At 75.5% G+C, this 224720-nt stretch carries 234 protein-coding genes, 2 tRNA genes, 1 other RNA gene and 2 pseudogenes (2 of these 239 running past the window's edge); 130 read left to right on the plus strand and 109 right to left on the minus strand.

Annotated elements, in window-relative coordinates:
* The 12 genes from LY71_RS03550 to glgA form a co-directional block, all read right to left on the minus strand.
* Window positions 1–707, minus strand: the 5' portion of a protein-coding gene (locus tag LY71_RS03550) for a SpoIIE family protein phosphatase (RefSeq protein ID WP_106275593.1). It extends 955 nt beyond the left edge of the window; the window shows 707 of its 1662 coding nt (coding positions 1–707); its start codon is at window positions 705–707; its stop codon lies beyond the left edge, outside the window.
* A 142-nt stretch (window positions 708–849) separates the two neighbouring features.
* Complete coding sequence (locus tag LY71_RS03555) at window positions 850–1971, minus strand: spore photoproduct lyase family protein (protein WP_106275594.1); 1122 nt, start codon at window positions 1969–1971, stop codon at window positions 850–852.
* 68 nt (window positions 1972–2039) lie between these two features.
* The gene (gene lepB / locus LY71_RS03560; protein WP_170121200.1) at window positions 2040–2612 is read right to left on the minus strand and encodes a signal peptidase I; all 573 of its coding nucleotides are present in this window, start codon (window positions 2610–2612) and stop codon (window positions 2040–2042) included.
* A complete protein-coding gene (locus LY71_RS03565) occupies window positions 2588–3157 on the minus strand; it encodes a hypothetical protein (RefSeq protein ID WP_106275595.1) in 570 nt (189 codons plus the stop codon). Before LY71_RS03565 ends, lepB begins: the two co-directional genes overlap by 25 nt.
* Window positions 3154–4758 carry a multicopper oxidase family protein gene (locus LY71_RS03570; protein ID WP_106275596.1) on the minus strand — a complete coding sequence of 535 codons (1605 nt, stop codon included), beginning with the start codon at window positions 4756–4758 and terminating at the stop codon, window positions 3154–3156. Before LY71_RS03570 ends, LY71_RS03565 begins: the two co-directional genes overlap by 4 nt.
* Before the next feature lie 118 nt (window positions 4759–4876).
* Complete coding sequence (locus tag LY71_RS03575; RefSeq protein WP_106275597.1) at window positions 4877–6244, minus strand: sensor histidine kinase; 1368 nt, start codon at window positions 6242–6244, stop codon at window positions 4877–4879.
* On the minus strand, window positions 6234–6899 hold the full coding sequence (locus tag LY71_RS03580; protein ID WP_245887677.1) for a response regulator: 666 nt from the start codon (window positions 6897–6899) through the stop codon (window positions 6234–6236). The genes LY71_RS03575 and LY71_RS03580 overlap by 11 nt, the downstream gene beginning before the upstream one ends.
* Before the next feature lie 174 nt (window positions 6900–7073).
* Window positions 7074–7478 (minus strand): response regulator, encoded by a 405-nt coding sequence (locus LY71_RS03585; RefSeq protein ID WP_170121201.1) that lies wholly within the window; start codon window positions 7476–7478, stop codon window positions 7074–7076.
* A 158-nt stretch (window positions 7479–7636) separates the two neighbouring features.
* A complete protein-coding gene (locus LY71_RS03590) occupies window positions 7637–8374 on the minus strand; it encodes a GAF domain-containing protein (protein ID WP_245887640.1) in 738 nt (245 codons plus the stop codon).
* 40 nt (window positions 8375–8414) lie between these two features.
* The gene (locus LY71_RS03595) at window positions 8415–9518 is read right to left on the minus strand and encodes a hypothetical protein (RefSeq protein ID WP_106275600.1); all 1104 of its coding nucleotides are present in this window, start codon (window positions 9516–9518) and stop codon (window positions 8415–8417) included.
* Window positions 9515–10723 (minus strand): PP2C family protein-serine/threonine phosphatase, encoded by a 1209-nt coding sequence (locus LY71_RS03600; protein ID WP_106275601.1) that lies wholly within the window; start codon window positions 10721–10723, stop codon window positions 9515–9517. The genes LY71_RS03595 and LY71_RS03600 overlap by 4 nt, the downstream gene beginning before the upstream one ends.
* Window positions 10724–10757: 34 nt before the next feature.
* Window positions 10758–11930, minus strand: coding sequence for a glycogen synthase (glgA, locus tag LY71_RS03605; protein WP_106275602.1), 1173 nt, complete (start codon window positions 11928–11930; stop codon window positions 10758–10760).
* 72 nt (window positions 11931–12002) lie between these two features.
* Here glgA and glgC point away from each other — a divergent pair, with 72 nt between their 5' ends.
* Window positions 12003–13223: a glucose-1-phosphate adenylyltransferase gene (gene glgC / locus LY71_RS03610; protein ID WP_106275603.1), complete on the plus strand. Its 1221-nt coding sequence runs from the start codon at window positions 12003–12005 to the stop codon at window positions 13221–13223.
* Window positions 13224–13298: 75 nt separating this feature from the next.
* On the plus strand, window positions 13299–13790 hold the full coding sequence (locus LY71_RS03615; RefSeq protein ID WP_245887641.1) for a 2'-5' RNA ligase family protein: 492 nt from the start codon (window positions 13299–13301) through the stop codon (window positions 13788–13790).
* Window positions 13791–13796: 6 nt separating this feature from the next.
* Here the strand turns inward: LY71_RS03615 and LY71_RS03620 are convergent, their stop codons facing one another.
* Window positions 13797–14450, minus strand: a complete 654-nt coding sequence (locus LY71_RS03620; protein WP_106275605.1) for an O-methyltransferase — start codon at window positions 14448–14450, stop codon at window positions 13797–13799.
* Between the two features lie 191 nt (window positions 14451–14641).
* Here LY71_RS03620 and sigE point away from each other — a divergent pair, with 191 nt between their 5' ends.
* From sigE to LY71_RS03655, 7 genes are all read left to right on the plus strand, one after another.
* Window positions 14642–15238 (plus strand): RNA polymerase sigma factor SigE, encoded by a 597-nt coding sequence (gene sigE, locus LY71_RS03625; RefSeq protein WP_245887642.1) that lies wholly within the window; start codon window positions 14642–14644, stop codon window positions 15236–15238.
* Window positions 15235–15822 (plus strand): anti-sigma factor family protein, encoded by a 588-nt coding sequence (locus tag LY71_RS03630; RefSeq protein ID WP_106275606.1) that lies wholly within the window; start codon window positions 15235–15237, stop codon window positions 15820–15822. The genes sigE and LY71_RS03630 overlap by 4 nt, the downstream gene beginning before the upstream one ends.
* A 67-nt stretch (window positions 15823–15889) precedes the next feature.
* A complete protein-coding gene (locus LY71_RS24375; RefSeq protein ID WP_106275607.1) occupies window positions 15890–17473 on the plus strand; it encodes a S1C family serine protease in 1584 nt (527 codons plus the stop codon).
* A 61-nt stretch (window positions 17474–17534) separates the two neighbouring features.
* Window positions 17535–17927 (plus strand): twin-arginine translocase TatA/TatE family subunit, encoded by a 393-nt coding sequence (locus LY71_RS03640; RefSeq protein WP_106275608.1) that lies wholly within the window; start codon window positions 17535–17537, stop codon window positions 17925–17927.
* Window positions 17928–18203: 276 nt separating this feature from the next.
* Window positions 18204–18500, plus strand: coding sequence for a hypothetical protein (locus LY71_RS03645; RefSeq protein ID WP_146146052.1), 297 nt, complete (start codon window positions 18204–18206; stop codon window positions 18498–18500).
* Between the two features lie 84 nt (window positions 18501–18584).
* Window positions 18585–18962: a nuclear transport factor 2 family protein gene (locus tag LY71_RS03650; protein ID WP_106275610.1), complete on the plus strand. Its 378-nt coding sequence runs from the start codon at window positions 18585–18587 to the stop codon at window positions 18960–18962.
* 35 nt (window positions 18963–18997) lie between these two features.
* The gene (locus LY71_RS03655) at window positions 18998–19411 is read left to right on the plus strand and encodes a hypothetical protein (protein ID WP_106275611.1); all 414 of its coding nucleotides are present in this window, start codon (window positions 18998–19000) and stop codon (window positions 19409–19411) included.
* A gap of 167 nt (window positions 19412–19578) precedes the next feature.
* Here the strand turns inward: LY71_RS03655 and LY71_RS03660 are convergent, their stop codons facing one another.
* The gene (locus tag LY71_RS03660) at window positions 19579–20739 is read right to left on the minus strand and encodes an Mrp/NBP35 family ATP-binding protein (protein WP_106275612.1); all 1161 of its coding nucleotides are present in this window, start codon (window positions 20737–20739) and stop codon (window positions 19579–19581) included.
* Window positions 20740–20960: 221 nt separating this feature from the next.
* Here LY71_RS03660 and LY71_RS03665 point away from each other — a divergent pair, with 221 nt between their 5' ends.
* Both LY71_RS03665 and LY71_RS03670 read left to right on the plus strand, forming a co-directional pair.
* Window positions 20961–21650, plus strand: coding sequence for an AzlC family ABC transporter permease (locus LY71_RS03665; RefSeq protein ID WP_245887643.1), 690 nt, complete (start codon window positions 20961–20963; stop codon window positions 21648–21650).
* The gene (locus LY71_RS03670; protein ID WP_106275613.1) at window positions 21647–21964 is read left to right on the plus strand and encodes an AzlD domain-containing protein; all 318 of its coding nucleotides are present in this window, start codon (window positions 21647–21649) and stop codon (window positions 21962–21964) included. The genes LY71_RS03665 and LY71_RS03670 overlap by 4 nt, the downstream gene beginning before the upstream one ends.
* A 6-nt stretch (window positions 21965–21970) precedes the next feature.
* On the opposite strand, the gene LY71_RS03675 is transcribed toward LY71_RS03670, so the two are convergent.
* Window positions 21971–22585 carry a MerR family transcriptional regulator gene (locus LY71_RS03675; protein ID WP_106275614.1) on the minus strand — a complete coding sequence of 205 codons (615 nt, stop codon included), beginning with the start codon at window positions 22583–22585 and terminating at the stop codon, window positions 21971–21973.
* A gap of 72 nt (window positions 22586–22657) precedes the next feature.
* Here LY71_RS03675 and LY71_RS03680 point away from each other — a divergent pair, with 72 nt between their 5' ends.
* Window positions 22658–23128 carry a DUF4188 domain-containing protein gene (locus LY71_RS03680; RefSeq protein ID WP_106275615.1) on the plus strand — a complete coding sequence of 157 codons (471 nt, stop codon included), beginning with the start codon at window positions 22658–22660 and terminating at the stop codon, window positions 23126–23128.
* 13 nt (window positions 23129–23141) lie between these two features.
* Here the strand turns inward: LY71_RS03680 and LY71_RS03685 are convergent, their stop codons facing one another.
* Both LY71_RS03685 and LY71_RS03690 read right to left on the minus strand, forming a co-directional pair.
* Entirely contained in the window at window positions 23142–23681 is a 540-nt protein-coding gene (locus LY71_RS03685; RefSeq protein WP_106275616.1) for a DUF1003 domain-containing protein, read from the minus strand.
* A complete protein-coding gene (locus tag LY71_RS03690) occupies window positions 23674–24912 on the minus strand; it encodes a magnesium transporter MgtE N-terminal domain-containing protein (protein WP_106275617.1) in 1239 nt (412 codons plus the stop codon). The genes LY71_RS03685 and LY71_RS03690 overlap by 8 nt, the downstream gene beginning before the upstream one ends.
* A 23-nt stretch (window positions 24913–24935) precedes the next feature.
* Here LY71_RS03690 and LY71_RS03695 point away from each other — a divergent pair, with 23 nt between their 5' ends.
* The 3 genes from LY71_RS03695 to LY71_RS03705 are packed head-to-tail and all read left to right on the plus strand — an operon-like array spanning window position 24936 to window position 27738.
* Window positions 24936–25805 carry a PhzF family phenazine biosynthesis protein gene (locus LY71_RS03695; protein WP_106275618.1) on the plus strand — a complete coding sequence of 290 codons (870 nt, stop codon included), beginning with the start codon at window positions 24936–24938 and terminating at the stop codon, window positions 25803–25805.
* Window positions 25802–26734 carry a DMT family transporter gene (locus tag LY71_RS03700; RefSeq protein ID WP_245887644.1) on the plus strand — a complete coding sequence of 311 codons (933 nt, stop codon included), beginning with the start codon at window positions 25802–25804 and terminating at the stop codon, window positions 26732–26734. Before LY71_RS03695 ends, LY71_RS03700 begins: the two co-directional genes overlap by 4 nt.
* A gap of 50 nt (window positions 26735–26784) precedes the next feature.
* The gene (locus LY71_RS03705; protein ID WP_106275619.1) at window positions 26785–27738 is read left to right on the plus strand and encodes an HpcH/HpaI aldolase/citrate lyase family protein; all 954 of its coding nucleotides are present in this window, start codon (window positions 26785–26787) and stop codon (window positions 27736–27738) included.
* 23 nt (window positions 27739–27761) lie between these two features.
* On the opposite strand, the gene LY71_RS03710 is transcribed toward LY71_RS03705, so the two are convergent.
* Window positions 27762–28049 (minus strand): DUF4190 domain-containing protein, encoded by a 288-nt coding sequence (locus LY71_RS03710; protein ID WP_245887645.1) that lies wholly within the window; start codon window positions 28047–28049, stop codon window positions 27762–27764.
* Between the two features lie 143 nt (window positions 28050–28192).
* Between LY71_RS03710 and LY71_RS03715 the strand changes: the two genes are divergently transcribed.
* On the plus strand, window positions 28193–29389 hold the full coding sequence (locus LY71_RS03715) for an acyl-CoA dehydrogenase family protein (protein ID WP_106275620.1): 1197 nt from the start codon (window positions 28193–28195) through the stop codon (window positions 29387–29389).
* A gap of 78 nt (window positions 29390–29467) precedes the next feature.
* Here LY71_RS03715 and LY71_RS03720 read toward each other — a convergent pair whose 3' ends face one another.
* Together LY71_RS03720 and LY71_RS03725 are read right to left on the minus strand one after the other, a co-directional pair.
* Window positions 29468–31492: an ArnT family glycosyltransferase gene (locus LY71_RS03720; RefSeq protein ID WP_106275621.1), complete on the minus strand. Its 2025-nt coding sequence runs from the start codon at window positions 31490–31492 to the stop codon at window positions 29468–29470.
* A complete protein-coding gene (locus LY71_RS03725; protein ID WP_106275884.1) occupies window positions 31489–32775 on the minus strand; it encodes a bifunctional glycosyltransferase family 2/GtrA family protein in 1287 nt (428 codons plus the stop codon). Before LY71_RS03725 ends, LY71_RS03720 begins: the two co-directional genes overlap by 4 nt.
* Before the next feature lie 99 nt (window positions 32776–32874).
* On the opposite strand from LY71_RS03725, the gene LY71_RS03730 reads away from it, so the two are divergent.
* The 4 genes from LY71_RS03730 to LY71_RS03745 all read left to right on the plus strand — a co-directional run bounded on the left by LY71_RS03730 (window position 32875) and on the right by LY71_RS03745 (window position 38583).
* Window positions 32875–33810: an NADP-dependent oxidoreductase gene (locus tag LY71_RS03730; RefSeq protein WP_106275622.1), complete on the plus strand. Its 936-nt coding sequence runs from the start codon at window positions 32875–32877 to the stop codon at window positions 33808–33810.
* A 96-nt stretch (window positions 33811–33906) separates the two neighbouring features.
* Window positions 33907–34227 (plus strand): EthD family reductase, encoded by a 321-nt coding sequence (locus tag LY71_RS03735; protein WP_106275885.1) that lies wholly within the window; start codon window positions 33907–33909, stop codon window positions 34225–34227.
* Window positions 34224–35774 carry an acetolactate synthase large subunit gene (locus tag LY71_RS03740; RefSeq protein WP_106275623.1) on the plus strand — a complete coding sequence of 517 codons (1551 nt, stop codon included), beginning with the start codon at window positions 34224–34226 and terminating at the stop codon, window positions 35772–35774. The genes LY71_RS03735 and LY71_RS03740 overlap by 4 nt, the downstream gene beginning before the upstream one ends.
* Window positions 35775–35850: 76 nt before the next feature.
* Window positions 35851–38583 (plus strand): putative bifunctional diguanylate cyclase/phosphodiesterase, encoded by a 2733-nt coding sequence (locus LY71_RS03745; RefSeq protein WP_106275624.1) that lies wholly within the window; start codon window positions 35851–35853, stop codon window positions 38581–38583.
* Window positions 38584–38655: 72 nt separating this feature from the next.
* Here the strand turns inward: LY71_RS03745 and LY71_RS03750 are convergent, their stop codons facing one another.
* Complete coding sequence (locus tag LY71_RS03750) at window positions 38656–39114, minus strand: ester cyclase (RefSeq protein WP_106275625.1); 459 nt, start codon at window positions 39112–39114, stop codon at window positions 38656–38658.
* Between the two features lie 249 nt (window positions 39115–39363).
* Window positions 39364–39747, minus strand: coding sequence for a cupin domain-containing protein (locus LY71_RS03755; RefSeq protein ID WP_170121202.1), 384 nt, complete (start codon window positions 39745–39747; stop codon window positions 39364–39366).
* A 940-nt stretch (window positions 39748–40687) separates the two neighbouring features.
* Between LY71_RS03755 and LY71_RS03760 the strand changes: the two genes are divergently transcribed.
* The 12 genes from LY71_RS03760 to LY71_RS03815 all read left to right on the plus strand — a co-directional run bounded on the left by LY71_RS03760 (window position 40688) and on the right by LY71_RS03815 (window position 55224).
* Complete coding sequence (locus tag LY71_RS03760) at window positions 40688–42475, plus strand: glycosyltransferase family 2 protein (RefSeq protein ID WP_170121203.1); 1788 nt, start codon at window positions 40688–40690, stop codon at window positions 42473–42475.
* Window positions 42472–44454, plus strand: coding sequence for a galactose oxidase early set domain-containing protein (locus tag LY71_RS03765; protein WP_106275627.1), 1983 nt, complete (start codon window positions 42472–42474; stop codon window positions 44452–44454). Before LY71_RS03760 ends, LY71_RS03765 begins: the two co-directional genes overlap by 4 nt.
* Window positions 44451–45560 carry a glycoside hydrolase family 6 protein gene (locus tag LY71_RS03770; protein ID WP_106275628.1) on the plus strand — a complete coding sequence of 370 codons (1110 nt, stop codon included), beginning with the start codon at window positions 44451–44453 and terminating at the stop codon, window positions 45558–45560. Before LY71_RS03765 ends, LY71_RS03770 begins: the two co-directional genes overlap by 4 nt.
* A 98-nt stretch (window positions 45561–45658) precedes the next feature.
* Window positions 45659–46177: an OsmC family protein gene (locus tag LY71_RS03775; protein WP_106275629.1), complete on the plus strand. Its 519-nt coding sequence runs from the start codon at window positions 45659–45661 to the stop codon at window positions 46175–46177.
* A 202-nt stretch (window positions 46178–46379) separates the two neighbouring features.
* A complete protein-coding gene (locus tag LY71_RS03780; RefSeq protein ID WP_106275630.1) occupies window positions 46380–47768 on the plus strand; it encodes an MFS transporter in 1389 nt (462 codons plus the stop codon).
* Window positions 47769–47914: 146 nt separating this feature from the next.
* Window positions 47915–49159 carry a TadA family conjugal transfer-associated ATPase gene (locus tag LY71_RS03785; protein ID WP_106275887.1) on the plus strand — a complete coding sequence of 415 codons (1245 nt, stop codon included), beginning with the start codon at window positions 47915–47917 and terminating at the stop codon, window positions 49157–49159.
* The gene (locus LY71_RS03790) at window positions 49150–50013 is read left to right on the plus strand and encodes a type II secretion system F family protein (RefSeq protein ID WP_245887646.1); all 864 of its coding nucleotides are present in this window, start codon (window positions 49150–49152) and stop codon (window positions 50011–50013) included. The genes LY71_RS03785 and LY71_RS03790 overlap by 10 nt, the downstream gene beginning before the upstream one ends.
* Window positions 50010–50951, plus strand: a complete 942-nt coding sequence (locus LY71_RS03795; RefSeq protein ID WP_106275631.1) for a type II secretion system F family protein — start codon at window positions 50010–50012, stop codon at window positions 50949–50951. The genes LY71_RS03790 and LY71_RS03795 overlap by 4 nt, the downstream gene beginning before the upstream one ends.
* Before the next feature lie 30 nt (window positions 50952–50981).
* Window positions 50982–51188 carry a hypothetical protein gene (locus LY71_RS03800; RefSeq protein WP_106275632.1) on the plus strand — a complete coding sequence of 69 codons (207 nt, stop codon included), beginning with the start codon at window positions 50982–50984 and terminating at the stop codon, window positions 51186–51188.
* Complete coding sequence (locus tag LY71_RS03805; protein ID WP_106275633.1) at window positions 51181–51603, plus strand: TadE/TadG family type IV pilus assembly protein; 423 nt, start codon at window positions 51181–51183, stop codon at window positions 51601–51603. The genes LY71_RS03800 and LY71_RS03805 overlap by 8 nt, the downstream gene beginning before the upstream one ends.
* A complete protein-coding gene (locus LY71_RS03810) occupies window positions 51600–52067 on the plus strand; it encodes a hypothetical protein (RefSeq protein ID WP_106275634.1) in 468 nt (155 codons plus the stop codon). Before LY71_RS03805 ends, LY71_RS03810 begins: the two co-directional genes overlap by 4 nt.
* Window positions 52068–52350: 283 nt before the next feature.
* Window positions 52351–55224 carry a peroxidase family protein gene (locus tag LY71_RS03815; RefSeq protein ID WP_211297127.1) on the plus strand — a complete coding sequence of 958 codons (2874 nt, stop codon included), beginning with the start codon at window positions 52351–52353 and terminating at the stop codon, window positions 55222–55224.
* Here the strand turns inward: LY71_RS03815 and LY71_RS03820 are convergent.
* The gene (locus LY71_RS03820; protein ID WP_106275635.1) at window positions 55173–55817 is read right to left on the minus strand and encodes an RNA polymerase sigma factor; all 645 of its coding nucleotides are present in this window, start codon (window positions 55815–55817) and stop codon (window positions 55173–55175) included. The two genes, LY71_RS03815 and LY71_RS03820, sit on opposite strands and share 52 nt — an antisense overlap.
* Before the next feature lie 199 nt (window positions 55818–56016).
* Between LY71_RS03820 and LY71_RS03825 the strand changes: the two genes are divergently transcribed.
* The 3 genes from LY71_RS03825 (at window position 56017) to LY71_RS03835 (ending at window position 60137) form a co-directional block, all read left to right on the plus strand.
* Entirely contained in the window at window positions 56017–56823 is an 807-nt protein-coding gene (locus LY71_RS03825; protein WP_106275636.1) for a hypothetical protein, read from the plus strand.
* Window positions 56824–57085: 262 nt separating this feature from the next.
* Window positions 57086–57583, plus strand: a complete 498-nt coding sequence (locus LY71_RS03830; protein ID WP_106275637.1) for a hypothetical protein — start codon at window positions 57086–57088, stop codon at window positions 57581–57583.
* Between the two features lie 4 nt (window positions 57584–57587).
* Window positions 57588–60137 carry a M48 family metalloprotease gene (locus LY71_RS03835; protein ID WP_170121204.1) on the plus strand — a complete coding sequence of 850 codons (2550 nt, stop codon included), beginning with the start codon at window positions 57588–57590 and terminating at the stop codon, window positions 60135–60137.
* 37 nt (window positions 60138–60174) lie between these two features.
* On the opposite strand, the gene LY71_RS03840 is transcribed toward LY71_RS03835, so the two are convergent.
* From LY71_RS03840 to LY71_RS03865, 6 genes are all read right to left on the minus strand, one after another.
* Window positions 60175–61020: a GntR family transcriptional regulator gene (locus LY71_RS03840; RefSeq protein ID WP_106275639.1), complete on the minus strand. Its 846-nt coding sequence runs from the start codon at window positions 61018–61020 to the stop codon at window positions 60175–60177.
* 11 nt (window positions 61021–61031) lie between these two features.
* Window positions 61032–62075, minus strand: coding sequence for a 4-hydroxythreonine-4-phosphate dehydrogenase PdxA (pdxA, locus tag LY71_RS03845; protein ID WP_106275640.1), 1044 nt, complete (start codon window positions 62073–62075; stop codon window positions 61032–61034).
* Between the two features lie 25 nt (window positions 62076–62100).
* Window positions 62101–63333: a four-carbon acid sugar kinase family protein gene (locus LY71_RS03850; RefSeq protein ID WP_106275641.1), complete on the minus strand. Its 1233-nt coding sequence runs from the start codon at window positions 63331–63333 to the stop codon at window positions 62101–62103.
* The gene (locus tag LY71_RS03855) at window positions 63330–64397 is read right to left on the minus strand and encodes a 2-keto-3-deoxygluconate permease (protein WP_106275642.1); all 1068 of its coding nucleotides are present in this window, start codon (window positions 64395–64397) and stop codon (window positions 63330–63332) included. Before LY71_RS03855 ends, LY71_RS03850 begins: the two co-directional genes overlap by 4 nt.
* A 196-nt stretch (window positions 64398–64593) precedes the next feature.
* Window positions 64594–64815 carry a hypothetical protein gene (locus LY71_RS03860; protein ID WP_106275643.1) on the minus strand — a complete coding sequence of 74 codons (222 nt, stop codon included), beginning with the start codon at window positions 64813–64815 and terminating at the stop codon, window positions 64594–64596.
* A gap of 217 nt (window positions 64816–65032) precedes the next feature.
* Complete coding sequence (locus LY71_RS03865) at window positions 65033–65269, minus strand: hypothetical protein (RefSeq protein ID WP_106275644.1); 237 nt, start codon at window positions 65267–65269, stop codon at window positions 65033–65035.
* A gap of 54 nt (window positions 65270–65323) precedes the next feature.
* Here LY71_RS03865 and cutA point away from each other — a divergent pair, with 54 nt between their 5' ends.
* The gene (cutA, locus tag LY71_RS03870) at window positions 65324–65644 is read left to right on the plus strand and encodes a divalent-cation tolerance protein CutA (RefSeq protein WP_425433020.1); all 321 of its coding nucleotides are present in this window, start codon (window positions 65324–65326) and stop codon (window positions 65642–65644) included.
* Here the strand turns inward: cutA and LY71_RS03875 are convergent, their stop codons facing one another.
* Both LY71_RS03875 and LY71_RS23305 read right to left on the minus strand, forming a co-directional pair.
* The gene (locus LY71_RS03875) at window positions 65645–66544 is read right to left on the minus strand and encodes an NADP-dependent oxidoreductase (protein WP_106275646.1); all 900 of its coding nucleotides are present in this window, start codon (window positions 66542–66544) and stop codon (window positions 65645–65647) included. It lies immediately after the preceding gene.
* 1 nt (window position 66545) lies between these two features.
* Window positions 66546–66707, minus strand: a complete 162-nt coding sequence (locus LY71_RS23305; protein WP_170121205.1) for a hypothetical protein — start codon at window positions 66705–66707, stop codon at window positions 66546–66548.
* 122 nt (window positions 66708–66829) lie between these two features.
* Between LY71_RS23305 and prfB the strand changes: the two genes are divergently transcribed.
* The 16 genes from prfB to LY71_RS03960 all read left to right on the plus strand — a co-directional run bounded on the left by prfB (window position 66830) and on the right by LY71_RS03960 (window position 82257).
* Entirely contained in the window at window positions 66830–67942 is a 1113-nt protein-coding gene (gene prfB, locus LY71_RS03885; protein ID WP_106275648.1) for a peptide chain release factor 2, read from the plus strand.
* A gap of 94 nt (window positions 67943–68036) precedes the next feature.
* Window positions 68037–68726 carry a cell division ATP-binding protein FtsE gene (gene ftsE, locus LY71_RS03890; RefSeq protein ID WP_091365444.1) on the plus strand — a complete coding sequence of 230 codons (690 nt, stop codon included), beginning with the start codon at window positions 68037–68039 and terminating at the stop codon, window positions 68724–68726.
* Window positions 68727–68769: 43 nt separating this feature from the next.
* Window positions 68770–69654: a permease-like cell division protein FtsX gene (gene ftsX / locus LY71_RS03895; RefSeq protein ID WP_106275649.1), complete on the plus strand. Its 885-nt coding sequence runs from the start codon at window positions 68770–68772 to the stop codon at window positions 69652–69654.
* 30 nt (window positions 69655–69684) lie between these two features.
* Window positions 69685–70710, plus strand: coding sequence for an acyl-CoA/acyl-ACP dehydrogenase (locus LY71_RS03900; protein ID WP_106275650.1), 1026 nt, complete (start codon window positions 69685–69687; stop codon window positions 70708–70710).
* Window positions 70711–70720: 10 nt separating this feature from the next.
* A complete protein-coding gene (gene smpB / locus LY71_RS03905) occupies window positions 70721–71197 on the plus strand; it encodes an SsrA-binding protein SmpB (RefSeq protein ID WP_106275651.1) in 477 nt (158 codons plus the stop codon).
* Window positions 71198–72121 carry an NADP-dependent oxidoreductase gene (locus LY71_RS03910; protein ID WP_106275652.1) on the plus strand — a complete coding sequence of 308 codons (924 nt, stop codon included), beginning with the start codon at window positions 71198–71200 and terminating at the stop codon, window positions 72119–72121.
* A 74-nt stretch (window positions 72122–72195) separates the two neighbouring features.
* A complete protein-coding gene (locus LY71_RS03915) occupies window positions 72196–73359 on the plus strand; it encodes a serine hydrolase domain-containing protein (RefSeq protein ID WP_106275653.1) in 1164 nt (387 codons plus the stop codon).
* A gap of 34 nt (window positions 73360–73393) precedes the next feature.
* Window positions 73394–74287, plus strand: coding sequence for an amidohydrolase family protein (locus tag LY71_RS03920; protein ID WP_106275654.1), 894 nt, complete (start codon window positions 73394–73396; stop codon window positions 74285–74287).
* Entirely contained in the window at window positions 74284–74526 is a 243-nt protein-coding gene (locus LY71_RS03925; protein ID WP_106275655.1) for a VOC family protein, read from the plus strand. The genes LY71_RS03920 and LY71_RS03925 overlap by 4 nt, the downstream gene beginning before the upstream one ends.
* Window positions 74527–74537: 11 nt before the next feature.
* The gene (locus LY71_RS03930; protein ID WP_106275656.1) at window positions 74538–75554 is read left to right on the plus strand and encodes a GNAT family N-acetyltransferase; all 1017 of its coding nucleotides are present in this window, start codon (window positions 74538–74540) and stop codon (window positions 75552–75554) included.
* Window positions 75555–75563: 9 nt separating this feature from the next.
* The gene (locus LY71_RS03935) at window positions 75564–76445 is read left to right on the plus strand and encodes an SCO6745 family protein (protein ID WP_106275657.1); all 882 of its coding nucleotides are present in this window, start codon (window positions 75564–75566) and stop codon (window positions 76443–76445) included.
* Window positions 76442–76975, plus strand: a complete 534-nt coding sequence (locus LY71_RS03940; protein ID WP_211297128.1) for a carboxymuconolactone decarboxylase family protein — start codon at window positions 76442–76444, stop codon at window positions 76973–76975. Before LY71_RS03935 ends, LY71_RS03940 begins: the two co-directional genes overlap by 4 nt.
* 44 nt (window positions 76976–77019) lie before the next feature.
* Window positions 77020–78633 carry an SLC13 family permease gene (locus LY71_RS03945; RefSeq protein WP_106275658.1) on the plus strand — a complete coding sequence of 538 codons (1614 nt, stop codon included), beginning with the start codon at window positions 77020–77022 and terminating at the stop codon, window positions 78631–78633.
* A 273-nt stretch (window positions 78634–78906) separates the two neighbouring features.
* Window positions 78907–80043 (plus strand): magnesium and cobalt transport protein CorA, encoded by a 1137-nt coding sequence (locus LY71_RS03950; protein WP_106275659.1) that lies wholly within the window; start codon window positions 78907–78909, stop codon window positions 80041–80043.
* Window positions 80044–80179: 136 nt separating this feature from the next.
* Window positions 80180–80555, plus strand: a transfer-messenger RNA (tmRNA) gene (gene ssrA, locus LY71_RS03955).
* A gap of 274 nt (window positions 80556–80829) precedes the next feature.
* Window positions 80830–82257: a tannase/feruloyl esterase family alpha/beta hydrolase gene (locus tag LY71_RS03960; RefSeq protein WP_245887647.1), complete on the plus strand. Its 1428-nt coding sequence runs from the start codon at window positions 80830–80832 to the stop codon at window positions 82255–82257.
* Window positions 82258–82324: 67 nt separating this feature from the next.
* On the opposite strand, the gene LY71_RS03965 is transcribed toward LY71_RS03960, so the two are convergent.
* Window positions 82325–82642, minus strand: a complete 318-nt coding sequence (locus LY71_RS03965; RefSeq protein WP_106275660.1) for an EthD family reductase — start codon at window positions 82640–82642, stop codon at window positions 82325–82327.
* A gap of 182 nt (window positions 82643–82824) precedes the next feature.
* Here LY71_RS03965 and LY71_RS03970 point away from each other — a divergent pair, with 182 nt between their 5' ends.
* Complete coding sequence (locus tag LY71_RS03970) at window positions 82825–83892, plus strand: alpha/beta fold hydrolase (RefSeq protein ID WP_106275661.1); 1068 nt, start codon at window positions 82825–82827, stop codon at window positions 83890–83892.
* Window positions 83893–83896: 4 nt separating this feature from the next.
* Here LY71_RS03970 and LY71_RS03975 read toward each other — a convergent pair whose 3' ends face one another.
* Window positions 83897–84091 (minus strand): hypothetical protein, encoded by a 195-nt coding sequence (locus LY71_RS03975; RefSeq protein ID WP_106275662.1) that lies wholly within the window; start codon window positions 84089–84091, stop codon window positions 83897–83899.
* A gap of 113 nt (window positions 84092–84204) precedes the next feature.
* On the opposite strand from LY71_RS03975, the gene LY71_RS03980 reads away from it, so the two are divergent.
* The gene (locus tag LY71_RS03980; RefSeq protein WP_106275663.1) at window positions 84205–85062 is read left to right on the plus strand and encodes an NAD(P)H-binding protein; all 858 of its coding nucleotides are present in this window, start codon (window positions 84205–84207) and stop codon (window positions 85060–85062) included.
* An 81-nt stretch (window positions 85063–85143) separates the two neighbouring features.
* Entirely contained in the window at window positions 85144–85320 is a 177-nt protein-coding gene (locus LY71_RS23310; protein ID WP_170121206.1) for a hypothetical protein, read from the plus strand.
* A 4-nt stretch (window positions 85321–85324) separates the two neighbouring features.
* On the opposite strand, the gene LY71_RS03985 is transcribed toward LY71_RS23310, so the two are convergent.
* Both LY71_RS03985 and LY71_RS03990 read right to left on the minus strand, forming a co-directional pair.
* Window positions 85325–86377: a potassium channel family protein gene (locus tag LY71_RS03985; protein ID WP_106275664.1), complete on the minus strand. Its 1053-nt coding sequence runs from the start codon at window positions 86375–86377 to the stop codon at window positions 85325–85327.
* 69 nt (window positions 86378–86446) lie between these two features.
* Window positions 86447–88189: a class I adenylate-forming enzyme family protein gene (locus LY71_RS03990; protein WP_106275665.1), complete on the minus strand. Its 1743-nt coding sequence runs from the start codon at window positions 88187–88189 to the stop codon at window positions 86447–86449.
* A 105-nt stretch (window positions 88190–88294) separates the two neighbouring features.
* Here LY71_RS03990 and LY71_RS03995 point away from each other — a divergent pair, with 105 nt between their 5' ends.
* Window positions 88295–89146, plus strand: coding sequence for a patatin-like phospholipase family protein (locus LY71_RS03995; protein ID WP_106275666.1), 852 nt, complete (start codon window positions 88295–88297; stop codon window positions 89144–89146).
* Window positions 89147–89205: 59 nt separating this feature from the next.
* The gene (locus LY71_RS04000; RefSeq protein ID WP_211297129.1) at window positions 89206–89931 is read left to right on the plus strand and encodes a DsbA family oxidoreductase; all 726 of its coding nucleotides are present in this window, start codon (window positions 89206–89208) and stop codon (window positions 89929–89931) included.
* On the opposite strand, the gene LY71_RS04005 is transcribed toward LY71_RS04000, so the two are convergent.
* The 4 genes from LY71_RS04005 to LY71_RS04020 are packed head-to-tail and all read right to left on the minus strand — an operon-like array spanning window position 89876 to window position 92886.
* Window positions 89876–90313 (minus strand): type II toxin-antitoxin system VapC family toxin, encoded by a 438-nt coding sequence (locus tag LY71_RS04005; RefSeq protein ID WP_211297130.1) that lies wholly within the window; start codon window positions 90311–90313, stop codon window positions 89876–89878. The genes LY71_RS04000 and LY71_RS04005 overlap by 56 nt on opposite strands.
* Before the next feature lie 10 nt (window positions 90314–90323).
* On the minus strand, window positions 90324–90557 hold the full coding sequence (locus tag LY71_RS04010) for a FitA-like ribbon-helix-helix domain-containing protein (protein WP_106275669.1): 234 nt from the start codon (window positions 90555–90557) through the stop codon (window positions 90324–90326).
* A gap of 46 nt (window positions 90558–90603) precedes the next feature.
* Window positions 90604–92169, minus strand: a complete 1566-nt coding sequence (locus tag LY71_RS04015) for a long-chain-fatty-acid--CoA ligase (RefSeq protein ID WP_245887648.1) — start codon at window positions 92167–92169, stop codon at window positions 90604–90606.
* 57 nt (window positions 92170–92226) lie between these two features.
* Window positions 92227–92886 (minus strand): TetR/AcrR family transcriptional regulator, encoded by a 660-nt coding sequence (locus LY71_RS04020; protein WP_106275671.1) that lies wholly within the window; start codon window positions 92884–92886, stop codon window positions 92227–92229.
* Window positions 92887–92993: 107 nt separating this feature from the next.
* Here LY71_RS04020 and LY71_RS04025 point away from each other — a divergent pair, with 107 nt between their 5' ends.
* Genes LY71_RS04025 through LY71_RS04035 form a run of 3 tightly spaced genes read left to right on the plus strand, consistent with a single transcriptional unit; the run spans window position 92994 to window position 96123 of the window.
* Window positions 92994–94202, plus strand: a complete 1209-nt coding sequence (locus tag LY71_RS04025) for an acyl-CoA dehydrogenase family protein (RefSeq protein ID WP_106275672.1) — start codon at window positions 92994–92996, stop codon at window positions 94200–94202.
* A 5-nt stretch (window positions 94203–94207) separates the two neighbouring features.
* Window positions 94208–95200: an acyl-CoA dehydrogenase family protein gene (locus LY71_RS04030; protein ID WP_106275673.1), complete on the plus strand. Its 993-nt coding sequence runs from the start codon at window positions 94208–94210 to the stop codon at window positions 95198–95200.
* A complete protein-coding gene (locus tag LY71_RS04035; RefSeq protein ID WP_106275674.1) occupies window positions 95197–96123 on the plus strand; it encodes an enoyl-CoA hydratase-related protein in 927 nt (308 codons plus the stop codon). The genes LY71_RS04030 and LY71_RS04035 overlap by 4 nt, the downstream gene beginning before the upstream one ends.
* A gap of 46 nt (window positions 96124–96169) precedes the next feature.
* Here the strand turns inward: LY71_RS04035 and LY71_RS04040 are convergent, their stop codons facing one another.
* Complete coding sequence (locus tag LY71_RS04040; RefSeq protein ID WP_106275675.1) at window positions 96170–96670, minus strand: MarR family winged helix-turn-helix transcriptional regulator; 501 nt, start codon at window positions 96668–96670, stop codon at window positions 96170–96172.
* 84 nt (window positions 96671–96754) lie between these two features.
* Here LY71_RS04040 and LY71_RS04045 point away from each other — a divergent pair, with 84 nt between their 5' ends.
* The 4 genes from LY71_RS04045 to LY71_RS04060 all read left to right on the plus strand — a co-directional run bounded on the left by LY71_RS04045 (window position 96755) and on the right by LY71_RS04060 (window position 100590).
* A complete protein-coding gene (locus tag LY71_RS04045) occupies window positions 96755–97318 on the plus strand; it encodes a YceI family protein (RefSeq protein WP_106275676.1) in 564 nt (187 codons plus the stop codon).
* A 203-nt stretch (window positions 97319–97521) separates the two neighbouring features.
* On the plus strand, window positions 97522–97875 hold the full coding sequence (locus LY71_RS04050) for a hypothetical protein (RefSeq protein ID WP_106275677.1): 354 nt from the start codon (window positions 97522–97524) through the stop codon (window positions 97873–97875).
* Between the two features lie 99 nt (window positions 97876–97974).
* The gene (gene typA, locus LY71_RS04055) at window positions 97975–99864 is read left to right on the plus strand and encodes a translational GTPase TypA (protein WP_106275678.1); all 1890 of its coding nucleotides are present in this window, start codon (window positions 97975–97977) and stop codon (window positions 99862–99864) included.
* Between the two features lie 228 nt (window positions 99865–100092).
* Window positions 100093–100590 (plus strand): DUF5994 family protein, encoded by a 498-nt coding sequence (locus tag LY71_RS04060; RefSeq protein WP_106275679.1) that lies wholly within the window; start codon window positions 100093–100095, stop codon window positions 100588–100590.
* Between the two features lie 183 nt (window positions 100591–100773).
* Here LY71_RS04060 and LY71_RS04065 read toward each other — a convergent pair whose 3' ends face one another.
* The 4 genes from LY71_RS04065 to LY71_RS04080 form a co-directional block, all read right to left on the minus strand.
* Window positions 100774–101778: a sulfite exporter TauE/SafE family protein gene (locus LY71_RS04065; protein ID WP_106275680.1), complete on the minus strand. Its 1005-nt coding sequence runs from the start codon at window positions 101776–101778 to the stop codon at window positions 100774–100776.
* Window positions 101779–102060: 282 nt separating this feature from the next.
* The gene (locus tag LY71_RS04070; RefSeq protein WP_106275681.1) at window positions 102061–103062 is read right to left on the minus strand and encodes an inorganic phosphate transporter; all 1002 of its coding nucleotides are present in this window, start codon (window positions 103060–103062) and stop codon (window positions 102061–102063) included.
* 6 nt (window positions 103063–103068) lie between these two features.
* Window positions 103069–103686: a DUF47 domain-containing protein gene (locus LY71_RS04075; RefSeq protein WP_106275682.1), complete on the minus strand. Its 618-nt coding sequence runs from the start codon at window positions 103684–103686 to the stop codon at window positions 103069–103071.
* A gap of 82 nt (window positions 103687–103768) precedes the next feature.
* Window positions 103769–104350, minus strand: coding sequence for a sigma-70 family RNA polymerase sigma factor (locus tag LY71_RS04080; protein ID WP_106275683.1), 582 nt, complete (start codon window positions 104348–104350; stop codon window positions 103769–103771).
* 68 nt (window positions 104351–104418) lie between these two features.
* Here LY71_RS04080 and LY71_RS04085 point away from each other — a divergent pair, with 68 nt between their 5' ends.
* The 5 genes from LY71_RS04085 to LY71_RS04105 are packed head-to-tail and all read left to right on the plus strand — an operon-like array spanning window position 104419 to window position 109366.
* The gene (locus LY71_RS04085) at window positions 104419–105066 is read left to right on the plus strand and encodes a zf-HC2 domain-containing protein (protein ID WP_106275684.1); all 648 of its coding nucleotides are present in this window, start codon (window positions 104419–104421) and stop codon (window positions 105064–105066) included.
* Window positions 105063–106871: a copper resistance CopC/CopD family protein gene (locus tag LY71_RS04090; protein WP_245887649.1), complete on the plus strand. Its 1809-nt coding sequence runs from the start codon at window positions 105063–105065 to the stop codon at window positions 106869–106871. The genes LY71_RS04085 and LY71_RS04090 overlap by 4 nt, the downstream gene beginning before the upstream one ends.
* 13 nt (window positions 106872–106884) lie before the next feature.
* Window positions 106885–107634 (plus strand): YcnI family protein, encoded by a 750-nt coding sequence (locus LY71_RS04095; protein ID WP_106275685.1) that lies wholly within the window; start codon window positions 106885–106887, stop codon window positions 107632–107634.
* Entirely contained in the window at window positions 107631–108296 is a 666-nt protein-coding gene (locus LY71_RS04100) for an SCO family protein (protein ID WP_106275686.1), read from the plus strand. Before LY71_RS04095 ends, LY71_RS04100 begins: the two co-directional genes overlap by 4 nt.
* A 2-nt stretch (window positions 108297–108298) precedes the next feature.
* Window positions 108299–109366, plus strand: a complete 1068-nt coding sequence (locus LY71_RS04105) for a hypothetical protein (RefSeq protein ID WP_106275687.1) — start codon at window positions 108299–108301, stop codon at window positions 109364–109366.
* On the opposite strand, the gene LY71_RS04110 is transcribed toward LY71_RS04105, so the two are convergent.
* From LY71_RS04110 to LY71_RS04125, 4 genes are read right to left on the minus strand one after another with little or no spacing between them, the layout of a single operon-like run.
* Complete coding sequence (locus LY71_RS04110) at window positions 109367–110179, minus strand: phosphocholine cytidylyltransferase family protein (RefSeq protein ID WP_245887650.1); 813 nt, start codon at window positions 110177–110179, stop codon at window positions 109367–109369.
* Entirely contained in the window at window positions 110166–111296 is a 1131-nt protein-coding gene (locus tag LY71_RS04115) for a CDP-glycerol glycerophosphotransferase family protein (RefSeq protein WP_106275688.1), read from the minus strand. Before LY71_RS04115 ends, LY71_RS04110 begins: the two co-directional genes overlap by 14 nt.
* Window positions 111293–112066 carry an HAD family hydrolase gene (locus tag LY71_RS04120; protein WP_106275689.1) on the minus strand — a complete coding sequence of 258 codons (774 nt, stop codon included), beginning with the start codon at window positions 112064–112066 and terminating at the stop codon, window positions 111293–111295. The genes LY71_RS04115 and LY71_RS04120 overlap by 4 nt, the downstream gene beginning before the upstream one ends.
* Window positions 112063–113646 carry a mannitol dehydrogenase family protein gene (locus tag LY71_RS04125; protein ID WP_106275690.1) on the minus strand — a complete coding sequence of 528 codons (1584 nt, stop codon included), beginning with the start codon at window positions 113644–113646 and terminating at the stop codon, window positions 112063–112065. The genes LY71_RS04120 and LY71_RS04125 overlap by 4 nt, the downstream gene beginning before the upstream one ends.
* Window positions 113647–114232: 586 nt before the next feature.
* Here LY71_RS04125 and LY71_RS04130 point away from each other — a divergent pair.
* Together LY71_RS04130 and LY71_RS04135 are read left to right on the plus strand one after the other, a co-directional pair.
* On the plus strand, window positions 114233–115120 hold the full coding sequence (locus LY71_RS04130; RefSeq protein ID WP_245887651.1) for a M23 family metallopeptidase: 888 nt from the start codon (window positions 114233–114235) through the stop codon (window positions 115118–115120).
* Window positions 115121–115209: 89 nt separating this feature from the next.
* Window positions 115210–115282, plus strand: a tRNA-Ala gene (locus LY71_RS04135).
* Window positions 115283–115373: 91 nt separating this feature from the next.
* Here the strand turns inward: LY71_RS04135 and LY71_RS04140 are convergent.
* The gene (locus LY71_RS04140; RefSeq protein WP_211297131.1) at window positions 115374–115865 is read right to left on the minus strand and encodes a site-specific integrase; all 492 of its coding nucleotides are present in this window, start codon (window positions 115863–115865) and stop codon (window positions 115374–115376) included.
* 406 nt (window positions 115866–116271) lie between these two features.
* Here LY71_RS04140 and LY71_RS04145 point away from each other — a divergent pair, with 406 nt between their 5' ends.
* A complete protein-coding gene (locus LY71_RS04145) occupies window positions 116272–116799 on the plus strand; it encodes a TetR/AcrR family transcriptional regulator (protein ID WP_170121207.1) in 528 nt (175 codons plus the stop codon).
* Window positions 116800–116843: 44 nt separating this feature from the next.
* On the plus strand, window positions 116844–118613 hold the full coding sequence (locus tag LY71_RS04150) for a CocE/NonD family hydrolase (protein ID WP_106275693.1): 1770 nt from the start codon (window positions 116844–116846) through the stop codon (window positions 118611–118613).
* A gap of 12 nt (window positions 118614–118625) precedes the next feature.
* Here LY71_RS04150 and LY71_RS23315 read toward each other — a convergent pair whose 3' ends face one another.
* From LY71_RS23315 to LY71_RS23945, 4 genes are all read right to left on the minus strand, one after another.
* Window positions 118626–118769, minus strand: a complete 144-nt coding sequence (locus tag LY71_RS23315; RefSeq protein WP_170121208.1) for a hypothetical protein — start codon at window positions 118767–118769, stop codon at window positions 118626–118628.
* Window positions 118770–118816: 47 nt separating this feature from the next.
* Complete coding sequence (locus LY71_RS04155) at window positions 118817–119848, minus strand: LLM class flavin-dependent oxidoreductase (protein WP_170121209.1); 1032 nt, start codon at window positions 119846–119848, stop codon at window positions 118817–118819.
* Between the two features lie 898 nt (window positions 119849–120746).
* Complete coding sequence (locus LY71_RS04160; RefSeq protein WP_106275695.1) at window positions 120747–122069, minus strand: DUF2254 domain-containing protein; 1323 nt, start codon at window positions 122067–122069, stop codon at window positions 120747–120749.
* Window positions 122070–122237: 168 nt separating this feature from the next.
* Window positions 122238–122756 (minus strand): helix-turn-helix transcriptional regulator, encoded by a 519-nt coding sequence (locus LY71_RS23945; RefSeq protein ID WP_245887652.1) that lies wholly within the window; start codon window positions 122754–122756, stop codon window positions 122238–122240.
* Window positions 122757–123002: 246 nt separating this feature from the next.
* Here LY71_RS23945 and LY71_RS23950 point away from each other — a divergent pair, with 246 nt between their 5' ends.
* Window positions 123003–123155, plus strand: coding sequence for a hypothetical protein (locus LY71_RS23950; protein ID WP_245887653.1), 153 nt, complete (start codon window positions 123003–123005; stop codon window positions 123153–123155).
* A gap of 14 nt (window positions 123156–123169) precedes the next feature.
* Here LY71_RS23950 and LY71_RS04170 read toward each other — a convergent pair whose 3' ends face one another.
* Window positions 123170–123601: an ATP-binding protein gene (locus LY71_RS04170; protein ID WP_106275696.1), complete on the minus strand. Its 432-nt coding sequence runs from the start codon at window positions 123599–123601 to the stop codon at window positions 123170–123172.
* Window positions 123602–123763: 162 nt separating this feature from the next.
* On the opposite strand from LY71_RS04170, the gene LY71_RS04175 reads away from it, so the two are divergent.
* The 4 genes from LY71_RS04175 (at window position 123764) to LY71_RS04190 (ending at window position 128435) form a co-directional block, all read left to right on the plus strand.
* On the plus strand, window positions 123764–125326 hold the full coding sequence (locus tag LY71_RS04175) for a phospholipase D-like domain-containing protein (RefSeq protein ID WP_245887655.1): 1563 nt from the start codon (window positions 123764–123766) through the stop codon (window positions 125324–125326).
* 50 nt (window positions 125327–125376) lie between these two features.
* Complete coding sequence (locus LY71_RS04180) at window positions 125377–126264, plus strand: arginase family protein (RefSeq protein ID WP_106275697.1); 888 nt, start codon at window positions 125377–125379, stop codon at window positions 126262–126264.
* A 49-nt stretch (window positions 126265–126313) separates the two neighbouring features.
* Complete coding sequence (gene budC / locus LY71_RS04185) at window positions 126314–127087, plus strand: meso-2,3-butanediol dehydrogenase (RefSeq protein WP_106275698.1); 774 nt, start codon at window positions 126314–126316, stop codon at window positions 127085–127087.
* Between the two features lie 172 nt (window positions 127088–127259).
* On the plus strand, window positions 127260–128435 hold the full coding sequence (locus tag LY71_RS04190; RefSeq protein ID WP_106275699.1) for an acyl-CoA dehydrogenase family protein: 1176 nt from the start codon (window positions 127260–127262) through the stop codon (window positions 128433–128435).
* A gap of 103 nt (window positions 128436–128538) precedes the next feature.
* Here the strand turns inward: LY71_RS04190 and LY71_RS04195 are convergent, their stop codons facing one another.
* From LY71_RS04195 to LY71_RS04205, 3 genes are read right to left on the minus strand one after another with little or no spacing between them, the layout of a single operon-like run.
* A complete protein-coding gene (locus LY71_RS04195) occupies window positions 128539–129276 on the minus strand; it encodes a DUF3618 domain-containing protein (protein WP_106275700.1) in 738 nt (245 codons plus the stop codon).
* 38 nt (window positions 129277–129314) lie between these two features.
* Window positions 129315–129911: a phage holin family protein gene (locus tag LY71_RS04200; RefSeq protein WP_211297133.1), complete on the minus strand. Its 597-nt coding sequence runs from the start codon at window positions 129909–129911 to the stop codon at window positions 129315–129317.
* A 2-nt stretch (window positions 129912–129913) separates the two neighbouring features.
* Window positions 129914–130759 carry a hypothetical protein gene (locus LY71_RS04205; RefSeq protein WP_106275701.1) on the minus strand — a complete coding sequence of 282 codons (846 nt, stop codon included), beginning with the start codon at window positions 130757–130759 and terminating at the stop codon, window positions 129914–129916.
* Window positions 130760–131061: 302 nt separating this feature from the next.
* Here LY71_RS04205 and LY71_RS04210 point away from each other — a divergent pair, with 302 nt between their 5' ends.
* Window positions 131062–131907: a siderophore-interacting protein gene (locus LY71_RS04210; protein ID WP_106275702.1), complete on the plus strand. Its 846-nt coding sequence runs from the start codon at window positions 131062–131064 to the stop codon at window positions 131905–131907.
* Between the two features lie 62 nt (window positions 131908–131969).
* On the opposite strand, the gene LY71_RS04215 is transcribed toward LY71_RS04210, so the two are convergent.
* The 4 genes from LY71_RS04215 to LY71_RS04230 form a co-directional block, all read right to left on the minus strand.
* A complete protein-coding gene (locus LY71_RS04215; protein WP_106275703.1) occupies window positions 131970–132758 on the minus strand; it encodes an enoyl-CoA hydratase/isomerase family protein in 789 nt (262 codons plus the stop codon).
* A gap of 3 nt (window positions 132759–132761) precedes the next feature.
* A complete protein-coding gene (gene ypfJ, locus LY71_RS04220) occupies window positions 132762–133673 on the minus strand; it encodes a KPN_02809 family neutral zinc metallopeptidase (RefSeq protein ID WP_106275704.1) in 912 nt (303 codons plus the stop codon).
* A gap of 91 nt (window positions 133674–133764) precedes the next feature.
* Entirely contained in the window at window positions 133765–135363 is a 1599-nt protein-coding gene (locus LY71_RS04225) for a helicase HerA-like domain-containing protein (protein ID WP_106275705.1), read from the minus strand.
* Window positions 135364–135389: 26 nt separating this feature from the next.
* Window positions 135390–136235, minus strand: a complete 846-nt coding sequence (locus LY71_RS04230) for a formate/nitrite transporter family protein (RefSeq protein ID WP_106275706.1) — start codon at window positions 136233–136235, stop codon at window positions 135390–135392.
* A gap of 127 nt (window positions 136236–136362) precedes the next feature.
* On the opposite strand from LY71_RS04230, the gene LY71_RS04235 reads away from it, so the two are divergent.
* Window positions 136363–136746: a hypothetical protein gene (locus LY71_RS04235; RefSeq protein WP_106275707.1), complete on the plus strand. Its 384-nt coding sequence runs from the start codon at window positions 136363–136365 to the stop codon at window positions 136744–136746.
* 3 nt (window positions 136747–136749) lie between these two features.
* The gene (locus LY71_RS04240) at window positions 136750–137979 is read left to right on the plus strand and encodes a glutathionylspermidine synthase family protein (RefSeq protein WP_106275708.1); all 1230 of its coding nucleotides are present in this window, start codon (window positions 136750–136752) and stop codon (window positions 137977–137979) included.
* A 23-nt stretch (window positions 137980–138002) separates the two neighbouring features.
* Here LY71_RS04240 and LY71_RS23955 read toward each other — a convergent pair.
* A pseudogene (locus LY71_RS23955) lies at window positions 138003–138512 on the minus strand (dihydrofolate reductase family protein); the annotation flags it as partial.
* A gap of 77 nt (window positions 138513–138589) precedes the next feature.
* Here LY71_RS23955 and LY71_RS04250 point away from each other — a divergent pair.
* Both LY71_RS04250 and LY71_RS04255 read left to right on the plus strand, forming a co-directional pair.
* A complete protein-coding gene (locus tag LY71_RS04250) occupies window positions 138590–139036 on the plus strand; it encodes a nitroreductase family deazaflavin-dependent oxidoreductase (protein WP_106275709.1) in 447 nt (148 codons plus the stop codon).
* 110 nt (window positions 139037–139146) lie between these two features.
* Entirely contained in the window at window positions 139147–140076 is a 930-nt protein-coding gene (locus LY71_RS04255) for an ABC transporter substrate-binding protein (protein ID WP_106275710.1), read from the plus strand.
* A 135-nt stretch (window positions 140077–140211) separates the two neighbouring features.
* Here the strand turns inward: LY71_RS04255 and LY71_RS04260 are convergent, their stop codons facing one another.
* The 3 genes from LY71_RS04260 to LY71_RS04270 are packed head-to-tail and all read right to left on the minus strand — an operon-like array spanning window position 140212 to window position 142876.
* A complete protein-coding gene (locus tag LY71_RS04260; RefSeq protein WP_106275711.1) occupies window positions 140212–141183 on the minus strand; it encodes an aldo/keto reductase in 972 nt (323 codons plus the stop codon).
* 50 nt (window positions 141184–141233) lie between these two features.
* Window positions 141234–142307, minus strand: coding sequence for a winged helix DNA-binding domain-containing protein (locus LY71_RS04265; RefSeq protein WP_106275712.1), 1074 nt, complete (start codon window positions 142305–142307; stop codon window positions 141234–141236).
* 14 nt (window positions 142308–142321) lie between these two features.
* Window positions 142322–142876 (minus strand): GNAT family N-acetyltransferase, encoded by a 555-nt coding sequence (locus LY71_RS04270; protein WP_170121210.1) that lies wholly within the window; start codon window positions 142874–142876, stop codon window positions 142322–142324.
* A 63-nt stretch (window positions 142877–142939) separates the two neighbouring features.
* Here LY71_RS04270 and LY71_RS04275 point away from each other — a divergent pair, with 63 nt between their 5' ends.
* The 5 genes from LY71_RS04275 (at window position 142940) to LY71_RS04290 (ending at window position 146088) form a co-directional block, all read left to right on the plus strand.
* Complete coding sequence (locus LY71_RS04275; RefSeq protein WP_106275714.1) at window positions 142940–143539, plus strand: class I SAM-dependent methyltransferase; 600 nt, start codon at window positions 142940–142942, stop codon at window positions 143537–143539.
* A gap of 10 nt (window positions 143540–143549) precedes the next feature.
* Window positions 143550–143675 (plus strand): hypothetical protein, encoded by a 126-nt coding sequence (locus tag LY71_RS24380; RefSeq protein WP_280139226.1) that lies wholly within the window; start codon window positions 143550–143552, stop codon window positions 143673–143675.
* 10 nt (window positions 143676–143685) lie between these two features.
* Window positions 143686–144111: a DUF1801 domain-containing protein gene (locus tag LY71_RS04280; protein WP_106275715.1), complete on the plus strand. Its 426-nt coding sequence runs from the start codon at window positions 143686–143688 to the stop codon at window positions 144109–144111.
* 102 nt (window positions 144112–144213) lie between these two features.
* On the plus strand, window positions 144214–144426 hold the full coding sequence (locus LY71_RS04285) for a three-helix bundle dimerization domain-containing protein (protein ID WP_106275716.1): 213 nt from the start codon (window positions 144214–144216) through the stop codon (window positions 144424–144426).
* Between the two features lie 42 nt (window positions 144427–144468).
* The gene (locus LY71_RS04290) at window positions 144469–146088 is read left to right on the plus strand and encodes an ABC-F family ATP-binding cassette domain-containing protein (RefSeq protein WP_106275717.1); all 1620 of its coding nucleotides are present in this window, start codon (window positions 144469–144471) and stop codon (window positions 146086–146088) included.
* A 10-nt stretch (window positions 146089–146098) separates the two neighbouring features.
* Here LY71_RS04290 and LY71_RS04295 read toward each other — a convergent pair whose 3' ends face one another.
* Window positions 146099–147055, minus strand: coding sequence for a DUF808 domain-containing protein (locus LY71_RS04295; RefSeq protein ID WP_106275897.1), 957 nt, complete (start codon window positions 147053–147055; stop codon window positions 146099–146101).
* Between the two features lie 139 nt (window positions 147056–147194).
* On the opposite strand from LY71_RS04295, the gene LY71_RS04300 reads away from it, so the two are divergent.
* Window positions 147195–147590: a hypothetical protein gene (locus tag LY71_RS04300; RefSeq protein ID WP_106275718.1), complete on the plus strand. Its 396-nt coding sequence runs from the start codon at window positions 147195–147197 to the stop codon at window positions 147588–147590.
* 76 nt (window positions 147591–147666) lie between these two features.
* Here the strand turns inward: LY71_RS04300 and LY71_RS04305 are convergent, their stop codons facing one another.
* From LY71_RS04305 to LY71_RS04315, 3 genes are all read right to left on the minus strand, one after another.
* Window positions 147667–148560 (minus strand): oxidoreductase, encoded by an 894-nt coding sequence (locus tag LY71_RS04305; protein WP_106275719.1) that lies wholly within the window; start codon window positions 148558–148560, stop codon window positions 147667–147669.
* A gap of 37 nt (window positions 148561–148597) precedes the next feature.
* The gene (locus LY71_RS04310; protein WP_106275720.1) at window positions 148598–149812 is read right to left on the minus strand and encodes an MFS transporter; all 1215 of its coding nucleotides are present in this window, start codon (window positions 149810–149812) and stop codon (window positions 148598–148600) included.
* 177 nt (window positions 149813–149989) lie between these two features.
* Window positions 149990–151168 (minus strand): alcohol dehydrogenase catalytic domain-containing protein, encoded by a 1179-nt coding sequence (locus LY71_RS04315; protein ID WP_106275721.1) that lies wholly within the window; start codon window positions 151166–151168, stop codon window positions 149990–149992.
* Between the two features lie 539 nt (window positions 151169–151707).
* Here LY71_RS04315 and LY71_RS04320 point away from each other — a divergent pair.
* The 6 genes from LY71_RS04320 (at window position 151708) to LY71_RS04345 (ending at window position 157373) form a co-directional block, all read left to right on the plus strand.
* The gene (locus LY71_RS04320; protein WP_245887656.1) at window positions 151708–152709 is read left to right on the plus strand and encodes a M23 family metallopeptidase; all 1002 of its coding nucleotides are present in this window, start codon (window positions 151708–151710) and stop codon (window positions 152707–152709) included.
* Window positions 152710–152785: 76 nt separating this feature from the next.
* Window positions 152786–153703, plus strand: a complete 918-nt coding sequence (locus tag LY71_RS04325; protein WP_106275723.1) for a cation diffusion facilitator family transporter — start codon at window positions 152786–152788, stop codon at window positions 153701–153703.
* Window positions 153704–153784: 81 nt separating this feature from the next.
* Entirely contained in the window at window positions 153785–154747 is a 963-nt protein-coding gene (locus LY71_RS04330; RefSeq protein ID WP_106275724.1) for a cytochrome c oxidase assembly protein, read from the plus strand.
* Between the two features lie 45 nt (window positions 154748–154792).
* The gene (locus LY71_RS04335) at window positions 154793–155296 is read left to right on the plus strand and encodes a metallophosphoesterase family protein (protein WP_211297134.1); all 504 of its coding nucleotides are present in this window, start codon (window positions 154793–154795) and stop codon (window positions 155294–155296) included.
* A complete protein-coding gene (locus LY71_RS04340) occupies window positions 155293–156522 on the plus strand; it encodes an MFS transporter (protein ID WP_106275725.1) in 1230 nt (409 codons plus the stop codon). Before LY71_RS04335 ends, LY71_RS04340 begins: the two co-directional genes overlap by 4 nt.
* Window positions 156523–156548: 26 nt before the next feature.
* A complete protein-coding gene (locus LY71_RS04345; RefSeq protein WP_425433021.1) occupies window positions 156549–157373 on the plus strand; it encodes a putative RNA methyltransferase in 825 nt (274 codons plus the stop codon).
* Between the two features lie 103 nt (window positions 157374–157476).
* Here LY71_RS04345 and LY71_RS04350 read toward each other — a convergent pair whose 3' ends face one another.
* On the minus strand, window positions 157477–157758 hold the full coding sequence (locus LY71_RS04350; RefSeq protein ID WP_245887657.1) for a GlsB/YeaQ/YmgE family stress response membrane protein: 282 nt from the start codon (window positions 157756–157758) through the stop codon (window positions 157477–157479).
* A gap of 214 nt (window positions 157759–157972) precedes the next feature.
* Here LY71_RS04350 and ctaD point away from each other — a divergent pair, with 214 nt between their 5' ends.
* Together ctaD and serB are read left to right on the plus strand one after the other, a co-directional pair.
* Window positions 157973–159730 (plus strand): aa3-type cytochrome oxidase subunit I, encoded by a 1758-nt coding sequence (ctaD, locus tag LY71_RS04355; protein ID WP_106275727.1) that lies wholly within the window; start codon window positions 157973–157975, stop codon window positions 159728–159730.
* A gap of 152 nt (window positions 159731–159882) precedes the next feature.
* The gene (gene serB, locus LY71_RS04360; protein WP_106275728.1) at window positions 159883–161154 is read left to right on the plus strand and encodes a phosphoserine phosphatase SerB; all 1272 of its coding nucleotides are present in this window, start codon (window positions 159883–159885) and stop codon (window positions 161152–161154) included.
* A 149-nt stretch (window positions 161155–161303) separates the two neighbouring features.
* Here serB and LY71_RS04365 read toward each other — a convergent pair whose 3' ends face one another.
* Together LY71_RS04365 and LY71_RS04370 are read right to left on the minus strand one after the other, a co-directional pair.
* Window positions 161304–161870 (minus strand): isochorismatase family protein, encoded by a 567-nt coding sequence (locus tag LY71_RS04365; protein WP_106275729.1) that lies wholly within the window; start codon window positions 161868–161870, stop codon window positions 161304–161306.
* Between the two features lie 20 nt (window positions 161871–161890).
* Window positions 161891–163174 carry a nicotinate phosphoribosyltransferase gene (locus LY71_RS04370; protein WP_106275730.1) on the minus strand — a complete coding sequence of 428 codons (1284 nt, stop codon included), beginning with the start codon at window positions 163172–163174 and terminating at the stop codon, window positions 161891–161893.
* A gap of 73 nt (window positions 163175–163247) precedes the next feature.
* Here LY71_RS04370 and clpS point away from each other — a divergent pair, with 73 nt between their 5' ends.
* Together clpS and LY71_RS04380 are read left to right on the plus strand one after the other, a co-directional pair.
* A complete protein-coding gene (clpS, locus tag LY71_RS04375; RefSeq protein WP_106275731.1) occupies window positions 163248–163544 on the plus strand; it encodes an ATP-dependent Clp protease adapter ClpS in 297 nt (98 codons plus the stop codon).
* Window positions 163541–164038: a DUF2017 family protein gene (locus tag LY71_RS04380; protein ID WP_106275732.1), complete on the plus strand. Its 498-nt coding sequence runs from the start codon at window positions 163541–163543 to the stop codon at window positions 164036–164038. The genes clpS and LY71_RS04380 overlap by 4 nt, the downstream gene beginning before the upstream one ends.
* On the opposite strand, the gene LY71_RS04385 is transcribed toward LY71_RS04380, so the two are convergent.
* Window positions 163977–164333, minus strand: a complete 357-nt coding sequence (locus LY71_RS04385) for a hypothetical protein (protein WP_106275733.1) — start codon at window positions 164331–164333, stop codon at window positions 163977–163979. The genes LY71_RS04380 and LY71_RS04385 overlap by 62 nt on opposite strands.
* Window positions 164334–164419: 86 nt before the next feature.
* Here LY71_RS04385 and LY71_RS04390 point away from each other — a divergent pair, with 86 nt between their 5' ends.
* From LY71_RS04390 to LY71_RS04420, 7 genes are all read left to right on the plus strand, one after another.
* Window positions 164420–164893 (plus strand): M67 family metallopeptidase, encoded by a 474-nt coding sequence (locus tag LY71_RS04390; RefSeq protein ID WP_106275734.1) that lies wholly within the window; start codon window positions 164420–164422, stop codon window positions 164891–164893.
* A 168-nt stretch (window positions 164894–165061) separates the two neighbouring features.
* Window positions 165062–165340, plus strand: a complete 279-nt coding sequence (locus LY71_RS04395; protein ID WP_089406223.1) for a MoaD/ThiS family protein — start codon at window positions 165062–165064, stop codon at window positions 165338–165340.
* A gap of 43 nt (window positions 165341–165383) precedes the next feature.
* The gene (locus tag LY71_RS04400; protein ID WP_106275735.1) at window positions 165384–166334 is read left to right on the plus strand and encodes a PLP-dependent cysteine synthase family protein; all 951 of its coding nucleotides are present in this window, start codon (window positions 165384–165386) and stop codon (window positions 166332–166334) included.
* On the plus strand, window positions 166331–166984 hold the full coding sequence (locus LY71_RS04405) for an HAD-IA family hydrolase (protein WP_106275736.1): 654 nt from the start codon (window positions 166331–166333) through the stop codon (window positions 166982–166984). Before LY71_RS04400 ends, LY71_RS04405 begins: the two co-directional genes overlap by 4 nt.
* A 60-nt stretch (window positions 166985–167044) precedes the next feature.
* Window positions 167045–167782 (plus strand): MBL fold metallo-hydrolase, encoded by a 738-nt coding sequence (locus LY71_RS04410; RefSeq protein WP_106275737.1) that lies wholly within the window; start codon window positions 167045–167047, stop codon window positions 167780–167782.
* Between the two features lie 176 nt (window positions 167783–167958).
* Window positions 167959–168912 carry a DNA polymerase domain-containing protein gene (locus LY71_RS04415; protein WP_106275738.1) on the plus strand — a complete coding sequence of 318 codons (954 nt, stop codon included), beginning with the start codon at window positions 167959–167961 and terminating at the stop codon, window positions 168910–168912.
* Between the two features lie 101 nt (window positions 168913–169013).
* Entirely contained in the window at window positions 169014–169493 is a 480-nt protein-coding gene (locus LY71_RS04420; RefSeq protein ID WP_106275739.1) for a DUF4262 domain-containing protein, read from the plus strand.
* Window positions 169494–169510: 17 nt separating this feature from the next.
* On the opposite strand, the gene gndA is transcribed toward LY71_RS04420, so the two are convergent.
* On the minus strand, window positions 169511–170947 hold the full coding sequence (gene gndA, locus LY71_RS04425; protein ID WP_106275740.1) for an NADP-dependent phosphogluconate dehydrogenase: 1437 nt from the start codon (window positions 170945–170947) through the stop codon (window positions 169511–169513).
* A 121-nt stretch (window positions 170948–171068) separates the two neighbouring features.
* Between gndA and LY71_RS04430 the strand changes: the two genes are divergently transcribed.
* The gene (locus tag LY71_RS04430) at window positions 171069–171659 is read left to right on the plus strand and encodes a QsdR family transcriptional regulator (RefSeq protein WP_211297135.1); all 591 of its coding nucleotides are present in this window, start codon (window positions 171069–171071) and stop codon (window positions 171657–171659) included.
* 6 nt (window positions 171660–171665) lie between these two features.
* On the opposite strand, the gene bcp is transcribed toward LY71_RS04430, so the two are convergent.
* On the minus strand, window positions 171666–172154 hold the full coding sequence (bcp, locus tag LY71_RS04435) for a thioredoxin-dependent thiol peroxidase (RefSeq protein WP_106275741.1): 489 nt from the start codon (window positions 172152–172154) through the stop codon (window positions 171666–171668).
* 47 nt (window positions 172155–172201) lie between these two features.
* Complete coding sequence (locus LY71_RS04440; RefSeq protein WP_211297136.1) at window positions 172202–172606, minus strand: YjbQ family protein; 405 nt, start codon at window positions 172604–172606, stop codon at window positions 172202–172204.
* Between the two features lie 76 nt (window positions 172607–172682).
* On the opposite strand from LY71_RS04440, the gene rph reads away from it, so the two are divergent.
* Both rph and rdgB read left to right on the plus strand, forming a co-directional pair.
* Complete coding sequence (rph, locus tag LY71_RS04445; protein WP_106275742.1) at window positions 172683–173420, plus strand: ribonuclease PH; 738 nt, start codon at window positions 172683–172685, stop codon at window positions 173418–173420.
* Window positions 173417–174025, plus strand: coding sequence for an RdgB/HAM1 family non-canonical purine NTP pyrophosphatase (gene rdgB / locus LY71_RS04450; protein ID WP_106275743.1), 609 nt, complete (start codon window positions 173417–173419; stop codon window positions 174023–174025). The genes rph and rdgB overlap by 4 nt, the downstream gene beginning before the upstream one ends.
* 6 nt (window positions 174026–174031) lie before the next feature.
* Here rdgB and LY71_RS04455 read toward each other — a convergent pair whose 3' ends face one another.
* Together LY71_RS04455 and LY71_RS04460 are read right to left on the minus strand one after the other, a co-directional pair.
* A complete protein-coding gene (locus tag LY71_RS04455) occupies window positions 174032–174562 on the minus strand; it encodes a hypothetical protein (RefSeq protein WP_146146053.1) in 531 nt (176 codons plus the stop codon).
* A gap of 8 nt (window positions 174563–174570) precedes the next feature.
* A complete protein-coding gene (locus LY71_RS04460; protein ID WP_211297137.1) occupies window positions 174571–176577 on the minus strand; it encodes a glycosyltransferase in 2007 nt (668 codons plus the stop codon).
* A 149-nt stretch (window positions 176578–176726) separates the two neighbouring features.
* On the opposite strand from LY71_RS04460, the gene LY71_RS04465 reads away from it, so the two are divergent.
* Window positions 176727–177821 carry an HPP family protein gene (locus tag LY71_RS04465; RefSeq protein ID WP_106275745.1) on the plus strand — a complete coding sequence of 365 codons (1095 nt, stop codon included), beginning with the start codon at window positions 176727–176729 and terminating at the stop codon, window positions 177819–177821.
* A gap of 17 nt (window positions 177822–177838) precedes the next feature.
* Here LY71_RS04465 and LY71_RS04470 read toward each other — a convergent pair whose 3' ends face one another.
* Entirely contained in the window at window positions 177839–178714 is an 876-nt protein-coding gene (locus LY71_RS04470) for a hypothetical protein (protein ID WP_106275746.1), read from the minus strand.
* 231 nt (window positions 178715–178945) lie between these two features.
* On the opposite strand from LY71_RS04470, the gene LY71_RS04475 reads away from it, so the two are divergent.
* Window positions 178946–179866, plus strand: coding sequence for a DUF6910 family protein (locus tag LY71_RS04475; RefSeq protein ID WP_106275903.1), 921 nt, complete (start codon window positions 178946–178948; stop codon window positions 179864–179866).
* Between the two features lie 28 nt (window positions 179867–179894).
* On the opposite strand, the gene LY71_RS04480 is transcribed toward LY71_RS04475, so the two are convergent.
* Window positions 179895–179975 (minus strand) — tRNA-Leu (locus LY71_RS04480).
* Window positions 179976–180066: 91 nt separating this feature from the next.
* Between LY71_RS04480 and LY71_RS04485 the strand changes: the two genes are divergently transcribed.
* Both LY71_RS04485 and LY71_RS04490 read left to right on the plus strand, forming a co-directional pair.
* Entirely contained in the window at window positions 180067–180327 is a 261-nt protein-coding gene (locus tag LY71_RS04485; RefSeq protein ID WP_106275747.1) for a DUF3618 domain-containing protein, read from the plus strand.
* Between the two features lie 7 nt (window positions 180328–180334).
* Window positions 180335–180832: a DUF427 domain-containing protein gene (locus LY71_RS04490; RefSeq protein WP_106275748.1), complete on the plus strand. Its 498-nt coding sequence runs from the start codon at window positions 180335–180337 to the stop codon at window positions 180830–180832.
* A gap of 4 nt (window positions 180833–180836) precedes the next feature.
* Here LY71_RS04490 and LY71_RS04495 read toward each other — a convergent pair whose 3' ends face one another.
* Window positions 180837–181454 (minus strand): TetR/AcrR family transcriptional regulator, encoded by a 618-nt coding sequence (locus tag LY71_RS04495; protein ID WP_106275749.1) that lies wholly within the window; start codon window positions 181452–181454, stop codon window positions 180837–180839.
* Between the two features lie 133 nt (window positions 181455–181587).
* On the opposite strand from LY71_RS04495, the gene LY71_RS04500 reads away from it, so the two are divergent.
* The gene (locus LY71_RS04500) at window positions 181588–182679 is read left to right on the plus strand and encodes an EAL domain-containing protein (protein WP_106275750.1); all 1092 of its coding nucleotides are present in this window, start codon (window positions 181588–181590) and stop codon (window positions 182677–182679) included.
* On the opposite strand, the gene LY71_RS04505 is transcribed toward LY71_RS04500, so the two are convergent.
* Window positions 182657–183238 carry a histidine phosphatase family protein gene (locus tag LY71_RS04505; protein WP_106275751.1) on the minus strand — a complete coding sequence of 194 codons (582 nt, stop codon included), beginning with the start codon at window positions 183236–183238 and terminating at the stop codon, window positions 182657–182659. The two genes, LY71_RS04500 and LY71_RS04505, sit on opposite strands and share 23 nt — an antisense overlap.
* A gap of 58 nt (window positions 183239–183296) precedes the next feature.
* On the opposite strand from LY71_RS04505, the gene LY71_RS04510 reads away from it, so the two are divergent.
* Entirely contained in the window at window positions 183297–184151 is an 855-nt protein-coding gene (locus LY71_RS04510; RefSeq protein ID WP_106275904.1) for an aldo/keto reductase, read from the plus strand.
* A 23-nt stretch (window positions 184152–184174) separates the two neighbouring features.
* Here the strand turns inward: LY71_RS04510 and LY71_RS04515 are convergent, their stop codons facing one another.
* Window positions 184175–184672 carry an STAS domain-containing protein gene (locus LY71_RS04515; protein ID WP_106275752.1) on the minus strand — a complete coding sequence of 166 codons (498 nt, stop codon included), beginning with the start codon at window positions 184670–184672 and terminating at the stop codon, window positions 184175–184177.
* Between the two features lie 168 nt (window positions 184673–184840).
* Between LY71_RS04515 and LY71_RS04520 the strand changes: the two genes are divergently transcribed.
* A complete protein-coding gene (locus LY71_RS04520) occupies window positions 184841–185995 on the plus strand; it encodes an acyl-CoA dehydrogenase family protein (protein WP_106275753.1) in 1155 nt (384 codons plus the stop codon).
* Window positions 185996–186125: 130 nt separating this feature from the next.
* On the plus strand, window positions 186126–186761 hold the full coding sequence (locus LY71_RS04525; RefSeq protein ID WP_170121211.1) for a PaaI family thioesterase: 636 nt from the start codon (window positions 186126–186128) through the stop codon (window positions 186759–186761).
* Between the two features lie 148 nt (window positions 186762–186909).
* On the opposite strand, the gene LY71_RS04530 is transcribed toward LY71_RS04525, so the two are convergent.
* The 7 genes from LY71_RS04530 to LY71_RS04555 form a co-directional block, all read right to left on the minus strand.
* Window positions 186910–188106 (minus strand): HNH endonuclease signature motif containing protein, encoded by a 1197-nt coding sequence (locus tag LY71_RS04530; protein ID WP_106275754.1) that lies wholly within the window; start codon window positions 188104–188106, stop codon window positions 186910–186912.
* A 192-nt stretch (window positions 188107–188298) separates the two neighbouring features.
* Window positions 188299–189417 (minus strand): NAD-dependent epimerase/dehydratase family protein, encoded by a 1119-nt coding sequence (locus tag LY71_RS04535; RefSeq protein ID WP_106275755.1) that lies wholly within the window; start codon window positions 189415–189417, stop codon window positions 188299–188301.
* 45 nt (window positions 189418–189462) lie between these two features.
* On the minus strand, window positions 189463–190743 hold the full coding sequence (locus LY71_RS04540; RefSeq protein WP_170121212.1) for an MFS transporter: 1281 nt from the start codon (window positions 190741–190743) through the stop codon (window positions 189463–189465).
* On the minus strand, window positions 190740–191324 hold the full coding sequence (locus LY71_RS04545) for a winged helix-turn-helix domain-containing protein (protein WP_170121213.1): 585 nt from the start codon (window positions 191322–191324) through the stop codon (window positions 190740–190742). The genes LY71_RS04540 and LY71_RS04545 overlap by 4 nt, the downstream gene beginning before the upstream one ends.
* 49 nt (window positions 191325–191373) lie before the next feature.
* Window positions 191374–192705 (minus strand): MFS transporter, encoded by a 1332-nt coding sequence (locus tag LY71_RS04550; RefSeq protein WP_106275758.1) that lies wholly within the window; start codon window positions 192703–192705, stop codon window positions 191374–191376.
* A 30-nt stretch (window positions 192706–192735) separates the two neighbouring features.
* Window positions 192736–192930 carry a hypothetical protein gene (locus LY71_RS23320; protein ID WP_170121214.1) on the minus strand — a complete coding sequence of 65 codons (195 nt, stop codon included), beginning with the start codon at window positions 192928–192930 and terminating at the stop codon, window positions 192736–192738.
* An 88-nt stretch (window positions 192931–193018) separates the two neighbouring features.
* Window positions 193019–193627, minus strand: a complete 609-nt coding sequence (locus LY71_RS04555; RefSeq protein WP_106275759.1) for a hypothetical protein — start codon at window positions 193625–193627, stop codon at window positions 193019–193021.
* A 176-nt stretch (window positions 193628–193803) separates the two neighbouring features.
* On the opposite strand from LY71_RS04555, the gene LY71_RS04560 reads away from it, so the two are divergent.
* Window positions 193804–194205 carry a nuclear transport factor 2 family protein gene (locus LY71_RS04560; RefSeq protein ID WP_106275760.1) on the plus strand — a complete coding sequence of 134 codons (402 nt, stop codon included), beginning with the start codon at window positions 193804–193806 and terminating at the stop codon, window positions 194203–194205.
* A 2-nt stretch (window positions 194206–194207) separates the two neighbouring features.
* On the opposite strand, the gene LY71_RS04565 is transcribed toward LY71_RS04560, so the two are convergent.
* The 8 genes and pseudogenes from LY71_RS04565 to LY71_RS04600 form a co-directional block, all read right to left on the minus strand.
* Window positions 194208–194600 carry a thioesterase family protein gene (locus LY71_RS04565; RefSeq protein WP_211297138.1) on the minus strand — a complete coding sequence of 131 codons (393 nt, stop codon included), beginning with the start codon at window positions 194598–194600 and terminating at the stop codon, window positions 194208–194210.
* Window positions 194597–195004: a 2Fe-2S iron-sulfur cluster-binding protein gene (locus LY71_RS24385; protein WP_281261584.1), complete on the minus strand. Its 408-nt coding sequence runs from the start codon at window positions 195002–195004 to the stop codon at window positions 194597–194599. Before LY71_RS24385 ends, LY71_RS04565 begins: the two co-directional genes overlap by 4 nt.
* A pseudogene (locus tag LY71_RS24390) lies at window positions 194999–195301 on the minus strand (ferredoxin reductase domain-containing protein); the annotation flags it as partial. The gene LY71_RS24385 and the pseudogene LY71_RS24390, both read right to left, overlap by 6 nt.
* Window positions 195302–195610: 309 nt before the next feature.
* Complete coding sequence (locus LY71_RS04580; protein ID WP_106275762.1) at window positions 195611–196816, minus strand: homogentisate 1,2-dioxygenase; 1206 nt, start codon at window positions 196814–196816, stop codon at window positions 195611–195613.
* Between the two features lie 18 nt (window positions 196817–196834).
* Window positions 196835–198493, minus strand: a complete 1659-nt coding sequence (locus tag LY71_RS04585; RefSeq protein ID WP_106275763.1) for an FAD-dependent monooxygenase — start codon at window positions 198491–198493, stop codon at window positions 196835–196837.
* Between the two features lie 18 nt (window positions 198494–198511).
* Window positions 198512–199474: an MBL fold metallo-hydrolase gene (locus LY71_RS04590; protein ID WP_106275764.1), complete on the minus strand. Its 963-nt coding sequence runs from the start codon at window positions 199472–199474 to the stop codon at window positions 198512–198514.
* A gap of 129 nt (window positions 199475–199603) precedes the next feature.
* Window positions 199604–200293 carry an IclR family transcriptional regulator gene (locus tag LY71_RS04595; RefSeq protein WP_106275765.1) on the minus strand — a complete coding sequence of 230 codons (690 nt, stop codon included), beginning with the start codon at window positions 200291–200293 and terminating at the stop codon, window positions 199604–199606.
* A gap of 30 nt (window positions 200294–200323) precedes the next feature.
* Window positions 200324–201157 carry an alpha/beta fold hydrolase gene (locus LY71_RS04600; protein ID WP_106275766.1) on the minus strand — a complete coding sequence of 278 codons (834 nt, stop codon included), beginning with the start codon at window positions 201155–201157 and terminating at the stop codon, window positions 200324–200326.
* A 60-nt stretch (window positions 201158–201217) separates the two neighbouring features.
* Here LY71_RS04600 and idi point away from each other — a divergent pair, with 60 nt between their 5' ends.
* The 4 genes from idi to LY71_RS04620 all read left to right on the plus strand — a co-directional run bounded on the left by idi (window position 201218) and on the right by LY71_RS04620 (window position 203805).
* Window positions 201218–201763 (plus strand): isopentenyl-diphosphate Delta-isomerase, encoded by a 546-nt coding sequence (idi, locus tag LY71_RS04605; protein WP_106275767.1) that lies wholly within the window; start codon window positions 201218–201220, stop codon window positions 201761–201763.
* A gap of 112 nt (window positions 201764–201875) precedes the next feature.
* Window positions 201876–202661: a polysaccharide deacetylase family protein gene (locus LY71_RS04610; RefSeq protein ID WP_106275768.1), complete on the plus strand. Its 786-nt coding sequence runs from the start codon at window positions 201876–201878 to the stop codon at window positions 202659–202661.
* 108 nt (window positions 202662–202769) lie between these two features.
* On the plus strand, window positions 202770–203543 hold the full coding sequence (locus LY71_RS04615) for an SDR family NAD(P)-dependent oxidoreductase (RefSeq protein WP_106275769.1): 774 nt from the start codon (window positions 202770–202772) through the stop codon (window positions 203541–203543).
* 7 nt (window positions 203544–203550) lie between these two features.
* Window positions 203551–203805: a hypothetical protein gene (locus LY71_RS04620; RefSeq protein WP_245887659.1), complete on the plus strand. Its 255-nt coding sequence runs from the start codon at window positions 203551–203553 to the stop codon at window positions 203803–203805.
* A 33-nt stretch (window positions 203806–203838) separates the two neighbouring features.
* Here the strand turns inward: LY71_RS04620 and LY71_RS04625 are convergent, their stop codons facing one another.
* The 3 genes from LY71_RS04625 to LY71_RS04635 are packed head-to-tail and all read right to left on the minus strand — an operon-like array spanning window position 203839 to window position 208035.
* On the minus strand, window positions 203839–206205 hold the full coding sequence (locus LY71_RS04625) for a SpoIIE family protein phosphatase (RefSeq protein ID WP_106275770.1): 2367 nt from the start codon (window positions 206203–206205) through the stop codon (window positions 203839–203841).
* On the minus strand, window positions 206202–206825 hold the full coding sequence (locus tag LY71_RS04630) for a biliverdin-producing heme oxygenase (RefSeq protein WP_245887660.1): 624 nt from the start codon (window positions 206823–206825) through the stop codon (window positions 206202–206204). Before LY71_RS04630 ends, LY71_RS04625 begins: the two co-directional genes overlap by 4 nt.
* Window positions 206826–206865: 40 nt before the next feature.
* Complete coding sequence (locus LY71_RS04635) at window positions 206866–208035, minus strand: helix-turn-helix domain-containing protein (RefSeq protein ID WP_106275771.1); 1170 nt, start codon at window positions 208033–208035, stop codon at window positions 206866–206868.
* A 95-nt stretch (window positions 208036–208130) separates the two neighbouring features.
* Between LY71_RS04635 and LY71_RS04640 the strand changes: the two genes are divergently transcribed.
* From LY71_RS04640 to LY71_RS04650, 3 genes are all read left to right on the plus strand, one after another.
* The gene (locus tag LY71_RS04640; protein ID WP_106275772.1) at window positions 208131–209063 is read left to right on the plus strand and encodes a proline dehydrogenase family protein; all 933 of its coding nucleotides are present in this window, start codon (window positions 208131–208133) and stop codon (window positions 209061–209063) included.
* 13 nt (window positions 209064–209076) lie between these two features.
* Window positions 209077–210702 carry an L-glutamate gamma-semialdehyde dehydrogenase gene (pruA, locus tag LY71_RS04645; RefSeq protein WP_106275773.1) on the plus strand — a complete coding sequence of 542 codons (1626 nt, stop codon included), beginning with the start codon at window positions 209077–209079 and terminating at the stop codon, window positions 210700–210702.
* A gap of 252 nt (window positions 210703–210954) precedes the next feature.
* Complete coding sequence (locus LY71_RS04650) at window positions 210955–213282, plus strand: FHA domain-containing protein (RefSeq protein ID WP_170121215.1); 2328 nt, start codon at window positions 210955–210957, stop codon at window positions 213280–213282.
* Between the two features lie 19 nt (window positions 213283–213301).
* Here the strand turns inward: LY71_RS04650 and LY71_RS04655 are convergent, their stop codons facing one another.
* Window positions 213302–213832 (minus strand): DUF488 domain-containing protein, encoded by a 531-nt coding sequence (locus LY71_RS04655; protein ID WP_106275775.1) that lies wholly within the window; start codon window positions 213830–213832, stop codon window positions 213302–213304.
* Between the two features lie 85 nt (window positions 213833–213917).
* Between LY71_RS04655 and LY71_RS04660 the strand changes: the two genes are divergently transcribed.
* Window positions 213918–215072, plus strand: a complete 1155-nt coding sequence (locus LY71_RS04660) for an MFS transporter (RefSeq protein WP_106275776.1) — start codon at window positions 213918–213920, stop codon at window positions 215070–215072.
* Between the two features lie 3 nt (window positions 215073–215075).
* Here the strand turns inward: LY71_RS04660 and LY71_RS04665 are convergent, their stop codons facing one another.
* Window positions 215076–215507, minus strand: coding sequence for an Lrp/AsnC family transcriptional regulator (locus tag LY71_RS04665; protein WP_106275777.1), 432 nt, complete (start codon window positions 215505–215507; stop codon window positions 215076–215078).
* Window positions 215508–215631: 124 nt separating this feature from the next.
* On the opposite strand from LY71_RS04665, the gene LY71_RS04670 reads away from it, so the two are divergent.
* The gene (locus tag LY71_RS04670) at window positions 215632–216669 is read left to right on the plus strand and encodes an ornithine cyclodeaminase (protein WP_106275778.1); all 1038 of its coding nucleotides are present in this window, start codon (window positions 215632–215634) and stop codon (window positions 216667–216669) included.
* Between the two features lie 12 nt (window positions 216670–216681).
* Here LY71_RS04670 and LY71_RS04675 read toward each other — a convergent pair whose 3' ends face one another.
* The 5 genes from LY71_RS04675 to LY71_RS04695 all read right to left on the minus strand — a co-directional run bounded on the left by LY71_RS04675 (window position 216682) and on the right by LY71_RS04695 (window position 220394).
* Window positions 216682–217029, minus strand: coding sequence for a hypothetical protein (locus LY71_RS04675; RefSeq protein ID WP_106275779.1), 348 nt, complete (start codon window positions 217027–217029; stop codon window positions 216682–216684).
* Between the two features lie 180 nt (window positions 217030–217209).
* On the minus strand, window positions 217210–218031 hold the full coding sequence (locus LY71_RS04680) for an ABC-2 transporter permease (RefSeq protein WP_245887661.1): 822 nt from the start codon (window positions 218029–218031) through the stop codon (window positions 217210–217212).
* A complete protein-coding gene (locus tag LY71_RS04685) occupies window positions 218028–218945 on the minus strand; it encodes an ABC transporter ATP-binding protein (RefSeq protein ID WP_106275780.1) in 918 nt (305 codons plus the stop codon). Before LY71_RS04685 ends, LY71_RS04680 begins: the two co-directional genes overlap by 4 nt.
* Before the next feature lie 117 nt (window positions 218946–219062).
* The gene (locus tag LY71_RS04690; RefSeq protein WP_106275781.1) at window positions 219063–220169 is read right to left on the minus strand and encodes an NAD(P)-binding domain-containing protein; all 1107 of its coding nucleotides are present in this window, start codon (window positions 220167–220169) and stop codon (window positions 219063–219065) included.
* A gap of 39 nt (window positions 220170–220208) precedes the next feature.
* Entirely contained in the window at window positions 220209–220394 is a 186-nt protein-coding gene (locus LY71_RS04695; RefSeq protein WP_091365690.1) for a hypothetical protein, read from the minus strand.
* A gap of 204 nt (window positions 220395–220598) precedes the next feature.
* Between LY71_RS04695 and LY71_RS04700 the strand changes: the two genes are divergently transcribed.
* Genes LY71_RS04700 through LY71_RS04710 form a run of 3 tightly spaced genes read left to right on the plus strand, consistent with a single transcriptional unit; the run spans window position 220599 to window position 222543 of the window.
* Window positions 220599–221747, plus strand: a complete 1149-nt coding sequence (locus tag LY71_RS04700) for a zinc-dependent alcohol dehydrogenase (RefSeq protein ID WP_106275782.1) — start codon at window positions 220599–220601, stop codon at window positions 221745–221747.
* 11 nt (window positions 221748–221758) lie between these two features.
* Window positions 221759–222340: a hypothetical protein gene (locus tag LY71_RS04705; protein ID WP_106275783.1), complete on the plus strand. Its 582-nt coding sequence runs from the start codon at window positions 221759–221761 to the stop codon at window positions 222338–222340.
* Window positions 222341–222351: 11 nt separating this feature from the next.
* On the plus strand, window positions 222352–222543 hold the full coding sequence (locus LY71_RS04710; protein WP_106275784.1) for a helix-hairpin-helix domain-containing protein: 192 nt from the start codon (window positions 222352–222354) through the stop codon (window positions 222541–222543).
* Between the two features lie 85 nt (window positions 222544–222628).
* On the opposite strand, the gene LY71_RS23960 is transcribed toward LY71_RS04710, so the two are convergent.
* Window positions 222629–224720, minus strand: the 3' portion of a protein-coding gene (locus LY71_RS23960) for an MDR family MFS transporter (RefSeq protein ID WP_245887662.1). Its footprint extends 530 nt past the window's final position; the window shows 2092 of its 2622 coding nt (coding positions 531–2622); its start codon lies off the right edge, out of view; it ends in the stop codon at window positions 222629–222631.

The following is a 224720-nucleotide window of genomic DNA, read 5'->3' on the forward strand; positions in this document are numbered from 1 at the left end:
AGGTCCTCCACCACCACCGGCGCCCGGGACGACCAGGCCAGGCCCGGCAGCCCCTGCCCCCGGGCGAGCGGGTGCCCGCACGTCCCGGCGTGCAGGACGCCGACGTCGAGTCCGGGCGCGGTCCACGTGCCGGCGGGCCGGAGCCGGCCGCCGCTGTCGTCGGCCTCCCACAGGGCGGCGACGTCCCAGTCCAGCTCGGCGCAGAGCGTGGCCAGGAGCCGTTCGAACGCGACGTCGGCGTCGGGTGCCTCGGTGAGCGCCGCGGTGACCCGCAGCGTGGCCGTGAGGTACCGGCTGACCTGCAGCTGGCGCTCCAGGAGGACCGTGGTGCTGGCGTCGCGCAGCACGGCCACCACCACGGCGCCGTCCGGATCGGCACCCGGCACGGGGTCCAGCCGGGACAGGGTCAGGTCGATGGCGATCTCCTGCCCGTCGGCCCGCAGCGCGGGCACCTGGGTGGTGGAGCCGACCAGCTCCCCGACGCCGGTCCGCCGGAACCGGCTGAACCCCTCCCCGTGGCTGTCGCGCAGGCGCTCGGGCATCAGGACCGTCAGCGGCCGGCCCGTGAGGTCCCCGGGGTCGTGGCCGAGCAGCGCCCGGACCGCGGGGTTGACGTAGGCGATGTTCCCGGCCTCGTCGGCGACCACCACCGTGTCCGGCAGGGCCTCGAGCAGGGCCGGCGCGGGGAGGGCGGCCGAAGACGTCACCCCCCGCGGTGTCAGCGCCACGGCTCCCCCTCCGGCCCGTCGTGCTGCGGTGGCCGCCGGTCGCGCCGGCGCTCGTCCTCCGTCGCCACGGTGCCACAGCCCCGCCGGCGCCCGGTCCCGGGGACCCCGGTCGGCCGGCACGTCAGAACGCGTAACGGATGCGCAGCCAGGGCGCGTGGTGGGCGACGAGCTCCTGCAGCCGCTCCACGCCGGCACGCTTGACGTCGTTGCGGTAGCGCACGTTCCACTGGCCGTTCTGGCTGCGCTTGGGCTGCTGGAGGTCCGGCCGCCACAGCAGGTCCTCGGCCTTGGGGTGCCAGCCGAGGTTGACCTCGTGCAGGTCGCGGTTGTGGGTCAGCATGATCACCTCGGCCGCCGCCTGGGCCTTGGCCGCGGGGGAGAGGGTGTCGTCGAGCTGCCGCAGCAGCTGCGCCCAGTCCGCCTCCCACCCGTCGCGCAGGACCACCGGCGACAGGTTGAGGTGCACCTCGTAGCCGGCCTCGACGAAGTCGTCGACGGCGCCGATGCGCTCGGCGATGCGGCTGGTCCGGACGTCGATCACCCGCGAGTCGGCGTCGGGCATGAGCGAGAACCGGACGCGGGTGCGGCCCTGCGGGTCGAGGTCGAGCAACTGCCGGTTGACGTACTTGGTGGCGAAGGAGGCCTTGGCCGTGGGCAGCTCGCGGAAGGTGGCCACCAGGTCGGCGACGTTGTCGCTGACCAGCGCGTCAACCGAGCAGTCGCTGTTCTCGCCGATGTCGTAGACCCAGCTGACCGGGTCGCACTGGTCGGCCTCGGCCTTGACGCCCTGCCGGGCGACGTGCCGGCGCAGGTAGCCGGTGATCTGCTCGATGTTGGTGAACACGGTGATCGGGTTGGCGAACCCCTTGCGCCGCGGGACGTAGCAGTACGCGCAGGCCATCGCACAGCCGTTGGCCGTCGAGGGCGCGATCCAGTTCGACGAGCGGCTGTTGGGCCGGGCCGACAGCGACTTCTTCACGCCGAGCACCAGCGTCTCGGTCTTGACCCGCACCCAGCGCTCGACGTTGCCCTCGTTGCCGTTCAGCTCGGGGATCTGCCAGTGCGAGGGCACCTCGACGATCTCGGCGCCGGGGAAGCGGGCCAGCACCTCGCGGCCGCGGGCGGAGTCGATCGCGGCCGGCTCGGCGTAGACGGTGCGGACGTCGAGCAGGCGGGTGGGGGAGGGCACCGGCGCGGGGGCCGGGGGAGTCGAGACGGCGGACGGCGAGGGAGCGGCTGCCACGTCCGAACAGCACCGGGCGCGACCCGCCGATTCCCGCCCCGACCTGCGAGGACGGTCACGCGGGCCGGTCAGCAGGAGGTCGACGGCAGCGCGCCGGGGTCCGGCCAGACACGGCCGGAGACCACCCCGACGACGTCGCCGGAGGGCACCGCGCCGAAGACCCGCGAGTCCACCGAGTCGGCGCGGGCGTCCCCGAGCAGGAACAGCCGGCCCTCCTCCACCGTCACGGGGCCGAACCAGACGCCGTCGAGGTGCTCGGCGTCCACCGACGTCTCGCAGACGGCGGTGCCGTCGACGACGAGCGCGCCGTCCTCGAGGGCGACCCGGTCACCGGGCAGCCCCACCACCCGCTTGACCACCAGCTCGCCGGTGCCCGGGTGCCGGGCCGCGACGACCTCCCCGCGCCCGACGGGCCCGGCGCCGCGGTCGACGAGCACCAGGTCCCCGGCCGCGAGGGTGGGCTGCATGCTCTGCGCGCCCACCCGGACCAGATGGACCGGCAGCAGGCCGGTCACCGAGGCGGCGAGCACCAGGGCCAGGACGACGGCCAGCGGGACGACGAGCCGCCCCGTCCGGCGCAGCAGCCGCCACGGCGCGGCGGGCGGCGTCCGGCGGGTCAGCCCAGGACCCCGGCCAGCCACAGCAGCCAGACCAGCGCGCCCAGGGCCAGCAGCCCGTCGAGCACCAGCCGCCGGGCACGGGCCGGCAGCAGCGCGGCGGCGGCCAGCGTGCCCAGGAGCTCCACCGCCACCGTCACCGTCCCCAGCACCGGCGGCTCGGGGACCTCCGTCGGCTCGGCGTCGAGCGCCACGGGCCCGGTCGTCGCCGTGTGCCCCGTGTGCCCGCCGGCGACCGCGGCGTGGTCGTGACCGAGGAACGGGTCGAGCAGGTCGGTGGTGTGACCTCCCAGGTAGAGGACGACCAGCCCGACCGTGCCCAGGACCACGGTGCCCAGGAAGCGGTCGGTGGCCGGACCCAGGGCCAGCCACGCGGCGGCGCCGACCTGCGCCAGGGCGGTGGCCAGGAAGAAGCCGACGACCAGGTCCCCGGCGCCCAGGTGCTGCACGGCCGCGGCCACGTGCAGGCCACCGGCGACCGCCGTCGCGGCGGCCGCGGCCCAGCGGACCGGGGTCGCCGGGTGGCGGACGCCGGCCGCCGGGACCACCTGCTCGACGGCCGCGCTCACAGCGGGGTCTCCGGACCCGACCGGGGCGGGGCGGCGTTGATCGGGTCGCAGTCGGCGTCGTGCTCGCCGACCTGGAACTGGGTCATCATGTCGTGGTCCTCGTGGCTGAGGTTGTGGCAGTGGACCATGTAGCGGCCGTGCGGCCCGTCGGGCGAGGAGAACCGCATGAGCAGCCGGACGGTCTCGTTCTCGCCGACGTAGACGACGTCCTTGGGACCCCGCTCCTCCGGCCGCGGCGGCCGGCCGTTGCGGGAGAGGACCTGGAAGTCGACCAGGTGGATGTGCAGCGGGTGGAACCAGCCGCCCGAGCTGTTCTCGACCTCCCAGATCTCGACGTCCCCGGGCGCGGGGTTGGCAAAGACCGGCTCGTAGTCGCCGTCCTCGACGTCGTCCCAGGTCTTGCCGTTGATCGTCCACAGGCCGTTGCTGCGCTCGAGCCGCATCCGCCGCGTCGTCGTCGCCATGGCCGCCGTCAGCGCCATCGCGGGGTGCGGCGGGGCCAGCGTCGCGGGGACGGTGTTGTTGCTCGGGTCGAACGCGTCGCCGGTCACCTCGAACTGCACGACCTTGCCGCTGTGGTCGTAGTCGGGCGCGTTGGCGACGCCGAGGTTGACCAGCTGCACGCGCTGGCCGGCCGCGACGGTGGCGAAGTCGACGACGATCTCGTAGCGCTCGGCCATGCCGACGGTGATCTGGGTGACCGTCTGCGGTGCGGCCATCAGCCCGCCGTCGGTGGCGATCACCTGGAACGGCTGGCCGTTGCTCAGCCGGAGCCGGTAGCCGCGGGCGATCGAGGCGTTGAGGATGCGGAAGCGGTACCTGCGCCGCGCGACCCGGAGCGTGGGCCAGGGGCGCCCGTTGACCAGGTTCACGTCGCCGTAGACACCGGAGTGGCTGTTGTCCTCCCAGAGCAGGGAGCCGTTCTCGGCGAAGGCGACGTCGCTGAGGACCAGCGGCACGTCGTAGGGGCCGCGCGGCAGCGGCAGGGCCGACTCCACCGCGTCGCTGACCAGGTAGAGGCCGGCCAGCCCCATGTAGACGTTCTCGGCGGTGTGGTGCACGCCGTGGTCGTGGTACCAGAGCGTCCGCGCCTCGCAGGCGTTCGGGTAGACGTAGTCCTTCCACTGCCCCGGCAGCGAGTTGTCCCCGGCGTACCCGTCGTACTGCGGCTCCGACGGCATGCCGTGCAGGTGGGTCGACGTCCACGGGGTGTAGCGCAGGGTGGGGTGGACGGCCGGCAGCTTGTTGACCTGCCGGACGACGGTCCGCCGTCCCCGCTGGGCCTTGATCGTCGGGCCGGGGACCGAGCCGTTGTAGCCCCACAGCGGGGTGTTCACGCCCGGCAGGATCTGGCCGGTGAAGGCCGTCTGCTCGATCCGGTAGTAGTCGGTGGTGGCGTCCCGCCGGACCGGCGCGAGCACCGGCGGCGAGGCGAAGGGCACCGTGTAGGGCCGCGGGATGCGGCCGCTGGAGATCCGCGAGACGCTCTTGGCCGACAGCACCCCCTGCCACGGCAGGGCGAGGGCGGCGGTGCCCAGCAGGCCGACCTTCAGCAGGTCGCGGCGGTCGAGGGCGAGGGCGCTGCGGCTGGTGTTGCTCACGGGGACTCCTGGGCTGCGTGTGGCGACACCTCCGACCCTGACGGGGCGAACGCCCTGGTCCCAGCCGGGAACGGGGGAGGTGCGGGTCCCGCAGATTGGGGGGTCGACGGCCCCGTCGTCACCCGGCGTGCGGGAGCGGCAGCAGCGCGGTCACCACGGTGCCCACGTCCTCGCCGGGCTCCACCCGGACGACACCGCCGAGGTCCTGCACGCGGTCGCGGACCAGCCGCAGGCCCAGGTGGCCGTCGGTGCGCTCGAGGTCCGCGTCGTCCAGCCCCACGCCGTCGTCGGCGACGGTGAGCAGCACGCCGGGGCCGCCGTCGACCTCCGCCCCGGTCAGCGTCACCCGCGCCGAGCCCGCCGCCGCGTGCTTGGCGACGTTGACCAGGGCCTCCCGCGCGGTCCGGTAGAGGACGGCGGCGTGCTCCGGGCGCAGCCCGCGCAGCTCCTCGGCCGTCACGCCGACCACCACGCCGGTCTCCCGGAGCCGGTCGGCGAGGTCCTCGAGGGCGGCGGCCAGCCCCGGACCGCTCAGGTCGGGCGGGTAGATGTCGATCATCAGCCGGCGCAGCGACGCGACCGCGTGCCGGACGGTGGACACCAGTCGGTCGACGGTCGGCTGCTGGGGCGCGGGGACGGCCACCCGCAGCGCGCTGAGCGCGTAGCTCACCCCGGCGAGGTCCTGCACGGGCCCGTCGTGCACGTCGGCGGCGATGTCGCGCCGCTCCCGCTCGGACGCGGCGAGGTTGCGCAGCACCAGGTCGTACTGCTCGGCCTCCTGCCGGCGCACCCGGCGCGACAAGGACGCCGCGATGGGCAGCTGCACCACCTGCAGCAGCACGAGGGCGCCCACGGCCAGCGGCACGATCTGCCACCGCAGCCGGGCGGCCTGCTCGTCGATGCTGTCGGTGGCGAGGTACACCTCGACGACCATCCGCTCGGCGCCGACGTCCACGGGGACGTAGACCTCCAGCAGCGGTCCGTGGTCGTCGCCGTAGGCGGCCTCGGGCTCGGGGCCGAGGTGGGCGACCACCGTGCCGTCCAGGGCGGACCGCAGCTCGTCGGACGCGGGGGAGCTCGTCCCCTCGTACTCCTCGTCCGTGGCGTACAGGACCTCGCTGCGCTCGGTCCACACCAGGACGGAGGTGACCGACCCGTCGCCCATCCGGTTCAGCAGCACGCGGTCGAGCTCGTCGAGGCGCTCGGCCTCTCCGGTCATGGCCTCCTCGAGCAGGGGTGCCACGAGCAGCTGCGCCAGCCGCTCGGCGGTCCGCTGCGCCTCGGCCACGGCGTTCTCCCGCGCGATGCGACCGCTGAGCAGGACGGTGACCGCGGCGACGACGAGGAGGACGCACACGCCGGTGGCGACCAGCGCGGCCAGGTACCGGCGGGGGCGCCGTCGTCCGGGGCGGGGGAGGGCGTCGGTGCGAGGGGGCCGGGGGGACGGCGGCGCGAGCCGCTCCCGGCCGGGGACCTCAGCGACCACCCGGACCCAGCATCCCGAGCTCCTGGGCGCGGACCACCGCCTCGAGCTGGGACCGCACGCCGAGCTTGGCGTGCAGCGCCTTCACGTAGCCGCGGCAGGTCTCGACGCTGATGCCGAGGACCCGGGCGATGCCCTTGACCGGCATGCCGCGACCCAGGCAGTCGAGGACCTCCTGCTCGCGCCGGGTCAGCTGCGGGCGGTCGGCGGCGGAGGACGGGACGCGGGGTGCACCGCCGGCGAAGGTCGAGGGGGCGACGAGCATCTGCCCCGGCTGCACCCGGCTGAGGACGTCGATCATCTCGGCCAGCGAGCCGTCCTTGGGGACGAACGCCGAGGCGCCGGCCTGCGCGGCGCGGACCACCCAGTCGGGGTCGCGGTGGGCGGTGACCACCGCGACGACGGCGCCCGGAGCGACCTCACGGACCCGCCGGGTCGCCGCGAGCCCGTCCTGGTGCGGCATCTCGATGTCCATGACGACGACGTCGGGCTGCAGGTCGCGGGCCATCGCCACGGCCTGGGCGGCCGACGAGGCGATGCCGAGGGAGACCATGCCCGACGCCTCGAGGGCGCCGGCGAGCAGCTCCGCGAAGGTGCGGTGGTCGTCGACCACCAGCACGGTCTGGGTGAGCGTCGGCGGTCGCTCGACCTGCGTCATCGTCACGTGGTGCCTCCCCGTCGGTGTCGCAGCCGTCCGCGCGACAGGGGAATCAGGTCACGCCCGCGTCCTGGATGAGAAGGACCTTGGTCCCGGCGGGGACCCGGGTCCCCGGATGGGGGGAGGTGATCATCGCGGGTCCTCGGCGGGCTGTCGCCGAGTCGTGACTGTGCGTCAGCGGACGGCGGGCGGGCCGACCGGCGGCTCCCAGGCCGTCCCGCCCTCGGCGACCGTGCGCACGCGGGCGGGCAGCAACGACGGCGGGTCGTCCTTGCGCAGCCAGCCGGCCACCCCCAGGGCCCGGGCCTCCTCCATGGCGGCGCCGGACACCGAGCTCGTCAGCATCAGCACGCGGGCCCCGGGAGCCACGGCCAGCACGGCGCGGGCGGCCTCCAGGCCGGTGCAGCCGGGCATCACCAGGTCCAGCAGCAGCACGTCGGGCCGAGTGCGCAGGAAGGCCGCGAGCACCGACGTCCCGTCCTCGCACTCAGCCACCACCCGGTGCCCCGCGGCGGTCAGCAGCTCCACCACGCTCGACCGGAGCCACGCGTGGTCGTCGGCGACCAGGACCTCGACCATGCCGCTCCTCCCGTCCGGGCGGTGCCGCTGCCGGTCACCACGGTGGCGCGCTGGTGCGCCCCGCACCATGCTGCCCCGTCGCCCGGGGCCGTGGCGCCCGGTCCCACGGCCCGGCTGAGGGAGGCGGGGCACCCCAATACCGGGGGTGCCGGCGGGACTCAGCCGGTCCGGCGCGGCGGGACGACGTCCTCGATGCGCAGCCGGCCGTCCTCGAGGTCCTCGGCGAGCTCCTCGACCGAGCGCCCGGCGGCGTAGGCGGCGCTGCGCAGCAGGACCAGTGCGGTGGCCGCGTCGGTGTCCAGCGCCAGCCCCGCCCGGCCGGCGGCCCGCAGCACCGACGCGCGGCGCACCGCCTCGGGGCCGTGCAGCCAGTCGGGTCCGCGCTCGGCCGGCCAGTCCGACCACACGGCCGCCTCGGTGAGCTCGGCGGTCACCAGCTCACCCACCGCGACGGCGGCGAAGACGTCGAGCGCGGGGACCGCCGCCTCGTCGGTGAAGTAGAGGTCCAGCGCGCCGGCACCGGCGAGGTCCTCGCGCAGCGGCAGGGCCACCGCCGCCCGGAACGGCGTCTGCGCGAGGAGCAGCTCGGCGAACGGCGGCCACCGGCGGCGCAGGTCGGCGCAGACGGCGAACACCGGCTGCCGCGTCCGCTGCGCCTCCAGGCACGGCCCGGTCCCGGTGGTGAACTGCAGCCGCTCGGCGCACGAGGCGTCGGGGCTGCTCGACCCCAGCGGGATCCGCCGCCCCGCGGCATCGACCACCGACAACCCCGCGCCGTCGACCCCGAGGGTGGTGGCGACGGCGCGGGCGAGCCGGACCGGCAGCAGCTCCGTGCCGGCCGGGCCGCGCGCGGTCACGTCGTCGAGCGCCGCGGCGAACCGGGTGGCGATGGTCATGCCCCATGCTCCCGCGCGGACGCGGAACCCGGGCGGCCGGTCACGGACCCCGCTCCGGCCGGTGCGTGTAGGCCGCCTCGCGCACCGCCTCGTCGGACTCCAGCCCCGCGCCCAGCGCGCCGCCCACGGTGGCCAGCGAGCTGGTCAGCCAGGCCAGCTCCAGGTAGTCGCCGAGCGCGGCCGGGTGGCCGAGGCCCTCGGCGAACAGCGCGGCGGGGACGAGCAGCAGCGCCCCGCCCAGGGCCAGCGCGAACAGCGCCCCGTACAGGGTGAGCACGCCGATGACCACGGTGGCGACCGTGGCCAGGTTGAACAGCGCCACCTGCTTGCGCACCCGCCGCGAGCGGCCCCGCTCCCACAGCTGCGCGCCGACGACGAGCATGACGCAGATGGCCACCACCGACCCCAGGCCCACGACCGTCAGCCGCAGCCACCCGAAGCGGTCGGCCAGCCGCCAGATGTCGGCGGTGACCAGCGCGAACACCCCGGCGGCGATGGCCGCGGTCAGGGCCCGGGACAGCTGGACGGTCAGCCGCCACGGCCGGTTGGCCCGCACCATGCCGACCAGGAGCCGCAGGTTGCCCGAGAGCACCCGCGCGGTGAACCGGACGCCCTCGGTCGACTCCGCGGGGTCGGTGGCCAGCTCGCGCACCCGCCGGCGCAGCGCCTCCGGGTCGCCCTCGCCGGTCCCGTCCCCGCCGAGCAGGGCGTGCACCAGCCCCACCGACGTGTGCAGCGCCCGCCGCCGGCGGCCGACCGCGCCGAGCGCGGGCAGCGAGAGCACCGCGACGCCGTGCACCGGGCTGGCGTGCGCCACCACGGTGCGGCGGTCGACGGTCAGCGGCAGGTCGGTGACGACGACGGCGAGGTCCCACTCCTCGGCCAGCAGGCGCTCGCGGGCCGCGGCGACGATCTCGGCGTCGTCGGCCGGCGGCTGCACCAGGCCGTCCTCGACCACGCGCACGTCCCAGACGACGTCGGGGTGGCGCTCGCGCAGCGCGCCGGTCACGTCGGAGGCCAGGTCGGCGGCCAGCTCGGCCGGGGCGCCGGGCGCGGCGACTAGGCCGAGGACGACGTCGGGGGGTGCGGCGGAGGCGAGGGGCGGCTCCCCTCCCGTCGCGGAGGCCCCTGCGGTCGCGGTCACAGTCGGAGCTGCCACTCCCGGCCGGTGCGCCACTCGACCATCACGATGCTGGCGTCGTCCTGCAGCCGGCCGGCCTGGTGGTCCATGACGCTGCCCATGAGCCGCCGCATGGTCTCCGGCGGCGGGTCGCCGGCCAGCTCCGCGCGGACGACGAGGTCGGCCAGCCGCTCCTCGCCGAAGAACGCGCCCTCCGGCGAGCGGGCCTCCACGACCCCGTCGGTGTACAGGAGCACCCGGTCGCCCGGGCGCAGCTGCAGCCGGCACGGCTGCGGCGCGCCCGACAGCAGGCCGAGCGGGCGGGCCGGCGGGCACACCGGCGGGCGGACGAGGACGCCGTCGCGGACCACCAGCGGGTCGGGGTGGCCGCAGTTCACCCAGGTGAGCACCCCGGTGTCGAGGTCGAGCCGGGCGATGGCCGCGGTGGCGAAGCGGCTGCCGTCGAACTGGCCGGCCACCACGGCGTCGATCGCGGTGGCCAGGTCGGGCAGGTCGTGCCCGGTCCGCCGGGCGTGCCGGTAGGCGCCGACGGCCGCGGTGGCCAGCAGCGCCGCGGGCAGGCCGTGGCCGACGGCGTCGAGCACCACCAGGTCGACCAGCGAGCCGTTGACGGCGTAGTCGAAGGTGTCCCCGCCGATCTCGTACGTCGGCTCGAGGGCGCCGGTGACCACCACCCGGTCGCTGGCGTAGGTGAGCGGCGGCAGCAGCTCCCACTGGACCTCGGCCGCCAGGGAGAGCTCCCGGCGCCGCCGCAGCCGGGCGAAGACGTCGCTGTAGGCGTCGCGGGTGACGACCAGCTCGGCGACCAGCGAGGCGAAGGAGCGCGCGTCGTCCTCGAACCGCGGTGTCGGCTCCGCGGTGAGGACGAACTCCAGCACGCCGATCCGCTCGGCGCCGTCGAGCAGCGGCAGCCACAGCGTCGCCGGCCCGTCGGCCGCGGGGGACTGCACCGGCTGCACCCGGCGGAAGGCGCGCCCGGCCACGGTGCCGTCGATGACCAGCGCCTCGCGGGCCGGCACGCCGTCGCCGGGCAGCGGGACCAGCTGGTGCTGCGCGTAGTCGGCCAGGTAGACGACGGCGTCGCGGACGCCCAGGCGACGCGCCTGCGCGGCGACGACCGCACCCACGGCGTCCGCGGGGAGGTGGTGCGAGGCGCGGACGAGCGCCCGCAGGGGGTCCTCCTCGGACGGGATCGCGTCGGTGGCCACGGCGGGACAGCCTCCCACCCGGCGCCCGGTGCGGTCAGCCGCGGGTGGCGAGCACCGCCGAGTACACCTGCACGGTCTGCTGCGCGATCGCCGGCCAGCCGAACTCGGACAGCACCCGCTCGCGGCCGGAGGCACCCATCGCCGCGGCCCGCGCCGGGTCGTGCAGCAGCTCGGTGACCCGCGCGGCGAGGCCGGCCTCGAACGCGGCGACGTCGTCGGGGTCGTAGGGGACCAGCAGGCCGGTGACGCCGTCGGCGACGACCTCCGGGATCCCGCCGACCGCGCTGGCGACCACGGCGGTGCCGCAGGCGGCGGCCTCGAGGTTGACGATCCCCAGGGGCTCGTAGACCGAGGGGACGACGAACACCGTGGCGCCGGTGATCAGCGGCACCAGCTGCTCGCGCGGCAGCATGGCCTCGATCCACACGACGCCCGGCCGGCGGGCCTGCAGCTCGGCCACCGCGTCGGCGACCTGCTGCCGCTCGGCCGGGGTGTCCGCGGCGCCGGCGCACAGCACCAGCCCGGCGTCGGGCGGCAGCTGCTCGGCCGCCCGGAGCAGGTGGACGACGCCCTTCTGCCGGGTGATCCGGCCGACGAACAGCGCGTACGGCCGGTCGGGGTCCACCCCGAGGGAGCGGACGACGTCGGGCGCGGGCGTGGGCCGGTAGGCCTCGGCGTCGACCCCGTTGCCGACGACGTGCACCCGGGCCGGGTCGAGGTCGGGATAGGCGTCGAGCACGTCGGCGCGCATGCCGTTGCTGACCGCGATCACGCCGTCGGCGGCCAGGTAGGCGGTGCGCTCCACCCAGGAGGACAGCCGGTAGCCGCCACCCAGCTGGTCGGCCTTCCACGGACGGCGCGGCTCCAGGGAGTGGGCGGTCACCACGTGCGGGACGCCGTGCACCAGCGAGGCCAGCAGGCCGGCGCCGTTGGCGTACCAGGTGTGGCTGTGCACCAGGTCGACCGTGGACAGGGCCGCGGCCATCTCGACGTCGGTGCCCAGCGCCTGCAGCGCGCCGTTGGCTCCGGCCAGGCCCGGCGGCACCGCCCACGCGATCGCGTCGGCGCGCGGGGCGCCGAAGCAGTGCACGTCGAGGTCCGGCCCGGCGGGCAGCGAGCGCAGCGCCGCCACGAGGTGCTCGACGTGCACCCCGGCACCGCCGTAGACGTCCGGGGGCCACTCACGGGTGACGATGCCGATGCGCACGCGGTCACCCTAGGGGGACCGGCCGCGCCGGGTCAGGTCACGCCGGACGCCCGCAACGGCTACGTTCGCTCCATGCGTGGCGGTCCCCGGGTGCTCGGCATCGTCCTGGCTGGTGGAGAGGGCAAGCGACTGGCCCCCCTGACCCAGGACCGGGCCAAACCGGCGGTGCCCTTCGGCGGCAACTACCGGCTCATCGACTTCGTCCTGTCCAACCTGGTGAACGCCGAGATCCGGCAGATCGCCGTGCTCACCCAGTACAAGAGCCACAGCCTCGACCGGCACATCACCACGACGTGGCGGATGTCGAACCTGCTGGGCAACTACGTCACCCCGGTGCCGGCCCAGCAGCGGCTCGGCCCGCGCTGGTACACCGGCAGCGCCGACGCGATCCTGCAGAGCCTCAACCTCATCTACGACGCGCGGCCCGACATCGTCGTCGTCTTCGGCGCCGACCACGTCTACCGGATGGACCCGGGCCAGATGATCGACCAGCACCTGCAGACCGGGGCGGGCGTGACCATCGCCGGCCTGCGCGTGCCGCGCCGCGAGGCGACCGAGTTCGGCGTCATCGACGCCGACGCCGGGGGCAAGGTGCGCGGCTTCCTGGAGAAGCCGGCCGACCCGCCGGGGCTGCCGGACTCCCCGGAGGAGTCCTTCGCCTCCATGGGCAACTACGTCTTCTCCACCGACGCGCTGCTGGAGGCCCTGCGCACCGACGCGGAGGACGCCGACTCGGCGCACGACATGGGCGGCTCGATCATGCCGATGCTGGCCGCTGCCGGGGCGGCCTACGTCTACGACTTCTCGACCAACATCGTCCCGGGCGCCAGCGAGCGCGACCACGGCTACTGGCGCGACGTGGGGACCATCGACTCCTACTTCGACGCGCACATGGACCTGGTCTCGGTCACCCCCGTCTTCAACCTCTACAACGACCGCTGGCCGATCCTCACCCTGCCGCCGCAGCAGCCGCCGGCGAAGTTCGTGCTCGGCGGCCGCGCCGAGGAGTCGATGGTCAGCGCCGGCGCGATCATCGGCGGCGGGTCGGTGCACAACTCGGTGATCTCGCCGGGGGTGCGGGTCGACCGCGGCGCGCGGGTCGAGGACAGCGTGCTCATGGACGGCGTCGTCGTCGGCGAGGGCGCCTACGTGCGCCGCGCGATCCTCGACAAGAACGTGGTCGTCCCGCCGTGGGCGCGCATCGGCGTCGAGACGGTCGCGGACAAGGAGCACTACCACGTCAGCGCCGGCGGGGTGACCGTCCTGGGCAAGGGCGTCCGCGCCTTCGTCTGACGGACCCCCGTGCCCCCCGACCCTCGCTCCGCTCGGGCCGGGTCCCTGCACGAGGGCCGTTCCAGCACGTCACCGTTGGTCGTCACGCTCCTGCTGGGGGCGGAGGCGCAGGAGCGGTTCGACCGGCTGCGGGCCGAGCACTTCCCGGCCGACCGCAACCACCTCGCGGCGCACGTCACGCTGTTCCACGCGCTGCCGGGGGAGGAGCGGGCCACCGTCGACGCGGCGCTGGCCACCGTCGCCGCGCGTCCGCCGTTCGACGTCGCGGTGACCGGAGTGCAACTGCTCGGCCGCGGCGTGGCCTACCGGCTGGCCGCCCCGGAGCTCTCCGCGCTGCACGGGGAACTGGCCGCGGAGTTCGACCCGTGGCTGACCCGGCAGGACCGCCAGCGGCTCTCGGCGCACGTCACCGTGCAGAACAAGGTGGAGCCGGAGCGGGCCCGCGCGCTGCGCGACCGGCTCGAGGCCGGGTTCGCCCCGCACGCGGTCCCCGCCCGCGGGCTGGGGCTGTGGCGCTACCTGGGCGGCCCGTGGGAGCCGCTGGCCGAGCACCCGTTCTCGGGCTGACCGGCCTCAGGACCGGCGGGTGGCGACCAGCAGGCCCGCGCCGATCGGCAGGACGGCGGAGGTCAGCTCCTCGTCCTCGCGGACGCTGCGCGCCAGCTCCCGCCAGGCGACGGTGTCGGCGTCGCGGGCCGCGCGGTCGCCGATCCGGTCGCCGGCCAGCAGGCCGTGGCAGGTGAGCGTGCCGCCGGGGCGGACCAGCCCGACCAGCGCGGCGAGGTGCGCGGCGTACTCGGTCGGCGGGCCGGCGCAGGCCACCAGGTCGTAGGCGCCGGGGGACAGCCGCGGCAGCACCTCGGCCGGGGTGCCGAAGATCAGCCGGGTGCGGCCCGCGGGGACGCCGGCGTCGGCGAGCGCCTGGCGGGCGGCGCGCAGCTGGGCGGGGTCGGTGTCCAGGACGGTGAGGACGCCGTCGGGCCGCATGCCCCGCAGCAGCCACAGGCCCGCGACGCCGCCACCGCTGCCGATGGACACGACCGTGCGGGCGCCGGCCCCCGCCGCGAGGACGGCGAGCGTCGCCCCGACCGCGGGCTCCACCGGGGCCGCGCCGCCCAGCGCGGTGGCCCGGCTGCGGGCGGCCACCAGGACGGGGTCCTCGGCGGCGTAGCGGTCGGCCCACGCGGCGCCGGTGCCGCCCGAGTGCGGTGGCCCGGCGATCGTCACCGGGCGAGGTTACCGACCGTGACCGTCCCGGGCGGGGAGCCGAGCCTGTGAGGGGCCTGTGAACGGCGACACCGGGGAACACCGGGCACCCCGCCGTCCGTTGACGGGGTGTGACACCCCAGCGTGCCGCCGTCCCCCCTGCCACCGGTCCGGGGGAGGTCAGCGGTGTGCGCGTCCGGGATACTGGAGGCGTGTCCGAGGCCACCCTCCCCCCGTCCGCCGACGACCAGCCCGCCGCGGGCGCCGGTGAGGTGTGGGTCGCCCCGACGTGGGAGCAGGTCGTGCGCGACCACTCCGCCCGCGTCTACCGCCTCGCCTACCGCCTCTCCGGCAACGCCCAGGACGCCGAGGACCTGACGCAGGAGACCTTCGTCCGGGTGTTCCGCTCCCTGGCCGACTTCTCGCCGGGCACCTTCGAGGGCTGGCTGCACCGGATCACCACCAACCTGTTCCTCGACATGGTCCGCCGCCGGCAGCGGATCCGGTTCGACGCCCTGCCCGAGGACACCGAGCGGCTGCCGGGCACCGCGCCGAGCCCCGAGCAGGTGTACGCCGACACCCACCTCGACCCGCAGGTGCAGGCCGCGCTCGACGCGCTGTCGCCGGAGTTCCGCGTGGCCGTCGTCCTCTGCGACATCGAGGGCCTGACCTACGAGGAGATCGCGGCGACCCTCGGCATCAAGCTGGGCACCGTCCGCAGCCGCATCCACCGCGGCCGCGTGCAGCTGCGCCAGGCCCTGGCCCACCTGGCCCCGCGCGGGGCCGCGGTCCCGGGGGCCGGCGCGTGAGCCTGCCGGAGAGCCACCTGGCCCAGGAGGCCATCGCCGCGCTGGTCGACGGCGAGCTGGCCAGCGGCCCGGCCGCGCGCGCCGCCCGGCACCTCGCCGGCTGCTGGGAGTGCCGGATGGCGGTGCAGGCGCAGCGGGAGGCCAAGGACGCGCTGCACGCCGCGGCCGACGTCGACGTCCCGGGCGACCTGCTGTCGCGGCTGTGCGCCATCCCCTTCACCGCCGAGGTGCCCGGCGGCGGCGGGCTGGGCTCGGTCACCGCGGGTCCGGGCCAGCTGGTGGTCACCGGCTCCTCCGGCCGGTGGACCGTCTCCCTCGACGACCCGCCGCAGCGCCGGGCCGCGCCGCACCAGGCGCGCTGGCTGCGCCGCGGGGTGGCGGGCACGCTGGCCGGCCTGGGGCTGGGGGTCGCGGTGCTGGCGGTCAACCTGCCCGACGGGGGCCCGGTCCGGCCGGGCCCGCCGCCGGCGTCGGTGGCCGGACCGTCCGCGCCCGAGGAGCGCACCGAGGTCGTGCCGCCGGTGGTGCGCACGCTGACCGGCCCGTCGTCGGCCGACACGGCCGCGCAGGGCGGCACGCCCTGACCGGCGGCCCGGGCGGCCGCCCGGCGTGCTGCCGCGCGCCGTCCGGTCCGGGGAGGACCCTGTACCCGTGACGTCCCCTGATGCCCGGGAGCCCGGGGCTCCCGACGCCGGGAGCGCCGGTGACGGCACGCCCGACGCCGCGGAGGCCGCGGGGTTCGCCCGGCCCACCGGCGCCACCGGCCCGTTCGACCCGCCCGAGCGCGCCCGGCCCGCCGTCGTCGCCCCGCCGCCGCCCAGCCCGGCCCAGCAGGCGGCGTTCGGGCGTCCGGCCGCCGTCGCCGGGAGCTTCGCCGGCGACCGGCCGTCGCCGCCCGCGCGGCCGGTCCTCCCGCCGCCGCCCGAGGCCGTGCTGCGCGCCTTCCGCGCGCCGGCCGGGCAGGCCGGTCTGCAGGAGCCGCCCGGTGGCCGGCCCGGCCGCCGGCGCACCTCGGCCGGCCCGTGGTGGAAGCCCGACGCGAGGAGCGACCCCTGGCGCGACCCGCACGCCCCGGCCGCGCTCACCGGGCCGGCGGTCTTCGAGGAGGAGTCCGCGCAGGAGGGCCCGGTCGTCGTCGACCGCAAGGGCCGCCGGAAGCTGCGGCTGCGCGACCTGACGGTGCGCCTCGCGGCCCTGGTGGTGCTGGCGGTGCTGCTGGCCGGCGTGCTCGGCGGCGGCGTCGGCTACCTGCTGACCCGCGAGGCGTCCGAGACCCCGCTGCTGGCGCCGGGCACCACGCTGTCGGAGACCGACGACGCGGTGACCCGCGAGGCCGGCTCGGTGTCCGACATCGCCGCCGACGTCGCCCCGGCCGTCGTGTCGATCGAGGTGCGCATCGGCGAGGTGGGGGCCACCGGGTCCGGCGTCGTCGTCGACGGCGAGGGCGGCTACATCGTCACCAACAACCACGTCGTGTCCGGTGCCGACGGCGTCGACGGCGCCGAGATCCGCGCGGTGTTCAGCGACGGCACCGGTTCCGAGGCGCGCATCGTGGGCCGCGACCCGGCCAGCGACATCGCCGTCGTCAAGGTGGAGCGGCCCGGCCTGGTCACCGCCTCCCTGGGCAGCGTCGACGACGTCGTGGTCGGCGACCCCGTCGTCGCCATCGGCTCGCCGCTCGGCCTGGCCGGCACCGTGACCAGCGGCATCGTCAGCGCCCTCGACCGGCCGGTGCGGCTGGCGGGGGAGGGCAGCGACACCAACGCCGTGATCAGCGCCGTGCAGACCGACGCACCGATCAACCCGGGCAACTCCGGCGGCGCGCTGGTCGACGCCACCGGCGCGGTCATCGGCATCAACACCGCGATCGCCTCGCTGGGCGGTGGCAGCGTCGGCCTGGGCTTCGCCATCCCCATCGACACCGCCCGCGGCATCGCCGAGCAGCTCATCGCCACCGGCAGCGCGGTGCACGCCTCGCTCGGGGTCAGCACCCGGTCGGTCACCGACGGCGCCCGCAACGGCGCGCTGGTGCTGAACGTCGAGCCGGGCAGCGCCGCGGCCGAGGCCGGCGTCCAGGAGCAGGACGTGGTGATCCGGGTCGACGACCAGGAGGTCGGCAGCTCCGAGGAGCTCGTCGTCGCCGTCGACTCCCACCGGCCCGGCGACGTCGTCACGCTGGAGCTGATCCGCGGCGGGTCCTCCACCACGGTGCAGGCCACGCTCGACCAGGCGTAGTGCGGCCGGGCACCGCCCGGCAGCACCTACGCTGGCGGAGGACGGGAGAGGGGAGCGGCGCGTGTTCGACTCGATCGGCTGGGGCGAGATCGTCGTCCTCGCCCTGGCCGCGCTGTTCATCTTCGGGCCCGAGCGGCTGCCCACCCTGGCGAAGGACGCCGCGAGCGGGCTCAAGCGGGTCCGGGGGGCGCTGACCGGGGTGCGGGCGCAGGTCGACGAGTCCCTCGGCGACGAGTTCGCCGGCCTGCGCGACCTCGACCTGCGGAAGTACCACCCCAAGACGTTCATCCGGACGCAGCTGTTCGAGGACGAGTTCGACGCCCCGCCGGTGCGCCGCGGCAGCGCCACCCGGGCCACCGGGGCCACCGCCGCCGGGCTCGTGCCGTCGGGCAGCGACCTCGTGCGCCAGCCCGACCGCACCACCCCGCCGCCCTTCGACGTCGACGCGACGTAGTCGCCCACCTCGGATCGCCGAACCGGTCCTGCTGCCCTCGTCGCGGTGCTCTCCCTCGCCGGCACCCGGCCGTGGGAGGTCCCTCACGCCCTCCGAGCCGGCGGCTGTCGAGTGCACGTCCCCCGACGCAACGGAGCTCCGGGCCGGTGGTTGCCTCGGCCGGCAGGTGCGGGAGGCAGCCGCGCGACGCACCTCCTTGCCCCGGGGTGGGGGTCGGAGGACAGTCGGGCACTCGAGATCCTCCGCGCCGGGGAGGTGCACGCGGTGTTCGCTCGAGTGACCACCTACGAAGGTCCGGCGGATCGGCCGGACGCCGATGAGCAGACCCAGGCCGGGTTCATCTCGAGAGTGCTGCAGATGGACGGTTGCGAGGGCGTCATCGGCATGGTCGACCGGCACAACGGCAGGGTGCTGACCGTGACGCTGTGGCATGACGAGGCAGCCCTCCGTGCATCGGAGGAGGCGGCCGACCAGGTCAGGGCCGACGCCGCCGAGGCAGGCGGCGCGGCCGTCGCAGACGTCGAGCGCTTCGAGGTGACGACCTTCGAGGTGCGTTCGGCGGCGAACGCCTGAGCAGCGACCCGGACCTGCCGGCCAGGCCGAGGGGAGGACCTGAGCCACTTCAGGACGGACGTCCTCGAGGCCGACACTGCTGCCATGACGGAAGCGCGGGTGGGCCTCGAGCAGCTCGTGGTCGACTTCTTCGGGCGCGTGCGGGCGGGTGACCGGGTCGGCGCACGGGCCCTGTGGGCCCCGGACGCCGTCTGGCACATCACCGGCAGCCACCACCTGACGGGTGACCACCGGATCGACGCGTACCTGGACCTGCTCGGCGAGTGGTTCCGGGACCACCCCGACTACCGGGGGGAGTGGGTCTCGTCCCAGAGCCACGGGGACGACTTCGTCGTGGTCCACGCGCGCACGACCGGCGGGGACAGACCGGGGACGGCGACCGTCCTCCTGGTCTATCGGGTCGCGGACGGCCTGCTGCAGGAAGGCTGGGCTCTCTTCGCCGATCCGCGCTACCCGGCCTGACGCCCGCAGCGGACCCGACCCTCCGGGAGAGCTCGATGAGGCGGTCGAACCTCCTCCTCCTGTCGTTGCCGGTGGTCGCGCTCGTCCTGTTCGCGGTCCCCGCCCGGTTCGAGGGCCCCGTCCTCATCCCCATCAGCCCTGGCCACGGGCTGTCCCTCGTGGACCTCGCGGCGGTCGTCCCGCTGGTCGCCGCAGTGGTCGTCCTCGCGGTGTCCCTCGTGAGGAGGCGCGCCCGACTCGAGAGCACGATGCGCCACCGGCCGTGGACGGCGGCCGCGGTGCTCTGCGCCGGGGGCCTCGGTCTGGGACTGCTCCTCGCGTCGGTGTTCCCGTTGTTCTGGTGGTGGGCGGTGGGGGCGGCCCTCGTCACCGTGACGCTCATCCTGGCGGCGCTCGCCGCTGCGAGGGACATCCGCGGACGACGGCTCGGTGCGCACGGCCCGAGGTGATCCGGGTCCTCCCGGGCGACCGGACGGGACCCGCCCCGGCGCCGCCCGTCCGTGGCGGCGCCTCCAGGGACACCGGGAGAGCGCCACGAGGAGCTCCGCGGGACGGCCCCCGGTCAGCCGAACGGCCCGGCTCCCCGAGGGGAGCCGGGCCGTTCGGCGTCAGGACGTCAGCGGCGGACGGGGGTGAGCCCCAGCGACCGGCCCGACAGCCCGCGGGAGCGGACGGCGAGCGAGTCGGCCACCGCCGTCAGCGCCCGGGCGGCCGCCGACTCGGGCTCGGCGAGGACGATCGGCGCACCGGCGTCGCCGGCCTCGCGCAGGCGGGTGTCGAGCGGGATCTGGCCCAGCAGCGGCACCGGGGCGCCCAGCGTGCGGGTCAGGGCGTCGGAGACCGTCTGGCCGCCACCGGAGCCGAAGACCTCCATGCGGGAGCCGTCGGGCAGCTCCAGCCACGACATGTTCTCGATGACGCCGACCACCTGCTGGTGGGTCTGGGTGGCGATCGCGCCGGCCCGCTCGGCCACCTCGGCGGCGGCCTGCTGCGGCGTGGTCACCACGAGGATCTCGGCGTTGGGCAGCAGCTGGGCGATCGAGATCGCGACGTCACCGGTGCCGGGCGGCAGGTCCAGCAGCAGGACGTCGAGGTCGCCCCACCACACGTCGGCGAGGAACTGCTGCAGCGCGCGGTGCAGCATCGGGCCGCGCCACACGACCGGGGTGTTGCCCGGGGTGAACATGCCGATCGAGATGACCTTCACGCCCATCGACTGCGGCGGCATGATCATGTTGTCGACCTGCGTCGGCTTGTCCTCGACGCCGAGCATGCGCGGCACCGAGTGGCCGTAGATGTCGGCGTCCACGACGCCGACCGACAGGCCCCGCCGGGCCAGGGACGCGGCCAGGTTCACCGTGACCGACGACTTGCCGACGCCGCCCTTGCCGGAGGCGACCGCGTAGACGCGGGTCAGCGAGCCGGGCTGGGCGAAGGGGATGACCGGCTCGGCGGCGTCGGTCCCGCGGACGGTCTTGCGCAGCTCGGCGCGCTGCGCGTCGTCCATCACGTCCAGGCCGACCTGCACCGAGGTCACCCCGGGGACGGCGGACACCGCGGTGGTGACCCGGTTGGTGATCGTCTCGCGCATCGGGCAGCCGGCCACGGTGAGGTAGACCTCGACGCGCACGGCGCCCGGGTCGCCCCCGACGCCGATCTGCACGTCCTTGACCATGCCGAGGTCGGTCAGCGGGCGGTTGATCTCGGGGTCCTGGACGGTGGCCAGAGCGGCGTTGACGGCGTCGAGCGCCGGCGAGCCGGTCAGCGTGTCGGACATGGGTGCGTGTGTCTCCTTCGACGGGGGGACCCGACCGCGGCCCGCCGCGCGCAGCGGCGTCCTGCGATCCGGGCCACCTGCCACTGTACGGCGGTCGGCACCGGGGTCCGCCCGGCTCCGGGGTGATGTGCTGCGCAGTCCTGCCTGGTGGAACGCCTGCGCCCGCGCGTCGCTTCCCGTGCCGCCGGGGCCGCCCGCCGCGGTCGGTAGCGTCGGGTGCCGTGTCCTCCGCCGCCCGCACCGCCGTCCTGCGCGACGCGGTCGGGCTCGGGGTCGCGGTCGGTCTCTACGGGGTCGCCTTCGGTGCGGCCGCCGACGCCGCGGGCCTGGACCCCTGGCAGGCGCTGGTCACCTCGCTGCTGATGTTCACCGGCGCCTCGCAGTTCGCGATGGTCGGCGTGCTCGGCGCCGGGGGCGGCGGGCCGGCCGCGATCGGCAGCGCGCTGCTGCTCGGCACCCGCAACACCGTCTACGGCGTGCGCCTGGCGCCGCTGCTGGCACCGCGCGGGCTGGCGCGCCGGCTGGGCACGGCCCAGTGGGTCATCGACGAGACGACCGCGCTGGCCGTGGCCGCGCCCGACCGCGGGCTGGCCCGGCTGGGGTTCCTCGCCGGCGGGGCCACCATCTACGTCGTCTGGAACGCCACCACGCTGGTCGGTGCGCTCGGGGCGGCGGCGCTCGGCGAGACGGCCCAGGCCGCGCTGGACGCCGTCGTCCCGGCCGCCTTCCTCGCGCTGCTGTGGCCGCGGCTGCGCGCCGGCGCCGAGGAGCCGGCCGTGGCGCGCCGCGTGGCGCTGGGCGGCGCGGCCGTGGCCCTGGCGCTCACCCCGTTCGTGCCGCCGGGCGTGCAGGTGGTGGCCGCGGTGGTCGCCGTGGCCCTCGCCGGCCGGCCGCGGGAGGGGGCGGCGTGAGCCCCGGGACGCTGTGGGCGGTCGTGCTGGTCGCCTCGCTCGGCTGCTACCTGCTCAAGCTGGCCGGGCTCTCGGTGCCGGCGGCCTGGGTGGAGCGACCGTGGGTGACCCGCGTGGTCACCTTCGTCCCGGCGGCGCTGCTGGCCGCCCTCGTCGCGGTGCAGGCGCTGACCTCGGGGCGGGACCTGGTGGTCGACGGCCGGCTGGCCGGGCTGGCCGTCGCCGCACTCGCCCTGGCGCTGCGCGCGCCGTTCATCGTGGTGCTGGTGCTCGCCGGGGCCACCGGCGCGCTGGTGCACGTGCTCACCTCCTGAACCCGGTCAGCAGCCGCCGCAGAAGCGGCGGCCCGAGGCGTCCTCCTGGGCCAGCCGGCGCAGTGCCAGCAGCACCGGCTCGAGCAGCACGGTGTGGACGACGACGAAGCGCACCGCCTCCTGCAGCGAGCCGGTCGGCACGTCGGCCACGTCCTGCTCGCCGATCCGGCCCGCGGCCTCGGCGTAGCGGTCGAGCAGGTCGTCACCGGGCGGCTGGCCGGCGGCGTCGAGGGCGGCCAGCGCGGCGGCGAGCGCGCGCAGGGCGGGGGAGTCCGCCGCCACCCGCCAGCCCCGGCGGTCGAGCACGGCGTGGGCCCGGTCGAGGTCGGGCGGGTCGCCGGGGCCCACGCCGGGCAGTGCCCGGTGCGCGGCGCCCAGCGCCTCGTGCACCGCGGTGCCCGGCGCGTCGACGGCGGCCAGCACGGTGCGCGCCGTGGCCACCGACAGCCCGCCGGGTCCGAGCAGCGCCCGGACGAGACGCAACCGCTCGACGTGCGTCTCGTCGTAGCGGGCGCGGGTGGCGCCGGTCAGCTCGCCGGCGGGCAGCAGGCCCTCCCGCAGGTAGTACTTCACCGTCGCGACCGGGACGCCGGTCCGCCGGGCCAGCTCGGAGATCTGCACGCATCCCCCTTGACGTTGGATACCTCTACTGCCCAATATTGGGCACCGCCACTATCCAATCAGGAGGACGTCATGGCCCGCACCCTCCGCGGACGCGCCACCCACCACCACGAGGGGGACCTGGCGGTCTTCCTCATCGGGATGCGCGTCAACGCGCTGCACCGGCCCGACGCCTGGCTGCCGGTGCTGGCCGCGATGGGCCCGATGCTGCGTGAGCTGGCCGCCGACCCCGACTCGGGCTTCCTCGGCTACCGGATGACCCTGAGCTGGCGGGGGACGGTGCTGGTCCAGTACTGGCGCAGCGTGGAGGACGTCTACCGCTACGCCACCGATCCCGGTGCCCGGCACCGGCCCGCGTGGACGGCCTTCAACCGGCGCGCCCGCCGCGCCCCGGGCGCCGTCGGCATCTGGCACGAGACCTTCCAGGTGGCCGCGGCGGAGAGCGTCTACGTCGACCTGCCGGTCCAGGGCCTGGCCGCCGCCACCGCGGTGCGCCCGGTCACGCGCCGGCTCGACCGCGCCGCGGCCCGGCTGGCGAGCTGAGGGAGGTCCTTCCTCAGCTGACGGACTCGCGCCGCTCCCGCTCGGCGCGCTCGGCCTTGCGGCGCTTGCGCTCCCGCTTCTCGGCCTCCTCCGCCTCGTCGCCGGCCAGCCGGGTGAGCTCGCCACGGATGAAGTCGCGGGTGGCGAGCTCACCGATCGCCACCCGCAGGGCGGCCAGCTCGCGGGCCACGTACTCGGTGTCGGCGCGGGTCTGCGCGGCGCGGGCCCGGTCCTCCTCCGCCTGCACCCGGTCGCGGTCGGCCTGCCGGTTCTGCGCCAGCAGGATCAGCGGCGCGGCGTAGGCGGCCTGGGTGGAGAACGCCAGGTTGAGCAGGATGAAGGGGTAGGGGTCCCAGCGCAGCTGGACGGCGAAGACGTTGAGCGCGATCCAGACCACCACGACGATCGTCTGGACGGCGAGGAAGCGGCCGGTGCCCAGGAAGCGGGCGATGCCCTCGGCGAACCGGCCGACGGCGTCGGGGTCCAGCCGCAGGTAGCTGCCGAGGCCGCGGGGCGAGCCGCGGGGGACGTCGAGCCGGCGGCCGTCAGCCACGGCGGGCCCGCTCGCGCCAGTCCTCGGGCAGCAGGTGGTCCAGGACGTCGTCGACGCTCACCGCGCCGACCAGCCGGCCCTGCTCGTCGACCACCGGGGCGGCCACCAGGTTGTAGGTGGCGAAGTAGTGGGTGACCTCCGCGAGCGGCGTGTCCGGGTGCAGCGGCTCGAGGTCGTCGAGGACACCGCTGACGAGCGAGGAGGGGGGCTCGCGGAGCAGCCGCTGGATGTGCGCCAGGCCGAGGTAGCGCCCGGTGGGCGTGGCCGAGGGCGGCCGGCAGACGTAGACCTGGCTGGCCAGCGCGGGGGTGAGCTCGGGCTCGCGCACCCGGGCGAGGGCCTCGGCGATGGTGGCGTCCGGGGTGAGGATCACCGGCTCGCTGGTCATCAGGCCGCCGGCGGTGTCCTCGGTGTACTGCAGCAGCTGGCGCACCGGCTCGGCCTCGTCGGGCTCCATGAGCTCGAGCAGCCGGTTGCGGTCGACGTTGGACAGCTCCGCGAGCAGGTCGGCGGCGTCGTCGGGGTCCATCTCCTCGAGGACGTCGGCGGCCCGCGCCTCCTCCAGCGTGCCGAGGATGGTGATCTGCTCGGCCTCGGGCAGCTCGCCGAGGACGTCGGCCAGCCGCTCGTCGTCGAGGGCCTCGGCCACCTCGTGCCGCCGCTTGATCGGCAGGTCCTGCAGCGCGTGCGCCAGGTCGGCGGCGTTGAGCTCCCGGTAGGTGGCGATGAGCGTCTCGGCGCCCTGGCCGGTCTCGGGCAGCGACAGGCCCGACACCTCGGCCCACGCCAGCTGGTGCAGCTGTCCCCGCCGGCCGATCCGGCCCGGCTCCTGGACGGCGAGGCGGGTGACCTGCCAGTCACCGGTGCGGGTCTGCTCGATCCCGGCGTCGACGACGCTGCCGCGCCTGCCGTTCTCGCGGATGGTGACCGTGCGGTCGAGCAGCTCGCCGAGCACCAGGGTCTCCCCGCGCCGCTGCTCGAACCGCTTGAGGTTGAGCGTGCCCGAACCGAGCACCACCGCACCCGGGTCGATGCTGGTCACCCGGCCCATCGGCACGAAGATCCGGCGGCGGGCGACGACCTCCACGACCAGTCCCAGCACTCGGGGGGTGGCGGTGCCCACCCGCAGCGCCACGACGACGTCGCGCACGCGGCCCACGCGGTCGCCGTTGGGGTCGAAGACGGGCAGTCCGGCGAGCCGGGAGACGTACGCCCTGGTCACCGTCGTCACGGGCTGAGGCTACCGTCGGTGGTGTGGCCGCCCCCGCCTCCGTGGAGTTCGAGGTCGTCGACGTCTTCGCGCCGCGAGCCTTCGCCGGCAACCCGCTCGCCGTCGTGTTCGACGCCGACGAGCTGACCGGCGAGCAGTGCCAGGCGCTGGCCAACGAGTTCGCCCTGTCGGAGACGTCGTTCCTCTGCGCGCCGACCGAGCCCGGCGCCTCGTACCGGGTGCGGATCTTCACCCCCTACGCCGAGCTGCCCTTCGCCGGGCACCCCAGCGTGGGCGCGGCGCACACGCTGGTGCGCACCGGCCGGCTCCCGGCGGGCACGCTGCACCAGGAGTGCGGCGCGGGCGTGCTGCCGATCGAGGTCACCGAGGACGGCGCGACGCTCACCGGCGGCCGGGCCACCCTCGAGGACGGTCCCGACCCGGCCGGGCTGGCGCGGGCGCTCGGCCTCGCCGCGGCCGACGTCGTGGGCCTGCCCGCGTCGGTGGCCGGCTGCGGCCTGCCGTTCGCCTTCCTCGCGGTGTCCCCGGACGTCGTCGACCGCGCCGCACCCGACCCCGCCGCCCTCGACCGGTTCGCGGTGGGCGAGGGCGTGTCGGTGCTGTCCTGGGACGCCGCGACCTCGACCGCCCGCGCCCGCGTCTTCGCCCGCGACCTGCGCTGGGGCGAGGACCCCGCCACCGGGTCGGCCGCGCTCGGCACCGGGGTGTGGCTGACCGCCGCCGGGCTGGTCGCGCCGGAGGGGACGACGGCGTACACGGTGCGCCAGGGCGAGGCGATGGGCCGGCCCTCGGTGCTCGCGTGCACCGTCACCGCCGAGGGCGGGCGGGCCACCGCGGCCACGGTGGCCGGCGCGGTGGTGCCGGTGGCGTCCGGGCGCATCCGGGTCCCGTGAGCGGCCAGGCGACGGCGGCTCCCTCCCCGTGGGCGGTGCACCGCCCGGGCGGCCGCGACGTCGCCCTCATGGCGGTCGCCGTCGTCGGCGTCTCCTTCTCCGGGCCGCTGACCGCGCTGGTGGCGACGTCCTTCCTGGCCATCGCGTTCTGGCGCAACGCCGCCGGCGCCGCGCTGCTGGTGCCGGTGCTGCTCGGCCGCGAGCGCGCCACCCTCACCGGGCTGCGGCCGCGGCAGCTGGGCAGCTCGGTGGTCGCGGGCCTGTTCCTCGCCGCCCACTTCGCCGCCTGGCTGCCCAGTCTGTCGCTGACCAGCGTCGCGGCCTCCACCGCGCTGGTCACCACCACGCCGATCTGGACGGCGCTGGCCGCGCGGGTGTCCGGCGTCCGGCTGCCCGCCGCGGTGTGGTGGGGGCTGGTGCTCGCGGTGGTCGGCGTCGCGCTGATCGCCGGGGTCGACGTGACGGTGAGCGTGGCGGCGCTGGCCGGCGACGGGCTGGCCCTGCTGGGCGCGATCTGCGCCGGCGGTTACATGCTGGCCGGCGCCCGCGCCCGCGCCCGGCTGGCGACGTCGGCCTACTCGGTCGTCTGCTACTCCACCTGCGCGCTCACCCTGGCGGTCGCGGCACTGATCACCTCGACGCCGCTGGCCGGGTTCAGCGCCCGCGACTGGTGGCTGATCGCGGCGATCACCGTCTGCGCGCAGCTGTTCGGGCACACGCTGCTCAACCTGGTGCTCTCCAGCGTGGGGCCGACCGTCGTCGGGCTGGCCGTGCTGCTCGAGGTGCCGGGGGCGCTGCTGGTGGCGCTGGTGCTGCTCGGGCAGACCCCGCCGCTGCTGGCGCTGCCCGGGCTGGCCGCCGTCGTCGCCGGGGTGGCGCTGGTGGTGCGGGCGAGCCGGCCGCCGACGCCGGTCGAGCCGGTCACCTGAGCGTCGTTACCCTCCGGTAGCCCGTCATCGACCCAGTCAGCGGAGGCACCGTGGCCGAGCTCCGATCCCGCCGTTCCAACCTCGCCGTGCCGGGCAGCAACCCGCGCTTCCTGGAGAAGGCCAAGGGGTTGCCGGCCGACCAGGTGTTCCTCGACCTCGAGGACGCCTGCGCACCGCTGGCGAAGCCGGGGGCCCGCAAGAACATCGTCGCGGCGCTCAACGAGGGGGGCTGGGGTGAGAGGATCCGCACGGTCCGGGTGAACGACTGGACGACGGAGTGGACCTACCGCGACGTCGTCGAGGTGGTCGAGGGCGCCGGCGCCGAGCTCGACTGCATCATGCTGCCGAAGGTCGCCGACGCCTCCCAGGTCGCCGCGCTGGACCTGCTGCTGACCCAGGTCGAGAAGGCCAACGGCCTGCAGGTCGGGCGGATCGGCATCGAGGCGCAGATCGAGACCGCGCAGGGCCTGATCAACGTCAACGACATCGCCTTCGCCAGCCCGCGGATCGAGACGATCATCTTCGGCCCGGCCGACTTCATGGCCAGCATCAACATGAAGTCGCTGGTGGTCGGCGCCCTGCACCCGGACTACCCGGGCGACCCGTTCCACTACATCCTCATGCAGATCCTCATGGCCGCCCGCGCCCGCGGCGTGCAGGCCATCGACGGCCCGTTCCTGCAGGTGCGCGACGTCGACGCCTTCCGCGAGGTCGCCAAGCGCTCGGCCGTGCTCGGCTTCGACGGCAAGTGGGTGCTGCACCCGGGCCAGATCGACGCCGCCAACGAGATCTACGCGCCGTCGCAGGAGGACTACGACCACGCCGAGCTCATCCTCGACGCCTACGACTGGTACACGTCCGAGGCCGGCGGGAAGAAGGGCTCGGCCATGCTCGGCGACGAGATGATCGACGAGGCCAGCCGCAAGATGGCGCTGGTCGTCGCCGGCAAGGGCCGCGCCGCGGGGATGGGCCGCACCTCGTCGTTCACCCCGCCCGAGGCATAGGTCCGCCTCGTGTGAGCCGGTGGTCAGGGGGCGAAGGACGCGCTGACGGTGGCGAGGGCGACGATCGCGACGACGATGCCCAGCGCGGCCAGGGCGGTGCCGATGCCGCCGACGACGATCCCGGCCAGCGCCAGGCCGTCGCCCTCCTCGCCGGTCTCGCGGATCTGCCGGCGGGCCACGATGCCGAGCACCAGGCCCACCGGCGCGGCGACGAAGGCGAGGACCAGCGCGAGGATCGCCATCGTGTTGGTCGGCCGCCGGTAGGGCGGCCAGCCCGGTGCCGGTCCCGACGGGTCCTGACTGCTGCTCACGGTGTCCTCCTCGCTGCTGCCAGCGGCACCGTAGACGGCGCGACGCCGCGGCGAGGGCGCGTGAGCACGGACACGGCGACCCGCCCGGACCGGTGGCCCATACTCGCCGGTAACACGGACACCGGAGTCCCGGAGGAGCAGACGTGGCCCGACTGGCGCAGACCGCCGACCTGACCGACATCCAGCAGGAGATCCTGGCGACGGTCCGCAGTTTCGTGGACAAGGAGATCATCCCGCACGCCCAGGAGCTCGAGCACGCCGACGCCTACCCGACGGAGATCGTCGAGGGGCTCAAGGAGCTGGGCATCTTCGGGCTGATGATCCCCGAGGAGTACGGCGGGCTGGGCGAGTCGCTGCTCACCTACGCGCTGGTCGTCGAGGAGATCGCCCGGGGCTGGATGAGCGTCTCCGGCGTCATCAACACCCACTTCATCGTCGCCTACATGATCCGCCAGCACGGCACGCAGGCGCAGAAGGAGCACTTCCTCCCGCGCATGGCCACCGGCGAGGTCCGGGGCGCCTTCTCGATGTCCGAGCCGGGGCTGGGCTCCGACGTCGCCGGCATCCGCACCAAGGCGGTCCGGGACGGCGACGAGTACGTCATCGACGGCCAGAAGATGTGGCTGACCAACGGCGGCTCGTCCACCCTGGTCGCCGCGCTGGTGCGCACCGAGCTGGGCGCGGACAAGGCCCACCAGAACCTGACGACGTTCCTCGTCGAGAAGCCCGCCGGCTTCGGCACCGTCGCCCCGGGCCTGACCATCCCCGGCAAGATCGACAAGATGGGCTACAAGGGCGTCGACACCACCGAGCTGGTGTTCGACGGCTACCGCACCGGCGCCGACGCGATCCTGGGCGGGGAGCCCGGCCGCGGCTTCGCGCAGATGATGGACGGCGTCGAGGTCGGCCGGGTCAACGTCGCCGCCCGCGCCTGCGGCATCTCCATCCGCGCCTTCGAGCTGGCCGTCGAGTACGCCCAGCAGCGGGAGACCTTCGGCAGGCCGATCGCCCAGCACCAGGCGATCGCCTTCCAGCTCGCCGAGATGGCCACCAAGGTCGAGGCCGCCCACCTGATGATGGTCAACGCCGCGCGGCTGAAGGACGCCGGCAAGCGCAACGACGTCGAGGCCGGCATGGCCAAGCTGCTGGCCAGCGAGTACTGCGCCGAGGTGACCACCCAGTCCTTCCGCATCCACGGCGGCTACGGCTACTCCAAGGAGTACGAGATCGAGCGGCTCATGCGCGAGGCGCCGTTCCTGCTCATCGGCGAGGGCACCAGCGAGATCCAGAAGACGATCATCAGCCGCGGCCTGCTCAAGGAGTACGGCCTGCAGCGCTGAGCGCCCCGGCCGCCGGGTCCGCCCGAGGCGGGTCGTGCTCTGCCCCGCCGGACGGGGCAGAGCACGACTGCGCCCGGTTCACCCCGCCGGCCGGCTCAGGTCGTAGACGGTCACGCCGTCGATCCTCTGGGCGGTGAAGTTCTCGGCCACCCACGCGGCGATCTCGGCCGACGCCGAGCTGCCGCCGTCGCCGGCCATCCCCATCCCGTGGCCGACGAACCAGTGGATCTCGCCGTCGGCGACGTGGCGCTGGAACTGCTCGAGCGTGGGAGAGGGGTCGCTGCCGTTGAACCCGCCGATCGCCATCACCGGCAGCCCGGTGGCCAGCTGGTACCCCGCGGCGTTGTTGGAGCCCACCGCGGCGGCCGCCCAGGTGTACCCGTCGGCGTCCTCGGTGAGCGCCGCGACCAGCTCCTCGCCGACGTCGGAGGCCTCGAGCAGCCCGCCCATCCCGCCGCCGGCACCGCCCCGCGGACCCACCGGGACCGCCGTGTTGCCCGGCGCCGCCCCCGGGGCGAGCCCGCCCGGGGCGCCGCCCCCCGCACCGGCCGGCGGGCGGCCGAGCACGGCGCCGCCGGGACCACCGAACCCGGCGCCGGCGACGGTCGGGCCCGCGCTCGGGATGGAGCCGGTGTGCGCGGTCGCGGCGGTCTGCACCGCGTAGGCGGCCGGCCCGGCGACGCCGGCCAGCAGGCCGGCGGCGAGGACGACGGCGGCCACGGCACGGCCCAGCCGGTGGACGACGACCAGCCCGAGCGCCGCGGCCAGGCCCGCCGCCAGGACCGCCCAGCGCAGCCACGGCAGGAAGTCCGCCGAGCGGCCCAGCAGCACCCACGCCCACAGCGCGGTGCCGGCCAGCACGAGCGCGAGGACCAGCCGCGCCCCGACCCGGTCGCGGCGCTGCCAGAGCAGCGCGCCGCCGATGGCGACCAGGGCGGCGATCGCCGGGGCGAGGGCCACGGTGTAGTAGGCGTGGAAGATGCCGGCCATCAGGCTGAAGGTCAGCCCGGTGACGCCGAGCCAGGTGCCCCAGGTGAGCAGCGCCGCCCGGCGCGGGTCCGTGCGTGGGGCCCGGCCGACGGCGACCAGCCCGGCGACGAGCAGCGCCAGCGCGGCGGGCAGCAGCCACGCGACCTGCCCGCCGACCTCGGCGCCGAACAGCCGCAGCAGGCCGGTCTCGCCCCAGCCGCCGCCGGCCCCGCCGCCGACGCTGCCGGTCTCCTCGCCGGTCAGCCGGCCCAGGCCGTTGTAGCCCCAGATCAGCTCCCACACCGAGTTCGTCTGCGAGCCCCCGACGTACGGGCGCCACGCCGCGGGCACCAGTTCGACGACCGCGACCCACCACCCGCCGGCGACCACCATGGCGGCACCGGCGGCGAGCAGTTGCCGCACGCGGCGGCGCAGCGGGGTCGGCGCGCACACCAGCCAGACCAGCGCGAAGCCGGGGACGACGAGCACCGCCTGCAGGGTCTTGGTGAGGAACGCCAACCCGAGCAGGACGCCGACGCCGACCAGCCCGCGGGTGGAGGCGCGCTCCAGCGACCGGGTGAGCACGTACGCGGCCGCGGTCATCAGCAGCACGAGCAGCGCGTCGGGGTTGTCGAAGCGGAACATCAGCGCGGCGACCGGGGTCAGCGCCGTCGCGGCACCGGCCAGCAGTCCGGTGCCGGGGCCGGCCACCCGGCGCACCGCCAGGTACACCAGCCCGACGGTGGCCACGCCCATGAGCGCCTGCGGCACCAGCAGCGACCACGAGCTCAGCCCGAACAGCCGCACCGACAGCGCCATCACCCACAGCGACGCCGGGGGCTTGTCCACGGTGATCGAGTTGGCCGCGTCGGAGGAGCCGTAGAAGAACGCCTCCCAGCTCTGCGAGCCGGCCTGGGCGGCCGCGGCGTAGAAGGCGTTGGCCCAGCCCGAGGCCGACAGGTCCCACAGGTAGAGGACGCCGGTGGCGGCCAGCAGACCCAGCAGCGCCGGGCGCACCCAGCGCGGGTCGGCGGCGGGCCCGCGCAGCAGCCGGGCGGCCCGGCCGGTGCGTGGAGGGGACGAGGCGGGCGGGGGAGCGGCGGGCACCGGGGGTGCCGGCACGGTGGCGGTCATCGGGCGGTCACCGGCTCGGGGAGGTCGGCCGTGGCGGTCGCCGCCACGGGGGTGGGGGAGGGGCGGAACACCCAGCCGCGCAGCAGCACGAAGCGCAGCAGGGTGGCCGCGGCGTTGGCGGCGACCAGCACGGTGAGCTCGACGGCGCGGGCCGGCGTCGGGTCGGCCAGGTGCAGCAGGCCCAGCGAGCCGCTGGTCAGGGCGAGGGCCAGGGCGAACACCACCAGGCCCTGCAGCTGGTGGCGTCCGGCGTCGAGGCGGCCGCGGATGCCGAAGGTGACCCGCCGGTTGGCCGCGGTGTTGGCCACCGCGGTCACCAGCAGCGCCACCAGGTTGGCCGGCTGGGCGGCCACGGCGCCGCGCAGCAGTACGAACAGCAGCAGGTAGGCCGCCGTCGACAGCACACCGACCACGGCGAAGCGGACCAGCTGGCCGGCCAGCGACCCGGGGAGACCGGGCAGCTCGTCGGGCAGCGGCCCGCGGCCGATCGAGTCGCGCAGCTGCGCCAGCGGCAGCCGGCCGGTGGCCAGCGCGCGCAGCATCCGGGCGATGCCGGCCAGGTCGGCCCGTGCCGTCGCCACGACGTCGACCCGGCTGTCGGGGTCGTCGACCCAGTCGACGGGCACCTCGTGGATGCGCAGCCCGGCGCGCTCGGCGAGCACGAGCAGCTCGGTGTCGAAGAACCAGCCGGTGTCCTCGACCAGGGGCAGCAGCTCGGCGGCGACGTCGGCCCGGATGGCCTTGAAGCCGCACTGCGCGTCGGACAGCGAGGTGGCCAGCGTGCGCCGCAGCAGCAGGTTGTAGCCGCGGGAGACCACCTCGCGCTTCAGGCCGCGGACCACCCGTGACGAGCGCGCCAGGCGGGTGCCGATGGCCAGGTCGGAGTGGCCGCTGACGAGCGGGGCGACCAGCGGCAGCAGGGCGCCGAGGTCGGTGGAGAGGTCGACGTCGGTGTAGACGAGGACCGGCGCGTCCGAGCGCAGCCAGGCGGTGCGCAGCGCCCGGCCGCGGCCGGCCTCGGGCAGCGCGAGCACCTCGATGCCGGGCAGCTCCGCGGCGACCCGGTGCGCCACCTCCAGGGTGCGGTCGGTGCTGGCGTTCTCCGCGACCGTGATGCGGAAGGACCAGGGCAGGGACTCGGTCAGGTGGGCGTGCAGGCGGCGCAGGCACGGCTCGAGGTCGGTCTCCTCGTCGTGCACCGGGACGACGACGTCGAGGACGGGCCGTCCCCGGCCGGCGGCACCGGCGCGGTCGTGCGCGCCGAGCGGGAGGGGCGGTGGCATGGAGGCCACGATCGGGGGAGGAGCTGGGCCGCCCCGGTGCGACGGCTGCCGGTCGGCTGTGAGCGGCGGGTCACCGATGGCGGTCGTAGGTTCGCAGGCGTGCGAGCCGTGGGAGTGACCGAGTTCGGCGGGCCCGAGGCCCTCGCCGTCGTCGACGTCCCGGACGAGCCCCTCGGGCCCGGGCAGGTGCGGCTGAGGGTGCGCGCGGCGGCGGTCAGCCCCACCGACACCCACCTGCGCGAGGGCGCCTACGCCGGGCGCGACCCGGTGACGACGCCGCCCTGGGTGCCCGGCATGGACGCCGCCGGCGAGGTCGTCGAGGTCGGGAACGGCGTCGACCGCGTGGCCGTGGGGGACGCGGTGATGGCGATCGTCGTCCCCACCGGCGCGCACGGCGGCTACCGCGAGGACCTCGTGCTGCCGGCCGGGTCGGTGGCCCGGGTGCCCGCGGGGGCCGACGCCGTCGCCGCGTCCACGCTGCCGATGAACGGGCTCACCGCGCGGCTGGCGCTCGACCACATGGCGCTGCCGCCCGGCTCGGTGGTCGCGGTGACCGGCGCGGCCGGTGCCTTCGGCGGCTACGTCGTCCAGCTGGCCAGGGCCGACGGGCACACCGTCGTCGCCGACGCGTCCGAGGCCGACGAGCAGCTGGTGCGCGAGCTCGGTGCCGACGTCGTCGTCCGGCGCGGGGACGACGTCGCCGCGCGGATCCGCGCCGCGTTCCCCGACGGCGTCGACGGGCTGGCCGACGGGTCGGTGCAGGACGCGCTCGTGCTGCCCGCGGTCCGCGACGGCGGGAAGGTGGCCACCGTCCGCGGCTACCGCGGCGACGGGTCGGGCCGGGTCGAGGTGTTCCCGACGCGGGTGCGGGACTACGCCGAGAACGGCGCCGCGCTCGACCGGCTGCGCGAGCAGGTGGAGTCCGGCGCGGTGACGCTGCGGGTGGCCCGCACCTTCGCGCCCGAGGAGGCGCCCGAGGCGCACCGCGTCCTGGCCCGCGGCGGGGTGCGCGGCCGGCTGGTCCTCACCTTCTGACCCGCCGGGCCCCGGTCGCGGCCCGTCGGGCGGGCCTGCCAGGGTGAGGGGAGTCCCGGCGCAGCGGTGCCCGGGCCGACCGCGGAGGTGGCGCAGATGGTGCACAGGCTCGTCGTCAGCTACGGACAGCCCGAGGACCCGGCGGAGTTCGACGCCCACTACCGCGACACGCACATCCCGCTGACCGTGCAGATGCCCGGCCTCGTCCGGTTCACCACCGGCAAGCCCCAGGCGCTCGACCCGCGCCAGTCCGCGCCCTACTTCGTGGCCCACCTCGACTTCGACTCCGAGCAGGCGATGGGCGCGGCGTTCGCCTCCGAGGCCGGCAAGGCCAGCGCGGCCGACCTCCGCACCTTCGCCAGCGGCGGCGCCACCATGACGCACTACGAGGTGAACGAGGTGCACGTCTCCCGGTGAACGGCGCCCAGGCCCTCATCCGCACGCTCGTCGACGCCGGCGTCGACGTCTGCTTCGCCAACCCCGGCACCTCCGAGATGCACTTCGTCGCCGCGCTCGACGACGTGCCGGGGATGCGCGGCGTGCTCACCCTGTTCGAGGGGGTCGCCACCGGCGCGGCCGACGGCTGGGCCCGGATGACCGGCCGCCCCGCCGCGACCCTGCTGCACCTCGGGCCGGGCATGGGCAACGGGCTGGCCAACCTGCACAACGCCCGCCGCGGCCGCACGCCGATGGTCAACGTCGTCGGCGACCACGCCCGCTCGCACAAGCGGCTCGACGCCCCGCTGGAGAGCGACATCGACGCGGTGGCCGGCACGGTGTCGGGCTGGGTGCGCCGGTCGCTGACCCCGGAGGACCTCGCCGCCGACGCCGCCGAGGCCGTCGCCGCGGCCGCGCGCGGGCAGATCGCCACGCTGGTGCTGCCCGCCGACGTGTCGTGGTCCGAGGGCGCCGCGGTCGCCGACCCGGTGCCGCCGCGCCCCCGGCCGCAGGTGCCCACCGCGGTGGTGTCGGACGTGGCCGCGGTGCTGGGGTCCGGCGAGCCGACCGTGCTGCTGCTCGGCGGCGACGTCGTGGCCGCGGAGGCCGGGCTGCTCGCCGCCGGCCGGGTCGCCGCCGGCGCCGGCGTCCGGCTCCTGGCCGAGACGTTCCCCGCGCGGATGGTGCGCGGCGCGGGCCTGCCCGACGTCGGCAAGCTGCCCTACCCGCCGGAGGTGGCGATCACGGCGCTCGCCGGCACCCGGCACCTGGTGCTGGCCGGCGCCACCTCGCCGGTGCACTTCTTCGGTTACCCGGGCGTCCCGGGGACGCCGGTGCCCGACGACTGCACCGTGCACGTGCTGTCGGCACCGGGGGAGGACGGTGTCGCCGCGCTCGAGGAGCTCGCCGGCAAGGTGGCCGCCGGCGCCGAGCCGGAGCTGCTCGAGGCCTCCCGCCCGGAGCTGCCCACCGGGCGCCTGACCCCGAGGGCGGTGTCGGCGGTGGTCGGGGCGGTGCTGCCCGAGCGGGCGGTCGTCGTCGACGAGGCGATCACCTCCGGCGTCGGCCTCGCCGAGCTGACCTCCGGCGCGCCGCGGCACGACTGGCTGGCGCTGACCGGCGGGGCGATCGGCGACGGCCTGCCGATGGCCGTCGGCGCGGCGGTGGCCTGCCCCGACCGGCCGGTGCTGGTCCTGCAGGCCGACGGCAGCGCGATGTACACCGTGCAGGCGCTGTGGACGATGGCCCGCGAGCAGCTCGACGTCACCGTCGTCCTCTACGACAACGCCTCCTACGCGATCCTGCAGGGCGAGCTGTCCCGGGTCGGCGCCACCGGCGGGGGAGAGCGCGCCGGGCAGCTGCTCGACCTCGGCGGTCCCACGCTGGACTTCGTCTCCCTCGCCACGGGGATGGGCGTGCCGGCCACCCGTGCCGAGACCGCCGAGGAGCTGGCCGGGCAGCTGCGGACGGCGCTGACCGAGCCCGGCCCGCACCTGGTCCAGGCGGTGCTGCGACCGGCGGGCTGAGCGCGCGGCACCCCCAAGGGGGGAGCGGCGGACGACTCGGTTCCAGTCGGGCCCCGGTCCGGCCGATGAGCACTGCGTGTCACCGACCCCCAGGGCTGCCGACCGCGTCGTCGGCAGCTCCCCGACGCCCCCGGGCCGCCCCCGCGCCGTCGCCGGCGTGGCCGGTGTGCTCGCTGCGGTCGGCCTCCTGGGCCAGGCGCTGCTGCCCGGCACGGTCGCCCGCACCTCGACGTACTTCGCCGTCCTGGCGCTGGCCGTGGCCCTCGCCGTGGCCGGCGCCCGGCGCGAGGGTGCGCGGCCGGCCACCCGGCTGGTCGCCCTCGGCGTGGCCCTGTCCATGGCCGGTGACCTCGCCTGGCAGGTGCACCACTCCCTGATCGGTGCCGGGGGCACCACCTGCCCGGCCGACGCCCTCTGGCTGGCCTCCTACGGCGTGCTCGCCGCCGGCCTGTGGCGGCTCGCGCACGGCGAGAGCACCAGCCGGTCCCAGCGGCTGGCCGGCTGGATCGACGCGGTCGTCGTCCTGGTCGCGGCCCTGCTCGTCGCCTGGCAGCTCTCCATCTCGGCGACCGTCTACGACGGGTCGCTCTCCGTGCTCGACCGGGTGGTGCAGGCGCTCTACCCGGCGGCCGACGCCGCGCTCATCGCGGTGGTCGTCCGGCTGGTGGCCACCCGGCGCCGGGGTGACCGGACGCCGCTGGTCGCCGCGGCGGCGTGCGCCTGCTGGCTGTACTCCGACGTCGTCCTCCTCCTGCAGTCGGGCGTCGACGGCTTCGACTCCTGGACCGACTCCGGCTGGCTGCTCGGCTCCCTCCTCCTGGCCGCGGTCACCTGGGTCCGGCCGGCCACGCCGGCCCCCATGGCACCCGGTGCCGACCACGGGCGCTCGGGCCTGGGCCGGCTGGCCGTGTGCCTCGCCGCGCTGGTGGTGCCGCCGAGCGTCGACGTCGTGTCCCACCTCGACGGCCACTCCGCCGGCCTCGCGGTCTTCGTCAGCACGGTGCTGCTGGCGGTCCTGGTCTTCGCGCGGGCGGCGCTGCTGCTGCGCTCCGAGGCCCGCGCCCGCGCCCTCGTCCGCTCGCGGGAGCAGTACGCCGCCAAGCTCGCCGCCTGGTCGGCCGACGCGGTGGTGGTCGTCGACCGGGAGCGCCGCTTCCTCAGCGACCCCGCCCCGCTGGCCGCGCTGCTGGGCGTCGAGCCGTCGGCGCTGGTCACCATGGAGGACGCCGTCCGGGCGGCCGGGGCCGACCCCGACCGCGCCGACGCCTTCTTCCAGCAGGTGGTGGCCGCCGGCGGCACCGTCGTCGACGGCGAGCTGTCCACCCGCCGCCGCGGCGAGGACCGCTGGCTGGGCATCCGGATGGTCGACCTCACCGACGACGGCGACGTCCGCGGCATCGTCCTGCACGTCACCGACGTGACCAGCCGCCGCAGCGCCGAGCGGATGCTGGTGCACACCAGCCTGCACGACGGGCTCACCGGCCTGGCCAACCGCACGCTGTTCACCGACCGCGTCGGCCAGGCGCTGCTGCGTACCGTGCGCGGCGGCGGCTCGGCCGCGGTGGTCACCGTGGACCTCGACGGCTTCAAGGCCGTCAACGACACCCTCGGCCACGACGCCGGCGACCTGCTGCTCTTCGAGGTGGCCGGGCGGCTGCGCGGCGCCGTGCGCGCCGACGACACCGTGGCCCGGCTCGGCGGCGACGAGTTCGCCGTGCTCGTGGAGCAGCCCGGCGACGGCGAGGCGCACGCCGTGGTGACCGCCGAGCGGCTGCTGGAGGTGCTCACCCGGCCGATCCAGGTCGACGGCACCTCGGTCACCGTCACCGCCGCCGTCGGCATCGCCCTCGGCCGCGGGAACGTGACCGCGGGCTCGCTGATCGCCGACGCCGACCTGGCCCTGCAGGCCGCCCGCTCGGATGGCCGCGGCGGGGTGCGGCGCTACGACCCCGGCATGCGCGCGGCCGCCGAGGCCGCCCGCGAGCTGGAGCAGGAGCTGCGCGGCGCGCTGGAGCGCGGCGAGTTCCGGCTGGTGTACCAGCCGGTGGTGACCCTGGCCGACCGCCGGGTGACCGGCTTCGAGGCGCTGCTGCGCTGGGAGTCGCCGCGGCTGGGCCCGGTCGGCCCCGACCGGTTCGTGCCCGCGGCCGAGACGGCCGGCCTGATCGGCGACATCGGCGCGTGGGTGCTGCGCGAGGCCTGCGGGACCGCCGCCGCGTGGCGCCGGGCCCACCCCGGCGCCGGCGACCTGACGATCGCGGTCAACGTGTCGGCCGCGCAGCTGACCTCGGCCGGCCTGGTCGACCAGATCGCCGTCGCGCTCACCGAGAGCGGCCTGCCCGCCGGCGCGCTGGTGCTGGAGGTGACCGAGACCGCGCTCGTCCGCGACCCCGAGCACGCGGCCGCCTCGCTCACGGCGCTGCGGACGCTGGGCGTGCGGCTCGCCCTCGACGACTTCGGCACCGGCTACTCGTCGCTGGCGCACCTGCGGCAGTTCACCGTCGACGTGCTCAAGATCGACCGCTCGTTCGTCAGCACCATGGCCGAGGGCGAGCCGATGCCGGCGATCGTGCGCGGCACCATCGACCTGGGCCGCACGCTGGGCCTGGAGGTGCTGGCCGAGGGCGTGGAGCACGACCACCAGGCACGGCTGCTGGTCGAGGGGAACTGCGACTCCGCGCAGGGCTACCTGTTCGCCCGGCCGCTGGAGCGCCCCGATGCCGAGGCCGTCCTGCTGGAGCAGGCCACCTGTCCGGACGCCGCCGTCCCGTCGCCGCGGGTCCCGCGGCCGGTGCGCAGCCCGGCCTGACGGCGGGCACCGTCACGCGGGGCGACCGGGCGTCACCACGCCGACCGTCGGCAGCGTCCCTGGTCGCGACGCCTAGCCACCGACGCCGACAGCGACCTCGGGCGCAGGCTCGGTCCTCGGCGCGGGGAGAGCGCCGACCTGCACCAGGAAGCTGGCGAGGTTCCAGTACTCCGTGAGCTCGACGATCTTGCCCCCGCGGATCCGGCCGATGCCTGCGCCGACGATGCGGAAGGGGCGGTGGGTCGCGGGCAGGCCCGGCATGTCGCCGGTGTGCACGCCGGTCATGGCCCACTGCTTGGTGAAGGCGTCGCCGTCGACCAGGACGTCGGTCACCTCGAGGCGGAGGTCGCCCCATGCCGCGAGCAGGTCGACGAAGTCCTGCCGGGCGGCCGCCCGGCCCTCGATCCGCTGACCCGTGCCCACGTTGGTGAAGACGCAGTTCTCGTCCATGTAGTCGGCGAACGTCTCGACGTCGTGCCTGTCGAAGGCCGCGCTCCAGTCGAGGACGATGGACCTGGTGTCGCCGCTCATCGGTCCCTCCGGACGGTCGGTGCGAGCTGTACGGCGGCGAAGGTAGGGAGCACCGAGCGGTGCGCGACAGGGCACGAAGCCCCGCACGTCGTCGCGGGCGCGCCTGGGGTGCGCAGCCGCTCTGCCTCCTCGAGGCCAGCCCCGCCTGTGCGCGGCGATCCCGGCGCGGGAGCGGGGATCACCTGCGAGGAGGTGTTCGAGCCCCGCGTGTTGGTGTCGGACCGGATCCTCGTCGCGGACGGCCAGTGCTCAGCCGGGGATCCACCCGTGCTTCTCGCGGACCGCAGCCACCTCGGGTGAGCTCCTGTCGTGGCCGGCGGCCAGGGCCTCCATCAGGTCCTCCATGAAGTGTTCGAAGCCACTGGGGCTGCAGACGGTGAGGAACCGAGGTGGCGCGTCACTCGTCGCAGTGATGGCGTGAGGGACGCCGCGGGGCGCGAACACGAAGTCGCCCACGCCGGCCGAGAACTCGTCGTCACCGATCCGCATCGTCACTGATCCCTCCAGCACGTACAGGTTCTCGTGCTCCCGGAGATGGGTGTGTGCGGGGATGTCGTAGGTCATCTGGTACTCCAGGAGGGCGAAGGCGCCGTCCGTGTCCTCGCCCACCGCCTTGAACCACGTGTTGGGCACAGGAACACGGGTCGGTCGTCCTCCCCCGGCGGGGACCAGGAAGCCGCGTGGACCACTCATGTCTCGACCTCCACAGCGCAGGTCCAGCCAGGCTGACAGCCTCCGTTCCTGACGCCAAGGAGCTGCGGCGCGGGGAAGCCGGGAGTGCGGTTGGCCTCCACCGCGGCGGGCCGGCGCCCGCAGCGGGCGGCGCAGCGGGTGTCCTGACGGAGCACGCTCACCGTGCGTCACGGACGGGTGAATCTCAGGACGTCACTCCGAGTGAGGAAGCGTCGCTGTCCTGCACGGCCGACCGGGCCGGCTGGGGGAAGTGGAGCGACCCGCGGTCCACCGGGTGTTGCGGAGAGCAGCGACACGCGGACGCCACGTCGATCGTCCCACCGCGCCGCACTCGTCAGCCCGGCGCTTGACGGCCCCGAGCACGGTCACGTTCCGTGTCGACACTCCGAGAACAGTGTCGCGCTGAGCGATCACGGGTGCTGGCGACCGTCTGACCTGCGCGCATACCGTCCGATCCGGCGCCCGAGGGTGTCCGAGCACGAGCGGACCGGGTGGTCCGGAACGACGCCACACGCAGTTGCACGGGGGAGAGAAGGCGGCGGCAGAGCCGTCGTCCTGTCAGGTCCCCCCGAGTCCGGGAGGGAGGACCGTGACCTGTCCGCAGCGTTGGAGGCCCCCTCCCCGTCGCGCCCCTCGGGGTTGACGACCGAACGCTCCAGCCCGCTCGACCCCCGCTGAGCCGGGCACCCGCCGGCGCGCACGACGACGTGCCTCCCCGCCGGGCCGGTCGCCCGCGGCTCCCGCCTGTCCGCTCGTCCCTCTCCCGAATGGATCGCTGTGCCCTCGTCCGTCGCTCCACCGTGCCGGGAGGCGTCGTCCCCGGCGTCCTGCCCCTCGGTGGGCTTCCCGGGAGGAGGCAGCCTCACGGTCACGTCCCGGCGTGGCTGAGAGCGCCCCTGCACCCGCCTATCCCTACAGCGCCTTCAGCGAGCTCGCCGGCCCGCTGCAGGAACCGCCCGCCGACGGCCGTGTCCGGTTCCGGCTGATCACCCGGGGCTGGGCCCGGGTCCGCGCGCGGCTGCTGGTCCTCGGGGCCTTCGGCTTCGAGCTCGGCTTCCTGGTCTGGCTGCTGCTGCCCTCGCACCACCCCGAGTACGTCGGCGACTGGCGCTCCGTGCTCGCCGTCGTGCTCCTCTGCAGCGTCGCCGTCATCGGGCTGCTGCAGATGGTCAACGTGGTCACCCTGGCGCTGGCCACGCTCAACGCCCGCGACCCGGTGCCCATGACGCCGCTGGCCGGCCAGCGGGTCGCCTTCCTCACCACGATCGTCCCCGGCAAGGAGCCGCTGGAGATGGTCCGGGCCACGCTCGAGGCGGCCTGCCGCATGCACTACGACGGCCGGCTCGACGTCTGGCTGCTCGACGAGGGCGACGACGCGGCCGTGCGGGCGATGTGCACCGAGCTCGGGGTCCGGCACTTCAGCCGCAAGGGCATCGAGCGCTGGAACCAGCCGAGCGGCGGCTTCAAGGCGCGCACCAAGCACGGGAACTACAACGCGTGGCTCGACGCGCACGGCGAGGACTACGACCTGTGGGTCTCCGTCGACACCGACCACGTGCCGCACCCGAACATGGTCGAGCGGCTCGTCGGCTACTTCCGCGACCCCGACGTCGCCTTCGTCGTCGGCCCGCAGGTGTACGGCAACTACGACAACGTCGTCACCAAGGGCGCGGAGTCGCAGCAGTACATGTTCCACAGCGTGCTGCAGCGGGCGGGCAACCGGCTGGCCTCGGCGATGTTCGTCGGTACGAACAACGCCGTCCGCGTCACGGCCCTGCGCGCCATCGGCGGGCTGCAGGACTCCATCACCGAGGACGCCGCCACCAGCCTCGTGTGGCACTCCTCGCGGAACCCGGAGACCGGCGCCCGCTGGAAGTCGGTGTACACGCCCGACGTCCTGGCCGTCGGCGAGGGGCCAGGGACCTGGCGGGACTTCTTCACCCAGCAGCACCGGTGGGCCTGCGGCGCGGACCAGACCATCCTGCAGCAGTACCGGCGGTACTTCCGGGAGCTGTCCTGGGCCGGCCGGGCGCACTACACGATGCTGCTGGCCTACTACCCGTCCGCGGCGATCAGCTGGGTGCTCGGCGCGCTGAACCTGAGCGCCTTCATGCTCACCGGCGTCGGCGGCCTGGTGGTCACCGCGCAGCTGTGGCTGATGCTCTACGTGAACTCCGCCGTCCTCCACCTGGGCGTCTACTTCTGGAACCGCCGGCACAACGTGAGCCCGCACGAGCAGGAGGGCTCCTCCGGCGTGGCCGGCATGGCGATGTCGGCGATGTCGGCGCCGGTCTACGTCCAGGCGCTGCGGCAGGCGGTGCTCCGGCAGGAGCCGGGCTTCGTCGTCACCCGCAAGGGCGCGGTGTCCGGTGACCACCTCGGCGTCTTCCGGCGCCACCTCGCCTGGGGCGGCCTGCTCGTCGGCGTGATCGTCGCCTCCGTGCCGCTGGGACACGTGCACCCCGCGGTCCACGCCTGGGCGGTGCTCAGCGCCCTCATGTGCCTCGTCCCCGTCGCCTGCTGGCTGGGGACCTCCGCCGCCGCCCGTCGCGCGACGGCGTCCACCTACCGACTGGAGGACAACGTCATCCCCGAACCGCGCTCCATCGCCTCGGCCGTCGTCGCCCCCGCGCAGCTCGCGGGCCTCCCGCAGGAGACCCTCCGATGAGCCGCCGGGTCGCCGGACCGCTGCGGCGGCTGCGCAACGCCGCGCTGGTCAGTGCCGCCGCCACGGGTGTCGTCGCGGCGAACGGGCCGGTCGTGGTCGACGTCGCCGACCGTCTGCACTACGAGTACCAGCGCAACCAGCAGGACTACCAGGCGGAGAACGGCTACTGGGAGACCGTCGAGCTGCCGGAGGAGTTCCGGGTCTCGGCGATCCACGCGGCGCTGCTGTCCACCGGCAAGGTGCTGTTCATCGCCGGCTCGGGCAACAACGCGGAGCGGTTCGAGGCGGGGACCTTCCGCTCGATCCTCTGGGACCCGGTCACGGGCGACACGAAGGAGGTCCCCACGCCCGAGGACCTCTTCTGCGGCGGGCACGCCTACCTGCCCAACGGCAACCTGCTCATCGCCGGCGGCACCCGCCGGTACGAGCTGCTCGACGAGCAGGTGGACCGGGCCGCCGGCGTGCTGACGATCACCAACGACAACGAGGAGGCGATCACCCTGCCCGTGGGCACGGAGTTCACCTCCAGCGGCCTGACCTACACCTCCACCGAGGAGGTCACGGTGCCGGCCTGGCACCAGATGCCCGACGGCTCGCCGATGAGCGGCGTCGCCGACGTCTGGGTGGAGGCCGAGGGGACCGGCGACGAGTACGTCGCCGAGGAGGAGCGCTCCTACGGGGTGCAGGGCCTCCCGGCCGCCCAGCGGGTGGAGCTGTCCATCCGGGGTGCCGGCGTGACCAAGCAGAAGCAGAACTTCCAGGGGCTCGACGCCTCCTACGAGTTCGACGTCGTCACCGAGACCTACCGGCCGACCGGCCGGCTGGACGAGGCCCGCTGGTACCCCACCCTCGTCGGCCTGGAGGAGGGCCGCGTCCTGGCCGTGTCCGGCCTGGACGAGTACGGCCGCATCCTGCCGGGCGACAACGAGGTCTACGACCCGGCCACCCGCACCTGGACCGACCAGCCCGACCTCTTCCGGTACTTCCCGACCTACCCGGCGCTGTTCCGGCTGGCCGACGGCGACCACGTCTTCTACAGCGGCTCCAACACCGGCTACGGCCCCGCCGAGGCCGGGCGCCAGCCCGGCATCTGGGACGTCACCGACAACTCCTGGCAGGACGTCCACGGCCTCGAGGACCCCGAGTACAACGAGACGAGCGCCTCGTTCTTCCTCGCCCCGGTGCAGGACCAGCGGGTCGGCATCGTCGGCGGCGGCCTCGTCGGGGACAGCCCGGAGTCGACCGGCCGGTTCAACGTGGTCGACCTCGACGACGGGGTGGCCCCGCGCTACCAGCCGGCACCGGAGTACCCGAGCCCCGTCCGCTACCTCAACGCGGTCACGCTGCCCGACGACACGACCCTGCTCACCGGCGGCTCCGTGGACTACCGCGGCAACGAGGAGAGCGACCTGAACCTGACGACCCTCTACGACCCGCAGACCGGCACGCTGCGGGAGGTGGCGCCGAACTTCATCGGCCGCAACTACCACGCGACGGCGCTGCTGCTGCCCGACGGGCGGGTCATGACGATGGGCTCGGACCCGCTGTTCGCCGACGCGGAGGAGACCCGCAGCGGCACCTTCGAGACGCGGATCGAGATCTACTCCCCGCCGTACCTCTTCGCGGGGAACCGGCCGGAGATCACCGACGCTCCGGAGGAGGTCACCCGGGGGAGCAGCTTCGCCGTCACGACCGACGGCGAGGTGGCCGAGGCCCGGCTGCTGCGGCCCAGTGCGGTGACGCACCAGACCGACACCGAGCAGCGGTCCGTCGCGCTCGAGGTCGCGCCGGGCTCCTGCCCCGAGGACGGCGGCGAGCACGCCGCGGCCGGGCACTGCCCGGACGGCTGCTGCGGCAGCGGCACCGTCGAGCTGACCGTCCCGGAGGAGGAGGGCCTCACGCCGTCGGGCTGGTACATGTTGGTCGTGGTCGACGACGAGGGCGTGCCCTCGCCCGCCCGCTGGGTGCACGTGGGATGACGGCACCCACCCACCGCCGGCGGTGGGTGCGCGGCGCGGTGCTCAGCGCCGTCGTCGCCGCCACCGTCGCGTGCGGGGGAGGCGGGACACCGACCCCCGCCACCTCCGAGGAGAGCCCGGCCGGCAACGCGGACGCCTCGCCCGAGCCCTCGACGGAGCGCTCGACCGAGCCCTCGGCCGAGCCCTCGACCGGGAGCCGGCTCGCCGGGCAGGAGCTGTGGCTCAACCCCGAGGGCCACGGTCCGCTGGCGGTCGAGCAGGCCCGGGCCGAGGGTCGGACCGACGACGCCGAGGCGCTGGCCCCGCTCACCGAGCAGCCGACCGCCACGTGGATCGCCTCCCCGGAGGACCCCTTCCCCGTGGTGGAGCAGCTGTCGCTGGCCGCCGCCGAGGACGGGGAGCTCCCGGTCCTGGTGGCCTACAACGTCCCCGGCCGGGACTGCGGCTCCTACTCCGCCGGCGGCGCCACCGACATCGACGCCTACCTGTCCTGGATCGGCAGCTTCGCGGCGGCGCTCGGGGACCGGCCCGCGGTCGTCGTCCTGGAGCCCGACGCCGTCCCGCAGGCCATCGTCGGCTGCGCGGGCGTCGACCCGGAGGAGCGCTTCCGCATGCTGGCGGAGGCCGTCGCGATCCTCGACCGGCAGCCGGGCACCCGCACCTACGTCGACGCCGGCAACGCCAGCTGGGTGACCGACCTGCCGGCGCTGGCCGACGCCCTGCGCCGCAGCGGCGTGGACGCGGCCGACGGCTTCGCCCTCAACGTCGCCAACTACGAGACGACCGAGGCGAGCACCGAGTACGGGGCGGCGCTGTCCGAGGCGCTGGAGGCGGGCGCTCCCGAGGACGCGCCGGTCGCCCACTTCGTCGTCGACACCAGCCGCAACGGCGCCGGCCCGCCGCAGGACGCCAGCAACTCCGAGGGCCGCTGGTGCAACCCGCCGGGCCGCACCCTGGGCGAGGCGCCGACGACGTCGCCCGAGGCGCCCCGGCTGGACGCCCTGCTGTGGATCAAGCAGCCGGGCGACTCGGACGGCACCTGCGGCGGAGGCCCGCCCGCGGGTCAGTGGTGGCCCGAGGCGGCCGCCGAGCTCGTCGCCGGCTGACCTCCCGGCACGCGCCCGCCGGGGCTGCGTGCTGCCGGGTCGCGGGGCGGGCAGCCGGTCACGAGCATGGAGGTCCCGAGACGACCAGGGAGGTCGCGATGGACGCCGTCCGGCTGCGTGAACTGCAGGCTCCGCTCAAGCAGCGGTACCGCGACGAGCCGGGGTCGGCCTGCGTGGCGCTGTCCGCCGAGGCGGACTTCTCCGACGCGGGCGTCACCGCCACCGTGCAGACGTGGTCCGGCGCGGTCCGCGCCGGCCTGCACCCCGCCACCGGGGGCGACGGCAGCGACGCCTGCTCCGGCGACATGCTGCTGCAGGCGCTGCTGGCCTGCGCCGGCGTGACGATGCGCAGCGTGGCGACGGCGATGGGCGTCGACGTCCGCTCGGCCCGGCTGACCGCGCGCGGGGAGATGGACGTCCGCGGCACGCTCGGGGTCTCCCGGGAGACGCCGGTCGGGCTCGGGTCGATCACCGTGGACGCCGAGCTGGACACCGACGCCGACGACGCCACGCTGACCAGGCTCGGGGAGCTGACCGAGCGGTACTGCGTGGTGGCCCGGACGCTGGCCCGGCCGCCGCACCTGACCGTCCGCCGCGCCGGTGGTGCCCGCTCCTGAGGTGGTCCCTCCGCGGCCGGTCGTGCTCTGCCCACGGATGGTGGGCAGAGCACGACCGCGCACGCACCCGGGGAGCGTCCCGCCCGGTGGGGTCTGGAGGACGCGCGAGCCGTCGTCCGCCAGCGTTTGCCGCTCCTGCGGGGCACTCCTAGCCTCGCAGCAGGGTCAGGCGCGCCCTTCCTGACGGCGACAGGAACAGCCGATGTCCACACCCGCAGGAGCGCCTGCTCTCGACCGTCGGTCGCTGCGCAAGCTCATGGCCGCCGGGCTCATCGGCAGCTCGATCGAGTGGTACGACTTCTTCATCTACGCCACCGCGGCCGCGCTGGTCTTCGGTGAGCTGTTCTTCCCCAACGCCTCCCCGCTCGTCGGCACGCTGCTGTCCTTCAGCACCTTCTGGGCCGGCTTCGTCGCCCGTCCCATCGGCGGTCTGGTCTTCGGCCACTTCGGGGACAAGGTCGGCCGCAAGCCCGCCCTCGTCACGTGTCTGGTCCTGATGGGGTCGGCGACCTTCCTCATCGGCCTGCTGCCGACGGCCGACTCGATCGGCGTGCTCGCGCCGATCGCCCTGGTGGTGCTGCGGTTCCTGCAGGGCATCGCGGTCGGCGGACAGTGGGGCGGGGTCATCCTGCTGCTCACCGAGAACGCCGGGCGCGACCATCAGGGGCGCGCGGGCACCTTCGGGCAGATGGGCGTCCCCATCGGCGTCATCCTGGGCAACGTCGTGTTCCTGGTGGTCAGCGCCACCGTGAGCCCCGAGGCCTTCGTCTCCTGGGGCTGGCGCATCCCGTTCCTGGCCAGCGCCGTGCTGCTCCCCGTCGTCATGTTCATCCAGCTGCGGGTCGAGGACACCCCGGTCTTCCGCCAGCTGCAGGAGCACCACACCAAGGACCCGGCGGAGCAGGTGGCGCAGGCGCCGCTCATGGAGGTCGTGCGCAGGCACCGCAAGCCGGTGCTGCTCGGCGCGGGCCTGCTGTTCGGCACCAACGCGATCTTCTACATCAGCATCGCGGGAGTGCTGGACTACGCCACCCGCGACCTCGGCGTCGACCGCGACCAGCTGCTGTCCGTCACGCTCGTGGCCTCGGCGATCTCGGTGTTCATCATCTACTTCAGCGGGAAGGTGTCCGACCGGGTCGGCCGCCGGCCTCCCATCCTGCTGGGCGCGGCGGTCATCGCCCTGTGGGCGTTCCCGTTCTTCTGGCTCATCGACACCGGGTCGCTGCCGCTGATCTTCCTCGCGCTCGTCGGCGGGCTGATCGGGTCCTCGCTCACCTACGGGCCCCTGGCCGCCTACCTGGCCGAGCTGTTCGAGCCGCGGATCCGCTACTCGGGGGCCTCGCTGGCCTACCAGCTGGCCGCCATCCTGGTCAGCGGGGCCACGCCGTTCCTCATGGCCGCGCTGCTCGCGGCCACCGGCTCGTCCGCCTCGGTGTCGGCCTACATCTTCCTCATGGGCGCCATCACGTTCGCCGCGGCGTTCGTCCTGCGCGAGACCCGCACCAAGGAGGAGATCCGCCGCGGAGCGGGCACCGTCGCCGGCAGGTCGGCGACCGGGGTCCCGGCGAGCGACCCGCGCCCCGGCAGCTGATCGTCGCAGCGTCGGGCGCCGTCCCCCGGTCGGGTGGTGTGCGCGGCCGCTGTCCACAGATCGGCTGACGGGCCGCCCACGCAGCGTCGCCGCCGACCTATCGTCCCGTGGTCCTGGGCAGGGAACGGCGGGTCGACGGGGGTGCGGTGCCGACTGCGACGAGCGCGCTCGACGTCGTCGACGGCGAGGTGCGCGAGCTGATCCGCCGCCGTGGCCTGGACCCGTTCACCGATCCGGCGCCGGTGCGGGTGCTCGTGCGCGACGTGGTCGCCGACTACTCCGAGCGGTCGCTGACCTCGGCGCTGCCGCCGATCGGGGATCCCGACGCGGTGGTGCGCGACGTGCTCGACCGGGTGGCCGGGTTCGGGCCGCTGCAGCGCTGGTTCGACGACCCCGAGGTCGAGGAGATCTGGGTCAACGAGCCCGGCCGGGTGTTCGTGGCGCGGCGGGGGCGCAGCGAGCTGACCACCACGATCCTGGGCGCGGGGCAGCTGGCCGACCTGGTGGAGCGGATGCTGCGCACGTCGGGGCGGCGGATCGACATGAGCCAGCCCTTCGTCGACGCGGTGCTGCCCGACGGGTCGCGGCTGCACGTGGTGATCCCCGACGTCACCCGCCGGCACATGGCGGTCAACATCCGCAAGTTCGTGCTGCAGGCGTACTCCCTCGACGAGCTGGTGGCCGGCGGCACGCTGACGACGCAGGCGGCGCGGTTCCTGGAGGCCGCGGTGGCCGCGGGCCTGAACGTGCTGGTCTCCGGCGGCACGCAGGCGGGCAAGACCACGCTGCTCAACTGCCTGTGCGCGGCGATCCCGGCGCGGGAGCGGGTGATCACCTGCGAGGAGGTGTTCGAGCTCCGCGTGCCGCTGCCCGACGTGGTGGCGATGCAGACCCGCCAGCCCAACCTCGAGGGTGCCGGGGAGATCCCGCTGCGCCGGCTGGTCAAGGAGGCGCTGCGGATGCGGCCCTCGCGCATCGTCGTCGGCGAGGTGCGCCAGGAGGAGTGCCTCGACCTGCTCATCGCGCTCAACAGCGGCCTGCCCGGCATGTGCACGCTGCACGCCAACAGCGCCCGCGAGGCGGTGGTGAAGATGTGCACGCTGCCGCTGCTGGCCGGCGACAACATCGGGCACGCCTTCGTCGTCCCCACGGTGGCGGCCAGCGTCGACCTGGTGGTGCACGTGGCCACCGAGCACTCCGGGCAGCGGCGGGTGCGGGAGGTCGTGGCGGTCCCGGGCCGGGCCGAGGACGGCGTGGTGGAGCTGGCCGACGTCTTCACCACGCGCGAGGGCCGGCTGGTGCGCGCCGAGGGCTTCCCGCCGCACCCCGAGCGCTTTACCGCCGCCGGGTTCGACCTGTCCGCCCTGCTGCAGGCGCCGACGTGGAGCTGACCGGCGCGCTGCTGGGGCTGCTGCTCGGCGTCGGGCTGCTGCTGGTGTGGCGCAGCGGTCCCCGGGCACCGCGGCGGCGGACCGGCCCGCGCCCGCCCGGACGCCGGGCGCGGCTGCTCGCCGAGGCCGGGCTGACCGGGATCAACGCCGCGCAGCTGGGAGCCCTGCAGGTCGGCCTGGGCCTGCTCGCGCTGGTCGTCGTCCTGCTGACGACGGGGACGGTGACGGTGAGCCTGGCGTTCGGGGTCTTCGGCCTCGCCGTGCCGCACGTGCAGGTGCGACGGCTGGCCGCGCGGCGCCGGGCCGACCTGCGCGAAGTGTGGCCGGAGGTGGTCGACAACCTGGCCTCGGCGGTGCGGGCGGGGCTGTCGCTGCCGGAGGCGCTGGCGGCGCTGGGCACCCGCGGGCCGGAGGTGCTGCGCCCGCCGTTCGTCCGGTTCGCCGCCGACCACCGCTCCAGCGGTCGGTTCGGCGAGAGCCTCGACCGGCTCAAGGCCGACCTCGCCGACCCCGTCGGCGACCGGATCGTGGAGACGCTGCGGGTGGCCCGCGAGGTCGGCGGCAGTGACCTGGGCCGGGTGCTGCGCACCCTGGCCACGTTCCTGCGCGAGGACGCGCGTGCCCGCGCGGAACTCGAGACCCGGCAGGGCTGGGTGGTGCAGGCGGCGCGGCTGGCGGTCGGCGCGCCGTGGGTGGTGCTGCTCCTGCTGGCCACCCAGTCGGCGACGCTGGCCGCCTACGACTCGCCGCTGGGCACCGCGCTGCTGCTCGTCGGCGGCGCCGTCTGCCTGGTCGCCTACCGGTTGATGCTGCGGATCGGGCGGCTGCCGCAGGACGTGCGGGTGCTCCAGTGAGTGCGTCCCTGTCGGGCGTGCTGCTCGGAGGCGCTGCGGCTGCCGGGCTGCTGCTCGTGGTCACCTTCGCGCCGCCGTTCCGCTCGGTTCGGCTGGTCGACCGGCTCGCCCCCTACGTGCACGACACCCCGCCGCCGTCACGGCTGCTCGGGACGGGGACCGAGCCCGGCCTGCTCACCGCCGCCCGGCGGGTGTTCGGGCCGGTGGTGGCCGACGGCGCGCGGCTGGTCGACCGGTTGCTCGGCGGCCGGGCCGCCATCCGCCGGCGGCTCGACGCCCTGGGCGGCGACCAGACGGTGGAGGACGTGCGGGTCGAGCAGGTGGTGTGGGGTGGGCTCGGCCTGCTCGGTGCGGCGCTGCTGGCCGGCGTCGGGTCGCTGGCGGCCGGCAGCGTCAACGTCCTGTCGGTGGCGCTGCTGTGCCTGGCCGGGCTGCTCGGCGGGGTGCTCGGCCGCGACTGGTGGCTGACCCAGCAGGTGCGCCGGCGCGAGGAGCTGCTGCTGGCGGAGTTCCCGGTGGTCGCCGAGCTGCTGGCGCTGGCGGTGACGGCGGGGGAGAGCCCGACCGCGGCGATCGCGCGGGTCACCCGCCTCTCCGGGGGCGAGCTGGCCCGTGAGCTCGGCGCGGCGCTGGGCCGGGCACGGGCCGGGGTGCCGCTGGTGGAGGCACTGCAGCAGGTGGCCGACCGCACGTCGGTGGACGCGCTCGCCCGTTTCGTCGACGGGCTGCTGGTGGCCATCGAGCGCGGCACGCCGCTGGCGGAGGTGCTGCGCGCGCAGGCCGCCGACGTCCGGGAGGCCGGCAAGCGCCGGCTGCTGGAGGCCGGTGGCCGCAAGGAGATCCAGATGATGGTGCCGGTCGTCTTCCTGGTGCTGCCGGTCACCGTCCTGTTCGCCCTGTTCCCGGGGCTGATCAGCATCGTCTCGCTGGCGCGGTGAGCGCCGGTGACCAACGGAGGAGGACGACGGATGCGGGCCCTGGCCTGGCTTCTCACGCTCACGGCGGCGCTGGCCGCGCGGCTGCGCGGCGGTGATCCCGAGCGGGGCGACGTCCCGGGCTGGGTGATGATCACGGTGATGACGGCGGCGCTGGTGCTGGCCATCCTCATCCCGTTCCGCGAGGCGATCGTGGCGGCGGTGACCAACGCGCTGGCGTCGGTGACCAACGGTGGCTAGGGGGCCGGGCCGCCTCGACGACGACAGCGGCGACGTCGAGCGGGGGAGCGCCGTCGTGGACTTCGTGCTGGTGTCGGTGCTCATCGTGGTGCTGCTGCTGGCGGTGCTGCAGGTGGCCGTCTACGTGCACGTGCGCAACGTGGTGGTCGCCGGCGCGCAGGAGGGTGCCCGGTTCGCGGCCAACGCCGACGTGTCGGTCTCGGAGGCGCCCGGCCGGACGCTGGCGGTGGTGGCGCGGGCCACGTCGGCGCGGACCGCCGCGGGGCTGGTGTGCTCCGCCGCGGAGGAGGTCGAGGCGAGCGGGTTGACGCTGGTGACGGTGCGCTGCGCGGGTGCGGTGCCCACGCTGCTGGCCGGGCTGGGGGACGTGCTGCCGCTGGAGGTCACCGGCCGGGCGGTGGAGGAGGCACCGTGAGGTGGCTGCGCGCCCGGCTCGGTCAGCTGGACGGGGAGCGTGGGTCGGCGCTGGTGGAGTTCGTGTTCGTGGCGCTGGTGGTGTTCGTGCCGCTGGTCTACGTGGTGGCCGGGTTCTCGGCGGTGCAGCGCGGGGTGTTCGCCTCCACCGCGGCGGCGCGCGAGGCCGGACGGGCGCTGGCGACCGCGCCGGACGTGGCCACCGGGCTGGCGCGGGCGCAGCGGGCGGCGCAGCTGGCGGTCGAGGACCAGGCGGTGGACGCCGCCGACGTCGAGCTGGCCTACGCCCCGGCCGGAGCCGGCTGCGCGGCGGCCGGCGGGTACGCACCGCGGCTGGTGGCGGGGGAGGAGTTCTCGGTGTGCGCGACGGTGACGGTGCGGATCCCGCTGCTGCCGGAGTTCGTCGACGCCAACACCGCCACCGGCCAGTTCGTCGTCGAGACCGACCGCTACGTCGACGGCTGACCTGAGACTCAGACCCGTCCCCGGCGAGGGCCGGCAGTCCTTCTGCGGCCGGTCGTGCTCTGCCCCCGACTGGGGGCAGAGCACGACTGCGCACGGACACTCCCGCGGCTGACGCCCGACACGCCGGACACGCCGGGCACCGGTGACACCGCGCGCAGCCGGCCCTGGTGGGTGCCCGCCGACCGCGCCACCGTGCACCCCGGGAGGCGGCGCCCGAGCGCGCGGGAGTGTGCGACCGCCGTATCAGCCCGGCTCCGCCCGCCTCCTGGGGGAGTGGCCCGGCGTGGGTCACGGCTGGCCCAGCACGGAGGGGACGACGCCGGTGCGGTACCAGGACTACGAGCGCTACCACGGCAGGACCGAGCAGGACGAGCTCCGCTGCTTCGACGAGCTGGCCCGGGAGCTCATGGTCGTGCAGGAGCGCAACCGCGGGGTGCGGGGCGCGGCCGCCGTGGACCGCGCCTTCCACGGCAAGACCGTGCTCGCGGTGGAGAACGGCTGCCTGCGGGTGCGGCGCGACCTCCCGCCGGGCCTGCGCCAGGGCTGCTTCCGGCCCGGTGCCGAGCTGGCCGTCACCGCCCGGTTCTCCAACGCCAACGGGGTCGCCCAGCCCGACACCGCCCGCGACCTGCGCGGCGTCGCGCTGCGGGTCCACGCGGGCGGCGACACGGTGCACGACCTGCTCATGACCAACTGGCCGGTGTCCCCGGCGGCCGACGCCCGGCAGTTCGTCGCGATGGCCTCGGCGGTGGCGGGAAGGACGTCGACCCCGGCGAAGCTGCTGTCACTGGCGCTGCGGCTGCCCCGGAGGGTCGGCCCGTGGGCCACCGTCCGGATCATCGGCAACCTCGTCCGTTCCTCCCGCCGGTCCGACAGCCTCGCCCGGGAGACGTACTACAGCCGCGGGGCGATCATGTGGGGGGAGGCCGGCCCGGTCCGGTACCGCCTGCGCCCGGTCCCGGCAGCGGACGTCCCGCCGGGCACCGGTCCGGACAAGCTGCGCACCGACTTCGCGCGCCGCCTCACGGCCGGCGACGTCGAGTTCGACCTTGAGGTGCAGCGCTACGTCTCGGAGCGGCGGACACCTGTCGAGAACACGGCCCGGCGGTGGTGGTTCGTCCGGTACGAGTCCGTGGCCCGCCTTGTCCTGCCCCGCCAGGAGCTCGACACCGGGCAGGCCCGACTCGTCGAGCACCGCGTCGACCGGCTGGCCTTCAACCCGTGGAACACCACCGACGAGTTCCGGCCGCTCGGCAACCTGAACCGGGCGCGGCGGGCGGCCTACCAGGCCAGCAGCGCCCACCGGCTGGGCCAGCGGTACGTGACCGAGGAGAGCCGGCGCACCGCCCTGCTCAACGAGCTGGTCGGCCGGGTGTTCGCCCGCGTCAACCGGCGGTGGCCCTGGCACCGCCTGCCGACGCGGCTGGCCCTGCTGAACCTGGCCGTGCTGCGCCGGCAGCTGCGCCGGTCCAACCTGGTCGACCCCGACCCGCCGGAGCGGGTCGAGGTGCGGCGCCCGGGACCCCTGCCCCCGCCCGAGGCGGTGGCGCACCGGACCGCCGACGGCCGCTGGAACGACCTGTCGGCCCGCGACATGGGTGCGAGGGGGGCCCGGTTCGGCCGCAACATGCCGGTCGACCGCCACCAGTCCGACCTCCCCGACCCGGTCGAGGTCGCCGAGGCGCTCCTGACGCGCACGGACTTCATCTCCGCCCCCTCGCTCAACGTCCTGGCCGCGGCCTGGATCCAGTTCCAGGTGCACGACTGGGTGCAGCACGGCCGCCACCCGGTGCGCGAGCGCAGCATCGACCTCCCGCTGCCCGGCGACCGCACGTGGCGCAGCACGACCGACGGCCGCCCTGAGAACGTCATGCACATCGCCGAGGACGCCGGCGACCGCAACCAGGTGTCGCACTGGTGGGACGGCTCGGAGGTCTACGGCAGCGACGCCGAGAAGGCGGCCCGGTTGCGCGAGGACGGCGGGCGCGGCGCGCGGCTCCGCCTCGAGGACGGCCACCTGCCCACCGCGCCCGGCCCCGGAGAGGTGGTGCTCGCCGGGTTCTCCGACAGTTGGTGGCTGGGCCTGAGCGCACTGCAGACCCTGTTCGCCCGGGAGCACAACGCGGTGTGCGACGCCCTGCAGGACGAGTACCCGGACCTCGACGAGGAGCGGACGTACCAGACCGCGCGGCTGGTGGTGTCCGCGCTGATCGCGAAGATCCACACGGTGGAGTGGACGCCGGCGATCCTCGGCACGAAGACCCTCGACACGGCGATGTCGGTCAACTGGCGGGGGGCGCCGGACCAGTGGCTCAGCCGCCTCGGCCTCCGGTTGCTCGACCCGCACGCCGTCCACGGCATCCCGCGCACCCGGCCCGACCACTCCGGCGTCCCGTTCTCCCTCACCGAGGAGTTCGTGACGGTGTACCGGATGCACCCGCTCCTCCCCGACGACTACGTCTTCGTCGACCCCGCCACCGGGGAGCCCCGCGCGTTCGGCTTCGACGACATCTCGGGGCCGGGGACCCAGGAGGTGTTCCGCCACATCGGGTTGGCCGAGTCCCTGCGCTCCCTGGGCACCGCCTCCCCGGGCGCCGTCACGCTGCACAACTTCCCGAAGGCGCTGCGGCACTTCGAGCGCGACGGGGAGATCGTCGACCTCGCGGTGGTGGACGTGGTGCGGACCCGCCGGCGGGGCGTGCCGCGCTACAACGACTTCCGGGCCGCGCTGCACATGCCCCGGATCAGCGCCTTCGAGGAGCTGACGACCGACCCGGAGACCCTCGCCGCCCTCGAGCGGCTGTACGGGTCGGTCGACCGGATCGACACCGTGATCGGCCTGCTCGCCGAGACGCCGCCCGCCGGCTTCGGGTTCAGCGACACGGCGTTCCGGGTCTTCCTGCTCATGGCGTCGCGGCGGCTGCAGAGCGACCGGTTCCTCACCGTGGACTTCCGGCCCGAGGTGTACACGCCCCTCGGGATGGACTGGGTCGAGCGGGGCGGCTTCGCCGACGTCGTCCGGCGCCACTGCTCGGAGCTGGCCGGGGTCGTCGGGACCGGCAAGGCCGCGTTCGCCCCCTGGACCGACCCGCCGGTCCCGGACCGTCACGCCGCGCACGCCCGGCGGACCGCCTCGCGCCGGTCGGTCGCCAGGTAGCGGCTGACCGCCGGGGTGGCCTCCAGGCGGGCCAGGGTGCGGGCGCGGGTCGGGCCGATGCTGCCGACGGGCATGCCCAGCCGCGCGCTGATCTCCCGGTAGCTCAGCGGGGGGTCGGCGACGAGCAGGAGCAACAGGTCCCGCTGTGTCGGGGACAGGCCGGCGAGGCCCTCGCGGACGGCCTCGACCTGCTCGGCCTGCAGCAGGACGGCGTCGACCTCGGGGTCCTGGCCGGTGAACGCCCGGGTCGCGTCGTCCAGGGGGTCGACCGGCAGCGTGCGCTCGCCGGCGCGGGCCACGCGCAGGCTCTCGCAGCGGGCCGTCGTCGCGATCCAGCCGGGCAGCGCGAGCGGCTCGCGGATGCGGTCGAGGTGCTCCACCAGGCGCAGCCAGACCACCTGGGCGACGTCCTCGGCGTCGTGCTCCCCGAGCCGGAACCGGACGGTGACGGCGCGGACGAGCGGGGTGAAGCGCTGCACGAGGCACTCCCAGGCCCGGGGCTCGCCGCGGCGGGCGGCCGCCACGAGCGCGGTCAAGTCGGCGCCGGCGTCGTCCCGGGCGGGCGCGTCGAGGGGGGTGTCGAGCACGGTCATGTCCGTCCTCCGGAGCGTCCGTTCGCTGGTGGGACGACTGTCGAGCGGCCGGACGAGGCAGGTCCAAGCCCATCAGGAGGGGCGGTCACACCGCCGACCGCCGGTCCGGGCGCGCGCTCCCCGGGGTGCGAGCGGGACACCTCCAGCGCTGGAGGTCCTACGCTGGAGGTCCAGCTCGCGACGTGGCCGGGGGAAGCCGATGTCGGAGGACGACCTGGCGACGGTGCTCAGCAACGTCGCGGCCGATGCCCGCCCGGCCACCCGGGTGAAGATCGCCAACAGCCCGGAGACGCGCGCCTTCCTCGACGTCGGGCTGCAGCTGCTCTGCGACGACCTGCTCGACCACCGCGGTCCCGACCTGATGGACGACCACGACGCCGGGACGCGCCTGTTCACCGGGCTGTCGCAGGCCCGGCTGATCGAGCGGGCCGAGCACGAGGACGCCCACCGCGAGCACCCGCGGATGCTGACCGTCGGGATGTTCCGCGACCGCTGGCGGTACAAGAGCCGCTACACCGAGGACCTCATCGCCTACCTGCTGCGGCCGGCCCTGGTGGAGCAGACCATCCACGACGTGGCCGAGGCGGCGCGCCAGCTGCCCGAGGACCTGCCCTTCGAGGAGCTCGTCCAGCGGCTGGTCACCCGGGTGATGGCCGTGACTCTGGACGACCCGCTGTGGGGGCTGCGCACGGTCGTCTGGGTGGCGCTGCCCAATCACCCGCGCGTGCGGGTCTTCCTCAAGGCGCAGTACGAGCAGTGGATCGCCTACTGGACCCAGCTGCACGAGGCGCTGGCCCGCCGCTTCGACCTCCAGCTGCGGCCGGAGTACACCTGGCACGACGTCGCGGAGGTCTTCCACGCCCTCGCGGAGGGCGCCCGGCTGCGGGCCCGGGCGACCGGGTCGGCAGCGGCGCTGTCGAACGGGGACAACGTCCTCGTCGGGGCCATCCACATGCTGGTGCCCGGCCTGTTCCTCAACCCGGAGAGCGCGACCAGGAGGTCCTGACTGCTGGGAGCTTCGATCCCGGCGTGCGCCGGCTGGTCGACGGGATGGCCGGCGTCGCCGGTGGCAGCGCGAGGAGCGTGTCGGGGGGTCCGGAGTGCTGGCGCAGGTCTCGAGCGGGACGCCGCACCCCTGCGCTGTCCGGGCTGTGGCATCTCGGTCGTCGAGGTGCACGCCGCCGAAGTGCGGTGACGCTCCGGTGACGCGCCGCCCCGAGACTCCGGGGACCGTCCGGCGGGACGCCGGTCACCCAGGGAGGACGCCCATGTCGATCGACGCCGTCGTCACCGCCAGTCCCGAGGAGCGGCAGCTCGCGGTGGAACTCGCGGCCGCGGTGCTGGAGGAGACGGCACCGGACGAGGTGCCCGCCCTCGGCGATCTCTCGGCGGAGTTCTTCGCCGACCCACAGGGCGCGGTGCAGCGCGAGGAGCGGGACGAGCCGCTTGCCTTCGGCGCGGACCTGGCACTGGTCACCCCCTACGTCCTCGCGGTGGCCGTGCCGCTGGTGCAGTGGCTGGGCGGCCTGGTGGCCGACGGGGCCAAGGAGGCGCTCACCCCTCTCGTGGCCGACCGCATCCGCGCCCTCTTCCGCCGCCACACTGAGGCTCGGGCTGCCGCCGCCCCGAGCGGGGGGTTGTCGGCGGAGCAGGCCCGCACGGCCTGGCGGACCACCTTCGACCGACTCCGGTCACTGGGCGTGCCCGATGCGGAGGCACGCTCGATCGCCGAGTCGGTGGCCGGTGCGCTCATCGTCAGCGGTTGACGCCGTGACCGGCACCGCTGCACCGCCGGGGACGACGCCGCGGGTCGACGTCCTGGCGCTGCCCCGGACGACGACGCTGCGCGCCATCCTCCTGGTCGCCACCATGGTCGGCACAGGTCTCGTGGTCGGCACGATGCTGCACAACCTGGTGCTGGCCGACCCGTGGAACGCCCGCTTCCGGGAGTGCACGGTGGTCCCGGAGGGCGGACCCGGGGTGTTGGCAGAGACCTTCACCGCGTGCATGGCGCCGGTGGAGCAGCGCCGCGTGGCCATCGCGCTGGTGATGGGTGCCCTCGTGCTGGTCCTGGCGTGGATCGTGGTGCTCGTCGCGCCCACCGTGCACGAGCGCCGTCGGGGTCTGCGTCCGCTCGACGGTGGCAACGAGCGCGCCCGGTGCCGCTTCGCGGAGTTGGCGGCGGAGGCGGGACTGCGCCGACCGCCCCTGCTCGTGCGTGGTGGCTCCCTCAACGGCGTCACCGACGCTCACGCCTACGGCAGGCCCGGTGACTGGCGCGTGGTCGTACCGCTCAAGCTGCTCGCACTCGCCGGGACACCCCGTGCGGACGCGGTCATGCGGCACGAGCTGGCTCACGTCGCCCACCGGGACGTCGGGTTCACCTGGCTCGCCCGGGCCAGCTGGGACGTGCTCGGTCCACTGCTCCTGCTGCCGCTGTTCCTGGCACTCGCGGTCGGGGACCTCGAGGTCGTCCCCGACTACCTCGTCCGCGCCGCGGTCCTGGCGGTCGTCGTGCAACTGGTGCGGGCCGGCCTCCTGCGGGCACGCGAGGTCGACGCCGACCTGAGCGCGGTCCGCCGGGGCACCGACCCCGAGGTGATGCTCGGGCAGACCGCCGCCACCCGAGATCGCCGGTCAGGCGGTGGCATCGCGCGGCTGCTGGCCACCCACCCCTCACCTGCTGAGCGCGGAGCGGCCCTCCGGGCACCACACCTGGCTGCCCGACTCGGCTTCGTGGACGCGCTGGCCGCGGGGTTCCTCGCCGCCACGGTCCTGCCCGTGCTCCGCGCGGCAGCCGCCTCCACCATCGGCGGCGCTCCCGAGCGGGAGTGGTCGGTGGTCCTGTCGATCGTGCCGGTCGGCGTACTGCTCGGCGCGACCGTGGGGCTGGGGCTCTGGCGTCAGGCCGTGGCGATGCACGCGGTCGCGCTGCCCGTCCGCAGCGGACCCGTGGTGGCCGGTGTGGGTGCAGGAGCCCTCGCCGGGCAACTCACGTCGCTGGCGGGCGTCGGACTGGGAGCCCCGGCGGGGTTCGACCCGCTGTGGGCGGCACTGGTGCTGCCCGTGGGGCTGGCCGGGGCCACCGCGCTGGTCGCCGGCCTGGGCCTCACGTGGGCCGGGGCGGCCGGGCGCTGGCGTGGTCCTGCCGCGGTCTGGACGCCGGCCGTGGTCCTCGCCTCGGCCCTGTGCACGGTTGCGGCCTGGGCCACCGGGTCGGTGGCGCTCTCGCTCGGTCAGGTGGGCTGGGCCGGCACCTCGGAGGTGCTGCAGGTCGCGCTCTCGGGCTGGCTCGTCACCGCGGTCGCCGTCGTGCTCGCCGGCGCAGCGGCCGTCGCCCTCATCGCTCCCTCCCCAGCGGCAGTCCCACCGACGTGGCTGGTCCCGGGCGTCTCGGTGGGCTCGGGGGACTCCGGCCCCGCGACGGTCCCCGGGCTCAGGCTCACCCTGAGCGCCGGCCTGCTCGGCGGACTGGTCGGTGCCGCCGTCGCCGTCGTCTTCCGGCTGGCCGTCGGGCCCCCGGCGGACGACGACGTGACCGTCCAGCGCGTGTACGTGCTCCTGTTCGTCGCTGCGGCGACGGGCGCGGGCGTCGGACTGTCGCTGCTCGTCGCCCATGGGGTCCGAGGGCTCGGCGCCGCACTCCTGGCGGGGCCGGTCGCCACCGCGGTGGTCGGTCTCGGGATCGTGGCGCTCAACGCGGCCCTCGGTGGCGGGCTGAGCGTCACCGCGACGGGAACCGTGCTGCAGCGTTCCTCCGCTCTCGGCCTGCTCGCGCTGCTCGCCGTCGCGTGGCTCCCGTTCGTGGGCGGTCTGCGGTCGGAGGGGGCCGCCCTGGCCATCGCCGTCGCCGTCGCCGTTGGATCGGCCTCCGCCGTCGTCCTCGCCCGGGACGTCCTCGTGCCCGTCGGCCCTGCACCGGTACAGGCGGTCGACCCCGAGTTCGCCGCGCTGGACTACCGCATCCGCATCGGCCCGGCGTTCTTCCGGGCGTCGGACGAGATCTCGGCGACGGTGCACGTCATCGAGGAGGAGACGACGACCCTCTCCAGTCGGGTGGCCCGCTATCGAACGGAGGTGCTCCCGCAGGCGCGGGACCTGCTGGCCAGGGGCCGGGCGTTCCTCCCTGGATCGCCTGAGGTCGCCGCCGTCCACCAGCACTGCGTCGCCGCCCTGGAGTTGGCCGTCACCGGGTACGAGGAGTTGGTCGCCGGTTACGAGAGCCGGCGTGAGGACCTGCTGGAGCAGGGGGCCGCGCACCTGCAGCAGCGGGTCGACGAGTGGCTGGCGTGGGGCGAGGCCCTCGACGGACTCGACTGACAGCAGGCCGGTTCCGCGCGTGCCGCCGGACGGGCGGTCAGCCGGCGCGGTCGGCGAGCTCGCGCAGCCGGTCGGCCAGCTGCTGCGCCTGCTCGGCGGCCGCCCGCAGCCCGTCCCGGTCGGGTGGGGGTGGGAGGGGTGGCGGGTCCGAGGAGGACGGGCCGGTCTCCAGGTCGACGTCGAAGGCGATGTCCTCGGCGCGGTGCCAGGTGGCGAACACCTCCAGCGGCCGGCCGTCCTGGTCCTGCGTCTGCCCCTCGAGCAGCAGCAGGGGAGCGCCCGGCCGGGTCTCCAGCTCCCGGGCGAGGTCGGTGTCGGCGGCCACCGCGCGCACCTGCCGCCGTCCGCCGGTGGGGCGGGCGCCGAAGCGGCGGGTGAGCACCTCGTGCAGGGAGGCGTCGGTGAGCTCCTCGGCGGTCAGGCCGGCGCAGCGGGGGAGCGGCAGGGCGGTGCGGATGCGGGCCAGCGGCCGGCCGTCCACCCGCCGCAGCCGCTCCAGCCGCAGCACCCGGTCGCCGCCCAGCCAGCGGTCCTGGCCGGCGGCCGGCTCCTCGGTGAGGGACAGCACCTCGGTGCCGACCGCGAGCCCCTCGGCGGCCATCTGCGCGTAGAGCCCGCTGGCGCGCTGCACCAGCCGGTGGTGCTGCCGGGCGGGCGCCACCACGCTGCCGCGCCCCCGGCTGCGCTCCACCAGTCCCTCGGCCACCAGGGTCGACAGCGCCTGCCGCACCACCGAGCGGGCCACCCCGAACCGCTCCTGCAGGGCGACCTCGCTGGCCAGCGCCGACCCCGGCGGCAGGCGGTGGTCGCGGATCTGCGCCCGCAGCGCGTCGGCCACCTGCACGTGCAGCGGCCGCCCGGCGGCGCGGTCGAGACCCGGCACGGGTGCCGACCCTAGGGGGTCAGCTGGGCGGCCGAGGCCTGCGCCGTCTGCCAGACCTGGTCCCAGCCCTGCGCCAGGGCCGCCGCGCGGCGGCAGGACAGCACCAGGCTGCCCTCGCGCGCGATGCCCTGACCGGCGATGTCGAAGGCGGTGCCGTGGTCCACCGACACCCGCACCACCGGCAGGCCCACGGTGATGTTGACGCCGTCGTCGCCGTAGACCGCCTTGAACGGGGCGTGCCCCTGGTCGTGGTAGCAGACGACGACCATCTCGTAGCGCCCCTTGACCGCCGCCGGGATCAGGGCGTCGGCGGGCAGCGGGCCCACGGCGTTGACGCCGTCGGCGCGCACCGCCTCGACCGCGGGGGCCAGCACGTCGGCGTCCTCGTCGCCGAAGATGCGGTTCTCCCCGGCGTGCGGGTTGAGCCCCGCCAGCGCCACCTCGGCGTCGGGCCTGCCCAGTGCACGGGTGAAGGCGCCGGCCAGCCGGAGCACCGCCTGCGTGCGCTCCGGGGTGACCGCCTCGATGGCCTGCCGCAGGGACACGTGGGTGGTCAGGTGGAACAGGTAGAGGTCACCGGCCGACAGCACCAGGCTGAAGTTCTCCACACCGAACTCGTGCGCGAGCAGCTCGGTGTGCCCGGGCCACGCGTGGCCGGCCGAGTGCATGGCGGCCTTGTTCAGCGGCGCGGTCACGATGCCGTCGACCGCGCCGGACTTGGCCAGGTCGCAGGCGGCGACGACGAAGCGGTAGGAGCCGTCGCCGGCGACCTCGCTGAGCCGGCCCAGCGGCACCTCGGGCATCGGGTCGCCGACCTGCACCACCTCGACGGTGCCGGGCTCGTTGGCCGCCGTACGCGGGTCCTCGATCTGCCGGACGACGCCGGCGTCCCCGCCGACGGCCTGCACCGCCCGGCGGACCGCGCCGACGTCGCCGACCACCACGGGCACGCACTCGGCCCGCAGGTCGTCGTGCCCCAGCAGGGCCTTGGCGGTGATCTCCGGGCCGATGCCGGCGACGTCGCCGATGGTCACGGCGAGCGTGGGCTTGTCCACGACTGTCCTCTCCTCGTGCGTCTGTTCAGGGTCGCCCGGCGGACACGACGGCGCGGACGAGGGTGTCCGCGTCGCCGAAGCCGCCGGCCTTGGTGGTCACCGGGAGCCCGTCGGCGTCCCCGCCGACGAGCCGGCCGTGCGGGACGCCCTCGGTCACCGCGCCGAGGACCTCGATGCCGGTGCACCCCCACCGGTCCACCAGCGCCCGGGCGCCGTCGCCGCCGGTGACCAGGACGCGGCCGAAGGGCCGGTGGGCGTGCAGCCGGGCGACGAGCCCGGCCAGCGCGGCGGCGACCGCGTCGGCGCGGACGCCGGGGGTGCGCTCCTCCGGCGCGGTGACGACGACCAGGCCGGGCACCGGGCCGGTGGGGACGGCGCGCTCGACCCAGGCGGCCCAGGCCGCCTCGTCGGCCAGGTCCGCCGCGGCCGGGGTCAGGTGCAGCAGGTCGCCGCCGCACGCCTCGCGCAGCCGGGCCTCCTGCTCGCGGGCGGTCCGGTGCAGCGAGGTGACCAGCACCAGCAGCGGCCCCTCGCCGGACGGCGGCGCGTCGACGGGGTCGATGGCGGTCGCGGGTCGCCACCGGTCGGCCAGTGCCGCGGCCAGCCCGGCCGAGCCGGCCGGCACCGCGTCGGGGCCCACCCGGTCGACGGCGTCGGCGAGGCGGGCGAGGTCGGCGTCGTCCCGGGCGTCGACGGTGACCACCCGGGCGGCGCGGCCGGCCGCGGTGAGCGTCGCGGCCAGCACGGCGGGGTCACCGCCGGCCGGCTGCGGGACGTGCAGGGAGCCGGGCAGCAGGTCGGCCAGCCGGGAGGTGGCCACCGGGGTGACCGGGTCGCGCCCGGCCGGGCCCTCCTCCAGCAGCCGCCCGCCGGCCAGGGCGACACCGGCGGCGACCACCCGGTCCATCGCCGGGTAGGCGGGGCAGACGACGGCGAAGGCGGCCGGCCGCACCGCCGACCAGCTCTCCAGCGCGCCGCGCACCTGGGCGGCGACCGAGCCGCGCATCGTGGAGTCGACCTTGACGTAGAGCCGGTCGGCGCCGGACCCGTGCAGCCGGGTGACGGCGGCGGCGGTCGCCGGGGCGGCGGCGTCCCCGAGGGCCCGGGCGTCGGTGCACTCGGCCAGCACCGCGTCGGCGGGGAGCCGGTCGGCGCCCGGGCGCAGCCGCAGCAGCGTGGGCCAGCCCCGGCGGGCGAACTGCACCGACGTGTCGGTGGCGCCGGTGAGGTCGTCGGCGACGACGCCGATGCGGCTCACCGGCCGTCCCCCGTCGTCCTCCCGTCGGGGGCCGCCGGGTCGGGGCCGGGGACGGTCGCGACGGGGACGTCGAGCTCGTCCTCGCTGGTCAGCCCGCCGGCGCGCTTGAGCACGAAGGAGGCGACGATCGGCGCGAGGATCGCGGTGACCAGCGCGGAGGCGGCCACCTGCGCGGTCGCCGTCCCGACGTACTCGGCGAAGCGGGGGTCGGCGGCCGCGACGATGCCCGGGGTGGCGATGGCGTTGCCGGCCGTGGTGGCGGCGGCGAAGCCGATGCCGGCCTTGCGGCCGCGGCGCAGGAGGAAGCGGTAGCCGAGGTAGACCAGCGAGCCGGTGATCAGCACGACGGCGACGCCGATCGCGATGCCGCCGATGCCGCCGGTGACCACCGCGCCCAGGTCGATGCCGGTGCCCAGGGCGAAGGCGAAGAACGGGATGACGATGTTCGGCACCGGGCGCAGCACCTCGCGCCACTGCGGGTCGACGTTGCCCACGATCGCGCCGAGCAGGAACGGCACGAGGGCCGCCACCAGCGTGAGCACGGGGATGTCGCCGAGGCCGGAGGCGCCGAGGAACAGCAGGCTGAAGAAGGGGCCGTCGTTGATGGCCGAGGCCAGGTAGGCGCCGCGGTCGCGGTTGTCGCCGTACTTGCCGGTGAAGGCCAGCCACAGCCCGCCGTTGCTGTTGTCGAAGGCGGCCAGCAGCCCCAGGATCGACAGCCCCCAGAAGCCGTCGAGGCCCACGACCAGGCCCAGCAGCACGATCAGGCCGGCCGGGATGAGGCTCTTGCACAGCAGGATGACGCCGGTGTGCGCCAGCACCGGGCCGCCGGTGCGGAACGTGACCTGGGTGCCGGTGGCGAAGATCAGCAGGGCGATGAGCGGCAGTGCGCTGTCCTGGAACAGCGCGGTGGTGAAGCTGCCGATGCCCAGCGCGCCCGGCGCGAAGGTGCCGAGCACCGAGCCGAGCACCAGCGGGATGAGCATCAGCCCACCGGGGATGCGGTTCATCGTGGCGAACAGGGGCACCCGGGACCGCTCGGTGCCGGACGGGGCGGAACTCATGAGGCACTCCTCGGTGCGCAGCACTGCGCCGGCCGTTGTGCGTACAAGATGTCCGTACCGTTGTACACGTCACAGGGCGGCGAGGGAAGGCGCACGGAGGAACGAGGGCGTGCGGCGACGTCGCGGGCGCGGTGCGGGCGCGCGGGGGCCCGCCGTCCCGGCCTCTCCGGCCGGGACGGTCAGCGGGGGTCAGGGGTCAGTCGCCCCAGGGGATGTAGTCGGTGCCGCCGCCGAGCGCGGTCAGCACGAACATGCCGACGAAGGCCAGCACGATGAAGGCCACCACCAGACCGAAGAGCACCAGGCTGCGGTCCTCGATGCCGCGCTTCTCGGCGGGTGGGGCGGACCTGTCCGACGTGTCGGCGGACGGCCGCGGTCCCTCGGCCGGAGCGGGTGGGTGGTCGACGGGCGTGCTCATGGGGACTCCCGGGGCAGGCCGGCCGACGAGGCCGGCGGCCGGACGCCGCTGCCTGGCGTCCGGTCCCCACGCTAGGGCGGCCGGGTGCGCCCGGGGCGGGTCCGAGGTCCCTGCCGCGGGACGCCGGTCCGCGCGCCTCCGGGGGTGTTCCTCGTGCTCCGCGGGTGCTGCAGGACCCGCGGAGCACGAGGAACACCCCGACAGCAGCGAGGTGCGGTCAGCCGCCGCGCTCGATCTCGGCCTGCACGATGCCGTTGACCGCGGTCCGCAGCGCCTCGCTGGAGGAGTCGCCCTCGGCCAGGGCGGCGCGCGCGTCCTCGGGGAGCAGGCCGGGGTCGACGTCGTCCAGCCAGGTCACGTCGCCACCGACGGCGCGGCCGACCTGCAGGCCCTCGTCGCCCTTGCGCAGCACGTACCGCTCACCGTCGATGTCGAGTGTCAGGTCGTCGCTCATGGGCGGCCACCTACCCCGCGCGGGCCCCCGCACGCACCGCGCAGGATGGCACCCGTGGACGTCGTCGAGGTGGTCGTCACCGGTCCGGACGCCGAGTGGCTGGCCGGGTTCACCCGGACGCTGGTGGAGGAGCGGCTGGCCGCCTGCGGGCACCAGCTGGCCGCGGTCCGCTCGGTGTACCGGTGGGAGGGGCAGGTGCACGACGAGCCGGAGGCCCGCGTCGCCCTGCACACCCGCGCCTCGCTGGTGCCGGCGATCACCGCCCGCACGGCGGAGCTGCACTCCTACGACGTCCCCTGTGTCCTGGCCCTCCCCGTCGCCGGCGGCAGCCCGGACTACCTGCGCTGGGTGGTCGCCGAGACGCGCGAGCCCTGATCAGGGCACCAGCACCAGCTTGCCGCGCACGTGCCCCTCGCGGCTGCGCCGGTAGGCCTCGGCCACCCGCTCGAAGGGGTAGACCTCCGCCACCGGCAGCTCCAGGCGGTCCTGGACCACCAGCCCGGCGACCTCGGCCAGCCGCGGGCCGGCCCGGCCGCCGCCCGTGGTGACCTGCACGCCGAGCTCGCCGGCGCCGAAGTCGGCGATGGTGACCACCTTCCCGGGGTCGCCGGTGAGCGCGACCAGGTCGCGCACCGAGCCGCGGCCGGCGGTGTCCACCGCGCCGTCCACGCCGTTCGGCGCGATCTCGCGCACCCGGTCGGCCAGGCCCTCGCCGTAGCGGGTGGGCACCGCGCCCAGCGAGCGGACGAAGTCGGCGTTGGCCGGGCTGCACGTGCCGATGACGACCAGGCCCCGGCTGACCGCGACCTGGACCGTGCAGATCCCGACCCCGCCCGTGGCGCCGTCGACGACGACGGTGCGGCCGAGCTGCAGACCGAGCAGGTCGAGCACCCGGACGGCGGTCTCGCCGGCCACGCCCAGCCCCGCGGCCGCCTCGAAGGAGACGTTGGGCGGCTTGGGCGCCCACGCGCGCAGCACCGCGTGCTCCGCGGCGGTGCCCGAGCCCAGGCCGAACACCGGGTCGCCGACCTGCACGCCGACGACGCCCGCGCCGACCTCGTCCACGACGCCCGCGGCGTCGGCCCCGGGCACCCGCGGGCCCGCCAGCGGCCGGCCGCCGGCCATCGCGCCGGAGACGATCTTCCAGTCGACCGGGTTCACGCTCGCCGCGCGGACGGCGATGCGCACGGTGCCCGGCCCCGCGTGCGGCTCCTCGACCTCCCCGACGGACAGGACGTCGGGCTCCCCGTACTCGGTGTGGACGACGGCGCGCACGTCAGCCCGGCTCCCCGCGCCCCGTGCGGCGGCCCGCGACGAGCAGGTCCGCCGGCGCCGACCGCGCGGGCGGCGCGCCGAGCAGGCCGGCGGCCGGGTGGTGTCGGTCGGGCAGGCCGCGCTCGTGGTCCTCGCGGGTCGGCCGGCGGCGGGGCTCGCTCATGCCCGGCCGGTACCCGGTGCGCGCCGGACCCACCCGCCCGGGCGGGTGGCGGCGCGCCCGCTGCGAGGACGGCCGGTGACCGCGCCGCCCCGCCGCCCGGAGGCGCACTACCCTGGATCGACGTGGCCGCTGACTTCGCCGTCGTCCTGGACGAGCTCGACACGACCCTCGGGAGCATCGAGTCCGTCATCGACGTCGACCGCCTCCGCCGCGAGGTCGCCGAGCTGGAGCAGCAGGCGGCCGCGCCGGACCTCTGGAACGACGTCGAGGCGGCCCAGGCGCTGACCTCCCGGCTGTCCTACCTGCAGGGCGACCTGCGCCGGGTCGAGGAGCTGCGCCGCCGCCTCGACGACGTCGGCGTGCTGCACGAGATGGCCGAGGAGGAGTCCGACGAGGCCACCGCGGCCGAGGCCGAGCGCGAGCTCGCGGCGCTGCGCAAGGAGATCGACGAGCTCGAGGTCCGCACCCTGCTCAACGGCGAGTACGACTCCCGCGAGGCGCTGGTGACCATCCGCTCGGAGGCGGGGGGCGTCGACGCCGCCGACTTCGCCGAGATGCTCATGCGGATGTACCTGCGCTGGGCCGAGCGGCACCGCTACGCCGTCGAGGTCTACGACACCTCCTACGCCGAGGAGGCCGGCATCAAGTCGGCCACGTTCGCGGTCAAGCAGCCCTACGCCTACGGCACGCTGTCGGTCGAGCAGGGCACCCACCGGCTGGTGCGCATCTCGCCGTTCGACAACCAGGGCCGCCGGCAGACGTCGTTCGCCGGCGTCGAGGTGCTGCCCGTCGTCGAGCAGACCGACCACGTGGAGATCCCGGAGAACGAGATCCGGATCGACGTCTTCCGGTCCTCGGGCCCCGGCGGGCAGAGCGTGAACACCACCGACTCCGCCGTCCGGATCACCCACCTGCCCACCGGCATCGTGGTGTCCTGCCAGAACGAGAAGAGCCAGATCCAGAACCGGGCGGCCGCCATGCGGGTGCTGCAGGCGCGGCTGCTGGCCAAGCGGCAGGAGGAGCAGCGCGCCGCGATGGACGCGCTCAAGGGCGAGGGCTCCAGCTGGGGCAACCAGATGCGCTCCTACGTGCTGCACCCCTACCAGATGGTCAAGGACCTGCGCACCGAGCAGGAGACCGGCAACACCGCGGCGGTGCTCGACGGCGACATCGACGGCTTCATCGAGGCCGGCATCCGCTGGCGCCGTCAGCAGGAGACGGTCGCCGCCAGCTGAGGCCGGCCGCCACCCCGTCCCCGCCGGGGACGCGCCGGGGCGTCTCGTGGCGAACGGGTCGGAACGAGCCCCGGGCGAGGTACCGTGGCGCCTCGTGATCGAACTGCAACACGTCACCAAGCTCTACCCGGCCAGCGCGCGGCCGGCCCTCGATGACGTGTCGACCGAGATCGACAAGGGGGAGTTCGTCTTCCTCATCGGCTCCTCGGGCTCGGGCAAGTCGACCTTCCTGCGTCTCCTGCTCAAGGAGGACGACCCGACCCGCGGCACGGTCGTCGTCAACGGCAAGACGCTGAACACGATGAGCAAGTGGCAGGTGCCCAAGCTGCGCCGCACGATGGGCTGCGTCTTCCAGGACTTCCGGCTGCTGCGCAACCGCACCGTGGCCGAGAACGTGGCCTTCGCCCTCGAGGTCATCAACAAGCCGCACCGCACCATCAAGCGCGTGGTCCCCGAGGTGCTGGAGATGGTCGGCCTGGAGGGCAAGGCCGCCCGGCTGCCGCACGAGCTCTCCGGTGGTGAGCAGCAGCGGGTGGCGATCGCCCGCGCGTTCGTCAACCGGCCGCTGGTGCTGCTGGCCGACGAGCCCACCGGCAACCTCGACCCGGAGACCAGCGAGGGGATCATGCTGCTGCTGGAGCGGATCAACCGCACCGGCACCACGGTGATCATGGCGACGCACGACTACCACATCGTCGACTCGATGCGCCGCCGCGTGATCGAGCTCAACGGCGGCCAGATCACCCGCGACCAGTCGCGCGGCGTCTACGGCGTCGGCCGCTAGGTCCCCGCCCTCCCGACGACCTGCACCTCACGCAAGGGAACCCATGCGCGTCAACTTCGTCCTCTCCGAGGTGGCCACCGGGCTGCGTCGCAACCTGACCATGACGGTCGCGATGATCCTGACCACGGCCATCTCGCTCGGCCTCATGGGCACCGGCCTGCTCATCGCCGGGATGATCTCCGACATGAAGGAGATCTACTACGACAAGGTGCAGGTCTCCATCTTCCTGGCCGACGACGTCACCGCCGAGCAGCGCAGCGCGATCGAGGCCCAGCTGTCGGACTCGCCCGAGGTGGCCGGCTACCTCTACGAGTCCAAGGAGGAGGCCTACGAGCGCTTCCAGCAGCAGTTCTCCCAGCAGCCCGAGCTGGTCGAGAACACGCCGCCGGACGCGCTGCCGGAGAGCTTCCGGGTCGAGCTGGTCAACCCGGAGCGCTACCCGGTCGTGGCCGAACAGTTCCCCAACGGGCAGAACGGCGTCGACCAGGTGCGCGACGAGGGCGACTTCCTCGACCGCCTGTTCAGCCTGCTCAACGGCGCCCGCAACGCGACGATCGCGGTGGCCGTCGTCCAGGCGCTGGCGGCGCTGCTGCTGATCTCCAACACCATCCAGCTGGCCGCCTTCAACCGGCGCAACGAGACCAACATCATGCGGCTGGTCGGCGCCTCGCGCTGGTACACCCAGCTGCCGTTCATCCTCGAGGCCGCGCTGGCCGGGCTGATCGGCGCGCTGCTCGCCGTCGGCGGCCTGGTGCTGACCAAGGTGCTGTTCGTCGACAAGACGCTGGCCGGGCCGATCAAGGCCGGGATCATCCCGCCGGTCGACTGGGCCGCGATCGCCACGATCGCCCCCGTCATCGCCGCCGCCGGCGTGGGCCTGGCCGCGGTCGCCGCCTACGTGACGCTGCGCCTCTACGTCCGGCTGTAGTCCCGCAGTTCCGGGGGTAGGGCACCGGACGTGACGACGACGGCTGGTGCCACCGCCCACGACACCGCGGACGACCTCGACACCGGCCGGGCCGACGTCCGGCCGGCGCTGCGCCGGCTCGGGGAGGTGGGTGCGTTCGGCGCGGACGACGACGACCCCACCGAGGCGCTGCTGGTCTCCGTGCGGATGCTCCGCCAGCTCGCGGCGGTGTCGCTGGCCACCGCGTTCGCCGCCTGGTCGCAGCGGATGGTGCTCGAGTACCTCCGCTGCTGCCCGCCGCCCCCGCCGCTGGACGGCCTGGCCGCACAGCTGCGCGCGGGCACCGTGCCCGGCGCGACCGCGCTCGCACCCGCGGTGGCCGACCTCGCCGGCACCGGCACGCTCCCGCTCACGGCCGTCCGCGACGGTGCGGGCTGGCGGCTGTCGGGCACCGTCGGCTGGGCGTCGAACCTCTTCGACGACGCGGTCGTCGTCACCCCCGCCCGCACGGCCGACGAGGGGCGCGTGGTCGTGCTGTTCCGGCGCACCGACCCCGGCGTGACGCCGACCGGCCCGCACGACACGCTGGGTCTGCGCGGCACCGGCACCGGCGGGCTGCACCTCGACGGCCTCGCCGTCGGCCCGGAGCAGGTGCTCAGCGACGACCTGACCGCCTTCATGGCGGTGTGCCGCCCGGCGATGCTGCTGCTGCAGACCGCGCTCGCCCTCGGCCTCGCCGACGCCGCGCTGGCCGCGGCGCAGGAGCACCTGCCCGCCGTCCTCCGGGCCGACGGCGACGCCCTCGCCGAGCGCCGCGACGACCTCGCCCGGCGGCTGGAGGACCTCGCCGGCGACCGGGTGGGCGTCGGCCCCGGCGACCTCGCCCGGCTGCGGCTGGCCGCGCTCGACGTCGCCGCGGAGGCGGTGCGGCTGGAGACCGCGGTCGCCGGCGGAGCGGGGTACCTGGCCGGCAGCGCCACCGCCCGCCGCGTGCGGGAGGTGGCGTTCCTGCCCGTGCAGGCCCCCACGTACGGGCAGCTCCGGCGCGAGATCAGCGCGGCGGGGCCCCGGCAGTAACCTGGGGTCCATGCCGCGGGAACAGGGGCGCAAGCTGATCGCCCAGAACAAGAAGGCGCGGCACGACTACTCGATCCTCGACACCTACGAGGTCGGCCTGGTGCTCACCGGCACCGAGGTGAAGAGCCTGCGGGCCGGCCGGGCGTCGCTGGTCGACGGCTTCGCCACCGTCGACGACGGCGAGGTGTGGCTGCAGCACGTGCACATCCCCGAGTACACGCAGGGGACCTGGACCAACCACGCCCCGCGGCGCAAGCGCAAGGTGCTCATGCACCGCGAGGAGATCGACAAGCTGATCGGCAAGACCCGCGAGGGCGGGCTGACGCTGGTGCCGCTGGACCTGTACTTCAAGGACGGCAAGGTCAAGGCGACCCTCGCGCTGGCCAAGGGCAAGAAGTCCTACGACAAGCGGCACGACCTGGCCGAGCGCGACTCCCGCCGGGAGATCCAGCGCGCCTTCGGCCGCTACGTGAAGGGACGGCGGTAGGTGCGCGGGATCGCCCTCGACGAGTTCGGCGGCCCCGAGGTCCTGAGCCTCCGCGACGACCTGCCCGACCCGCCGGTCGGCCCGGACACCGTGCTGGTGCGGGTGCACGCGAGCGCGGTCAACCCGGTCGACGTGCTCATCCGCGAGGGCGGCCTGGCCGGCGCGTTCCCGTACCACTTCCCGATCGTCCCGGGCTGGGACGTCGCCGGGGTGGTCGAGGTGGCCGGCCCCGCGGTGACCGGCTTCGCCGCCGGCGACGAGGTGTACGGCTACGTCCGCCGCGACGACGTCCAGTGGGGGACGGCGGCCGAGCTGGTGCCCGCCCCGCAGCGCTGCCTGGCGCGCAAGCCCTCGTCGCTGTCCTTCGCCGAGGCCGCCGGGGTGCCGCTGGCCGGCCTGACCGCCTACCAGGCGCTCACCGAGGCGCTCGAGGTGAGCGAGGGCGAGCGGCTGCTGGTGCACCGGGCGGCCGGCGGCGTCGGGTTCTTCGCGGTGCAGATCGCCGTCGCCCTCGGCGCGCACGTCATCGGCACCGCCAGCCCGCGCAACCACGGCTTCCTCACCGACGCCGGCGTCGCCGAGGTGCTCGACTACTCGGCCGGGCCGCTCAGCGGGCAGCTCACCGCACCGGTCGACGCCGTCCTCGACCTGGTCGGCGGCGACACCCTGGCCGACGCGCCGCAGCAGGTCCGCGACCCCGCGCGGATCGTCAGCGTCGCCGACCCCTCGGTGCGCCAGCTGGGCGGGCGCTACGTGTTCGTCCGGCCCGAGCACGAGCACCTCGAGGAGCTCGCCCGGATGGCCGACGCCGGCCAGCTGCGGGTGCCCGTGGCGCGGGCGTTCCCGCTGGAGCGCCTGGCCGAGGCGCACGAGCTGGTCTCCGGCGGGCACGTGCGCGGCAAGGTCGTGGTCACCCTCCGCTGAGCGGGCCCGGCGTGGCGGCCCGCTCCCCGGGCAGCGGCCTTCCGGGGAGCACGCCGTCGGAGCAGCCTGCCCGCATGCCCGGGCCACGGCGTGCGCTGTCCCTGCTGGTCCCGCTGGTCACGGCGGTGGCGCTGACCGGTGTCCCGGCGACGGCGGTCGCCGACACCGCGCGGACGCCGGACACCGCGGAGCTGCAGGCCGCGCTGGGCGACCTCGTGCAGCAGCCCGGCGGCCCGCCCGGCGCGGTCGTGACGCTGGGCCGCGACGGGGACCTCGACGTCCTGACCGCCGGCGTCGCCGACCTCGCCACCGGGCGCCCGCCCGCGGCCGGGGACGCGATGCGGGTCGCCAGCGTGGCCAAGGCGTTCAACGCCGCCGCGGTGCTGGCCCTGGTGTCCCGCGGTGTGCTCACCCTGGACGACCCCGTCGGCACCTGGCGGCCGGACCTGCCACCGGCCTGGCAACCGGTCACCCTGCGCCAGCTGCTCGGGCACACCAGCGGCATCCCGGACTTCAGCCGCAGCGAGGCCTTCGCGGACGCGCTGCTGGCGTCGCTGCAGGACCCGCCGCCGCCGCGGGAGCTGCTCTCCTACGTCGAGGACGAGCCGCTGCTGTTCGCACCGGGCTCGGAGTACCGGTACTCGAACTCCGACAACGTCGTGGCCGGCCTCGTGGTCGAGGCGGTCACCGGCCGTCCCTACGCCGAGGCGCTGGCCGCGCTGGTGCTGCGGCCCGCCGGGCTCCGGGCCACGGGCCTCCCCGTCGGGTCGGACCTCCCGAGCCCGTACCTGCACGGCTACGACGTCTCCGAGCAGCCGCCCGAGGACGTGAGCACGGCGATCGCCGCGGGCTGGTCGTGGGCCTCCGGCGGGGTCGTGTCCACCCCGGCCGACCTCGCCCGGTTCATCGGCGCGCACGTCCGCGGCGACCTCACCGACCCGGCGACCCGCGACCAGCAGTCCACCTTCCGGCCGGGCTCGTCGGAGCCGCCCGGCCCGGGGGAGAACTCCGCCGGCCTCGGGGTGTTCCGGTACGACACCCGCTGCGGCACCGTCTTCGGCCACACCGGCAACACCGCCGGCTACACCCAGTTCGCCGCCGCCACCGCCGACGGCGCCCGCACGGTCACCGTCTCGGTCACCGGGCAGCTCACGCCGGGCAGTGCGCCGGAGCTGTTCCCGCGGCTGCGGGCCGTGTTCGAGCTGGCCACCTGCGCCGCCGTCGCCGGACACCGGTGAGCCCGGTCCCCGGGCCGGCGCTACGTTCGCTCGGGTGAGCTGCGATCCACCGGTCGACGACGCCGACGTCCCGCGGTTCTGGCGGGAACTGGGGCTGCCCGGCCTGGTCGACGTGCACGTGCACTTCCTCCCCGCCCCGGTGCAGGCGAAGGTGTGGGCCTACTTCGAGGCCGCCGAGACGCACTACGGCGCCGCGTGGCCGGTGCACTACCCGCTGCCCGAGGACGAGCGGCTCGCCGTCCTCTCCCGGCTCGGCGTGCGCGCCTTCCCGACGCTGCCCTACCCGCACAAGCCCGGGATGGCCGCCTGGCTCAACGACTGGTCGCACGACTTCGCCGCCGCCCACCCGCAGGTGCTGTCGTCGGCGACGTTCTTTCCCGAGCCCGAGGCGCCGCACTACGTGGCCGAGGCGCTCGACCGCGGCGTTCGGGTGTTCAAGGTGCACGTGCAGGTAGGCGCCTTCGACCCGCGCGACCCGCTGCTCGACCCGGTCTGGGCGCGGCTGGCCGAGACCGGGACACCGGTGGTCATCCACTGCGGGTCCGGCCCGCTGCGCGGCGAGCACACCGGGCCGGCGCCGATGACCGGCCTGCTCGAGCGCCACCCGCGGCTGCAGCTGGTCATCGCCCACCTGGGCATGCCCGAGTACCGGGAGTTCCTCGACCTGGCCGAGCGGTACGAGCGGGTGCACCTGGACACCACCATGTTCGCCACCGACTTCACCGAGCGGCTGATGCCCTTCGACCCCGGCGACCGGCCTCGGCTGGGCGCGCTGCGGGACCGGGTGCTGCTCGGCAGCGACTTCCCGTCCATCCCGTACCCCTACGCCGAGCAGCTCGCCGCGCTGGCGCGGCTGGACCTCGGTGACGACTGGCTGCGCGCGGTGCTGTGGCACAACGGCGCCCGGCTGTTCGGGGTGGCCGCGTGAGGCTCGCCGCCGGTCCGGCCCGCGGAGCCGGGCCCCAGCAGGTGCAGACCCACCTCGACCTCGAGGTCGACGACCTCGACGCGACCGGCGCGCTGGCCGAGGAGACCGGCGCCCGGCGGCTCGTCGGCTGCACCGAGCCGCACGAGGACGTCCGCGTCCACGCCGACCCGGACGGCCACCCGTTCCGCCTGCTCGTGCGACCGGAAAACGGGTCGCCGCCGTCCGGGGACGCCGCCTAGCGTGTCCCGCCGTGCCCGACGTGCTGCCCGCCGACGTGACCGGCCTCCCCGACGGGCTGACCGCCCGCCCGCTCACCCTCGACGACGCCGCGGCCGCGGCCGACCTGCTCGCGGCCGCCGAGGCGGTCGACGACACCGGTGAGCACGAGGACGCCGGCGACCTGGCCGAGTGGTGGGGCCGCGAGCTCGTCGACCTGCCCCGCGACGGCCGCGCCGTGGTCACCGGCGACGGCACGCTGGTGGCCTGGGCGACGTCGATCTCCCAGCGGTCGGGCCGGGAGGCGCTGCGGGTCTGGGCCGAGGGCCGGGTGCACCCCGGCCGGCGCGGGCGCGGCATCGGGACGGCGCTGGTGGACTGGCAGGTGCGCCGCGGCACCGAGCAGCACGCGGAGCTCGCCCCGCCCGGGCTGCCGGGCCGGCTGGTGGCCAGCGCCTGGCCGTCGATGACCCCGCTGGCGCGGCTGCTGGAGCGCCGCGGCTTCGCGGTCGAGCGGCTGTTCGCCTCGATGCAGCGCCCGCTCCACGACCTGCCCGCCGCCGGAGCGCCCGCGGGGATCGAGCTGGTGCCCTTCACTTGGGACCGCGACGACGAGGTGCGCCGCGCGCACAACGCGGCGTTCACCGAGCACCACGGCTCCACCGAGCGCGACGAGACGGCCTGGCGCACCTGGTTCACCGGCGTGAGGGCGTTCCGGCCCGACCTGTCGGTGCTGGCCCTGGCCGACGGCGCCGTCGCGGGGTACGCCCTCGGCTACGTGTATGACGCCGACACCCGCGCGACCGGGGTCCGCACCCTCCACCTCGGCCAGATCGGCGTGCTGCCCGGCTCCCGCGGGCGGGGCGTGGCGGGCGCGACCATCGCCGCCGCGCTGGCCGCGGCCGCGGCCGACGGCTGCGGGCGGGCCGCGCTCGACGTCGACACGGAGAACACCACCGGTGCGTTCGCGCTCTACGAGCGGGTCGGCTTCCGGGTGGCCCGCACCCACCACTCCTGGGCGTACCCGGTCCCGGCGCGGGGTGCTCGCTAGGGTCCCGGCATGGTCAGCGTCGATCGGCCCGCGTCCCTGGACCCCGCCCTGGTCGGGCGCGTGCACCGCGCCGTCGAGCCGCTGCACAACCACGTGTACTTCGTGCCGGAGACCGAGGAGCACCTCACCGCGGTCGGCCTGCGGCCGGGGCGGATGGTCTACTTCGCCGGCCGGGCGGCCGCCATGGGCGCGGTCGGCCCGGGCGTGGTGACGGCGACCTTCTCGAACTTCTCCCCGGCGGTCGTCGCCCGGCACGTCCCGCGGGCGTGGACGCTGGCCGCCCCGGAGCAGGTGGTCACCGCGCGAGCCGCCGCCGCCCACGCCTCGCTGACCCGGCTGCTCGGCGGGGAGCGGGCCGCGGCCGCGCCGGAGGTGGCCGAGCTCGGCGACCTGCTCGCCGACGCCTGCTCGGTGCTGACCGCCGAGGGCCGCCCGCTCTACGCCGGCCACGCCGACCTGCCCTGGCCCGAGGACCCGGTCACCCGGCTCTGGCACGCCGCCACGCTGCTGCGCGAGTGGCGCGGCGACGCGCACGTCGCCGTCCTGGTGCGGCACGGCCTGTCGGGCATGGAGGCGCTGCAGACCCACGTCGCCACCGGCCGGGCCTTCCTCGAGCCGGTCGCCCAGACGCTGCGCGGGTGGACCGACGAGGAGTGGGCCGCCGGCTGGACCGGGCTGGCCGACCGCGGGCTGGTCGCCGGGCGCGCGCTCACCGACGCCGGGCAGCGGCTGCGCGCCGGGATCGAGGCCGAGACCGACGCGCTGTCGACCGCCCCGTGGCAGCACCTCGGGCCCGAGCGGACCGCCCGCGCCGTCCAGCTGGGCAAGCAGCTGTCGGGCACGATCGTCGCGGCCGGCGCCTACCCGGCCGGGGTCTTCGCCGGCCGGTGACCGCCCGGCTGCCCGACGGACCCGACGACGGGCCGGCCGCCGAGCTGCTGCGCGCCCGCCGCGGTGGCGTGCTGACCACCCTCGACCGGCTGCTGCTGCACAGCCCGCCGGTGGCCGAGGGCTGGAACGCGCTGCTGGGCGCGCTGCGCGGGGCCACCACGCTGCCCGCCGACCTGCGCGAGCTCGTCGTCCTGCGGGTCGCGGTCCTCAACGCGGCGGAGTTCGAGTGGACCTCCCACGAGCCCATCGCCCGCCGCGCCGGGCTCACCGACCTGCACCTGCGGGTGCTGCGCCGTGCCGACGCGACCGGCCAACCGGTGTGGTCCCCGGTGCAGGCCGCCGTCCTCGCCTTCACCGACGCCTCCACCCGGGACGTCGTCGTGCCCGACCCCGTCTTCGCGGCGGTGCGGGAGCACCTCGACGACCGGCAGGTCGTGGAGCTCGCGGTGCTCGTGGGCGGCTACGGGATGGTGTCGCGGTTCCTCGTCGCCCTCGACGTCCCGCCGTCGAACGGGGAGGTTCCCGGCTGAGTCGTTCCTCCCTATGGTCGGGACCACAGTCCTGGGGAGGCGTCATGACCACGACCGACCGCCGGCCCGGTTCTGGGCAGCCCACCGACGTCGACGCCGCGTTCCGCGGCTCCGCCACCTACCGCAGCCTGGGCGAGCAGCAGCTCAGCCCGGCCGAGGAGCGCTTCGAGAAGGGACGGCGCACCGTCGGGCTGTTCCTCGCCCCGGTCGTCACCGTCGTCTTCGCCCTCCTGCCGCTGGACCTGCCTCGCGCCCAGCACCTGCTGGCCGCCGTCCTGCTCGGCGTCATCGTCCTGTGGATCACCGAGCCGGTGCCCATCCCGGTGGGCGGGCTCATCGGCGTCGGCGCCATCGCCGTGCTCGGCGTGGTGCCGGCCGACGACGCCGTGGCCCCGCTCGGGTCGACCACGGTGTTCACCTTCATCGGCGCGTTCATCCTCGCCGCGGCGATGCTCAAGCACGGCGTCGCCCGGCGCTTCGCCATGGTGATCCTGTCGATGCGGTGGGTGGGCGGCTCGACGGCGCGGGTGGTCATCGCGTTCGGGCTCATCACCTGCGTGCTGTCGGCGTTCGTCTCCAACACCGCCACCGTCGCGATGCTGCTGCCCACGGCGATCGGCATCCTGTCGGTGATCGCCAAGCTGCTGCAGGACGAGCAGCTGGTGGCGCCGGACTTCGACCCGCTGCGGCTGCGGGTGGGTGTCGCGCTGATGCTGATGCTGGCCTACGGCGCGAGCGTGGGTGGGTTGATCACCCCCGTGGGCACGCCGCCCAACCTGATCGGCCGCGGGCTGATCGAGGAGGCGACGGGGGAGCGGATCGGGTTCCTCCAGTGGATGCTCATGGCGCTGCCGATCTGCGCGCTGATGTTCGTCGCGCTGGCCGCGGTCCTGCTGCTGCTCAACCGCCCCGAGATCAGGCGGATCGAGGGCGTGCACGAGTACGTGGCCCGCGAGCGCGCCGAGCTCGGCCCGGTCTCCCGGGCGGAGAAGAACACGCTGGTCGCCTTCGGCGTGACGGTGGCGCTGTGGATCTTCCCCGGGGTCATCGCGCTGACCGCCGGCACCGAGTCCGACCTCTACACGACGGTCAGCGACCGCATCGACGAGGGCATCGTCGCCGTCCTCGGGGCCTCGCTGCTCTTCCTGATCCCCACGGACTGGAAGCGCCGCGAGTTCACCCTGAACTGGTCCGACGCCGCGACGATCGACTGGGGCACGATCCTGCTCTTCGGCACCGGGATCATCTTCGGCTCGCTGCTGGCCGACACCGGCCTGGCCGAGACCATCGGCAACGCCTCGGCCGACACCCTCGGCCTGAGCAGCACCTTCGCCATCACGGTGTTCGCGGTGATCCTGGCGATCATCATCTCGGAGACGACGTCGAACACCGCCTCGGCGGCGGTCGTGGTGCCGATCATCATCCCGGTCGCGGTGGCCGCGGGGATCAACCCGTTCGTGCCCGCGCTCGCGGCGACGTTCGCGGCGTCCTTCGGGTTCATGCTGCCGGTGTCGACGCCGCAGAACGCGATCGTCTACGGCTCCGGCGTCGTGCCGATCACCAAGATGATCCGCTCGGGGATCTCCTTCGACGTCCTCGGGGCGCTGCTCATCGTCCTGCTGCTGCCGCTGATGGTGGGTCTCGTCCTCGACGTGTGAACGAGGGGTGGACGGAGAGGGAAGTCATCCCCTCCGGGGAGGCCGCGGCCGGGCCCGCGTGTCACGATGGACGACGGCCCGCGGGATGCCGGCCGCCACCGACGGGAGGGAGGGCGAGCGCCGTGCGCAGCGAACCCCCCAGTCCCAGTCCCGCGTAGAAGGACCCCGCTGCCCCCCGCCACTCGCAGGCTCGCGGCGGGACCCTGCAGCGGGGCCGCCGGAAGCGATGGCCACTGCTGTGCCCTCGCCGTCCAGCGTCCCCGGGAGCCCGTCATGGCCGACCGTCGCCTCGCGCCCCTCACCGCCCTCACCCTCGGGCGCCGTCCCCGCCCGGCCCCGCCCCGCCGGGTCGTCGTCCCCCCGCCGCCGCCCGAGCCGGAGCGCCAGTCGCGGCTGGTCGACAACGCCGTCTACGCCGGCGGCCGCCGGGTGGCCACGCCGGAGTCGGCCGCCGAGAGCCACGACTGGCTGACCGAGGGCTTCGACGACCGGATGGTGTGGCTGGGCCTCTACCGGCCCGAGCCCGCCGAGCTGGGGGAGCTGGCCGAGCGGTACGGCCTGCCCGACCTCGCCGTCGAGGACGCCATCCAGGCCCACCAGCGGCCGAAGTTCGAGCGCTACGGCGACACGCTGTTCGTCGTCCTCAAGGCCGCGCGCTACCTCGACGCCGTCGAGCAGGTCGAGTTCGGCGAGCTGCACCTGTTCCTCGGCCGCCAGTTCGCGATCACCGTCCGGCACAGTGAGTCGCCCGACCTCGCCCGCGTGCGGCGGCGGCTGGAGAGCGAGCCGGCGCTGCTGGCCAAGGGCAGCGAGGCGGTGCTGTACGCGATCCTCGACGCCGTCGTCGACGGGTACACGCCGGTCGTCCTGGGGCTGGCCAACGACATCGAGCAGATCGAGACCGAGGTCTTCCGCGGCGACCCGGGCGTCTCGCGGCGCATCTACGAGCTGTCGCAGGAGGTGCTGGAGTTCCAGCGGGCCGCGCGGCCGCTGACCGGCATCCTCGCCGCGATCACCGCCGGGTTCGACAAGTACGGCGTCGACGAGGACCTGCGCAGCTACCTGCGCGACGTCGCCGACCACGTCGTGCAGGTCAACGAGCGGGTGGAGGGCTTCCGCCAGCAGCTGCGCGACATCCTCACCGTGAACGCGACGCTGGTCGCGCAGCGGCAGAACGAGGAGATCCGCGAGCTCACCGAGGCCTCGATCGCGCAGGGCGAGGAGGTCAAGAAGATCTCCGCCTGGGCGGCCATCCTGTTCGCGCCGACGCTGGTGGGCACCGTCTACGGGATGAACTTCGAGGACATGCCCGAGCTGTCGTGGCACCTGGGCTACCCGTTCGCGCTGGTGCTGATGCTGGGCGTGAGCCTGACGCTGTACGCCGTCTTCAAGCGCCGCGACTGGATCTAGCGGCGTCGCCTCCGGGGGCGTTCCTCGTCCACCGGGGTCCTGCAGCACCCCCACGGCACGAGGAACACCCCCGGAGGAGCGCGGCGGGGGAACAACCCGCTGGTCGGGCCGGTTAGGATGGGTGCACAACTACACAGGGGGTGAATGGTCTCGACTGCGGTCGGGTGACCAGGGGAAGCGAGCCGAGGAAGCCGACGATGAGCTCGTTAACCACGCGTCGGAAAACACACAAGCGCCGACAAGAGTCAGCGCGCGTTCGCCCTCGCTGCCTGATCAGCGAGTGTGACGCTGTCAGCCCGGGTTCGGTCATCGACCCGGTGTCTGGCATCAGCTAGATGACTCACCGTGCGTGCCGGTCGCGGGCGTGCACGGGACACCTCACAGCGACTGGGCCTGCCATCTCGACGTGTTCGCGCGATCGGGAGGGCCGAGCAGAGGCAGAGCGGACTGCGCTCGGAGAAGCCCTGGTGATGCGTCGCAGGACGCGGGTTCGATTCCCGCCACCTCCACCCCTGACGGGAGCCCGCACGGACGTCGTCCGTGCGGGCTCCCGTGCGTCCGGGGGCTGTTCAGCCCTCGAGCAGCCGCGTCGTCCGGTGGGGACGGCACGGCCGTGCGCGACGTCGTCGGGGCGCCGAACGGCCGCCGGACGCTGACCACCGCTGGTGTGGGCGCGGCACACAGCCGGCGCCGGTGGCTGTGACGGGGGCACCTGGCGCGCCTCCCCGGGCGACCGCAGCATGGGATCCGGAACTCGGCCGGACAGTCGCGGACAAGGGAGTCCTCGTGTCACACCGCAGACGCACCACCCTGACCCTCACCACCCTCGGCGTCACCGCGGCGCTCGCGCTGCAGGCGTCGCCGGCCGCGGCCGGACCGGGAGGCCCCGGCGCGGGCCCCGGATCGCGGCCGTGCGCGGGTGGCGACGCGGTCGAGGTCCCCGGCGCGGAGCACAGCGTGACCGCCTGCCTGGACGACCTGACCACGGCCGGCCTGCTGCTGCACCCCGCCGGGCAGTACACCGACGCCGCGGACTGGACGGGTCTGCACGTGCCGGGCACGGTGAACCCGACCGGCGTGCGGGGACTGCAGGTCGACGGCTACTTCCCCGACACGTCCACCTCCAACACCCTCCACGGCTGGGACCACGACAGTCAGTTCGTCCTCCGGATCCCGGACGACTGGAACGGGGGCCTCGTCGTCGCCGGCGCACCAGGCACCCGCAAGCAGTACGCCTCGGACTTCCTGGTCTCCGACGCCGTGCTGGCCCAGGGCTTCGCCTACGCCTCGACGGACAAGGGCAACAACGGGGTCGACTTCTACCGGGACGGCGTGGCGCCCGGCGACGCCGTCGCCGAGTGGCACGAGCGGGTCACCGAGCTCGCGGTCGCGGCCAAGGGCGCCCTGCGCCGGCACCTCGGCCAGGACCCGGAGCGCACCTACGTGGCCGGGATCAGCAACGGCGGCTACCTGGTGCGGTGGCAGCTGGAGAACCAGGCGCACCTCTACGACGGCGGCGTCGACTGGGAGGGCACCCTGTTCACCCCGGACGGGCCCAACCTCTTCACCTACCTGCCGACCGCGGTGCGCTACACCCTCGGCGAGGCGGACGCCGAGGACATGTACGCCGCCGGCTTCGCGCACGGCTCCGAGCCGCTGTGGGACTACCACGAGCAGGTCTACTGGGGACTGACGCAGAAGACCTACCGGGCCGAGTTCGACCCGGAGTACGACCCGGAGTGCCCCGGGCCGACGGCCGGCACGACCCTGCCGGCCATCCTGGCGCCCTGTCCGAGCGACGCGGACTACGACGAGTGGTTCGCCGACCGGGACTCCCAGGAGGTGCACGACGCCCTGGCCCGGATCAGCCTGACCGGGGAGATCCGGAAGCCGCTGCTCACCCTGCACGGCACGCTGGACACGCTGCTGCCCATCAGCACGGACAGCGACGTCTACGCCGAGATGATCGCGGACCAGCACCGCGACCGGCTGCACCGGTACTACCGCATCGAGGGCGGCAACCACGTCGACAGCCTGGTTCCCCTCGACCCGCTGCACCTGCGGCCGATGCTGCCCTGCTTCCGGACCGTCTTCGACGCGCTCACCGCGTGGGTGGAGGAGGGGGCACGGCCGCCGGCCAGCACGACGGTCCCGCGCCCCACGGGGGTGACCGCGACCGACCCGGCGCTGCTGCAGACCTGCTCGCTGGGCTGAGCGGCTCGGCCGGGGCGACGCGGGCCCCGGGGCGGACGACGTCCGCCCCGGGGCCCGCGGCCTCCGCTCAGCCGACGACGACCACGTCCTCGGTGAACGCCGTGACCAGCGCCGGGTCGGCGAAGTTGTCCACGTCCGCGACGGCCGCCGCGAACTCGGCGGACTGCGTGGCGGCGGCGAAGGCGTCCTGGTCGTCGAAGTACATGCTGGCCACGCCCAGGAACGGCGGGTCGCCCTCGGGCGCGCCCACGGCGTGCTGCTGCACGTACCGCCGGACACCGGGCACCTCGCCGGCGATCGGGCCGTGCGTCTCCCGCCAGTAGCGGAGCGCCTCGGTGCGGTCCGTGCCGGGCTTCTCGTGGAGCACGAAGGTGACCGTGAACATCGTCGTCCTGCCTCTCCGGCGGCCGCCGCAGCAGCGCGCGGCGGCCAGGGTCGTCGGTCCGGGAGGCCGACGCTAGACCCGCCGTCCACCTCGAGTCCGCCGACCGACGGGGACGACTGGTCCCGGAACCGCCGGGTCCGGCAGAGTGACCCGCGTCACCCCGCCTGAGCAGAGGAGCCGCCGTGATCGACAACGCCTTCTACACGCCCGAGGTGCAGGGCGCCTACCAGCTGCACTCGCTGGGCGGCTTCGACCTCGAGGAGGGTGGGCGCATCCCCGACCTCCGGCTGGCCTACGCCACCTACGGCGAGCTGAACGCGGCGAAGGACAACGCGATCCTGATCCCCACCTGGTTCAGCGGCACCCACGCCACCTGGGAGCAGGTCTACATCGGCCCCGGCCGGGCGCTGGACCCCACGCGCTGGTTCATCGTGGTGGTCAACCAGATCGGCAACGGGCTGTCGACCTCGCCGCACAACACCGACGGCGACATCGCGATGTCACGCTTCCCGCAGGTGCGCATCGGCGACGACGTCCGCGCCCAGCAGCAGCTCGCCGCCGAGCTGTTCGGCATCGAGCGGTGGGCGCTGGTGGTCGGCGGCTCGATGGGCGCGCAGCAGACCTACGAGTGGGCGGTCCGCTTCCCCGAGCAGGTGCTGCGCGCGGCCCCGATCGCCGGCACCGCGCAGAACACCCCGCACGACTTCCTGTTCACCCGCACGCTGATGGACGCGATCACCTCCGACCCCGGCTGGAACGGCGGCGAGTACCGCTCGCACACCGAGGTCGCCGAGGGCCTGCGCCGGCACGCCGACATCTGGGCGGTGCTCGGCCTGTCCACGGAGTTCTGGCGCACGGAGTTCTGGCGCGGGGTCGAGCTGCCCGACGTCACCTGGTCGACCTACGACGAGTTCCAGGAGCGCTTCCTGCACGCCACCTTCCTCGCCATGGACCCCAACGCCCTGCTCACGATGGGCTGGAAGTGGCAGCGCGGCGACGTCACCCGGCACACCGACGGCGACCTGGCCGCGGCGCTGGGCCGGATCACCGCCCGGACCTTCGTCATGCCGATCGACGAGGACATGTTCTTCCCGCCCCGCGACTGCGCCGCCGAGCAGGCGCTGATCAAGGACAGCGAGCTGCGCGTGCTGCCCTCCATCGCGGGGCACTTCGGGTTGTTCGGCTTCGAGCCGGCCTACCTCGCCGAGGTGGACCGCAACCTCGGCGAGCTCCTCGACACGGAGGTCTGAGCGCTCAGCTGCCGCCGCCGGGCGGGGCCGGTACCGACCCGCCCGGCGCGTTCGGCGCCGCGCCCTGGGCCTGCACGTCGTCGGCGTCGGCGGTGCCCACCAGCTCGCTGACCGCGGCGGTGTCCTCGCCGTCGTGCCGGTCGCGGCCCTTGGTGTCGTCACTGCGGGGGTGGTCGACGGCGCTCTGTCGCTCGGTCACGGGGTCCTCCCGGTGGGGTCGGGGACGTCACCGTCCCTCCTACCCGCGGAATGGCCGGCCGTCCCCTCCAGTTGGCCCCCGCGAGACCCCCGCCGCACCCGAGGAGCCACTGCATGACCACGTACGCCGTCACCGGAGCCACCGGCGGCCTGGGCCGACGCGCCGTCGAGGAGCTGCTCGACCGCGGCGTCCCCGCGCGAGACGTCGTCGCCGTCGTCCGCCGTCCCGACGCCGCCGCCGACCTGGCCGCCCGCGGCGTGCAGGTCCGCGAGGGCGACTACTCGCGGCCCGAGACGCTGCCCGGCGCGCTGGCCGGCGTCACGCGGCTGCTGCTGGTCTCGGGCAACGAGCCCGGCGCGCGGGTGGCCCAGCACCGCGCGGTCGCCGAGGCGGCGGCCGCGGCCGGCGTGCAGCGGCTCGTCTACACCTCGATCGCGCACGCCGACACCTCGGGCAACCCGCTGGCCGGCGAGCACCGGGAGACCGAGGAGGTGCTGCGCGAGGTCGGTGTCCCGACGACGGTCCTGCGCAACAGCTGGTACGTCGAGAACTACACCGCCCAGCTCGGCCAGTACCTGGCCACCGGCGAGATCCTGGGTGCCGCGGGGGAGGGGCGGGTGTCGGTCGCCCCGCGCGCCGACTACGCCGTCGCGGCCGCGACCGCCCTGCTCGCCGACCAGGAGGGCAGCGGCGTGCTGGAGCTCGGCGGTCCCGGGGTCACCCTGGCCGAGCTCGCCGCCGCCGTCACCGAGGCCACCGGCACGCCCGTGCGCTACCGCGACCTGCCGGCCGAGGAGTTGACCGCCGCGCTGCAGGAGGCCGGCCTCGATGCCGGCACCGCCGGGTTCGTCACCGCGATCGACACCTCCATCGCCCGCGGCGAGCTCGACACCGGCGAGGAGACCCTCACCGCGCTGCTCGGCCGGCAGGTGACCCCGCTGGTCGACGCCGTCCGCGCCGCGCAGGGCTGACCGGGCCGGCGGACCTCATCCCCCGGGGTGAGGTCCGCCGCCGGGCTCCAGTGCGGCGCCGCCCGTGCCGATCCCCGGAGCATGAACCCCATCGCGTGCCGCGCCGTCGCGCAGGCCGGCCTCGTCGCCGCCACCGCCTCGGCCGACGACGAGACCCCCTGGCCGCTGCTGCTCGTGGCCGGCTGGCACACCACCGCCGCCGACCTGGTGCTCGCCGACGTCCGGCTGGCCGACGACCTGGCCGCGCTGCCGGTCTGAGCGTCTACTGGGCGCGCGCGAAGGCGTGACCGTCGGGTCCGTGCGAGCGGACCACGACCAGCACGTCCTCGCTCTGCAGCGTGCCGATCAGCGGGTCGTCGTAGCGCAGCGTGCGCCCTCCGCGGGTGACCGACAGGACGATGTCGCGCAGGTCGCGCGGGCCCAGCCCGACCTCCCCGGAGCTGACCGTGCGCTGGGAGATGTCGAGCCCCTGGCCGCCGGTGAGCAGGTCCTCCACCACCGAGACCACCCGCGGGCTGTCGGTGGACAGGCCCAGCAGCCGGCCCGACGTCGCCGAGGTGGTGATGACCGTGTCGGCGCCGGACTGGCGCAGCAGGCTCGCGTTCTCCTCCTCGCGGACGCTGGTGGTGATCGGCACGCTCGGGTTGAGCTGGCGCACGGTGAGGGTGATGAGCACCGCGGCGTCGTCCCGGTTGGCCGCCACGATCACCGCGCGGGCGCGCTCGACGTGCGCCCGGCGCAGCACGTCGGTGCGCCCGGCGTCGCCGACGATGCCGGTCAGCCCGATGGAGTTGGCCTCGTCCATCGCGCGCTGGTCGGAGTCGACGACGACGATGTCCTCCAGCCGGGTGCCGGTGGCCCGCAGGGACCGGACGGCGCTGCGGCCCTTGGTGCCGTAGCCGCACACGATGACGTGCTGGCGCACGCGGGACCTCCAGCGTCGGATGCGGAACTCCTCGCGCGAGCGCGCGGTGAGCGCCTCGAGCGTGGTGCCGATGAGCACGATCAGGAACAGCACGCGCAGCGGCGTGATGAACAGGATGTTGACCAGCCGCGCGCCCTCGGTGATCGGCGTGATGTCGCCGTAGCCGGTGGTGGAGAGCGTGACGGTGGCGTAGTAGACGGCGTCGAGCAGCGAGATGCCGACCTCGTCGCCGTCGCGGTAGGAGTCGCGGTCGAGCCAGACGATGAGCACCGTCAGCGCCAGGAAGAAGCCCGCGAACAGGACCCGGCGCCCCACCTGGCGGGTCGGCGACTCCTCGACGTGGGCGAGCTGGACACCGGTGTGCGGGTCGTCCGCCGCCTGTCCGCTCATCACGTCAGCGGACGATAGCGAGCGGGGGCTGTGCGCACCGGGATGCCGGCGCGCACCGCCCCGAACGGGTCAGCCCGATACGGCCTCGCGCTCCCGCGCGGCCAGCTCGCGCTTGAGCACCTTGCCCGCGGCCGACACCGGGATGGCGTCGATGAAGACGACGTCGCGCAGCCGCTTGTAGGGGGTGACCCGGTCGTTGACCGCGGCCATGACCGACCCGGCGGTCAGCGCCCGCCCGGCGTCGTCGTCGCGGCGGACGACGTAGGCCACCGGCAGCTCCCCGGCCTCCTCGTCGGGCCGGCCGACCACCGCCGCGCCGGCCACCCCCGGCACGCCGAAGAGCAGCTCCTCCAGTTCGCGCGGGAACACGTTGTAGCCCTTGTAGAGCAGCATGTCCTTGGTGCGGTCGACGATCGAGAGGTAGCCGTCCTCGTCCAGGACGCCGACGTCGCCGGTGTGGAACCAGCCGTCGGGGTCGATCGACTCCGCCGTCGCCTCGGGCCGGTGGGCGTAGCCGCGCATGACCTGGGGGCCGCGGATGCACACCTCGCCGCGCTCGCCCACCGGCAGCGGGTCCCCGCCGCCCAGGGGCCGGACGGTGATCTCGGTGTCGAAGACCGGCACCCCCACCGAGCCGGCCTTGCGGGTGCCGGAGCGGAACGAGGGGTTGCCGGTGGCCATCATCGTCACCTCGGTCAGGCCGTAGCCCTCGCCGATGACCGCGTTGGGCAGCACCGCCTGCAGCCGCTCGATCAGCGGGACCGGCAGCGGCGCGGCGCCGCTGGACACACCGCGGACGTGCGACCAGTCGGCCTCCGCGAAGCCGGGCACCTGCAGCAGCGCGACGAACACCGGCGGGGCGCCGCCGATGCTGGTCACCCGGTACCGCTGGGCGTCCTCCACGTACCGCACCGGGTCGAACCGCATGTGGACGACGGTCGTGGTGCCCGCCACGACCATGCCGTTGAGGTAGCCGATCGCGCCCATGGCGTGGAACCACGGGGTCAGGTTGACCAGCGTGGCCCTGCCCAGCCGGATCGGGTGCTCGTCCTCGCCGAGCACCTGGCGGATCGTGACGTCGCCGGCCTCGTCGAGCTCGGGCAGCGAGCCCGACGTCCAGCACGCCGACTGCAGCACGTTGGTGACGACGGCGCGGTGCGGCAGCTCGACGCCCTTGCTCACGCCGGTGGTGCCGCCGGTGTAGGCCAGGTGGGCGAGGTCGGCGGCCGGGTCGAGGGCGGCGTCGAGGTGCCGGTCGGTCGGGTCGGCGGCCAGCAGGTCGGCGAGGTCGACGTCGGTCGCCTCCAGCCCGTCGAGGCGGGCGGCGAGGTCGAGGGTGTGCGCCTCGCCGGTGACCACGACGGTCCGCACCGGGGTGGCGGCCAGCGCGGGGCGCACGAAGGGCAGCACCTGGTCCCAGGTGACCAGGACCTTCGCACCGGCGTCGGTGAGCTGCGCGGCGAGGTCGGCGGCCGGCAGCAGCGGGTTGGTGGGGGAGAAGACCGCCCCGGCCATGACCACGCCGTAGTAGACCGCCGGGTACTGGCGGCAGTTCGGGATGTGCACGGCCACGACGTCGCCGCGGCCCACCCCGTGGTCGGCCAGCCAGTTGGCGACGGCGCAGGCGCGGCGGCCCAGCTCCTCGAAGGTCAGCTCGACGTCGTGGTCGACGAACGCCGTCCGCGTCCCCCAGCGGCGCACCGCCGCACGCAGGACCGACCCGACCGGCACCAGCGGGTAGTCCAGGGAGCGCGGCAACCCGGGCGGCCAGCTGGCGGCGGTGGGGGTGGGCGCGTCCTGCGTGGCGGTCATGCGGGTCCTTCCGTCCGGGGTGGTTCCACGACAGCGTGGCCCAGCTCACAGCGCCTGTCGAGCACCCTCCGGTGCCGGGCGACCGCGGCTTGCGACGATGGCCGGGTGAGCGACCAGCGCAGGGCCCTCGTCCTCGGCGGGGGCGGCATCACCGGCATCGCGTGGGAGGTCGGCCTGCTGGCGGGGCTGGCCGAGGCCGGCGTCGACCTGACCGGTGCCGACCTCGTCGTCGGCACCTCCGCCGGCAGCGTCGTCGGCGCCCAGGTGACCAGCGGGGCGGACCTGGAGGAGCTGTACGGCCGCCAGCTCGAGCCCCCGACGTCGGAGCGCGCGGCCCGGATGGGACGGCGGGCGCTGGCGGCCTTCGCCTGGGCGGTGCTGCGCAGCCGCGGCAGCGGCACCGCGTTCCGCCGGCGGATGGGGGCGCTGGCGCTCCGCGCCGAGGCCGCCGGCGCGACCCCGTCGGAGCAGGAGCGGCTCGACGTCATCGGCTCCCGGCTGGTCTCGCGGGAGTGGCCCGAGCGGGCGCTCACCGTCACCGCCGTCGACGCGGTCACCGGCGGGTTCCGCCCCCTCGACCGCGACTCCGGCGTGCCGCTGGTACACGCGGTCGCGGCCAGCTGCGCCGTCCCCGGCGTCTACCCGCCGGTGACGATCGACGGTCGCCGCTACGTCGACGGCGGGGTGCGCTCGGCGGCCAACGCCGACCTCGCGGCCGGGTACGAGCGGGTCGTCGTGCTGGCGCCGATCGCGCGCGGCGCCGGGCCGATGACCAGCGTGGACGCCCAGGTCAGCGGCATGGGAGCGCGGGCCGCCGTCGTCTCGCCGGACGAGGCCGCCCGCCGGGCCATCGGCCGCAACGTGCTCGACCCGGCGGCCCGCCGTCCCTCGGCCGAGGCCGGCCGGGCGCAGGCGGCCTCGGTGGCCGGGCAGGTCGCCGACGTCTGGTCCGGGTGAGGGCAGGGGCCGCCGGCCGGCCCGGAATGGAGCCGGCCGGGGCCGTGGTTGGTCCCGGCGTGAAGGTGGAGATCTGGTCCGACGTCGTCTGTCCCTGGTGCCACATCGGCAAGCGCCGCTTCGAGGCCGCGCTGGCCCGCTTCGCGCACCGGGACGCCGTCGAGGTGGAGTGGAAGGCGTTCGAGCTCGACCCGGGCGCACCCTCGGCCGCCGCCGGTGAGCCGGTGACGCCGACGGAGTACGCCGAGCGGCTGGCGCGCAAGTACGGCACCTCGGTGGCCGGCGCGCAGCAGATGACCGACTCCATGACCCAGCAGGCCGCCGCCGAGGGCCTGGACTTCCGCTTCGACCGGGCGGTGCGCGCCAACACCTTCGACGCCCACCAGGTGCTGCACCTGGCCGCCGAGCGCGGGGTGCAGGACGGGGTGGAGGAGCGGCTGCTGACCGCCTACTTCAGCGAGGGCGAGGCCGTGGGCGACCGCGAGACCCTCGTCCGGCTGGCCGCCGAGGCCGGGCTGGACGCCGACGAGGTGCGCGCCGCACTGACCGACCAGCGGTACGCGGGTGCGGTGCGGGCCGACGAGGCCGAGGCGCAGGCGCTGGGCATCAGCGGCGTGCCGTTCTTCGTCGTCGACCGGAAGTACGGCGTCAACGGCGCCCAGTCGGCCGACGTCCTGCTGCAGGTGCTCGAGCGGGCCTGGGCCGAGCGCACGCCGCTCATCCCGGTCATCAGCGGCGGCGAGGTCTGCGGCCCCGACGGCTGCTCGGTCCGACCGGGCGCCTAGGGCAGGTGTCGCCGTTCGCACCGGGGACCGGGGCGGTCGCGAGTCCCCGGTCGGCGGTGAGGAGCGCACGCCCCGGCGTCTCGGCGAGGGCGGCGTAGGTGGCGTCGTAGGCGGTCAGGTCCGACCGGAGTTGCCAGATCCGGGGGAGCAGCGGGGTGTGCGGGTGGCGCTCGATCCCCAGGAGTGCCAGGTCGTCGACGGCCTCGGCGGCTCGATCGGCACCGACGGCCCCGGTGGCGGTGAGCCTGCGCAGCCCTGAGGCGACCTCCACGTCGACCAGCGCCGGTGCGTGCAGGTCGTCGGTCCGCACGAGGTCGTGGAGGTCGGCGGCGCGTCCGCCGGTCTGCAGGAGCAGGCGCAGGACCACGGAGGCGTCGAGCACGACGGACACCTCAGCGCACGTCGCGCTCGGCGTGCACGGCCGCGACGATCCGCTCGGAGTCGACGGGGACGTCGGCCCGTGCCGTCACGCGCGACAGGAACTCCTCCGCGGTCGGTCGCCGGGCCAGCCCGCTGACCTCCCTGCGGAGGTACTCGGACAGCGACAGCCCGGCGCGGGCTGCGCGCACCCGCAGGACCTCGTGCACGTCGTCCGGGACGTCCCGGACCTGGACCGTCCTGGGCATGCAGGCAGTCTGCGTGCGGTGCATGCGACGTGCACCCACCGACGCGTCAGACCACCGGTTCGGCGACCAGCGAGCCGGCCGAGTGCTCCTCCCGCAGGCGGGTCTTGAGCACCTTGCCGCTGGGGTTGCGCGGCAGCGCGCCGACGACCGAGTACTCGCGCGGGTTCTTGTAGCGGGCCAGCCGCTCGCGGCACCAGGCGGTGAGCTCCTCGGTCGTCGGCGGGTCGGCCGGGTCCCGCGGGGCGACGACGGCCAGCGGCGCCTCGCCGTAGCGCGTGTCGGGGACGCCGATCAGCGCCACCTCGGCCACCTTCGGGTGCGCGGCCAGGACGTCCTCGACCTCGGCGCAGTACACGTTCTCGCCGCCGGTGATGATCATGTCCTTCTTGCGGTCGACGACGTAGAGGTAGCCCTCCTCGTCCTGCCGCACCAGGTCGCCGGAGTGGAACCAGCCCCCGGCGAACGCCTCGGCCGTCGCCTCGGGCTTGCCCCAGTACTCCTTCATCACCATCGGGCTGCGGTAGACGATCTCGCCGACCTCGCCCTGCGGGACGTCCTGCATCGCCTCGTCGACCACGCGCACCTCGACGTTGAGCATCGGCGTGCCGACCGAACCGATCTTGCGCACCGAGTCCTCGCCGCGCAGGAAGGTGGTGACCGGGCTGCACTCGGTCTGCCCGAACGCGGTGACCACCTCCGCCTGCGGGAACGTGTCGATCATCGTGCGCAGCAGCGTCGTCGAGGCCGGGGCCGCGCCCCACGAGATGCGGCGCAGCGACGACAGGTCGCGGTCGGCGATCCCGGGGACGGCGACCACCGCGGCCCACATCGCCGGCACCAGGAAGATGCTGCTCACCCGCTCCCGCTCGATGAGGTCGAGCGTGGCCACGGGGTCGAAGCCGCCCGAGCGCAGGACGACGTGCGTGCCGCCGAGCAGCAGCGGCGGCAGGCCGCCGGCCAGCCCGGCGATGTGGAACAGCGGCGCGCCGGGGACGGCGACCCGGTCGTCGGGGTCCCAGCCCAGGTGGGTGACCTGGCTGAACACGTGCATCAGCAGGTTGCGGTGGGTGAGCACGGCGCCCTTGGGCCGGCCGGTCGTGCCCGAGGTGTACATGATGAACGCCGGCGCGGACTCGTCGACCGCCACCTCGAGGGGCTCGGCGCCGGCCGCGGCCAGCGCCGCCTCGAGCTCCTCGCCGATCGTGAGCACCGTGGTCACCCCGGGCGCCTGCGCGCGGGCCTTGGCGCCCACCTCGGCCAGCGCGGCGTCCACCACCAGCGCGGTCGCGCCGCTGTCGGTGAGCACGTAGGCCACCTCGTCGGCCACCAGCCGGAAGTTGACCGGCACCACGACCGCGCCCAGGCGCACGCCGGCCAGGTAGGTCTCCCAGGTCTCGAGCCCGTTGAGCGCCAGGACGGCGATCCGGTCGCCGGTGCCGACGCCGCGGGCGGCCAGGGCGCGGGCCAGGCGGGTCACCCGCTCGTCGAGCTCGGCGTAGGTGCGCCCGGTCCCCTCGAAGCGCAGCGCCACCGCCTCGGGGGTCCGGCGGGCCCAGCGGGCGAGCTGGTCCGACGCGGTCATGCCGCGTCCGGCGAGGTTGGGGACGTCCACGGGGCCTCCTCGGTCGGGTGTGACCCGCGTCATGCTGGTGGGGGCGGGCGAGGGCGGTCAAGCCTGACCGTTGCCGTCCTCCCCGGCCACCAGCAGCCGGGCGGCGAGGCCCTTCCACAGCGCCACGTGGGGGTCCGTGGCCGCCGGGCGCTCGGCGAAGGCGTAGACGCAGGCGACCCCGCGCATGCTGGTGAACAGCAGCTCGCACACCTCCGCGTAGCGCGGTGCGGCCGCGACCTCCGGCCCCCAGATGCCGTCGGCCACCCGCCGGATCGCCGCGCGCAGCCGCCGCTCCTCGGTCCGCAGCGCCGCCCGCAGCCCCGGGTCGGTGCGGGCCGCCGTCCACAGCTCCATCGCCGCCCAGAACGGCGGCTCCTGGAACGTCGCCCACATGAGGTCGATCGCCCGGTCGACCCGCTCGGGGCCGGGGGGCTGGTCGGCCATCACCGCCGCGGCCCGCGCCTCCACCTCGGCCAGCAGCGTGGTCGACAGGTGCCCGGCCGCGGCGACGAGCAGCTCGGCGCGGGACGGGAAGTGGTGCAGCAGGCGCCCGCGGGACACCCCGGCCCGGGCCTGGACGGCGAGGGTGGAGGCGCCGGCGTAGCCGTCCTCGACCAGGCAGGCCACGGCGGCGTCGAGGATCAGCGCCCGGCTGCCGGCCGTGCGCGCCGAGCGGCTGCGCCGCGGCGCGCCGGACGGGACGGGGTCGGCGGTCACCCGCGGCAGGGTAGGCCCCGGCCGGGCCCAGGAACAGTCACCGTTGACCGTCGTGGGGGAGCGCTGCCACGCTGCCGCCGGACCGCTCGACGACGGAAGGCGCACCCGTGGACTTCGACGACACCCCCGACGAGGCCGCCTACCGGGCGCGTGTCCGGGCCACGCTGGAGGAGCACGACGCCGAGCTGCTGCACGTGCGGCCGGGGGAGTCGGCGGACGCCCGCCTGCGCGAGGCCGAGCTGCGCACCACCCAGCGGGTACTGGCCGAGGCCGGCCTGGTCGGCGTCACCTGGCCGCGGGAGTACGGCGGGCAGGGCGGCACGCTGGTGCAGCAGGCGATCGTGGTGCAGGAGCTGGCCCGCGCCCGGGTGCCCACGCTCATCAACCACATCGGCCTCGGCATGTGCGGGCCCACCGTCATCGCGCACGGCAGCGACGACCAGCGCGCCCGCTACCTGACCCGGCTGCTGCGCGCCGACGACGTCTGGTGCCAGCTGTTCAGCGAGCCGGCCTCGGGCTCGGACCTGGCGGCGCTGCGCACCTCGGCCGTCCGCGACGGCGAGGACTGGGTGGTCAACGGCCAGAAGGTGTGGACGACGCTCGCGCACGTCGCCGACTTCGGCATCCTGCTCACCCGCACCGACCCGGCGAAGCCCAAGCACGCCGGGCTGACGATGTTCGTCGTCGACATGCACGCCCCCGGCGTGACCGTCCGGCCGCTGCGGCAGATGACCGGCGGCGCCGACTTCAACGAGGTCTTCTTCGACGACGTCCGCATCCCCGACGCCGAGCGGCTCGGCGAGCCGGGGGAGGGGTGGCGGGTCGCGCTGACCACGCTGATGAACGAGCGGGTGGCCATCGGCGGGGCCGGCAGCGACATCGGCCAGTCCGCCGAGGCGCTGGCCGCGCACGCCCGTGACCGGCTGCCCGCGCTCGGCGCCGACCAGCAGGCGCTCGCCCGCCAGGCGGTGGGCCGGGCGCTGGTGGCCGCACTGGCCAGCCGCTACACCGGCTACCGCCGGTTCACCGCGCTGAGCAAGGGCGGCGTGCCCGGCCCGGAGGCAAGCGCCGGCAAGCTCGGCGGCACCGCCGCGGCGCGGCTGGTGTCCGATGCCGGCGTGCGCCTGCTCGGCGACGAGGCGGTGCTCGGCGCCACCGCCGACGGCGACGAGACCTGGCAGAGGGCGCAGGCCCACGTGCCGGGCATCGCCATCGCCGGCGGCACCGACCAGGTGCTGCGCAACATCCTCGGCGAGCGGGTGCTGGGCCTGCCGCCGGAGCCCCGGACCGACAAGACCGCCCCCTTCGCGAGGTGACGACGGTGGACTTCGACCTCTCCGACGACCAGCGCGACGCCGCCGCCGGCGCCCGCGCGTTCTTCACCGGCTCGGTGTCCACGGCGGCCGCGCGCGCCGCGCTCGAGGGCACCGGGGCTCCCGCGCCGGGCCGCAAGGCGCTGGCCGACATCGGCTTCCTCGGCATCACCGTGCCCGAGTCGGCCGGCGGCGCGGGCGGCAGCGTGCTCGACCTCGCCGTCGTCGCCGAGCAGGCCGGTGCGGTGCTGGCCGCGCCGTCCCTGGTGACGGCGGCCCGCGCCGCGGTGCTGCTGGAGTCCGCGCCCGACCTGGCCGCCCAGCTCGCCGACGGGTCCACCGCGCTCGCCGTCCTCGACGGGCCGGTGACCGGGTCGGCGCCCTCGATCGACGCCGCCGACGCCACCCTCTTCCTCGGCCTCGACGGCGGCACCCTCGTCGCCGGCGAGGGCGAGGTGGTGCCCGGGCGGCCGCTGGACGCCACCCGCGGCCTGGCCTCGGTGCGGCTGACCAGCCGCCGGGTGCTGGCCGAGGACGCCGGTGAGCTGTGGGCCCGGGCGCGCGCGGTCGGCGCGGTGGCGCTGGCCGCCGAGGACCTCGGCGCGGCCGACCGGGCGGTGCAGCTGGGCGTGGCCTACGCCAAGGAGCGCGAGGCGTTCGGCCGGCTGATCGGCTCCTACCAGGCGGTCAAGCACATGCTCGTCGACGCGTGGGTCGGCGTGGAGCAGTTGCGCTCGCTGGTGTGGTGGGCGGCGTGGGCCGCCGACGCCTCGCCCGCCGAGCTGCCACTGGCCGCCGCGGCCGCCAAGGCCTACGCCGCCGAGGCCTTCGAGCGGGCCGCGGAGACCCTCGTGCAGGTGCACGGCGGGATCGGCTTCACCTGGGAGCACGACGCGCACCTGTACTGGCGGCGGGCCAAGGTCGACCGGCTGCTGCTCGGCGACGCCGGCGAGCACCACGACGCCGTCGCCCGCCTGGCCCTCGCCGGCGCCCTGGGGTGACCCCCACCCAGCTGCGCTACGAGGTGGCCGACCGGGTCGCGACGATCACGCTGTCGCGGCCCGACCGGCTCAACGCCTTCACCGCGGTCATGGCCGCCGAGCTGGCCGAGGCCGCGGCCGCCGCTGACGCCGACGACGCGGTCCGGGTGGTCGTCGTCACCGGGGAGGGCCGGGCGTTCTGCGCCGGCGCCGACCTCACCGCCGGCTCCGGCGGCCTGGGCGACCGCGCCCGCGGCGCGGCCTTCGACGACCCCGCCGGCCGCGGCACCGTGGGCGGCCTGCCCCGCGACTGGGGCGGGGTGGCCTCGCTGCCCTTCGCCGCGCTGCGCAAGCCGGTGATCGCCGCGGTCAACGGCCCGGCGGTGGGCATCGGCGCCACGCTGACCCTGCCGATGGACGTCCGGATCGCCGCGGAGTCGGCCCGCTTCGGCTTCGTCTTCACCCGCCGCGGCATCGTCCCGGAGGCCGCCTCGTCGTGGTTCCTGCCACGGGTGGTCGGCATCAGCCAGGCGATGGAGTGGGTGGCCACCGGCCGGGTGTTCGACGCCGCGGAGGCGCTGCGCGGACGGCTGGTGTCGCGGGTGGTGCCCGACGCCGAGCTGCTGCCCGCCGCGCACGCGCTGGCCGCCGAGATCGCGGACAACACCAGCGGGGTCGCCGTCGGCGCGGCCCGCCAGCTGCTCTGGTCGATGCTCGGCGCGCCCTCGCCCTGGGACGCCCACCGCGCCGAGACCCGGGCGCTCGCCGAGCTCGCCACCGGCCCCGACGTGGCCGAGGGCGTCGCCGCCTTCCTCGCCAGGCGGGCGCCGGACTTCACCGCCCCGCTCGGCGACGGCGACGTCGCCGGGGTCCCGCGCTGGCCCGTGCCGCCGGGCGACGCCGAGCCACCCCCGGGGGAGGCGGGGTGGCCGGGGCCGGCCTGACGGCGACCCTGGGCGAGTGCAGTCCGTGAGCCCCGTCCGGGCGTGTTCAGTCGGGGTCGAGGTGGCGCAGCAGGGTCCGCCCGATGTCCTCCATCGCGGCCACCTGCCCGGGGGAGAGCTGGTCGAACAGGTGCGTGCGCACGCTCTCCACGTGCACCGGGGCGGCGGCCTCCAGCGCGGCGAAGCCCTCGTCGGTGAGCACGGCGAGCAGTCCGCGGCCGTCCTCGGGGCAGACCTGCCGGCGCACCCAGCCGCGCTCCTCCAGCCGGGAGACGGCGTGCGAGAGGCGGCTGCGGGAGGACAGGCAGCGGTCGGCCAGCTCGCTCATCCGCATCTGCCGGTCCGGCGCCTCCGACAGCTGCACCAGGATCTCGTAGTAGGCCTGCGGGATGCCGGTGGCGCGCATCAGGTCGCGCTCGAGCCGCTCCTGCAGCAGCTGGGTGCTGTAGAGCCAGGCCCGCCAGGCGCGCTGCTCCCCGGCGTCGAGCCAGCGCGTGCCGTCGTCCGCCGCGCCCGGGACGGTGCCCGGCGACACCTCCGTCGTCATGTCCTCAGGGTACTGGCGGAATAGATGAGCCCTCAACTACGCTTCGTCGGCAGAAGGTCAAACGCTCAACCACCTGGAGTCCCCATGACCAGCACCACCGCCGTCCAGATCCCCGGCTACGTCGCCGGCACCTGGGACATCGACGCCGCGCACTCGACCGTCGGCTTCTCCGTGCGCCACATGATGGTCAGCAAGGTCCGCGGCTACTTCACCCGCTTCTCCGGCGAGCTCGTCACCGCCGAGGACCCGTCGCAGTCGGCGGTCACCGCCACGATCGACATGGACTCGATCGACACCCGCCAGGAGCAGCGCGACGCGCACATCCGCTCCGCCGACTTCTTCGACGTGGGCAACCACACCGAGATGACCTTCCGCTCGACCGCCGTCGTCGCCGACGGTGAGGACTGGACCGTCCAGGGCGACCTGACCATCAAGGGCACCACCAAGCCGGTGACCCTCGCGCTCGAGCTCAACGGCTTCGGCCCGGACGCCTACGGCGGCTACCGCGCCGGCTTCAGCGCCAAGACCTCCATCTCCCGCAAGGCCTACGGCGTCGACATCGACATGCCGATGGACGGCGGCGGCGTCGTCGTCGGCGACAAGATCGACGTCGAGCTCGAGATCGAGGCCGTGCTCCGCACCGCCTGAACAAGGACCACCCCTCCCCCCACGCCTCGCTCCGCTCGGCGCGGGCCCTTGGAGGGTGGGGCGTTCCAGCACGTCACCGGGGCCCCGGACGACCCGGTCGTCCGGGGCCCTCGCGCGTCCTGGCCCACCCCTCCACCGCGAGCCAGGGCGCCGCACGACCCGGTCACCTGATCGTCCCCCGGCGACCCGGGGACACTGGGGGCATGACGACGTCCGTGCTGACCCGCGCCCGCGCCCGGCTGTCCTCCGCCGCCCTCGTCGCCGTGGGGCTGGCGGCCGGCTTCGGCGTCGCGCAGGGCACCGGCGTCCGCGCGCTGGGCGGGGCGGTCTTCGCCGGCGCCGGGCTGGCCGCCGCATACCTGTGGGTGCAGCGCCGCGGGTGGGCCGTCGCCCTCGGCCTGGGCGCGCTCTACGTCGGTGCCTTCGTCCTTGCCCACGTGCTGGCCCTCGGCGTGGGCCTGCCCGCCTGGCTGGCCGTGAGTCTGGTCACGATCGCCGCCGCCGGGGTGGCGTACGCGGTGGCCGACCGCCCGCGGGAGCCGGTCGCCGTCCGCTGAGCACCTAGCATGGGAAGGTCGCCGGGCCGGCGGCCGTTACTCGTGATGCCGCGTGGCGCACTGCCGCGGCGTCCCCGAACCCCCGAGGTGCCCTTCCGCATGCCCACCCGCGACGACCTGCGCAACGTGGCCATCATCGCCCACGTCGACCACGGCAAGACCACCCTGGTCGACGCCCTCCTCCGCCAGGCCGGTGCACTCGGCCGCGCCAAGGGCGAGGGGACCGACGCCGACACGACGCAGGACCGCGTCATGGACTCGATGGACCTCGAGCGCGAGCGCGGCATCACCATCCTCGCCAAGAACACCGCGATCCGGCTGGCCGACGAGGACGGCAACCCGGTGACGGTCAACATCGTCGACACCCCGGGCCACGCCGACTTCGGCGGCGAGGTCGAGCGCGGCCTGTCGATGGTCGACGGCGTCGTCCTGCTCGTCGACGCCTCCGAGGGCCCGCTGCCGCAGACCCGCTTCGTGCTGCGCAAGGCGCTGGGCAAGGGGATGCCGGTCATCCTCGTGGTCAACAAGACCGACCGCTCCGACGCCCGCATCGGCGAGGTCGTCGACGAGACCTACGAGCTGTTCATGGAGCTGCTCGAGGACTCCGGCATGGACGTCGACAACCTCGACTTCCCGATCGTCTACAGCAACGGCAAGACCGGGCAGGCCTCGCTCACCCGGCCCGCCGACGGCACCTCCCCCGACAGCCCGGACCTCGCGCCGCTGGTGAAGACCCTGCTCGACACCATCCCGGCGCCGGTCTACGACGCCGAGGAGCCCCTGCGCGCGCAGGTCACCAACCTCGACGCCTCGCCCTACCTCGGCCGGCTCGCGCTGCTGCGCATCCACTCCGGGACGATGAAGAGCGGCCAGACGGTCGCCTGGTGCCGCACCGACGGCAGCATCAAGAACGTCAAGATCACCGAGCTGCTGGTCACCGAGGGGCTCACCCGCACCCCGGCCGAGAGCGCCGGCCCCGGTGAGCTCGTCGCGATCGCCGGCATCGAGGACGTCATGATCGGCGACACCCTCGCCGACCCGAACGACCCGCGGCCGCTGCCGCCGCTCACCGTGGACGAGCCGTCGATCTCCATCACCATCGGGATCAACACCTCGCCGCTGTCGGGCCGGTCGGGCAAGAAGCTGACCGCGCGGCTGATCAAGAACCGCCTCGACCAGGAGCTGGTCGGCAACGTCTCGGTGCGCATGCTGCCCACCGAGCGTCCCGACACCTGGGAGATGCAGGGCCGCGGCGAGCTGGCGCTGGCCATCCTCGTCGAGCAGCTGCGCCGGGAGGAGTTCGAGCTGACCGTCGGCCGGCCGACCGTGGTCACCAAGACCATCGACGGCAAGCTCCACGAGCCGGTCGAGCGGGTCACCATCGACACCCCCGGCGAGTACGTGGGCACGCTGACCCAGGCGCTGGCCACCCGGCGCGGGCGGCTGGAGAACCTGGTGCACCACGACACCGGCTGGGCGCGGATGGAGTACGTCGTCCCCTCCCGCGGCCTCATCGGGTTCCGCACCGAGTTCCTCACCGAGACCCGCGGCACCGGCGTCCTCAACCACAACCTCGAGGGCTACGAGCCGTGGCTGGGCGAGATGCGCGCCCGCCCGACCGGCTCGCTGGTCGCCGACCGCCAGGGCGTGGCGACGACCTACTCGATGTTCTCGCTGCAGGAGCGCGGCTCGCTCATGGTCCAGCCGGGCACGGACGTCTACGAGGGCATGATCGTCGGTGAGAACTCCCGTCCGGACGACATGGACGTGAACATCACCAAGGAGAAGAAGCTCACCAACATGCGCAAGTCCACCTCCGAGGAGCTGGAGCGGCTGATCCCGCCGCGCATCCTGAACCTCGAGCAGGCGCTGGAGTTCTGCGCCGAGGACGAGTGCGTGGAGGTCACCCCGGCGTCGGTCCGCATCCGCAAGGTGGTCCTCGACCAGACCGAGCGCGGCAAGGCCAAGAACCGCAAGCCCAAGCCGTAGGCCCCACGGCCCCGCCTCGACGGCCCCCGCCCGGTCTCCCGGACGGGGGCCGTCGTGCTGTCCGGGACGGTGTCGTCGTGACCGCGCGGTGACCGGTCGTGATGACGAGCCGGATGGAGCCGACAGGCCCGGCCGCCGTGCACCGGGGCGCGCCGACACGCCGACCTACCGTCGGCGGACGGACCCGGACGCGGGCCCGCGGTACCGCGAGCGGGAGGCCACGAGCTGATGACGACGACCCTGGCAGCAGACGGACGCGAGGGCTTCCGCGGTGGCATCGACGTCCGGGTGAGTCTGCGGGCCGACGTCGGGTCGGGGACCAACGCCTTCGACGGGGCCTGGTTCCCCCGCAGCCGCGACCTCGCCGCCGAGGTCCCCGAGCTGATCGCGGCCCTCGACCGGCGGGGCCTGCGCATCGAGCGGTTCACCTACCCCCTCGACGCCTGGCAGCCGGCGCCGCGCAAGGTCGTCGTCGACGGCCGGGTGGTGCGCACCGGCGGGTTCCGCAGCATGGACCCCGGGGTGGTCTGCCTCAGCTGGGCCGGCGGCAACCGGCGCGCGGACCTGCTCGTCGTCCCGCCGGAGACCGACGTCATCACCGGCGTGCGGGCCCTGCGGCTGTGCACCCGGCGGGGCCTGCCGCGCTCGCCGCAGATGGTGCTGGCCGCGGCCCGCTCGCAGCCGCTGCCCCAGGTGCCCGACCTGCCGGTGACCCGCGCCGTCTGAGAGCCGCCCCGAGGGCAGCCCTGCCCGCCGCGCGATGATCAGGTGACCTGATCGTGCAGCGTCCTACCTGACGTCCCACGGTCGGGTAGGACGCGTTATGACCAGGTCACCTGATCGTCGCCGGCCCCCCGGGACGACGAGGGCCCCGCCCGGCGGTCGCCGGACGGGCCCCTGACGCGTGCGTCAGTCGCGCGGGTCGCTCGGGCGGCCGGCCCGGAGGCTCCGCTCGTAGTCCGCGACGTCGGCGGCGTCCGGAGCGTGCAGTCGCTGCTCCTCCGCCAGGCGGGCGGCCTCGGCGGCCAGGGCGTCGGCGGACTCCTGCGCCCGGTCCTTGCGGTACTGGCGGTAGGAGTGGACGACGGCGGCGGCCCAGATCGCGTAGATCACCGCGTAGACGGCGTAGCGCACCGGGTCGGAGGCGTCGATCCAGTCGCTGCGCAGGAGCGTGCGGGTGTTGGTCAGCACGATCATCCCGCCGACCAGCGAGCCGAGCAGCCGCGGCGGCACGTGCCGGACCAGCCAGGCGGCGATCGGGGCGGCCACCAGGCCACCGGCCAGCAGGCCGAGGGCCCACAGCCAGTTGATGCCCTGCGACCCGAGCGCGAGCAGGAAGCCCAGGCTCGCCGCCAGCGCCACGAGGAACTCGGAGGTGTCGATCGAGCCGATCACCTTGCGCGGCTCCATCCGGCCGCTGGCCAGCAGCGCCGGCGTGCCGACCGGGCCCCAGCCGCCGCCACCGGTGGCGTCGACGAAGCCGGCCACCAGGCCGAGCGGGCCGAGGAACCGCTTGCGCACCGGCTTGCCGATGTTGCGCCGGTCGATGCCGCGGAGGGTGAAGCGGACGAGCAGGTAGACGCCGAGCGCGAGCAGGATCAGCGACATCACCGGGGCGGCGACCTCGGTGGAGAGGCTGGACAGCACGTGGGCGCCGGCGAAGGCGCCGACGGCACCGGGCAGGCCGACCTTGGCGACGACCTTCCAGTCGACGTTGCCGAACTTCCAGTGCGACAGGCCCGACATCAGGCTGGTGCCGATCTCGGCGAAGTGCACGGTCGCCGAGGCGGCGGCCGGGTTGGTGCCGAAGGCCAGCAGCAGCGTCGTCGAGGTGACGCCGTAGGCCATGCCCAGGCTGCCGTCGACGAGTTGAGCGCCGAGGCCCGCGAGGGCGAGCACGATCAGGGTCTTCACGGGGCTGACTCCGAGGAGGAGGCGCCGGGCGCGCGACGGCGCGCCGCACGGCGGTGGTGAACGGGGGCTGGGCGCGCCGACGAGGCGCGGGGGACCGGGGGCGCCGCGGACGGCGCGTGGCTCAGCAGCCCGGACAGGCGGCGGTGCAGACGCGCAGCAGGTCGACGTGGATGCGTCCCACCAGGAGCACCGTCGCCGCCGTCACGGGGGTTATGTCTACCAGATCGATCGGGATTGGCAGAACCGGGGCCCGGAGTGGCCCCGGTCACCCACCGGCGCGGCTCAGCCGACGACGAGGTGGGTGACCAGGTAGGCCAGCGCGGCGACGGCACCCGCGGCCGGCAGGGTCACCACCCAGGCGACGACGATGTTGCCGGCCACGCCCCAGCGCACCGCCGACAGCCGCCGGGTGGACCCGACGCCCATGATCGACGTCGTCGTGATGTGCGTGGTGGAGACCGGGACCGCGAACACCGTGGCGGTGGTGACCATGACGCCGGAGGCGACCGTCTGGGCGGCGAACCCGCCGGCCGGGGTCAGCTGGATGATCCGCCGGCCCAGTGTGCGCATGATGCGGAACCCGCCGGCGTAGGTGCCCGCGCTGATCGCCAGGGCCGCGGCGAGCACCACCCACAGCGGCACCTCGAAGGTGTCGATCTCGCCGGCGGTGAACAGCGCGAGCGTGATGATGCCCATCGTCTTCTGCGCGTCCTGCAGCCCGTGACCGAGGGCCATGGTCGCCGAGCTGGCGATCTGCGCGTAGCGGAAGCCGCGGTTGGCGCGGGTGACGTTGGCCGAGCGGAAGGTCCAGAGGATGAGCAGCATGAACAGGTAGCCCAGCGCGAAGCCGACCAGCGGCGAGAGCACCATCGGGACGACGACCTTGTCGACGACGCCGCCCCACTGCACGGTGTGGGCCGCCGCCAGCGCCGCGCCCACCAGTCCGCCGATCAGCGCGTGCGACGACGACGAGGGCAACCCGAAGTACCAGGTGATCAGGTTCCAGGTGATCGCCCCGATGAGCGCGGCGAAGACGATCTCCAGGCCGCCGCCGCCCTCGGGCGGGTCGATGATCCCGGCGCCGACGGTCTTGGCCACCTCGGTCGACAGCAGCGCACCGACCAGGTTCATCACCGCCGCCAGGGCCAGGGCGACGCGCGGCGTGAGCGCCTTGGTCGAGACGGCGACGGCGATGGCGTTGGCGGCGTCGTGGAAGCCGTTGGTGTAGTCGAAGGCCAGTGCGACGGCGACGATGACGACCAGCGCGACGAAGGCCGCGTCCATGCCGGGTCAGGACTCCTTGACCGAGATCGTCTCGACCACGTTGGCCACGTGCTCGAAGGCGTCGGCGGCCTCCTCGAGCTGGTCGGCCACCTCCTTGAGCTTGAGGATCTCCAGTGCGTCGAACTCGCCGCTGTAGAGACGCGAGAGCAGCCGCCGGTAGAGCTTGTCGGCCTCGTTCTCGATGCGGTTGACCTCGATCCAGTACTCGGAGAGGTCCTTGAGGGTGCGCAGCCGGGGCATCGCCTCGGCGGTGGTCTGCGCGGCGCGCTGCAGCAGGGCCGTCTGCTGGCTCATCTCGGCCGGCAGGGTGCCCAGGCCGGTGAGGACCACCAGGTCGGCCGCGGCCTCGACGAAGTCCATGACGTCGTCGAGGTCGCTGGCCAGGTTGTAGATGTCCTCCCGGTCGAACGGCGTCACGAAGCTGGAGTTCAGCTGCCGGAAGATCGCGTGCGTGGACTGGTCGCCGACGTGCTCGAGCTCCCGCAGCCGCGCCGCCAGCTCGTCGCGCCGGGCGTGGTCGTGGATGAACTCGCTCAGGACGTCGGTGGCGGTCACCAGGTTCTCCGCCGAGGCGGTGAACAGCGGGTAGAAGCTCTGGTCCTTGGGGGTCAGGCTGAAGGGCACACGAGGCTCCGGGTCGGCTGGCTGGGTGCGGTCGCCCACCGCCGGGGCGGTCGTGCGTCCGTCGAGCAGCGTAGGTACCCCTTCACCGGTGGTTCAGCTCCCGGTTCCCCGTGCGGGCTCCGGTGCCCGTCGCGCCCGCCGCCGCACCGAGCGCCTCGACGAGGTCGGCGCGGGCGCGCGCCACCCGGGAGCGGATGGTCCCCACCGGGCAGCCGGCCACCTCGGCGGCCTCCGCGTAGGACAGCCCCAGCAGCTGGGTGAGCGCGAAGGCCTCGCGGCGCTCGGGGTCCAGCCGGGCGAGCAGGTCGGTGACGGCGGCGCCCTCGCCCACCCGGTCGGCGCCGTCGGCGCGGCCCAGGGCCTCCAGGTCGGCGTCGTCCCGGACCAGGGTCAGCCGGCGCCGGCGGCGCGACCGGACGGCGTCGGCGCACACCCGCCGGGCGATGGACAGCAGCCAGGTGCGCAGCGAGGAGCGGCCCGCGAAGCGGTGCAGCGAGGCGAACGCCCGCGCGTACGTCTCCTGGGTGAGGTCGTCGGCCGACTGGCGGTCGCCGAGCGCGGCGCACAGCCGCCACACGTCGGACTGGGTGGCCCGGACGAGGGTGGCGGCGGCCAGCGGGTCGCCGTCGACGGCCGCCGCCGCGGCGCGTTCCAGCTCGTCCACGTCACCCCTCCGTCGCACGAGTCCATCCGGTCGGGAACCGGACGGCCCTCCGCGACGACTACTGCTGTATGCAGTGTGCACCGTTCCGCGAAGCGGCCTCGGCGCGACTCGACGGCGAGCCGCTGGGCATCCCCGCCGCCGACCTCGACCGGCACCTGGCCGCGTGCCCCGACTGCGCCGGCTGGGCGGCCGCCGCCGGGCAGGTCACCCGCCGGGCGCGGCTGGCGGCGGCGCCGGAGGTGCCCGATCTCACAGCTGCCGTGCTGGCCGCCCTGCCGCGCTCGCTCCCGGGCGCGGCCGCCGCCGCGCGCGCCCGGCTGGTCCGGACGGCGCTGCGGCTGGCGCTGCTGGCCGCGGCCGTCGCGCAGGCGGGGCTGGCGCTGCCCTCGCTGGTCACCGGCACCGCGGCGATGAGCGCCCCGGTGCACGTGGCGCACGAGACCGGCGCCTGGAACCTCGCCGCCGCGGCCGCCTTCCTCGCCGTCGCCGCCGCACCGCGGCTGGCTGCCGGCGCGCTGCCGTTCCTCGCCACGTTCACCGTGCTGCTCACCGTCACCACCGTCCGCGACCTGCAGGCCGGGCACGTGCACGCCGACCGCGCCGCCGCCCACCTCCTGCTGCTGGCCGGGGTGCTGCTCATCGCGGCCGTCGCCTGGCGGCAGCGCCCCCGCCGCCGGACCTCCGCGGTGCTCGGCGGCGAGCGGGTGGTCGCGTGACCGCCCTCGCCGTGCGGCGCCGTCCCGCGCTGCTGCTGCTCGTGCTGCTGGCCGGCTGGTTGGCGCTCGGCGTGGCGACCGCGGGCCCCGCCGCCGCGCACGCCGAGCTGGTGTCCACCGACCCGGGGGAGGGCGCGCGGCTCGACGCGGTGCCCGGCCAGGTCACCCTGCGGTTCACCGAGGGCGTGTCGCTGGGCGCGGGCTACGCGCGCGTGCTCGGCGCGGGCGGCGAGCGGGTGGACACCGGGGCGCCCCGCGTGGACGGCGACACGGTCACCGTGCCCCTGCGCGGCGACCTGCCCGACACCAGCTACGTGGTCACCTACCGGATCGTCTCGGCCGACTCGCACCCGGTCAGCGGCGCCTTCGCGTTCGTCGTCGGCGACGGCGAGCTGGCCGACGCGGGCGCCGTCGCCGGGGACCCCGCCGTCGACCCGGTGGTGGCCGTGGCGCTGCCGGCGGCGCGCACCCTCGGGTTCGCCGGGCTGGCCGTCGGCCTGGGCGTCCCGGCGTTCCTGGCGCTGTGCTGGCCGGCCGGGTGGGCCTCGACGCGCGTGCGCCGGCTGACCACCGCCGGCCTGGGTGCCGTCGCCGCCGGCGCGGTGCTCACCTTCCTCCTCCAGGGTCCCTACGCCGACGGCGCCGGGCTCGGCTCGGTGCTCGACCCGGCGCTGCTGGCCGCCACCGGCTCCTCCTCGTTCGGGCTGACCACGCTCGGCCGCGGGCTGCTGGCCCTGCTGCTGGCCGGCCTGCTCGTGCCGCTGTGGCACCGGGCGGCGCCGCCGCAGCCGCAGGAGGCGGCCGGCCTGGCCGTGGTGGCCGGCGGGGTCGTGCTCACCACCGCCGCCGTCGGCCACCCGGTCGCCGGGGCCCTGCCGGTGTTCGCCACCGCCGTCACCGCCGTGCACGTCGCGGCCATGGCCCTGTGGCTGGGCGGGCTGGCCGCGCTGATGGCCGGCCTGGTCCGGCCCGGCGCCGACGCCGGCGAGCTGGCCGGCGCGCTGCCGCGCTGGTCGCGGGTCGCCTCGGGGGCGGTGGCCGCGCTCGTGGTCACCGGCGTCGTCCAGTCGGTGCGCGAGGTCGGCTCGCCGGCGGCCCTGGTGTCGACGACGTACGGCTGGCTGCTGCTGGCCAAGCTCGCGCTGGTGCTGCTCCTGCTGGCCGCCGCCGGGGTCTCCCGCGTGTGGGTGCAGCAGCACCTCGGCGTCGCCCGGCCGCGCCCCGGCGGACGCCGCCGGGTGACCGCGCACGCGTTCGCCGCGACCGCCCCGGGCGACGGCCCCGGGAGCGAGGACGGGAGCGCCGTGGCCGCGGCCCGGGAGCGGGCGGCCGTCCAGGCGCGCGGCGCGGTGGAGGACGTCGCGCCGCTGCGCCGCTCGGTGCTGGTGGAGGCCGCCGTCGCCGCCGTCGTCCTGGCGCTGTCGGCGGTGCTGGTCGGCACGCCGCCTGCGCGGGCGACGCTGGCCGAGCCGGTCGACGTCACACTCCCGCTGCAGTCGGCGGCGGGGGAGTCCGGCAGCGTCCAGCTCTCGGTCGACCCCGCCCGGCCCGGCGCCAACACGCTGCACCTGTACCTCTTCGACGACGCCGGCCGCCTCGCCCAGCCCGAGGACCTGCGGGTGACGCTCACCGAGGCCGAGCAGGAGATCGGCCCGCTCGAGGTCGACCTCGAGCCCGCCGGCCCCGGCCACTGGGTGGCCGACGGGATGAGCATCCCGGGCGCCGGCACCTGGACCCTCGCGGTCAGCGTCCGCCTGGACGAGTTCACCGCGACCACCGCCAGCACCGACTTCCCGGTGCGCTGAGAGAAGGAGAACCGTGTCCCTCACCGTCCTGCGACCGCTGGCCCGCGCCGGCGTCGTCCTGGCCGCCGTGCTCGCCGCCCTGGTCGCGTCCGTCGTGGTCGCGAGCAGCGCGTCGGCGCACGTGACGGTCTCGTCGGCCGACGCGGCCGCCGGCGGCTACGGGAAGCTGGTCTTCCGGGTGCCCAACGAGAGCGACACCGCCAGCACCGTCGCGCTGCGCATCTCGATCCCCCCGGACGCCGCGATGGCCTCGGTGCAGACCCAGCCGCTGCCCGGCTGGACGGTGTCGACGACCTCGGCGACGCTCGACGAGCCGGTGACCGTGCACGGGCAGGAGATCACCGACCACGTGTCGGTGGTGGAGTTCCGCGCCGACGCCGGCGGCGGCATCGCGCCAGGCCAGTTCCAGGAGTTCGCGCTCTCGGGCGGCCCCTTCCCCGACGCCGACCGGCTGAGCTACCCCGTGGTGCAGACCTACAGCGACGGCACGGAGTCGGCCTGGATCGAGCCGACCGTCGACGGCGAGGCCGAGCCGGAGAGCCCCGCCCCGGTGCTGTCGCTGACCGCCGCGGCCGACGGCGCCACGGCCACCGCGACGGGCACCGCCACGGACACCGCCGCGGCCGACGGGCACGGACACGGCGGCGAGACCAGCAACGAGCCGGCCGGCCTGGCGCTGTTCCTGTCCCTGCTGGCCCTGGCCGTGGGCCTCGCGGGCGTCGTCCTCGGCTACCGCGCCGGCCGACGTACCGTGTCCTCGTGACCGCTCCCGCGCGCGGCCGGCTCGCCGCGCTGCTCCTCTCCGCCGGACTGGTCCTGTCCGCCTGCGGCTCCGGCGAGGACACCGCCGCGGCCGACGAGGGGCACGACCACTCCGGCGGGGCGGCCGCCTCCCTGGAGGGGCCCGGCGACGAGTACGCCGGCATCGACCTGCGCGATCCCTACCAGCGGCCGTCGTTCACCCTCACCGACACGACCGGGGCGAGCTACGACTTCGCCGCGGCGACGGCGGGGCGGCCGACGCTGCTGTTCTTCGGCTACACCGACTGCCCCGACATCTGCCCGACGACGATGGCCGACGTCGCGCTCGCGCTGCGCGACGTCGACCCGGCGCTGGCCGGGCAGGTGCAGGTGGTCTTCGTCACCACCGACCCCGCCACCGACACCCCCGAGGTGCTCGCCGAGTACCTCGACCGGTTCGACGCCGACCTGCCCACGCAGTTCGTCGGGCTGACCGGGCCCCAGGACGTCATCGACCAGGCCCAGCTCTCCGCCGGGGTCCCGCTGGCCGAGGACGCCGGGCGGCTGCACAGCTCGCTGCTGCTGCTCTACGGGGCCGACGACCAGGCGCACGTCGCGTTCGACGCGGGCAACACCGCGCGGGACATCGCCGGCGACCTGGACGCGGTCGCCGGCGCCGCCTGACCGTGGGCGCCGGGGCCGCGCGGCTGCTCGTCGTCCTCCTCGGGGTGCTGGCCTGGCTGGCGCTCGCGGGGCCGGCCGCGGCGCACGTCGGCGGCGGAGCGGCCGGCAGCGACTTCGACGGCCGGGTGACCGCCGTGCAGCCGGCCGTGCCCGGCGTCAGCGTGCGGGTGCTGCAGTTCGGCGACGAGCTCGAGCTGGTCAACACCACGGCCACCGAGGTGACCGTGCCCGGCTACTCCGACGAGCCCTACCTGCGGATCGGCCCGGACGGCGTCTGGCGCAACGAGCACAGCCCGGCCACCTACATCAACCTCGACCGCTTCGGCCGGGTCACCCTCCCCGCCGGTGCCGACCCCGCGGCCGAGCCCGAGTGGGTGCAGGTGTCCACCGAGCCGCAGTACGTGTGGCACGACCACCGCACCCACTGGATGAGCGAGAGCCAGCTGCCGCCGGCGGTCGCGGCCGACCCGACGCGGGGACACACCGTCTTCGAGTGGACCGTGCCGATGGCCCACGGGACGACGCCGGTGACCGTGCGGGGCGTGCTCACCTGGAGCCCGCCGCCGGCGCCCGCGCTCACCTGGACGCTGCACCTCGCGCTGTTCGCCGCCGTCGCCGCCACCGGCCTGCTGGCGCGCACGCCGCGGGCGCTGGCGGTGGCGCTGGCCGTCGGCGGGACCGCGGCGCTGTGGCACGCCGCGAGCACACCCGAGCCGCCGGCCACGGTCTCCTCGCACGCGGCGGCACTGGTGTCGGCGCTGCTGCCGGCGGCGACCGCGGCCGCGGTCGCGGCGGCGGGCGTCGTCGCCGCCCGCCGCGGCCGGGGGGTCGTGGCCGGCCTGCTCGCGGTCGTCCTGGGCTGGCTGCTGCTGGTGCAGGGCCTGCCCGACGTCGACGTGCTGTGGAGCGCCCACGTGCTCAGCGGCGGGCCGGCCCCGGCGGCCCGCCTGGCCGTCGGCGTCCTGGTGGCCGGGGGAGCGGGCCTGGTCGTCGGCGGGCTGGCCGCGGCGCGCCGCTTCCGCGACCCCGAGCGCGCCCGGCCGACCCCCGAGCCCCTGCCCGTCTCCTAGTCAGTCGGTGCCGTTGGGCACCGTGTGCAGGCGCGGGGCGCCGGCCAGCAGGGCGTTGGCCCGGTCGAGGTCGGCCTCGAAGTCGACCTCGACGGCGGTCCACCGGGAGATGTCCAGCGGCCGGAACCGCAGGCCGGCGTCGGCGATCGCCGTCTCCATGCCGCGCTCGAAGTAGTCCTGGTCGCCGCAGGCCTCGAGGTGCTCGACGAGGACGGCCTTGTCCTCCGACGAGACGTAGTTGATGCCCACCGCCTCGCCGAGGCCGCCGGTCACCGTCTTGGACAGCCCGGCGACGTAGCCGTCGGCGTCGAGGGTGTACTTGACCTCCTCGTCGGCGACGGTGGAGGTGTCCACGCAGACGAAGCTCTCGTCGGCGGCCAGCGCGGGCAGCACCGACTCGAGCACGGCGGCGTCGAAGACCACGTCGCCGTTGAGCCACAGCACCCCGCCCGCGCGCGTCGTCCGCAGACCGCGCAGCAGGCTCTTGGAGGTGTTGGTCCGCGCGAAGTGCGGGTTGTAGGCGAAGCGCAGGTCGGGCGCGGCCTGCATGAGCAGCTCGCACTGGAAGCCGACCACGGCGGTGACGTCGACGTCGGGGCCGAGCACCTCCGCCAGGGTGTCGAGCTGGCGGTGCAGGATGCTGCGGCCGTCGAGCAGCGGGGTCAGCGGCTTGGGCAGCGGGCGGCCCAGGCGGGTGCCCATGCCGGCGGCCAGGACGACGACCTGCACGGGGAGCGGCTGTCGGCGAGCGGCCTTGCGGCCGGCTGTCCGGGTCTGCAGCCCGGTGGTCGACACGAGGTCAGCGATGCGCACGAGAGTCCCCTCCTCGGGTGGTGGCGACCGCGTCGGCGGAGGATCCGCCGGGCGGGAAGAACAGGTCGAGGACACGCTCGGTGGCGTGCCCGTCCTCCAGGGAGGTGTAGGTCTCCCGGAAGTCGCGGTAGCGGTCGGCGTGCGCGGCGGTGACGCCGTCGAGGTCGGCGATCGCGTCGAGCAGCTCGCCGCTGGTCGTCAGCAGCGGCCCGGGGGCGATCTCCTCGAGGTCGACGTAGAAGCCGCGCAGCCGGTCGCGGTAGTCGGCGAGGTCGTAGGGGAAGAGCAGGATCGGCTTCCCGGTGACCGCGAAGTCGAACATCGTCGAGGAGTAGTCGGTGACCAGCAGGTCGGCGGCCAGGTACAGGTCGCGGATGTCCGGGTAGGACGAGACGTCGCGCACCGGCAGGCCCTCGATCGACTCCAGCCGGTCGGAGACCATGTTGTGCAGCCGCAGCAGGAGCACGTGGTCCCCGCCGAGCCGGTCGGTGAAGTCGGCGAGGTCCACCGGGAACTCGAAGTCGCGCTCGCCGCTGCCCTCGAAGACCAGGTCGTCGCGCCAGGTGGGGGTGTAGAGGACCACCCGGGCGCCCTCGTCGATGCCCAGCCCCGAGCGCACCCGTGCCCGCACCTCGTCCCGCTGCGGGCTGGAGAGCAGGTCGTTGCGGGGGTAGCCGGTCTCGTGCACCGGCCCGCGGAAGCCGAAGGCCTGCCGGAACCGGCCGGTGCTGTACGGGTTGGGCGAGAGCATCGCGTCCCAGCGGGCGATGTCGTGTTCGAGGTAGGCCAGCCGGCCCTCGGGCGCCCACAGCACGTCGTTGTGGATGCGCTTGAGCGGCGTGCCGTGCCAGGTCTGCAGGTAGAGGGCGTCGGGACGCTTCTCCCAGTCCAGCGGCACGTGGTCGTTGGAGACGACGACGTCGGCGGCCTCGAGCGCCGCGGTGCTCTCCGGGCTGCCGAAGTGGATCGTCTCGACGCCGGCCGGGAACGCGCCCTCGGCCGCGGCGGAGGACAGCCAGGTGTGCTGCACGTCGTCGCCGCGGGCGACGAGCGCCTCGTAGATCGCGCGCGGGCTGTCGGAGAACAGGCCGCGGAAGCTGGTGTAGACGATCCTCATCGACCACCTCCGGTCAGGACGGGCAGCAGCAGGTCGGCGAGCTCCTGCCAGGACGAGACGACGGTCAGCACGCCGGCCTCGCGCAGGGCGGCCGCGCGGTCGGCGCGCTCCGCCTCCTGGACGAAGAGCAGGTTGCCCACGGTCGGGCAGCCGGCGCGCACCGCCGAGAGGGCGCCGGGCACGGAGTCCTCGACGGCGAGCCCCTCCGCCGGCGCGATGCCCAGGGTCTCACAGGCGTGCAGGTACACGGCCGGGTCGGGCTTGCTGGTCGGCGCCGGGAGCGAGTCCTCGGCGCTGAAGCGGGCCGCCGGCGGGATCAGCTCGTCCAGGCCGGTGGCGGTGAAGCAGGCCGCCAGGCGGGCCAGGGCGCTGGAGCTGACCGCGGCCAGGCGCAGGTGCGGCGCCAGCGCGGCCAGGGCGGCGGAGGTGGGCCCGTGCGGGCGCAGGTGCTCGCCGAGGTACGCGGTCACCGCGCGCTTCTCCTCGGCCACCCACGGCTCGACGTCGACCTCCGGGCGGCCGGCCTCGGCGGCCAGCCGCCGCGACGTCGTCCGGAAGTTCATGCCGGTGGTGGCCAGGCGCAGCTCCTCCGGCGTGAAGCGCCGGTCGTCGCCGAGCTCGGCCAGCAAGCGGTTGGTGACCTCGGCGGAGGCGACGAAGGCGGGCTCCTCGGAGGGGAAGAGGTTGCCGTCGGCGTCGCAGAGCAGCGCGGTCAGGCCCGCGACGACGTCGCGGGGGAGTGCCGCCGCGCCGGTGACGGCCGCGCTCACCGGGCGTCCAGGGGCAGGGCGGGGGCCAGCGGGACGGCGGGGCGCGCGGCCACGGTGGCGGCCACGGCGGACGCGACGGTCGCCCGGAGGCCGTCGCGCGCCATCCGGCGCAGCACGCCCTCGAGCTCGTCGGCGAAGCCCGGGACGGTGCCGAGGTCGCCGAAGACGGAGGTGTCGGAGAGCAGCGGGCGCGGGTCGGTGCCGCCGGCCAGCGCGAGCGCCTGCAGCGTCGGGCCGCGGTCGTCCTCGACGGGCAGCGGCCGGCCGAGGTCGTCGGCCCGCTGCAGGTAGCGCACCCAGCCCGCCACGGCGAGGGTCAGCAGCGCGTGCGGCCGCCCCTCGGCCAGCGCCTGGCGCAGCGAGGGCAGCAGGTGGTGGGGCAGCTTGGTGGAGCCGCGGCGGCACAGCCGGGACAGCCGGTCGGCGATCGCCGGGTTGGCGAAGCGCTGCATCAGCGTGGCCTTGTACTCGTCGAGGTCGATGCCCTCGGGGCAGGGGATGAGCGGGGTGACCTCGTCGTCCATGAGCACGGTGGCGTAGCCGGCGAACACCGGGTCGGCGACGAGCTCGTCGATGCGCTCGTGGCCGGCCAGCGTGCCCAGGTAGCCCAGGGCGGAGTGGGTGGCGTTGAGCAGCCGGGTCTTCATCAGCTCGTGCTCGGTGACGTCGCGGACGAACCGCACGCCCACCCGGTCCAGTGGCGGCCGGCCGTGGCAGAAGGTGTCCTCGATGACCCACTGGGAGAACGGCTCGGTGACGACCGGCCAGCGGTCGTCGACGCCGTGCCGCTCCGCTACGGCCGCGCGCTCCTCGGGCGTCGTCTGCGGGGTGATCCGGTCGACCATGCTGCTCGGGAAGGCGACCCGGTCGGCGATCCAGCGGGCGAGCACCTCGTCGCGCCCGGCCGCGAACCCGACGACGGCGGCGCGGGTCGCGTCGCCGTTGCGGTGCAGGTTGTCGCAGGAGACGACGGTGAACGGCGGGGTGCCGGCGCGCCGGCGGCGGTCGAGCGCCTCGACGAGGAAGCCGAACACGGTGCGCGGCGCGTCGGGGCGGTCGAGGTCGTGCCGGACGTCGTCGTCGGGGGTGAAGGCGCCGGTGGAGGGGTCGAGCAGGTAGCCCGCGCCGGTGATGGTCATGGTGACCAGGCGGGTGCGCGGGTCGGCGAGCCGGTCGAGCACCGCGGTGGGGTCGTCGGGGGCGAACAGGTAGTCGGTGAGCACGCCGACCACGCGGGCGCGCTCGCCGTCGGGGCTGCGCTCGACGACGGTGTAGAGGTTGTCCTGCGGCGCGAGGGCCTCCTGCAGGAGGCGGTGCCGCAGGCCGACGCCGACCACGCCCCACCCGGTGGAGATCCGCCGCTCGGCGACCTCGTCGAAGTAGATGAGCTGGTGGGCGCGCGAGAAGCCGCCGACGCTCAGGTGGACGACGGCCGGCACCAGCGCCGACCGGTCGTACGTGGGGACCGTCAGCCGGGTGCCGTGCTGCCCGAGCGTCGCCGTCGTCAGCGGGCGGATGGAGACGACGGGGGCCACCGCCGCTGCCGCGGGGCCCCGTGCGGGGCGCTCGGGCTCTGCCATGAGGCATCGGTCCTTCCTGTCAGGGCCGGGGTGGCCGGAGCGCTGCACCCGTGGGGGAGCGCGTCCTGGGCCGCACCGGATGATCATGTGATCACGTGCGGGCTCCTGTGCGCACATCGGTCTCGTGTGCGCGGAGCGCCGGGTTCCGCGGTGGGCGGTCCACGGCCGGTCGGTGGCGTCCTGGGGGAGCGGACGGGTGCCCGCGTCCGGCGCACACCGGACCGGCGCGCGCTGTTCGACGCCGGGAGGACGAGCGTGCCCTACGACCCGGCCCCGCAAACACGGGGGCGGCGCGTCGTGATCGAGGACACACGGGCGTGTCCCCGGCGACGCGCCGCACAGATGGTCACGAAGCAATCACGATGTGTTTGGATGCGTGCGACCGAATCGGGACTCTGCGGAGTCCGCTTCCCACGAGACGGGCAGGTGCATGGGCAACCACCGGAGGTCCGCGGACGTCCTCGTCCGTCCCCCCAGCGGCTCCCACTGGGCGGTCCCCGCCCCCCGGACGCCGCAGTCCGGTCGTCCGGCCCCCGCCGCCCCCCGTGCCACGGCCGTCCCGACCGGCGTCGGTGGCTTCCCGGCGGTGCCCGCGCCGCGCGCCGCGGCGGACGCGGTCGCTGCCTGCCCCACCGACGTCCTGGTGGCCGACGTCCTCACCGGCACGCCGGCCGACGTCGAACTCGGCACCGCCCCCGGGATCGACCTCGGCACCGAGCTCGGCCCCGCTCCCGACCTCGGCACCGACCTCGCGGTGGTCCCGGTGACCCCCCGCCGGGCCGCCGGGCGTCCCGCCGCCCGTCGCCGCCCGTCCCTGCTGCTCGCGGCGCTGGTGGCCGGCGCGCTCGGTGCCGGCGTCCTCGGCCTGCACGGCACCCCCGACGCCGTGGCCGAGCCGACCTCCGTGCTCGACGCCCAGATGGAGCTGGCCACCGGGGACGAGGCGGTGGAGGTCATGCCGATGGCCTCCATCACCGAGGCCGCGGCCCAGGCCCGGCTGCAGGAGGTCGCGGCCTCCCGCGCCGAGCGGGCCGCTGCGGAGGCCGCCGCCGCCGAGGCCGCGGCGGAGGCGGCACGGCCGAAGTTCGTGCTCCCGGTGGCCGGAGCGCGCTTCACCAGCGGCTACGGCGGGCGGTGGGGCACCTTCCACTACGGCATCGACCTCGCCGCGCCCATGCGCACGCCGGAGGTGTCGGTGGCCGACGGCGTCATCGTCCGGGCCGGTGCGGCCAGCGGGTTCGGCCTGGCCGTCTACATCCTCCACGAGAACGGCGACGTCACCGTCTACGGCCACATGGACGAGATCCTCGTCGAGCCGGGCCAGTACGTGGAGGCTGGCGAGACCATCGCGCTGCTGGGCAACCGCGGCCAGTCGACCGGTCCGCACCTGCACTTCGAGGTGCACGAGGGCGGCATGAACGGCACGCGGATCGACCCCGTGCCGTGGCTGGCCGAGCGCGGCGTCGAGCTCTGAGGGGCGGCACGCCGGGACCCGGCCGCGGCGACCGGCGGGCGGCGAGGTAGAGTTCTCCCCGGCCCGAGCGAGACCGGCGGGCCGGGCACGGGGCTGTGGCGCAGCTGGTAGCGCACCACACTGGCAGTGTGGGGGTCAGGGGTTCGAGTCCCCTCAGCTCCACCCTGATGACCAGGCCGTTCTCCTTCGGGAGAGCGGCCTGAGTCGTCTCTGGTGCCAGCGTGGTGGCCACTGGTGCCGACCCGGGATCGGCTCAGTCCCACAGCGCTCGTCCCATCCGGTCCGCCGCATCGCGTCCCAGCGCCGGCATCACGTGGCGGTAGGTGTCCGTAGTCGTCCGCATCTGTGCGTGGCCGAGCACCTCCATGACGACTCGGGGGTGCACCCCCTCGGCCAGCAGCAGGGTCGCCGCGGTGTGCCGGCCGTCGTGCAGGCGCACCTCGCGCACGTCGGCCTCGCGGAGGAGGGCCTTCCGAGTGCGCCAGTCCGACTTGCGCTCGATCGGCCGACCGTTGGGCTGAGCGAAGACCAGGTCGTGGTCCTCCCAGAGCGGGCCCGCAAGCTTGCGCTCCTCGAGTTGAGCGGCGCGGTGGGCTCGTAGTGCCTCGACGAGGGGATCCGGTAGCGCCAGAGTGCGGCGGCTGCGGTCGGCCTTGGGTTCCTCGTAGACCGAGCCCTGCCCGCCGACGCGGTGCAGGCCGCGCCGGACGGTCAGCGCGCCGTTTCCAAGTCGACGTCTGCCCACCGCAGGCCGAGGGCTTCGGACTGCCGCAGTCCTACCGCCAGCGCAGCGGTCCACCGAGCCGCGTTGCGATGCGCTTGGGCGGCCGCGATCACCCTCCGGGCCTCGGTAGCGGCGAGCGGCAACGCCGTCTGCGGTCGCTTCACGCTGGGCGGATCCACCAGGGTGGCGACGTTGCGCGCGATCCTGCCGCGCTGGGTGGCGACACGGAGAGCGCGGGACGGCGGCCGAGACGACTCCCGGTGCCCGTCGTGGTGCCGCGGTGGCTGAACGTTCTCCAGGTCATCCGTGCCCGGTGGAGCGCAGGTGCCGCGCTGCGGCTACGGCTCTTGCCAAGAGAGAAGCGCTCCGCCACATTGGTTAGGCAACCAACCAGGAGGCCCACGTGGCAGCCAGGCGGGAGGCGATCGTGGCGGCAGCGCTCGACGTCATCCAGGAGGAGGGGCTCAGCGGCTTCACCCAGCCGCGGGTCGCCCGGCGTGCCGGGCTGCGACAGAGCCATCTCACGTACTACTTCCCCACGCGAGCCGACCTTCTGCTCGCCGTCGCCGACGAGGCGGTGCGCCGACGGATCGAGGCCCTGCGCAAGGCGGTGTCGGCCGAGGACCCGGCGATGAAGGTCACCGGCCTCGTAGACGTGCTCGTCGACCCCCGTCAGACGCGGATCCTGACGGCGCTCACACAGAGCGCCGACGCCGACCCGGGAGTACGCCGTGCCTTTTCGGCGCTGGGCGCCGGGATCGCTCCACTCGGTGCCGCGCTGATCACCTCCTTCGGCGCCGAGCCGACCGAGGCCTCACTCGCCCTGCTGCAGGCGACCTCCACCGGCATCGCCGTCCTCGCCCTGGCCACCGGCGCAGAGGCGGTACGCGACCGTGCTGAGCAGGTCCTCACCCAGCTGCTCACCAGCCTGCGCACCGAACGGGACTGCACCTGAACCCACCCCACCCACCGGAGAACTGACCCACGGGAGGCACCGGCATGAGCACGCACATCCCCCTCAGGGGCTCGACCGCCGGCCGGCAGTACGCCGGATGGGAACCACACGCCGTCGCGATGGAGGGACTGGGGAACCGGGTGCTGGCCGACCAGCGCGTCCCGGTCGCCGGCGGTGCCGAGCTGCATGCCGACGTCTACACCCCGAGCACACCGGGCCGCTATCCGGCCGTCGTCTCCTTCGGGGGGTACGCCACTGAGAAGGCCACGGCGGGCATCCCGGCCGGCTCGAACGAGATCGGCTCACCGCCGGTGTTCACCGACCGCGGCTACTGCCCCGTCATCGTCGAGCGCCGGGGGATGGGCCGCTCGACCGGCGAGCAGGTGATGTTCTTTGATCCGCAGGACGTCGACGACCACGAGGCGGTCATCGCCTGGGCGGCCGAGCAGCCGTGGTGCAACGGGGAGGTGGTGCTCTTCGGCACCTCCTACTACGCCGTGTCCCAGCTCAGCGTCGCCGCGCGCAAGCCTTCGGCGCTCAGGGCGCTGTTCTGCAACGAGGTCTCGACCGACCTGTGGCGCCACCTGGTCCACTTCGCCGGCGTGCCCGCCTGGTTCTTCGTCGCCGTCTGGATGGGCGCGAATTACACCCAGGAGAACTACGACCAGCGCCTGTCGCCGGACCGTCGCGCGCTCCTCAGCCAGGTCACCAACGGGCCGCTGCACCCGCTGCTCGAGCAGCTGGTGCACCGCCGGGTGTCGGGGATGTTCACGTCCTTCGAGACCGCCACACCCGTGGAGTTCATGCGCCGCATCTACGCGGCCTGGATGTTCGACGAGAAGACGCGCGCGCAGGCGACGATCCCCGAGGGCCCCACGGCCACGCTCGGCGACGTCGAGGTGCCCTTCACGGTCGTGCAGAACCTCGGCTACTTCAACCTGCACCAGTTCGGCTGCTACGACCTGGTCGCCAACGCGGGGACACCTGCCGACTCCCGGTGGCTCGTCCTCGCCCCGCCGGCCTACGACCTGCCGGTCTACTCCTGGCAGGGTGAGGCGCTGGCCTTCTTCGACCACGTCCTGCGGGGCACCGACAACGGCTACGCCGAGCAGCCGCATGTGCGCTACTGGGTCGAGGGCGCCGAGCGCTTCGACACCGCCACCACCTTCCCGCCCGCCGACGGGGAGGTCCGGCGTCTGCACCTCGGGCCCCCGGACGGAGATGCCGTCACCCACCGGCTGAGCCGGGAGGCGACGGCCGAGGGCTCCGGGTCCTGGGTCGCCGTCCCCCTGGGGTTGCCGCAGCTCGGCGGCCTGGACGACGTGGCCAACCAGGTCCTCGCCTTCGACCTGCCGGTCGAGGAGGACACCCGGCTCGCCGGTCCGGTCACCGCCCGACTCACCTACAGCTGCAACGAGATCGACTCCTACGTCGTGGCCCGACTGTCCCGGCTCGACGCTGCGGGAGAACGTCACCAGCTCTCCCTCGGCGCGATCCGTCCCGTGTCCCGCACCGAAGAGGAGGAACGCAGCACGCCACTGGAGATCGCCATCGACGCCGGCCGCCGCAAACCCCTCGTCCCGGACGAGCCGGTCGCCCTGCGCTTCAGCCTCACGCCCGGGCCGACGCTGCTGCGCCGCGGGGACACCCTGCGGCTCGAGCTCGCAAGCCGGATCGACCTGCTCCGCATGGACCCCCGCGAGGGCTACGCGCAGTTCGACATGCCCGTGCCGCCCTACCCCTGCCGCAACACCGTGCACTTCGGCGGTGACAGCTGGATCGAGGTCACCGAGGTGCCCCTCCCGGCGCCCTGATCCGGCGGCCGGTCACGGGCACGTGGCCATGCCCGGGCGGGCCTCGTCGACGTGCCCGAGCAGGGCCGGTCCACCCGGCGTGGGCACCCGGCTGGTGATCTCGCACCGGTCGCCGGGGGAGATCCACATCCGGGCTGCGGCCCATGCCACCGACATGCGCTGGCCGGTGCCGATGTGCGTTGGCCTCCGTTTGCGGATGGGTCTCAGGGCCGTCCCGCATCGGCCGGCGTCCCGGTCCGGAGCCTTGGCAGCACCTCGGCGGCGAAGAGCTCGTTGGAGACGGCCAGGACGTCCGGGTCGGCGTCCCGGGAGCCGGGGACCACGATGATCCGGTCGAGTCCCAGGTCGATCAGCTCACGGAGCCGGGTGGTGCAGTGCTCGGGGGAGCCCACGACGGTGAAGCGGTCGAGGAAGGCGTCGGGGAGCAGTGTCGCCTGGTCTGCCGTGGTGAGCCCGTGTGCCTCCTCGTCATAGGCCGCGCGCACCCGCTCCACCACCGCACGGTCGTCGTCCGGGACGACGTCGTGCGGACCTTCGCTGACGAAGTGCGCGAAGATCGCCGCGCTGCCGCGGACTAGGTCCCGCGCCACCGCGGTGTCCGGGTGGACGGCGACGTTGACGAAGGCCCCCAGCGACAGCGGAGCTCCTCGGTCCTCGACGGCGTGCCGAGCTTCGGCGATTGCCCACGCCACCCGCCGCGGATCGGCCCCCACGGTGAAGTCGACCCGTCCACAGCGGCGGGCTCCGATCGCGATGGTCGTGGGACCCGTCGCGGCCACCGACACCGGGACCTCATCCACGTGGAAGGGCTCGACCCACCCCATGCGGGCGGCGATACCGCGGGTGGCCACGGTGCGCCCGCCGATGAAGCCCTGCAGCTGGTCGAGCCCCCGTTCCAGTTGCCCCGTGGTGGCCGGGTGCAGGCCCAGCTGCCGGACTGCCGAGTCACCCCGGCCGAGGACGACCACGGCCCGCCCGTCGGACTCGATCTGCAGCGTCGCGAGGGCCGACGCGGTGACGGCCGGATGGCGGGTCACCGGGTTGGTGACAGCGGGACCGAGCCGCAAGCGCCGCGTCGACTGAGCGGCGAGGGCCAGCTCCACGTACGGATCGCCCACGAGGTTCTCGCTGTCGGCGAGCAAGAGACCGTCGAAACCCCAGGCCTCCGCCTGCACCGCCAGGGCGGTGGCCCGGCGCGGGACGGGGAACCCGTGCAGCCAGAACTCAGTGCTCATCAGGCGCCGCCGGCCCGGTGACCGGCTCCGGTGGCGGACGGGCGCTCCGGTCCCGGTCGCGGTTCCGTCGGGGACAGGGTCGTCCCACTCCTCGTCGCGGCACCTCCTCGGCGGATGGACACGACACCCCCACCTGGCACAGTCGATGCCGACGCGCGGCAACGTAGCGGTCGCCGGGTCCTCTGTCGACGATCCTGGCTCGTGACGAGACCGGCGGACGGTCGTGCAGCCGTCAGGAGCGCTCCGGATCGACGGCGCCTGGCAGTCGCACCCCAACCTGCCGGATGCGCCGCGACGGGGACGGCGGGCAGGGTCCCGAGGATCCCGCTCGTCCGGACCCGCGACCGGTACAGCAGTGCGGTCCGGACGAGCCGGTACCCGGTCGAACGACGGCGGACGCTGCAGCGCTGTGACCAGCGCAGACGGCATGACGGCGGACGATGGGCAACCCCCGAACGTGACCGGGGCCAGGAGGTCCCGCCTTCGCCCGATCTCATGTCACGGAGCCGCCGTCGCGGTACGTCGGTCAGGTGACGCGTCGTTCAAGAAGCCTGCGCGTGGTGCCACGACGGTGGCCAGAGTGCGGCGTTCAGGGTTGTTCGCGAGCGTCCGTCGCCGACCACACAGCGACCTGACCTGCATGGACGGACCTTGGTGGACCCCTCCGAGCATCCACCGGCCTCCCTGGCAGTGTGGGGGTCAGGGGTTCGAGTCCCCTCAGCTCCACCCTCATGACCAGGCCGTCCTCCTCCGGGAGGACGGCCTGAGTCGTCTCTGGTTGCGGTCGAGGTTGCCGTCGTCGCGCGCATCTGGCTGTGGCCCAGCAGGTCCTGCTCAGGAGCAGTGCGGGAGGCCCGGCTCCTGACCCCGATGATGGTCAGGCCGGCACCTGGCCGGCTCAGTACGGTGCGGGAGCCGCCCGAGGTGGTGGCGCGGCGGTGACGTCGGCCCCCGACCCGATGCCCTCGGTGTCCGGGGTGAGCGCTGCGACGACGTCCTCCTCGTCCTCGTGGGCGCGCCGGACGGCGGCGTCCAGCAGCCTGAGCTGGCGGTCCAGCGGCTCCTGCCGGTCCGGCGGTGCCACGCCCTGGAGGTCGGCCAGCGCCGCGCACAGCTTCCGGGTCACCTGTGGCTCCGACGCCCCGGCCAGGCGGATCTCGTCGAAGGCCAGCCGGACGTAGCCGTCCCAGCTGACGGTCCGCTCGGTCAGGCGCACCACGCCGTCCTCGTCGCGGTGTTCACCGCAGGGCAGGGGGCGGGCGGCCATCTGGCGCAGCAGGTCGTGCAGTCGGTGCAGCGCCTGGACCGCCGTCGTGGGGTCGTTGAACGGCTGTGCGATCGACCGCACGGCGATGTCGACGAGCTTGCGGAAGCCGTAGGCGAGGTCCTCGGTGTGCACGCGCTCCGGGCCGAGCAGGACGTGACGGGTGACGTCGGCGGCCCGGAGTCGACCGGCCGGGCGGCCGTCGGCGCTGGCCCCCGACCGGGTGTCCGGGTGCACCCGGAGGAGCGGCGCGCCGCCGACGACGAAGTCCCCGACGACGGGGACCAGTTCCAGCACGCAGTCCGCCTGCCGGGCCGCTGCGACCAGCGCCGGCCGGTCGACGCGGACCACGTTGCCGGGCTGCGCGGCGACCATCTCGTCCGCGCCGCCGGTGACGACGGGCAGCTCACCGTGCTGGCGGACGATGAACTCGCGGCTCCGGTCGCCGACGAGGTCGATCAGCCCCGCGACCCGCAGGCCCTGGGCGGCGTGGTGCACGAACAGGACGAGCACGACGATGCTGGCGAGCATCAGGACGTAGGACAACAGCATCGACAGCCCGGGCACGGTGCCGGTGTCGGAGCCGCGGATCTCGCGGAGGGTCAGCACCGCGACCAGGAACGTCGCGCCGAACAGCCCGATCGCCACCTGGCTGAACCGGTCGTTGAGCAGCGCCCCCACGATGCGGGGGGAGAACTGGCCCATCGCCAGCTGGACCGCGACCAGGGTGACCGTCAGGACGAGGCTGGTCAGCGACACCATGGCGGTGGCGAAGGAGGACAGGATCGTCTGGGCGTCGGACGGCGTCCCGGTCAGGCTCTGCGGGACGAGCCGGTAGCCCGCCGCCCGGTCCACGGCGAGCGTTCCGACGGCGAGGAGGGCGCCCGCGGCCAGGCAGCCGACCGGCAGCAGCCACAGGCTGGTGCGGACGAGGCGCTGGAGCCGCAGCCAACTCATGCGCTGGAGACCTGCGGGCCCGCCGCCTGGGTGGACGACTCGTACGCGGTCATGGTCTCCCTCCGAGTGGGCGGATGCGGACGTGCTCGACCCGGCGATTTCGCGGACCGCCCGGTCCTCCCAGGGAACCGAGGCAGACGGGAGAGCACCATCGGCAGAACGCCCGATTCAGGCCCGGCAGGGCGACGGGACCAGGGGCACGTAGAGGCCCTCGCGCTCGGCCCGCACCGCAGCGAGCGTCCTCGTGGGTGCATCGAGCTTGACGAGGACGTGCTCGAGGTGGGCAGCGACCGTACGCGGGGCCACGACCAGCGCGCGGGCGATCTGCTGGTTGGAACACCCGTCGACCAGCAGCCCGAGCACCTCCAGCTCGCGCGGCGTCAGCCCCCGCAGGTGGGTCACGGGGGAGAGGACGACCGTTCCGAGCAGGCGTGCCGATGCTTCACCGGGAGCGGCCAGGACGGTCACGCGGACGTGCCCGTCCGGGGCATGGCGTCCTCCGCGGGGCCACAGGAAGGACGCGAACACCCGGCCGTCGTCGATGCACGAGCGCGCGATGCTGACGACGGGCGACCCCTCGGCGAGCAGTGCGTCGCCGTCGAGGCCGGGCAGTGGCCGGGTGGCACGATCGCGGCAGAGCACCATGCCTGCGGTCGCCCCCCGCACCAGCCGCGCTGCCGCGGCCATCGAGCGCAACGGGTCGATCCCGTGTGCCAGAACGGGAGTGAGCTGGTGCAACCGACGCCGCATGACCGGGGACGGCGGCTCCTTGCTGCTGAAGAGCAGCGCCAGGTGTCCGACGTGACGCTGCCCTCCGTCGAAAAGGGTGACGCCCAGGGCCTCGTGGAGGCCGGCCGGGATGAAGCACTCCGCCCACGTCGGCAGCTCTGCGGCCGGGTAGGGCAGGTCGGACGGACTCAGCGGTGCGCCGCGATGCTCCGGGCGACCGGGGGTGACCTGCGCGACGACGCCACCCTGGTGTGCCTGGACTGGTACGGGGGTCCTCCGCGGCGCCGCGACAGCGCGCACGGCGCGGACGCCGGCATCGCCTCCCCTGCGCGGTCCCTGCCGCACGAGCGCGGGTGACGGCGGCCCCGGCGTCAGGTGGTGGGGAACCGGGCCCACACGTGCTTGCGGTCGCCGGCGACGGTCCAGCCGCGGTCGGTGGTCAGGTGGGCCACCATGCGCAGGCCCATGCCGCCCAGCGCGGGGTCGCGGCCGACGGCGGGCTCGGGGCCGTGGTGCGGGTCGCCGTCGCTGACGTCGAGCAGGAGCCATCGATCGGTCCGGACGGCCAGCACCCGCACCGGCGCCCGGCCGTGCCGGAGTCCGTTGGAGGCCAGCTCGTCGACGGCGACGACCAGGTCGTCGACGACCGCCCCGTCCGGGGCGGACTCCCCGGCCCCGTCCGACACCCAGGCCCGCAGCCGCGCGCGCACGGTCCGCAGCTCCGCCGGACGGGTGACCTCCGACTCGTAGTGGGGTCCCGTGGTCTCGGGACGCGGCCGTCGAGGCCAGAGCTCTCGGTCCATCTCCCCGTCCCGTCCGACTGTGTCGCGGGGACGGTTCCCCGTCCTCGGCCCCGCGAACCGGCCGGTTCCTCCTCGCACCCGGCGGCCCCTCACCGGAGCGCCGGGACACCCGCGAGGGGGAGAGGTGCCGCAGGTGCTTGCGCGGGTCGGCACACTCGCGGGGTGATCGAGAGCGCCGACGCCGCCGGGACGACCGCCCGCGTCCCCCCCGTGCCGGTGCCCCACGGGTCGGACGGCAGGGGACCCGTGCCCGCGCCGTCCGACGACGCCCTGCTGGTGCCCGGCGAGACCTGCTGGCGCATCGAGCGCGCCGACCGGCACGCCGTCTTCGTCGACGCCGCCGACTACTTCGCCACGCTCAAGCGGGCCGTGCTCCGGGCCGAGCGCCGGGTGCTGTTCATCGGGTGGGACTTCGACCCGCGCATCCGGCTGGACCCGCGCGCCCCCGGTCCCGCCCGCGAGGACCGCCTCGGACGGGTCCTCGAGCGCGCGGTGGCCGCCAACCCGCGGCTGGAGATCGGCGTGCTGCAGTGGGACCTCGGCATGGTCGTCGCCCTGACCCGGCGGATGGCCCCGCTCGTGCTGCTCGACCGCCGCACGCCCGACCGGCTGCGTCTCACCGTCGACACCCACCACCCGATCGGCGGCGCGCACCACCAGAAGATCGTCGTCATCGACGACTGCCTGGCCTTCGCCGGCGGCATCGACGTCACCGCCGACCGCTGGGACACCCCCGAGCACCGCACCCGGCACCCGCTGCGCCACCGGCCGCACTCGACCCGGCTGCGCGGCCCGTGGCACGACGTCACCAGCCTGGTGTCCGGGCCGGCGGCGCGGGCCATCGGCGACCTCGCCCGGGAGCGGTGGGAGAGCGGCACCGGCGACCACCTGGAGCCGGTCACCGACGTCGAGGCGTGCTGGCCGGACGACGTCGAGCCGTTCCTCACCGACGTCGACGTCGCCGTCTCCCGGACCCGCCCCGAGCACGGCGGCACCGAGCTGGTGCACGAGATCGAGCTGCTGTGGCTCGCCGTCATCGCCGCCGCCCGGCGGACCGTCTACATCGAGACCCAGTACTTCGCCAACCGCCGCATCGCCGAGGCCATCGCCGAGCGGCTGCAGGAGGAGGACGGGCCGGAGTTCGTCGTCCTCAACCCCCGGACGGCCGCCGCCTGGCTCGAGGTCAAGGCGATGGACACCGCCCGCGCCAAGCTGCTCGACCTGGTGCGCCGCGCCGACCGGTACGACCGGTTCCGGCTGATGGTCCCCGTCACCGAGGAGCGCCGGCCGGTGTACGTGCACGCCAAGGTGACCTGCCTGGACGACCGGCTGCTGCGGATCGGCTCGTCCAACCTCAACAACCGGTCGATGGGCCTGGACACCGAGTGCGACGTGTCGATCGAGGCCCGCACCGGCGACCCGCGCGAGCACGAGGTCCGGGCCGCGGTGCTCGCGCTGCGCCACCGGCTGCTCGGCGAGCACCTGGGCGTGGACGCCGACGAGGTGGCCGCCGCCGTCGAGCGCTGCGACGGGTCGCTGGTGCGCGCGATCGACTCTCTGGTGCGGCCGGTCGGGCGCTCGCTGGTGCCCTTCGAGCCGCCCGAGCTCGACCCGGTCGAGCGACTGCTCGCCGAGACCGAGCTGCTCGACGCCGAGCACACCCCCGACCGCTGGCGCCGGGTCAAGCAGGCCTTCGCCGGCCGCCGCCGTCGCCAGCGGGGCTGAGGCCGCCCCGCAGGACGACAGGGCCGAGGTCGGTGCGGTAGGACGAGGGGGTGGACGGCGGCAGGCCCCTCCTCGACCTCCTCGCGGCGCCCTCCAGCGCGGCCGCGCACTGGCCGGGCCAGGAGCGGGCCTGGGCGGCGCTGGAGGCGGCCGGCCTGCCCGGCGCGCTGGGGCGGGGGGTCCGCGTGCGGGAGCTCTTCGCACCCGCCCGGTGGACGGCGGGTCGCGCGCCCGCGGGCCGGGTGCGGGACGCCGCGCGGGTGGCCGCGGGCCTGGCCGCCGTCCGCGACGCCGCCGGTGCTGCGCTGCGGGAGGGCCGGCTGCCGGTGGTGGTCGGCGGCGAGTGCACCACCACCGTCGGGCTCGTCGCCGGCGCCCGTGCCGCGGGGCTCCGGCCGGGGCTGGTCTACGTCGACGGCGGGGTCGACCTGCGCACCCCGGCCGACAACCCCACCGGCGTCGGCGACTCCATGGCGCTCGCCCACGTGCTCGCGCTGCCCGGGTGCGAGGAGGACCTGCTCGCCGTCGGGCCGGTGCGGCCGCTGCTCGAGGCGGCGGAGGTGCGCGCGGTGGGCGTCCGCCCGGTCGAGCCGGACGCCACGACCGCGGCACGGATCGGCCTGGTGTGCACCCCGGCCGACCGGGTGGCCGCCGACCCGGAGGGCGCGGCGGCCGCGGCGGTGGCGGCCGTCTCCGGCGGCGACGGCCACCTCGTCCACCTCGACGTCGACGTCGTCGAGTTCCTCGACCTGCCGCTGGCCGACGTCCCCGACCACGGGCAGGGGCTGGCGCTCGACGTCGTCGCCCGGCTGCTGCGCCGGCTGTGCGCGGACCCGGGGCTCCGCGGGCTGTGCGTCACCGAGGTCAACCCCGACCACGCCGCGGGGCCGGGCGACGTCGGCCAGCTCGTCCGGGTGCTCGCCGACGCCCTCGCCTGACGTCGCCGACGTCTCGTTCCCGCGGCAGCGCGCCGGGTAGGTGCCGCCCATGGGCTCCGCGACCTTCGACTTCACCGGCTCCGTCGTCCTCGTCACCGGCGGCGGCTCGGGCATCGGCCTGGCCATCACGCGCGCGTTCCTCGACGCCGGCGCGACCGTGGCGGTCACCGGCCGCCGGCGCGACCGGCTGGAGGCCGCGCTCGCCGGCGTCCCCGCGGAGCGTGCCGCGGCCCTGCCGGCCGACGTCTCCGACCCCGCCCAGGTGCGGCAGGTGGTCGCCGACGTCGTCGACCGGTTCGGCCGGCTCGACGTCGTCGTCAGCAACGCCGCCGGCTACGAGACCGGCGAGCTGACCGACCTGCCCGACGACGCCTGGGAGCGGCTGCGCGCCACCAACGTCGACGCGTTCTTCCACCTGGCCAAGGCCGCCCTGCCGCACCTGGCGGGCTCCGGCGGCAACCTCGTGTCGGTCTCCTCGGTGTCGGGGCTGCGCGGCGACTGGGGCCAGGCGGCCTACAACGCCACCAAGGCCGCGGTCACCAACTTCGTGCGCTCGCTGGCGCTGGACTGGGGGAGCAGGGGCGTGCGGCTCAACGCCGTCGCGCCGGCCTTCACCCTCACCGAGCTCACCGCGGGCGTCGGCCGCGACGAGGCCTCGCTGGCACCGTTCCGCGACCGGATCGCGCTCGGCCGGCCCGGCGAGCCGGACGACGTCGCCCCCGCCGTGCTCTTCCTCGCCAGCGACGCCGCCCACTACGTCACCGGCGCGGTGCTGCCGGTCGACGGCGGCACCAGCGCCTCCACCGGCCAGCCGCACGGCTGAGCGTGGGCGTCCGACCGGCCGGTGGCCGGGCTCGCCCACCTCGCCCGCGGCCTGGTCGTGTCCGCGACGGGGTCGACGGCGGTCACCCGCCCCCCACCCGACGGCCGCGGTCGAGTTGCGCCGCGCCGCGGGCGGGTAGGGGAGGTCGCACCCACCGACGGGAGGACCTGCGATGACCGACGAGCTGCCCGGCGACCTCTACGACTACGAGTCCCTGCTGGGTGAGGACGAGCGCAAGGAGCTGCTGGGCATCCGGCGCTTCCTGCACGAGGAGGTCCGGCCGCGGGTCAACGAGTCGTGGGAGACCGCCACCTTCCCGATGGACCTCATCCCGCGGTTCGCCGAGGAGGGGATGGTCGGGCGCAGCTACGACCTGGAGCACCGGCCGCGGGCCTCCCGCCTGTTCACCGGCTTCATCTCGCTGGAGGCCTCCCGGGTCGACCCGTCGATGGCGACCTTCCTCGGGGTGCACAACGGCCTGTCGATGGGGTCGATCGTGCTGCTGGGCTCCGACGAGCAGCGGGCGCGTTGGGTGCCCGACATGGTGTCGCTGCAGAAGATCGGCGCCTTCGCGCTGACCGAGCCGCACGGCGGGTCCGACGTCGCCCAGGGCCTGGAGACCACCTGCCGCCGCGACGGCGACGAGTGGGTCGTCGACGGCGCGAAGCGGTGGATCGGCAACGGGACCTTCGCCGACGTCGTCGTGGTCTTCGCCCGCGACGTGGCCGACGACCAGGTGAAGACCCTGGTCGTGGAGAAGGGCACCCCCGGCTTCACCGCGACCAAGATGGAGGGCAAGTACGCCCTGCGCACGGTGCAGAACGCCGACCTGGTGTTCGAGGGCTGCCGCGTGCCGGCGGAGAACAAGCTCGCCGAGGGCAACTCCTTCCGCGACGTCAACCGGGTGCTCAAGCTGACCCGCGGCGGCGTCGCGTGGAACGCGGTCGGCTGCCAGATGGGCGCCTTCGAGGCGGCGATCGCCTACGCGAGGGAGCGGCGGCAGTTCGGCCGGCAGATCGCCGGCTTCCAGCTGATCCAGGACCTGCTCGCCCGCATGGCCGGCAACGTGACCGCCAGCCTGGGCATGGCGGTGCGGGTGTCGCAGCTGCAGGAGGAGGGCGTCTTCCGCGACGAGCAGGCGGCGCTGGCCAAGGCCTTCGTCACCGGCCGCGCGCGCGAGACCGTGGCGCTGGCCCGCGAGCTGTTCGGCGGCAACGGGATCCTGCTGGAGAACGACGTGGTGCGGTACTTCGCCGACGCCGAGGCGCTGTACTCCTACGAGGGCACCCGCGAGATCAACAGCCTGATCGTGGGCCGCGCGCTCACCGGCGTGAGCGCCTTCGTCTGAGGGCCGCCGACCGGCGGACGGCGTCCCCGGACGCCACCGCGCCCCGCCGGGAGTTCCCGGCGGGGCGCGGTGGGTGGTGTCCTCCCGGGCGGGAGGGCCGTGCTCAGTAGGTGCTGCTCGTGCCGGACGTGCTGCTGGAGCTGCTGCCGGTCTGGCTCTGCACGGTGTCGCGGGACTGCTGGGCCTGGCCCTGCACGTCCTGCGCGGCCGACTGGCCCTCCTGCTTGACCGTCTGGGCGGCGTCCTGGGCGGTGCCCTTGACCTCCTGGACGGCCTGCTCGGCGGCCGGCCGGAGCTGCTCGCCGACCTCCTGCGCGGCCTGCTTGGCCGGCTGCAGCAGCTCGTCCTTGTGCTCGCGCACGGCGGCCTCGGCCTGCTGGGCCAGCTGCTTCTCCCGCTCGGAGGCGGGCAGCAGGCTGGAGACCAGCCAGCCGACGCCGAAGGCGATCAGCCCGGCGGCCAGGGGGTTGCCCTGCGTCTGGCGGACCACCGCGTCGGGGGCCTGCTGGACGGCGTGGGCGGCCTGCGAGGCGGCGTCCTGCACGGTGCCGGCCGCGTTGCTCGCCGCGCCCTGCACCGAGCCGACCGCGTTCTGCGCGGTGCCCTGCACCGAGCTCATCGCGCCCTGCGTGGTGCCGCGGGCCGAGGAGCGCGTGTCGTGGGCCGAGCCCATGACACGGTCCTTGACGTTGGCGAAGCGGCCCTTGGCCGAGGCCATGCGCCGGTCGACCACGCGGGCGGGGTTGACCTTCTCGTTGAGGGCGTCGACGTCGTAGCTGAGCTCGCGCCGAGTGTCCTCGATCTGTCGCCGGATGACGTCCGGGTCACTGCTGCTGGTCATGTCTGCTCCAGGGAGGGGAGGCGGCCGCAGCCGCGGGGTCAGTTGGGCTTGAGGGCGCCGGGGACCTGCTGGAGGGTGTCCACGGTCCGCTCGGGCTTGGGGTTGACCTGCCGGAACTTCTTGCGCCCGATCACGAAGGCGATGGCGCCGATGACGCCCCAGAGGACCGCCACGATGAGCGCGGCCAGGCCGGCGTCCATGACGTTCTCCAGCGCCCACCACAGGGCGAAGGAGAGGAACAGCAGCACCATGTAGCCGGCGAAGCCCGCCGCACCGAACGCGCCCGCGCCCTGGCCCGCCTTCTTGGCCTCGACCGTGAGCTCGGCCTTGGCCAGCGCGAGCTCCTGGCGCATGAGCACCGAGAGGTCCGTGGTGACCTCGCTGATGAGCTGGCCCACCGAGGTGCCCTCGACGTCGGGGCGACCGGTCTCGGTCATCGGGGTGCCGCGCTCACCGGCGTGGGCGCCGTAGCCCTGGTCGTAGGCCGAGGACTGCTCGTAGCCCGTGGTCTGCTCGTAGCCGGCGTAGCCCTGTTCGGCGGTCGGCGGCACGGCGTAGTTGGCCTGCGGCGGCTCGGGCGGGTAGCCGGAGCCGGAGCCGCCCACCGGCGTGGCGCCGGAGTAGGGGGAGCTCACGGTCAGACCCCCGTCCCCGGGCGGCGGGTCGGGTCGTCCCAGCCGGCGGGCGCGGCCGGCGGCACGACGCTGCCCTCGGGCGGGACCGTGCCGTACGGCGGCGGGGGCAGCGGGGCGCCGGTGGTGGCCGCCGACTGGCCGTAGCCGCTCGTCGTGGTCTCGTAGCCGGTGGTGGTGGTCTCGTAGCCGGAGTAGCTCGGCGCCGGGTCCACGTAGTTGCCCTGCGGGTAGGTGTTCTGCGCCTGCGCCAGGTGGGCCGCGGAGTGCCGCGACGAGCCGGTGTCGTCGGTGTGCGCGGCCTTGACGCCACTGGTCAGCCGGCCGGCGAGCACGCCGGCGAGGGCGGCGCCGAGCAGGAAGGTGCCCGGCTTGCGGCGGGCGAAGGAGCGGACCTCGTCGAGCAGGTCGGCCGGCTCGCGGTTCTGCAGGAAGGAGGCGAACTCCTCGACCCTGCCGGCGCCCTGCTCGATCAGGTCACGGGCCGGGCCGGGGGCCGGGGCGTTGCCGGCGACCATGCCGCGCAGCTGCTCGGCCAGGCTCGACAGGCTCTGGCCGGCCTTCTGCTGCTGCGTGACGGCCTGCTGGCGCACCTGGGTGCGGCCCTGCTCGACCAGGCTCCGTGCCTGGTAGCGGGTCTCGGCGACGACGTTCTTCGCCTGGTCCGCGGCGGTCGAGGCGACCTGGCTGCCGGCCTCCTTGGCCGTCTGGCCGACGTTGCGGGCCTCGTCCTTGGCCACGTCGGTGGTCGAGGGGGAGCCGGTGCTGGTCGAGGTCGTACTCGTGTCCCCGTAGCCGGTCGCGCCCGAGGAGGGCGGCGGCGGGAGGGGGGCGTCGATGGAGTGGGTCATCGTTCCTCCTGAGTGGATCTCGGTCGGGGCTGGCGCTACCCAGTTGGCGATCACCCACACATCCCGGCGACGGTCGTCGCCGGTTCGTGTGCAGGTCAGCGCGGGTCCGGGGGAGCGGGCGCAGCCGGTCGGGCGCGGTGCGGAGAGGTGGCCGGGCGGCTGGTCCGGGGACCGTCCGCGGCGCCGGCCACGCTGCCGTTCCCGCTGGCCAGCGCCTACCCGGACGGTCGGGTCCGGAAACGGCACCGGAGCTCCCGGTCGTGACGAGTAAGGTGAGCCTTCCCTGATCTCGAGGAGCAGCCATGGCCGACGACCGCCCCCGCCGCAGGCGGACGCCCCGCACCGGGACCGTCCTGCGCACCACCCGGGTGACGCCGCACACCGTCCGCGTCGTCCTCGGCGGCGACGGGCTGGCCGGGTTCGCCCCCGAGCACGCCGACTCCTACGTCAAGCTGCTCTTCCCGCCGCCCGGCGCGCCCTACGGCGCGCCCTTCGACGTCGACGACGTCCAGGCACGGTTGCCGCGCGAGCAGTGGCCGGTCACCCGCACCTACACGGTGCGCTCCTGGGACGCCGACGCCGGCGAGCTGACCGTCGACGTCGTCCTGCACGGTGACGAGGGCGTCGCCGGCCCCTGGGCCGCGGCGGCCCGGCCGGGGGAGACGCTGCAGCTGTTCGGACCCGGTGGTGCCTACTCGCCGGCCGCCGACGCCGACTGGCACCTGCTCGCCGGCGACGAGACGGCGCTGCCGGCCATCGCCGCCGCGCTCGAGGCCCTGCCCGCCGGCGCCCGGGCCGAGGCGTTCGTCGAGGTCGACGGCCCCGAGGAGGAGCAGGACCTCGCCACCGGCCCCGGCGTGACGCTCACCTGGGTGCACCGCGGCGCGGCGCCGGGCGTGGCGCTGGTCGCCGCCGTCTGCGGCGCGGACCTGCCCGCGGGCGACGTCCACGCGTTCGTGCACGGCGAGGCCGGCGCGGTCCGCGAGCTGCGGCGCTTCCTGCGCACCGGCCTGGGCGTGCGGCCGGAGCGGATGTCGGTGTCGGGCTACTGGCGGCTGGGCCGCACCGAGGACCGGTGGCAGGCCGAGAAGCGCGAGTGGAACGCCGCGGTCGAGGCCGAGGAGCAGGGCCTGACCGTCGCCTGGTGAAGGATCCTCCTGCCCCCCGCCACTCGCAGGCTCGCGGCGGGCCCCTGCAGGAGGGCCGCGCCTCAGGGGGACCAGGGGAACCGCGGCGGGCGGCGCTCGGTGAACGCGGCCACGCCCTCGGCGAGCTCGCCGCTGGCCGCCGTCTCCCGGTACCAGCGCGCCGCCAGCTCCTCGACGGCGTCGTCGTCCCGGCCGGCGGCCAGCGCCGCGACGACCTCCTTGGCCGCCCGCTGGCTCAGCGCGGAGCGGGAGGCGAGCACCTCGGCGAACCGGCGCACCTCCCCGGCCAGGTCGCCGGCGGGCAGCAGCCGGTCGACCAGGCCGGTGCGCAGCGCGGCCTCGGCGTCGAGCAGCTCGCCGGAGTACAGCAGGTAGCGGGCCGTCGCCGGGCCCACCAGTTGCACCAGCTGCCGCACCGAGGTCGGGGTGAAGACGATGCCGACCCGGGCCGGGGTGACGCCGAAGACGCCGGTCGGGTCGGTGAAGCGCAGGTCGCAGCAGGTGGCCAGCTCGACGCCGCCGCCGATGCAGTGCCCGCGCACCATGGCGATGGTCGGGCGGGGGAAGTCGCGCAGCGCCGCCTGCGCGGCGAGGTTGTCCCGCCGCAGCTGGGCCATGGGGTCCGCGCTGTCGGGCCCGCCGAGCAGGTCGCCGATGTCGGCGCCGGCGCAGAAGGTCGGGCCGGCGCCGGTCACCACCAGCACCCGCACGGCCGGGTCCTCGGCCAGCCCGGCCAGCACGCCGGGCAGCGCGGCCCACATGCCGGCGGTGAGCGCGTTGCGCTTCTCCGAGCGGTCGATCGTGAGGACGGCGACCGCGCCGTCGCGGGTGACCTTCAGGTGCTCCGGCACGGCTCAGCCCAGGTCGTCGGTGGCGAAGGTGTCGCACTGCGCCGGGTCACCGGTCTCGTACCCGGTGAGGAACCAGCGCTGGCGCTGCTCCGACGAGCCGTGCGTGAAGGTGTCCTGGTCCACGGTGCCTCCGCCGAGGTTCGCCTGGATGAAGTCGTCGCCGATCCGGCCGGCGGTGTCCAGGGCGCGGTCGACGTCGTCCTGGGTGATCTCCTCGATCAGCGGTGCGCCCGAGGCGTCGGGCACGGTCTCCGCGTGGTGGGCCCAGGCGCCGGCGTAGCAGTCGGCCTGCAGCTCCAGCCGCACGGTGCCGCTGGTCGGGCCGGTCTCACCGGGCGTCACCAGCCGGTTGGCGCCCAGCAAGTTCTGCACGTGGTGGCCGTACTCGTGGGCGAGCACGTAGGCGTTGGGGAACGCCCCGCCCTCGGCGCCGAACTGCGAGCGCAGCGTGTCGAAGAACGACAGGTCGATGTACACCAGCGAGTCGGCCGGGCAGTAGAACGGGCCCGAGCCGCTGGTGGCGCCGCCGCAGCCGGTGGGCGTCTGGCCGGAGAAGTAGATGGTGTCGGTGGGCACGTACTGCGCGCCGAGCTCCTGCGACCAGTAGTCCTGGATGGAGTCGATGTCGGCGACCACGGCGCACTCGACCGAGTCGTTGGCGTCACCGGTCTCGTCGCAGGACTGCTCGAGCGCGGCGTTGTCGGCCGTCTCGCCCTCGCGCAGCCCGGCCAGCGCCCCGAGGGCCGCGCCGCTGCCGCCCCCGCCGAGGACCTGGAACAGCACGACGACGAGGACGCCGACCAGCCCGAGCCCGCCGCCGCCGACGGCCAGCCCCCGGCCGCCGCCCAGGCCGCCCCCGCGCCGACGGTCCTGGACGTGCGACGTGTCGAGCCGCCCGCCCTCCCTGTACCGCATGGTGTCGCCGTCCTCCCCGCTCCGGTCCGCGGACCGACGGTGCCACCGGCTCCGCGGCGCCGCGACCCGGGCCCGCCCGGACCCCGGGGGCTCAGCGGCGCCGGCGGCGGGTGCCGAACAGGCCGCGGGTGAGCTCGCGGCCCAGCGCCGAGGCCGCCGAGCGCGCGAAGGAGCGGAACACCGGGGAGCCCATGACGTCGGCGAGCACGCCGCCGTCCTCGGGCTCCTCGGCTCGCCCGCGCCGTCGCCGGGGCGCCGGCTCCTCCCGCGGGACCGGCTCCGCCCGCGGTGCCGCCGGCGGGGGCGCGAGCCGGGCGGCGAGCAGCTCGCGCGCCGACTCGCGGTCGACGGCGGTGCCGTAGCGCGGCTGCAGCGGCGAGGCGGCCACGGCCGCGGCCATCTCCCCCGCCGGCACGGCGCCCATGCCGGCCCGCGGCGCCCGGAGCACCGTCCACGCCAGCGGGGTGGGTGCGCCGCGCTCGGACAGCACGGTGACCGCCGCCTCGCCGGTGCCCAGCGACGTGAGCAGGCCGGCCACGTCGTCGTAGACGTCGCTGCGGGGGAACGTCCGGACCGTCTTCTTCAGCGCGTCGGCGTCCTCGGGCGTGAAGGCGCGCAGCGCGTGCTGCACCCGGTTGCCCAGCTGGCCGAGCACGTCGGAGGGGACGTCGGTGGGCTGCTGGGTGACGAGGAAGACGCCGACGCCCTTGGACCGGATCAGCCGCACGGTCTGGGTGACCGCGGTGAGGAAGGCCTTGCTCGCGCCGCGGAAGAGCAGGTGCGCCTCGTCGAGGAAGAAGACCACCTTCGGCCGGTCGAGGTCGCCCACCTCGGGCAGCTGCTCGAACAGCTCGGCGAGCAGCCACACCAGGAAGGTGGAGAACAGCGCCGGCCGGTCGGCGACGGCCGGCAGCTCGATGGCGCTGATGACGCCGCGGCCGTCGGGCGCGGTGCGGATGAGGTCGTCGGGGTCGAAGGCGGGCTCGCCGAAGAACACGTCGCCGCCGAGGTCCTCCAGCGCCACGAGCTCGCGCAGGACCACCCCGGCCGTCGCCTTGGACAGCCCGCCGAGGCCGGCCAGCTCCTCCTTGCCCTCGGGGCTGGTCAGCCAGGTGAGCAGCGCGCGCAGGTCGGCCAGGTCGAGCAGCGGCAGGCCGGCGGCGTCGGCGTGGTGGAAGACCAGGCCCAGCGAGCTCTCCTGGGTGGCGTTGAGGTCGAGCACCTTGCTGAGCAGCACCGGGCCGAAGTCGGTGACCGTGGCCCGCACCGGCACGCCGGTGCCCAGGCCGCCGAGGGCCAGGTACTCGACGGGGAACCCGGTGGGCTGCCAGGGGTCGCCGGTGTCGGCCGCGCGCCGGCTCACCCGCTCGCCGGCCTCCCCGGGCCGGGCCAGGCCCGCCAGGTCGCCCTTGAGGTCGGCCAGCACGACCGGCACCCCGGCCGCCGACAGCTGCTCGGCCATGAGCTGCAGCGTCCGGGTCTTGCCGGTGCCGGTGGCCCCGGCGATGAGGCCGTGCCGGTTGAGCACCGACAGCGGCAGCCGCACCTGCGCGTCCGGGTGGGTCCGCCCGCCGGCGTGCACGGCGCCGAGGTCGAGGGCCGGGCCCTCCACGGCGTAGCCGGCCGCGATGCGGGCCGCGGCGGCCGCGGCGTCGTCGTCGGGTGTCGGGGTGGCACTGGGCTGGCTCACGCCGGCGACCGTAGCGACGGTGGGTCTCAGGCGCGCTCCGCCGGCTCCGCGGCGGTGTGCGGGTCGGCGTCGGGCTGGTCGCGCAGGAACAGGTACCAGTACGACGTGCCGACGAACACGACCGCGCCGACCAGGTTGCCGGCACCGGCCAGCAGCCAGTTGGTCAGGGTGTCGCCCCAGTTCGCGCCCTCGACGCCGGCGAACACCGCCGCGGGCAGGAAGAACATGTTGGCGACGACGTGGTCGAAGCCCATCGCGACGAAGGCCATGACCGGGAAGAAGACCGCCAGGATCTTGCCCGAGACGCTCGAGGACGCCAGCGACATCCACACCGCCAGGCAGACCAGCCAGTTGCACCCGACGCCCCGCAGGAACGTCTCCCACGCGGTGTGGTGGGTCTTGCCGTCGGCGATCTCCGCCAGCCGGGCGAAGGTCAGTCCCGCACTGCCGGTGCTCTCCGGGTCCCCGATCACGCCGGTGGAGACGGCGAGGAAGTAGGCGACGAACAGCGCGCCGAGCAGGTTGCCCAGCAGCACCAGCGTGAGGTTGCGGACGACGTCGCCGAGGCCGAGCTTGCCGTTCATCGCCCCCAGCGGGACCAGCATCATGTTGCCGGTGGCCAGGTCGGACCCGGCGATCAGCACGAGCACCAGGCCGAGGGTGAAGGCCGCGCCCATGAACAGCGTGGGCAGCGTGCCCCAGGTCTCGGCGGCCAGCCCCGAGGACACGGTGATCGCGACCAGCGCCCCGAAGGAGATGTAGGCGCCGGCGAGGAAGGCGCTCACCAGCACCCGGTCCCAGGTGCGGTGCACCTTCTTGGCGCCGGTGGAGCTGGCGACCCGTGCGATCTCGGCGGGCTCCTTGGCGGTCATCGCGCCTCCCCGGGGACTCGGCGTCGCCCCGGACGCTAGCGGTACGGGATCGTCCGCGCCGCCCGGGGACGATCGCGGGGCGGGCATGGCCCTAGGGTCGGGGCGTCCACCGAGCCGGGAGGGGTCCATGGCGTTCTCGAACCGGGTGCGCGGCGCCCTGACCACGACGGTCCTGGCGACCGCCGCCACCGGCTTCCTCGCCGGCTGCGGCACCGAGGACGAGGAGGAGCAGGTCGCCTACTGCACCAACGAGGACGGCGAGATCGTCGACGACGACTACTGCGACGACGACTACCGCGGCGGCGGCGGGCTGTTCTTCCTCTACCTCGGCGCCTTCCGCCCCGGCCTGCCGGTCGGCACCGTGCTGCCCGCCGGCGGCACCCGCGTGAACCCCGCGGACACCGCGGCCCGGCAGCGCTACGGGCTGCCCGGCACCGGCAAGGTCACCGGCGGCCAGCGGGTGACCGGCGGGATCGGCTCGGGCGCCGGCGGCTCGGGCTCCGGCTCCTGAGCCGTGCGGCGCGTCGAGGGCGGTGTCGTCCGGCCCGGGTGGGAGGCCGAGGTCGAGGCCCAGGGGCTGGTCTACAACCGGACCCACCTGCCCGGCGGTGAGGTGCGCAGCTACTGGCGCGAGGGCCCCTTCTACGACTTCACCTCCGCCGAGGTCGCCCGGCTGGAGGGCTGGGTGGCCCAGCTCTTCGAGATGTGCGTGGCCGCGGGCGACCACGTCGTCGAGCACGACCTGTTCGACCGGATGGGCATCCCGCTCATCGCCCGCTCGGGCATCCGCACCACCTGGGAGACCGAGCCGCCCAGCGTCTACGGCCGCTTCGACCTGCGCTACGACGGCTCCGGCCCGCCGAGGCTGCTGGAGTTCAACGCCGACACCCCGACCGGGCTGGTCGAGTCGGCGGTCACCCAGTGGAACTGGCACCTGTTCACCGGGCAGGGCCGCGACCAGTGGAACGCACTGCACGAGAAGCTGGTCGCCGCCTGGCAGCGCAACCTCACCCGGTGGGAGCGGCGCACCGGCGTCCGCCCGCGGGTGCACCTGGCGTGGACCAGCGAGGAGACCTCCGGCGAGGACCGGATGACCGTCGCCTACCTCATGGACACCGTCGTGCAGGCCGGGTACGAGGCGGTCGAGCTGGTGGTCGAGGACATCGCGCTCGACGACGGCGACGGCCGCTTCTACGACCCGCAGGGCCGCCACCTCGACGTCGTCTTCAAGCTCTACCCCTGGGAGTGGCTGATCGAGGACGAGTTCGGCGCCGCCGTCCTCGCCGACGCCGCCCGGCCCGGCGGCACCACCTGGGTCGAGCCGGTCTACAAGATGCTGTGGAGCACCAAGGCGCTGCTGCCGGTGCTGTGGCGGCTCTTCGGCGGCGACCCGGTGCTCTCCCCGCTGCTGCTGCCCGCCTACTTCGCCGACGAGATGCCGTCCAGCTGGCGGGACTACGTGCGCAAGCCGCTGTGGGGCCGCGAGGGCGCCAACGTCGAGATCGTCCGCGACGGCCAGGTGGTCACCGCGATGCCGGGCCGGTACGGCACCGAGGGGTTCGTCGTCCAGGAGCTCGCGGAGCTGCCGGACTTCGCCGGCGTCGACGGGCCGCACCACCCGGTGCTGGGCGCCTGGGTGGTCGACGGCGAGCCGGCCGGCCTCGGCATCCGCGAGAGCGACGGCCTGATCACCGACAACCTCAGCTTCTTCGTGCCGCACACCATCGACCACTCCGGCCGGTAGGTCAGCAGCGAGATCCCGGAGCGGAAGGTGCGGCTCCCGGTGGCGCGCAGCCGCACGTCGACGCCGTCGGGGAACAGGCGCCGGCCGCGACCGAGCACCCGCGGGAAGACGAACAGCCGGTACTCGTCGACCAGTCCCGCGCCGATCAGCGCGTGGCACAGCCGGATGCTGCCGGTCACCCCCACCTCGCCGTCCCGGGCGGCCACCAGCCGGCGCACCTCCTCGACCGGGTCGCCGGACAGCACGGTGGTGTCCGGCCAGCCGGGGTCGGTGAGCGTGCGCGACACGACGGCTTTCTCGACCGCGTCGAGGTGCGCGGAGATGCCGGTGGTGTCGCCGGTCTGCCGCGGCCAGTAGCCGCGCAGGTCCTCGAAGGTGCGCCGCCCGACGAGGAACACCGTCTGGGCGGCCATGTGCTCGCGGACGACGGCGAGCTGGTCGCCGGCGTCCGCCTCCTGCGTGGCGAACCAGTCGCCGAGCACCTCGGCGACGCCGTCGACGGTGACGTCCTGGGTGACGACCAGGCGACCCACGGGACTCCTCTGTCGGGGGGCGGGGACAGGGGAGACCGGGGCGGCGGCGAGGAGTCATCGGTCCTACGGTCGGGCACATGCCACTCGAAGGGGAGTACGAGCCCAGCTCGCAGCAGTGGGTGCGCGAGCAGGTGGAGCGCTACGAGGCCACCGGGGGCCGGGAGGCCAACACGCTGCTCGACACCGGCCTGCCCGTGGTGGTCTTCTCCACGCGCGGGGCGCGGACCGGCAAGGTCCGCAAGCAGCCGCTCATGCGGGTGGAGGAGGGCGGCGTCTACGCGATGGTGGGCTCGCAGGGTGGGGCGCCGAAGGACCCTGCCTGGGTGGCCAACCTGCGCGCGCACCCCGACCAGGTGACCGTCCAGGACGGCCCGGAGCCGTGGGACGGCGTCGCCCGGGAGATCACCGGCGAGGAGAAGGCGCTGTGGTGGGAGCGCGCGGTTGCCGCCTACCCGCCCTACGCCGAGTACCAGCGCAAGACCGACCGGGTCATCCCGGTGTTCCTCGTCGAGCGCAGGTCGTGACCCCCGGCACGTCGACTCAGGCAAGGCTGCCCTAAGTTTCTCTCCGGTCGCCGGACGGTCCGGCGACCGGAGGGAGGGCGAGGGTGCTCTGGGGACGGCGGGGACCCGCCATGGTGACGGGTGCGGTGCTCGGCGCGCTGGCGCTGGGCGGGTGCGGGGGCACCGGTGAGGCGGCCGAGGCGGTGCCCGCGGAGGAGACCCGCACCGTCGAGCACGCGATGGGGGAGAGCGAGGTCGCCGGCACCCCCGAGCGGGTCGTCGTCCTCGACACCGGTGAGCTCGACGCGGCGCTCGCCCTCGGCGTCACCCCGGTGGGCGCGGTCCGCACCGACGTCAGCGAGGCGCTGCCGGCCTACATCGAGGACGCCGGGGTCGAGGCCGCCGACATCACGACCGTGGGCACCATCGCCGAGCCCGACCTGGAGGCGATCGCGGCGCTCGAGCCCGACCTGATCCTGTCCAACCAGGTGCGCCACGAGGACCTCTACGAGCAGCTCGCCGCGATCGCGCCGACGGTGTTCGCCGAGTCCATCGGGGAGAGCTGGCAGGAGAACCTGCTGCTCGCGGGGGAGGCGCTGGGCCGCCCCGACGACGCCCGGGCGCTGCTCGACGAGTACACCGCGCGGGCCGAGGAGGTCGGCGGGCTCTACGGCGACCCGGCGGCCACCGAGGTGAGCGTCGTGCGCTTCCTCGACGGCACGCTGGTCCGGCTCTACGGCGAGGGCTCGTTCATCGGCTCGGTCCTCGCCGACGTGGGCTTCGCCCGGCCGGAGCTGCAGCGCACTGCCGAGACCTTCGTCGAGGTCTCGCCCGAGCAGATCACCTCCGCCGACGGCGACCTGCTGTTCCACGCGGCCTACGGCGCGGACGGCTCGGCGGCCGCCGACCAGGTCACCGCCGGTCCGCTGTGGGGCGCGATCCCCGCCGTGCAGGAGGGGCGCGCCGTCGAGGTCAGCGACGACCGCTGGTTCCTGGCGCTGGGCCCGATCGGTGCCGACCTGGTGCTCGACGACCTCGAGGAGCTCGCGGGCCGGCTCTGAGGCAGCCGCCGTCCGGCCTCCGGGGGCGTTCCTCGCGCTCCCGGGGTCCGGCAGCACCCCCAGTGCACGAGCAACGCCCCTGGAGGGCGCGCTCGGGGTCGCCGTCCGACCCCGGTGGCGGGGACGTGACCCGCGTCAGAACCCGACGACGGCGTGCGGGGTGTAGGGCTCCTCGAGGCGGGCGACCTCGTCGTCGGTGAGACGCAGGTCCACCGCGGCGACCGCGTCGTCGAGGTGCGACTCCCTCGTCACCCCGACGATCGGGGCGGTGACCACCGGCTTGGCCAGCAGCCAGGCCAGCGCCACCTGCGCCCGCGGGACGCCGCGCTCGGCGGCGACCTCCGCGACCCGCCCGACGATCGCCCGGTCGCTGCGCTCGTCGTAGAGGCGGCTGCCGAACCGGTCGTTGGCCGAGCGGTGCGTCGTCTCGTCCCAGTCGCGGGTGAGCCGGCCGCGGGCCAGCGGGCTCCACGGGAGGACGCCGATCCCCTGGTCGGCGCACAGCGGGAGCATCTCCCGCTCCTCCTCGCGGTTGAGCAGGTTGTAGTGGTCCTGCATCGACACGAACCGGTGCCAGCCGCGCTCGCCGGCGGTGTGCAGCGCCTTGCCGAACTGCCAGGCCCACATGCTGCTGGCGCCCAGGTAGCGCACCTTCCCCGACCGCACGCACGCGTCGAGTGCCTCGAGGGTCTCCTCGATCGGCGTGGCGGGGTCCCAGCGGTGGATCTGGTACAGGTCGACGTGGTCCACCTGCAGCCGGCGCAGGCTCGCCTCGAGCTCCCGCAGGATCGCCACGCGGGACAGGCCACCGCCGTTGGGGCCGGGCCGCATCCGGCCGTGCACCTTGGTGGCCAGCACGACGTCGTCCCGGGTGGTGAACTCGCGGATCGCCTTCCCGGTGATCTCCTCGCTGGAGCCGCCCGAGTAGACGTTCGCGGTGTCGAGGACGGTGACGCCTGCCTCGAGCGCCTTCCGGACCAGCGGCATCGCCTCGTCCTCGGGGAGGCTCCACGGCGTCGCCCCGCGCCCGGGTTCGCCGAAGCTCATCATCCCGAGGCAGATCCGCGAGACCTCCAGGCCGGTGGCGCCCAGGCGCAGGTACTCCATGCCCCCACCCTTCCCCGGTGACCCCGGGGTCGCCTCCCGGCGGCGAGCGCTCAGGGCAGGACGGCGGCCAGCTCCCCGACGCGGTCGGCCACGCCCTCGGGGAACGCGGTGAACGGCTCGGCCTCGACCCGGCGGCGGGCGCCCGTGCCGGTCCACCGCCAGGTGCCCACCGCCCGCCCGCCGACCACGACCGTGGACCGGAAGACCCCGTTGCCACCCGGGACGATGCGGTCGGCGAACTCCGGCGGCACCGTGCAGGAGCGGTCGGCGTAGCCCAGGACGACCTCGTCGAAGCCGGGGAGCAGGTGCAGACCCTCGGCCTCCGCGCGGCAGGCGGCCAGCCGCTCGGGCACCTCCGGGTCCAGGAACGCCTCGGTGCCCTCGACGTCGACGGTTCCCAGCCGGTCGCGCACGAGCGCGAGGCCCGCCCGCGCGTCGCGCACCGTCGTCCCGGCCCAGCGGACCAGGTCGGCGACCGTCGCCGGGCCGTGCCCGGTGAAGAAGCGCAGCGCGAGCTCGGCCAGTGCCTCCTCGCCGGCGAGCCGGCGGGGCGCGCGCACCCACTCGTCGAGCAGCACGAAGGCCTGGTCGGTGCCCTCGGTGGGGCCGAGGACGAGCGTGCCGGTCTGGGCGAGGAACCACAGCGAGTGGTAGCCCTTCTGCCCGGCGACGTCGCAGCCGCCGTCGGCCAGCGCGGCCAGCAGCTCCCGGCGGCCGAGCCGGCGGCCGCCGGACAGGGCGGCGACCGCCACCTCGCGGGCCCGCTCCAGGTCCTCGAGGGTGAGCCCGACGACGGCCCGCCGCTTCGCCGCCCCGGACAGCACGCGCTCGCCGAGCAGGTCGAGCAGCCAGGGCAGGTCCTCGGCGGCGGTCAGGTGCAGCGTGCCGCGCATCGGCCACGAGCGGACGACGTCCCCGGCGTCCAGCGCCGCCGTGACGCCGGCCCGCGACCGGCCGGCGGTCCGCAGCGCCACCGACGTCAGCGCGCCGGGCAGGTCCTGCCCCTGGACGGCGAGCAGCCCGCGGACGGCGGCCGCGGCGTCGGGGAACGGCGGGCCGGCCACCCGCTGGGCCACCAGCCGCAGCAGCGCGACCTCCCGGGACGACACGCGGGGCACGGTCATGCCCGCAGCCTGCCTCAGGGGGACGACGGCCGGCGCTCGCGGCGCACGTAGACCATGTCCTCGGCGTCGGGCTCGGTGGTCAGCGGGGTGAAGCCGGCGGCCGCGGCGGCGCCGAGGCTGGCGGCGTTGTCCGGCTCGATGCCCAGCACGAACAGCTCGACGTCGGCGGTCTCCGGGGCGTCCACCAGCGCCCGCAGGGTCGCGCTGCCGTACCCCTGCCCGCGGCAGCCCGGCGCGACGACGTACGCGGCGCCCATGCTGCGCCGCGGGTCGGCCGACACCACCCGCTCGCCCGCCGGGTCCCAGACGGTCCACCGGTCGTAGACGTCGCCCCCGACCTGCGCGACGAGACGGCCGTCGTCGTCGAGCGCGACGAAGGTGTGCGAGCGCAGCACCCGGCGGCCGCGGAACTCCTCCTCCCGCGCGGCGTTGCGCAGCGCGAGCTCCCGCTCGGGCCACTCCGGCCCGCCCAGCCGGCGCCGCGTGTCGGGGTCGTCGAACCAGGGGAGGACGGCGAGGAGGTGCTCGGGCTCGAACGGCACCAGCCGGACCGACGCGTCGGCGCTCACCGGTCCAGCCTGACCCGCCCGCCCGGAGGGTGCACGGGCTCGGGCGCTGCCACACTCGCGGGCGTGCGCGCCGAGGACTGGGACGCCCGCTACGCCGAGCGCCAGCAGTGGTCGGCCGACCCGAACGCGCTGGTCGCCGAGCTGCTGCGGGACCTGCCGCCGGGGACCGCGGTCGACCTGGCGGCGGGGGAGGGGCGGCACGCGCTGTGGCTGGCCGGCCGCGGCTGGCGGGTCACCGCCGTCGACTTCTCCGCCACCGGCCTGGCCCGCGGGCAGGCGCAGCCGGGCGCCGACCGGGTCACCTGGGTGACCGCCGACGTCACCGCCTGGGACGCCGCGCCCGCGTCCGCCGACCTGGTGCTCGTCGCCTACCTGCACCTGCCGGACCCGCCGATGACCGACGTGCTGCGCCGCGCGGTCGGCTGGCTGCGCCCGGGCGGGCGGTTCCTGCTGCTCGGCCACGACGTCGACAACCCCACCGCCGGCGTCGGCGGCCCGCAGGACCCGGCGATCCTGCACAGCACCGACCGGCTGGCGCCGGTGGCGGAGCTGCTGGACGTCGACCGGCTGGAGCAGGTGACCCGCGGGACACCGGCGGGCACCGCGCTGGACACCCTGCTGTGGGGACGGCGGCCGGCCGGTCCCGTCGGTGGCCGGCGGTAGCGTGCCGCCCGTGCTGGGGATGGGTGGGGCCGGCGGGCCGGGGGCCCGCCGCCGGCGGCGGCTGGTGGCCGCCGTGGTCGTGCTGGCGATGGTGCTGGCCACGGCCGCGACCGTGCTGTCCCTCCTGCTCGGGTGAGGAGGCCGTCGTGACCGACGCGATCGAGGAGTGGTTCGCCGCGGCCGGGCCGCGCGAGACGGAGCTGCGCCGGGTCGACGCGCTGGTGCGCGAGGCCGCACCCGGCCTGGACCGCGAGCTGGTCCCGGCCGGGTCGGGGACCGTGCTCGGCTACGGGCTGCTGCCCTACCGGCCGCGCTCGGCGAAGGAGACCACGCGGTGGCCGCTGGTGTCCCTCGCCGCGCAGAAGCGGCACCTGTCGCTGTACGTCTGCGCGGTCGTCGACGGCGCGTACCTGCCGGAGGCGCGCGCGGAGCGGCTCGGGCGGGTGTCGTGCGGACGCAGCTGCGTCCGGTTCACCTCCCTGGACCGTGTCGACGCCGGTGAGCTCGCCGCCCTGGTCCGGGAGGCCGCGGCCACGACCGCCGACCGCCGTAACGAGTTCTTCACCTGGTGACCGCCACCGGGTGGACCTTGGTCCCTGGTGCGCGCGCGGCGGGAACGCCAGGCTGGTTCCCGCTGTAACGAAACGAGAACGGACGAGAGGCCCCGCCCCCGCATGACCGCGACCGTCGAGTACACCGCCGCCGCCGACGCCTCCGTCGACGAGGCGGTCGCCCGCCTCGTGGAGGAGTTCCGCCCGCGGCTGCGACCGCAGGTCGTGGGCACGGTGGTCGCCTCGTGCCGGCGTGACCTCAGCGGCGTCCCGGTGACCGCGCTGCCCGAGATGGTCGAGCGGCTGGCCCGTACCCGTCTGCAGTCGGTCGCCTGAGCCCTCCCGCAACCCGCTTGCCCCCTCCCGGACGATGACCGGGTGGGATCGGTCGACGTGAGCGGGGTCCGGCACACGCTGCCGGACGGCCGGGTGCTGCTGGACGACGTCTCCTTCCGGGTGGGGGAGGGTGCCCGCGCGGCGCTGGTCGGCGAGAACGGCGCCGGCAAGACCACGCTGCTGCGGATCATCGCCGGCGACCTCGTCCCCGAGGCGGGGACCGTCGCGCGCAGCGGCGGCCTGGGCGTGATGCGGCAGTTCATCGGCTCGGTGCGCGACGACACCACCGTGCAGCGCTTCCTCGTCGACCTCGCCGCCCCCGCGGTGCGGGCCGCCTGGGACGCCGTCGAGGCCGCGGAGCTCGCCCTCATGGAGACCGACGACGAGCCCGCGCAGCTCGCCTACGCCGACGCGCTCGCGCAGTGGGGCGACGTCGGTGGGTACGACACCGAGGTCACCTGGGACACCGTGACCGTCGCCGCCCTGGGCGTGCCCTACGACCGGTGCAAGTACCGCGAGCTGTCGACGCTGTCGGGTGGCGAGCAGAAGCGGCTGGCGCTCGAGGCGCTGCTGCGCGGGCCGGAGCAGGTGCTGCTGCTCGACGAGCCGGACAACTACCTCGACGTGCCGGGCAAGCGCTGGCTCGAGCAGCGGCTGGGCGAGACCCGCAAGACGGTGCTGTTCGTCAGCCACGACCGCGAGCTGCTCGCGACCGTCGCCGACCGGGTGGTCACCGTCGAGGGCGGGACGGCGTGGGTGCACGGCGGCGGGTTCGCCGGCTACCCCGAGGCGCGCACGGCGCGGCACGAGCGGATGGCCGAGCTGCGCCGGCGCTGGGACGAGGAGCACCAGCGGCTGGTCGACCTGGTGCGCACGCTGCAGCAGCAGGCGGCCAACTCCCCGGACATGGCCAGCCGGTACCGGGCGATGCAGACCCGGCTGGCGAAGTTCGAGGCCGAGGGCCCGCCGCCGGAGAGGCCGCCGGAGCAGGAGGTCACCATGCGGCTGCGCGGCGGGCGCACCGGGGTCCGGGCGGTCGTGGCCGAGCAGCTGGAGCTGTCCGGGCTGATGCGGCCCTTCGACCTGGAGGTCTGGTACGGCGACCGGGTCGGCGTCCTCGGCGCGAACGGCGCGGGCAAGTCGCACTTCCTGCGGCTGCTGGCCGGCCAGGACGTCGCGCACTCGGGTGCGTGGCGGCTGGGTGCGCGCGTCGTCCCGGGGTTCTTCGCCCAGACCCACGCCCACCCGGAGTGGCTGGACCGGACGCCGGTCGACCTGCTCTGGCACGGCGAACCGGGCCGGCCGGGCGTGGACCGCGGCCGCGCCATGGCGGTGCTGCGCCGCTACGGGCTCACCCCCGTCGCCGACCAGCCCTTCCGCACCCTGTCCGGCGGTCAGCAGGCGCGGCTGCAGGTGGTGATGCTGGAGCTCTCCGGCGCGACGCTGCTGCTGCTCGACGAGCCGACCGACAACCTCGACGTCCTCTCCGCCGAGGCGCTGGAGGAGGCGCTGGCCGCGTTCGACGGCACGGTGCTCGCGGTGACCCACGACCGCTGGTTCGCCCGCTCGTTCGACCGGTTCCTCGTCTTCGGCGCCGACGGCCGGGTGTACGAGTCGGCCGAGCCGGTCTTCGACGAGGCACGGGTCGCCCGCGCCCGCTGAGCCGCGAGGGTCAGTGCGTCGTGGTGGCGGCCGCGCCGGAGTTCTTGCGCCGGTGCAGCGTGAGGCTCACGACCAGCACGACGAGGGCGCCGACGACGAGGCCCACCAGCGCACTGGCGAGCGTGTCGACCACCCACGCGAGGACGCCGCCCAGGGCGCCGGTGGCCTCGTGCACGGCCTCCTCCACGTGGTGCAGGGCGCCGTAGAGGGCGTGGAAGCCGAGCTCGTCGCTGCCCACCAGCAGGATGTGGCCGCCGACCCACAGCATCGCGGCGGTGCCGACCACGGTGAGGGCGGTGAGCAGCCGGGGCATCCCCTTCACCAGGCCGCGGCCGAGCCCGGCGACGCCCTTCTTCGACGACTGGGACAGCCGCAGCCCCGCGTCGTCCATCTTCACGATCAGCCCGACGACGCCGTAGACCAGGACGGTGATCAGCACCCCGACGACCGCGAGGATGACGGCGCGGGACCAGAAGCCCTCGCTGGCCACCTCGTTGAGCGAGATGACCATGATCTCCGCCGACAGGATGAAGTCGGTGCGCACGGCCCCGGTCACGATCGTCTTCTCGTCCGGCATCGCCTCCTCTGCCGACGCGTGCTCGTCGTGGCCGCCGTGGATCTTGTGCCACACCTTCTCGGCGCCCTCGTAGCACAGGTAGGCGCCGCCGACCATGAGGATCGGGGTGAGCAGCCAGGGCAGGAACTGGCTGAGCAGCAGGATCGCCGGGAGGATGATCAGCAGCTTGTTGCGCAGCGACCCGAGGGCGATCTTCCGGATGATCGGGATCTCGCGGTCGGCGGACAGGCCCTGCACGTACTGCGGGGTGACCGCGGTGTCGTCGACGACGACACCGGCGGCCTTCACGCTCGCCCGGCCGGCAGCGGCCCCGACGTCGTCGATGGAGGCAGCGGCGGCGCGCGCCAGCAGCGCCACGTCGTCGAACAGGGCCACGAGTCCACCGGCCACGGGAGGGTCCTTCCGCTCGGGCAGCACCGACGTGCTGCGCACCGTCATGGTGGTGGGTCGGGCCGTGCCCCGCGCGGGCGGGCGTCACACCTCCGTCAGGACGCCTTGACTGTCAGGTCCTCCTGACGGACGCTGGGTCGTGGACGTCGACGACCTGGAACGCGCGCACACGCTGGGCAGCGCGGTCCTCCGGTACGAGGAGCTGCGCACCCGGGAGTCGCTCGCCGACCCCGAGGACCCGGCCGGCCCGCGGCCGCTGTCGCGCGAGGAGTCCCTGGAGCTGCTGGCTCTCGGCGAGGTGATCGCGCGGCGGGCCACCCAGGGGCGTCAGCTCACCGTCCGCACGGCCCGCACCACCGGCGCCTCCTGGGCGCAGATCGGCCGGGCCCTGGGCGCCACCCGCCAGTCGGCGTGGGAGGCGCACCGCCGGTGGATCGACGCCCAGGTCGCCCAGCGCGGCACCCGTGGCGCCGTCGGCTTCGACGACGACGAGGCCGCCGAGGCCCGCGCCCTGCTGGCGAACGACGCGGACTGAGCCCTCGGCCGCTGGAACGGCCCCCGTGCAGGGCCCCGCCGCGAGCGGAGCGAGGGGTGGGGGGCCCGGGGGTCCTTCACAGGTCGACGTCGGGCTCGCCGGTGCCGCCGATGCGGTCGAGCTCCTGCAGCTCCACCGGCCCGAGCACCCGCGCCCCGGCCTGCAGGTTCTCCTCCAGGTGGGTCACCGACGAGGTGCCGGGGATGAGCAGCAGGTTCGGCGAGCGAGCCAGCAGCCAGGCCAGCGCCACCTGCATCGGCGTGGTCTCCAGCCGCCGGGCCACGGTCTCCAGCGCCGCCGACTGCAGCGGCGTGAACCCGCCGAGCGGGAAGAACGGCACGTAGGCGATGCCCTCGCGGGCCAGCGCGTCGACCATCGCGTCGTCGTCGCGGTGCACGAGGTTGTAGTGGTTCTGCACGCACACCACCGGGGCGATCGACCGCGCCTCGGCGAACTGCTGCGTCGTCACGTTGGAGACGCCGAGGTGGCGGATCAGCCCCTGCTGCTGCAGCTCGGCGAGGGCCTCGAACGGCTCGGCGAGCGAGCGCTCCACCGGTGCGTCGAAGCCGGGCATCCGCAGGTTGACCACGTCGAGCACGTCGAGGCCGAGGTGGTCGAGGTTGTCCTGCACCGCGGAGCGCAGCTCGTCGGGGGAGAGCGCCTCGGGCCACCCGCCGTCGGGCGTCCGCCGGGCACCGACCTTGGTCACGATGGTCAGCTGCTCCGGATAGGGGTGCAGCGCCTCGCGGATGACCTCGTTGGTCACGTGCGGGCCGTAGTAGTCGCTGGTGTCGAGGTGGTCCACGCCGAGCTCGACGGCCCGGCGCAGCACGGCGACGGCGGCCGCGCGGTCGGCCGGCGGCCCCATGATGTCGGGGCCGGACAGCCGCATCGCCCCGTAGCCGATCCGGTTGACCGTGCGGTCCCCGAGCGTGAACTGTCCTGACCGTTCGGCGGTCGTCGTCGTCATGCCCGGCTCCTACCCGCGCGGGCCGCCCCACGCGCGCTCAGGCGGCGCGGCCCATCGGCTCGCCGACGGTCTCCTCCCACTGCCGGACGTCGGCGGCGACCCGCGCGGTCTCGCGGCGGTCGGCGCGGCGAGCCACCACGGCCAGCCCGGCCCCGGCCACCGCCAGCACGGCACCCACCCACATCGGCGCGGTGTAGCCCAGCCCCGCGGAGATGACGGCCGCGCCCAGGGCGGCGCCGATCGCGTTGGCCACGTTGAACGCCGCCTGGTTGGCCGCCGAGACCAGGCTGCCGCCGGGCACGCGCGCGGCCTCGATGACGCCGTTCTGCACGACCGGTCCCATCGCGAAGGCCACGGTGCCGAACAGCACCAGCAGGACCACTGCGGCGACGGGGGAGCGCGCGAGGAAGGCGAAGGCGGCCAGCAGCACGGCGGTGCCCAGCAGGCCGACCGCGACGAAGGCGAAGCCGTACCGGTCGCCGAGCCGCCCGCCGGCCAGGGTGCCCACGGTCGTCCCGACGCCGAAGAGCGCCAGCACCGGCGTCACCCAGGCCTCGGGGATCCCGCCGAGCTCGGTGAGGATCGGGCTGACGTAGCTGTAGACGGCGAACAGCGCGGCGAAGCCGATCATCGTCAGGCCGAGCACCAGCCACACCTGGCCGCGCCGGAAGGCCGCGACCTCCGACCGCAGGTCGCTGCGCTCGCCCGCGCCGGCCGGCAGCCACGCGAGCAGCCCGGCGATGGTGACCAGCCCGATCAGGGCGATGCCGCCGAGCACCAGCCGCCAGCTGGTCTGCTGCGCGACGAAGGTGCCCAGCGGGACGCCGACGACGTTGGCCAGCGTCAGGCCGACCATCATCAGCGAGATCGCCTGGGTGGCCCGCTCGGGGGCGACCAGCCGGCGGGCGGCGACCGCGCCGACGCCGAAGAAGGAGCCGTGCGCCAGGGCGGTGAGCACGCGGGCGGCGGCGAGGGTCTCGTAGGTGGGTGCCAGCGCCGAGAGCGCGTTGCCGACGGTGAACACGACCATCAGCGCGACCAGCGTCTGCCGCGGGGAGAACCGGACACCGAGCGCGGTGAGCGTGGGGGCGCCGATGACGACGCCGACGGCGTAGGCGGAGATCAGCAGGCCGACCGCCGACACCGAGACACCGAGACCCTCGGCGACCTCGGGCAGCATGCCCATCACCACGAACTCGGTGGTGCCGATGCCGAAGGCGCCGATGGCCAGGGCGAGCAGTGCACGGGGCACGGGGGGACTCCAGGGGACGACGGTGGTCGGCTGCTGCGGACGTCGTCGTCCGGCCGGGGCGCGCGGGTGCCTTTCCGTGCATCGCCACGGGACGGGTCGGTCATGCCCCGAGGGCGACGTGGGTCTGCTCACAGCGGGGCCCGGCGCCCGGAGGGGCGCCGGGGCCCGGCCGCGGGGTCAGGGCTGCAGCAGCACCTTGACCGCGCCGTCCTTCTTCTCGCGGAAGTCGGCGTAGGCCTGCGGCGCCTGCTCGAGGGGGACCCGGTGGGTGGCGAAGTCGTCGACGCCGAGCGGGTCGCCCTCGACGAGCAGCGGCAGGATGTCGGGCACCCATCGCCACACGTTGGCCTGCCCCATGCGCAGCTGGACCTGCTTGTCGAACATGCGCATCAGCGGCACGGGGTCGGTGGCGCCGCCGTAGACGCCCGAGAGCGACACGGTCCCGCCGCGCCGGACGGCCTCGATGGCGGTGTTGAACGCGGCGAGGCGGTCGATGCCGGCCACCTTCATCACCTGCGCCATGAGCGCGTCGGGGAGGATCGCCGTCGCCTTCTGGGCGAGCTGCGCACCCGGGGAGCCGTGCGCCTCCATGCCGACGGCGTCGATGACGGCGTCCGCGCCCCGGCCGTCGGTCTTCTCGCGGATCTCGCCGACCACGTCGTCCTGGTCGGTGGAGGGGATGACCTCGGTGCCGCGGGCGGAGGCGCGGGCGAGCCGCTCGGGGACGACGTCGGAGGCCACCACGCGCAGGCCGAGGTGCGACGCGATGCGGGTGCACATGTCACCGATCGGGCCCAGGCCGAGCACCAGCAGCGTGCCGCCGGGCGGGGTCGCCGCGTACTGCACCGCCTGCCACGAGGTGGGCAGGACGTCGGAGAGGTAGACGAAGCGGTCGTCGGAGGGGCCGTCGGGGACCTTGACGGGCAGGGTGTTGCCGAAGGGCACCCGCAGGTACTCGGCCTGGCCGCCGGGCACCTGCCCGTAGAGCTTGGTGTAGCCGAACAGCGAGGCGCCGAAGCCCTGCTCGCGGTTCTGCGTGGTCTCGCACTGCGACTGCAGACCCTGCGAGCACATCCAGCAGGTGCCGCAGGAGATGTTGAACGGGACGACGACGCGGTCGCCCGGCTTGACGGCGGTCACCGCGGAGCCGACCTCGCGCACCACGCCCATCGGCTCGTGGCCCATGACGTCGCCCTTCGTCATGAACGGCGCCATGACCTCGATCAGGTGCAGGTCCGACCCGCAGATCCCGCTCGAGGTGATCTCGACGATGACGTCGGTGTCCTCCTGCAGCGTCGGGTCGGGGACGGTGTCGACCTGTACGTCGGCACGTCCGTGCCAGGTGACTGCGCGCATGAGTCTGCTCCTCAGCTCCTCGTCAAGGGGGTCCGCTCCGGGCTCCTGCCCCACGTGAGCCTCGTCGCGCTCCCGTTCGGGGCGCACGCGGCGTGTCCCTCACTCTGGGTGAGGCCGGTTCGACGAGTCGTCGAACGACGTCCGTGCAGCTCAGTGGCCTGCGCCACAGAACCCAGTCTCGTTACCCGCCTTCTCAGATCACGAAACCATCACGGCGTGTTTACATGGGCCCCGCCCGCTCCCCCGGGCACCGCACGACGTCCCTGTCCCCGACGGAAGTCAGGTGCATGACCGAGCTCCACCCCGACCGCCTCCACGACGGAGGGGACCCCCGCACTCCCGCGTGCCGACCCTCCCGGCAGGCCACGGCGACGTCGCCCTCCCGGCTGCGTCTCCTGGTCCGGAAGGCGGCCCAGCGGAAGGCCCCGGAGCGACGTCAGGGGGAGGCGTCGTCGTCCGGGGAGACCGCCGCTGCCCCACCCGCCCCCCGTCCCGGTCCCCGACCGACGCCGCACCCGCGCCCGGAGCCGGCGCTCGAGGTGCTCGTCGTCCTCGACGTGGACACCGCCGCCGACGCCGCGGACGGCGCCCGCCCCGCGGACGTCGTCGACGAGGTCCGTGCCGCCGAGCCGGTCACCGACGTCGCCGCGCTCGTCGAGGCCGCCGACGCCCAGGCCCTGGCCGCCGTCGCCCCCGGTGCCGTCGCCCCCGGTGACGTCGCCCCCGGTGACGTCGAGTCGTCCGCTCCCGGGCCGGCCACCGCCCCGGAGGTCACCGCCGAGCGGCGCCGTCCCCGGCGGTTGCGGGTCCCGCGTCGCCGCGCGGCCTGCTACCTCGCCGCGGCGCTGGTCGGTGCCACGGGCCTCGGTGCCTCCACCGCCGGTGGCGGGATCGCGCAGGCCGGCGGCCCCCGGCCGGTCAGCCACTCGGTGAGCGTGGCCGAGGAGCTCGGCATCGCCGGCACCGACCCGTCGGCCGACGCGCGGGCCGCGACGATCCGGTCCGACGCCGCGGTGATGCTCGGCGAGGTCACCGCCAGCCGCACCGCCCGCGAGGCCGAGCAGGCCGCCGCCGCCGAGGCGCAGGCCGAGGCCGACCGGGTGGCGGCGGAGGCCGCCGCGGCCGCCGCCGCGGAGGCGGCCCGCCCGAGGACCGTGCTCCCCGTGGCCGGTGCCCGGCTGACCAGCGGCTTCGGTGCCCGCTGGGGCAGCGTGCACGCCGGCATCGACCTGGCCGCCCCGATGCTCACCCCCGAGTACGCGGCCGCCGACGGCGTCGTCCTGGAGGCCGGCCCGGCCAGCGGCTACGGCAACGTCGTGTACGTCCAGCACGAGAACGGCGACGTCACCGTCTACGGGCACATGGAGGAGATCCTCGTGCAGCCCGGACAGGTCGTCCGCGCCGGCGACACGATCGCGCTGCTGGGCAACCGGGGCCAGTCCACCGGCCCGCACCTGCACTTCGAGGTGCACGTCGGCGGGATCGGCGGCGAGAAGATCGACCCCGTCCCGTGGCTGCGCGACCGCGGCGTGGCCATCTAGGGAAGGACCCCCCCTCCCGGCAGGTCCGGGCAGGGGGCGGCGCCGTCCGGGGGACACTGCTCGGGGAGGTGAGCCGATGGGAGCCGGGCACGGGCACGACCACGGCACCGCCGCGGGCGCGTCCCGCGGGCGGCTGGCCGTCGTCCTGGCGCTGACGGTGGCCGTCCTGGTCGCCGAGGTGGTCGGGTCGCTGGTGTCGGGGTCGCTGGCGCTGCTCGCCGACGCCGGGCACATGGCCACCGACGCGCTCGGCGTGGGGCTCGCCCTCGGCGCGGTCACCCTCGCCCAGCGCCCGGCCCGCGGACGGCGGACGTTCGGCTGGCAGCGGGTGGAGATCCTCGCCGCGGTCGCCAACGGTCTGCTGCTGGCCGCGGTGGCGGTGGTCGTGGTGGTCGAGGCCGTCCGCCGGGTCGGCGACCCGCCCGAGATCGACGCCGGCGTGGTGCTCGCCGTCGCCGCGGCGGGCCTGGCCGCCAACCTCGCCGGGCTGGCGCTGCTGCACCGCGGCCGCCGCGACTCCCTCGCCGTCCGCGGCGCGCACCTGGAGCTCCTCGGGGACGCGCTCGGGTCGATCGCGGTCCTGGTCGCCGGCGGCGTCGTCGCCGTCACCGGGTGGACGCCGGCGGACACGATCGGCGCGCTGCTGGTCGGCTGCCTGGTCCTGCCGCGTGCGTGGTCGCTGCTGCGCGAGTCGCTCGACGTCCTGCTGGAGGCCGCGCCCCGCGACGTCGACCTCGACGAGGTGCGCGCGCACGTGCTCAGCGTCGCGGGCGTCATCGGCGTCCACGACCTGCACGCCTGGACGATCACCTCCGGCCTGCCGGTGCTCTCCGCGCACGTCGTCGTCACCGACGAGGCGCTGGCCGCCGGGCACGGTGGGCGGGTGCTCGACGCCCTCGGCAGCTGTCTGGGCGCCCACTTCGACGTCGCCCACTGCACCTTCCAGATCGAGGCCGAGGCGCACGCCGGCCACGAGGCCCCCGTCCACGACTGAGAGGACCCCGCAGAGGGGCCCGCTCCACCGCGTCAGGAGTGGGACAGTGGAGGACGAACGCGGACGAGACCGGAGGTAGGGGTGGAGCACGGGCACCACTCGGGCATGTGGGTGCCCGGCGAGCCGCCCACGTGGGGGCGGCTGTTCCTGCCCCACCTGGACGCCTGGTCGGTGCTGCCGGTGCTCGCCCTCGTCGGCCTGCTGGCCTACGCGGTCGCCGTCGTGCGGCTGCGCCGGTCGGGCGTGGCCTGGCCCTGGTGGCGGACGGCGTCGTTCGCGGCCGGCTGCCTGTCGCTGGTCGCCGTCACCGGCACCTGGCTGGCCGGCTACAGCATGGTGCTGTTCAGCCTGCACATGGCCCAGCACATGGTGCTGTCGATGGTCACGCCGCTGCTGGTCCTGCTCGGCCGGCCGGTGACCCTGGCGCTGCGCACGCTGCCGCGGGGCAGGGGAGTGGCCGCCGTCCCCCGGGCGCTGCTGCTCGACGCGCTGCACAGCCGGTTCGCGCGGTTCGTCTCGCACCCGCTGTTCACCGTGCCGCTGTTCCTGGTCAGCCTCTACGGCGTCTACTTCACGCCCGTCTTCGACGCCCTCATGGGCGACCCGGTCGGGCACCAGTTCATGCTCGCCCACTTCACCGTGACCGGGCTGCTGTTCTTCGGGCCGATCCTGGGCCAGGACCCGTGGCCGCGGCAGGTCGGCCACGGCGGCCGGATGCTCGAGCTGCTGATCCCGATGCCGTTCCACGCCTTCTTCGGCGTGGCGATCATGATGTCCTCGTCGCTGGTCGTGCGGACCTTCGCCGACCCGCCGGCGGGCTGGGGCGTCGACCCGCTGGCCGACCAGAGCACCGCCGGGAGCATCGCCTGGTCCTTCGGCGAGCTGCCGACGGTGCTGGTCCTCGCCGTCGTGCTGTTCTCCTGGATGGGGTCGGAGGAGCGCCGCGGCCGCCAGCAGGCCCGGGTCGCCGAGCGCACCGACGACGCCGAGCTCGAGGCCTACAACGCCCGCCTGCGCGCGCTGGCCGCCCGCTCCGGCTCCTGACCCGCTGGACGCCGTCGTCCGCGGGTGTCCTGCGACGATGGCCCGGTGCCCGTCTCGCTGGTGGTGATGGCCGACACGCACGTGCCGAAGCGGGCCCGTGACCTCCCGCGCGCGCTGTGGGCCGCGGTCGACGCCGCCGACCTGGTGGTGCACGCCGGGGACTGGGTCGACGTCGCGCTGCTCGACGTCCTCGAGCAGCGGTCCCGCCGGCTGCTCGCCGTCCACGGCAACAACGACCACGGCCCGCTGCGCGAGCGGCTGCCGGAGGTGGCGCGGGCCGAGGTCGAGGGGCTGCGGATGGCCGTCGTCCACGAGACCGGCGACGCGAGGGGGCGCGAGGAGCGGTGCGCCGCCCGGTTCCCCGACACCGACGTCCTCTTCTTCGGCCACAGCCACATCCCGTGGAACACGACGACCGGGACCGGGCTGCGGCTGCTCAACCCCGGCTCGCCGACCGACCGGCGCCGTCAGCCGCACGGCACCTTCGTGACCGCCGTCGCCGCCGACGGCGTCCTCTCCGAGGTGACGTTCCACCCGGTCGCCCGGTGAGCGCCCCGACCGGACCCCCGCGCGCCCGCTGGCGCCACCTCGGCGTCGGCCTCGTCGGGCTGGTGGCCGCCTGCGCGGCGCAGAACGGGCTGCCCTTCCTCACCGTGGCGCTGCGCGCCGAGGGGCTGACGCTGCCGCAGGTCGGCCTGCTGGTCAGCGCGCCGACGGCGGGCCTGGTGCTCACCCTGCTGGCCTGGGGAGCGCTGGCCGACCGGTACGGCGAGCGGCTCGTGCTCTCCTGCGGCCTGGCCGTGGCCGCCGCGGCGCTGACCGGTGCCGCGCTCGCCGACGCGGCACTGCCCACCGGGCTGTGGCTCCTGTTGGCCGGCGCCGGCAGCGCGTCGGTCCACGCGGCCAGCGGCCGGCTGGTGCTCGGCTGGTTCCCGCCCGAGCAGCGCGGGCTGGCCATGGGCATCCGGCAGGCCGGTCAGCCGATGGGCGTGGGCCTGGCCGCGCTGCTCCTCCCGCGGCTGTCCACCGGTGGTCCCGGCGGCGCCTTCGCGTTCCTCGCGGCCGGGTGCGCGGTCGCGGCCGTGCTGGTGGCGCTGCTGGTCCGCGACCCGGCCCGCCCGCCGCGGGCCGACGGCGCGCCGCGGCCGGCCTCGCCCTACCGCAGCCCGGTGCTGTGGCGGGTGCACGCGGCCAGCACGCTGCTGGTGGTGCCGCAGTTCGCCGTCGCCGGGCTGGCCTTCGACTGGCTGGTGCACGAGGCCGGGTGGGCCGCCGCGGCCGCCGGGACGCTGCTGGCGGTCACCCAGGTCGGCGGCGTGGCCGCACGGCTGGGCGCGGGCGTGTGGTCCGACCGGGTGGGCAGCCGGCTGGGGCCGCTGCGCCGGGTGGCGGGCGCGGTGGGCGCCGTCGTCGGGCTGCTGGCGCTCGTCGCCGTCCTGACGCCGGACGTGCTCGGCCCCGCGGTCGCGGCCGCCGCGGTGGCGCTCGCCGCGATCGCCACGGTCAGCCCGAACGGCGTGGCCTTCACCTCGGTGGCCGAGCAGGCCGGCAGCGCCTGGGCGGGGCGGGCGCTGGGCGCGCACAACACGGTGCAGAACCTGGCCGCCGCCCTGACCGTGCCGGTGGCCGCGCTCCTGGCCGACGGCGGCCCCGGCTACCCGGCGGCGTTCGCCCTCGGCGCCGTCGCGGCGCTGCTGGCCGTCGGGGTGGTCCCCGGCCGGGCGGCCGAGGTGCCGCCCCCGGCCGCGCAGCCGGTGGCGGCGGCACCCCGGTGAGCCGGCGGCCCTGGCCGCCGCGGGCGGTGGCGCTGCTCGCCTGCCCGGTCTGCGGGCAGCGGCTGGCGGCCCTGCCCGGCGACGCCGGGCTGCGCTGTCCGGCCGGGCACGCCTTCGACCGCGCGCGCCAGGGACACGTGACGCTGCTGCCGCCGGGCCACACGCCACCGTCGGGCGATACCGCCGCGATGGTGGCCGACCGGGCCGAGGTCCTCTCGGCGGGCACGTTCGCCGGACTGACCCGGGTCCTGGCCGACGTCGTCGCCGCGGGGGACGGTCCCGTCGACGCCGTCCTCGACCTCGGCGGCGGCACCGGCCACCACCTCGCCGGCGTCCTCGACCGGCTGCCCTCGGCGGTCGGCGTGGTGCTCGACTCGTCGCGCTACGCGGCCCGCCGGGCGGCCGGGGCCTCGCCCCGCGCCCTGGCCGTCGTGGCCGACACGTGGGCGCGGCTGCCGGTCCGCGACGCCGCCGTCGACCGGGTCACGGTGGTCTTCGCCCCGCGCAACGGCCCGGAGACCGCGCGGGTGCTGCGCCCCGGCGGCCGACTGGTGGTGGCCACCCCCGCACCCGACCACCTCGCCGAGCTGGTCGGCCCCCTGGGCCTGCTGCGGGTCGACCCGGACAAGGCGGCGCGGCTGTCGGCGTCGCTGGAGCCGCACCTTGCCCCGGCCGGGGGAGCGGCGCACCGGGAGGTGCTCGAGCTGGACCACCGGACGGTGACGACCGTCGTCGGCATGGGTCCGCACGCCCGGCACCTGACCCGGGAGCGGCTCGCCGCGGCCGTGGGGGAGCTGCCGGAGCGGGTGCGGGTGACGCTCGCCGTCGACGTCACCACCTGGACGGTCTGACCCCGGGGACGCAGCAGGGGCCCGGCCGACCGGCCGGGCCCCTGCTGGGTGTGCTGTCGGGCTCCCGCCGTCCGCCGAGGCGTCGGGCGGGCCCGCTGTCGGGTCAGACGTGCGTGCGGTGGCTGCGTCCCCGCGTGGCGAAGACGTACACCAGCAGCACCACGATGGCGCCGATGATCGAGCCGATGATCCCGGCGGTGCCGAGCTCGAAGCCGCGGCCGCTGATGAGGCTGCCGAGCAGGTTCCCGACGAAGGAGCCGATGATGCCGAGCACGATCGTCATGCCGACGCTCATGGACTGCTTGCCGGGGACGACGGCCCGCGCGATGAAGCCGGCGATCGCACCGACCACGATCAGCACGATGATGTTCCAGAGCAGATCCACGGTGGACCTCCTGAAGGAGATGGGCCGGTCTGGCCGAGGCCCGGGATCTCCGGGGCCGGACGGAGTGGTTCCCCGTCTGAGCTGGGCGGAAACCCGAGATGATCTCCACGGGGCAGCTTCACCCGACCGGGGCACCCGGCCGGGTCGGCGGACCCCCGACGCGCCTGGCCGATCGGCTCGGACGGGCGTCCCCACCACGGTCTAAGCTGCGGGCGTGACGATCGCGCCTGCACCGATCGTGAGCCGGCCGAGCCCGGCTCGCGAGGTCCAGCGGGGTGCGCGGCTCTCGAACCTGCTGCGGACCACGGACCACAAGACCATCGGCCTGATGTACATGGCCACCTCGTTCCTCTGGTTCGTCGTGGCCGGGTTCATGGCCATGCTGATCCGCGGTGAGCTGGGCCAGCCGGGACTGCAGTTCCTGTCGCCCGAGCAGTACAACCAGCTCGTCACGATGCACGGCACGGTCATGCTGCTGATGTTCGCGACGCCGCTGTTCTTCGCGTTCTCGAACCTGATCATGCCGCTGCAGATCGGCGCGCCCGACGTGGCGTTCCCGCGGCTGAACGCGTTCTCCTACTGGTTGTTCCTGTTCGGCAGCCTGATGCTCATCAGCGGGTTCTTCACGCCCGGTGGCGCGGCCGACTTCGGCTGGTACGCCTACGCCCCGCTGTCCGACGTCGTGCACAGCCCCGGCGTGGGCGCGAACCTGTGGTTCGCCGGGCTCGCCGTCAGCGGGCTGGGCACCATCCTCGGCGCGGTCAACTTCATCACCACGATCGCCTGCCTGCGGGCGCCGGGCATGACCCTGTTCCGGATGCCGATCTTCACCTGGAACACCCTGGTCACCAGCCTGCTGGTGCTCTTCGCGTTCCCGATCCTCACCGCGGCACTGCTCGCGATGCTGGCCGACCGCAACCTCGGCGCCCTCGTCTTCTCCGACGAGAACGGCGGCCCGATGCTGTGGCAGCACCTGTTCTGGTTCTTCGGCCACCCCGAGGTCTACATCATCGCCCTGCCGTTCTTCGGCATCATCACCGAGATCATTCCGGTGTTCTCGCGCAAGCCGCTGTTCGGCTACAAGGGCATGGTCGCCGCCACCCTGCTCATCGGGGGCCTGTCCCTGGCGGTGTGGGCGCACCACATGTTCGCGACCGGCGCCATCCTGCTGCCGTTCTTCTCGTTCATGACCTACCTGATCGCCGTGCCGACCGGCATCAAGTTCTTCAACTGGATCGGCACCATGTGGCGCGGCCAGATCACCTTCGAGACGCCGATGCTGTTCTCGGTCGGCTTCCTGGTGACCTTCCTCCTGGGCGGCCTGACCGGCGTCCTGCTCGGCAGCCCGCCGCTGGACTGGCACGTCAACGACAGCTACTTCGTCGTCGCCCACTTCCACTACGTCGTCTTCGGCACCGTCGTGTTCGCCGCCTACGCCGGCATCTACTTCTGGTTCCCGAAGATGGCCGGCCGGATGATGGACGAGCGGCTGGGCAAGCTGCACTTCTGGCTGACCTTCATCGGCTTCCACGCGACGTTCCTGGTGCAGCACTGGCTGGGCACGCAGGGGATGCCGCGCCGGTACGTGGACTACCTGCCCACCGACGGGTTCACCACGCTGCACGTGATCTCGACGATCGGTTCGTTCGTCCTCGGCGCCTCGACCATCCCGTTCCTCTACAACGTGGCCAAGTCGTGGAAGTACGGCCGGCTCGCGCTGCGCGACGACCCGTGGGGCCACGGCAACTCGCTGGAGTGGGCGACGTCGTCCCCGCCGCCGCGGCACAACTTCACCGAGATCCCGCGGATCCGGTCGGAGCGCCCCGCGTTTGAGGCGCACTACCCGCACCTCATCGAGCGGCTCCAGCGCGAGGCGCACGTGGGCAAGCGGCACGAGCCCTACGCCGGTGTCAGCGAGCTGGCCGGCGACTCCGGTCCCCGTCAGGGCCCGAACGACCCCGACCCGTTCTGAGGAAGGACCCTCCCCTGCAGGAGGGTCGTTCCAGCACGTCACCTGCGACGCCCCGTCGGCTCCGGCCGGCGGGGCGTCGCCGTGTCCGGGGCCTCACCGGACGCACCGCACCGCTCGGCGGCCGGTGCCGGGCGGTGCGGCACGATGGCGCCGTGTCGCTCGACCCCGCTCCCCGCACCCCGCCGGCGACCGCCGCGCCCGGCCCCCGCGCGCTGCTGACGGTCACCGGCGCGGACCGGCCCGGGGTCACCGCCCGGCTCTTCGCCGCGCTCGCCGAGGGGACCGACGGGATCCCGCCGGTCGAGGTGGTCGACGTCGAGCAGGTCGTCGTGCACGGGCACCTGGTCCTCGGCGTGGTCCTGGGCAGCGTGCCGGTCGAGGGGCCGGCCGGCGGGGCCGCCGAGGAGGCCGCCTTCCTCGCCGGGCTGGGGCGCCTCGCCGCCGGGGTCGCCGCGGCCACCGGCGTCCAGGTGGAGGTCGAGTCGGCGTCCGACCCCGGCCCGGGAGCCGCCCGCGGGGGGCGCCCGCACCACGTGATCCTGCTCGGCCGGCCGGTGCCGCCCGGCGCGGTCGCCGGTGCGGCCACCGCCATCGCCGGCGTGGGCGGCAACATCGACGCGATCCGGCGGCTCTCGGACTACCCGGTCACCAGCTTCGAGCTCACCGTCTCCGGCGCCGAGGCCACGGCGCTGCGCACCGCGCTCGGCGCCGTCGCCGCCGGCACCGGCGCCGACATCGCCGTCGAGCAGGTGGGCCTGGCCCGGCGCAGCAAGCGGCTGATCGTGCTCGACGTCGACTCCACGCTGGTCCGCGGCGAGGTCATCGACGAGCTCGCCGCCCGCGCCGGTCGCGCCGCCGAGGTCGCCCGCATCACCGCCGCGGCGATGAACGGCGAGCTGGACTTCGCCGAGTCGCTGCGCGCCCGCGTGGGCACGCTGGCCGGGCTGCCGGTGGAGGTGCTCGACGAGGTCCGCGAGCACCTCGAGCTCACCCCCGGCGCCCGCACGCTCATCCGGACCCTCCAGCGGCTGGGCTTCCGCTGCGGCGTCGTCAGCGGCGGCTTCAGCCAGATCACCGACCCGCTCGCCGCCTCCCTGGGCCTGGACTTCGCCGCGGCCAACACCCTCGAGGTGGCCGACGGGAAGCTCACCGGCGGGCTGGTCGGCGAGATCGTCGACCGCGCCGGCAAGGCCCGGGCCCTGGCCCGCTTCGCCGCCGAGCACGGCATCCCGCTCGACCAGACAGTGGCCGTCGGCGACGGCGCCAACGACCTCGACATGCTCAACGCCGCCGGGCTGGGCATCGCCTTCAACGCCAAGCCGGTTGTGCGCGAGCAGGCGCACACCGCGCTCAACCAGCCCTACCTGGACGCCGTCCTGCAGGTCCTCGGCTTCACGCGGGACGAGGTGCTGGAAGCGCAGTGAGCTGTGACATCGCCGTCCTCCGGACGGCACCGCGGCCAGGTACCGTCCCCGGGCTGCGCTGAGCCCAGCCGTCGCACCCGGCGGGGACCCTCCGGGCCCGCCACCGGGCACGACCACTCGCAGGGGCGGCTCACCTCGAGGCGGCTCCCTCAGCCCCGCGTGACCGCACCCTCCAGGTCGACGCCGGCGGTGCGCAGCTGCTCCAGGGCCGCTTCCGTCGAGGCCTCGGCGACGCCCGCGGTGAGGTGCAGCAGCACCCGCGTGGCGAAGCCCGCGGCGACGGCGTCGAGGGCGGTGGCCCGCACGCAGTGGTCGGTGGCGATGCCGACGACGTCGACGGCGTCCACGCCGTGCCCGCGCAGCCAGTCGGCCAGCGGCGTCCCGCCGGCCTGCCCCTCGAAGCCGGAGTAGGCCGCCGCGTACTCGCCCTTGTCGAACACCGCCTCGATCGGCCCGCGGTCCAGCGCCGGGTGCAGCTCCTCGCCGCCGGTGCCCACCACGCAGTGCGCCGGCCAGGTGTCCAGGAAGTCCGGCTGCTCGGCGAAGTGGCCGCCGGGGTCGACGTGGTGGTCCCGGGTGGCGACGACGTGCGCGTACCCGGCCGAGCGCACGTGCTCGCTGATCGCCCCGGCCACGGCCGCGCCGCCGGCCACCGCGAGGCTGCCGCCCTCGCAGAAGTCGTTCTGCACGTCGACCACCACCAGCGCGCGGGTCATCGCGGCTCCTCCGTCCGGGCTCACGCCGTCACCGTCTCCAGCACCGGTTCCCCGCGGGAGAGCGCCCATGCCTCGGCCGGCAGCGCCTCCCGCACCCGGCGGTGGTGCGCGGCCGCCGCGGCCAGCGCCTCGGGCGGCGACGCCGGGGCCACGACCTCCCCGCCGCGCACCAGGTCGACCACCAGCGGGCGGTCGCCCTCCCGCGGCTCCACCTCTGCGCTGCTCACCACCTCGGCGGTCGCGGTCCCGTCGGCGTCGTGCCGGCGCAGGGCGGTCTTGCGGCCGCCCACGGAGTTCTTGCCCTCCGACCGCTTGGCCACCGGCACCCCGTCGCGCTCCACGAGCTTGTAGACCATGCCGGCCGTCGGGGCGCCCGAGCCGGTCACCAGGGAGGTGCCGACGCCGTAGCCGTCGACCGGGGCGGCCATCAGCCCGGAGATGGCGAACTCGTCGAGGTCGCTGGTCACGATGACCCGCGTCGAGGTGGCGCCGAGCTCGTCGAGCTGCCGGCGGGCCGCGGTGGCCAGCGTGGGCAGGTCGCCGGAGTCCAGCCGGATCGCCCCGAGCCCCGGGCCGGCCACCTCGACGGCGTTGCGGATGCCCTGCACGACGTCGTAGGTGTCGACCAGCAGCGTGGTGCCCACCCCGAGGGCCTCGACCTGGGCGGCGAACGCGGCCTTCTCGTCGTCGTGCAGCAGCGTGAAGGCGTGCGCGCTGGTGCCCGTCGTCGGGACGCCGTAGCGCCGCCCGGCCTCCAGGTTGGAGGTGGACACGAAGCCGACCAGGTGCGCGGCCCGCGCGGCGGCGACGGCGGCCTGCTCGTGGGTGCGGCGTGAGCCCATCTCGATGCAGGGCCGCTCGCAGGCCGCGGCCACCATGCGCGCGGCGGCCGAGGCGATCGCGCTGTCGTGGTTGAGCACCGAGAGCACCAGCGTCTCCAGCAGCACGCCCTCGGCGAAGGGCGCCCGCACGGTGAGCACGGGGGAGCCGGGGAAGAACAGCTCACCCTCGGCGTAGCCGCAGACGTCGCCGCCGAAGCGGAAGTCGGCCAGCCAGTCGAGCAGCCGGGCGTCGTCGAGGCCCTGGTCGCGCAGCGCGGCCAGCTCCTCGTCGCCGAAGCGGACGTGCGGCAGCGCCTCCAGCAGCCGGCCGGTGCCGGCGACCACGCCGTAGCGGCGGCCGTGCGGCAGGCGCCGGGCGAACACCTCGAACACGCAGTCGCGGTCGGCCGTGCCGTCGGCGAGGGCGGCGGCGACCATGGTCAGCTCGTACCGGTCGGTGAGGAGGGCGGGACCCGTCGGCATGGGACCGGAGCCTAGGTCGGCCACGGCGGGCGGACCCGGTGAACCCGGGGAGGCGCCGTCCTATGGTGGTCGGATGGCCGGACCGCTCGCGCCCACACGGACGCCCGAGACCACGGTCGAGGAGACCGCCGACCTCGACCGGCCCTGGGTCACGATCGTCTGGAACGACCCGGTGAACCTGATGACCTACGTGACCCACGTGCTGCGGGAGCTGTTCGGCTACGACGAGCCGACGGCGACCACGCTGATGCTGCAGGTGCACAACGACGGCAAGGCGGTCGTCAGCTCCGGCCCGCGAGAGCGGATGGAGCACGACACCAGCCGGCTGCACGCCTACGGCCTGTGGGCCACCTACCAGCAGGACGCATGAGGCCCTTCCGCCGCAAGCGGGACGACGTCGTCGCCCGCCTCGAGCCGGCCGAGGCCGGCGTGCTCGGGCTGCTCCTCGACCAGCTCGAGCAGCTGCTCACCGCCGACGCCGACGACGTCGACGGCGACCCGGTCATGGCGCGGCTGCTGCCGGCCGGGCACCGCACCGACCCGGAGATCGCCGCCGACTACCGCGAGCTGACCGAGTCGGCGCTGCGCGCGGGCAAGACCGACGACCTGGCCGCCGTCCGGGCCTCCCTGCCCGCCGGAGGCGGCGAGGTGCGGCTGGACCCGGACCAGGCCGGGGCGTGGCTGCGCACCACCAACGACCTGCGGCTGGCCCTGGGCGAGCGGATCGGCGTCACCGAGGAGACCGAGCCGCCCGAGGACCCCACCGGCGAGGAGGGCCAGCAGCTGGCCGTCTACTACTGGCTCACCGCGCTGCAGGGGTCGCTCGTCGACGCGGTCGCCGCCGGTCGCGCCGGCCGAAGGTGAGCAGGACCAGCACCGCGAGCAGCAGGTCGAGGACGAAGAACACCGACACCAGGCTGGGCATCTCCAGGTCGCGCAGCCAGGCGCCGACGGCGCAGACGAGCACGACCACCGACAGCAGCAGGACGAGCAGCCAGGTGAGCGCGCGCGAGGTCACCAGCAGCACCAGCGAGACGCGGTCGGCGGTGACGTCGCTGCTGTAGTGCCCGGTCCGCCGGGTCAGCCCGCGGGCGCCGAGCCACAGCGCGGGCAGCGCGAGCAGGGTCACGCCCACGACCATGACCAGCTCGAGCACCACGGGTCCGCACCGTATCGGTGGACGGCGGGGGTCGGCCCGGCCACCGCCCGGGACCGGCGTCCGGGCCGCCGCCTAGACTGGGAACCGTGCTGCGCATCGACCGCGCGACCTACGACGCCATCGTGGCCCACGCCCGGGAGGACCACCCGGACGAGGCCTGTGGCGTCGTCGCCGGCCCCGAGGGCAGCGACCGGCCCGAGCGGTTCCTCCCGATGCTCAACGCCGCGCGGTCGCCCACGTTCTACGAGTTCGACTCCGGTGACCTGCTGCGGCTGTACCGGGACATGGACGACCGGGACGAGGAGCCGGTGGTCGTCTACCACTCGCACACCGCCACCGAGGCGTTCCCCTCGCGGACCGACGTCAGCTACGCGTCCGAGCCGAACGCGCACTACGTGCTCGTCTCCACCCGCCACCACGGGGAGCGGACCGGGCTCGAGGGCGACGACGTCGAGTTCCGCAGCTTCCGGATCGTCGACGGGCAGGTGACCGAGGAGGACGTCGAGGTCGTCGAGTCCTACCTGTTCGGCCACTCGCCGACCACCGTCGTCTACGACTGAGGAAGGACCCCCTCGCCCCCCACGACGCGCTCCGCGCGCCGCGGGGCCCTGCGAGGGGGCCAGCCGTCCGGAATGGCCCGCGCTCGTCGGGCGTTGCCCGCACCGACACCCGCCGCACCGACGGCGTCCCCGCACGTCCCGACCCCTTCTTGAGGAGAACCGCACACCATGGCCATCGAGGTCCGGATCCCGACCATCCTGCGCACCCACACCGGCGGCAACAAGACCGTCGAGGGCAGCGGGGACACCCTGGCCGCGCTCGTCGACGACCTCGACGCCAAGCACCCGGGCCTCAAGGGCCGGCTGGTGACCGAGGAGGGCAAGCTGCACCGCTTCGTCAACGTCTACGTCAACGACGAGGACGTGCGCTTCACCGGTGCGCTGGACACCCAGGTCAAGGACGGCGACTCCGTCACCATCCTCCCGGCGGTCGCCGGCGGCTGCTGACGCCGTCCCGCCGTCCTCCCCTCCTACTCCCGGAAGAGCTCCCGTGGCCCGCTTCGCCTCCCTCGTCGACTCCCTCGGTGGCACCCCGCTGGTCGGGCTGCCCTCGCTGTCGCCGACCCCCGACGTGCGGCTGTGGGCCAAGCTCGAGGACCACAACCCCACCGGGTCCATCAAGGACCGCGCCGCCATCGCGATGATCGAGGCGGCGGAGAAGGAGGGGACGCTGTCGCCGGGCGACACCATCCTCGAGCCGACCAGCGGCAACACCGGCATCTCGCTGGCGATGGTCGCCCGGCAGCGCGGGTACCAGCTGATCTGCGTCATGCCGGAGAACACCTCGGTGGAGCGCCGGCAGCTGCTGCAGGTGTACGGCGCGCAGATCATCGACTCGCCGGCGGCCGGGGGCTCGAACCAGGCCGTGGCGATGGCCAAGGAGCTGGCCGCCGAGCACGACGACTGGGTGATGCTCTACCAGTACGGCAACCCGGCCAACGCGGAGGCGCACTACACCGGCACCGGCCCGGAGATCCTCGCCGACCTGCCCTCGATCACCCACTTCGTCGCGGGCCTGGGCACCACCGGCACGCTCATGGGCTGCTCGCGCTACTTCCGCGAGCACAAGCCCGACGTCCAGGTGATCGCCGCCGAGCCGCGCTACGGCGAGCTGGTCTACGGCCTGCGCAACATCGACGAGGGCTTCATCCCCGAGCTCTACGACGCCTCGCTGCTGGACTCGCGGTTCTCCGTGGGCCCCGAGGACGCCATCCACCGCACCCGGCAGCTGGTCGAGCGCGAGGGCATCTTCGCCGGCATCTCGACCGGGGCGATCCTGCACGCGGCGCTCGGCGTCGCGGACAAGGAGGTCGCGGCGGGGCGCCGGGCCGACATCGTGTTCATCGTCTGCGACGGCGGCTGGAAGTACCTGTCCACCGGCGCCTACGCCGGCACGCTGGAGGAGGCCACCTCCGCGCTCGAGGGCCAGCTCTGGGCGTGACGGAGCTCCCCGCACGGGGGCTGCTGTTCGACAACGACGGCGTGCTGGTCGACTCCGACGCCGCCGTCACCGCCTCGTGGTCGCGGTGGGCGCGGGAGCAGGGGCTCGACCCGGTACGCGTCCTGGCCGTCGTCCACGGACGGCGGGCGGCCGACACCGTCGCCGACCTGGTGGCCGAGGGACGGCGCAGCGAGGCGTCCGCGCTGATCGACCGCTACGAGCTCGAGGACGCCGGAACGGTGCCCGCGATCGCCGGCGCCGCGGACCTCCTCGCGACCCTGCCCCCTCAGGTGTGGGCCGTCGTCACCTCCGGCACGCCCGCTCTGGCCACCGCCCGGCTGACCGCCGCGGGCCTGCCGCTGCCCGGCGCCCTGGTCACCGGGCACGACGTGCGGGTGGGCAAGCCCGACCCGGAGGCCTACCTGCTGGGCGCCCGGCTGCTCGGGCTGCGGCCGGAGGACACCGTCGTGGTCGAGGACAGCCTCGCCGGGGTGGCCGCGGGCCGGGCGGCGGGTGCGCGGGTCCTGGGCGTCGGCTCCCGGGCGGTGGGCGCCGGCGCGGACGTCGTCGTCCGGGACCTCACCGGGGTGCGCTTCGCCGACGGGGTGCTCACCGTGGCCGCCGGGTCGGTGCTGCCGGCCGGCGGTTAGCCTGGCGCGCGCCATGGAGAGCGAGCAGGGAACCGGCGGGGGCCGGCAGGGGGACGCGGCGTGAGGCTCACGATCGTCGGGTGCTCCGGCAGCGGCCCCGGCCCGACGTCGGCGGCCTCCTCCTACCTGGTCGAGCACGACGGCTTCCGGGTGCTGCTCGACCTCGGCAACGGGGCGTTCGGGGCGCTGCAGGCGCTGGCCGACCCCGACACCGTCGACGCGGTCTACCTGTCCCACCTGCACGCCGACCACTGCCTGGACGTGGCGCCGCTGGTCGTCTGGCACCGCTACTCCGGCCGCGCGTCGGGCCGCCGGCTGCCGCTGATCGCCCCGGCCGGCGCCGACCGGCGGCTGGCCCGCGCCTACGACGGCGACGGCGCCCCGCTCACCGACGTCTTCGACTTCGCGGTCACCCCGGTCTCGGCGGTGCTGGGCCCCTTCCAGGTGCAGACCGCCCGCACCGCGCACCCGGTCGAGTGCCACGCCATCCGGCTCACCGCGCACGGCAGCTCCCTGGTCTACACGGGTGACACCGGGCCCTGCCAGGCCGTCGTCGACCTCGCGTGGGGTGCCGACGTGCTGCTGGCCGAGGCCGCCCACCCCGAGCGCGACGACCTGCCGCCCGACCTGCACCTCACCGGCCGCCAGGCGGGCGAGACCGCCGCGGCCGCCCGGGTGCGGCGGCTGCTGGTCACCCACGTGCCGCCCTGGGTCGACCCGGCCGCCCAGCTGGCCGACGCGCGGGCGGTGTTCCCGGCCGCCGAGCTGGTCCGCCCGGGCGCCACCTACCAGATCTGAGGGGACCGGGGCGACGATCAGGTGACCTGATCCCGGCGCGTCCCACCCGACCGCGCACCGTCCGGTCGGACGCGCTGCGGTGCGGGAGGACGCGCCGCGGTGCGGGAGGACGCGCACCGGCGACCGGCCGCGGCGCCGCCCTTGCCGGGTCCGCGGGGAGGCGGCACGGTGGGCCGGTGGTCGACGACGAACGGGACGGCGTCCGGCTGACCAGCCTCGACGCGCCGCTGGGCGACGGTCTCGGGGTGACCAAGGGGGACCTGGTCGACCACCTCGACGCGTTCGCCGACAGGCTGGTGCCGCAGCTGGCCGGCCGGCCGCTGTCGGTCAAGCGCGTGCGGCCCGGCCAGGACCCGTTCATGCAGCGCAACGTCGCCAAGGGCGCGCCGGACTGGGTGCGGACCGTGCCCGTGTGGTCCTTCGGCGCGCACCGCGAGGTGCACCAGGTGCTCTGCGACGACCGCCGCACGCTGCTGTGGCTGGCCAACCAGCGGGCGGTGGAGTTCCACGTCCCGTTCTTCCGCGCGGGCGCGGAGGCCGAGCCGACCGGCATCGTGCTCGACCTCGACCCGCCGGAGGGCGCCGACTTCGACGTCGTCGTGCGGGCCGCGGAGCTGGTGCGGCGGGCGCTGGCCGACGCCGGGCTGGCGGGCGCGGTGAAGACCAGCGGCTCCAAGGGCGTGCACGTCGTCGTCCCGGTGCGCGGCGCCGGCCCCGAGGACGCCGCGGCCGCCACCCGCGCGCTGGCCGCCCGCGCCGCCGCGCTCGACCCCGACCTGGCCACGACCGCCTACATCCGCGAGGACCGGCACGGCCGGGTGTTCCTCGACTCCACCCGCTCGGGCTCCTCGACGATCGTCGCCGCCTACAGCCCCCGCATCCGCCCCGGCCTGCCGGTGTCGGCGCCGGTCGCGTGGGCCGACCTGCCCGCGGTGCGGCCCGGCGACGTCACCGTGGCGACGGCGGCGGAGCGGCTCGGGGACGGCGACCCGTGGACGGCGCTGCTGCCCGACCCGCAGGAGCTGCCCGCCGACCTGGTCGCCCAGGGGCACACCATCCCGGTCGCGCGGGTGGCCGCGATGCACGAGGGCAGGCGCCGGGCCCGGGCCAAGCGGGCCGAGGAGGGCTGAGCACCGACGATCCGCCCGCCGCCGTCCACAGCGAGCGCGCCCGTCCACCACCGGCCGCGCGCGGACGCGTCCTGTCGGCCCCCGCCCGCAGGCTCCCGGTCATGAGCACGGACCCGCAGACCACCGCCTGGCTCGACCAGGAGGACGCCCACCTCGCCGCCGTCATCCGCCGCGCCCGCTTCGCCGTCCAGTACGTCGGCCCGGGGGAGGGCCCGGGGGAGCCGGCCTTCGGCTACACGATCGGCCTGTTCGGGTTGGGCCACCCCGAGCTCGTCGTCGTCGCCCGCAGCGCCCCGGCGACGCACGCCCTGCTCGACGCGGTGGCGGGGCAGGTCGTCGCCGGCCGGTCGCTGGTGCCGGGGGAGCTGGTCGAGGCCGCCGGGGAGGCGCTCGTCGTCGAGGAGTGCCCCAACCCCGGGGAGGTGCTGCTCGGCGCCAACCGCTGGTACCAGCGGCCGGCCGAGTACTCCGTGCCGGCGCAGCAGCTGGCGTGGGCCTCACCGGCCGGCTGCTGGCCCTGGGACGCCGGCTGGGACGGCGGGGCCCACGGCCAGCCGCGGCCGGGCACCTGGACGGCGTGAGGGCCGGCCGCGGTCGCTCAGCCGACCGGCCGCTCGCTGCGGTCCTCCGACCAGAGGGTGTGGAAGGCGCCCTCCCGGTCGACCCGCCGGTAGGTGTGCGCCCCGAACAGGTCGCGCAGCCCCTGCACCAGCGCGGCCGGCAGCCGCTCGGCGCGCAGGCCGTCGTAGTAGGCCAGGGCGCTGGCGAAGCCCGGCGCGGGCACCCCGGCGCGGGCGGCCTCGGCGACCACGGTGCGCCAGCCCTCCTGGCACTGCGCGACCGCGTCGCGGAAGTAGGGGTGCACCAGCAGCGTGGGCAGGCCCGGGTCGTCGGTGAACGCCTGCCGGATCCGGTCGAGGAAGCGGGCGCGGATGATGCAGCCACCGCGCCAGATGGTGGCCAGCGCCGCCCGGTCGACGCGCCAGCCGTGGGCCTGCGCCCCGGCGGCGACCTGGTCGAAGCCCTGGGCGTAGGCCACCACCTTGGAGGCGTAGAGCGCCTGGCGGACCGCCTCGACGAAGCCCTCGCGGTCGGCCACCGGCTCCGGCGGCGCGGCCGGGCCGGGCAGCGCCTCGCGGGCCGGGCCGCGCTGCTCGGCGTGCCCGGACAGCGCGCGGGCGAACACCGCCTCGGCGATGCCGCTGACCGGGACGCCCAGGTCCAGGGCCGACTGCACCGTCCAGCGCCCGGTGCCCTTCTGCTCGGCCTGGTCGAGCACGACGTCGACGAAGGGCCGGCCGGTGTCGGCGTCGACGTGCCGCAGCACCTCGGCGGTGATCTCGATGAGGTAGGAGTCGAGGTCGCCCTCGTTCCACCCGGCGAACACCTCGCCGATCTCGGCGGGCGACATGCCCAGCCGGGTCCGCAGCAGGTCGTAGGCCTCGGCGATGAGCTGCATGTCGGCGTACTCGATGCCGTTGTGCACCATCTTCACGAAGTGACCGGCCCCGTCGCCGTCGACGTGCGTGCAGCAGGGCGTCCCGTCCACGACGGCGGCGATGCCCTCCAGCAGCGGGCCGACGAGCGCGTAGGCCTCCGCCGAGCCGCCGGGCATGATGCTCGGCCCCAGCAGCGCGCCCTCCTCGCCGCCGCTGATGCCCGCGCCGACGAAGTGCACGCCCTTCTCGGCGCAGGCCGCCGTGCGCCGGATCGTGTCGGTGTAGCGGGCGTTGCCGCCGTCGACGAGCACGTCGCCCGCCTCGAGCACCGCCATCAGCTCCTCGACGACGGCGTCGGTCGAGGCCCCGGCCTGCACCATGACGATCACCCGCCGCGGCTTCTGCAGCGCGGAGACGAACTCCTGCACCGACCCGGTGGCGACGAACTCACCCTCGTCGCCGTGGGCGGCCAGCAGCGCGTCGGTGCGGGCCCGCGTGCGGTTGTGGACGACGACCCGGCAGCCGTGCCGCGCGAGGTTGCGGGCGAGGTTGGCGCCCATCACGGCCAGCCCGGTCACACCGATCTCTTGGCTCATGCCCGGCCATGCTGCCGCACCCGACGGGCCCGCGAGAAGGGCTCGGGTGCCGCGCCGGAGCGCCCCCCGTCGCGGGTGCCGGCCGTGTCCCGGCAGGTCGCGGCGGTCCTAGGCTCGGCGCGTGATCGCGCCCCCGGACGAGGTGGTCCGCCAGGCCGCGCTCACCCTCCTGCGCGAGGAGCGCCTCGACACCACCGTGCTCGCCGCCCGGCTGGGCATCTCGCGGGTCACCCTGTTCCGGCGGGTCGGCAACCGCGACGCCATCCTCGGCGAGGCGCTGTGGTGGCTGGCGGAGCGGACGCTGCACCGGGCGGTCGCCGACCACGACGCCGGCACGGCCGCGCCGCGCGGGCCCGGCCGGCTGCGCAGCCTCGCCGTCATCGAGCACTACCGCGGCCTGCTGGGGACGGCGCCCGCGCTGCGCCGCCTGCTCGACGACGAGCCGGCCACCGCCCTGCGCATCCTCACCGATCCGCGGGGCCGGGTGCAGCCGCGCCTGGTCGAGGCCTACACCGCGCTGTTCGAGCGCGACGTCGAGGAGCTCGGGCTGGTCCCGGCTGTGCCGCTGCCGCTGCTGTCCTACGCCGTGGTGCGGCTGGGGGAGTCGTTCCTCTACTCCGACGTCATGGTCTCGCGCGAGCCCGACCTCGCGGCCGCGGCCACGGTGTGCGACGCGCTGGTGACCGGCGTGCTCGGGGTCCGGGCCGGCTGACCGGGCTCAGCCCAGCCCGAGGTCGCGGCGCAGCTTGGCGACGTGCCCGGTGGCCTTGACGTTGTAGGCGGCCCGCTCCACCCGGCCCTCGGCGTCGATGACGAACGTCGACCGGATGACGCCCTGCACCTCCTTGCCGTACAGCTTCTTGGTGCCGTACGCGCCGTAGGCGGCCAGCACCTGCTTGTCCGGGTCGGAGACGAGCGTGATGCCCAGGCCCTCCTGCTCGCGGAAGCGCTGCAGCTTTTCCGGCGGGTCGGGCGAGATGCCGATGATGTCCAGCCCGGCCTCGGCCAGCTCGCCGGCGGCGGCGGTGAAGTCGACCGCCTGCGTGGTGCAGCCGGGGGTCAGGGCGGCGGGATAGCAGTAGACGATCACCCGGCGCCCGCGGTGGTCGGCGAGCGACACCGGGGTGCCGTCGGCGTCGGGCAGGGTGAAGTCCGGGGCCGGGTCGCCGGGCGCGAGGCGGATCGGGGCGGGCGCGGTCTCGGTCATGCCCGGCATCCTGCCGTGCCCGGACCACCGCGCGGCAGCGAGGGCGGCTATCCCGCGAGGAAGGACAGCCGCACGTGCCGCTGCGGGTTGTCCCGGTTGGTGTCGACCAGGCAGATCCGCTGCCAGGTGCCCAGCTGCAGGCGCCCCTCGAGCACCGGCACGCTCGCGTGCGGCGGCACGAACGCCGGCAGCACGTGGTCGCGGCCGTGCCCGGCGCTGCCGTGCCGGTGCCGCCAGCGGTCGTCGCGGGGGAGCAGCTCGTCGAGCTGCGCGAGCAGGTCGTCGTCGCTGCCCGAGCCGGTCTCGATGACGGCCACGCCCGCCGTCGCGTGCGGCACGAAGACGTGCAGCAGGCCGTCGCTCTCGCCGCGGACGAACTCCTCGCACTCCCCGGTCAGGTCCACCACCGTCGGCACCCCACCGGTCCGCACCGCCCGCAGCTCCGATCGCACGAGGCCGATCGTGGCCCAGCCGCGGCCGTCTCGCCGGGCGGGAGGCGGCGCGGCCGCGTCGTTAGGCTCGGCGTCCGTGACCCGCCCCGACGGCCGCTCGGCCGACCAGCTCCGCCCGGTGACCATCACGCGCAACTGGCTCGACCACGCCGAGGGATCGGTGCTCGTCGAGTTCGGCCGCACCCGGGTGCTGTGCGCGGCCAGCGTCACCGAGGGCGTGCCGCGCTGGCGCAAGGGGTCGGGGCTGGGCTGGGTCACCGCCGAGTACGCGATGCTGCCGCGCGCCACCCACACCCGCGGCGACCGCGAGTCGGTGCGCGGGAGGATCGGCGGGCGCACCCACGAGATCAGCCGGCTCATCGGCCGCTCGCTGCGCGCCTCGATCGACCTGGCCGCGCTCGGGGAGAACAGCATCGCCCTCGACTGCGACGTCCTGCAGGCCGACGGCGGCACCCGGACGGCGGCGATCACCGGCGCGTACGTGGCCCTGGCCGACGCCGTCTCCTGGCTGGGCGACCGGCGCAAGCTCGCGCGGAAGACCGCGATCGTGCAGTCGGTGGCCGCGGTGAGCGTCGGCGTCGTCGACGGCGAGCCGCGCCTGGACCTCGCCTACGAGGAGGACGTGACGGCCGGCACCGACATGAACGTCGTCTGCACCGGCGAGGGCGGCTTCGTGGAGGTGCAGGGCACCGCCGAGGGCGCGGTCTTCGACCGGCCGACCCTCGACGCGCTGCTCGACCTCGCCGTCGCCGGGTGCGCCGAGCTCACCCGCGTGCAGCAGGAGGCACTGCAGGCGGCGGGTGCGGGCCGGTGACCCGCCTGCTGCTGGCCACCCGCAACGCGGGCAAGCTCGCCGAGCTGCAGCGGCTGCTGGAGAGCGCCGTCCGCGGCGTCGAGGTGGTGGGCCTGCGCGACGTCGAGGAGTACCCGGAGGCGCCCGAGACCGGCGCGACCTTCGCCGAGAACGCGCTGCTCAAGGCGCGGGAGGCGGTCCGGTACACCGGCCTGCCGGCGGTCGCCGACGACTCGGGCATCACCGTCGACGCGCTCAACGGGATGCCCGGTGTGCTCTCGGCGCGCTGGTCGGGCCGGCACGGCGACGACCCGGCGAACACCGCACTGCTGCTCGGCCAGCTCGCCGACGTCCCCGACGAGCGCCGCGGGGCGGCCTTCGTCTGCGCCGCCGCCCTGGTCACCCCCGACGGCAGCGAGCACGTCGTCGAGCGGCAGTGGCGCGGGCGCGTGGTGCGCGAACCGCGCGGCGGCAACGGCTTCGGCTACGACCCGGTGTTCCTGCCCGACGGCCTCGACCTCACCGCCGCCGAGCTGGCGCCGCAGGAGAAGGACGCCCGCAGCCACCGCGGCCAGGCGTTCACCGCGCTGGTGCCGGTGGTCGCCCAGGAGCTGGGCGACCGCTGAGCGGGCTCAGCGCCCCGCCGACCAGGTGACGAAGGCCGCCGCGGCGGCGGTGAGCGCGGGCGGGAACGCCAGCACCAGCCAGGCGGCCAGCACGCGGTCGGTGCGCCACAGGCCCGGCAGCCGCTGCGGCACGACGGACGCCGACGTGGCCGCCTCCTCGGCGGCGGTTCCCGCGGAGGTCCGGGTGGCCTGCCACGCCTCCACCCGCGCCCACGCCGGGGCGAGGCCGCAGCCCACCGCCACGGCCAGCGCGGCGGCGAGGGCGACCGGGAGGCTGCCGGGCACCGCCAGCACCACCCCGGCCATCCCGGCGCCGGCGACGAACCCGGCCACGCTCACCGCCCCCAGGCAGAAGACCACGGCGTAGGCGACGGCGAGCACGGTGCAGGCGCCGGCCACGACCTCGGTCCAGGGGCGGTCGAGCAGCAGCAGGACGCCGGCCGCGAGCGCGACGAGGGCGGCGCAGGCGAGCGTCACGCGGCCCATGGGCACCGGCTCCGGCGGGGACGGCGGCGCGACGGCGGGACGAGCGGGCACGACGGCGCTCACCGGGGACCGCCGGCGGTCAGGTCGGCCCAGCCCAGCCGCTCGGGCCGGCCGTCGTCGGCGGCTCCCGCCGGCGGCTCGTCGCGCACGTGGCTGGACAGCCCGTGCGTCGTCTTCTCCCAGTAGAAGGGTTTGGTCAGCAGCTGCCAGGCCGCCTTGTACGACGCGACCGAGTGCAGCAGCCAGTACAGCGGTGAGAGCAGCGCGAAGGGCACCAGGCCGTAGCTGCGCCGCTTGAAGCCGGCCAGCAGCGACAGGTAGACGATCACGCCGTTGCCGAAGACCAGGTTGGCCGTGCTGACCCACAGCAGCCACTCCGGCAGCACCGGCAGCAGCGCCCCGGGTTCGACCAGCTCGACCAGGAACAGCGCGTACAGCCACGGGGTGAGCAGGAACATCGCGGGCGTGCCGCCGATGAGCAGCCCGAAGCCGGCGGCCTGGCGCGGCCCGACGGTGCGCACCAGGTGCACCGGGCGGCGGGTGTGCACCAGGACGGTCTGCATGTAGCCCTTGATCCAGCGGCTGCGCTGCCGGATCCAGTTGCCGACGGCCATGTTGGCCTCCTCGTACGTCGTCGAGTTGACGACGGCGACGCGGTGGCCGCGGGCGGAGGCGCGGATGCCGAGGTCGGCGTCCTCTGTGACGTTGAAGGGGTCCCAGCCGCCGAGCCGGCGCAGCAGGTCGGTGCGGAAGTGGTTGCTCGTCCCGCCCAGGGGGATGGGCAGCCGCATCCGGTCGAGGCCGGCGAGGGTGTAGTCGAACCAGGACGAGTACTCGAGGGTGAACATGCGGGTGAGCACGTTCTCCCGGGCGTTGAAGTAGTTCAACGCCGCCTGCACGCAGACCAGGTCCTCCCCGCCCTTGCGGAAGGCGACGACGGCCTTCTTCAGCTGGTCGGGGTCGGGCCGGTCCTCGGCGTCGTAGATGACGACGTGCTCGCCCCGGGCGAAGGTCAGGCCCACGTTGCACGCCCGCGGCTTGGTCTTGGGCAGCGAGTGCGGGACGACGACGATGCGCACGAGGTCCGGCGGCGCGGCGGCCAGCGCGGCCTCCAGCGTCTCGGGGTCGTCCTCCTCGAGCAGCAGGAGGATCTCCATCTTCTCCCGCGGGTAGTCCAGCGCCGCGAGGTTGCGCACGAGCAGCCCGACGATGCCGGCCTCGCGGTAGACCGGGACGAGGATCGTGTACCGGGGCAGGTCGTCGTCGGTGAGCGCGGCGACCTCGGCGTCGGTGACCTGCTCGACGGTCTCGTAGGCGGTGCCGACCGTGCTGATCAGCGCCTTGGCGCCGACGGCCAGGGCGACGACGACGTTGACCGTCGCCACCAGCACCGTCACGGTGGACGCCGGCGCCAGGACCAGCCCCACCGCGGTGGCCAGCAGGAGCGCAACGGCGAGGGCGACCTGCGGCCACACGAACACCGTGGACGCCGACTCCTCGGGCCGGCGCTCGGCCAGCGAGCTGACCGCCTCGTGCACCAGCTCGTCGCGCCACACGGTGCGCAGCGCCCGCTGCACGTCCCAGTCGGTGGTGACCACCTGCCGGACGCGGGGGATGCCGGTGCGGGCGGCCACCTCGGCCTCGACGTGCGCCGACGGGCGGCCGGCGGTGGCGACGACGACCCGCTGCCGGCCGTCCTCGTCGCGCTCCACCTCCAGCGGCAGCCACAGCTCGCGCGCCAGCAGCGCGGCGGGGAACAGCCGGGCCAGCTCCGGGTCGACCTGCACCGGGTCGACGAAGGCCAGGTCGGTGCCCCACACCTCGGCGAGGGCGACGTAGAGCTGCCGGCGGGTGACCAGCCCCCGGGCGAGCAGCACCGAGCCCAGCGGCTCGCCGATCCGCCGGCCCTGGGCCAGCGCGTCCGACAGCTGCGTCGGCGTGAGCGCGCCCTGGTCGACGAGCACGTCGCCGAGGCGGCGCTCGACCCGCCGCACGGGCGGCGGGGGCGGCGGCGGGGCGGACCCCCGGGCGCGGTCGGGCCGGAGCCGGGGCGGGGGAGCGGTCACCCCGGGGACATCGGCGGACGGCCGGTGCCGGTCCAGTCAGCCGACCGGCGCGCTCACCCGCAGGGGTGGGGCGGCGATCCGGCCCGGGACCGGCCGGGGACGGCTAGGGTCCGCCGGCGCGGGCGGCGGAGCCCGCGGAGGAGGCCGGGGTGCGCGCGGACCGCAGGGCGTGGGCGACGGGGCTGCGCCCCGGGCCGGTGGGCTACCGGCGGGCGGAGGTGCTGCGCGGCGGGTTCGGCGCGCTGGTCGGCATCGCGCTGGCCGGGCTGACCGCGTCGGCGGTCCCCGGCGGGCCGGCCGGCCTGCCGTGGATCGTGGCCCCGATGGGCGCCACCGCCGTCCTGCTCTTCGCCGCGCCGGCCAGCCCGCTGGCACAGCCGTGGCCGGTGCTGGCCGGCAACACCGTCTCGACACTGGTCGGGGTGGCCGCCGGCAAGCTGCTCGACGACGTCACGCCGGCCGCCGCGGTCGCCGTCGGGGTGGCGGTCCCGCTGATGATGGTGCTGCGCTGCGTGCACCCGCCCGGCGGCGCGTGCGCCCTGTTCACCGCGGTCGGCGGGGCGGCGGTGCACGACCACGGCTGGGCGTTCGTGCTGTGGCCGGTCGGCGTCGACACCGTGGTGCTGCTGCTGGTGGCGGCGCTGGTGAACAATCTGACCGGCCGGCCCTACCCGCACGTGCCCGAGTCGCCGCCTCCGCCCGGTGCCGACGTGCCGCCCACCGAGCGGGTCGGGCTGCGCACCGAGGACGTGCGGGCGGCGATGGACCGCCTCGACCGCGGCCTCGACGTCATGCCCGGCGACGTGCTGGCGCTGGTCCGCGAGGCCGAGGCGCACGCGCTGGACCGCCGGCTCGGGCAGCTGCGGGTCGGTGCGTTGATGGCCCGCGACGTCCGCACCGTGCAGCCCCAGGAGACGCTCTACCGGGCGCGGATGCTGATGAACCAGCACGCGGTCAAGGCGCTGCCGGTGGTCACCGAGGACCGGCGGGTGGTCGGCATCGTGACCGTGCACGACCTGTTCAACCTCGACGTCGCCGCGCTGGACCCGGTGTCGCGGGTGATGAGCAGCCCGGTCACCACCGTCGGCGTGGACACCCCGGTGTCGCAGCTGGTGGGCCTGATGGCCGACCGCGGGCTGCGGCACCTGCCCGTGGTCGGCGACGACGACCGGCTGGCCGGGATCGTCACCCGCGCCGAGCTGGTCGCCGTCCTGCACCGCGCGCTCGTCGACGCGCGGCCCTGAGCGTCAGGGGGTGGGCGTCAGGGGGTGGGCGCGGCGCCCCCGGCGCCGGTGCCGGCCCGCGGCCCGCCGTCCGGCGAGCTGCCGCCGCCGGAGTCGGTGCCGCTGTCGGTGCCGCTGTCCGTGCCGCTGTCCGTGCCGGTGCCGGGGTCGGTGCCCGGGGCGGTGCTGCCGTCGTCGTCCGTGGTGGGCGAGGACCCCGACGTCGAGGTCGCCGGCGTCTCCGTGCCGTCCTCGGTGCCGCCGTCCTGGGTGTCGTCGTCCGCCGTGCCGCTCTCCGGGGCCTCGGCGGAGCCCGGGGCTCCGGTGGTCGGGCCGGCCGGCCCGGTGCCGTCCGTGTCGTCGGAGGAGCCGTCCTCGGTGGAGCTGCCCGCGGAGGACCCGGACGTGATCTCGCCCAGCGTGGTGGACGACGACGCCGTCTGCGCGCCCACCAGCGCCGACACCGGCTCCTTGGAGACCAGCTCGATCCCGGTGACGACCGCCATCCCGAGCACGAAGACCCCGGCGGCGTAGACGGCCACCCGCGGCCAGCGCACCCGCTCCAGCAGGGCCGTGCGGCGCCGCGGCTCGGGGCGGCGCGGGTCGAGGTGGGCGGGCAGGACGGCGGTGGCCGCGTCCGGACCGGTCGCCGACCGGCGGGACAGCTGCTCGCGCGCCTTGCGCAGCCTCTCGTTGGTGCGGTTGAGCGACTCGCTGTAGAGGGCGGCGCCGACGGTGCTGACGACGCTGGCCATCGCCGCACCGACCACGGTGCCGGCGACGCCGAAGAAGGACAGCACCACGGCGGCGGAGACGGCGGCCAGGGCGCCGGCGGCGACCTGGACGGCGCTGATCGCCTTGGGCTTCTCGTCGGGGGTGGGACGGTCGGTCTGCTCGGTGCGCGGGGAGGTCATGGGCTCCGACGGGTCGGGTCCGGAGGACGTTCGGGCGGGGGAGGAGCCCGGTGCGAGCACGCCGTCGTGCGACCGGGCCGACCCTCCGAGACTACGGCCGCCGGCACCGGCGTTTCGCCGCTCCCGGGCGTGGCGCCCCGCTGACCTGCGCGGACGCGGCGCTGTGACATGGCCTACGTCCCGCGGGACGGTCGCCGCATGCGGCGGCGCGCCGGCGGGCACCGGTCCCCCGTGCGCGTGACGGTGGACGGGGTCGCGGCCCTGCGGTTCGACGACGGGACGCCGGTGCGGGCCGCCTCCGGCATCGCACCGCTGGGCGACGGGTGGCTGGTCGCCCAGGACGACGCCACGCACGCCGCCTGGCGCCGCCCCGGCTCGGTCACCCGCGTGCGGGTGCTGCCGCCGGTCGAGGGCCACGACACCTTCGCCGCGGCGGCGGGCACCAAGCACCTCAAGCCCGACCTGGAGGTCGCCTGCCCGGCCGAGGTCGACGGCGCGCCGGCCGTGCTGCTGCTCGGCTCCGGGTCCACCGCGCGGCGGGTGCGGGGCGTGCTGGTGCGGCTCGAGGACGGCCGGCCGGTGTCCGTCGCCGCCGACCTCGGCGCGCTGTACGAGCGGGTCGGCGCCGTCCTCGGGGTGCCGGCGGACCAGCGGAACCTGGAGGGCGGCAGCCGGCTCGGGGACACCGTGCGCTGGTACCAGCGCGGCAACCTGGCCGCCGGGGTGCCGTCGGCCAGCGTCGAGGTGCCGCTGGCCGACCTGGTGGACGCCGTCCTCGGCCGCACCGGCCCCCGGGCGGTCCCGGTGACGCGGCCGTGCCGCCACGAGCTCGGCGAGGTCGACGGCGTGGGCCTGGCGGTCACCGACGCGGTGGCCCTGCCCGACGGGCGCGAGCTGCTCAGCGCCGCGGCGGAGGACACGCCCAACGCCGTCGACGACGGCCCGGTGGTCGCCACCGCCCTCGCGCTGGTCGACGGGCCGGACGTGCTCGCCGTCGCGCGGATCCCCGAGGTCGGCGGCCGGGTGCACAAGGTGGAGGGCCTGGCGCTGCGCGAGGTGCGCGGCGCGGAGGTGCACCTGCTGGCCGTCGTGGACGACGACGACCCGGACACCCCGTCGGCCGAGCTGGCCCTGCGCGCCGTCCTCGACTGACACCGCTCGACCGGCTCCGCTCGACGCGTGCGGGAGGCGGGAGTCGAACCCGCACGCCCGGAGGCACCAGATCCTAAGTCTGGCGTGGCTGCCGTTACACCACTCCCGCGTGGCCGCCGAGTGTAGGTGCCGTCGCCCGGCCGGGTGCCCCGCACCGGCCGGAACGGGCCGGTCGGCGCCGTGTCTGGCAGGCTGTCGCCGTGCCTCGCGACCCACGAGAGATCCAGCTGGAGATCGACGCCGCCCGCGAGTCGCTGGCGGCCACCCTGGACCAGCTCGCCTTCCGGGGCAGCCCGACCCGCCTCAAGGCCCAGGGCCAGGCTGCGGTCGTCCGCTTCCTGCAGTCGCCCGCCGGCAAGGCCGCGATGGGTGGCCTGGGCCTGCTCGCGACCCTGACCGTGGTGCAGAAGGTGCGCCGGCGCCGGAACACCGGCCGCCGGGTGCAGCGCCGGAAGCGCTGACCCGCCGGTGCGGCCGCCGCGTCGCGACCCGGTCGGCCCGGGCCAGGAGTCGGTCTGGGACTACCCCCGCCCGCCCTCGGCCGAGGTGACGCCGCGCCGCGTCGTCGTCGAGCTCGGCGGCCGCGCGGTCGCCACGACCGACCGGGCGGTGCGCGTCTGCGAGACCAGCCACCCGCCGGTCTACTACGTACCCCGGGAGGACGTCGTCGACGGCGTGCTCGAGCGCGCGGCCGGTGCGTCCTGGTGCGAGTGGAAGGGCGCGGCCACCTACTGGGACGCCGTCGTCGACGGCCGCCGGTACCCCGCGGTGGCCTGGTCCTACGAGCAGCCCACCGCCGGCTACGAGCACCTGCGCTCGGCGGTGGCCTTCTACCCGAGCAAGGTCGACCGGGCGCTGGTCGACGGCGAGCAGGTGCGCGCCCAGGCCGGGGACTTCTACGGCGGCTGGATCACCGACGACGTCGTCGGCCCCTTCAAGGGGGAGCCGGGCACGCTGGGCTGGTGAGGCCTCAGCAGGTGCCGCGGACCAGCGGGAGCACCACCGTCCGCAGCACCTCGTCGGCGTAGGGGACGTCCACCGGCTCGCGGGTGACCAGCCAGCGCTGCACGAACAGCGCCGTCGTGGCCTCGGCGGTGATCGACTGGGGTAGCTCCGGACCGACCTCGCCGCGCCCCTGCGCCCGCTCCCACATCTGGTCGTAGGCCCGCCGCCACACCGCCAGCGGGCCCTCGCGGAAGGCCTCGGCCAGGGCGTGCTCGTGCTGCATCGCCGCCAGCAGCGAGCGGGTGGCCGCCCCGACGGGGCTGGCCATCATCTCCACCATCCGGTGCACCAGGGAGCGGAGGTCGCCCTCCAGGGACCCGGTGTCGGCGGTGACCGTCCACGCCCGGTTGACCTCGGAGACGGTGTCGACGACGAGGTCCTGCTTGGTGCGCCACCGCCGGTAGATGGTCGCCTTGCCCACACCGGCCTCGGCGGCGACGGCGTCCATGGTCAGCGCGCCGTAGCCCACCTCGCCGAGCAGGCGCAGGATGGCCGCCCGGATGACGTCGTCCCGGCTGGGGTCGCGTGGCCGTCCTCCCCGGCCGGCGCGGGGAGGCTGCTCGGCGATGACTGCGGCTACCATGCGCGCACCCTAGAGCCTCGGCCCCCGCGGGCGGGCGTCTGCTGCGCGCCACGAACACGGTCCGTCCCGATCCGGGAGCCGCCGCCCGCGCGCCTGCCCCGGCCGGCCGGCCCGGTCGGCGATCCTGCTGGGCGTGGCGAGCACGATCGGCGCGGTGCGGCGGCGCGAGGAGTGGCCCCTGCCCGAGGCCGCGACCCGGGTGCTGCTGGCATCCGCGGAGGAGCAGGTGCTGCCCGCCGTGGCCGCCGTCGCCCGCGCGGTGGGCTTGTCGGTGTTCGCCGCCCCCGGCCTGCTCGACCTCTCCGACGAACGCGACGGCGTGGGCGTGGAGCTGTTCTTCGACCGGCTCTCCCGCGCGCTGACCGGCGCCGAGGCCGAGGCGGTGCGAGTGGCCACGGACCCGGCCGAGGAGTACACCGCGCTGTCGATCGGCCTGCTGACCGCGCCGTCGCTGGCGCAGGAGCTGGCCCGCCGCAGCGTCACCGCCGAGGTGGGGGTGCTGGCCGAGGCCGAGCTGTGGTCGGCCTACCAGCCGATCGTGGCGCTGGCCGACCGCGCCGTCGTCGCGCACGAGGCACTGCTGCGCGGGGACTCCGACGGCCGGACCGTCGACGGCGGCGACCTGTTCTTCGTCGCCGACTCGGCCGGCTGGCTGCCGCGGCTGGACCGGGTGGGCCGCGAGTGCGCCATCGCCGGTGCCGCGAGCTGGCTCGACGGGGCCGACCTGTTCGTCAACACCCACCCCACCTCGGTGCTGCGCCCCGACGCCGACCTCGCCAGCACCGTCGAGGCGCTCGAGCTCGCCGGCCTGCAGCCGCGGCAGCTGGTGCTCGAGGTGGGGGAGCGGGCCGCGGTCACCGACCGCGGGCACCTGCTCGCGGTGCTGGAGTCCTACCGGGCCCGCGGCTGGCGGGTGGCCCTCGACGAGGTGGCCGCCGGGTGGTCGAGCCGCTCGCTGCTCGACGTCGTCCGGCCCGACGTGGTCAAGCTGGGGCGGGCACTGGTGTCCGCGCTGCCCGACGACGGCGCCCGCGCCGTGGTGCGCGCGGTGACCGAGCACGCGCACCGACTCGGCGCGGTGGTGGTGGCCGAGGGCGTGGAGACCGAGCAGGCGGCCGAGCAGGTGGCCGCGCTCGGCGCCGACCTCGCCCAGGGCTGGCTGTTCGGCCGCCCCGTCGCGCCGCGGGTCGACGCCGGGGAGCTCAGTCCAGTCCCCACCCCGTGAGCACCGGGCGGCTGTGCTCGTGCCCGAGCACGCCGTAGGCACCGGCCGGCAGGGCGAACAGCGCCCCGGCCTCGGGCTCGAGCCCGAGCCAGCGGGCGGTGAGCACCCGCAGCACGTGGCCGTGGGCGACGAGGGCGACGTCGCCGCCGTCGAGCAGCTCCCGGGCCCGGCCGAGCACCCGGTCCACCCGCCGGCCGACGTCGGCCAGCGTCTCGCCGGGCGTCCGCCCCGGGACGACGGGGTCGCGCCACACCGACCACGGGCGGCCCAGCTCCTCGCTGATCTCCGCGGTCGTGCGGCCCTCGTAACCGCCGTAGTCGAGCTCGACGAGGTCCTCGTCGACGCCGGTGGCGGTCAGCCCGGCCAGCTCCGCCGTCCGCCGGGCCCGCTCGCGGGGGCTGACCCACACGGCGGCGAAGCGGCGGCGGCCCAGCACCGGCGCCAGCTCACGCGCCCGTCGTTCGCCCTCGGGCAGCAGCGGCAGGTCGGTGACGCCGGTGTGCTGGCCGCTGAGGCTCCACTCGGTCTCTCCGTGCCGGAGCACCACGATCTCGCCCATCGGCCCATCGAACACGCTGCGGGGAACACGCGCGCGGGTTCCCGTGCTGGCCGGTGACATGACCACCGCATCCCTGAGCGACACCTTCGCCATCGGCGGCGACCTGACCGTCCACCGGCTCGGCTACGGCGCCATGCAGCTGCCCGGCCCGGGCGTCTGGGGCGAGCCGGCCGACCGCGACGGCGCCCTGGCCGTGCTGCGCGCCGCCGTCGAGCAGGGCGTCGACCTCATCGACACCGCCGACTCCTACGGCCCCCTCGTCAGCGAGCAGCTCATCGCCGAGGCGCTGCACCCCTACCCGGAGGGCCTGGTCGTCGCGACCAAGGCCGGCCTCACCCGCCAGGGGCCGGGCATCTGGACGCCGGTCGGCCGTCCCGCCTACCTCAGGCAGCAGGTCGAGCTGTCGCTGCGGCACCTGCGGGTCGAGCGGATCGACCTCATCCAGCTGCACCGCATCGACCCCGACGTGCCGCTGGCCGACCAGCTCGGCGCCTTCCGGGAGCTGCAGGAGGAGGGCAAGGTGCGCCACATCGGCGTCTCGGAGGTGTCCGTCGCCGAGCTGGAGGCCGCCCGCGAGATCGTCGACGTCGTCAGCGTGCAGAACCTCTACAACCTCACCAACCGCCAGTCGCAGGACGTTCTCGACCACGCCACCGAGCACGGCATCGCGTTCATCCCGTGGTTCCCGATCGCCACGGGCGACCTGGCCGCGCCCGACAGCCCGGTGGCCGACATCGCCCGCGAGCTGGACGCCACCCCGGCGCAGGTGGCGCTGGCCTGGCTGCTGCAGAAGTCGCCGGTCGTGCTGCCCATCCCGGGCACCAAGTCGGTCGACCACCTGACGGAGAACATGGGCGCGGCCCGGCTGAGCCTCTCGCCCGAGGACGTGGCCCGGCTGGACGCGCTGGCCTGAGGGAGGACCCTCCGCAGGGCCGGTCAGCGGGAGCGGCGCAGCGGGACCGTCGGTCCCCACACGCCGTCGACGGTGAGGCCGGCGCTGCGGCGGGGGCGGGCCGGCGGCCGCGACCGCCGCGTCTCCGGGGGTGAGCCCGGCAGGATCGCGACCGGTTGGGTGTCGTTGGCCCGGTGCGGCCGCGGCCGCACCGGGTCCTGGCCGGTCAGGGGGCCGTCGAGCTCGAGGTGCTCGGCCAGGCCCGTCTCGGACACCAGCCGCCGGGTGGCCGCCGGCGCGCCGACGAGGCGCAGCCGGCGTCCGGCGGCGGCCATGGCGTCGCTGAAGCCGGCGAGGGCCTCGAGGGCCGAGCCGTCGCAGAAGCGGGCGCCTGCCACGTCGACCACGATGCTGGCGGTGCCGTGTCCGGCGGCCGTGGTGAGCGCCGGGACGAGCCGGGGGAGGGTGGGACGGCCGGCGTCGCCGGTGAGACGGACGACCACCTGGTCGGGTGCGGGGACGACGGCGACGGAGAGGTGCACAGGGCCTCCGGAGGAGGTGTGGCGTCGCGGGTTCGGGCGCCGCCCACGACGCTAACCCCGATCACGCCTGCTCACAACGGGGCGTGGTCGGCCGGTCGCTGATTGCTCTGGTTCGTGCCCGCTCGACCCGGCCACCCCCGGCGGGGCGACAGGCGTCACCATGGGCGCGTGGACGCCGAGGACTTCACGCAGATCCGGGACGCCGTTCGCCAGCTGGTGCGGGAGGTGGTCGTCCCGCGCGAGGAGGAGATCGACCTGCACGACCGCATCCCCGAGGAGCTGCGCGGCGCGGCCGCCGACATGGGGCTGTTCGGCTACGCGCTGCCCGAGGAGTACGGCGGCCTGGGCGTCGACATGCGCGAGGACGTCGAGCTGGCCTTCGAGTTCGGCTACACGACGCCGGCGTTCCGCTCGCTGTTCGGCACCAACAACGGCATCGCCGGACAGGTGATCGCCCGCTTCGGCAGCGAGGAGCAGAAGAAGACGTACCTGCCGCGGCTGGCCGCCGGCGAGCTGATCGGCTCCTTCGCCCTCACCGAGGCCGAGGCCGGCTCCGACCCGGCGGGGCTGCGGACCAGCGCGCGCCGCGACGGCGACGGGTGGGTGCTCAACGGCGCCAAGCGCTACATCACCAACGCGCCGCTGGCCGACCTCTTCGTCGTCTTCGCCCGCACCGACCCGGCGGAGAAGGGCGGGCGGGGCATCTCCAGCTTCGTGGTCGACGCCCGGGCGCCCGGTGTCTCGCTCGGGGCGAAGGACGTCAAGATGGGCCAGTCGGGGGCGTGGACGTCGGAGGTGTTCTTCGACGACGTGCGCGTGCCGGCCGACGCGCTGGTCGGCGAGGAGGGCCGCGGCTACGCCAAGGCACTGACCGTGCTCTCCCGCGGCCGGCTGCACATCGCCGCGCTGTGCGTCGGGATGGCGCAGCGGGTGCTCGACGAGTCGGTGGCCTACGCCGCCACCGCCGAGCAGGGCGGCGCCCCGATCGGGCGGTTCCAGCTGGTGCAGGCGCTCATCGCCGACACGCACGCCGAGACGCTCGCCGGGCGGGCCATGGTGCGCGAGGTGGCGGCCCGCTACGACTCCGGTGAGGACACCTCGATCGGCCCGTCGTCGGCCAAGCTGTGGTGCAGCGAGATGGTCGGCCGGGCCACCGACCGCGCCGTCCAGGTGCACGGCGGTCTGGGCTACCTGCGCACCACGCCGGTCGAGCGCTTCTACCGCGACGCCCGCCTGTACCGGCTGTACGAGGGCACCAGCGAGGTGCAGCGGGTGATCGTCGGCGGTGGGTTGCTGCGCGCGGCCGGCATGCCCCGTGACTGACGAAGGGCCCTCCTGCCCCCCATCCCTCGCTGTCCCCCGCGAGCGGGGGGTACCCCCAGCTCGGGGCGGGCCCCTGCAGGAGGGCCGTCCCAGCCTGTCACCGGAGGAGCGGGCGGCCCGCCGGGTCCCGGTGGGGGAGCTGGGGGAGGCGCTGCGCGAGCTGGTCGACGCCGCCGTCCGCACCGAGGTGGACGCCGACGAGCTGCGCGCCGTCGCCGCGGCCGCCCGGGAGCTGACCGCTCGGCTGCGCGTGCAGGGGCGGGAGCTGACCGAGGTCGCCCGCGTCGACGACCCGGAGACCGGTGAGCGCTGGTACAGCCCGGTGTACGGACCCGGCAGCCCGGTGGCGCCGTCGTTGGTCGCCTCGGACACAGCCGACGGCCGGGCCCACGGTCGGGTCACCGTGGGCAAGCCGCACGAGGGTCCGCCGGGCCTGGTGCACGGCGGCGTGGTGGCCACGCTGCTCGACCACGTGCTCGCCCGCGCCGTCCGCGCCGCCGGCCGTGGTGGGCTGACCGCCACGCTGACCGTCCGCTACCGCCGGCCGGTGCCGCTCGGCGTGCCGCTGGCGCTGTCGGCCGAGGTGGGGGAGTCCTCCGGCCGCCGCACCACGGCCACCGCCCGGCTCGTCGCCGAGGACGACCCCGACACCGTGCTGGCCGAGGCGGAGGGGTCGTTCGTGTCGTTGCGCCCGGAGCGGGCGGCCAGCGTCTTCGCGCACATGGACCGGCCGGCCGGTGCCTGGACGGCGTCCTCGGACGCCTGACGCGCCGGGCGACGGCGGCGGGCGGTCCCGCGGCTGCGCAGCGCGCGGCTCGGTGGGGACGTCCTGCGTCGCACGCCGTGGGCCACGTCCGTCGGCGTGACGCACGCCCACGGACCGTCCGCCGGGTCGGCGGTCGCGCGGGCGTTCCTCAGGCGGCGGGTTGCCGCAGCGGTGGTGCGGTGCGGATCTCGGTGCCGTCCGGGCGCCAGGTGCGCCACCGACCATCCGCTTGGCGTTCCACCCGGAACCCGTGGTGGACCTTGGTGTGGTGGCGCTCGCACAGCAGCGCGGAGTTGGCCAGTGTGGTCTCGCCGCCGTCGAGCCAGTGCACCAGGTGGTGGACCTCCGCCCACCACGTCGGCGCTGCGCAGCCGGTGAACACGCAGCCGCCGTCGCGCAGCTCGACGGCGCGGCGCAGGTGGCGGTCGGCCAGTCGGTGTTCCCGGCCGAGGTCCAGTGGTGCCCCGTCGGGACCGAAGACCACGCGGGAGACGGTCGCGTCGCAGGCCAGCCAGCGGGCGCGGGCGGCGGAGATGGTCGCGCCGAAGCCCATCCGCCCGGCGTCGGGGCCGGTGGCCGGGTCGGCCAGGTCCTCGAGGTCGATGACCACGGCGACGTGCGGCTTCACCGTCCGCAGGACCGGCAGCGAACCGGACGCCAGGGCGGTGTCGCACAGCTGCACCAGCGCGTCGCCGAGGCGCTGCGCGCGGCTGCGCTCGTCGCCGGCGGGACGGTCGGCCTGCACGAAGGACTCCAGCGCCGCCTGCAGCTTCTCCCCACCGACCGCGTCGAGCTCGCCCCGCAGGGACAGGCTCCCGTCGGCGTGCTTCGCCAGCGTCAAGCGCCGGCCCTCGGTGGGATCGGGCTCGGGCCCGTCGGGATCGAGCCGGGCGAGGTAGTGGCGCACGACGGTGACGAAGTCGGCGTAGCGCTGCTCGATCGCGGCACCGGTGAGCACCGCATCGATCTCCGATAGGTCAACACCGTGCTCGGCGGCGGTCTGCAGGCGTTCCGGCGTCAGCGCGGTGGCGGCGACGGCGACCTGCTCGGCGCTGACGAGCCCGGCGTCGTGCGCCTCGGCCAGCGCCGGCAGGTGCTCCAGCACCCGGCCGTTCCCCACGATCCGGGCGGCCGCCGCGGCCGGGAGCCGGCAGTGCCCGGGCAGCCAGGACCGCATGCTCTTCAGCCCGTCGTGCTCGGCGGCCTGCCGGTGCTCCGCCGCCCGCACCAGGCGGGCCAGCCGCGCGTCCTCGCGGTTGCGGGCGGCGACGGCCGCGGCGATCGCGTCGAGCAACTCGCCGTCGGACAGACCGTCCGCACCCACCGCCGTACCGCTCGAACACATGTACGGATGCTACCGCCCAGAGAGCCTCGGCGCGACGTGTATCCGCAGCTCAGAGCCGGTGTCCACAGATCCGGAGGACGCCTTGACGACACGTCGGATCCTGCACCGAGGAGCTGCGCCGGCACGGCGGTCCTCGCCCGAGCCGGCCGGCCGCATCGACGAGCAGCGCGGCCGGCGGGTGAGGGGTCCCGCTCAGTCGGGGCGGCGGTCGGGCACGTTGGCCGGGTCGCCGCCGGGGTCGTGCTCCCGGCCGCCGGTCGGCGACAGCAGCGGCCCGGGGGCGCCGTCGCCCCGGCCCAGCGCCTCGACGAACTGGCGCAGCACGTCGTCGCCGCGGTGCGCGGGCTGCCAGTCGAGCTGGGTGCGGGCGCGGGCGGTGTTGAGCACCGGCGACTGCAGGCCGAGGTCGAGCCAGCCGGGCTCGGTCGGCACCACGTGCGCGTGGAACGCCGCCGACAGCCCGGTGCGCACCGCCACCGCGGGCACCGGGATCCGGCGGGTGCCCAGGGCGCGGGCGATGCCGTCGGCGTCGAGCGCGGGGTCGGCGGAGAGGTTGAACGGGCCGGGGGCGCGGCGGTCGAGCATGCGGGTGAGGGCGTCGGCGACGTCGTCGGCGTGCACGAAGCCCACCTGCAGCGAGGGCAGCGGCAGGGGCAGCAGCGAGGCCACCTGGCCGGGCACCAGCCGGGCGGCGCCGAACAGCAGCGGGCCCAGGAAGTAGCGGCCGATCTCGCTGGCGGCCTCGGGCTGCAGCACCAGGGTCGGCCGGACCACGGTCAGCGTGACGTCCTGCTTGCGGCCCACGACCTCGCGCACCACGCGCTCGGCCTCGGACTTCTGCCGGCTGTACTGCGACGACGGGATGCCGGTCGTCGGCCAGTCCTCCGTCACCGGCCGGCTCCCGCCACCGGCGGCGTAGGCCCCCAGCGACGACATGTGCACGACGTGCTCGACCCCCGCGGCGACCGCCGCCCGCATCACCCGGCGGGTGCCGTCGACGTTGGCCTTGCGCAGCTCGTCGGGCTTGCGCCCCGGCTGCAGTGCCCAGGCCAGGTGGACGACGGCGTCGACGTCCTCGAGCAGGTTGGTCAGCGCCTGCTCGCTGGCCGTCTCGCCGAGGTCGGCCTGGTACCAGGTCACCGCGTCGTAGGGGGCGGTGTCCGGCGGCTGCCGGCGGGCCAGCCCGCGGACCTCGTCGACACCGCTGCCCGGGGCGGTCAGCCGCCGCAGCAGCGCGGTCCCGACGTTGCCGCTGGCGCCGGTGACGGCGACCTTGAGGCCCTTGAGGTGGTCGCGGGGGAGATCAGCCATGCCAGGCGGCTACCCGCAGCGCCGGGTGGCAACCGGCGACCCCGGTCACGGGGCCGGGACGACGCCGGGTGCCGGGTCGGCGGGTGCGGCCGACCGGTCGCCGGCGCGCAGGCCGAGCGACACCCCCGCCACCAGCAGCAGCGCGCCGGCCACGGCGAGGAAGCCCGCGCCGGTGCCCGCCGCCTCGGCCAGCCGGGCCAGGCCGAGCGTGCCGCCGAGCGCGCCGACCTGGAGGGCCAGCGAGGACGCCGACAGCACCGTGGCCCGCTGCCCGGCGCCCACCCGCCCGTGCAGCACCGCCTTCCACAGCGGCCAGGACGCGGCGTTGGCGGTGTAGAAGACGGCGAACAGGCAGCCCAGCGCCAGCGGTCCACCCAGCGGGACGGCGGCGACGGCCAGCGCGCCGAACACCGCGAGCACCGCGCTCCCCGCCGCCGCCGAGCCACGGGCCGCCCGGCGCGCGGCCGGTGCGAGCAGGGCGCCGACCCCCGCCGCGGCGAAGGACGCCGCCATCACCACGCCGAAGACCGCCGACCCCTCCGTCAGGCTGCCGGTCAGCTCGGCGGCGTGCAGCGGACCGAGCAGCTCCAGCGTGCTCAGCACCGTCCCCACCAGGGCGGAGACGGCCAGCACCCGCCGCAGCAGGCGGTCGCGGGCCACCAGCCGGGTCGTGTCGCGGACGACGGCCGGCACCGCGCGCAGGCCGGCGCGCAGCGCGGCGGCCCCCGACCCCTGCCGGGGGCGGAGCGGGACGACGAGCAGCCCCACCGCGACGACCGACACCACCGACAGCGCCGCGGCCAGCAGGATCGGCAGCACGAGGACCGCGTCGCCGGAGCCGTCGGCCAGCAGCGGCAGCAGGCCGCCGAGCACCGCGCCCAGGCACAGGCCCGCGCCGTCGGCCGCGCCGGCCCGGGACAGCCCCGGGGCCACGTCGGCGTCCGGGTCGGCGGCGCGGACGGCGTCGACGTACCAGGCCTCCAGCGGCCCCGAGCTCAGCGCCCGGCCGACGGCCCGCAGCGCCTCGGCCAGCGCGAAGGCGGCCACGTCGTCGGCGACGGTGACCGCCAGCAGCCCGGCCGTGGACAGCAGCCCGGACAGGACCAGGACCGGCCGGGTGCCCAGCGCGTCGGCCAGCCCGCCGGTGGGCAGTTCGAGCACCAGGACCACCGTCGAGTAGACGGCGAAGACGACGCCGACGTCGGCCGGCGACAGGCCGCGCGAGGTGGCCAGCAGCACGGTCACCGGGGCGCTCAGGCCCACCGGCAGCCAGTGCAGCGCGGTGAGCCCGACGAAGCGGCGGGTGACGGAGCGGACCCCGGTCACGACGCGTGCCCGGGCAGTCGGAAGACGTCGACCAGCACCTGCACCAGCGGCTGGCCGGGCTCCTCGCGCTCGGCCCGCCACCGCGCCACCACGGCGTTGAGCTCGTCGACCAGCTCACCGGCCGCGGCGGGGGAGAGGTGCAGCGCCCAGTCGTTGAGCGAGGTCGCGTCCCGCCAGGCCTCGTCCAGCTGCTCGCGCTGCTCGGCGTGCGCCGCCAGCACCCGGCGCTGGGTGGCCAGGAGCTGGGAGGTCATCTCCTCGACGACCTCGCGCCCCCCGGGCCGGGCCACCACCTCCTCGGTGGACCAGCGGGTGCTGCGGTGCCGCGCCCGCCACCACCGCTCACGCCCGGTGCCCTCCCCGGGGACCTCCTCGACCAGGCCGGAGTCGGCCAGCCGGCGCAGGTGGTAGCTGGTGCTGCCGCTGCTCTCGCCCGTCCGCTGCCCGAGCCGGGAGGCGGTCGAGGGTCCCTCGGCGCGGAGCAGGCCGAGCAGGGCGGCGCGCAGGGGGTGGGCGACCGCGCGCAGCACGCGCGGGTCGCTGACGTCGACCGCCTCGACGGGCGGGATCTCCTCGGGCACGCCCCGGACCATAAACATGCAAAGGGATCTTTGCAAAGGACCCTTTGCACTACGGGGCGTCGAGAGCCTCCCCGCGCCGCTCGGGCAGCGCCCAGGAGCCGGCGGCCGCGACGACGAAGGCCGCCGCGAACACCCCGAACACCAGCCCGCTCCCGCCGGCGACCAGCAGTGGCGGCACGCACAGCGGCGCGGCGATCGAGGCGATCCGGCCGAAGCCGGCGGCCGCGCCGGCCCCCGTCCCGCGCAGCGCAGTCGGGTAGACCTCCGGCGTCACCGCGTACACCGCACCCCAGGCGCCGAGGTTGGAGAAGGACAGCACCATCCCGGTCACCAGGACGGCGGTGTCGCCGGCGGCCAGCGCGAACAGCGCGGCGCCGACCGCGGAGCCGGCCAGGAACACCACCAGGGTCGGCCGCCGTCCCCACCGCTCGACCAGCACGGCGGCCGCGGCGTACCCCGGCAGCTGCGCCAGCGTGATGAGCAGCGTGTAGCCGAAGGACTTCACGAGGTCGAACCCGGCGGCCACCAGCAGCGTGGGCAGCCAGATGAAGGCGCCGTAGTAGGCGAAGTTGATGCCGAACCAGACCGTCCACAGCGCCGCCGTCCGCCCGCGGGTGCCCGGCGCCCACAGGCCGCCGCGGGGCGCGGCGGGCGCCTGCGGGAGGGCCGCCGCCGGCTGCGGGGCCACCCCGGCGGCCGCCTCGAAGCGGCGCACCGCGGCCTCGGCCTCGCCGTCGCGGCCGCGCAGCTCGAGGAAGCGCACCGACTCCGGCAGTCCGCGGCGCACCACCACCGCGTACAGCGCCGGGACGGCGCCCAGGGCCAGCGCCCACCGCCAGCCGGCGTCGCCCCGCGGGACGACGAGGTAGCCGATCAGCGCCGCGAGCAGCCAGCCCACCGCCCAGAATGCCTCCAGTGCCACCACCACCCGCCCGCGCAGCCGGGAAGGCGCGTACTCGCTGACCAGCGTCGAGGCCACCGGCAGCTCGGCACCCAGGCCCAGGCCGATGAGCAGGCGGAACACCAGCAGCGAGGCCACCGACCACGAGAGCGCGGCGGCGCCGGTGGCCACCCCGAAGACGAGCAGGGTGAGCGCGAAGACCTGCCGCCGGCCGACGCGGTCGGCCAGCAGCCCGCCGAGGGTGGCACCCAGCGCCATCCCGACGAAGCCGATCGAGCCGATCCAGGACAGCTCGGTGGGCGTCAGCGACCACTGCACGGCGAGCGCGGCCATCACGAAGGAGATGAGGCCGACGTCCATCGCGTCCAGCGCCCAGCCCACGCCGGACCCGACGACGAGCCGCCCGTGCTCGCGGGTGAACGGCAGCCGGTCGAGCCGCTGGGCCCGGGTCAGCGTGGGGGTCGCCGCATCGGTGCTCACGGCGGCAGGCGGTACCCGGGACGGTGCGGGTCAGCCGCCGGAGTCCTCGCCGTCGGTGGCGTCCTCGACCTCCTGCTCGGCCTCGTCGACCCCCTCCTCGACGGTCTGCTCCACGTCGTCGTCCACGACGTCGGAGCCGCAGGCGGCGGTGAACGGCGCGGCGGCGAGCACGAGGCCGACGGCGGCCAGGCGGAAGCGGCGGCGGGGGGTGGCGGAGGTGGTCACGTCTGCTCCCGGGGCTCGGAGGGCGGGCGCGCACAGTGCCCCGCGCGGGCGCGGACCATGCACGGCGGCCCGGGACCGCACCCGGGCCTCAGTCCGCGGGACGACGGGGCGCGGGCACCGGGTCGGTGAAGTCGTACACGCTGCTGACCGCGGTCTCGGGCCGGGCGCGGATGCCCAGCCGCTCCAGCCCCGGCAGCACCCGGTCCTGCTGGTAGGCGGTGAACTGCTCCTCGCTGTCCCAGACGTCGGTGGTCCGCAGGGTGCCGTCGGTGAAGGAGGCCACGTGCACCCGCATCCCGGCGGGGACGTCACGGTCCCACCCCACGGCCTCGCGCAGGTCGTCGTACTGGCCGGCGGTGACCTCGCCCCACTGCTGGACCACCAGCGCGTAGGTGAGCGCCGCGGCGGTGGGCAGGGGCAGCGGCTCGGGCGAGGGCGGCCCGGCGAGCACCGGGGTGGCCAGCAGCGCCTCGGCCGCGAGCGCGCGGGCGGGGACGGGGACGACGGCGGGCGCGGCGGGGACCGCGGCAGGCTCCGGACGGCGGCGGCGCCACCACCGGGGAGCGGTCCCGTCCCGCCGGGCGGCGGCGCGGGCGGTGCGGGCGAACGCACGGTCCCGGCGGCCGGCGGCGGCCTCGTGCAGGAGGCACTCGTGGCGGTTCCGCATCGACTCGGCGATGAGCGCTGACTCGGTCATGGCGTCTCCAGGAGCCGTCCGTGGCTCGGGCGGGGCGGTGCCGGCGCGCCCTGGGCGCCGCCGAGGCCTCCGGGTGTGTCGTGTGGTGCGCAACACATCCTGGCGACGGCGACCGTGCCGCCCCAGGGTCGTCGGACCCTGACCGCGGTCGCCCTCCCCGGCGCTACCGTCGCCGCGTGACCGGGGCGCTCGCGGTGGTGGAGGCGTGGCTGGCCGCCGTCGACCGGGCCGACGTCGACGCGGTGACGGTGCTCAGCGCGCCCGACCTGGAGGTGGCCGGTCCCCGGGGCAGCGTGCGCGGCCGCGAGGTGCTCGGGCCGTGGCTGGCGCGGGCCGGCCTCACCACCCGCCCGCTGCGCTGGTTCTGCGGTGCCGGCGGTGCCGTCGTCGTCGAGCAGGACGCCACCTGGACCGACCCGGACACCGGCGCCGAGCGCGGCCGGGCCGTCGTCGCCTCCCGGTTCACCGTCGCCGGCGGTGTGGTCACCGCCGTCGAGCGGCACGACGCGGGCCTGCCCGCCGCCCTGGCCGCCGCCGGGCTCGGCCCGGCCGACGAGGTCACCGCGCGGGGCGCCTGACCTCAGCCGCGTCCCAGGCGCGCGGCCACGACCTCCTCCGGCAGGACGGCCTGCCCGGTCGTCCCGCGGCCGAGCAGCCGGCCGGCGGCGTCGACGGCGGTGAGCGCGCAGGTCAGCCGCCCGTCGCGCACCGACGTGCAGCGCGCGGTCACCGGGACGCGGTCGCCCACCCAGGCCGGCGCCAGGTGCTCGACGGAGACCGCCGTCCCGATGCCGGCCTCGCCCGGCTCGAGGTGGCCGAGCAGCAGCTTGCGGCCGGCCTCCTCGAAGTGCTTGGCCATCGCGTAGGTGGCGTACACCGGGTGCACGCGGCCGAGCTCGTCGAAGTCGACGGTCATCGCCTCGGTGACCACGACGTCGAGGACGGCGGTCTCGCCGTCGGCGATCGGGGTCACGCGTCGAAGTCGACGGTGACCGCGTCCGACAGCGGCAGGGTCTGGCAGGTGAGCACGTAGCCCGCCTCGACCTCCTCGGCCTCCAGCGCGTAGTTGCGGCGCATCTCGACCTCGCCGTCGGTCACCCGGGCGCGGCAGGTGCCGCAGACGCCGCCCTTGCAGGCGAAGGGCAGGTCGGAGCGGACCCGCTGGGCGGAGTCGAGCACCGGCTCGTCGCGGGGGAGGGCCAGGGTGGTCGACCGCCCGTCGAGGACGACGGTCACCTGGCTGCTGGGGCCCTCGACGGTCTGGTCGTCGCCGCGGACCGGCTGCGGGGGGACGTCGTCGACGTAGAACAGCTCCTGGTGGACCCGCTCCGGCGGGACGCCCAGCTCGGCGAGCAGCGCGCGGGCGTCGCTCACCATCCCGTGCGGGCCGCACAGCCACCAGTGGTCGACGTGCTCGGCGTCGACGAAGGCGCCGACCAGGGTGCGCAGCCGGTCGCCGTCGAGCCGGCCGGTGGTCACCTCGGCGTCGCGCGGCTCGCGGGAGAGCACGTGCACCAGCTGCAGGCGGGTGCCGTAGGCGTCCTTCAGGTCGGCCAGCTCGTCGGCGAACATGACCGTGTTGGTGCGCCGGTTGCCGTAGAAGACGGTGACGGTCGACTCGCCGTCGCGCAGCACGGTGCCGGCCAGGCTGAGCGCCGGCGTGATGCCCGACCCCGCGACGACGAAGACGTGCCGGGACCTCGACGGCGGCCAGGGACAGCCGCGGGTCGGCGGCCACCCGGGCCGCGGCGGCCGGCAGGTCGCCGGCCGCCGCGATCAGCGAGACGCCGAACGGGTCCCCGCCGGCCGGGTCGCCCAGGTGCGCCGCCAGCTCGTCGAGCCGGACGGCGGGGACCACGAACGGCCCCACCAGGTCGCCGAGCCGGGCCCGCAGCTCCCGGTGCGCCGGGACGGCGGCCGCCATGAGCGCGTCGCCGGGCGGGAACAGTGCCGCGTCGTCGAACAGGCCGGTGAACAGGTCCCTCATGCCGAGGGACCCCGGCCCGACCAGGTCCAGGCGTACCTCCCGTCGTCGACGGCGAGGCCCCCCTCGCCGAAATCGAGCGGCCGGAAGGTGTCGACCATGACGGCGAGCTCGTCGAAGTACTCGATGCCCAGAGAACGCTCGACGGCGCCCGGCTGCGGGCCGTGGCTGTGCCCGCCGGGGTGCACGGAGATCGAGCCCCTGCCGATGCCCGAGCCCTTGCGGGCCTCGTAGTCGCCGTCGACGTAGAACATGATCTCGTCGCTGTCGACGTTGGAGTGGTAGTAGGGCACCGGCACCGCCAGCGGGTGGTAGTCGACCTTCCGCGGGACGAAGTTGCAGATCACGAAGTTGGCGCCCTCGAAGACCTGGTGCACCGGTGGCGGCTGGTGCACCCGGCCGGTGATCGGCTCGTAGTCGGCGATGTTGAACGCGTAGGGATAGAGGTGCCCGTCCCAGCCGACGACGTCGAAGGGGTGCTCAGGTGTCACGTGCACGGTGCCGGCCAGCCCGCCGGGACCGGCGCCGCGGTGCTTGACGTAGACCTCGACGTCGGTGCCCTCGGCCAGCAGCGGCTCGGCCGGGCCGCGCAGGTCCCGCTCGCAGTACGGCGCGTGCTCGAGGAACTGGCCGTACCTGGACAGGTACCGCTTCGGCGGGGCGATGTGCGAGTTCGCCTCGATCGCGTAGGTGCGCAGCGGCTCCTCGCCGGTCGGGATCCAGCGGTGCGTGGTGGTCCGCGGGATGACCACGTAGTCACCCCGGCCGACCTGCAGCGCACCGAAGACGGTCTCCACCGTGGCCGCGCCCCGCTCCACGTAGACGCACTCGTCGCCGGTGGCGTTGCGGTAGTACGGGCTCGGCAGCGAGGAGACGGCGTAGGAGATGCGCACGTCGCCGTTGCCGAGCACCAGCCGGCGGCCGGTCACCGCGTCGACGGCCTTGTGCTCCTCGCCGGGGAACAGGTCGTGCAGCTTGAGGTGCCGGGGCACCAGCGGTGCGTTGGGCGTCAGGCTCTGGTCGGACAGCTCCCAGGGGCGGGCGTCCACGATCGCCGACGGGATGCCGCGGTGGTAGAGCAGCGACGAGTCGGAGGAGAAGCCCTCCTCACCGACCAGCTCCTCGGAGTAGAGGCTGCCGTCGGGACGCCGGAACTGGGTGTGCCGCTTGGGCGGGACCTCGCCCACCTGCCGGTAGAACGCCATGGGGAGTGCCTCCTTCGGTCAGACGGTCGCCAGGCCCTCGTGCAGGCTCCCACCGCGGGCCTGCGAGCGGTGGGGGGCACGAGGGTCCTCCTGGGGGCGGGCGAGCAGCCGGGCCACCGCGGGGGCGACGTCGGCGGCGCGGGTCAGGACGGCGGCGACGTGGGCGTCGGGGCGGAGCACCCAGGCCTCGCCGGGGCGGGCGCCCAGGGCCTCGTGGAGCAGGCCGGTGCCGTCGAGGTCGGTCATGCGGTGCACGGACACGGGCAGCCCGTCGGAGGCAGGCAGCTCGGGGACCGGGGCGTCGTCGCCGACCAGGACGGTGACGCCCTCGCGGGCCAGCTGCCGCAGCCGGACGACGTCGGGTCGGCCGGCGACGGTCACCGGACAGTCGGGTACGAGCACGCCGGGTGCGGGCACCGGGACGTCGCCGCGGGGCGGGCGGCCCGGGAACGGGCGTCCCGGGTCAGGGGTGGTCAGCGGCGAGTCGACGTACCAGAACGGCTCGGCCAGCCGGCCGGAGTCGACCTGGCCGCGGGCCGCGAGGTCGGTGGCCGCCCGCTCGAGGACGTCGAGCCGGTGGCGCGCCTCCTCCTCGGTGCGGGGCACCAGGAAGCGCATCGTCGCGGTGGTGACGTCGACGTTCTCCTGCGCCGCGGCGTGCCGCTCGGCGTGGTAGCTCTCCAGCAGCTCCTCGGGCGCCCAGCCGTGCCGGACGAAGGCGATCTTCCACGCGGCGTTCTCGGCGTCCAGGACGCCGGAGTTCAGGCCGCGGGCGCCGAAGGGGGAGACCAGGTGCGCGGCGTCCCCGGCGACCAGCACCCGCCCCACCCGCATGCGGTCGACCAGCCGGGAGTGGAAGCGGTAGACCGACTTCCACACGATCTCGTAGGGCCGGTCGCCGACGACCTGGCGGATCCGCCGGTCCAGCCCGCCCGAGGACTCCTCGGCGGCCAGGTCGAAGTCCGGCGGCACCTGCCAGTCGATGCGGAAGGTGGAGTCCGGGCAGGGGTGGATGAGCACCTGCCGGCCGGGGTTCCACCCCGGGTCGAAGTAGAAGCGCCGCTCGGACTCCCAGCCGGGCAGGTCGGTGCGGACGTCGCAGATGAGGAAGTGGTCCTCGAAGGACTCCCCGGGGAAGGAGAGCCCGAGCATCGAGCGGAGGGCGTCGCTGCGGGGGCCGGGGCAGGCGACGGCGTGCGTGCCGGTCACCCGCACCTCGCCGTCGGTCGTCTCGCAGGTGACGGTGACGCCGTCGCCGTCCTGCTCGAGGGCGGTGACCCGGTGCCCCCAGCGGACGTCGACGAGCGGCGAGGCGGCGATCCGCTCGTCGAGCAGGGCCTCGGTCTCGCACTGGGAGATGTTCACGAAGGGCGGGAAGGGGGACCGGCCGCGGTCGGCGAAGGTGAAGCTGAACACCTCGTGGTCGCGGTGGAAGGTCCGGGCGGTGGTCCAGGTGACGCCGCGGCGGGCCACTTCGGCGCCGACGCCGACGGAGTCCCAGACGTCGAGGACGTCGCGCTGCTGGCAGATGGCCTTGCTGCCGATCGGGTCGCGCCCAGGCCGCGCGTCGAGGACGACGACGGGCAGTCCCCAGCGGGCCAGCAGCAGGGCGGCGGTCTGGCCGACCGGGCCGGCGCCCAGGACGAGCACCGGCGGACCGGGGAGGGGAGCGGTCATCGGAGCGGTCCCGTCGGGTCAGCCCTGCAGCTGGTCCCACACGGCGCGGTCGCGCTCGGCGGTCCAGATGTCGGGGCGCTCAGTGCCGGAGAACTCGTCCCACAGCCGGGAGACGTCGAAGGGCAGGCAGTGCTCGAAGATCGGCCACGCGCCGTACTGCGGGGCCAGTGCCGCGTGGGTGGCGTCGAAGGCCTGCTTGAGGGTGCCGCCGGCCCGGTGCACGTCGCCGACGGTGCGCTGCATGGTGAGCAGGAAGTCGCGGGTCTGCTCGACCGCGGCGTCGACCTCGTCGCGGCCGCGAGCGATCTTCCCGCGACCGCCGACCAGCTGCTGGGCGCCGAGCGCCTTGACCCGGTCGAGGGTGCCGGCGGCCCAGTCGAAGTGGAACGCGTCGCCGGTGTAGAGCGCGGCCTGGGACTCGACCAGGTCGCCGGCGAAGAGGACCTCCTGCTTGGGCAGCCAGGCGACGATGTCGCCCTCGGTGTGGCCGCGGCCGAGGAACTCCAGCACCAGCTCGCCACGGTCCCCGCCGAGCTCGATGGTCAGCCGGTCGCGGAAGGTCATCGTGGGCCAGGTGAGGCCGGGGATGGACTCGGGCTCCTCGAACAGCCGGGGCATCCGGCCGTACTCGCTCTCCCAGTCCTGCTGGCCGCGCTCCTCGATGAGGCGCTTCGTCTGCTCGGAGCTGACGATCACCTCCGCGTCGAACGCGCTGGCGCCCAGCACGCGGACGGCGTGGTAGTGGGACAGCACCAGGTAGCGCACCGGCTTGTCGGTGTGCTCGCGCAGCCTGGTCAGCCAGCGGCGGGCGGCGACCGGGGTGGCCAGGGCCTCGAAGCAGACGAGGAAGTCCTCGCCCTCGATCGCGCCGAGGTTGGGGTCGCCCGCGGCGGTCAGGGCGTACACGCCGTCGGCGAGCACCTCGAGGGTCTGCTCCTTGACGCCGAGGTCGGCGGAGGAGGCGAAGGGCTTGGCGGCCATGACCGGCTCCCGATCCGTATATCGAACGACCCGTTCACTTACTGACCGAACGGTACGGCGGTGTGGTGGCCGGCACAACCCTCTCCGGACGACGGGCGACCGGTGAGGAGCGCCGTCGGCGCGGAGCGGCTACCGGAGGGCCGCGGTCACCGCCGCGGCCGCCTCGACGACCGACCGCCCGATGCGGTCGGTGTCCGCCGTCTCGTCGACGTAGACGACCGCGAGCGCGGCGCGGGCCCCGCCGTCGGGTCCGAGGACCGGCGCGGCGATCGACCGCAGGCCGGGGATCACCTCGCCGTGCGAGGCGGCCCAGCCGACCCGGCGGGCCTCCTGCAGCTCGGGGCGGTCCTCCGGCGCGGGCGGATCGGGCATGAGCAGGGCCAGCCCCGGCCCGCCGCGGTCGACCGGGTGGCGCGTGCCGGGCCGGTAGGACACGTGCGCGGCCGTGTCGTGCGGCTCCACGCTCGCCACGGTCACGGCCTCGTCCCCGGCGCGGACGACGAGGAAGGCCGTCATCCCGAGCTCGGCCGCGAGCGCGTCCAGCCGGGGGAGCGCCGCGGCCTGCAGGTCGGTGCGCACGCCCCGGGCCAGCGCGGCCATGCCCAGGCCCAGGCGGTAGCGGCCGGCGCCGTCGCGCTCGACGAGCTGGTGGTCCTCCAGCGTGCGCAGCAGGCGGTAGGCGATCGAGCGGTGCAGGCCGACGGCGGCGGCGACCTCCGCGACGGGCTGGGGGGCGGCCAGGGTCGCCAGGTGCTCGAGGATGCGGAGCCCGCGGTCGAGGGTCTGCGACTGGGGCGCGCTCGCGCCGTCGTCGGCCACCCGTGCCTCCTCGCGTCCGGTGTCCCCAGCCTAGGTGGCCGTCCGGACGTGCGCGGTGACCAGCTCGGCGGTGCGCTCGGCGGCCAGCTCGGGGATCCAGTGCGGCACGCCCTCGAGCACCTCGAGCCGGTAGGGCCCGTCCACGTGGTCGCGGCTGCGCTCGGTGGCGGTGCGGCCGAGGAAGGGGTCGCCGGTGCTCCACACGTGCAGGGTCGGCACGGTCACCCGGCCGACGGTGTCGCGGGCGGCCAGCGGGATGGCGCGGTACCAGGCCAGCGCGGCCGACAGCGCGCCCGGCTCCCGCATCCGGGCGACGTAGCGGTCGACGGCGTCCCCGGGGAGCCCGCCGTTCTCCAGCACGCCCCGCAGCGCCGCGCCGTCGCGGGCCGACAGCAGGCGCTCGGGCAGCACGGGCAGCTGGAACAGCGCCATGTAGGACGACCGCAGCCCCTGGTCGCTGGTGAGCACCGCGCGGGCCACCGCGGCCGGGTGCGGGGTCGACAGCGCGGTCAGCGTGCGCAGCCGCTCGGGGTGCCAGGCCCCCAGCGCCCAGGCGACGGCGCCGCCCCAGTCGTGCCCGACGACGTGCGCGCTGCCCAGCCCGGCGGCGTCGAGCAGGGCCAGGACGTCGGCGGCGGCCTCGCGCAGCCGGTAGGCCGACCGCCCGCGGGGCCGGGCGCCGGGGGAGTAGCCGCGCTGGTCGGGCGCGAGGGTGCGCAGCCCGGCGCCGTGCAGCACCGGGGCCATCCGGTCGAAGGCGGAGGAGTCCTGCGGGAAGCCGTGCAGCAGCACGACCGGCTCGCCGTCGGGAGGCCCGCCGTCCCGGACGTCGAAGACCAGGCCGTCGCGCTCGAACCGCTCCATCACCCTCCCGTGCCCGGACGGGCGCGTGCCCGAACACCGGGCGTCGGGGAGGATGGCGGCGTGACGGTGCCCGCCGCAGAGCTGATCGTGCTGGTCGACGACGACGGGACGCCGATCGGCACGATGCCCAAGCCGCTGGTGCACCACGGCGACACCCCGCTGCACCGCGCCTTCTCCGCCTACCTGTTCGCCGACGACGGCCGGCTGCTGGTCACCCGCCGCGCCGCGGACAAGCAGACCTTCCCCGGCATGTGGACCAACACCGTCTGCGGCCACCCGGGCCCCGGCGAGGACGACGCCGACGCGATCGCCCGCCGCGCCTCCTTCGAGCTCGGCGTCGACGTGGCCGACCTGCGCCCGGCGTTGCCCGGCTACCGCTACCGCGCCGAGTTCCGCGGCGTCGTGGAGAACGAGGTCTGCCCGGTGTACCTGGGCCGCTTCACCGGCACGCCCGCCCCCGACCCGACCGAGGTCGGCGAGTGGGAGCTGCTGGAGTGGGCCGACTTCCGCCGCCGGCAGGAGGCCGAGGAGCGCGACGCCTGGTCGCCCTGGTGCCGCGAGCAGGCCCGCCTCATCGAGCAGGCCGGCCTCCTCCCGTCGTCCTGACCGCCTGGGCGCGCGGGAGGCGGTAACCGGGGGGCCACGCACCGTGGTGGGCACGCGAGCCCCGTGGTGTCGCTGCGCGGGACCCGCCGACGAGCCGCCCTAGCTTGCCCGCGTGGACCGCCGGCGCTTCCTGCTCCTGCTCGCTGCCGGGCTGACGGGCGCCGCGGTGGGGCGCGGCGCGGCCGAGCTCGGCAGTCCCGGCACCGCGCTGGCGGCCGTCGAGCCGCTGCCGGCCGAGCCGGTGCCCACCGGGCCGCCCGGCGTGGTCGCCGTCCCCGCGCCCGCCGGCGTCGTCGACACGCTGCCCGGGCCGGCCCAGACCATCGCGCTGACCATCGACGACGGCATCGACGGCGAGGTCGTCGCCGCCCTCGTCACGCTCGCCGAGGAGACCGGCACCCGGCTGACCTTCTTCCCCAACGGCCGCTACTCGTCGTGGGAGGAGAACGCGCGGCGGCTGCGGCCGCTGATCGAGTCGGGACAGGTGGCCTTCGGCAACCACACCTTCTCCCACCCCGACCTCGTCACGGTGCCCGACGCCGTCGTCGCCGAGGAGCTGGTGCGCAACCGCGACTTCATGCGCCGCACGCTGGGGGTGGAGTCCACGCCGTTCTGGCGGCCGCCGTTCGGCTCGCACGACGAGCGCACCGACCGGATCGCCGCCGACGTCGGCCACCCCACCACGGTGCTGTGGAACGGCACCTTCGACGACGGCCGGGTGGTGAGCGCCGCCGACCTCGTGGCGGCCGCGCACCAGTGGTTCGCGGCCCAGACGATCGTCGTCGGGCACGCCAACCAGCCGCCGCTGGCCACCGTCCTCGACCAGCTCGTCGAGCTCATCGAGACCCGGCAGCTGCAGACGGTGACCCTGGCCGACGTCTGGTCCTCCCCGGCCTGACCGGTCGCGGACCGGGTGGTCCGACCTGCGCGCGCGGGCGGTCTCGGCGAAGGTGGGGGCACGGAACGTGATCACGGCCCCGGGACGGGCCGACGGACGGAGGTACGGGTGGCAGGGGAGCTCAAGGGCCGCGTGGCGCTGGTCACCGGCGGGGCCAGCGGGCTCGGCCGGGCGACGTGCGTGTCGCTGGCCGAGGCGGGAGCGCACGTCGTCGTCGCCGACATCGACACCGACGGCAGCGCGCGGACCCGCGACCTGGTCACCGACGCGGGCGGCAGCGCCGACGTCGTGGTCCTCGACGTCACCGACGACGCCGCCCGCCGCGCGGTCGTCGCCCGGCTCTTCGACCAGCACGGCGACGTCTTCGACGTGCTGGTCAACGTGGCCGGCATCGACCGCCCGGGCTACGTCACCGACATCGACCTCGACGACTACCGCCGGGTCATGGCGGTGAACTGCGAGGGGCCGATCTTCCTGACCAGCGAGTTCCTGAAGCGGGTGCAGCACCTGCCCGAGGGCCGCAGCGCCGACGTCGTGCACGTCGTGTCCCTGTCGGCGATCACCTCCGGCAGCGGCGCCATCGCCTACAACGGCTCCAAGGCCGGCTTCCTCAACGCCACCCGCTGCATCCAGCGCGAGCTGCGGGAGAAGGCCGTGACGCAGGAGGACGGCACCGAGCGGCCCTTCCCGGCGCGGGTCATGAGCATCATCCCGGCGGCCATGGACACCCCGATGATGGAGCAGTGGGGCATCCCCGGGCACCTGATGATGCCGCCCTCGGCCGTGGCCGACGCGGTGCGCACGCTGATCACGATGCACCCGGCGGCGTACGTGCCGGAGATGCAGATCGTGCCGCGCCTCGAGCCGAACTTCCCCCGGTGAGCCGGCCGTGACCGACCCCGACCTGCCCGACAGCGGCATGGCCTCCGGCTCCGACGCCGGCCAGCCGGGCGAGCACCTCGGCAGCGGCGACCTGCGGCCCGACGAGGAGCGCCTGCTCGGCGAGCTGACGCGCGGGGCCGACGACGCCGCGCCCGAGGCCGGCGACGCGGAGCTGCGGGCCGCCGAGGACGAGGCGCCGCTGCCCGCCGACGGCGGACCCCAGGACGACGGCCTCGCGGCGGAGTTCAGCGACCCGCAGTGAGACCGGCGCCGGCCCCGTCCCCGGGGCCGGCGCTCAGCGGTGCGGGAGCGGGCGGACGGCGACCAGCGCGACGTCGTCCTCGGCGCCGTCGGGCACCAGCCGCGCGAGCAGCGCGTCGCACACCTGCTCCACCGGCCGGTCGCGCAGCTCCGCCAGCGCCTGCCCGAGCAGCTCGACGCCGTCGTCGAAGCCGGAGTCGCGGCGCTCGACCAGGCCGTCGGTGTAGAGCAGCACCGTGGAGCCCGGGCGCAGGTCGACCACCTGGTCGGTGCGCACCGCCCGCGGGTCCACGCCGAGCAGCAGCCCCGGGCGCGGCGCGGTGAGCGCCTCGGCCGCGCCGTCGGGACCGACCACGAGCGGCGGCAGGTGCCCGGCGCTGGCCCACCGCAGCCGCGCCGTGCCGTCGGGGGACCCGGCGGCGTCGTGCTCCAGCCGGCCGACGACCACCGTGGCCATGGCGCCCAGGCCCAGCCCGTCGATGGCGGCGTCGAGGCGGGCCAGCACGGTCGCCGGGCTGCCGGGGCTGTCGTAGGCGATGCCGCGCAGCAGGCCGCGCAGCTGCGCCATGCAGGCGGCCGCCGCGGTGTCGTGCCCGACGACGTCGCCGATGACCAGCACCGTGGAACCGTCGGGCTGGACGAAGACGTCGTACCAGTCGCCGCCCACCTGGGCCTCGCGGGTGGCCGGCACGTAGCGCACGCCGACGTCGAGGTGGTCGGCCGAGGGCGGCTCGGTCAGCAGGCTGCGCTGCAGCGTCTCGGCGGCCCGCACGATGCTGCGCGAGCGGGCGTAGAGCGCCTCCACCAGGTGGTTGCGCAGCTGCCCGACCTCGGACCGCTCCTGCGGCGTCCACGGCTGCGACCGCTCGCGGACGGTCTCCCGCCAGCGGTCGAAGCTCTTGCGGGGGCTCAGCCGGACCGAGTCGCCCTCCCGCTCGGCGATGGCCTTGTTGTGCGGGTCGCCGCCCCAGTCCACCGAGTGCACCGCCTCGCGGCGGTGCCAGAGCACGTACTGGCCCTCGGCCAGGGGGAGCACCAGCACGCCGCAGGCCACCTCGGGCGGCACCCGCAGCTCCGGGGCGTCGCGCGGCAGCGAGTCGGTGGCCACGACGTCCTCGCCCCGGGCCGCCGCCCAGGCCACGAGCCGGTCGACCAGCGCGGGGTCCAGCCGCTGGCCCAGGGTGCCGCCGTCGCCCTGCAGGCAGAGGGTGACGCCGTCGGCGGGCAGCACGTCGAGCAGGCTGGGGCTGCCGAGCAGCGTCTCGGCCAGCGGGCGGTCCTCGTCGAGGGTGGCGGCGGTCAGCCAGGCGAGCGTCGAGCGCACCTGCAGCGCGCGGTGCACCTCGTCCTCCGCGGTGCGGTCGACCAGGCGCAGCGACAGCGTGGAGCCGAGGAACTCCGCGGCCGCGCGGGTGGCGTAGGGCGGCTGGTGCGGGCCGGCGTAGTGGTGGCAGGCGATGAGCCCCCACAGCCGGTCGCCCTGCAGCAGCGAGATCGACATAGACGCGCGCACGCCCATGTTGTGCAGGTACTCGACGTGCACCGGCGAGACGCTGCGCAGGGTGGAGTAGGTGAGGTCCAGCGGGCGGCCGGTGACCGGGTGGGCGGTCGGGTGGATCGGGCTCGGGACGTAGTCGACGTCGGAGATCAGCCGGATCCAGTTCTTCTCGTACAGCGCCCGGGCCTGCGCCGGGATGTCCGAGGCCGGGTAGTGCAGGCCGAGGAAGGAGTTGAGCCCCGCGGCCCGCGCCTCGGCGACGACCTCGCCGTTGTAGTCGGCGTCGTAGCGGTAGACCATCACGCGGTCGAAGCCGGTGAGGTCGCGCACCGCCTGCGCGGTGGTGTCGTAGAGCTCCTGCAGCGTCGAGGCGCGGTTGAGCGCGCCGACCGTCCCGCGCACCGCCTGGTAGGTGTTGGGGAAGGAGAACGGCCGCGGGCCGCGGGCGGGCTCGAGCTCCACCACGAGGTTGGTCTGCGGCGGGTCGGTCCCGGTGGGCTGGCCGTGCTCGTCCCGGGCGCCGCCGAGCACCGCGCGGTGCAGGATCGCGTCGACCGGCACCGGGTCGCCCCCGACGTCGAGGGTGAGCTCCACCGGGTTGCGCTCGCGCAGGTCGCCGAAGGCGCTCGCCGAGCGGACGACGGCCCCGGCCGGGGCCACCCCGATCACCTCGGCCAGCGGGCGGCCCAGCGCGTCGGACCAGGCGACGCCGGTGAGCCCGGCCAGGTTCTCCGACACCTGGACGACCACCAGGTCGGGCTCGCTCACGGCCAGCAGCACGCCGCGCGGCTGGATGCTGCCCGGGACGTGGATCGGCTCGCGGGCGCAGTTGTCCAGGTCGACCGGGGTGTCCGGCGTCAGCCACGCGACGTCCCGGTCGACGTCGGGGTCGACGTCGGTCACGCGGGAGCCCCCGAGGTCTGCGCGGCCAGCCGGCACCAGTCGGCGAGGACGGCGAAGGTGGCCCGGGCCGCGGCGACCACCCGGCCGGCGTCGCCGTCGGCGGCCACGTGCTCGCGGGTGACCCGGCGGAAGGTGTGCCACATCGCGCCGGTGTCGGCGCCGTAGGGGCTGAAGCAGCGCAGCCGCGGGCCGCCGGCCAGTCCGGGCAGCGTGGCGAGGTGGCGGTCGATGACCGTCCCGCCCAGCGTGGAGCCCTCCAGCACGTACAGCCGGCCCAGCGCCTCGTCGGTGTCGCGGACCTCGGGCAGCTCGGGACGCTCGGGAGCGCCCTCCGGGTCGGCGCCGAGCGCGCGCAGGTCGGCGGCGTAGAGCCCGGCACGGCGGCGACGGTCCCACTGCAGCGCGACGGCGTCGCCGGGACGGCGGCGCGCCCAGGCGTCCAGGCCGGCCTCGGCCACCAGCCAGAAGGCGTGCAGCCGCCCCAGCGCGCCGACCAGGCGGTCCCGGTCGAGGTGCGGGTCCATCAGGTCGAGGGTGGTCTCGACCCGGTCGTGCTCCTCGGCGGTGGCCGTGCGCAGGTCCCGGAGGACGTCGCCGGCACCGCCCGCGTCACGAGGCAACGCCTCTCCTCCCGCAGCCATCAGCACCGTCGAGGGTAGGTCACCCCCGGGACGGCGTCGCGCGCGAGCGGTACTCACCCGTTCCGCCTCGCCCGGGGGAGCCGGGCGCGCGCGGGAGGCGGGCGCGGCGCAGCGAGGCGTGCACGAGCAGGCGGGTGTCGCCGTCGGCGAGGTCCAGGCCGGTCAGGGCGGTGATCCGGCCGAGCCGGTAGTACAGCGTCTGCCGGTGGATGCCCAGCGCCGCCGACGTGCGGGCCACGCTGCCGGCCGCGTCGAGGTAGGCCTCCGCGGTGGCGGCGAGCGCCGGCTCGGCCAGCAGCGGCGCCACCGCGGGGTCGGGCGCGGGCAGCGCGGCGGCGGTCCGCCAGCCGCCGAGCTCGGCCCACTGGGCGACCGGCGCCAGCCGGGGCACCAGCGCGGCGACGGCGGCCGCCACCCGGGCCTCGGCCCAGCGTGCCGGCAGGCCGGCGGCGTCGGGGCCGGCCGCGGACACCCCGGCACTGGTGCCGGCGGGCAGCCGGGCGAGCGCCGCCGACGCGGCGGCCGCGGCCGGGCGCAGGTCGGCCGGGGAGGCCAGCCGCACCAGGACGGCGACCTCGCCCCCGGGCAGCACCGCGGCGCCGGCCGGCGGGCGCCACCCGGCGGGCGGACCGGGGCGCGGGCGCAGCGCGAGCAGCGCCACGGGGCCCGGGCGCGCGGCCAGCGCGGCGACCGCCCGCTCGCGGTCGGCGCCGGTCCCGGTCAGGACGGCGGCCAGCGCGGCGCCGGGGTCGTCGTCGGCCTCCCGCTCGGCGAGCAGCCGGCCGGCGCGGGCGGCCAGGGCGACGGCCGCGGCCAGCGCCGGGTCGCTCGCGTCGTCGGGGTCGGTGCGGCCGCCGTCGAGCAGCCACAGGTAGCCCAGCAGCCGGCCGTCGGCGCGCACCGGCAGCAGCAGCCGGGTGAGCACGCCGGCCGCGGGGTCGGCGGGAGTGCGCACCGGCCCCTGCGCGCGGGCGATGCCGAGGTCCTCGAACCAGCGCCGGGTGTCCGGCGTCGAGCCGCGGCCGAGGATCGAGCGGGCGCGGACGGCGTCCATCGCGCCGCCGCCGTCGTCGTCGTCGGTGGGGTGGGCGCAGAAGGCGACCAGGGTGAAGTCGACGTCCTCCAGCGTCGCCGGGGCCTGCAGCAGCCGGGCGGCCTCGTCGACCACGTCCTGCAGGTCGGAGCGCACCTGGACGAGTGTATGAAACGGCTTCCGACAGCTGTCCCTGGCCGGTGACGCGGCGCGGTCCTAGCGTCGGTGTCCCCCGAGGACGGAGGTGGCACGTGCTCTCGCAGAAGGCCCTGCTCCTGGGCGCCGCCCGCCGACCCGCGCTGCGTCGCGTGCTGGTCGGCACCCCGCTCACCCGCCAGGTCGTCGACCGCTTCGTCGCCGGCGAGACGCTGCCCGAGGCGCTCGACGTCGTCCGCCGGCTCACCGGGGAGGGCCTCGCGGTGACCCTCGACCACCTCGGCGAGGACGTCACCGACCGCGCCGAGGCCCAGCGCTCCCGCGACGCCTACCTGGCCGCCCTCGACGGGCTGGCCCCGCTGGGCCTGGGCCGGCGCGCCGAGGTGTCGGTGAAGCTGTCGGCCTTCGGCCAGGCGCTGCCCGGCGGCTCCGACGTGGCGCTGGAGCTGGTCCGGCCGGTGGTCGAGGCCGCCGCCGCCATCGGCACCACGGTCACCCTCGACATGGAGGACTCCTCCACCGTCGACTCCACCCTGGGCGTGCTCGCCGAGCTGCGCCGCGACCACCCGGAGACCGGCGCGGTGCTGCAGGCCGCACTGCACCGCACCGAGGACGACGCCCGCGCGCTGGCGACGGCCGGGTCGCGGGTGCGGCTGGTCAAGGGCGCCTACGACGAGCCGCCGTCGGTCGCCTTCCAGGGCAGGGACGACGTCGACGCCGCCTACGCCCGCTGTCTCGGCGTGCTCATGCGCGGGCCGGGGTACCCCATGGTCGGCAGTCACGACCCGCGGCTGGTCTCGGTGGCCCAGCGCCTCGCGGCCGAGTACGGGCGGACGCCGGACTCCTGGGAGGTCCAGATGCTCTACGGCATCCGCCCCGACGAGCAGCGCCGGCTGACCGCCGAGGGCGTGTGCGTGCGCGCCTACGTCCCCTACGGCGCCGACTGGTACGGCTACTTCGTCCGCCGGCTCGCCGAGCGCCCCGCGAACCTGCGCTTCTTCCTGCGCTCCCTCGTCACCACGTCCTGATCCGGAGGCCCCCGTGGACGCCGTCACCAACGTCCCCCCGCCGACCAACGAGCCGGTGCACGACTACGCGCCGGGCTCGCCGGAGCGCGCGGCCCTGCAGCAGCGGCTGACCGAGCTGGCCGCCGAGCCGCTCGAGCTGACCATGACCATCGGCGACAAGCAGCGGATGGGCAGCGGCGAGCGCTTCGACGTCGTCCAGCCGCACCGGCACGCCGCCGTCCTCGGCACCGCCGCGCACGCCACGCACGCCGACGCCGAGGAGGCCGTGGCCGCCGCCAAGGCCGCCGCGCCGGCGTGGCGGGAGCTGTCCTTCGACGACCGCGCCGCGGTCTTCCTCAAGGCCGCCGACCTGCTGGCCGGGCCGTGGCGGCAGACGCTCAACGCCGCGACCGTGCTCGGGCAGTCCAAGACGGCCCACCAGGCCGAGATCGACTCGGCGTGCGAGCTGGTCGACTTCTGGCGCTGGAACGTGCACTTCGCCCGCGAGATCGTCTCCGCCCAGCCGGTGTCCTCGCCGGGCGTGTGGAACCGCAGCGACCACCGGCCGCTGGAGGGGTTCGTCTACGCGGTCACGCCGTTCAACTTCACCGCGATCGCCGGCAACCTGCCGACCGCGCCGGCGCTCATGGGCAACACCGTCGTCTGGAAGCCCGCCCCCACCCAGCAGTTCGCCGCGCACTTCCTGATGCGGCTGCTCGAGGCCGCCGGCCTGCCGCCCGGTGTGGTCAACATGCTGCCCGGCGACGGCATCCCGGTCTCCGAGGTGGTGCTCGCCGACCGCGACCTCGCCGGCATCCACTTCACCGGGTCGACCGCGGTCTTCCAGCACCTGTGGCGGACGGTGGGAGAGAACATCGCGAACTACCGCGGCTACCCGCGGATCGTCGGCGAGACCGGCGGCAAGGACTTCGTCGTCGCCCACCCCTCGGCCGACGTCGACGTGCTGCGCACCGCGCTGGTCCGCGGCGCGTTCGAGTACCAGGGGCAGAAGTGCTCGGCGGCCTCGCGCGCCTACGTGCCGCGGTCGGTGTGGGCGCGGCTGCGCGACGACCTGGTCGCGACCACCGAGTCGCTGTCGATGGGCGACGTCACCGACTTCTCGAACTTCATGGGCGCGGTGATCGACCGGAAGTCCTTCTCCAGGCTGTCCGGCGTTCTCGACCGGGTGGACGACGACCCGGCGCTGTCGATCGTCGCCGGCGGCCAGAAGGACGACTCCGAGGGCTTCTTCGTCCGGCCGACGGTCATCGAGGGCACCGATCCCGGGCACGAGGTGTTCACCACCGAGTACTTCGGGCCGATCCTCGCGGTGCACGTCTACGACGACGCCGACTACGACACCGTGCTCACCCAGATGGAGTCGGCGGCGCCGTACGCGCTGACCGGCGCGGTCATCGCCCAGGACAGGGCGGCGATCGCGCACGCCCAGCAGAAGCTGCGCTTCGCGGCGGGCAACTTCTACGTCAACGACAAGCCCACCGGGGCCGTCGTCGGCCAGCAGCCCTTCGGCGGCGGGCGCGCGTCGGGCACCAACGACAAGGCCGGTGCGGCGCAGAACCTGCAGCGCTGGACGTCGACCCGCTCGATCAAGGAGACCTTCGTCCCGCCGACCGACCACACCTACCCGCACATGGGCTGAGCCGCCCGCGGCGACCGCCCGCAGGGAGCCGGCGGCGCAGCGTCACGGCGTGCGCGACGGGGACCCGGCCGGGCGGGTCCCGGGCCCCCGGGGGCCGGGAAGCGGTTGACGCGGGCGGGGCCGGTGGGGACGGTCCCGTCCGCACGGACGGCCCGGGCGCAACGAGGCAGGGAGGTCCGTCGTGGCCTGTCGACGTCAGGACCCGTCGCCACCCCTCCGGCGCCGGGCCCCGCACGGGAGGGAGCGTCGGTGGTGACGGCCGGGCCGCGCGACGGCACGCTGCTGCAGCTGTCCGCCGGCGGTCGCGTGTGGACGTTCGACGGGTCCCGGCCGGTGGTCGTGGGCCGGGACCAGCGCTGCGACGTGCTGCTGCCGGACCAGCAGGTCAGCCGCGTGCACCTGGGGCTGCGGCGCGACGAGCGCGGCTGGGTGGTCGAGGACCTCGGCAGCAGCAACGGCACCGCCGTCGACGGGACGGTGCTGCCGGCCGGGAGGCCGGACGGGGCACCGGGCACCGGGCGGCCGCTCGAGCCCGGGTGGGAGCACCGGGTGCGCCTGGGCCTGCAGGGCGGCCCGGAACTGCTGGTCCGGTGGGCGCCCGTCACGCCCGGGCCGGTGCCGGGTCCCGGCCCGGCCGCGGGGCCGGTCGTCGTCATCGGCCGCGACCCCTCCTGCGACGTGGTCGTCGCCGAGGACCCGCTGGTGTCGCGCCGCCACGCCGCCGTGCGCGTCACCGGCCCCGGCGCCGCCGTGCTGGAGGACCTGGGCAGCTCGAACGGGACGCACCTCAACGGGGTGCGCCTGACCGGGCCGGCGCCCCTCGGCCCCGGGGACACCATCGGCGTCGGGGGCACCATGGCCACCTGGGACGGCCGCGCGGTGCTGCTGCCGCGCGCCGGGGGCCGCCGCACGGCGACCCTCAGCGCGCGGCACCTCGGCGTCTCCACGCGCAGCGGCAAGCGCCTGCTCGACGACGTCACGCTCACCGCCCGGGCGGGGCAGCTCGTGGCGGTCATCGGCCCGTCCGGTGCCGGCAAGTCGACCCTCCTCGGTGCGCTCACCGGCCTGCGCCCGGCCGGCATGGGACGGGTGACGTGGGACGGGCGGGACCTGTACGCGGAGTACGACCACCTGCGCCACCAGATCGGCCTGGTGCCCCAGGACGACGTGCTGCACCGCCAGCTGACCGTGCGGCGGGCGCTGGACTACGCCGCCCGCCTGCGGCTGCCGCAGGACACCACCGCGGCCGAGCGGGACCAGCGGGTGCGCCAGGTCCTCGCGGAGGTGGGGCTCTCCGCGCAGCTGGACCAGCGGATCGACTCGCTCTCCGGTGGCCAGCGCAAGCGCACCTCCATCGCCCTGGAGCTGCTCACCGCGCCGCAGCTGCTCTTCCTCGACGAGCCCACCTCCGGCCTGGACCCCGGGCTGGACCGGCAGGTGATGGAGGGCCTGCGGAGCCTGGCCGACGACGGCCGGGTGGTCCTCGTCGTCACGCACAGCGTGCTCGCCCTGGACCAGTGCGACCTCGTGCTGCTGCTGGCCACTGGCGGCCGGGTGGCCTTCTTCGGCCCCCCGCAGCAGCTGCTGTCGTTCTTCGGCGTGCCGGACCACGCGTCGGTCTTCCGGGTGATCGACGACCCCGTGTGGGTCAGCCGTTTCGCGGAGTCGCCGGTCCGGCAGGCCTACGTGGGGTCCACCTCGATCGTGACGCCGACCCCGCCGCCGGCCGGGCGGGCCCCGGCGCCGATGCGGCCGGCGCCGGTCCGCCAGCTGGTCACGCTCGTGCGGCGCAACCTCGCCGTCGTGGCCGCCGACCGGCTGTTCCTGGCCCTGCTGGTCGGGATGCCGGTGGTCCTGGCGGTCATGGCGCACGCCTTCCCCGGCGAGGCCGGCCTGTCGCTGCAGGCGGCCGGCGGGGACCCCGCCGAGGCGCAGCAGCGGATCATCGTGTTGGTGGTGGGTGCCGCCCTGATGGGGGCCGCGCTCGCGGTCCGGGAGTTCGTCGCCGAACGCCCCATCTACCGCCGCGAGCACGCCGTGGGGCTGTCCCCGACCGCCTACCTGGCCGGCAAGGTGCTCGTCCTCGGCGGGGCCGTCGCGCTGCAGTCGGTGGCGTTCACCCTGCTGGCGCTCATCGGGCTGCCGGGGCCCGACGACCCGCGGGTGCTGCCCTGGGGCCACGGGGAGGTCGCCCTCGCGGCGGCCGGGGTGGGCGTGACGATGAGCATCGCCGCGCTGGCGGTCTCCGCGCTGGCGCGGTCCACCGACCAGACCATGCCGGCCCTCGTCGCGCTGGTGATGGGACAGCTGGTGCTCTGCGGCGGCCTGTTCCCGCTGGCCGACCGGGCCGGCCTGGAGCAGGTCTCGTGGCTGCTGCCGGCCCGCGCCGGCTACGCCGCGATGGCCGCGACGGCCGAGCTGCAACCCCTGTCCGGTCCGCAGCCGGACCCGCTGTTCACGCCCACCGCCGAGCGCTGGGCGCTGGACCTCGGGCTGCTCGCCCTCCAGGCGGCGGTGTTCCTGGCGCTGACCGCGTGGGCGCTGGCGCGGTCGGTGGCGCGCTCGGGCACCGCCCGCTGACCCCGCCGTCCGTCGATGCTCACGGCGGTCCCGGCCAGCGCACGAGGCCGTCGTCGCCGAGGACGGCACCCGCGGACGGTCGGTGCTCGGCCGACCGGCCGTCGGGCATGAGGTGGCGCACCGGCACCCCGCGGGCGAGGACGGCGACGTCGGCGACCAGCCGCCGGTGGCAGCGCCACCAGACGCTCTCGCTGCACATCACCGCCACGGTCGCCGTCGCGGCCGCGTCCAGCACCTCGTCGAGCCCCGCGGCGAACTCCGCCGTCCGGGTGTGCGCGGCGTAGGCGGCGAACTGGGCGACGGTCCACCAGCCGTCGGCCACCGGCTCGTCCGCGGGCAGCCGGCGCCGGCCGCCGAGGCGGGCGTCCCACCGGTAGCCGATCCCCGCGGCCGGCAGCCAGTCCTCCAGCGCCTCCCGCTGCACGTCGGGGTTGGTCCGGCTGCCCGGGAAGCGGCGGACGTCGACGAGCAGACCGACCCCGCCCGCGGTCAGCCGGGCGGCGAGGCGGGCGCGGTCGTCGGGCCCGTGGCCCACGGTCAGCAGCGGCACCCGCCACCCCTACCCGCCTCGGGGCACCGGCCCGGCGCCGGTCATGCTGGGCGGCCGGGGACGGTGCCCGGGCGAGGGGAGCGGCGTGGCGCAGGGGACGACGGGACGGCGGACGTCGCTGTGGCGGCTGCCGGCCATGCGCGCCCTGGTCGGGGCGACCGCCCTCGGCTTCGTCAGCTACTGCCTGACGCTGGCCTCGCTGCCGGCCTACGCGGTGCAGGGCGGGGCGTCCGCGGACACCGCCGGCGTCGTCACCGCGGTGTTCCTGCTGACCACCGTCGCCGTCCAGGGGCTGGTGCCGGGGCTGACCGCGCGCTCCGGCCCGGCGCCGGTGCTGGCCGCCGGCCTGCTCGCCCTCGGCGCCCCCGCCCCGCTGTACGCCCTCGGCGACTCCGTGCTGTGGCTCTCGGCGGTGTCCGCGGTGCGCGGCGCGGGGTTCGCGGTGCTCACCGTCCTCGGCGCCACGCTGGCCGCCCAGGTGGCGCCGCCCGAGCGCCGCGGCGAGTCGATCGGCATCTACGGCCTGGCCATCGCGGTGCCCAACCTGGTGGGCGTCCCGGCCGGGGTGGCGCTGGTGCTCGGCGACCACCCGGTGCTGCTGGCCTGGCTGGCCGCCTGCCCCGTGCTCGCGCTGCCGCTGCTGCCGGTGCTGGCCCGGCGGGTGGCCCGGGAGCCGGTCGCCACGACGTCCTCGCGTGCCGCGGTGCGCGCCGCGCTGGCGCCGTCGGCGGTGCTGCTGGTGGTCACCCTGGCCGGCGGCGGGCTGGTCACCTTCCTGCCGATCGAGCGGCCCGACGGCGTCCTGGCGACGGCGGCGCTGCTCGTCTTCGGCGTCACCGGGGCGCTCACCCGGTGGCGTGCCGGTCTGGTGGCCGACCGGGTCGGCACCGGCCGGCTGCTGCCCGTGGCCCTGGTGGGCGGGGCGGTGGGGCTGGCCCTGGTCGCCGCGGGCCTCGCGGGCGGCGACGCCTGGGTCCTGCTCGGCGCCGCGCTCTTCGGCGGGGGGTACGGCGCGGTGCAGAACCTGACGCTGGTGAGCGCCTTCGCCCGCGCCGGGGAGGGCGGGTCGACGGCGGCGAGCGCGCTGTGGAACGCCTCCTTCGACGCCGGCACGGCCGTGGGCGCGCTGGCGCTCGGCGTCGTCGCGGCCGGCGTCGGCCTGCCCTGGACCTACGTCCTCGTCGCCGCCGTCCTCGTGGCCGCGCTGCCGCTGGCCCGGGTGGCGACCCGGCCCGTGTGAGGGTCAGCGCAGCACGGAGGTCAGCAGCAGGCTGGTCTGGCTGTTGATCACGCCGGGGACGGCGCGGATGCGGTTGAGCAGCCGGTCGAACTCGGCGAGGTCGGCGGTGCGGGTCTCGGCCACGAGGTCCCAGGCGCCGTTGGTCGAGTGCATCGACTCGATCTCGGGGAAGCCGCGCAGCCGCCGGATGACGTCGTCGGTGGAGCGGCCCTCGACCTCGATGAGCGACACCGCGCGGACCCCGCCGGCCGCGGCCTCGTCGCGCATCCGCACGGTGAACCCGACGACGACGTCCTCGGCGACCAGCCGGTCGAGGTGGCTGGTGACCGTCGCGCGGGTGACCCCGAGCCGGCGGGCGAGCTCGGCCACCGGCGCCCGGCCGTCCTCGCGCAGGGCCGCCAGCAGCCGCCGGTCGAGGTCGCTGAGCTCCGCCATGCGCAGACCGTACGACCGAGCGCCGCGATGTGACCAGCTCCTGCACACGATGCACTCGCTCTGCTCATTGCCCGTGCAGATCGCCCATCCCTAGCGTTCTCCCCGTCGAGAGGAGACCGTCGTCATGACGCTGTTCGTGGACGTCCGCAACATGGTCCGCTGGGTGGTCGAGGCCGGGCCCGAGCGCGTGATCGCCGGGATCGCCGAGTACGTGGAGGACGACTTCCGCCGCTGGGAGTCCTTCGACAAGACCCCCCGCGTCGGCAGCCACACGCCCTACGGCGTCATCGAGCTCATGCCGACCAGCGACGGCGAGACCTACGCCTTCAAGTACGTCAACGGCCACCCGAGCAACCCCGCCCGCGGCTTCCAGACCGTGAGCGCCTTCGGTGCCCTCTCCGACGTCTCCAACGGCTACCCGGTCTTCCTCGCCGAGATGACGCTGCTGACCGCGCTGCGGACGGCGGCGACCTCGGCCATGGTCGCCCGGCTCCTGGCCCGGCCCGACTCCCGCCGCCTGGCGCTGATCGGCGCGGGCAGCCAGTCGGAGTTCCAGGCGCTGGGCATGCGGGCGCTGCTCGGCATCCGCGAGGTCGCGGTCTGGGACACCGACCCCGACGCCATGGCCAAGCTCGCCCGCAACCTGACCCCGCTCGGCTTCGACGTCACCGTGACCTCCTCCGGCCGCGAGGCGGTGCGCGGCGCCGACGTCGTCACCACCTGCACCGCGGACAAGGCCCGCGCGGTCGTGCTGCCCGGGGAGTGGGTCGAGCCGGGCGTGCACCTCAACGCCATCGGCGGCGACTGCCCCGGCAAGACCGAGCTCGACCCCTCGATCCTGCTGCGCGACGACGTCACCGTCTTCGTCGAGTTCCCGCCGCAGACCCGCATCGAGGGCGAGATCCAGGCGATGCCGGCCGACTTCCCGGTGACCGAGCTGTGGCAGGTGCTCACCGGCCGCGCCCCCGGCCGGACGTCGGCCGGGCAGGTCACCCTGTTCGACTCCGTCGGCTTCGCGATCGAGGACCACTCGGCGCTGCGCTACGTGCGCGACCAGGTGCGCGGCACGCCGTGGGTGGACGACGTCGACCTGGTGGCCGAGCCCGAGGACCCGAAGGACCTGTTCGGCATGCTCGGCGCGATGACCCCGATCGGCTCCTGAGCTCCCGGCTTCTCAGCCGGCGATGCGGTCGGCGGCCGCGCGCAGGGAGCGCAGCAGGAGCAGCTCCTCGGCCGAGCGGCGCAGCCAGGTGCGCAGCCCCGCCGGGTCGCTGCGGGCGGCGTCGCGGGCGGCGCCCAGGTTCAGCTGGCGGGTGTTGGCCTGCGCGCGCTGGGCCGGGGGCAGGCCACGGGCCTCGGTGCGGGACAGCGAGGTGAGCGCGGCGCCGACGTAGACGAGCTCGCGCACCTCGTCGACGCCGGCCAGCACCGCGTCGGCCGCGGCGGCGTCCCCGGCCGCGAGGTGGTCCAGCAGGGCGGCGGCGCGCTCGCGACCGAGGGCGGCGGCATCAGGGGAGGTCACCCCTCCACGGTGCCAGTCCGCCGCCGGACCCCGCCGGGGGACCTCCGGTGTCGACCCGGCACACGTCGTGCTCTGCCCCCGGTGCGGACCAGAGCACGACCTCGAGCCAGGGGACGGTGTCCCCGGCGAGCTCGTGCTCTGCCCCGCCTGACGGGGCAGAGCACGACGTCGCCAGGTCCCTCAGGCGTCCCGACGGGCGAAGGCGACCGCGGCCAGCCCGAGCACGACGGCGACCTCGGCGGCGAACACCGCGAACCCGGTCCACGGCTCGAGCAGCAGCGGGTTGAACGACTCCGGCATGGCGATCCGGGACCCGGCGTTGCCCGGCATCAGCTTGGTCAGCCACTCACCCAGCGCGCCGGGCAGCAGCATCACCAGGTTGCCGACCAGGAACACCAGCGCGAGCACCACCGACACCGCGGCGGCGGTGGAGCGCAGCAGCAGGCCCGCCGCCATCGCCAGCAGCCCGAGCCCGGCCATGTAGAGGCCGCTGCCGAACAGGGCCCGCAGCACGCCGTCGTCGCCGAGCGACAGGCCGATGCCCTCCGCGGACAGGAAGGCGTTCCCGCCCAGCCAGCCCAGCACGGCGGTGACCACCCCGGCGACGAACAACGTCCCGGACAGCACCAGCGCCTTGGCGGCCAGCACCGTCCCGCGGCGCGGCGTGGCGGCGAGGGTGGCGCGGATCATCCCCGTGCCGTACTCGGCGGTCACGGTGAGCGCGCCGAGCACGACCGCGGTGACCTGCGCGAACAGCAGGCCCCAGGTGATGAACGCCCCGACCGGCTCGCCGGTCTCGCCGGCGGCGAGGTCCCGCGCGACCAGGGCGCACACCAGGGTGGTCAGCCCCGCCCCGAGCGCCACCATCGCGGCCACGGACCAGCCGGTGGAGCGCACCGACCACAGCTTGAGCCACTCGGCGTGCCCGGCACGGCCGAGGCCGGTCCCGGCCGGGGTGGCGGGGACGGCGTGGCGGGGGGCGGTGGGGGTCACGGCGGTCACCGGGTCACCTCGGCGGGACGGGCGGCGTACTCGACGCTGCCGGCGGTCAGGGTCATGAAGGCGTCCTCGAGGGAGGAGCGGACGAGGCCGAGCTCGTGCAGCACCAGCCCGGCGCCGGCGGCCAGCTCGCCGACCGCGACGGTGTCGGCGCCCTGCACCCGCAGCTCGTCGCCGTCCCGGGTGACCTGGGCGCCCGAGCGGCGCAGCAGGTCGGCCAGCGCGCCGGGCCGCGGCGTGCGGACCCGCACGAACGAGGCGGCGTGCTGGGCGATGAAGTCCGCGGTCGCGCAGTCGGCCAGCACCCGGCCCCGGCCGACGACGACGAGGTGGTCGGCGGTGAGCGCCATCTCGGCCATGAGGTGGCTGGAGACGAGCACGGTGCGGCCCTCGGCGGCCAGGTCGCGGGCGAGCGAGCGCACCCACCGGATGCCCTCGGGGTCCAGGCCGTTGACCGGCTCGTCGAGGACGACGACCGGCGGGTCGCCGAGCAGCGCGGCCGCGATGCCCAGCCGCTGGCCCATGCCGAGGGAGAAGCGGCCGACCCGCTGGCCGGCCACCGCCTCCAGCCCGACCAGGCCGAGCACCTCCTCGACGCGGGCCGCCGGGATGCCGTTGGACGCGGCCAGCCAGCGCAGGTGCGCCCGGGCGGTGCGGCCGGGGTGCAGCGCACGGGCCTCCAGCAGCGCGCCGACCGCACGCAGCGGGGCGGGGGAGTCGGCGTAGCGGGCGCCGTCGACGGTGACCGTGCCGGCGGTGGGCCGGTCCAGCCCGATGACCATCCGCATGGTCGTGGACTTGCCGGCGCCGTTGGGGCCGAGGAAGCCGGTGACCCGGCCGGGGCGGACGGTGAAGGAGACGTCGTCCACGGCGACGCGGTCGCCGTAGCGCTTGGTCAGGCCGGAGGCGACGATCACGGCGTTCCCGCCGAGGGTGAGGAGGTCATGGCCGCGAGGCTCCCGCCGGGCGAGGGGCGGGCACATCCGGGCCGGCCCCCCATCCGCCCCTGATCGCGGCTCCGGGAGGACCCTGGGTCAGGCGCTGCGGGGGAGCGCCGCGCCGGCTCCGGTGTCGGCTCCCGTGTCGGCGTCCAGCAGCCGGCGCAGGGCCACCGCCGCCGTCCGCCCGGCCCGGTTGGCGCCGATGGTGCTCGCGCTCGGGCCGTAGCCGACCAGCTGCAGCCGCGGCTCCTCCACGGCGGCGGTGCCGGCCACCGGGATCACCCCGTCGCGGGTGCGCAGCCGCAGCGGGGCGAGGTGGCCGACGGCGGCGCGGAAGCCGGTGGCCCACAGGATCACGTCGGCCGGCACGGACCGGCCGTCGTCCCAGGCGACGCCGTCGGGGGTGATCCGGTCGAACACCGGCAGCCGGGTGAGCACGCCGGCGTCCAGCGCCCGGCGCACCCACGGCGTCACCACGAGGCCGGTCGTCCCGACGACGCTGCCGGGCATCCGCCCGGCGCGCACCGCCTCGGCGACCCGGGCGACCGCGGCGCGGCCCTGCTCCTCACCGAAGGGGCCCTCCCGCCAGACCGGTGGCCGGCGGGTCACCCAGGTCGTCCGGGCGACGGCGGCGAGCTCGCCGAGCAGCTGCACCGCCGAGGCGCCGCCGCCGACCACGACCACCGACCGGCCGGCGAACTCCGCCGCGCCGCGGTAGCCGACGGTGTGCAGCTGGCGGCCGCGGAAGGTCTCCTGACCCGGGTAGTGCGGCACGAACGGGCGGGTCCAGGTGCCGGTGGCGTTGACGACGCCGCGCGCCCGCCACACGCCCCGGTCGGACTCCACGCGGAAGAGCCCGTGCCCGTCGCGGCGGACCGCCGACACCCGCACCGGCCGCTCGACGGGCAGGGCGAAGCGCCGCTCGTACTCGGCGAAGTAGGCCGGCACCGCCTCGGCGGCGGGCAGGTCGTCCGAGGCCGGCTCGAACGGCAGCCCGGGCAGCTCGTGCACGCGGTGGGTGGTGGCGACCGTCAGCGAGGGCCAGCGGTGCTGCCAGGCCCCGCCGGGCGCGGCGTCGGCGTCCAGCACGACGAAGCCGTCCCCGGGCGGGAACCCCAGCCGGCCCAGGTGGTGGGCGGCCGACAGGCCGGCCTGGCCCGCGCCGATGACCGCGACGTCGACGTCCCGCTCGCTGCTCACGTCCCCGCAACGCCGCCCGGGCCGCCGCGCTTCCGCGGGTCAGCCCATGGCCAGCACGACGAGCAGGTAGACCACGAGCAGCAGGGCCAGCACCACGACGCCGAAGCCGAGGGTGACCCAGCGGTGGATGGACGTGAGCAGCTCCGTCTGCCGCTCGAGCTGGCTCAGCTGCGCCCGGCGGAAGGTGTCGGTGCGCTCCTGCTCGGACGTCGGACGCGTGTCCATCTCGGCGGCTCCCCCTGGTCGGTGCTCCGGCCCGACCGTAGGGCCGCCGTCCCCGGCGAGCCGTGAGCGACGCCCGCGGCGCGGTCTCGAGTGGCCCACCGGCCTCCGGGACCGCAAGGTCGGGGACGGACCGGTGAGCAGCGCCGGCGACCCGGCCGTCCGACGGAGGACGCCGGGCTCCCGCTCGAGGAGGGCAGCCCCCGCATGCGCGCCATGGTCTACCGCGGGCCGTACCAGGTCCGGGTCGAGGACAAGGACGTCCCGGCGATCGAGCACCCCAACGACGCCATCGTGCGGGTCACGCTGGCCGCGATCTGCGGCTCGGACCTGCACCTCTACCACGGCCTGATGCCGGACACCCGGGTCGGGCACACCTTCGGCCACGAGTTCATCGGCGTCGTCGAGCAGGTCGGCCCGTCGGTGCAGAACCTGGCCGTCGGCGACCGGGTGATGGTGCCGTTCAACGTCTTCTGCGGGTCGTGCTGGTTCTGCGCCCGCGGCCTGTACTCCAACTGCCACAACGTCAACCCGAACGCGACGGCGGTCGGCGGCATCTACGGCTACTCCCACACCACCGGGGGCTACGACGGGGGGCAGTCGCAGTACGTCCGCGTGCCCTTCGCCGACGTCGGCCCCACGAAGATCCCCGAGTGGATGCACGACGAGGACGCCGTCGTGCTGACCGACGCCGCCGCGACCGGCTACTTCGGCGCCCAGCTCGGGGAGATCGCCGAGGGGGACACCGTCGTCGTCCTCGGGGCCGGCCCGGTGGGGCTGATCGCGGCGCAGTCCTCGTGGCTGATGGGGGCGGGGCGGGTGATCGTCGTCGACCACCTCGAGGAGCGGCTGGAGAAGGCGCGCACCATGGCCTACGCCGAGACGCTGGACTACGACGAGCTCGACGACGTCGTCGTCGAGCTGAAGAAGCAGACCGACTACCTGGGCGCCGACGTCGTCATCGAGGCGGTCGGCGCGGAGGCCGACGGCAACTTCCTGCAGCAGGTCACCGGGACCAAGCTCAAGCTGCAGGGCGGGTCACCGGTCGCGCTCAACTGGGCCATCGACGGCGTCCGCAAGGGCGGCACCGTCTCGGTGGTGGGCGCCTACGGGCCGATCCCCAACGCGGTGAAGTTCGGCGACGCGCTGAACAAGGGCCTGACGCTGCGGATGAACCAGACGCCGGTGAAGCGGCAGTGGCCGCGGATGTTCGAGCACGTGCGCAACGGCCACCTGACCCCCCGCGAGGTGGTCACGCACCGCTTCCCGCTCGAGCACATCGCGGAGGCCTACCACGTGTTCTCCAGCAAGCTCGACGGCTGCATCAAGCCGCTGATCCTGCCCGACGCGGCCTGAGGGGAGCGACGATGAGCGAGTCCGACATCCCGAGCGCCTACGTCCGGGACAAGCGCACACCACCGCCGAGCCGAGAGGAGCTGCGCGCCCGCATCCCCGGCTGGGGGGTCGACCTCGACCCGGCCGACCGGCCCTCCTACCCGAGGCTGCAGTACCCGGCCGACACCGGCGCGCACTGGGACTTCCCCGAACGCCAGCCGGGCAGCGAGGGCAGGGAGCACTCGATCGAGCACGCGTTCGTCACCCCCGTCTTCGGCACCGCGCAGCCGCTGCGGGGGCCGTCCGGGGCCATCCGGCGCTACGCCTACCGGCGGTTCAGCGAGGGCCGGCTGGCGCACTGGCTGCTCCTGGTGGTCGGCGACCGCGTCGACGCCTGGGAGCACCACCTGCAGTCGTTCGTCTCCGGCCGTCCGGACGTGCCCGCCTCGGGTGTGCGCACCGAGTCCACCCACGGCGGCGTGCGGTCGCGGCGCGGGCGCTCGGACGTCCGCCACCAGCTCCTCGACCCGGTCGTCGTCACCGGCCCCTGGGTGGCCGGCGCGGGCGTCGTGGTGCTCGGCGTCCGGAGGCTGCTGCGCGCCGTCCGCGGCTGAGCTGCCGGCCCGTGACACCGCTCGACGAGCTGCCCCGGATCGGTGCGCCGGCCACCCGCGCGCTGCACGGCGCCGGGTACACCGGCCTGGGGCAGCTCGACGGCGTCCCGCGTGCGCAGCTCGCCGCGCTGCACGGCATGGGTCCGAAGGCACTGCGGATCCTGGAGGAGGCCCTCGCCGAGCACGGGTTACGGCTGCGCTGAGCCCGGAGGGACCCGCGGGGTACGGCGGGTACCCGGGCCGGGACGTCCGAGGTCGTCCCCGGGGTGCCGGCCGCCGGGACCCCGCTCAGGGGGTCGCCGTGGCGGTTGCGGTGGCGTCGGTGGTGGGCGCGGTCGTGGTGGTCGGTGCCGTCGTGGTGGTGGGCGCCGGCGTGGTGGTGGGTGCGGCGGTGGTGGGTGCGGCGGTGGTGGTCGGGGCCGTCGTCGTGGGTGCCGCGGTGGTGGTGGGCGCCGGCGTGGTGGTGGGTGCGGCGGTGGTGGTCGGCGCGGCGGTGGTGGTCGGGGCCGTCGTCGTGGGTGCCGCGGTGGTGGTGGGCGTGGGCGTGGTGGTGGGTGCGGCGGTGGTGGTCGGCGCCGTCGTCGTGGGTGCCGCGGTGGTGGTGGGCGCGGGCGTGGTGGTCGGCACGGTCGTGGTGGTGGGTGCCGCGGTGGTGGTCGGGGTGGCGCTGGTCGCCGGCGACGGTGTCGCCGTCCCCGCCGAGGTGCTGGTCGCGGTCGCCGCGGACGGGGTGGCCGGCGCAGCGGAGCTCGTCGGAGGTGGCGTCGTCCCCGGTGGCGTCGTCCCCGGCTGCACCGTGGTGGGGGGTGCCTGGGCGAGCGGGGTGTCCGTGGCCTCCGGCGGCGTGGCGGCCCCGCCGCTGCCGGTCCGGCGCTCGTCGGACGGCAGCGGCGCCGCGGGGACCGGCGGGTCCGGAACGGTCATCGGCTCGGCACGGTCGGGGCCCGACCCGTCCGCGGGCGAGGTGTCGGGGTCCGCCGCCGCCCGCGCACCCGCGGCCCCGCCGTCCGCGGAGTCCTGCGCGGCCTGGACGACGCCGACCCCCCCGAGGAGCACCGCCACGAGCCCGGCACCGGCCAGGAGGTGCCTGGCCCTCCCGGGTGCCCGACGGGAGAGAGCCGCCGCCCGACCGAGACCCACGAGGCCCGCCAGGCCCACCAGGCCCGCGCGGCGCCGTCGGCAGGGCGGAGCGCCGTGGACGGTGGGGCGGGGACCCGGTCCGGCACGGCCGGGCGAGGCCGGCGCGGAGGCCGGCGCTGCGAGGAGCCCCGCCGCCTGACGGGCCTGGATGCCGGACTTGTCCGACAGGACCAGCTGCGGCAGGAACAGGAACGCCAGGAACCCGGCCGCGGCCACGGCGGCCACGACGAGGAACACCAGGCCGATGGAGTCGGCGAACCCGGTCCGGAACGGCAGCGCCAGGGAGCCGGGCAGGTGCTGGACGAAGGAGGTGTCCGACAGGTCCCCACCGGTGGGCAGCCGACCGCTGCCCACCGCGTCGGCCACCCGGGGGTCGGCCGCCGCGGACGCGGTCACGGCCGCCCCGATGTCGGTGGGCAGGCGGCTGAAGAGCACCGACAGGAACGCCGCGGTGCCGATGGTGGCGCCCATCTGCCGGAAGAAGGTGACCGACGAGGTGGCCACGCCCATCTGGGAGGGCGCGACGGCGGTCTGCACCGCCAGCACGGCGGGCTGCATGTTGAAGCCCAGGCCCACACCGAGGAGCACCATGAGCGGCGCCAGCGCCAGGACCGGGGTGTCCGCGCCGACGACGAACGACAGCGCGACCAGCGCGACGGCCATGAGCACGGTGCCCGCCAGAGGGAACACCCGGTAGCGGCCGGTCCGGGAGATGGCGACGCCCGAGCTCGAGGCGCCGATCGCGATGCCGACGACCAGCGGGATCATCTGCAGGCCCGCGACCGTGGCGCTGGAGCCGTGCACGATCTGCAGGTACTGCGGCAGCAGCAGCAGGCCGCCGAACATGGCCGCGCCCACCACCGTGCTGCCCGCGGTGGCGACGGTGAAGGTGCGGTTGCGGAACAGCCGCAGCGGCAGCAGCGCCTCCTCCCCGTAGGCGCGCTCGGCCAGCAGGAAGAGGGCGAGGCCGACGGCGCCGATCGCGTAGCACGTCAGGGCGTCGGTGGAGGTCCAGCCCCAGGTGCGGCCGCGCTCGGCGACGAGGAGCAGCGGCACGATGCAGGTGACCAGCGCCAGCGCGCCGGGCCAGTCGATGCGGTGCTCGCGCCGCTCGTGCGGCAGGTGCAGCACGCGGAACACCGCGGCGAACGCCAGCAGGCCCAGTGGCACGTTGACCAGGAAGACCCACCGCCAGCCCGCCACGCCCAGCAGCGTGGACCGGCCGGCGAGGAAGCCGCCG

It is taken from the genome of Geodermatophilus tzadiensis (genome assembly GCF_003002915.1).
Taxonomy (GTDB): domain Bacteria; phylum Actinomycetota; class Actinomycetes; order Mycobacteriales; family Geodermatophilaceae; genus Geodermatophilus; species Geodermatophilus tzadiensis.

Coding starts and splice junctions, on each gene's coding strand:
- LY71_RS03580 (WP_245887677.1), bottom strand. CDS start 6,899: ATGACGCAGGTCGAGCGACCGCCGACGCTCACCCAGACCGTGCTGGTG.
- LY71_RS03585 (WP_170121201.1), bottom strand. CDS start 7,478: ATGGTCGAGGTCCTGGTCGCCGACGACCACGCGTGGCTCCGGTCGAGC.
- LY71_RS03590 (WP_245887640.1), bottom strand. CDS start 8,374: ATGACCATCGCCACCCGGTTCGCCGCGGCGCTCGACGACGTGACCGCG.
- glgC (WP_106275603.1), top strand. CDS start 12,003: ATGCGTGGCGGTCCCCGGGTGCTCGGCATCGTCCTGGCTGGTGGAGAG.
- LY71_RS03650 (WP_106275610.1), top strand. CDS start 18,585: ATGACGGAAGCGCGGGTGGGCCTCGAGCAGCTCGTGGTCGACTTCTTC.
- LY71_RS03655 (WP_106275611.1), top strand. CDS start 18,998: ATGAGGCGGTCGAACCTCCTCCTCCTGTCGTTGCCGGTGGTCGCGCTC.
- LY71_RS03660 (WP_106275612.1), bottom strand. CDS start 20,739: ATGTCCGACACGCTGACCGGCTCGCCGGCGCTCGACGCCGTCAACGCC.
- LY71_RS03680 (WP_106275615.1), top strand. CDS start 22,658: ATGGCCCGCACCCTCCGCGGACGCGCCACCCACCACCACGAGGGGGAC.
- LY71_RS03720 (WP_106275621.1), bottom strand. CDS start 31,492: ATGACCGCCACCGTGCCGGCACCCCCGGTGCCCGCCGCTCCCCCGCCC.
- LY71_RS03725 (WP_106275884.1), bottom strand. CDS start 32,775: ATGCCACCGCCCCTCCCGCTCGGCGCGCACGACCGCGCCGGTGCCGCC.
- LY71_RS03735 (WP_106275885.1), top strand. CDS start 33,907: ATGGTGCACAGGCTCGTCGTCAGCTACGGACAGCCCGAGGACCCGGCG.
- LY71_RS03750 (WP_106275625.1), bottom strand. CDS start 39,114: ATGAGCGGCGACACCAGGTCCATCGTCCTCGACTGGAGCGCGGCCTTC.
- LY71_RS03765 (WP_106275627.1), top strand. CDS start 42,472: ATGAGCCGCCGGGTCGCCGGACCGCTGCGGCGGCTGCGCAACGCCGCG.
- LY71_RS03770 (WP_106275628.1), top strand. CDS start 44,451: ATGACGGCACCCACCCACCGCCGGCGGTGGGTGCGCGGCGCGGTGCTC.
- LY71_RS03775 (WP_106275629.1), top strand. CDS start 45,659: ATGGACGCCGTCCGGCTGCGTGAACTGCAGGCTCCGCTCAAGCAGCGG.
- LY71_RS03780 (WP_106275630.1), top strand. CDS start 46,380: ATGTCCACACCCGCAGGAGCGCCTGCTCTCGACCGTCGGTCGCTGCGC.
- LY71_RS03800 (WP_106275632.1), top strand. CDS start 50,982: ATGCGGGCCCTGGCCTGGCTTCTCACGCTCACGGCGGCGCTGGCCGCG.
- LY71_RS03820 (WP_106275635.1), bottom strand. CDS start 55,817: ATGACCGTGCTCGACACCCCCCTCGACGCGCCCGCCCGGGACGACGCC.
- LY71_RS03825 (WP_106275636.1), top strand. CDS start 56,017: ATGTCGGAGGACGACCTGGCGACGGTGCTCAGCAACGTCGCGGCCGAT.
- LY71_RS03830 (WP_106275637.1), top strand. CDS start 57,086: ATGTCGATCGACGCCGTCGTCACCGCCAGTCCCGAGGAGCGGCAGCTC.
- LY71_RS03855 (WP_106275642.1), bottom strand. CDS start 64,397: ATGAGTTCCGCCCCGTCCGGCACCGAGCGGTCCCGGGTGCCCCTGTTC.
- LY71_RS03860 (WP_106275643.1), bottom strand. CDS start 64,815: ATGAGCACGCCCGTCGACCACCCACCCGCTCCGGCCGAGGGACCGCGG.
- LY71_RS03865 (WP_106275644.1), bottom strand. CDS start 65,269: ATGAGCGACGACCTGACACTCGACATCGACGGTGAGCGGTACGTGCTG.
- LY71_RS23305 (WP_170121205.1), bottom strand. CDS start 66,707: ATGAGCGAGCCCCGCCGCCGGCCGACCCGCGAGGACCACGAGCGCGGC.
- ftsX (WP_106275649.1), top strand. CDS start 68,770: ATGCGCGTCAACTTCGTCCTCTCCGAGGTGGCCACCGGGCTGCGTCGC.
- smpB (WP_106275651.1), top strand. CDS start 70,721: ATGCCGCGGGAACAGGGGCGCAAGCTGATCGCCCAGAACAAGAAGGCG.
- LY71_RS03915 (WP_106275653.1), top strand. CDS start 72,196: ATGCCCGGGCCACGGCGTGCGCTGTCCCTGCTGGTCCCGCTGGTCACG.
- LY71_RS03935 (WP_106275657.1), top strand. CDS start 75,564: ATGGTCAGCGTCGATCGGCCCGCGTCCCTGGACCCCGCCCTGGTCGGG.
- LY71_RS03945 (WP_106275658.1), top strand. CDS start 77,020: ATGACCACGACCGACCGCCGGCCCGGTTCTGGGCAGCCCACCGACGTC.
- LY71_RS03950 (WP_106275659.1), top strand. CDS start 78,907: ATGGCCGACCGTCGCCTCGCGCCCCTCACCGCCCTCACCCTCGGGCGC.
- LY71_RS03965 (WP_106275660.1), bottom strand. CDS start 82,642: ATGTTCACGGTCACCTTCGTGCTCCACGAGAAGCCCGGCACGGACCGC.
- LY71_RS03980 (WP_106275663.1), top strand. CDS start 84,205: ATGACCACGTACGCCGTCACCGGAGCCACCGGCGGCCTGGGCCGACGC.
- LY71_RS23310 (WP_170121206.1), top strand. CDS start 85,144: ATGAACCCCATCGCGTGCCGCGCCGTCGCGCAGGCCGGCCTCGTCGCC.
- LY71_RS03985 (WP_106275664.1), bottom strand. CDS start 86,377: ATGAGCGGACAGGCGGCGGACGACCCGCACACCGGTGTCCAGCTCGCC.
- LY71_RS03990 (WP_106275665.1), bottom strand. CDS start 88,189: ATGACCGCCACGCAGGACGCGCCCACCCCCACCGCCGCCAGCTGGCCG.
- LY71_RS04010 (WP_106275669.1), bottom strand. CDS start 90,557: ATGCCCAGGACGGTCCAGGTCCGGGACGTCCCGGACGACGTGCACGAG.
- LY71_RS04040 (WP_106275675.1), bottom strand. CDS start 96,670: ATGACGACGGAGGTGTCGCCGGGCACCGTCCCGGGCGCGGCGGACGAC.
- LY71_RS04045 (WP_106275676.1), top strand. CDS start 96,755: ATGACCAGCACCACCGCCGTCCAGATCCCCGGCTACGTCGCCGGCACC.
- LY71_RS04050 (WP_106275677.1), top strand. CDS start 97,522: ATGACGACGTCCGTGCTGACCCGCGCCCGCGCCCGGCTGTCCTCCGCC.
- typA (WP_106275678.1), top strand. CDS start 97,975: ATGCCCACCCGCGACGACCTGCGCAACGTGGCCATCATCGCCCACGTC.
- LY71_RS04060 (WP_106275679.1), top strand. CDS start 100,093: ATGACGACGACCCTGGCAGCAGACGGACGCGAGGGCTTCCGCGGTGGC.
- LY71_RS04070 (WP_106275681.1), bottom strand. CDS start 103,062: ATGGACGCGGCCTTCGTCGCGCTGGTCGTCATCGTCGCCGTCGCACTG.
- LY71_RS04085 (WP_106275684.1), top strand. CDS start 104,419: ATGCAGTGTGCACCGTTCCGCGAAGCGGCCTCGGCGCGACTCGACGGC.
- LY71_RS04115 (WP_106275688.1), bottom strand. CDS start 111,296: ATGAGGATCGTCTACACCAGCTTCCGCGGCCTGTTCTCCGACAGCCCG.
- LY71_RS04125 (WP_106275690.1), bottom strand. CDS start 113,646: ATGGCAGAGCCCGAGCGCCCCGCACGGGGCCCCGCGGCAGCGGCGGTG.
- LY71_RS04150 (WP_106275693.1), top strand. CDS start 116,844: ATGAGCACGCACATCCCCCTCAGGGGCTCGACCGCCGGCCGGCAGTAC.
- LY71_RS23315 (WP_170121208.1), bottom strand. CDS start 118,769: ATGTCGGTGGCATGGGCCGCAGCCCGGATGTGGATCTCCCCCGGCGAC.
- LY71_RS04155 (WP_170121209.1), bottom strand. CDS start 119,848: ATGAGCACTGAGTTCTGGCTGCACGGGTTCCCCGTCCCGCGCCGGGCC.
- LY71_RS04160 (WP_106275695.1), bottom strand. CDS start 122,069: ATGAGTTGGCTGCGGCTCCAGCGCCTCGTCCGCACCAGCCTGTGGCTG.
- LY71_RS23945 (WP_245887652.1), bottom strand. CDS start 122,756: ATGGCCGCGGCAGCGCGGCTGGTGCGGGGGGCGACCGCAGGCATGGTG.
- LY71_RS23950 (WP_245887653.1), top strand. CDS start 123,003: ATGCTCCGGGCGACCGGGGGTGACCTGCGCGACGACGCCACCCTGGTG.
- LY71_RS04170 (WP_106275696.1), bottom strand. CDS start 123,601: ATGGACCGAGAGCTCTGGCCTCGACGGCCGCGTCCCGAGACCACGGGA.
- budC (WP_106275698.1), top strand. CDS start 126,314: ATGGGCTCCGCGACCTTCGACTTCACCGGCTCCGTCGTCCTCGTCACC.
- LY71_RS04190 (WP_106275699.1), top strand. CDS start 127,260: ATGACCGACGAGCTGCCCGGCGACCTCTACGACTACGAGTCCCTGCTG.
- LY71_RS04195 (WP_106275700.1), bottom strand. CDS start 129,276: ATGACCAGCAGCAGTGACCCGGACGTCATCCGGCGACAGATCGAGGAC.
- LY71_RS04205 (WP_106275701.1), bottom strand. CDS start 130,759: ATGACCCACTCCATCGACGCCCCCCTCCCGCCGCCGCCCTCCTCGGGC.
- LY71_RS04210 (WP_106275702.1), top strand. CDS start 131,062: ATGGCCGACGACCGCCCCCGCCGCAGGCGGACGCCCCGCACCGGGACC.
- ypfJ (WP_106275704.1), bottom strand. CDS start 133,673: ATGCGGTACAGGGAGGGCGGGCGGCTCGACACGTCGCACGTCCAGGAC.
- LY71_RS04230 (WP_106275706.1), bottom strand. CDS start 136,235: ATGACCGCCAAGGAGCCCGCCGAGATCGCACGGGTCGCCAGCTCCACC.
- LY71_RS04235 (WP_106275707.1), top strand. CDS start 136,363: ATGGCGTTCTCGAACCGGGTGCGCGGCGCCCTGACCACGACGGTCCTG.
- LY71_RS04250 (WP_106275709.1), top strand. CDS start 138,590: ATGCCACTCGAAGGGGAGTACGAGCCCAGCTCGCAGCAGTGGGTGCGC.
- LY71_RS04255 (WP_106275710.1), top strand. CDS start 139,147: ATGGTGACGGGTGCGGTGCTCGGCGCGCTGGCGCTGGGCGGGTGCGGG.
- LY71_RS04260 (WP_106275711.1), bottom strand. CDS start 141,183: ATGGAGTACCTGCGCCTGGGCGCCACCGGCCTGGAGGTCTCGCGGATC.
- LY71_RS04265 (WP_106275712.1), bottom strand. CDS start 142,307: ATGACCGTGCCCCGCGTGTCGTCCCGGGAGGTCGCGCTGCTGCGGCTG.
- LY71_RS04285 (WP_106275716.1), top strand. CDS start 144,214: ATGACCGCGACCGTCGAGTACACCGCCGCCGCCGACGCCTCCGTCGAC.
- LY71_RS04305 (WP_106275719.1), bottom strand. CDS start 148,560: ATGACGACGACGACCGCCGAACGGTCAGGACAGTTCACGCTCGGGGAC.
- LY71_RS04315 (WP_106275721.1), bottom strand. CDS start 151,168: ATGCGCGCAGTCACCTGGCACGGACGTGCCGACGTACAGGTCGACACC.
- LY71_RS04325 (WP_106275723.1), top strand. CDS start 152,786: ATGGGAGCCGGGCACGGGCACGACCACGGCACCGCCGCGGGCGCGTCC.
- LY71_RS04365 (WP_106275729.1), bottom strand. CDS start 161,870: ATGACCCGCGCGCTGGTGGTGGTCGACGTGCAGAACGACTTCTGCGAG.
- LY71_RS04370 (WP_106275730.1), bottom strand. CDS start 163,174: ATGCCGACGGGTCCCGCCCTCCTCACCGACCGGTACGAGCTGACCATG.
- clpS (WP_106275731.1), top strand. CDS start 163,248: ATGGCCGGACCGCTCGCGCCCACACGGACGCCCGAGACCACGGTCGAG.
- LY71_RS04380 (WP_106275732.1), top strand. CDS start 163,541: ATGAGGCCCTTCCGCCGCAAGCGGGACGACGTCGTCGCCCGCCTCGAG.
- LY71_RS04395 (WP_089406223.1), top strand. CDS start 165,062: ATGGCCATCGAGGTCCGGATCCCGACCATCCTGCGCACCCACACCGGC.
- LY71_RS04420 (WP_106275739.1), top strand. CDS start 169,014: ATGAGCACGGACCCGCAGACCACCGCCTGGCTCGACCAGGAGGACGCC.
- gndA (WP_106275740.1), bottom strand. CDS start 170,947: ATGAGCCAAGAGATCGGTGTGACCGGGCTGGCCGTGATGGGCGCCAAC.
- bcp (WP_106275741.1), bottom strand. CDS start 172,154: ATGACCGAGACCGCGCCCGCCCCGATCCGCCTCGCGCCCGGCGACCCG.
- LY71_RS04470 (WP_106275746.1), bottom strand. CDS start 178,714: ATGACCTCCCCGCGCACCGAGCAGACCGACCGTCCCACCCCCGACGAG.
- LY71_RS04495 (WP_106275749.1), bottom strand. CDS start 181,454: ATGGTAGCCGCAGTCATCGCCGAGCAGCCTCCCCGCGCCGGCCGGGGA.
- LY71_RS04505 (WP_106275751.1), bottom strand. CDS start 183,238: ATGGGCGAGATCGTGGTGCTCCGGCACGGAGAGACCGAGTGGAGCCTC.
- LY71_RS04510 (WP_106275904.1), top strand. CDS start 183,297: ATGACCACCGCATCCCTGAGCGACACCTTCGCCATCGGCGGCGACCTG.
- LY71_RS04530 (WP_106275754.1), bottom strand. CDS start 188,106: ATGTGTTCGAGCGGTACGGCGGTGGGTGCGGACGGTCTGTCCGACGGC.
- LY71_RS04535 (WP_106275755.1), bottom strand. CDS start 189,417: ATGGCTGATCTCCCCCGCGACCACCTCAAGGGCCTCAAGGTCGCCGTC.
- LY71_RS04555 (WP_106275759.1), bottom strand. CDS start 193,627: ATGACCGAGTCAGCGCTCATCGCCGAGTCGATGCGGAACCGCCACGAG.
- LY71_RS24385 (WP_281261584.1), bottom strand. CDS start 195,004: ATGGTGAGCGACGCCCGCGCGCTGCTCGCCGAGCTGGGCGTCCCGCCG.
- LY71_RS04580 (WP_106275762.1), bottom strand. CDS start 196,816: ATGGCGTTCTACCGGCAGGTGGGCGAGGTCCCGCCCAAGCGGCACACC.
- LY71_RS04585 (WP_106275763.1), bottom strand. CDS start 198,493: ATGACCGCTCCCCTCCCCGGTCCGCCGGTGCTCGTCCTGGGCGCCGGC.
- LY71_RS04590 (WP_106275764.1), bottom strand. CDS start 199,474: ATGGCCGCCAAGCCCTTCGCCTCCTCCGCCGACCTCGGCGTCAAGGAG.
- LY71_RS04600 (WP_106275766.1), bottom strand. CDS start 201,157: ATGGAGCGGTTCGAGCGCGACGGCCTGGTCTTCGACGTCCGGGACGGC.
- LY71_RS04665 (WP_106275777.1), bottom strand. CDS start 215,507: ATGGCGGAGCTCAGCGACCTCGACCGGCGGCTGCTGGCGGCCCTGCGC.
- LY71_RS04670 (WP_106275778.1), top strand. CDS start 215,632: ATGACGCTGTTCGTGGACGTCCGCAACATGGTCCGCTGGGTGGTCGAG.
- LY71_RS04695 (WP_091365690.1), bottom strand. CDS start 220,394: ATGGACACGCGTCCGACGTCCGAGCAGGAGCGCACCGACACCTTCCGC.
- LY71_RS04700 (WP_106275782.1), top strand. CDS start 220,599: ATGCGCGCCATGGTCTACCGCGGGCCGTACCAGGTCCGGGTCGAGGAC.
- LY71_RS04705 (WP_106275783.1), top strand. CDS start 221,759: ATGAGCGAGTCCGACATCCCGAGCGCCTACGTCCGGGACAAGCGCACA.